Annotated in this window: 191 protein-coding genes, 3 pseudogenes and 1 riboswitch (2 of these 195 running past the window's edge); of the genes and pseudogenes, 102 read left to right on the forward strand and 92 right to left on the reverse strand. The window is 66.3% G+C overall.

The window, feature by feature from the left end; genetic code table 11:
* From HU772_RS11770 to HU772_RS11875, 22 genes are all read left to right on the forward strand, one after another.
* On the forward strand, positions 1–503 hold the 3' portion of the coding sequence (locus tag HU772_RS11770; RefSeq protein WP_186657936.1) for a hypothetical protein. The gene continues 280 nt to the left of window position 1, outside the view; only the last 503 of its 783 coding nucleotides appear in the window; its start codon lies off the left edge, out of view; the stop codon is at positions 501–503.
* 1 nt (position 504) lies between these two features.
* Complete coding sequence (locus tag HU772_RS11775) at positions 505–1,047, forward strand: PilN domain-containing protein (protein ID WP_186657938.1); 543 nt, start codon at positions 505–507, stop codon at positions 1,045–1,047.
* Entirely contained in the window at positions 1,034–1,585 is a 552-nt protein-coding gene (locus tag HU772_RS11780) for a GspMb/PilO family protein (protein WP_186657940.1), read from the forward strand. Before HU772_RS11775 ends, HU772_RS11780 begins: the two co-directional genes overlap by 14 nt.
* Positions 1,585–2,079 (forward strand): hypothetical protein, encoded by a 495-nt coding sequence (locus tag HU772_RS11785; RefSeq protein WP_186657943.1) that lies wholly within the window; start codon positions 1,585–1,587, stop codon positions 2,077–2,079. The genes HU772_RS11780 and HU772_RS11785 overlap by 1 nt, the downstream gene beginning before the upstream one ends.
* Positions 2,076–3,953, forward strand: a complete 1,878-nt coding sequence (locus HU772_RS11790) for a secretin GspD/PilQ domain-containing protein (RefSeq protein WP_186657956.1) — start codon at positions 2,076–2,078, stop codon at positions 3,951–3,953. Before HU772_RS11785 ends, HU772_RS11790 begins: the two co-directional genes overlap by 4 nt.
* Entirely contained in the window at positions 3,950–4,423 is a 474-nt protein-coding gene (locus HU772_RS11795; protein ID WP_186657959.1) for a type II secretion system protein, read from the forward strand. The genes HU772_RS11790 and HU772_RS11795 overlap by 4 nt, the downstream gene beginning before the upstream one ends.
* A gap of 5 nt (positions 4,424–4,428) precedes the next feature.
* A complete protein-coding gene (locus HU772_RS11800; protein WP_186657962.1) occupies positions 4,429–4,803 on the forward strand; it encodes a type II secretion system protein in 375 nt (124 codons plus the stop codon).
* Positions 4,778–5,299, forward strand: a complete 522-nt coding sequence (locus tag HU772_RS11805; protein ID WP_186657964.1) for a type II secretion system protein — start codon at positions 4,778–4,780, stop codon at positions 5,297–5,299. Before HU772_RS11800 ends, HU772_RS11805 begins: the two co-directional genes overlap by 26 nt.
* Positions 5,296–5,691 (forward strand): curli production assembly/transport protein CsgE, encoded by a 396-nt coding sequence (gene csgE / locus HU772_RS11810; protein WP_186657972.1) that lies wholly within the window; start codon positions 5,296–5,298, stop codon positions 5,689–5,691. Before HU772_RS11805 ends, csgE begins: the two co-directional genes overlap by 4 nt.
* Complete coding sequence (locus HU772_RS11815; RefSeq protein ID WP_186657975.1) at positions 5,688–6,107, forward strand: curli assembly protein CsgF; 420 nt, start codon at positions 5,688–5,690, stop codon at positions 6,105–6,107. The genes csgE and HU772_RS11815 overlap by 4 nt, the downstream gene beginning before the upstream one ends.
* Positions 6,108–6,140: 33 nt before the next feature.
* Entirely contained in the window at positions 6,141–6,983 is an 843-nt protein-coding gene (locus HU772_RS11820) for a CsgG/HfaB family protein (RefSeq protein ID WP_186657977.1), read from the forward strand.
* Positions 6,984–8,134: 1,151 nt separating this feature from the next.
* Positions 8,135–9,709 (forward strand): malate dehydrogenase (quinone), encoded by a 1,575-nt coding sequence (gene mqo, locus HU772_RS11825; protein WP_186662548.1) that lies wholly within the window; start codon positions 8,135–8,137, stop codon positions 9,707–9,709.
* Between the two features lie 200 nt (positions 9,710–9,909).
* Positions 9,910–10,506, forward strand: a complete 597-nt coding sequence (locus HU772_RS25265; RefSeq protein ID WP_186662547.1) for a transposase — start codon at positions 9,910–9,912, stop codon at positions 10,504–10,506.
* Between the two features lie 80 nt (positions 10,507–10,586).
* On the forward strand, positions 10,587–12,134 hold the full coding sequence (locus HU772_RS11835) for a ShlB/FhaC/HecB family hemolysin secretion/activation protein (protein WP_437182436.1): 1,548 nt from the start codon (positions 10,587–10,589) through the stop codon (positions 12,132–12,134).
* Between the two features lie 40 nt (positions 12,135–12,174).
* Positions 12,175–13,980, forward strand: a complete 1,806-nt coding sequence (locus tag HU772_RS11840; protein ID WP_186662545.1) for a DUF2341 domain-containing protein — start codon at positions 12,175–12,177, stop codon at positions 13,978–13,980.
* Positions 13,981–13,990: 10 nt separating this feature from the next.
* Positions 13,991–14,416, forward strand: a complete 426-nt coding sequence (locus HU772_RS11845; RefSeq protein ID WP_011534002.1) for an ExbD/TolR family protein — start codon at positions 13,991–13,993, stop codon at positions 14,414–14,416.
* An 8-nt stretch (positions 14,417–14,424) separates the two neighbouring features.
* On the forward strand, positions 14,425–15,099 hold the full coding sequence (locus HU772_RS11850) for a TonB family protein (protein WP_186662544.1): 675 nt from the start codon (positions 14,425–14,427) through the stop codon (positions 15,097–15,099).
* Between the two features lie 38 nt (positions 15,100–15,137).
* Positions 15,138–16,835, forward strand: a complete 1,698-nt coding sequence (locus HU772_RS11855; protein ID WP_186662543.1) for a putative porin — start codon at positions 15,138–15,140, stop codon at positions 16,833–16,835.
* A gap of 15 nt (positions 16,836–16,850) precedes the next feature.
* Positions 16,851–17,498: a DNA repair protein gene (locus tag HU772_RS11860; protein ID WP_186662542.1), complete on the forward strand. Its 648-nt coding sequence runs from the start codon at positions 16,851–16,853 to the stop codon at positions 17,496–17,498.
* Between the two features lie 28 nt (positions 17,499–17,526).
* Positions 17,527–18,003: a YbjN domain-containing protein gene (locus HU772_RS11865; RefSeq protein ID WP_186662541.1), complete on the forward strand. Its 477-nt coding sequence runs from the start codon at positions 17,527–17,529 to the stop codon at positions 18,001–18,003.
* Positions 18,000–18,956, forward strand: a complete 957-nt coding sequence (locus tag HU772_RS11870) for a peptidylprolyl isomerase (RefSeq protein WP_186662540.1) — start codon at positions 18,000–18,002, stop codon at positions 18,954–18,956. The genes HU772_RS11865 and HU772_RS11870 overlap by 4 nt, the downstream gene beginning before the upstream one ends.
* Before the next feature lie 57 nt (positions 18,957–19,013).
* A complete protein-coding gene (locus HU772_RS11875; RefSeq protein WP_186662539.1) occupies positions 19,014–19,976 on the forward strand; it encodes a LysR family transcriptional regulator in 963 nt (320 codons plus the stop codon).
* A gap of 12 nt (positions 19,977–19,988) precedes the next feature.
* Here HU772_RS11875 and HU772_RS11880 read toward each other — a convergent pair whose 3' ends face one another.
* Entirely contained in the window at positions 19,989–20,600 is a 612-nt protein-coding gene (locus tag HU772_RS11880; protein WP_186662538.1) for a LysE family translocator, read from the reverse strand.
* A gap of 99 nt (positions 20,601–20,699) precedes the next feature.
* Here HU772_RS11880 and HU772_RS11885 point away from each other — a divergent pair, with 99 nt between their 5' ends.
* Positions 20,700–21,701, forward strand: coding sequence for a GlxA family transcriptional regulator (locus HU772_RS11885; protein WP_186662537.1), 1,002 nt, complete (start codon positions 20,700–20,702; stop codon positions 21,699–21,701).
* On the opposite strand, the gene HU772_RS11890 is transcribed toward HU772_RS11885, so the two are convergent.
* The 6 genes from HU772_RS11890 to HU772_RS11915 all read right to left on the reverse strand — a co-directional run bounded on the left by HU772_RS11890 (position 21,668) and on the right by HU772_RS11915 (position 27,247).
* Positions 21,668–22,525 carry a CAP domain-containing protein gene (locus HU772_RS11890; RefSeq protein ID WP_186662536.1) on the reverse strand — a complete coding sequence of 286 codons (858 nt, stop codon included), beginning with the start codon at positions 22,523–22,525 and terminating at the stop codon, positions 21,668–21,670. The genes HU772_RS11885 and HU772_RS11890 overlap by 34 nt on opposite strands.
* 171 nt (positions 22,526–22,696) lie before the next feature.
* The gene (locus tag HU772_RS11895) at positions 22,697–23,302 is read right to left on the reverse strand and encodes a cell wall hydrolase (RefSeq protein WP_186662535.1); all 606 of its coding nucleotides are present in this window, start codon (positions 23,300–23,302) and stop codon (positions 22,697–22,699) included.
* Between the two features lie 48 nt (positions 23,303–23,350).
* On the reverse strand, positions 23,351–24,268 hold the full coding sequence (locus tag HU772_RS11900) for an AEC family transporter (RefSeq protein WP_186662534.1): 918 nt from the start codon (positions 24,266–24,268) through the stop codon (positions 23,351–23,353).
* A 173-nt stretch (positions 24,269–24,441) separates the two neighbouring features.
* Positions 24,442–25,332, reverse strand: coding sequence for a LysR family transcriptional regulator (locus tag HU772_RS11905; protein ID WP_186662533.1), 891 nt, complete (start codon positions 25,330–25,332; stop codon positions 24,442–24,444).
* Positions 25,333–25,385: 53 nt separating this feature from the next.
* The gene (locus tag HU772_RS11910) at positions 25,386–26,234 is read right to left on the reverse strand and encodes an ABC transporter permease (protein WP_186662532.1); all 849 of its coding nucleotides are present in this window, start codon (positions 26,232–26,234) and stop codon (positions 25,386–25,388) included.
* On the reverse strand, positions 26,231–27,247 hold the full coding sequence (locus HU772_RS11915) for an ABC transporter substrate-binding protein (RefSeq protein WP_186662531.1): 1,017 nt from the start codon (positions 27,245–27,247) through the stop codon (positions 26,231–26,233). Before HU772_RS11915 ends, HU772_RS11910 begins: the two co-directional genes overlap by 4 nt.
* A gap of 181 nt (positions 27,248–27,428) precedes the next feature.
* On the opposite strand from HU772_RS11915, the gene HU772_RS11920 reads away from it, so the two are divergent.
* Positions 27,429–29,333 (forward strand): S8 family serine peptidase, encoded by a 1,905-nt coding sequence (locus HU772_RS11920; protein WP_186662530.1) that lies wholly within the window; start codon positions 27,429–27,431, stop codon positions 29,331–29,333.
* Between the two features lie 41 nt (positions 29,334–29,374).
* Here the strand turns inward: HU772_RS11920 and HU772_RS25270 are convergent, their stop codons facing one another.
* Together HU772_RS25270 and HU772_RS25275 are read right to left on the reverse strand one after the other, a co-directional pair.
* Positions 29,375–30,130, reverse strand: a complete 756-nt coding sequence (locus HU772_RS25270; RefSeq protein WP_437179615.1) for a methyl-accepting chemotaxis protein — start codon at positions 30,128–30,130, stop codon at positions 29,375–29,377.
* A gap of 150 nt (positions 30,131–30,280) precedes the next feature.
* Positions 30,281–31,522: pseudogene (locus HU772_RS25275) on the reverse strand (methyl-accepting chemotaxis protein); the annotation flags it as partial.
* Positions 31,523–31,784: 262 nt separating this feature from the next.
* Between HU772_RS25275 and HU772_RS11930 the strand changes: the two are divergent.
* A complete protein-coding gene (locus tag HU772_RS11930) occupies positions 31,785–33,104 on the forward strand; it encodes a Na+/H+ antiporter family protein (protein ID WP_186662528.1) in 1,320 nt (439 codons plus the stop codon).
* 476 nt (positions 33,105–33,580) lie between these two features.
* Here the strand turns inward: HU772_RS11930 and HU772_RS11935 are convergent, their stop codons facing one another.
* Complete coding sequence (locus HU772_RS11935; RefSeq protein ID WP_186661464.1) at positions 33,581–34,588, reverse strand: FecR family protein; 1,008 nt, start codon at positions 34,586–34,588, stop codon at positions 33,581–33,583.
* A 524-nt stretch (positions 34,589–35,112) separates the two neighbouring features.
* Here HU772_RS11935 and HU772_RS11940 point away from each other — a divergent pair.
* The 3 genes from HU772_RS11940 (at position 35,113) to HU772_RS11950 (ending at position 50,190) form a co-directional block, all read left to right on the forward strand.
* Positions 35,113–36,261 carry a substrate-binding domain-containing protein gene (locus tag HU772_RS11940; protein WP_186661466.1) on the forward strand — a complete coding sequence of 383 codons (1,149 nt, stop codon included), beginning with the start codon at positions 35,113–35,115 and terminating at the stop codon, positions 36,259–36,261.
* Between the two features lie 229 nt (positions 36,262–36,490).
* Positions 36,491–48,949 carry a filamentous hemagglutinin family protein gene (locus HU772_RS11945; protein ID WP_186661467.1) on the forward strand — a complete coding sequence of 4,153 codons (12,459 nt, stop codon included), beginning with the start codon at positions 36,491–36,493 and terminating at the stop codon, positions 48,947–48,949.
* Positions 48,950–49,437: 488 nt separating this feature from the next.
* Positions 49,438–50,190 carry an AraC family transcriptional regulator gene (locus HU772_RS11950; protein ID WP_186661469.1) on the forward strand — a complete coding sequence of 251 codons (753 nt, stop codon included), beginning with the start codon at positions 49,438–49,440 and terminating at the stop codon, positions 50,188–50,190.
* Here HU772_RS11950 and HU772_RS11955 read toward each other — a convergent pair.
* Positions 50,160–51,590, reverse strand: coding sequence for an efflux transporter outer membrane subunit (locus HU772_RS11955; RefSeq protein ID WP_186661471.1), 1,431 nt, complete (start codon positions 51,588–51,590; stop codon positions 50,160–50,162). The two genes, HU772_RS11950 and HU772_RS11955, sit on opposite strands and share 31 nt — an antisense overlap.
* A gap of 15 nt (positions 51,591–51,605) precedes the next feature.
* Entirely contained in the window at positions 51,606–52,376 is a 771-nt protein-coding gene (locus HU772_RS11960; RefSeq protein ID WP_186661473.1) for a helix-turn-helix transcriptional regulator, read from the reverse strand.
* Positions 52,377–52,830: 454 nt separating this feature from the next.
* On the opposite strand from HU772_RS11960, the gene HU772_RS11965 reads away from it, so the two are divergent.
* Positions 52,831–59,154, forward strand: coding sequence for a non-ribosomal peptide synthetase (locus tag HU772_RS11965; protein WP_186661475.1), 6,324 nt, complete (start codon positions 52,831–52,833; stop codon positions 59,152–59,154).
* Between the two features lie 237 nt (positions 59,155–59,391).
* Positions 59,392–60,285, forward strand: coding sequence for a sterol desaturase family protein (locus HU772_RS11970; RefSeq protein ID WP_186661477.1), 894 nt, complete (start codon positions 59,392–59,394; stop codon positions 60,283–60,285).
* On the opposite strand, the gene HU772_RS11975 is transcribed toward HU772_RS11970, so the two are convergent.
* Complete coding sequence (locus HU772_RS11975) at positions 60,268–60,954, reverse strand: helix-turn-helix domain-containing protein (RefSeq protein ID WP_186661479.1); 687 nt, start codon at positions 60,952–60,954, stop codon at positions 60,268–60,270. The genes HU772_RS11970 and HU772_RS11975 overlap by 18 nt on opposite strands.
* Before the next feature lie 206 nt (positions 60,955–61,160).
* Here HU772_RS11975 and HU772_RS11980 point away from each other — a divergent pair, with 206 nt between their 5' ends.
* Complete coding sequence (locus tag HU772_RS11980) at positions 61,161–62,840, forward strand: MFS transporter (RefSeq protein WP_186661481.1); 1,680 nt, start codon at positions 61,161–61,163, stop codon at positions 62,838–62,840.
* A gap of 44 nt (positions 62,841–62,884) precedes the next feature.
* On the opposite strand, the gene HU772_RS11985 is transcribed toward HU772_RS11980, so the two are convergent.
* The 3 genes from HU772_RS11985 to HU772_RS11995 form a co-directional block, all read right to left on the reverse strand.
* Complete coding sequence (locus HU772_RS11985) at positions 62,885–63,454, reverse strand: hypothetical protein (RefSeq protein WP_186661483.1); 570 nt, start codon at positions 63,452–63,454, stop codon at positions 62,885–62,887.
* Between the two features lie 86 nt (positions 63,455–63,540).
* Positions 63,541–63,927: a VOC family protein gene (locus tag HU772_RS11990; RefSeq protein ID WP_186661485.1), complete on the reverse strand. Its 387-nt coding sequence runs from the start codon at positions 63,925–63,927 to the stop codon at positions 63,541–63,543.
* Between the two features lie 83 nt (positions 63,928–64,010).
* Positions 64,011–64,730, reverse strand: coding sequence for an IclR family transcriptional regulator (locus tag HU772_RS11995; RefSeq protein WP_202885387.1), 720 nt, complete (start codon positions 64,728–64,730; stop codon positions 64,011–64,013).
* Between the two features lie 171 nt (positions 64,731–64,901).
* Here HU772_RS11995 and HU772_RS12000 point away from each other — a divergent pair, with 171 nt between their 5' ends.
* From HU772_RS12000 to HU772_RS12010, 3 genes are all read left to right on the forward strand, one after another.
* Positions 64,902–65,654 carry an SDR family NAD(P)-dependent oxidoreductase gene (locus HU772_RS12000; RefSeq protein ID WP_186661487.1) on the forward strand — a complete coding sequence of 251 codons (753 nt, stop codon included), beginning with the start codon at positions 64,902–64,904 and terminating at the stop codon, positions 65,652–65,654.
* Between the two features lie 60 nt (positions 65,655–65,714).
* On the forward strand, positions 65,715–66,626 hold the full coding sequence (locus HU772_RS12005) for a LysR family transcriptional regulator (RefSeq protein ID WP_186661489.1): 912 nt from the start codon (positions 65,715–65,717) through the stop codon (positions 66,624–66,626).
* A gap of 108 nt (positions 66,627–66,734) precedes the next feature.
* A complete protein-coding gene (locus tag HU772_RS12010) occupies positions 66,735–67,715 on the forward strand; it encodes an LLM class flavin-dependent oxidoreductase (protein ID WP_186661490.1) in 981 nt (326 codons plus the stop codon).
* Between the two features lie 105 nt (positions 67,716–67,820).
* Here HU772_RS12010 and HU772_RS12015 read toward each other — a convergent pair whose 3' ends face one another.
* The gene (locus tag HU772_RS12015) at positions 67,821–68,918 is read right to left on the reverse strand and encodes an alkene reductase (protein ID WP_186661492.1); all 1,098 of its coding nucleotides are present in this window, start codon (positions 68,916–68,918) and stop codon (positions 67,821–67,823) included.
* A gap of 320 nt (positions 68,919–69,238) precedes the next feature.
* Here HU772_RS12015 and ilvA point away from each other — a divergent pair, with 320 nt between their 5' ends.
* On the forward strand, positions 69,239–70,801 hold the full coding sequence (ilvA, locus tag HU772_RS12020) for a threonine ammonia-lyase, biosynthetic (RefSeq protein ID WP_186661494.1): 1,563 nt from the start codon (positions 69,239–69,241) through the stop codon (positions 70,799–70,801).
* A gap of 79 nt (positions 70,802–70,880) precedes the next feature.
* Entirely contained in the window at positions 70,881–72,029 is a 1,149-nt protein-coding gene (yiaY, locus tag HU772_RS12025) for an L-threonine dehydrogenase (RefSeq protein WP_186661496.1), read from the forward strand.
* A 63-nt stretch (positions 72,030–72,092) separates the two neighbouring features.
* Here yiaY and HU772_RS12030 read toward each other — a convergent pair whose 3' ends face one another.
* The 3 genes from HU772_RS12030 to HU772_RS12040 all read right to left on the reverse strand — a co-directional run bounded on the left by HU772_RS12030 (position 72,093) and on the right by HU772_RS12040 (position 75,769).
* Positions 72,093–73,286, reverse strand: coding sequence for a DUF8534 domain-containing protein (locus HU772_RS12030; protein ID WP_186661498.1), 1,194 nt, complete (start codon positions 73,284–73,286; stop codon positions 72,093–72,095).
* Between the two features lie 213 nt (positions 73,287–73,499).
* Entirely contained in the window at positions 73,500–73,967 is a 468-nt protein-coding gene (locus tag HU772_RS12035; RefSeq protein WP_186661499.1) for a VOC family protein, read from the reverse strand.
* 182 nt (positions 73,968–74,149) lie between these two features.
* On the reverse strand, positions 74,150–75,769 hold the full coding sequence (locus tag HU772_RS12040; RefSeq protein ID WP_186661500.1) for an NADP-dependent glyceraldehyde-3-phosphate dehydrogenase: 1,620 nt from the start codon (positions 75,767–75,769) through the stop codon (positions 74,150–74,152).
* A gap of 139 nt (positions 75,770–75,908) precedes the next feature.
* Between HU772_RS12040 and HU772_RS12045 the strand changes: the two genes are divergently transcribed.
* Positions 75,909–78,146 carry a putative bifunctional diguanylate cyclase/phosphodiesterase gene (locus HU772_RS12045; protein WP_186661501.1) on the forward strand — a complete coding sequence of 746 codons (2,238 nt, stop codon included), beginning with the start codon at positions 75,909–75,911 and terminating at the stop codon, positions 78,144–78,146.
* Positions 78,147–78,158: 12 nt separating this feature from the next.
* Here HU772_RS12045 and HU772_RS12050 read toward each other — a convergent pair whose 3' ends face one another.
* Positions 78,159–79,202, reverse strand: coding sequence for a hypothetical protein (locus HU772_RS12050; protein WP_186661502.1), 1,044 nt, complete (start codon positions 79,200–79,202; stop codon positions 78,159–78,161).
* A 108-nt stretch (positions 79,203–79,310) separates the two neighbouring features.
* Between HU772_RS12050 and HU772_RS12055 the strand changes: the two genes are divergently transcribed.
* Entirely contained in the window at positions 79,311–79,871 is a 561-nt protein-coding gene (locus HU772_RS12055) for a hypothetical protein (protein ID WP_186661503.1), read from the forward strand.
* Here the strand turns inward: HU772_RS12055 and HU772_RS12060 are convergent.
* The 16 genes from HU772_RS12060 to HU772_RS12140 are packed head-to-tail and all read right to left on the reverse strand — an operon-like array spanning position 79,810 to position 97,843.
* Positions 79,810–80,625, reverse strand: a complete 816-nt coding sequence (locus tag HU772_RS12060; protein ID WP_186661504.1) for a ChbG/HpnK family deacetylase — start codon at positions 80,623–80,625, stop codon at positions 79,810–79,812. The genes HU772_RS12055 and HU772_RS12060 overlap by 62 nt on opposite strands.
* Positions 80,597–81,763, reverse strand: a complete 1,167-nt coding sequence (locus HU772_RS12065; protein ID WP_186661506.1) for a GNAT family N-acetyltransferase — start codon at positions 81,761–81,763, stop codon at positions 80,597–80,599. The genes HU772_RS12060 and HU772_RS12065 overlap by 29 nt, the downstream gene beginning before the upstream one ends.
* 4 nt (positions 81,764–81,767) lie before the next feature.
* Positions 81,768–82,457: a GNAT family N-acetyltransferase gene (locus HU772_RS12070; protein ID WP_186661507.1), complete on the reverse strand. Its 690-nt coding sequence runs from the start codon at positions 82,455–82,457 to the stop codon at positions 81,768–81,770.
* 34 nt (positions 82,458–82,491) lie between these two features.
* Positions 82,492–84,402, reverse strand: coding sequence for a hypothetical protein (locus HU772_RS12075; protein WP_186661508.1), 1,911 nt, complete (start codon positions 84,400–84,402; stop codon positions 82,492–82,494).
* Positions 84,399–85,703, reverse strand: coding sequence for a lipopolysaccharide biosynthesis protein (locus tag HU772_RS12080; RefSeq protein WP_186661509.1), 1,305 nt, complete (start codon positions 85,701–85,703; stop codon positions 84,399–84,401). The genes HU772_RS12075 and HU772_RS12080 overlap by 4 nt, the downstream gene beginning before the upstream one ends.
* On the reverse strand, positions 85,700–86,710 hold the full coding sequence (locus tag HU772_RS12085) for a polysaccharide deacetylase family protein (RefSeq protein ID WP_186661510.1): 1,011 nt from the start codon (positions 86,708–86,710) through the stop codon (positions 85,700–85,702). The genes HU772_RS12080 and HU772_RS12085 overlap by 4 nt, the downstream gene beginning before the upstream one ends.
* 9 nt (positions 86,711–86,719) lie before the next feature.
* Entirely contained in the window at positions 86,720–87,856 is a 1,137-nt protein-coding gene (locus HU772_RS12090; RefSeq protein WP_186661511.1) for a glycosyltransferase family 2 protein, read from the reverse strand.
* Positions 87,849–88,814, reverse strand: a complete 966-nt coding sequence (locus HU772_RS12095) for a glycosyltransferase (protein ID WP_186661512.1) — start codon at positions 88,812–88,814, stop codon at positions 87,849–87,851. The genes HU772_RS12090 and HU772_RS12095 overlap by 8 nt, the downstream gene beginning before the upstream one ends.
* A complete protein-coding gene (locus HU772_RS12100) occupies positions 88,811–90,181 on the reverse strand; it encodes an O-antigen ligase family protein (RefSeq protein ID WP_186661513.1) in 1,371 nt (456 codons plus the stop codon). The genes HU772_RS12095 and HU772_RS12100 overlap by 4 nt, the downstream gene beginning before the upstream one ends.
* Positions 90,178–91,413 (reverse strand): glycosyltransferase family 4 protein, encoded by a 1,236-nt coding sequence (locus tag HU772_RS24970; protein ID WP_437182437.1) that lies wholly within the window; start codon positions 91,411–91,413, stop codon positions 90,178–90,180. The genes HU772_RS12100 and HU772_RS24970 overlap by 4 nt, the downstream gene beginning before the upstream one ends.
* The gene (locus tag HU772_RS12115; protein ID WP_186661514.1) at positions 91,410–92,984 is read right to left on the reverse strand and encodes a GumC family protein; all 1,575 of its coding nucleotides are present in this window, start codon (positions 92,982–92,984) and stop codon (positions 91,410–91,412) included. Before HU772_RS12115 ends, HU772_RS24970 begins: the two co-directional genes overlap by 4 nt.
* Positions 92,985–92,998: 14 nt before the next feature.
* On the reverse strand, positions 92,999–94,018 hold the full coding sequence (locus HU772_RS12120; RefSeq protein ID WP_186661515.1) for a polysaccharide biosynthesis/export family protein: 1,020 nt from the start codon (positions 94,016–94,018) through the stop codon (positions 92,999–93,001).
* A gap of 22 nt (positions 94,019–94,040) precedes the next feature.
* Positions 94,041–94,688 carry a CpsD/CapB family tyrosine-protein kinase gene (locus HU772_RS12125; protein WP_186661516.1) on the reverse strand — a complete coding sequence of 216 codons (648 nt, stop codon included), beginning with the start codon at positions 94,686–94,688 and terminating at the stop codon, positions 94,041–94,043.
* Between the two features lies 1 nt (position 94,689).
* Entirely contained in the window at positions 94,690–95,436 is a 747-nt protein-coding gene (locus HU772_RS12130; RefSeq protein WP_186661517.1) for a sugar transferase, read from the reverse strand.
* A complete protein-coding gene (locus tag HU772_RS12135) occupies positions 95,433–96,497 on the reverse strand; it encodes an NAD-dependent epimerase (protein WP_186661518.1) in 1,065 nt (354 codons plus the stop codon). Before HU772_RS12135 ends, HU772_RS12130 begins: the two co-directional genes overlap by 4 nt.
* The gene (locus tag HU772_RS12140) at positions 96,494–97,843 is read right to left on the reverse strand and encodes a UDP-glucose dehydrogenase family protein (protein ID WP_186661519.1); all 1,350 of its coding nucleotides are present in this window, start codon (positions 97,841–97,843) and stop codon (positions 96,494–96,496) included. The genes HU772_RS12135 and HU772_RS12140 overlap by 4 nt, the downstream gene beginning before the upstream one ends.
* A gap of 384 nt (positions 97,844–98,227) precedes the next feature.
* Here HU772_RS12140 and HU772_RS12145 point away from each other — a divergent pair, with 384 nt between their 5' ends.
* Positions 98,228–99,922 (forward strand): sulfatase-like hydrolase/transferase, encoded by a 1,695-nt coding sequence (locus HU772_RS12145; protein WP_186661520.1) that lies wholly within the window; start codon positions 98,228–98,230, stop codon positions 99,920–99,922.
* 13 nt (positions 99,923–99,935) lie between these two features.
* Here the strand turns inward: HU772_RS12145 and HU772_RS12150 are convergent, their stop codons facing one another.
* The 4 genes from HU772_RS12150 to HU772_RS12165 all read right to left on the reverse strand — a co-directional run bounded on the left by HU772_RS12150 (position 99,936) and on the right by HU772_RS12165 (position 104,343).
* Complete coding sequence (locus tag HU772_RS12150; RefSeq protein WP_186661521.1) at positions 99,936–100,121, reverse strand: hypothetical protein; 186 nt, start codon at positions 100,119–100,121, stop codon at positions 99,936–99,938.
* Between the two features lie 613 nt (positions 100,122–100,734).
* Positions 100,735–102,098 (reverse strand): IS3 family transposase gene (locus HU772_RS12155; RefSeq protein WP_437182400.1). Its coding sequence is split into 2 segments (ribosomal slippage): positions 100,735–101,633 and positions 101,633–102,098, totalling 1,365 coding nucleotides; the frame shifts between segments, so codons are not numbered across the junction.
* Positions 102,099–102,529: 431 nt separating this feature from the next.
* A complete protein-coding gene (locus HU772_RS12160; RefSeq protein WP_186662160.1) occupies positions 102,530–103,135 on the reverse strand; it encodes a TetR/AcrR family transcriptional regulator in 606 nt (201 codons plus the stop codon).
* Complete coding sequence (locus HU772_RS12165; protein ID WP_186662159.1) at positions 103,132–104,343, reverse strand: multidrug effflux MFS transporter; 1,212 nt, start codon at positions 104,341–104,343, stop codon at positions 103,132–103,134. Before HU772_RS12165 ends, HU772_RS12160 begins: the two co-directional genes overlap by 4 nt.
* A 249-nt stretch (positions 104,344–104,592) precedes the next feature.
* On the opposite strand from HU772_RS12165, the gene HU772_RS12170 reads away from it, so the two are divergent.
* Positions 104,593–104,814, forward strand: coding sequence for a DUF6555 family protein (locus HU772_RS12170; RefSeq protein WP_186662158.1), 222 nt, complete (start codon positions 104,593–104,595; stop codon positions 104,812–104,814).
* A gap of 5 nt (positions 104,815–104,819) precedes the next feature.
* Here HU772_RS12170 and HU772_RS12175 read toward each other — a convergent pair whose 3' ends face one another.
* Complete coding sequence (locus HU772_RS12175; RefSeq protein WP_186662157.1) at positions 104,820–105,434, reverse strand: LuxR C-terminal-related transcriptional regulator; 615 nt, start codon at positions 105,432–105,434, stop codon at positions 104,820–104,822.
* 106 nt (positions 105,435–105,540) lie between these two features.
* Here HU772_RS12175 and HU772_RS12180 point away from each other — a divergent pair, with 106 nt between their 5' ends.
* On the forward strand, positions 105,541–107,160 hold the full coding sequence (locus HU772_RS12180) for an ATP-binding response regulator (RefSeq protein WP_186662156.1): 1,620 nt from the start codon (positions 105,541–105,543) through the stop codon (positions 107,158–107,160).
* 17 nt (positions 107,161–107,177) lie between these two features.
* On the opposite strand, the gene HU772_RS12185 is transcribed toward HU772_RS12180, so the two are convergent.
* From HU772_RS12185 to HU772_RS12205, 5 genes are all read right to left on the reverse strand, one after another.
* Positions 107,178–107,489, reverse strand: coding sequence for a hypothetical protein (locus HU772_RS12185; RefSeq protein ID WP_186662155.1), 312 nt, complete (start codon positions 107,487–107,489; stop codon positions 107,178–107,180).
* Between the two features lie 180 nt (positions 107,490–107,669).
* Positions 107,670–108,695: a FecCD family ABC transporter permease gene (locus tag HU772_RS12190; RefSeq protein WP_186662154.1), complete on the reverse strand. Its 1,026-nt coding sequence runs from the start codon at positions 108,693–108,695 to the stop codon at positions 107,670–107,672.
* Positions 108,692–109,654: an ABC transporter substrate-binding protein gene (locus HU772_RS12195; RefSeq protein ID WP_186662153.1), complete on the reverse strand. Its 963-nt coding sequence runs from the start codon at positions 109,652–109,654 to the stop codon at positions 108,692–108,694. The genes HU772_RS12190 and HU772_RS12195 overlap by 4 nt, the downstream gene beginning before the upstream one ends.
* Positions 109,651–110,421, reverse strand: coding sequence for an ABC transporter ATP-binding protein (locus HU772_RS12200; protein ID WP_225923152.1), 771 nt, complete (start codon positions 110,419–110,421; stop codon positions 109,651–109,653). The genes HU772_RS12195 and HU772_RS12200 overlap by 4 nt, the downstream gene beginning before the upstream one ends.
* Before the next feature lie 124 nt (positions 110,422–110,545).
* Positions 110,546–110,727: riboswitch (cobalamin riboswitch) on the reverse strand.
* A 70-nt stretch (positions 110,728–110,797) separates the two neighbouring features.
* Positions 110,798–111,427, reverse strand: coding sequence for an SEN1982 family lipoprotein (locus HU772_RS12205; RefSeq protein ID WP_186662151.1), 630 nt, complete (start codon positions 111,425–111,427; stop codon positions 110,798–110,800).
* Positions 111,428–111,651: 224 nt separating this feature from the next.
* Here HU772_RS12205 and ppk2 point away from each other — a divergent pair, with 224 nt between their 5' ends.
* The gene (gene ppk2 / locus HU772_RS12210) at positions 111,652–112,473 is read left to right on the forward strand and encodes a polyphosphate kinase 2 (protein WP_186662150.1); all 822 of its coding nucleotides are present in this window, start codon (positions 111,652–111,654) and stop codon (positions 112,471–112,473) included.
* A gap of 1 nt (position 112,474) precedes the next feature.
* Here the strand turns inward: ppk2 and HU772_RS12215 are convergent, their stop codons facing one another.
* The 4 genes from HU772_RS12215 to HU772_RS12230 all read right to left on the reverse strand — a co-directional run bounded on the left by HU772_RS12215 (position 112,475) and on the right by HU772_RS12230 (position 116,902).
* A complete protein-coding gene (locus tag HU772_RS12215; RefSeq protein WP_186662149.1) occupies positions 112,475–113,548 on the reverse strand; it encodes a hypothetical protein in 1,074 nt (357 codons plus the stop codon).
* Between the two features lie 11 nt (positions 113,549–113,559).
* A complete protein-coding gene (locus HU772_RS12220; protein WP_186662148.1) occupies positions 113,560–114,702 on the reverse strand; it encodes an HlyD family secretion protein in 1,143 nt (380 codons plus the stop codon).
* Positions 114,699–116,327: an MFS transporter gene (locus HU772_RS12225; protein WP_186662147.1), complete on the reverse strand. Its 1,629-nt coding sequence runs from the start codon at positions 116,325–116,327 to the stop codon at positions 114,699–114,701. The genes HU772_RS12220 and HU772_RS12225 overlap by 4 nt, the downstream gene beginning before the upstream one ends.
* A 65-nt stretch (positions 116,328–116,392) precedes the next feature.
* On the reverse strand, positions 116,393–116,902 hold the full coding sequence (locus HU772_RS12230) for a GNAT family N-acetyltransferase (RefSeq protein WP_186662164.1): 510 nt from the start codon (positions 116,900–116,902) through the stop codon (positions 116,393–116,395).
* A 193-nt stretch (positions 116,903–117,095) separates the two neighbouring features.
* Here HU772_RS12230 and HU772_RS12235 point away from each other — a divergent pair, with 193 nt between their 5' ends.
* The 3 genes from HU772_RS12235 to dksA all read left to right on the forward strand — a co-directional run bounded on the left by HU772_RS12235 (position 117,096) and on the right by dksA (position 119,551).
* Positions 117,096–117,656, forward strand: a complete 561-nt coding sequence (locus HU772_RS12235) for a gamma carbonic anhydrase family protein (RefSeq protein ID WP_186662146.1) — start codon at positions 117,096–117,098, stop codon at positions 117,654–117,656.
* A 2-nt stretch (positions 117,657–117,658) separates the two neighbouring features.
* Complete coding sequence (locus HU772_RS12240; RefSeq protein WP_186662145.1) at positions 117,659–118,996, forward strand: dihydroorotase; 1,338 nt, start codon at positions 117,659–117,661, stop codon at positions 118,994–118,996.
* A 147-nt stretch (positions 118,997–119,143) separates the two neighbouring features.
* Entirely contained in the window at positions 119,144–119,551 is a 408-nt protein-coding gene (gene dksA / locus HU772_RS12245; protein WP_186662144.1) for an RNA polymerase-binding protein DksA, read from the forward strand.
* Here the strand turns inward: dksA and HU772_RS12250 are convergent.
* Both HU772_RS12250 and HU772_RS12255 read right to left on the reverse strand, forming a co-directional pair.
* Positions 119,548–120,261 carry an MgtC/SapB family protein gene (locus HU772_RS12250; RefSeq protein ID WP_186662143.1) on the reverse strand — a complete coding sequence of 238 codons (714 nt, stop codon included), beginning with the start codon at positions 120,259–120,261 and terminating at the stop codon, positions 119,548–119,550. The genes dksA and HU772_RS12250 overlap by 4 nt on opposite strands.
* Positions 120,262–120,603: 342 nt before the next feature.
* A complete protein-coding gene (locus tag HU772_RS12255; RefSeq protein WP_186662142.1) occupies positions 120,604–121,374 on the reverse strand; it encodes a class I SAM-dependent methyltransferase in 771 nt (256 codons plus the stop codon).
* Positions 121,375–121,447: 73 nt separating this feature from the next.
* Here HU772_RS12255 and HU772_RS12260 point away from each other — a divergent pair, with 73 nt between their 5' ends.
* Positions 121,448–121,909, forward strand: a complete 462-nt coding sequence (locus HU772_RS12260) for a sterol desaturase family protein (RefSeq protein ID WP_186662141.1) — start codon at positions 121,448–121,450, stop codon at positions 121,907–121,909.
* Between the two features lie 33 nt (positions 121,910–121,942).
* Here the strand turns inward: HU772_RS12260 and HU772_RS12265 are convergent, their stop codons facing one another.
* Positions 121,943–122,842 (reverse strand): bile acid:sodium symporter family protein, encoded by a 900-nt coding sequence (locus tag HU772_RS12265; protein WP_186662140.1) that lies wholly within the window; start codon positions 122,840–122,842, stop codon positions 121,943–121,945.
* A 172-nt stretch (positions 122,843–123,014) separates the two neighbouring features.
* On the opposite strand from HU772_RS12265, the gene HU772_RS12270 reads away from it, so the two are divergent.
* Positions 123,015–123,893, forward strand: coding sequence for a Dyp-type peroxidase (locus tag HU772_RS12270; RefSeq protein WP_186662139.1), 879 nt, complete (start codon positions 123,015–123,017; stop codon positions 123,891–123,893).
* A 184-nt stretch (positions 123,894–124,077) separates the two neighbouring features.
* Here the strand turns inward: HU772_RS12270 and HU772_RS12275 are convergent, their stop codons facing one another.
* The 6 genes from HU772_RS12275 to HU772_RS12300 all read right to left on the reverse strand — a co-directional run bounded on the left by HU772_RS12275 (position 124,078) and on the right by HU772_RS12300 (position 130,313).
* The gene (locus tag HU772_RS12275) at positions 124,078–125,391 is read right to left on the reverse strand and encodes an alginate export family protein (protein ID WP_186662138.1); all 1,314 of its coding nucleotides are present in this window, start codon (positions 125,389–125,391) and stop codon (positions 124,078–124,080) included.
* 322 nt (positions 125,392–125,713) lie between these two features.
* The gene (locus tag HU772_RS12280) at positions 125,714–126,487 is read right to left on the reverse strand and encodes an SDR family oxidoreductase (RefSeq protein ID WP_186662137.1); all 774 of its coding nucleotides are present in this window, start codon (positions 126,485–126,487) and stop codon (positions 125,714–125,716) included.
* On the reverse strand, positions 126,484–127,275 hold the full coding sequence (locus HU772_RS12285; RefSeq protein ID WP_186662136.1) for an SDR family NAD(P)-dependent oxidoreductase: 792 nt from the start codon (positions 127,273–127,275) through the stop codon (positions 126,484–126,486). Before HU772_RS12285 ends, HU772_RS12280 begins: the two co-directional genes overlap by 4 nt.
* Positions 127,272–128,090, reverse strand: coding sequence for a molybdenum cofactor biosynthesis F family protein (locus HU772_RS12290; RefSeq protein ID WP_186662135.1), 819 nt, complete (start codon positions 128,088–128,090; stop codon positions 127,272–127,274). The genes HU772_RS12285 and HU772_RS12290 overlap by 4 nt, the downstream gene beginning before the upstream one ends.
* A gap of 76 nt (positions 128,091–128,166) precedes the next feature.
* Positions 128,167–128,823, reverse strand: coding sequence for a helix-turn-helix transcriptional regulator (locus tag HU772_RS12295; RefSeq protein ID WP_186662134.1), 657 nt, complete (start codon positions 128,821–128,823; stop codon positions 128,167–128,169).
* A 2-nt stretch (positions 128,824–128,825) separates the two neighbouring features.
* Entirely contained in the window at positions 128,826–130,313 is a 1,488-nt protein-coding gene (locus HU772_RS12300) for an aldehyde dehydrogenase family protein (RefSeq protein ID WP_186662133.1), read from the reverse strand.
* A gap of 274 nt (positions 130,314–130,587) precedes the next feature.
* Here HU772_RS12300 and HU772_RS12305 point away from each other — a divergent pair, with 274 nt between their 5' ends.
* The 5 genes and pseudogenes from HU772_RS12305 to feaR all read left to right on the forward strand — a co-directional run bounded on the left by HU772_RS12305 (position 130,588) and on the right by feaR (position 136,084).
* Entirely contained in the window at positions 130,588–131,757 is a 1,170-nt protein-coding gene (locus tag HU772_RS12305; RefSeq protein WP_186662132.1) for a p-hydroxyphenylacetate 3-hydroxylase oxygenase component, read from the forward strand.
* Positions 131,758–131,880: 123 nt separating this feature from the next.
* A pseudogene (locus HU772_RS12310) lies at positions 131,881–132,390 on the forward strand (flavin reductase family protein); the annotation flags it as partial.
* A gap of 465 nt (positions 132,391–132,855) precedes the next feature.
* Entirely contained in the window at positions 132,856–134,355 is a 1,500-nt protein-coding gene (locus HU772_RS12315) for an APC family permease (RefSeq protein WP_186662130.1), read from the forward strand.
* A complete protein-coding gene (locus HU772_RS12320) occupies positions 134,336–134,890 on the forward strand; it encodes a DUF3156 family protein (protein ID WP_186662129.1) in 555 nt (184 codons plus the stop codon). Before HU772_RS12315 ends, HU772_RS12320 begins: the two co-directional genes overlap by 20 nt.
* A 228-nt stretch (positions 134,891–135,118) precedes the next feature.
* Positions 135,119–136,084: a transcriptional regulator FeaR gene (gene feaR, locus HU772_RS12325; RefSeq protein WP_186662128.1), complete on the forward strand. Its 966-nt coding sequence runs from the start codon at positions 135,119–135,121 to the stop codon at positions 136,082–136,084.
* A gap of 218 nt (positions 136,085–136,302) precedes the next feature.
* Here feaR and HU772_RS12330 read toward each other — a convergent pair whose 3' ends face one another.
* The 4 genes from HU772_RS12330 to HU772_RS12345 form a co-directional block, all read right to left on the reverse strand.
* Entirely contained in the window at positions 136,303–137,124 is an 822-nt protein-coding gene (locus HU772_RS12330; protein ID WP_186662127.1) for an RHS repeat-associated core domain-containing protein, read from the reverse strand.
* A gap of 129 nt (positions 137,125–137,253) precedes the next feature.
* Entirely contained in the window at positions 137,254–137,619 is a 366-nt protein-coding gene (locus HU772_RS12335) for a cupin domain-containing protein (RefSeq protein ID WP_186662126.1), read from the reverse strand.
* A gap of 30 nt (positions 137,620–137,649) precedes the next feature.
* Positions 137,650–138,948, reverse strand: coding sequence for an NAD(P)/FAD-dependent oxidoreductase (locus HU772_RS12340; RefSeq protein ID WP_186662125.1), 1,299 nt, complete (start codon positions 138,946–138,948; stop codon positions 137,650–137,652).
* Positions 138,949–139,208: 260 nt separating this feature from the next.
* On the reverse strand, positions 139,209–139,997 hold the full coding sequence (locus tag HU772_RS12345; RefSeq protein WP_186662124.1) for a formate/nitrite transporter family protein: 789 nt from the start codon (positions 139,995–139,997) through the stop codon (positions 139,209–139,211).
* A gap of 315 nt (positions 139,998–140,312) precedes the next feature.
* On the opposite strand from HU772_RS12345, the gene HU772_RS12350 reads away from it, so the two are divergent.
* The 3 genes from HU772_RS12350 (at position 140,313) to HU772_RS12360 (ending at position 143,801) form a co-directional block, all read left to right on the forward strand.
* Positions 140,313–141,251 carry a Dyp-type peroxidase gene (locus HU772_RS12350; protein WP_202885389.1) on the forward strand — a complete coding sequence of 313 codons (939 nt, stop codon included), beginning with the start codon at positions 140,313–140,315 and terminating at the stop codon, positions 141,249–141,251.
* 86 nt (positions 141,252–141,337) lie between these two features.
* On the forward strand, positions 141,338–142,189 hold the full coding sequence (locus HU772_RS12355) for a DNA-binding protein (RefSeq protein WP_186662163.1): 852 nt from the start codon (positions 141,338–141,340) through the stop codon (positions 142,187–142,189).
* A 43-nt stretch (positions 142,190–142,232) separates the two neighbouring features.
* A complete protein-coding gene (locus tag HU772_RS12360; protein WP_186662122.1) occupies positions 142,233–143,801 on the forward strand; it encodes a sensor domain-containing diguanylate cyclase in 1,569 nt (522 codons plus the stop codon).
* Between the two features lie 220 nt (positions 143,802–144,021).
* On the opposite strand, the gene HU772_RS12365 is transcribed toward HU772_RS12360, so the two are convergent.
* On the reverse strand, positions 144,022–144,981 hold the full coding sequence (locus HU772_RS12365; protein ID WP_186662121.1) for a ribonuclease Z: 960 nt from the start codon (positions 144,979–144,981) through the stop codon (positions 144,022–144,024).
* Between the two features lie 136 nt (positions 144,982–145,117).
* Here HU772_RS12365 and HU772_RS12370 point away from each other — a divergent pair, with 136 nt between their 5' ends.
* On the forward strand, positions 145,118–146,134 hold the full coding sequence (locus tag HU772_RS12370) for a transporter (protein ID WP_186662162.1): 1,017 nt from the start codon (positions 145,118–145,120) through the stop codon (positions 146,132–146,134).
* On the opposite strand, the gene HU772_RS12375 is transcribed toward HU772_RS12370, so the two are convergent.
* The 4 genes from HU772_RS12375 to aceE all read right to left on the reverse strand — a co-directional run bounded on the left by HU772_RS12375 (position 146,085) and on the right by aceE (position 153,021).
* Positions 146,085–146,912: a phosphatase PAP2 family protein gene (locus HU772_RS12375; protein WP_186662120.1), complete on the reverse strand. Its 828-nt coding sequence runs from the start codon at positions 146,910–146,912 to the stop codon at positions 146,085–146,087. The two genes, HU772_RS12370 and HU772_RS12375, sit on opposite strands and share 50 nt — an antisense overlap.
* A complete protein-coding gene (gene pmrG, locus HU772_RS12380; RefSeq protein WP_275959742.1) occupies positions 146,909–147,598 on the reverse strand; it encodes a lipopolysaccharide core heptose(II)-phosphate phosphatase PmrG in 690 nt (229 codons plus the stop codon). The genes HU772_RS12375 and pmrG overlap by 4 nt, the downstream gene beginning before the upstream one ends.
* Before the next feature lie 148 nt (positions 147,599–147,746).
* The gene (gene cprA, locus HU772_RS12385) at positions 147,747–148,904 is read right to left on the reverse strand and encodes a cationic peptide resistance protein CprA (protein ID WP_186662119.1); all 1,158 of its coding nucleotides are present in this window, start codon (positions 148,902–148,904) and stop codon (positions 147,747–147,749) included.
* A 1,447-nt stretch (positions 148,905–150,351) separates the two neighbouring features.
* Positions 150,352–153,021, reverse strand: coding sequence for a pyruvate dehydrogenase (acetyl-transferring), homodimeric type (gene aceE, locus HU772_RS12390; RefSeq protein WP_186661455.1), 2,670 nt, complete (start codon positions 153,019–153,021; stop codon positions 150,352–150,354).
* A 122-nt stretch (positions 153,022–153,143) separates the two neighbouring features.
* On the opposite strand from aceE, the gene HU772_RS12395 reads away from it, so the two are divergent.
* Positions 153,144–153,593 (forward strand): MarR family winged helix-turn-helix transcriptional regulator, encoded by a 450-nt coding sequence (locus tag HU772_RS12395; RefSeq protein ID WP_186661454.1) that lies wholly within the window; start codon positions 153,144–153,146, stop codon positions 153,591–153,593.
* 33 nt (positions 153,594–153,626) lie between these two features.
* On the opposite strand, the gene HU772_RS12400 is transcribed toward HU772_RS12395, so the two are convergent.
* Entirely contained in the window at positions 153,627–154,457 is an 831-nt protein-coding gene (locus HU772_RS12400; RefSeq protein WP_186661452.1) for an alpha/beta fold hydrolase, read from the reverse strand.
* Between the two features lie 113 nt (positions 154,458–154,570).
* Between HU772_RS12400 and HU772_RS12405 the strand changes: the two genes are divergently transcribed.
* The gene (locus tag HU772_RS12405) at positions 154,571–154,999 is read left to right on the forward strand and encodes a MerR family transcriptional regulator (protein WP_186661450.1); all 429 of its coding nucleotides are present in this window, start codon (positions 154,571–154,573) and stop codon (positions 154,997–154,999) included.
* Between the two features lie 166 nt (positions 155,000–155,165).
* Here the strand turns inward: HU772_RS12405 and HU772_RS12410 are convergent, their stop codons facing one another.
* The gene (locus HU772_RS12410) at positions 155,166–156,104 is read right to left on the reverse strand and encodes an acetoacetate decarboxylase (ADC) (protein WP_437182438.1); all 939 of its coding nucleotides are present in this window, start codon (positions 156,102–156,104) and stop codon (positions 155,166–155,168) included.
* Between the two features lie 209 nt (positions 156,105–156,313).
* Between HU772_RS12410 and HU772_RS12415 the strand changes: the two genes are divergently transcribed.
* Positions 156,314–157,540 (forward strand): NADH:flavin oxidoreductase/NADH oxidase family protein, encoded by a 1,227-nt coding sequence (locus tag HU772_RS12415; RefSeq protein WP_186661449.1) that lies wholly within the window; start codon positions 156,314–156,316, stop codon positions 157,538–157,540.
* Between the two features lie 56 nt (positions 157,541–157,596).
* On the forward strand, positions 157,597–158,010 hold the full coding sequence (arfB, locus tag HU772_RS12420) for an alternative ribosome rescue aminoacyl-tRNA hydrolase ArfB (RefSeq protein ID WP_186661447.1): 414 nt from the start codon (positions 157,597–157,599) through the stop codon (positions 158,008–158,010).
* Here the strand turns inward: arfB and HU772_RS12425 are convergent.
* Positions 158,007–158,612 carry a hypothetical protein gene (locus HU772_RS12425; protein ID WP_186661445.1) on the reverse strand — a complete coding sequence of 202 codons (606 nt, stop codon included), beginning with the start codon at positions 158,610–158,612 and terminating at the stop codon, positions 158,007–158,009. The two genes, arfB and HU772_RS12425, sit on opposite strands and share 4 nt — an antisense overlap.
* A gap of 171 nt (positions 158,613–158,783) precedes the next feature.
* Between HU772_RS12425 and katB the strand changes: the two genes are divergently transcribed.
* Positions 158,784–160,322, forward strand: a complete 1,539-nt coding sequence (gene katB / locus HU772_RS12430) for a catalase KatB (protein WP_186661443.1) — start codon at positions 158,784–158,786, stop codon at positions 160,320–160,322.
* A 49-nt stretch (positions 160,323–160,371) separates the two neighbouring features.
* On the forward strand, positions 160,372–160,902 hold the full coding sequence (locus tag HU772_RS12435; protein ID WP_186661441.1) for an ankyrin repeat domain-containing protein: 531 nt from the start codon (positions 160,372–160,374) through the stop codon (positions 160,900–160,902).
* Here the strand turns inward: HU772_RS12435 and HU772_RS12440 are convergent.
* Genes HU772_RS12440 through HU772_RS12450 form a run of 3 tightly spaced genes read right to left on the reverse strand, consistent with a single transcriptional unit; the run spans position 160,899 to position 162,564 of the window.
* Positions 160,899–161,150, reverse strand: coding sequence for a MoaD/ThiS family protein (locus tag HU772_RS12440; protein ID WP_186661440.1), 252 nt, complete (start codon positions 161,148–161,150; stop codon positions 160,899–160,901). The two genes, HU772_RS12435 and HU772_RS12440, sit on opposite strands and share 4 nt — an antisense overlap.
* The gene (gene moaC / locus HU772_RS12445) at positions 161,150–161,650 is read right to left on the reverse strand and encodes a cyclic pyranopterin monophosphate synthase MoaC (RefSeq protein ID WP_186661438.1); all 501 of its coding nucleotides are present in this window, start codon (positions 161,648–161,650) and stop codon (positions 161,150–161,152) included. Before moaC ends, HU772_RS12440 begins: the two co-directional genes overlap by 1 nt.
* Positions 161,647–162,564: a LysR family transcriptional regulator gene (locus tag HU772_RS12450; RefSeq protein ID WP_186661437.1), complete on the reverse strand. Its 918-nt coding sequence runs from the start codon at positions 162,562–162,564 to the stop codon at positions 161,647–161,649. The genes moaC and HU772_RS12450 overlap by 4 nt, the downstream gene beginning before the upstream one ends.
* 245 nt (positions 162,565–162,809) lie before the next feature.
* Here HU772_RS12450 and moaB point away from each other — a divergent pair, with 245 nt between their 5' ends.
* Together moaB and HU772_RS12460 are read left to right on the forward strand one after the other, a co-directional pair.
* Positions 162,810–163,349, forward strand: a complete 540-nt coding sequence (moaB, locus tag HU772_RS12455; RefSeq protein ID WP_186661436.1) for a molybdenum cofactor biosynthesis protein B — start codon at positions 162,810–162,812, stop codon at positions 163,347–163,349.
* Positions 163,346–164,551 carry a molybdopterin molybdotransferase MoeA gene (locus tag HU772_RS12460; RefSeq protein ID WP_225923137.1) on the forward strand — a complete coding sequence of 402 codons (1,206 nt, stop codon included), beginning with the start codon at positions 163,346–163,348 and terminating at the stop codon, positions 164,549–164,551. Before moaB ends, HU772_RS12460 begins: the two co-directional genes overlap by 4 nt.
* Positions 164,552–164,599: 48 nt before the next feature.
* On the opposite strand, the gene HU772_RS12465 is transcribed toward HU772_RS12460, so the two are convergent.
* Entirely contained in the window at positions 164,600–165,976 is a 1,377-nt protein-coding gene (locus tag HU772_RS12465) for an OprD family porin (RefSeq protein ID WP_186661435.1), read from the reverse strand.
* Positions 165,977–166,068: 92 nt separating this feature from the next.
* Entirely contained in the window at positions 166,069–166,968 is a 900-nt protein-coding gene (locus HU772_RS12470; protein ID WP_186661434.1) for a bestrophin family protein, read from the reverse strand.
* Positions 166,969–167,250: 282 nt separating this feature from the next.
* On the opposite strand from HU772_RS12470, the gene HU772_RS12475 reads away from it, so the two are divergent.
* The 9 genes from HU772_RS12475 (at position 167,251) to HU772_RS12515 (ending at position 178,639) form a co-directional block, all read left to right on the forward strand.
* Positions 167,251–169,575: an FdhF/YdeP family oxidoreductase gene (locus HU772_RS12475; RefSeq protein WP_186661433.1), complete on the forward strand. Its 2,325-nt coding sequence runs from the start codon at positions 167,251–167,253 to the stop codon at positions 169,573–169,575.
* 81 nt (positions 169,576–169,656) lie between these two features.
* Entirely contained in the window at positions 169,657–171,048 is a 1,392-nt protein-coding gene (locus tag HU772_RS12480) for a cytochrome ubiquinol oxidase subunit I (RefSeq protein WP_186661432.1), read from the forward strand.
* A 14-nt stretch (positions 171,049–171,062) separates the two neighbouring features.
* Positions 171,063–172,079, forward strand: coding sequence for a cytochrome d ubiquinol oxidase subunit II (gene cydB / locus HU772_RS12485; RefSeq protein ID WP_186661431.1), 1,017 nt, complete (start codon positions 171,063–171,065; stop codon positions 172,077–172,079).
* A 182-nt stretch (positions 172,080–172,261) separates the two neighbouring features.
* Positions 172,262–172,615, forward strand: coding sequence for a hypothetical protein (locus tag HU772_RS12490; RefSeq protein ID WP_186661430.1), 354 nt, complete (start codon positions 172,262–172,264; stop codon positions 172,613–172,615).
* 229 nt (positions 172,616–172,844) lie between these two features.
* Positions 172,845–174,047: a DUF3142 domain-containing protein gene (locus HU772_RS12495; RefSeq protein ID WP_186661429.1), complete on the forward strand. Its 1,203-nt coding sequence runs from the start codon at positions 172,845–172,847 to the stop codon at positions 174,045–174,047.
* Positions 174,034–176,169, forward strand: coding sequence for a hypothetical protein (locus HU772_RS12500; RefSeq protein ID WP_186661427.1), 2,136 nt, complete (start codon positions 174,034–174,036; stop codon positions 176,167–176,169). Before HU772_RS12495 ends, HU772_RS12500 begins: the two co-directional genes overlap by 14 nt.
* Before the next feature lie 73 nt (positions 176,170–176,242).
* Entirely contained in the window at positions 176,243–176,668 is a 426-nt protein-coding gene (locus HU772_RS12505; protein WP_186661425.1) for a PA0061/PA0062 family lipoprotein, read from the forward strand.
* Positions 176,669–176,698: 30 nt separating this feature from the next.
* On the forward strand, positions 176,699–177,325 hold the full coding sequence (locus tag HU772_RS12510; protein WP_186661423.1) for a dTMP kinase: 627 nt from the start codon (positions 176,699–176,701) through the stop codon (positions 177,323–177,325).
* A 78-nt stretch (positions 177,326–177,403) separates the two neighbouring features.
* Complete coding sequence (locus HU772_RS12515; RefSeq protein WP_186661421.1) at positions 177,404–178,639, forward strand: GGDEF domain-containing protein; 1,236 nt, start codon at positions 177,404–177,406, stop codon at positions 178,637–178,639.
* 257 nt (positions 178,640–178,896) lie between these two features.
* On the opposite strand, the gene HU772_RS12520 is transcribed toward HU772_RS12515, so the two are convergent.
* A complete protein-coding gene (locus tag HU772_RS12520) occupies positions 178,897–179,373 on the reverse strand; it encodes a hypothetical protein (protein WP_225923138.1) in 477 nt (158 codons plus the stop codon).
* A gap of 666 nt (positions 179,374–180,039) precedes the next feature.
* Here HU772_RS12520 and HU772_RS12525 point away from each other — a divergent pair.
* Entirely contained in the window at positions 180,040–180,900 is an 861-nt protein-coding gene (locus HU772_RS12525; RefSeq protein WP_186661419.1) for a GNAT family N-acetyltransferase, read from the forward strand.
* Positions 180,901–180,927: 27 nt separating this feature from the next.
* Positions 180,928–181,911: a fatty acid desaturase family protein gene (locus HU772_RS12530; protein WP_186661417.1), complete on the forward strand. Its 984-nt coding sequence runs from the start codon at positions 180,928–180,930 to the stop codon at positions 181,909–181,911.
* 80 nt (positions 181,912–181,991) lie between these two features.
* Here the strand turns inward: HU772_RS12530 and paaX are convergent, their stop codons facing one another.
* Together paaX and paaY are read right to left on the reverse strand one after the other, a co-directional pair.
* Entirely contained in the window at positions 181,992–182,918 is a 927-nt protein-coding gene (paaX, locus tag HU772_RS12535; protein WP_186661416.1) for a phenylacetic acid degradation operon negative regulatory protein PaaX, read from the reverse strand.
* A 59-nt stretch (positions 182,919–182,977) separates the two neighbouring features.
* On the reverse strand, positions 182,978–183,577 hold the full coding sequence (paaY, locus tag HU772_RS12540) for a phenylacetic acid degradation protein PaaY (protein ID WP_186661413.1): 600 nt from the start codon (positions 183,575–183,577) through the stop codon (positions 182,978–182,980).
* A 323-nt stretch (positions 183,578–183,900) separates the two neighbouring features.
* Here paaY and paaF point away from each other — a divergent pair, with 323 nt between their 5' ends.
* The 17 genes and pseudogenes from paaF (at position 183,901) to HU772_RS12625 (ending at position 201,381) form a co-directional block, all read left to right on the forward strand.
* Positions 183,901–184,674, forward strand: coding sequence for a 2,3-dehydroadipyl-CoA hydratase PaaF (gene paaF / locus HU772_RS12545; protein WP_186661411.1), 774 nt, complete (start codon positions 183,901–183,903; stop codon positions 184,672–184,674).
* A 38-nt stretch (positions 184,675–184,712) separates the two neighbouring features.
* A complete protein-coding gene (gene paaG, locus HU772_RS12550; RefSeq protein ID WP_186661409.1) occupies positions 184,713–185,507 on the forward strand; it encodes a 2-(1,2-epoxy-1,2-dihydrophenyl)acetyl-CoA isomerase PaaG in 795 nt (264 codons plus the stop codon).
* Between the two features lie 2 nt (positions 185,508–185,509).
* Entirely contained in the window at positions 185,510–187,027 is a 1,518-nt protein-coding gene (gene paaH, locus HU772_RS12555) for a 3-hydroxyacyl-CoA dehydrogenase PaaH (protein WP_186661407.1), read from the forward strand.
* On the forward strand, positions 187,020–187,469 hold the full coding sequence (gene paaI / locus HU772_RS12560; RefSeq protein WP_186661405.1) for a hydroxyphenylacetyl-CoA thioesterase PaaI: 450 nt from the start codon (positions 187,020–187,022) through the stop codon (positions 187,467–187,469). Before paaH ends, paaI begins: the two co-directional genes overlap by 8 nt.
* Before the next feature lie 7 nt (positions 187,470–187,476).
* Positions 187,477–188,682: a 3-oxoadipyl-CoA thiolase gene (gene pcaF, locus HU772_RS12565; RefSeq protein WP_189665075.1), complete on the forward strand. Its 1,206-nt coding sequence runs from the start codon at positions 187,477–187,479 to the stop codon at positions 188,680–188,682.
* 94 nt (positions 188,683–188,776) lie between these two features.
* Positions 188,777–190,096, forward strand: a complete 1,320-nt coding sequence (gene paaK / locus HU772_RS12570) for a phenylacetate--CoA ligase PaaK (RefSeq protein ID WP_186661401.1) — start codon at positions 188,777–188,779, stop codon at positions 190,094–190,096.
* A gap of 195 nt (positions 190,097–190,291) precedes the next feature.
* Positions 190,292–191,281 (forward strand): 1,2-phenylacetyl-CoA epoxidase subunit PaaA, encoded by a 990-nt coding sequence (gene paaA, locus HU772_RS12575; protein ID WP_186661399.1) that lies wholly within the window; start codon positions 190,292–190,294, stop codon positions 191,279–191,281.
* Positions 191,282–191,308: 27 nt separating this feature from the next.
* Positions 191,309–191,590, forward strand: a complete 282-nt coding sequence (gene paaB, locus HU772_RS12580; protein WP_134690727.1) for a 1,2-phenylacetyl-CoA epoxidase subunit PaaB — start codon at positions 191,309–191,311, stop codon at positions 191,588–191,590.
* 8 nt (positions 191,591–191,598) lie between these two features.
* Positions 191,599–192,357 carry a 1,2-phenylacetyl-CoA epoxidase subunit PaaC gene (gene paaC, locus HU772_RS12585; RefSeq protein WP_186661397.1) on the forward strand — a complete coding sequence of 253 codons (759 nt, stop codon included), beginning with the start codon at positions 191,599–191,601 and terminating at the stop codon, positions 192,355–192,357.
* A complete protein-coding gene (paaD, locus tag HU772_RS12590) occupies positions 192,344–192,868 on the forward strand; it encodes a 1,2-phenylacetyl-CoA epoxidase subunit PaaD (protein WP_134690731.1) in 525 nt (174 codons plus the stop codon). The genes paaC and paaD overlap by 14 nt, the downstream gene beginning before the upstream one ends.
* 15 nt (positions 192,869–192,883) lie before the next feature.
* The gene (gene paaE, locus HU772_RS12595) at positions 192,884–193,960 is read left to right on the forward strand and encodes a 1,2-phenylacetyl-CoA epoxidase subunit PaaE (protein WP_186661396.1); all 1,077 of its coding nucleotides are present in this window, start codon (positions 192,884–192,886) and stop codon (positions 193,958–193,960) included.
* A gap of 194 nt (positions 193,961–194,154) precedes the next feature.
* The gene (locus HU772_RS12600; RefSeq protein WP_186661394.1) at positions 194,155–194,463 is read left to right on the forward strand and encodes a DUF485 domain-containing protein; all 309 of its coding nucleotides are present in this window, start codon (positions 194,155–194,157) and stop codon (positions 194,461–194,463) included.
* Positions 194,460–196,022 (forward strand): annotated as a pseudogene (locus tag HU772_RS12605) (cation acetate symporter); the annotation flags it as partial. The gene HU772_RS12600 and the pseudogene HU772_RS12605, both read left to right, overlap by 4 nt.
* Positions 196,023–196,051: 29 nt before the next feature.
* Positions 196,052–197,284 carry an OprD family porin gene (locus tag HU772_RS12610; protein ID WP_186661389.1) on the forward strand — a complete coding sequence of 411 codons (1,233 nt, stop codon included), beginning with the start codon at positions 196,052–196,054 and terminating at the stop codon, positions 197,282–197,284.
* Between the two features lie 21 nt (positions 197,285–197,305).
* The gene (paaZ, locus tag HU772_RS12615; RefSeq protein WP_186661387.1) at positions 197,306–199,360 is read left to right on the forward strand and encodes a phenylacetic acid degradation bifunctional protein PaaZ; all 2,055 of its coding nucleotides are present in this window, start codon (positions 197,306–197,308) and stop codon (positions 199,358–199,360) included.
* A 293-nt stretch (positions 199,361–199,653) separates the two neighbouring features.
* Positions 199,654–200,946 carry an MFS transporter gene (locus tag HU772_RS12620; protein WP_186661386.1) on the forward strand — a complete coding sequence of 431 codons (1,293 nt, stop codon included), beginning with the start codon at positions 199,654–199,656 and terminating at the stop codon, positions 200,944–200,946.
* A 114-nt stretch (positions 200,947–201,060) separates the two neighbouring features.
* Positions 201,061–201,381 carry a hypothetical protein gene (locus HU772_RS12625; protein ID WP_186661383.1) on the forward strand — a complete coding sequence of 107 codons (321 nt, stop codon included), beginning with the start codon at positions 201,061–201,063 and terminating at the stop codon, positions 201,379–201,381.
* Positions 201,382–201,466: 85 nt separating this feature from the next.
* On the opposite strand, the gene HU772_RS12630 is transcribed toward HU772_RS12625, so the two are convergent.
* Positions 201,467–202,399, reverse strand: coding sequence for a LysR family transcriptional regulator (locus HU772_RS12630; RefSeq protein WP_186661382.1), 933 nt, complete (start codon positions 202,397–202,399; stop codon positions 201,467–201,469).
* 115 nt (positions 202,400–202,514) lie between these two features.
* On the opposite strand from HU772_RS12630, the gene HU772_RS12635 reads away from it, so the two are divergent.
* Entirely contained in the window at positions 202,515–202,760 is a 246-nt protein-coding gene (locus HU772_RS12635; protein WP_186661380.1) for a DUF2790 domain-containing protein, read from the forward strand.
* A gap of 99 nt (positions 202,761–202,859) precedes the next feature.
* Entirely contained in the window at positions 202,860–204,164 is a 1,305-nt protein-coding gene (locus HU772_RS12640; protein ID WP_186661379.1) for an MFS transporter, read from the forward strand.
* A gap of 215 nt (positions 204,165–204,379) precedes the next feature.
* On the opposite strand, the gene HU772_RS12645 is transcribed toward HU772_RS12640, so the two are convergent.
* Positions 204,380–205,075: a tRNA (adenine(22)-N(1))-methyltransferase gene (locus HU772_RS12645; RefSeq protein ID WP_302467549.1), complete on the reverse strand. Its 696-nt coding sequence runs from the start codon at positions 205,073–205,075 to the stop codon at positions 204,380–204,382.
* Positions 205,076–205,225: 150 nt separating this feature from the next.
* Between HU772_RS12645 and HU772_RS12650 the strand changes: the two genes are divergently transcribed.
* From HU772_RS12650 to HU772_RS12660, 3 genes are all read left to right on the forward strand, one after another.
* On the forward strand, positions 205,226–205,585 hold the full coding sequence (locus HU772_RS12650) for a RidA family protein (protein WP_186661377.1): 360 nt from the start codon (positions 205,226–205,228) through the stop codon (positions 205,583–205,585).
* Between the two features lie 417 nt (positions 205,586–206,002).
* Complete coding sequence (locus HU772_RS12655; RefSeq protein WP_186661376.1) at positions 206,003–208,003, forward strand: peptidase U32 family protein; 2,001 nt, start codon at positions 206,003–206,005, stop codon at positions 208,001–208,003.
* Positions 208,004–208,109: 106 nt separating this feature from the next.
* Positions 208,110–208,670 carry a TetR/AcrR family transcriptional regulator gene (locus HU772_RS12660; protein ID WP_186661375.1) on the forward strand — a complete coding sequence of 187 codons (561 nt, stop codon included), beginning with the start codon at positions 208,110–208,112 and terminating at the stop codon, positions 208,668–208,670.
* Here HU772_RS12660 and HU772_RS12665 read toward each other — a convergent pair.
* The 5 genes from HU772_RS12665 to peaA form a co-directional block, all read right to left on the reverse strand.
* Positions 208,667–210,352 (reverse strand): fatty acid CoA ligase family protein, encoded by a 1,686-nt coding sequence (locus tag HU772_RS12665; RefSeq protein ID WP_186661374.1) that lies wholly within the window; start codon positions 210,350–210,352, stop codon positions 208,667–208,669. The genes HU772_RS12660 and HU772_RS12665 overlap by 4 nt on opposite strands.
* A 184-nt stretch (positions 210,353–210,536) precedes the next feature.
* Complete coding sequence (gene peaD / locus HU772_RS12670; protein ID WP_186661372.1) at positions 210,537–211,658, reverse strand: quinohemoprotein amine dehydrogenase subunit beta; 1,122 nt, start codon at positions 211,656–211,658, stop codon at positions 210,537–210,539.
* Positions 211,659–211,677: 19 nt separating this feature from the next.
* Entirely contained in the window at positions 211,678–212,001 is a 324-nt protein-coding gene (gene qhpC / locus HU772_RS12675) for a quinohemoprotein amine dehydrogenase subunit gamma (protein WP_046855356.1), read from the reverse strand.
* 1 nt (position 212,002) lies between these two features.
* Entirely contained in the window at positions 212,003–213,433 is a 1,431-nt protein-coding gene (peaB, locus tag HU772_RS12680; RefSeq protein WP_186661370.1) for a quinohemoprotein amine dehydrogenase maturation protein, read from the reverse strand.
* Between the two features lie 36 nt (positions 213,434–213,469).
* Positions 213,470–215,035, reverse strand: a complete 1,566-nt coding sequence (gene peaA / locus HU772_RS12685) for a quinohemoprotein amine dehydrogenase subunit alpha (protein ID WP_225923008.1) — start codon at positions 215,033–215,035, stop codon at positions 213,470–213,472.
* A gap of 494 nt (positions 215,036–215,529) precedes the next feature.
* On the opposite strand from peaA, the gene HU772_RS12690 reads away from it, so the two are divergent.
* Entirely contained in the window at positions 215,530–217,023 is a 1,494-nt protein-coding gene (locus tag HU772_RS12690; RefSeq protein WP_186661367.1) for an aldehyde dehydrogenase family protein, read from the forward strand.
* A 1,018-nt stretch (positions 217,024–218,041) separates the two neighbouring features.
* Here the strand turns inward: HU772_RS12690 and qhpG are convergent.
* Genes qhpG through HU772_RS12710 form a run of 4 tightly spaced genes read right to left on the reverse strand, consistent with a single transcriptional unit; the run spans position 218,042 to position 223,629 of the window.
* On the reverse strand, positions 218,042–219,331 hold the full coding sequence (qhpG, locus tag HU772_RS12695; RefSeq protein WP_186662724.1) for a flavin-dependent monooxygenase QhpG: 1,290 nt from the start codon (positions 219,329–219,331) through the stop codon (positions 218,042–218,044).
* Positions 219,324–219,992 carry a subtilisin-like serine protease QhpE gene (qhpE, locus tag HU772_RS12700; protein WP_186662725.1) on the reverse strand — a complete coding sequence of 223 codons (669 nt, stop codon included), beginning with the start codon at positions 219,990–219,992 and terminating at the stop codon, positions 219,324–219,326. Before qhpE ends, qhpG begins: the two co-directional genes overlap by 8 nt.
* The gene (locus HU772_RS12705; RefSeq protein ID WP_186662726.1) at positions 219,982–221,709 is read right to left on the reverse strand and encodes an ABC transporter ATP-binding protein; all 1,728 of its coding nucleotides are present in this window, start codon (positions 221,707–221,709) and stop codon (positions 219,982–219,984) included. Before HU772_RS12705 ends, qhpE begins: the two co-directional genes overlap by 11 nt.
* Before the next feature lie 3 nt (positions 221,710–221,712).
* Complete coding sequence (locus tag HU772_RS12710; RefSeq protein WP_186662727.1) at positions 221,713–223,629, reverse strand: sigma-54-dependent Fis family transcriptional regulator; 1,917 nt, start codon at positions 223,627–223,629, stop codon at positions 221,713–221,715.
* A 315-nt stretch (positions 223,630–223,944) separates the two neighbouring features.
* On the opposite strand from HU772_RS12710, the gene HU772_RS12715 reads away from it, so the two are divergent.
* From HU772_RS12715 to HU772_RS12730, 4 genes are read left to right on the forward strand one after another with little or no spacing between them, the layout of a single operon-like run.
* The gene (locus tag HU772_RS12715; RefSeq protein ID WP_186662728.1) at positions 223,945–225,291 is read left to right on the forward strand and encodes a hypothetical protein; all 1,347 of its coding nucleotides are present in this window, start codon (positions 223,945–223,947) and stop codon (positions 225,289–225,291) included.
* Positions 225,292–225,323: 32 nt separating this feature from the next.
* Complete coding sequence (locus HU772_RS12720; protein WP_186662729.1) at positions 225,324–227,564, forward strand: Ig-like domain-containing protein; 2,241 nt, start codon at positions 225,324–225,326, stop codon at positions 227,562–227,564.
* Positions 227,565–227,579: 15 nt separating this feature from the next.
* Positions 227,580–228,050: a curlin gene (locus HU772_RS12725; protein ID WP_186662730.1), complete on the forward strand. Its 471-nt coding sequence runs from the start codon at positions 227,580–227,582 to the stop codon at positions 228,048–228,050.
* Between the two features lie 20 nt (positions 228,051–228,070).
* Positions 228,071–229,516 (forward strand): curlin, encoded by a 1,446-nt coding sequence (locus HU772_RS12730; protein ID WP_186662731.1) that lies wholly within the window; start codon positions 228,071–228,073, stop codon positions 229,514–229,516.
* 813 nt (positions 229,517–230,329) lie between these two features.
* On the opposite strand, the gene HU772_RS12735 is transcribed toward HU772_RS12730, so the two are convergent.
* Positions 230,330–230,686, reverse strand: partial view of a MacB family efflux pump subunit gene (locus tag HU772_RS12735; protein ID WP_186659390.1) — the final stretch only. The gene runs 1,644 nt beyond the window's last position; 357 of the gene's 2,001 nt are visible here — the last part of the coding sequence; its start codon lies off the right edge, out of view — the gene reads right to left on this strand; its stop codon occupies positions 230,330–230,332.

Raw genomic sequence — 230,686 nt, forward strand, 5'->3', positions numbered from 1 at the left:
CCTATGCCCGGGCCTGCTTCGAACACCTCTACGGCCAGGCCTTGGACGCCTGGCGCATCGTGCTCTCGCCGGAGCCGGCCGGGGCCGCGCGCATCGCCACGGCGTTGCCCGAGGCACTGCTGCAAGGTTTGCAGGCGCTGGGCCGGGAAAGCCACCTGAGCCTGCGCTCGGTGCAGCCGTACCTGATGGCCGCCTACAACCGCTGTTCGGCGCAGTTGCAGGCGGGCGACTTCCTCTTCGTCCTCGCCGAGCCGCGCCGCAGCGTGTTGCTGCTGGCTGCCGGCGGCGCCTGGCAACAGGTGCTGACCCAGGGCTGCGCCGACAACGACCAGGCCTTGCAGGCGTTGATCGAGCGCACCTGCGAGCTGTATGGCGAGCAGCCGCCGCGGGTCTACCTGCATGCCCCGGGACGCGACACGGCCACCGGCCTGGGCGCGGTGCAGCTGTGCCAGGTGGCCGCCGAGGCCGATCCGCTGTGCGCCATGTGGCGGGCGGTGGCCTGAGATGCGCCGCCTCGACCTGGAATTCCAGCCCCGCCACAGTGGCCCGACGGCCTGGGCCCTGTTGGCCCTGGGTGGCGCCGTGCTGGCGGTGCTGGTGCTGGCCCAGCAGCAACTGGTGAGCGAACAGGTGGACCTCGAAGGCCGCGTGCACCAGCTCGAACTCAAGCTCGGCCGGCGTCCGGCCACCGCCGCGCCACAGAGCAGTGCGATGCTCCGCGAGCAGGCCGAGCGCCTGGCCCAGATGCGCAATGTCTCGCAGCAGTTGCAGCGGCCCTGGCAACAGTTGTTCGCCATGCTCGAGGCCATGCCCCAGGAGGATGTGGCGCTGCTCAGCCTGACCCCCGATGCACGCAAGGGCCAGGTGCGCATCAGCGCCGAGGCGCGCAACCTCGAGGCGATGCTGCAATACCACCAGCGCCTGGAGCGCAGCGAGGCACTGTCGGATGTGTCCCTGCTCAACCATGAGGTGCTGGCCGGGCAGGCCGAGCATCCGGTGCGCTTCAACCTCACCGCCACCTGGGAGACCGGCCATGCGCGTCCATAGCCTGATGGTGCATGAAGCGGCCGCGCGCCTGGGGCGAGTAGGGCTGGCGGCGACACTGGTGGCGTTGCTGGCCGTTGGCCTGGCCCTGGCCGCGGTCCTGCCGCAGTGGCAGGCGGTACGCGCGCTGCGCGCCGCCGAGGCCGACGCCAACACCCAGGTGCAGCGCCTGGCCCGGGGCGAGTTGAAGGTTCAGGTCAAGCCCGAGCAACAGGCGCTGGACACCCTGCGCCAGCAACTGCCGGGGCAACCCCAGGCCAGCGAACTCATCGAGCGCCTGTACCATCTGGCCAACGCCGAACGCATCAGCCTGGCGCGCGCCGAGTACGCCCTGGGCGTCGATCCCAAGACCCAGCTGGCGCGCTACCAGATCGTCCTGCCGGTACGCGGCAGCTATCCGCAGATCCGCGGCTTTCTCCAGGCCCTGATCGGCCAGTTGCCGACCCTGGTGCTGGAAGACCTCGAGCTGCAACGCAAGCGGATCGGTGACCGGGAACTGACCGGTCGTGTGCGCATGACCCTTTACCTGTCGAGGTCGTGATGAACACTCAGCGCGCGGTGATGTGGGTCGGGTTTCTGGGGCTTAGCGCCGCTCTGGCGTGGGCGCCGGGGCATTGGTTCAACCAGGAAAGCGAAGTGGCTGCATTCGCGGGCAAGCCCGCTCCCACAGTGACCGAGTCGCCTACTCAACCTGTGGCCGCGACTAGGCAGGAACAGGCCTCCAGAGATCTGTTCCCGGCCCAACAATGGACTCAACCACAAGCCCTGGCCACCGTCACCGAACAACCTGTGGTCGCCACCCCGGTCGTGGCCGCGCCCACCGCCCCGGCGCTGCCGTTCCAGTTCATCGGCCGTATCGGCGACCGCGACGACCTGCAGATCTTCCTGCAGAGCGGCGAAAAACTCTACGTCGTGCGCCAAGGCGACGTGATCGACGACACCTACCGCCTCGACCGCGTCTCGGCCACCGAGCTGAGCCTGGTCTACCTGCCACTGCACCAGCCACAGACCCTGTCTGTCGGGAGCGCACCATGAAGCCTTCGAAGTCGTGCAAGCCTGCTCCATTCCTGCTCCTGGCGCTGTGCGCGGCGTTGGCCGCCTGTGGCTCCAGCGGCGTGCGCGAGGATGGCGAGGACCTGATCAAGCAAGGGCAGTACGAAGCCGGTCTCGCTCGCCTGCAAGAGGCCCTGCAAGATGATCCGCGCAACACCGAGCTGAACATCGCCCTGGCCCATGGCCGGCAGACCGCCGTCGAAGCCTTGCTCGGCCAGGCCGACAGCGACCGCGTGCGCCATGACTTCGCCGGCGCGCGCATGGGCTATGGCCGGGTGCTGACGATCGAGCCGAACAACCGCCGCGCCCTGGAAGGCATCCGCCAGCTGGAACTGATGCGCACCCTCGACGAGCGCGTCGCCCTGGGCCAGGCGGCCTTGCGCCAGGGCGACCTGTTCGGCGCCGAGCGCTACATGCGCGAGGTGCTGCGCCTCGACCCGCAGAACCAGAAAGGCCAGACCCTGCGCAGCGACATCGAGAACGTCCAGGCGCGCACCGCCACGCCGTTCCCGCAGCTGCGCAGCAAGCTGGAACGGCCGGTGACCCTGGAGTTTCGCGACGCCAACCTGAAGACCATCTTCGAAGTGCTGGCCCAGGTCGCCGGGATCAACTTCATCTTCGACAAGGACCTGCGCCCGGACATGAAAGCCACCATCTTCGTGCGCGAGGTGCGCATCGAGGACGCCGTGGCGCTGCTGCTGGAGCAGAACCAGCTGCACCAGAAGATCGTCAACGACAACACCCTGTTGATCTACCCCGACTCGCCGCAGAAGACCAAGGATTACCAGGAACTGGTCATGCGCACCTTCTACCTGACCAGCATCGATGCCAACACCGCGCTGAACATGGTCAAGACCATGCTCAAGACCCGCGATGTGTTCGTCGACGAACGCCTCAATACCCTGACCATGCGCGACACCCCCGACGCCGTGCGCATGGCCGAGAAACTGCTGCAGTCCCAGGACCAGTCCAACCCCGAGGTGGTGCTGGAAGTGGAGGTGATGGAGGTGGCCCGTTCGCGCATCCTCGACCTCGGCCTGCAATGGCCCAACACTTTCGGCGTGGTCAACAGCGACGGCACCCCGGTGGGCGTGCTCGACCAGCTGCGCGGCATCAACTCCAGCCGCATCTCCATCGCCCCGGCGCCACAAGCCAAGATCAACGCCCAGGACAAGGACATCAACACCCTGGCCAGCCCGGTGATCCGGGTCAGCAACCGCGAGCAGGCGCGCATCCACATCGGCCAGCGAGTGCCGATCATCAGCGCCACCTCGGTGCCCTCGACCCAGGGCCCAGTGATCACCGAGAGCGTCACCTATCTGGACGTCGGCCTGAAGCTTGAAGTGCAGCCCACCGTGCACCTGAACAACGAGGTGGCGATCAAGGTGGCGCTTGAGGTGAGCAACGCCACGCCGCTGGAACCGACCCGCCAGGGCACCATCCCGGTCCAGGTCGACACCCGCAACGCCCAGACCAGCCTGCGCCTGCACGACGGCGAGACCCAGGTGCTGGCGGGCCTGGTGCGCAACGACAAGACCGGCAGCGGCAACAAGATCCCCGGCCTGGGCGACATTCCTGGCCTGGGTCGGCTGTTCGGCAGCAACCACGACGAGAACAGCAAGTCCGAGCTGGTGCTGGCGATCACCCCGCGCATCGTGCGCAACCTGCCGTACCAGAGCCCGTCGGACATGGAGTTCGCCACCGGCACCGAGTCGAGCCTGCAGGTACGCCAGCTGGCCCAGCCGCTGCCGGCCAGTGCCGTGCCGACCGAGGCGCCCAGCCCGGAAACCCAGTCGGCGCCCGTGGTCCAGGGCCAGATGGCCGTGGTGCCTGCCACCCGGAGCCAACAGCCATGACACGCCGCCAGCGCGGTTTCAGCCTGATCGAGGTGGTGCTGACCCTGGCGCTGCTCGGGCTGCTGGCGAGCATGGCCGCGCCGTTGACCGAGACCGTGGTGCGCCGCGGCAAGGAACAGCAGCTGCGCGAGGCGCTGTACCAGATCCGCGACGCCATCGACGCCTACAAGCGCGCCTTCGACGCCGGCTACATCGAGAAGCGCCTGAACGGCAGCGGCTACCCGCCGAACCTGCAGGTGCTGGTGGACGGTGTGCGCGATGTGCGCAGCGCCAAGGGCGCGAAGTTCTACTTCCTGCGGCGCATCCCCCACGATCCGCTGCGCGCCGCCAAGGCCGATGACCAGGGCGGCTGGGGCCTGCGCGCCTATGACAGCGCCGCCGACAACCCACGCGAAGGCGAGGACGTGTTCGACGTGTATTCCAAGGCGCCGGGCAAGGGCCTCAACAACATTCCCTACGGGCAATGGTGACGGCGATGAAAGCAAGCAAGGGCTTCACCCTCATCGAACTGCTGGTGGTCATGGCCATCATCGCCACCTTGATGACCATTGCCCTGCCACGTTATTTCAACAGCCTCGAGGCCTCCCGCGAGGCCACCCTGCGCCAAAGCCTGGCGGTGCTACGCGAGGCCCTGGACCACTACTACGGCGATACCGGCCGCTACCCCGACTCCCTCGACCAGCTGGTGGAACAGCGCTACCTGCGCAACGCGCCACTGGACCCGATCACCGAGCGTCGCGATGCCTGGCAGCTGGTGCCGCCGCCTGACGGCGTGGCCGGTGGGGTCGCCGATATCAAGAGCGGTGCCACAGGGAGGGCGCGTGATGGCAGCCTTTTCGCCGAATGGTGAGCGCGGCTTCACCTACCTGGGCGTGCTGCTGCTGATCGCGGTCAGCAGCGTAGCCCTGGCTGCCAGCGGCACCCTGTGGCAAACCTGCGTGCAGCGCGAGCACGAGCGCCAGTTGCTGTGGGTCGGCGGCCAGTACGCGCAGGCGCTGCGCAGCTTCTACCGGGCATCGCCAGGCTTGGCGCAGTACCCTCAGGAGCTTGCCGAGCTGCTCGAGGACAACCGCTTCCCGTCGCCGCAACGGCATATCCGCCGCTTGTACCCCGATCCTGTGACCGGCAGTGACGACTGGGGCCTGCTGCGCGCGGTCGATGGGCGCATCACCGGGGTGTACAGCCGTTCCGAGGCGACGCCGCTCAAGCGCAGCGGCTTCGATGCCCAGTGGAACGGCTTCGAAGGCCTGGAGCACTACAGCGACTGGCAGTTCGTCGCCGAGCAGGCCTTCGCCGAGAGCGCCAGCGGCGCGCGCAGCCATGCAGGCATGGGAGACGCGCCATGAAGCGCCTGGCCGGCCTGGTCTGCCTGTGCCTGGCCCTGGCGCAGTCACCGGCGCATGCCGGCGACGAGGACGAGATGATGGGTTTCATCGTCGACAACACCATCTCGCACATCGGCCACGACTTCTATTACGCCTTCAGCGACCGGCTGCGCGCCACCAGCCGGCTCGATTTCAACCTGGTGGTGCGCGAACGCCCGGATGCCCGTTGGGGCAGCCTGGTGACGGTGGAGTACGAACGCGAGGTGGTGTACCGGCGCTTTTTGCCGCCCAACACCACGCAACTCACCGACGAGGCCAACGAGGCCGCCGACCTGGTCCGCCAGCAGATCATCCAGCGCAAATTGCAACGGCTGCTGCAGGACACAACCGATCTGGAGAGGGACGAGCTATGAGCCACCACAAACCCCTGCGTGTCGCCGCCTGCCTGCTGGCCGCGGGCCTCGGTTGCCAGGCCCTGGCCACGGAACTGGTGTACACCCCAGTCAACCCGGCCTTCGGTGGCAACCCGCTCAACGGTACCTGGTTGCTGAACAACGCCCAGGCGCAGAACGACTATGACGATCCCGACCTCAAGGACCGCAGTTCGGCGTTCGCCGGCACCACGGCCCTGGAGCGTTTCAGCAACCAGCTCGAGTCGCGGCTGTTGGGGCAGTTGCTGGACAACATCGGCAATGGCAAGGGCGGCAGCATGGCCACCGATGCCTTTCTCATCGACGTGATCGACGACTCCGGCGCCTTGAGCATCCGCGTTACCGATCGCGCCACCGGACAAGTCTCGGTCATCGACGTGAGCGGCCTGAACCCCTGAGAGGGACGGCATTTTTTACGGGGAGAGAACACCATGAAACGCCTGCTGAGCACACTGCTGATCCTCGCCGCCCTGCAAGGCTGTGGCCTGCGCGAGCCGATGCCCGCCGAACAGGACTCGGAAACCCCGACCCTGACACCCCGGGCCTCGACCTACTACGACCTGATCAACATGCCCAGGCCCCGCGGTCGGCTGATGGCGGTGGTGTATGGCTTCCGCGACCAGACCGGGCAGTACAAGCCGACCCCGGCCAGCTCGTTCTCCACCAGCGTCACCCAGGGCGCGGCGAGCATGCTGATGGACGCGCTCAATGCCAGTGGCTGGTTCGTGGTGCTGGAGCGCGAAGGCCTGCAGAACCTGTTGACCGAGCGCAAGATCATCCGCGCCTCGCAGAAGAAGCCCGACGTGGCCGAGAACATCCAGGCTGAACTGCCGCCGTTGCAGGCCGCCAACCTGATGCTCGAAGGCGGCATCATCGCCTACGACACCAACGTGCGCAGCGGCGGCGAGGGCGCGCGCTACCTGGGTATCGACCTGTCTCGCGAGTATCGGGTCGACCAGGTGACGGTCAACCTGCGGGCGGTGGACGTGCGCACCGGGCAGGTGCTGGCCAACGTGATGACCAGCAAGACCATCTACTCGGTGGGGCGCAGTGCCGGGGTGTTCAAGTTCATCGAGTTCAAGAAGCTGCTTGAGGCCGAAGTCGGCTACACCACCAACGAGCCGGCGCAGTTGTGCGTGTTGTCGGCGATTGAGGCAGCGGTGGGGCATCTGCTGGCCCAGGGCATCGAACGGCGCCTGTGGCAAGTCGCCGGCGAGGGCGCGGGGGACAAGGCGGTGCTGGACAAGTATCTGAGCCAGTACCAGCAGCCTTAGGCCAAGAGCCGAGCGGTGCCTGGCACCGGCTGCGCCGGTGTTCGCGGCTGAAGCCGCTCCCACAGGGACCGCGCCGACCTCGGGGCATGCCCCACACCTGTGGGAGCGGGCTTGCCCGCGAAGCAAGCGACGCGGTGCCTGGCACCGGCTGCGCCGGTGTTCGCGGCTAAAGCCGCTCCCACAGGGACCGCGCCGACCTCGGGGCATGCCCCACACCTGTGGGAGCGGGTTTACCCGCGAAGCAAGCGACGCGGTGCCTGGCACCGGCTGCGCCGGTGTTCGCGGCTGAAGCCGCTCCCACAGGGACCGCGCCGACCTCGGGGCATGCCCCACACCTGTGGGAGCGGGCTTGCCCGCGAAGCAAGCGACGCGGTGCCTGGCACCGGCTGCGCCGGTGTTCGCGGCTGAAGCCGCTCCCACAGGGACCGCGCCGACCTCAGGGCATGCACCACACCTGTGGGAGCGGGTTTACCCGCGAAGCAAGCGACGCGGTGCCTGGCACCGGCTGCGCCGGTGTTCGCGGCTAAAGCCGCTCCCACAGGGACCGCGCCGACCTCGGGGCATGCCCCACACCTGTGGGAGCGGGTTTACCCGCGAAGCAAGCGACGCGGTGCCTGGCACCGGCTGCGCCGGTGTTCGCGGCTAAAGCCGCTCCCACAGGGACCGCGCCGGCCTCAGGGCATGCCCCACACCTGTGGGAGCGGGTTTACCCGCGAAGCAAGCGACGCGGTGCCTGGCACCGGCTGCGCCGGTGTTCGCGGCTAAAGCCGCTCCCACAGGGACCGCGCCGGCCTCAGGGCATGCCCCACACCTGTGGGAGCGGGTTTACCCGCGAAGCAAGCGACGCGGTGCCTGGCACCGGCTGCGCCGGTGTTCGCGGCTAAAGCCGCTCCCACAGGGACCGCGCCGGCCTCAGGGCATGCCCCACACCTGTGGGAGCGGGCTTGCCCGCGAAGCAAGCGACGCGGTGCCTGGCACCGGCTGCGCCGGTGTTCGCGGCTAAAGCCGCTCCCACAGGGACCGCGCCGACCTCAGGGCATGGCGAACCGCCGCGAAGCAAGCACCTGGCGCCATCAGCGAATTGCCCGAGCGTTTCACTCAGCTACGCTTGAACCCAGGCAATTACCCGCACAGGCGCAGATGGAGAGCACATGAACATCACCAACAAAGGCAAATGGGCCCTGGCCGGCCTGGCCCTGGCCGTGGGGTTGCACGCCCAGGCCGCGGATAACAAGCGGGTGGACGTGCTGCTGGTGGGCGGCGGCATCATGAGTTCCACCCTGGCGGTGTGGCTCAACGAACTGGAACCAGGCTGGTCGATGCAGATGGTCGAGCGCCTGGACAAGGTCGCCGAGGAAAGCTCCAACGGCTGGAATAACGCAGGCACCGGCCACTCGGCGCTGGCCGAGCTCAACTACACGCCGGAAAAGGACGGCAAGATCGACATCAGCAAGGCGGTGGAGATCAACGAGTCGTTCCAGATCACCCGGCAGTTCCTGGCCTGGCAGGTCAAGCAGGGCGTGCTGAACAACCCGCGCTCGTTCATCAACACCACGCCGCACATGAGCTTCGTCTGGGGCGACGACAACATCAGCTTCCTCAAGCGCCGCTACCAGGCGTTGCAGGCCAGTCCGCTGTTCAAGCCGATGCAGTACTCCGAAGACCCGGCACAGATCGCCAAATGGGTGCCGCTGATGATGCAGGGGCGCGACCCCAAGCAGAAGCTCGCGGTCACCTGGACGCCCATCGGCACCGACGTCAACTTCGGCGAGATCACCCGCCAGTACGTGGGCTACCTGCAGACCCGGCCGAACTTCGACCTCAAGCTTTCCAGCGAGGTACAGGACATCACCCGCAACGACGACGGCAGCTGGCACGTCGAGTACAAGAACCTCAAGGACGGCAGCACCGCGACCACCGATGCCAAGTTCCTGTTCATCGGCGCCGGCGGCGCGGCGCTGCCCTTGCTGCAAAAATCCGGCATCGACGAGGCCAAGGACTACGCGGGCTTCCCGGTGGGGGGCTCGTTCCTGGTCACCGACAACCCGGCCATCGCCCAGCGGCACATGGCCAAGGCCTACGGCATCGCCGCCACCGGCGCGCCACCAATGTCGGTGCCGCACCTGGACACCCGGGTGCTCGACGGCAAGCGCATGATCCTGTTCGGGCCGTTCGCCACCTTTTCCACCAAGTTCCTCAAGGAAGGTTCTTTGTTCGACCTGTTCGCCAGCATGTCGGTGCACAACAGCTGGCCAATGGTGCGGGTCGGGCTGCGCGAGTTCGACCTGGTGCAGTACCTGATCGGCCAGGTATTGCAGTCCGATGACGACCGCTTCGCCGCCCTGCAGACTTACTTCCCCGAGGCGAAGAAGGAAGACTGGCGCCTGTGGCAGGCCGGCCAGCGGGTGCAGATCATCAAGAAGGACGACAACCTCGGCGGGGTGCTGAAACTCGGTACCGAAATCGTCACCGCCAAGGACGGCAGCATCGCCGGCCTGCTCGGCGCCTCGCCGGGCGCCTCGACCGCGCCGCCGATCATGCTCGACCTGCTGAACAAGGTGTTCAAGGACAAGGTGGCCACGCCTGAGTGGCAGGCGAAGATCCGGCAGATCATCCCGTCCTACGGTATTCGCCTGAACGAGCACCCGGACAAGGTGCAGGCAGAGTGGGACTACACCAACGAAGTGCTGCAGCTGGCGCCAGCCAGCGCGGTGGCCGCACCCTGAAGGCCCGTGCGCTCACGCCCGCCGCGCGGTGGGCGTGAGCGTTGCGTCGCGCCAGCGCAAGACCCCGGCGAGCGCCGGTCATCCTCCCCTGATGAACCTTTCATGACAAACCTTCGGTAGCAAAGCGCCATCCCCGTCAAAGCGATGAACACGCAAAGGGCGTCCGGCCATCAGGCCCGACACAGCGTAGGAGCGGGGCGATGGGATCTATGGAACGCTACACGAAAGTGGGAATGCAGGAGCTCGACCAACGCCTGGCGAAGATCGTCGAGGCCGCGCGCAAGCAGCCGGTCTCGGTGTATCGCTACGGCGCGCCGTGGGTCTGGATCGTTTCCCAGGAAGACTGGCAGGGCGCCCTGCGCGAGGTCGCCAGCTGCGTGCCGCCCGGGCACTCGCTGGCGCTGCTCAAGCCGCGCATCGAGGCGCTGCTGGCCGAGCACCGTGGCGCACTGGCGCTGCTGGCCGAACAACAGGGCATGATCATCGCCCCGCATACCCTGATGCACGTGCTGCTGCTGCAGCTGCTGTATTCGGTGCCCAGCGAGAAGCAGCTCTACGAACAGCTCACCTACAACCTGTTGTTCCGCTGGTTCACCGGCCTGGAACTGAAGTCGCGGGTGTGGAACTTCAGCCTGTTCAGCCATGACCTCGGCGTGCTGCTGGCCAGCCCCATGGCCGTGTCGTTGCTGCAGCGCATGGTCGACGAAGTGCTCGGCGCCAGCCTGCAGGCGATGCCCGAGTTCAGCCTCAACCTGGGCCTGCTGCACAGCTGGCTGGCCCGCCACGACAACCACTAGAAACCAAACGAATTCCTGGCGCTCAAGGGGGCGGTGTGGAGCATTTCTTCTTCAAGCGATGCGGCGTCGGCGCAGGGGTACTGCTGTGCCTGCTGTCGACCACGGTGGCCGCTGACGAACCGACGGACAGGCCAGAACGGCGGGTCGAAATCAATGAATACGTGGTGCGTGGCAACACCGTGCTCGACGCCCAGGCCATCGAGGAGGCGGTGTATCCGTACCTCGGCCCGGACAGGACCCTGGCCGACCTCGAGGGCGCCCGCGAGGCCTTGCAGAAAAGCTACCAGGCCCGCGGCTACCAGTCGGTGTTCGTCGAACTGCCGGAGCAGAAGGTCGAGGGCGGTGTGGTCTACCTGAATGTGACCGAGACCAAGGTCGGCCGGGTGCGGGTGGTCGGCGCCAAGCATTACTCGCCGGTGGAGATCCGTGAGCAGGTGCCGGCGCTGGAGGAGGGCAAGGTGCCCGACTTCGCCCAGGTCCAGGATGAGCTGGCCAGCCTCAATCGCACCCCGGGCCGCCAGGTCATGCCGCTGGTGCGCGAGGGCCAGCGGCCCGGCACCATGGATGTCGACCTGCAAGTCGAAGACAAGCAGCCCTGGAGCCTGAGCTTGGGCCTGAACAACGACCACAGCGCCGACACCGAGAAGCTGCGCAGCGTGGTCAGCCTGGGCTACAACAACCTCTGGCAGGCCGGGCACAGCGTGTCGCTGACCTGGTTCACCGCCCCCGAGGACCGCGACAACGCCGAAGTCTGGTCCGGCTCTTACGCGCTGCCGTTGAATGCGCGCTGGTCGTTGCAGTTCTCCGGCTACCAGTCCGACAGCGACGTGGCCACCGTCGGTGGCACCAACGTGCTGGGCAAGGGCCATTCCTATGGCGTCTCGGCCATCTACAACCTGCCGGGCGTCGGTGCCTGGGCCCATGCCTTGTCGCTGGGCGTCGACTTCAAGGATTTCGACGAACAGGTCGCCCTGGGCGGCAGCCGCGACAAGGTGCCGTTGAAGTACGCGCCGATCACCCTGGGCTACAACGGCTACCGCTTCACCGAGCAGGACCAGCTGAGCCTGGGCCTGAGCCTGGTGGCCGGCACCCGCAGCCTGTTCGGCTACGGCAGCGACGATGCGGCGTTCGACTACAAGCGCTACCGCGCCGACTCCAGCTTTGCCCTGGTCAAGGGCGATGGCAGCTACACATTCGATGTCGCCGGCAACTGGCAGAGCGCGACCAAGCTGGCCTTCCAGTTGGCCTCGGGCCCGCTGGTGTCCAACGAGCAGTTCGCCGCCGGCGGCGCCACCTCGGTGCGCGGCTACCTGGCCGCCGAGCGCACCGGCGACGACGGCGTGCTGTTCTCCCAGGAACTGCGCACCCCCTCCATCGGCCGTTACGTCGGCAGCTACATCAGCGACTGGCGCTTCTACTTGTTCGCCGAAGGCGCGCACCTGCGCCTGCAGGACGCACTGCCCGAACAGGATGACAGCTACAGCCTGGCCAGTGTCGGCCTCGGCACTCGCGCCAGCGTCAACGACTGGCTGTCCGGCAGCCTCGACTGGGCCGTGCCGCTCAAGGACGGCGCCAACACCGACAAGCACGACCCGCGCCTGCACTTCAGTGTGCAGGCGACCTTCTGAACCTTCGACCTACCCACCGGCATCGACCTGGAGACCTCCCATGCAACGCCTGATATTGACCCTGCTGCTGTGCCTGGGCTTCGCCCTGCCGGGCAGCGCCAGCGCCTGGTGGCAGGACGACTGGATGTACCGCAAGCAGATCGCCGTGGACACCACGCCCCAGGGCGCCGGCCTGACCCAGGCGCTGGGCCGCACCGCGCTTCTGGTGCGCCTGCACACCGGCAACTTCAGCTTCGACGGGGTCAGCGAGACCGGCGCCGACCTGCGCTTCGTCAGCGCCGACGACAAGACCGTGCTCAACCACCATGTCGAGCAGTTCGACCCGTTGATGGGCATCGCGCTGATCTGGGTCGACCTGCCGCGCATCGAGGCCGGCCAGCGCCAGGACCTGTGGATGTACTACGGCAACCCCAAGGCCCAGGCCCCCAACGGCCAGCCGAGCTTCGATGCCGACTACACCGCGCTCTACCATTTCGACGGCGCCACGGCGCGGGATGCCAGCCCCTACAACAACCTGTTGCAAGGGCCGACGGTCAGTGTCGATGGCGTGATCGGCCGGGCCATCCAGCTCGGCGGCCAGGCCCTGCAACTGCCGGCCAGCGCCTCGCTGCAACTGCCCGCCGGCGGCGCCTTCACCTTCAGCGCCTGGCTGCGCCAAGACCAGGCGCAGGGTGAACAATTGCTCATGGCCCGCCGCGAGGCCGGCCACCACCTGCTGCTGGGCCTGGCCCAGGGCGTGCCCTTCGTCGAGGTCGATGGCCAGCGGGGTACTGCCAACCAGGCACTGGCCGCCGGGCAATGGCAACACCTGGCGCTGGTGGGCGAGGGCGGCAACCTGACCCTGCTGGTCGAAGGCCAGCCGGTGGCACGCCTGGCCGCCAGCCTCGCGGCCTTCACTGGCGCAATCGGCATCGGTGGTGACCTACCACCGGCCGAGGGCGAGGCGGCGAGCCACTTCGCGCCCTTTGTCGGTGCCTTGGACGAGCTGCGTGTTTCCCGCGTCGCCCGCACCCAGACCAGCCTGCAAGCCGACGTGCTGGCCCAGGGCGCCGAGTCGCGGCTGGTGGTGTACGGCGTCGACGAGGAGCAGTCGGGCTTCGGCTTCGGTGGCCTGGGCTTCCTGCTCAAGGCCGTGCCGGTGGATGCCTGGGTGATCATCGCCATCCTGGTGCTGATGATGGTGCAGTCGTGGGTGATCATGCTGCGCAAGCAACGCACCCTGAACCGCGTCACTGGCGCCAACGCGCAGTTCCGCGCGCGCTTCGCCACGGTCGGCACGCAACTGGAACAGTTCGCCGACGATCATGCCTTGCAGGAGCGCTTGCGCGACTCGTCGCTGTGGCGTCTGTACCAGGTGGCCGTGCAGGAAATCCGCACCCGCCGCGCCCAGGGCGCCGATACCACCGCGGTGTCGGCCGCCACCATCGAGGCGATCCGCTGCTCCATGGACGGCGTGCGCACCCGTGAGAACCAGGCGCTGTCGGCACAGCTGTCGAGCCTGTCCAACGCCATTGCCGGTGGCCCGTACATCGGCCTGCTCGGCACCGTGCTGGGGATCATGGTGGTGTTCCTCGGCACCGCCATGGCCGGCGATGTGAACATCAATGCCATCGCCCCGGGCATGGCCGCCGCGCTGCTGGCCACGGCCATGGGCCTGTTCGTCGCGATCCCCGCGCTGTTCGGCTACAACCGCCTGACCACGCGCAATCGCGAAGTCAGCGCCGACATGCGGGTATTCGTCGACGAGTTCATCACCCGCCTGGCCGAGCTGCACGGCGAGGGCCAGGCCGGCGAAGCCGCGCCGCCGATCACCGCGCGTGGCTTCAGCCCGCCGGTTCCGGCGTGAGGGCGCAGCCATGGCATCCGTGAACAACGCCCATGACGACGACGCCGACGCTGCGGTGGACAGCATCAACATCACCCCGTTGGTGGATGTGCTGATGGTGGTGCTGGTGATGTTCATCCTCACTGCCACCGCGCAGGTATCGGGGATCCAGGTGCAGCTGCCCAAGGCCAGCGCCTCGGTGTCGCTGGCCCAGCCCAAGACCAAGGCGATCTCGATCAACGATGCCGGCCAGGTGTTTCTCGACGCCTACCCGGTGACGTTGCAGGAGCTGGAAGACCGCCTGCGCAGTGAAAAGGCGCGCAACCCGGACTTCCCGCTGATCGTGCGCGGCGACGCCGGGGTGCAGTACCAGAAGGTGGTCGAAGTGCTCGACCTGCTGCGCCGCCTCGAACTGGCCCAGGTCGGGCTGGTCACCGGCAAGCCGAACCAAGGGTGAGGGCAGGCATGGAACCTAGAGCCAACCTTCGCCGGCTGCTGACCTGGGCCGTACTCGCCGTGGCCGGCGCCGGCCTGGCCTGGCTGCTGTGGCAGTGGGCCAATGACATGGCCGGGGTGCGCCGCGAGGCGCCCAAGGTGCCGGCGATCATCCCATTGCCACCGCCGCCGCCACCGCCGCCGCCCGAACCACCGAAAGAGCCCGAGCCGCCGGTGGAAGAAAAGAGCGTCGAGCCGCAACCGGTACCGGAAGCCGAAGAGGTCAAGCCCGCCGAACAGGCGCCGGACCCGGCCCAGGACCTGGCCGACCCGATGCAGATGGACGGCGACGCCCAGGCCGGCGGCGACAGCTTCAACATCGGCGCCGGCAAGGGCGGCGGCATGGCCGGTGGTGGCGGCGGTGGCCTGGGCAGCGGCACCTACAGCCAGTACCTGGCCTATGCCTTCCAGCGCCTGCTGCGCGACAACCCCGAGCTGCGCAACCTGGTGTTCAACCTGCAGGCCGAAATCTGGCTCAGCGCCGCAGGCGAGATCACCCGGGTCGAGCTGCTGCGCGGCAGCGGTGAACCCGAGGTCGACGCTCAGGTGCTCGCCGCCCTGCGCGCCGCCCGCGCCCTCGACCAGCGTCCACCGGCCAGCCTCACCTTGCCGGTGAAAGTCGCCTTGCAGGGGCGCCGGCCATGAACCACGCAGCACCACAGACCAACAGGAGTTGCACACCCATGAAGTGCCCAGTGAACCGATTGACCCTGGCGCTCGGCCTGCTGGCCGCCGCCACCGCGGTCGGTCCGGCCGTCGCCCACGCTTCGCCGTCGGAGAACGCCACCGTCAACCTGATCCGCCTGCTGGTGGAGCAGGGCGTGCTCAAGCAGGACAAGGCCGATGCCTTGATCGCCCAGGCCGAGCGCGAAGCCAAGGAGGCCCGCGCCGCCAGCAGCGCGCCGATCGTCGCCCAGGCCCCGGCGGCCAATGGCGAGGTCCGGGTGCAGTATGTGCCGGCCATCGTCCGCCAGCAGATCCGCGACGAGATCAAGGCCGAGGTGCTGAGCACCGCCAAGCAGGAGCACTGGGCCGCGCCCAACACCTTCCCTGATTGGGCCTCGCGCATCAGCTTCGACGGCGACCTGCGCCTGCGCGGTGAATCGCGCTCGTACGCCGACAGCAACAGCAACGAGATCGTCGATTTCGCCAAGCTCAACGACAAGGGCCCGTACGACGTCAACCCCAACAGCAGCTCGAGCCTGCCGCCGCTGCTCAACACCCGCGAGGACCGCGACAGCATCCTGCGCCTGCGCGCGCGTTTCGGCCTCAAGGCGCAACTGGCCGAAAACTGGGTGGCTGGCATCCGTATCGCCACCGGCTCCAACAACAACCCGGTGTCGACCACCCAGAACCTCGGCGGTGGCTTTGCCAAGAAGGACCTCTGGCTCGACCAGGGCTATGTCAGCTGGAGCCCGAGCGAGCGCCTGACCCTGAGCGGGGGGCGCATCGCCAACCCGTTCATGTCCACCGATATCCTTTACTCCCACGACCTCAACTTCGATGGCCTGGCGGCAATCTTCGACCAGCCGGTGAACCGCGACCTCAGCCTGTTCGGCACCGTCGGCGCGTTCCCCGTGCAGTACAGCGACGACAACGCCACCAGCAACGGTTTCGACAAGCAGGACAGCGACAACAAATGGCTGTATGGCGCCCAGCTCGGCGCCAAGTGGGCGATCAACGATCACAACCGCCTCAAGGGCGCGGCGGCCTACTACCGCTTCGACGATATCGTCGGCGAACGCTCCAGCCCTTGCGCGCCCTGGGATGGCCAGCCCGGCTGCGACAGCGACGAGACCCGCCCGACCTTCATGCAGAAGGGCAACACCCTGTTCCTGCTGCGCGATATCACGCCGAACCCGGCCAACCCGGCGGCCACGCCGCAGCCGCAGTTCGTCGGCATCGCCTCGGAATTCGAGCTGCTCGACCTGAACCTGGTCTGGGACAGCGACCTGCCGCATGACTTCAAGCTGCGCAGCCAGGCCAACTACATCCACAACCTGGCCTACGATGCCGGCGAGATGCGCAAGCGCTCGGCCGGCCAGTTGGCCAACAATGTCGACGAGAACGGCAATATCAAGAGCGGCAGCGACGCCTGGATGGTCCAGTTCACCCTGGGCAATGCCCTGGACATGCGCAAGGCCGGCGACTGGAACCTGTTCGCCGGCTACAAGCGCATCGAGCCCGATGCCTTGCCGGACGGCTTCAACGACTCCAGCTTCCATCTGGGCGGGACCAACGCCAAGGGTTATTTCCTCGGTGGCAACTACGGCCTGGCCAACAACGTCTACGCTACAGCCCGTTGGCTGAGCAGCGAAGTGGTCTACGGCGCGCCGTTTGATATCGATGTGCTACAACTTGAAGTCAACACGCGTTTCTAGGGAAGGAGCACGGGCATGAACAAGGGAGCTTACCGCCATTGCTGTACCTGGCTGATGCTGGCCCTGGGCGCGAGCCTGGCGGCCTCGGCGTCGGCCGATACCCTCGAGGAACGCCTGCGCGCCCAGCTGCGCGGCACCACCCAGCAACTGCAGGCCCTGCAGAGCGAACAGGCTCAGGCCAGCGCGGCGCGCCAGGCCGCCGAACAGCAGCGCGACGCCGCGCTGGGCCAGGTGCGCGAGCTCACCGCGCAACTGGCCAAGGCCCGCGGCCACAGCGAGCAACTGGCCGGGCAGCAGCAGGCCGTGCACAGCCAGGCCCAGGCCCTGGTGGCCAGCAGCAATGAACAACTGCACAAGTACAAGCAGGCCTATGACGAACTGCTGGGCATGGCGCGCGCCAAGGAAAGCGAACGCGCCGCCTTGCAGGCACAACTGGCCGAGCGCGACGGCCAGGTGCAGCAGTGCCAGGCCCGCAACCAGCAAATGTACGGGGCGGCCAAGGAGATGCTGGCCGCCTTCGAAAAGGTCGATATCGCCGATGTGGTGAAGATGCGCCAGCCGTTCGCCGGCGGCGCCCGGGTTCGTTTCGAGGAACTGGCCCAGGCCTATGGCGACCGACTCTACGAAAGCCAGTTCGACGCCCCCAAGGGCGCGACCCAGTGACGATTTCTCAACGCAAGGAAGTAAGCACATGACCGAAGTCACCCTGATCGAAACCGTTAGCGCCGACTCCCTGACCCAGTTGCTGCAGGATGCCGGCTGCCGGGTCAACCGCACCGAGCAGAACGCCGTGGTGCAACTGCTCAGCGCCAGCCAGGGCGTGGGCTATGCCGTACGTTTCGGCAATCGCGCCGTGGGCAAGGAAGGCGAGTTCCTCGACTTCACCTTCAGTTGCGCCCTGCGCGTCCAGGGCGAGCTGCCGGCGGGCCTGGCCGAGCACTGGAACGCCAGCCGCCGTTTCGCCCGCCTGTCGGTGCAAGGTGAGTTCCTGGTGATGGAGCAGGATGTGGTGGTCGCCGACGGCGTCAGCCAGCAGCATCTGCTGGGCAGCCTGGTGCTGTGGGACCGGCTGCTGCAGGAACTGATCGTCTACCTGCGCGACTACAGCCGCAACGTTGCCGACCAGCAGCCCGCCCAGGTCGCCCAAGACCAAGAGCGCGCCTCGTGACGGCGCGCACCTTCTGGGCCAGCGCCGGTGCGCTGGCCGTGGTCGCGGTGGCGGTCGCCCTGGCCTTGCGCCCGGGCGACGAACCGGTGGCGGCGGCGCGCGCGACGTCGCCCGCCGCCCTGGTGGCCACCGACAACGGCCCGGTCCTGGCGCGCCTTGGCGAGCAGCAGGTGGGCAGCGGCGAACTGAAGGCGTTGTTCGCGCAACTGCCCGAAGAAGCGCGCGCCAACCTGCGTGGCGATCGCCCGGCCCTGGAAGCTTGGATCCGCGCCCGCCTGGCAGAAAAGGCCCTGTACCAGCAGGCCGAGGCCCAGGGCTGGCTGCAACGCCCCGAGATCCAGGTGCAGACCCGCGCCGCCACCGAGCAGATCGTCCTGCGCGACTACCTGAACTCGGTGAGCAAGGTCGCCGACGACTACCCCAGCGAGGCTGAGCTCAAGCAGGCCTACGAGGCGGGCAAGGCCGGCTTGCAGTTGCCGACCCGCTACCGCCTGAGCCAGATCTTCCTGCGGGTGGACAACCCGCGGGATGACGAGGCCGTGCGCAAGCAGGCCCAGGCGCTGGCCAAGCAGGCCCAGGCCGCCGATGCGGACTTCGCTGCCTTGGCCCGTGGCCACTCCCAGGATGCCGGCACCGCCGCCAACGGCGGCGATACCGGCCTGCAGGCCCTGGCGCAATTGCTGCCCGAGGTGCGCGGGGTGGTACCGAAGCTCAAGGTGGGCATGGTCAGCGACCCGGTGCAGAGCGCGGCGGGTTACCACATCATCAAGTTGGTCGAGCAACAGCCCGCCCGGGCGGCGACCTTCGATGAGGTGGCGCCGCGCTTGCGCGAGTTGCTGCGTGCCCAGCGCCAGGAACAGGTGGCCAAGGCCTATGTCGAGGGCATGTTCGACACCGCCACCCTGAGCATCGATGGCGCGGCGCTCAACCAGGTGCTGGAGAGCAGCCGCTAGTCCTCAACAACCATGGATGAATCGGGCCTGCCCAGGCGGGCCCGTGGGAGGCGAGGGATGCCGATCGATCTGTCCCGGGGGCGACCCCCGGAAACCACCCTGCCTGTCGTTCGCCCCCAGGTGCCGTTGGCCCTGGATGAACAGACACGCAACTGTTTTCTGGTCACCGCCCGCTGCGGCTGCTTCATGCAGGCGGCGCGGCGCTTGAACCTCAAGCCGGTGGCACTGCGCAAACGCCTGGCGGCGCTGGAGGCGCGCCTGGGCTACGGCCTGTTCGTCAACCGCAACAACAACCCGGTGCTCAGCCAGCAGGGCGAACGTTTGCTGATGGCGCTCCAGGCTTGCGAGCCTGCCGCGCCGCTGGCGCCGCCACGGGAAGAGGGCGTGCGGGTGCGCCTGGCGGTGGCCGAACCGTTGTTGCAGGACCTGCTCGGGCGCAACCTGATCAACTTCGTGCGCCAGCATGCGGGCATGCGCCTTGACGTCGCCACGCTCGATGGCCGCCAGGGCGCGCAGCCCGACGCCGATATCGCCTTGTGGCTGGGCGACCTGCGCCCAGAAACCAGCGCGCCGGACGCTGGCGCGCCCGAGGCACTGGCCACCCTGGACTATCTGCCGCATATCGCTAAGCGTTATGCCCGCGAGGCGAATCGGCCGAACAGCCTGTCCGACCTGCAGGACTACATGCTGGTGCAGTGGCAAGGGCAACTGGATATCGTCGCGCTGGCGCCTTGGCAGGCGCTGCTCCAGAGCCGTAGGGCCGGGGTAACGCAGATCCAGGACTACGAAATGTATTGCCAACTGATCAAGTGCAGCGCCAGCGTCGGTTTGTTGCCGCATTATGCCGGGCACCTGGACCGTGGCCTGCTGGCGCTGCCGGGGTTGTTCGCCGAGCCGATGCGCCGGCGGGTATGGCTGGCGGTCAATGCCGAGCGCGAGACCGATCCGCTGGTGCAGGTGATGGTCGCGGCGATTCGCGCCGCATTCGAGGAGCGACGCGAGTGGTTTCGACCGCTGTGAGCGCGCCAGGCTTCAGCGGCCCAGCGGCAAGGCCACGCCGATCAGGGCGAACAGGCCGCCGCAGCAACGGTTGAAGCCGCGGCCGCCTTTGGCCAGCCAGGGGCGAATGCGAAACGCCAGGCGCGCCAGCAGGTATTCGACCAGGCACTCGACGCTGGCGAAGGTGGCCGCCATCACCACGAACTGCACCAGCAACCCACGCTGTGGGTCGATGAACTGTGGCAGGAAGGCGCCGTAGAACAACAGCACCTTGGGGTTGGCCATGGCCGACAGGCAGCCCTGGCGGAACAGCTCGGCGTTGCTCAGCCGCGGCCTGCCCTGCAGCGGCTGCAGGTGTAGCGCCGGAGCGCGCCACAACTGGATCCCCAGCCACAGCAGGTAGGCGCCGCCGACCCACTTGAGCACGCTCAGCAACGAGGCCGAAGCCTGCAGCAGGGCGCTCAGGCCGAACAGGGTCAAGGCGATCAGCGCGCTGAAGCCGAACACGCCGCCGACGATGGTGAACAGCGTGCGCCGGGCGCCATACAGCGCGCCGTGGGTCAGGGCCAGCAGGCTGTTGGGCCCGGGAGTCAGGGACAGGCCGATGCTGGCCAGCAGGTAGATGAGCCAGGTGTCGAGTGCCATGTTGCGTTGCCTTGTGTCGATTCAGGGCGCCAGTGTAGGGCATGGCGACGAATCGACAGGGTATGATCTGGACATTTAGTGGTTATATCTGGACATGTAATGACGCCCGACCTGCGCCTGATGATCCTGCCCTTGCCGGACTTCGCCTTGCTGCCTTTTGGCGGCTTTCTCGACAAGCTGCGGTTTTCGGCCGATGACGAGGACTACAGCCGCCAGCGCTATTGCAGCTGGCGCATCCTCGGGCTCGACGCCACGCCGGTGGCCTCGAGCAGTGGCGCGGTGGTGCAGGTGGAGGTGACGGCGCAGCAGGCCGACTGGCGCGAGGTCGACTATCTGGTGCTGTTCGGCGGGCGCAATGCCGCGGCCACCGCGGCGCTGGCCCCACGCTACAAGGGCCTGCTGCGCCAGGCCGCGAAGGCGGGCGTGAAGCTGGTGAGCGTCGACAATGCGGCGTTCCTGCTGGCGGCCTGTGGCCTGCTGGAGGGGCACAAGGTGGTCTTGCACTGGCGCCACGAGGCCGAGTTTCGCGCCAGCTTCCCGCACCTGCAGGTGCAGACCGAGCAGTTGTACTGCATCGATGGCACCCGCATCACCTGCGCCGGCGGCACCGCCGCCATCGACCTGGCCGTGGCCTTGATCAGCCATGCCAGTGGCCGGGCCCGGGCACTCAAGGGCCTGGCCGACATGCTGGTGGACGAAAGCCGCGACAGCCGCCATGCCCTGCGCTCGCTGGAGCTTGGCCCTGAGCAGGGGCGCGTGGTGCAGCGCGCCACGGCGTTGATGCGCCATCATCTGGCGGCGCGGTTGAGCATCGAGGCGCTGGCGGCGGAGCTGGGCATCAGCCGGCGTCAGCTCGACCGGCAGTTTCATGCCAACCATGGCATGAGCGCCAAGGCGTGGTGGCTGGAGATGCGCTTGCAGCAGGCACGCTGGCGGCTGCTGAACTCAAGCCACAGCCTGGCGCAGATCGCCGACGAGGTGGGCATGACCGATGCCGGCTACCTGGGCAAGTGGCTGAAGCGCCGCTTTGGCTGCACGGCGCAGGCGTTGCGCCGGCCCGCAGCGGCTTACTGTGGCGTGCCGAACATCGCGGTCCAGTAGATCCCGGCATCGCTCTTGGGGTCCATCGCATAGGCCGCGCCCAATTCGCGGAAGTCCGGGTTCATCAGGGTTGCGCAATGCCCTGGGCTGGCCAGCCAGCCGTCGACCACCTTGCGCGCGGTATCGCGCCCGGCGGCGATATTCTCGCCAATCTGCCGGTACAGGTAGCCGGCCAGCTCCGCGCGGTCGCCCGGGGTACGCCCGTCACGGTCGATATGGTCGAAGAAGTTCTGGTTGGCCATGTTGCGCGTGTGGTTGGCGGCGACGCCGGCCAGGGTGGTGCTCCAGGCCAGCGCCGGCGCCGCGGCATAGGGTTGGCCGCCGCACTGGCGTGGCAGGTTGCGCGCGGCGTTGACCTCCTGCAGCAGTTTCTGCCCTTCGGCCTGCCAGTCGCCCAGGCGCCCGCTGAGCAGCGGGCGGGCCAGGACGATGCGCCAGTCGCGACCTTCCTGGCTGACGCCGATATCGACGAACTGCGGGTCGAGCACCACCTGGCAGAAGCTTTCCTCGACAGCTTTCATCGCCGCCTTGGCGTCACGCGGCCCGGACAGGCTGATGGCCTGCACGTTGACCATGGGGTAGGCGGCGCGGGTCATGGCCTGCTGCAGGTCGCGGGTGCCTTCCGGCGACAATGCCAGGCGCGTGTCGCTGCTCAGCGGTGGCAGCTCCAGCGACGCTTCGCCGCCACAGCGCTGGGCCTGGCTGCGGTAGGCGTTGATCGTATCGATCAGTTGCGCTTCTTCGCCGGTGAAGGCCTGGGCGCCACTGCTAGCGAACAGGCCCAGCGTCAGGCCGAAGAGGCAGGCAACGGATGGGACGCGCATGTGGATCTCCCTGTAACTGGCAGCGTCTGGGTCTGCGCTGCTCATCCTACACAAGCGCGGGGCGTTTGGCCCGGCGATGTGCACTGCGTTGAACGTGCCCGGCAATCGATTGCCAGCGGCAAAAGAGGGAGTAGACCGCCAGTGTCTGGGAAAGTGCCATACGGCCATGGTTCAGCGTGCCAGCGCGGTATTGGGCCGGTAGAACAGAAAGTGCGTGGTCTCGGCGGTCTTGCGGTAGGCCTTGGCCCAGTCCGGGTGCACCGAGCGGTCGTGGAAGTACAGCGCGCCGCCGGTGGGGTCCTTGAGCTGCTGGTTGAGCGCCTTGCGCGCGATTTCCTTGGCCACCGCGTAGCGCTCGGCTTCCTCCACCTGGTCGGGGCGCCCGTCGCACCACCAGGAAAACTGGCAGCTCTTGCTTTCGACGCCTTGCTTGACCACCGCGCAGATGCTGTCGGGGAAGCCCTCGTGGCCGAGGCGGTTGAGCACCACGCTGGCCACCGCGCTCATGTCCTGTGCGTCGGCGCCCTTGGCTTCCCAATAGAGGGTGCGGGCCAGGCAGGTGATGCTGTCGTCCATCGGTGACTGTCCCGCGGGGTCGACGGCCTGTACTTCGCTGGGCTTGAGGGTTTCCTGCGGTTTGGGTGGCGGCGCGTCTTCGACGACCTTTTCCTCCAGTGCCTGCGCCTTGTCTTCGGCGACGGCGGCCTTCTGGCTGTCGGCGGCGGGCAGTGGGCTGGCAAGCAGGGACAGGCCGAACAGCATCCAGGCAAGGCGCATGATCGAGGTTCCGTAGGGTGGGCTGTACCTGAGTCTAGCCAAAGGGCTTCAACCCAGGGTCAGGCTCAACACCAACGGCAGGGTCGCGGCGGCGGCGACGGTCTGCAGGGCGATGATGGTCGCCATCAGCGGTGCATTGCCACCCATCTGCCGCGCCATCACGTAGGACGACGAGGCGGTCGGCAGCGCCTGGAACAGCACGGCCACCACTGCCGCCTGGCCGCCGAGGCCAAACAGCCGGCACAGGCCCCAGGTGGTGACGGGCATGACCAGGAACTTGAACAGCGAGGCGGCCAGCAGTGGCTTGACCTGCTGGCCCAGGCGTGCGCCGCCCAAGGCTGCGCCGACGCACAGCAGGCCCAGGGGCAACGCGGCCTGGCCAAGGGCCTTGACCGTCGGCTCCAGCCCTGCCGGCAAGCCAAGGCCGCTCACCCGCAGTAGCAGGCCGCCGGCGCAGCCGACGATCAGCGGGTTGGCGAAGATCGCCCTGAGCACCGTGGCCGGCGAACTGTGGCGCGCGCTGAAACGGGCGAACACCAGCACGCAGAGCAGGTTCACCAGCGGCACGATGGCGGCGTTGGCCACCGCCGCCAGGGCGATGCCGGCGCTGCCGTAGATGCCCGCGGCGAGGGTTGCGCCGATGTAGTTGTTGAAGCGCACGCCGCCTTGGAACACCGAGGTGAAGTCGGCGCCGTCATGGCTTGCCGCGCCTTGGTAGAGCACCAGCAGCAAGGCGCCGAGCAGGGTCGAGAGCATCAGTACGCCGACCATGCCCAGAACCGGCACGCCATCGAGGTTGGCGGTAGCCAGGCCGTGCAGGAACAACGAAGGCAGCAATACGTAGTAGCTCAGGCGTTCGGCGCCGGGCCAGAAGCTCTCGGCGAGAAAGCCGCGGACCCGCAGCCAGGTACCCAGGGCGATGAGCAGGATGATCGGGACAAGGGTGGTCAGCAGCAGGTGGAGCATGGCGGGCGGTCCGAGAACGGGTACCGGCACAGGGTAGCGGAGGTCAGCGAGCAGAAAAAACGGTGTTTTCTTTATCCACTGTTGAGAAAAACTGCAGGGTTGCAGGGGCCGCTTTGCGGCTCTTTCGCGGACAAGCCCGCTCCCACAGGGGTATTGGTTCCCTGCGTGGCCTCCTACTGGGATTGCATCGCCCCTTGATCCAAGGCCTCCAATGCCGTCTTCAGCACCGCGCTCAAATGTCGGCGCTGGCTTTTCTCATGTTCGAGCAACACCATGCGCCGGGTCAGCTGCGGTTCGCCAAAGGGCAGCACACTGGCCTCTGGCAAACGCGCCAGGTCGTCATCGCTCATGGGAATGATTGCCACGCCCAGCCCCATGGCGGCCATGCGGGCCAGGGCTTCCTGGCTGTCCAGTTCCATCTGCTCGCTGACTTGCAGGCGCTGGCGGCGCAGCTCCTGTTCGATCTGCCGGCCTGCCCAGGCGCGCTTGTCGAAGCGCAGGAACGGCTGGCTGGCCAGCAGCTGTGGCAGGCTCTGGCCTGCCAGTTCGGCGCTGGCGATGGCCCAGAAGCGGTCCTCGAACAACGGCTCGTACCGCAGGCTCTGCGGGTAGGGGCTGACCGGCTCGGTGGTGATCGCCGCGTCCAGCTCGCCATCTTCGACGCGCCGGGCCAGTTCCGCCGACATGCCGGACACCACGCTGACATGCAAGTGCGGGTGGTGGGCCTTGATCCACACCAGCGCCCGTGGCAGCCGGCGGGCGAGTACCGTGTGGATGGCGCCGATACGCAGACGGCCGCGCAGGCCCGGGCCGCTGGCCAGGGTGTCGGCCAGTTCGTCATAGGCGGCCAGGATCCCTTCGGCCCGGGCCACGGCGAGCTGGCCGGCCTCGGTCAGCACGACCTGGCGGCGGCTGCGGTCGAACAAGGTGACCTGCAACTCGTCCTCGAGGGTCTTGATGTGCAGGCTCACCGCCGACGGGGTCAGGCTCAGCAGGTCGGCGGCGCGGGCGAAGGTGCCGTGACGGGCGATGGTGACCAGGGTGCGCAGGGCTTTGAGGGACACGCGGGGCAGGCTCCGGTGGGTGGCGTGGCGGACACCATACGCGAATACTCGGCTCAGCGCCTGGGCTGCCCGTAGGCCTGGCTGATGCGGTCGATGACCATGGCCAGCGCCACGATCGCCAGGCCCGCCTCGACACCTTGGCCGACATTGAGGGTCTGGATCCCGGCCAGCACGTCTTCGCCCAGCCCGCGGGCGCCGATCATCGAGGCCACCACCACCATCGACAGGGCCATCATCACCGACTGGTTGAGCCCGGCCATGATACTGGGCAGCGCCAGCGGCAGGGCGATGCGCCGCAACCGCTGCCAGCGCCCGGCGCCCAGGCCGTGGGCGGCTTGCAACAACGACGGATCGATCTGCGCCAGGCCCAGTTGGGTCAGTCGCACCAAGGGCGGCAAGGCATAGATCAAAGTGGCGAACACCGCCGGCACCTTGCCCAGGCCGAACAGCATCAGCACCGGGATCAGGTAGACGAAAGCCGGCAGCGTCTGCATCACGTCGAGCACCGGCAGTAGCAGGCGCCGGGCCAGCGGGCGGGTGGCCAGGAGAATGCCCAGCGGCACGCCGAGCAGCACGCACAGGCCGGTGCTCACCAAGACCAGGGCCAGGGTCTGCAACAGTTTGTCCCAGAGCCCGAGCACGCCGATCAGCATCAGCAAGCCGGTCAGCCCCAGGGCCCTGGCCAGGCTGCGGCTGGCATGCCAGGCCAGCAGGCCGACCAGCAGCAACAGCAGCCACCAGGGCAGGGCGCGCAGCAGGTTCTCCAACCCCACCAGAAGCTGCAGCAACTGGTCGGAGACGCTGCGCAGGTGATCGCCGTAATGCAGCACCAGCCAATCGACCAGCTGGTTGACCGAGGATGCGAACGAAAACTGCAGGGCTTCGGGAAAGCCGCCGCTCACAGGCCGGCCTCGACCTTGGCCGCGTTCTCGGCCGGCAGCCAGGCTTTCCACACCTGTGGGTTGTCACGCAGGAAGGCAATCGCAGCGTCGCGCGGTTTCTGCCGGGTTTCGCTCATGTGGGCCAGGGCCTTGTTCAGGGTGGCAATGGGCAGGTCGACCTTCTCGAACACCGCGACCAGTTGCGGGTAGTTGTCGCGAAACGCCTTCGACACGCCGATGGAAAGCTTGGCTGGCAGCGAGCGGCTGCCTTTGGGCCGGGGGTTGGCGGCATCGGTCAAGGTGGCCCAGGCCGCGTCGTCGAAGGGCGGTTCTTCCAACTGGACCAGGTCGTAGCGGCCCATCAGCGGCGTGGGGCTCCAGTAGTAGAACAGCACCGGCTGGCCACGGCGGATGGCCGAAGCGATCTCGGCGTCGAGGGCGGCGCCGGAGCCGCTGCGAAAATTGTTGTACAGGCCATCCAGGCCATAGGCCTTGAGCTTCTGACTGTTGACGGTCTCGGAGGTCCAGCCACTGGGGCTGTTGAGGAAGCGTCCCTTGCCGGGGGCTTCGGGGTCCTTGAATACCTCGGTATAGCGCTTGAGGTCATCGACGCTGCGCAGGTCCGGTGCCAGAGGCTTCAGGTTGCGGGTTGAGTCGCCCTTGATCACGTAGGCCGGCACCCACCAGCCTTCCTCGGCGTGCTTCACGGTATCGCCCAGGGCGAAGACCTGGCCGGCCTGTTCGGCCTTGACCCAGGCAGGACTGCGCCCAGCCCACTCTTCGGCGATCACCTGCAAGTCGTTGCGTGCCAGGGCGACCTCCATGCTGACGGTGCTGCCGGGGAGGGTATCAGTAGGCAGTTCATAGCCATGCTCGACGATCAGGCGCAGGATTTCGGTGGTCAGTGCACCGCTTTCCCAGCCGATGGCGCCGAAATGGATGGGAGCGGGTTGTTCGGCCGCAGCCGCGGAGTCGGTGGCGGCCAGACCGAGCGCCAGCAACAGGCCGGCCAGCAGGATGGGGAGCTTGTTCATCGACGCCTCGTAGGTGGCTGGTCCGTGAGGGAGCAAGTGTAGACCAGCGGCCCTGGCGGAGTGCCGAAGGGAATGGCTTCGCTCTGCTACGGGCGTAGCTGTGCAGCGATCCTAGGTTGGGCTTGCGCCTGATCATGGCGCACCTGATGGCTCAGTCAACCGTAAGACAAGGAATGGTACGGTGAGTATTGATATTGAATTTACCTATTTTCGTAACTTTCGTTTCGACGGGAAATTGCACGTTCGCGGCCTGGGCAAGGACCTGGACAAAGTGGATAGCATTCGTTACCTATTACGCAGTGTGGGCCCGCAGGGGCCCAAGCGCCTCTCGGAAAAGGTGGCGCCCGCCCACGCGCGCACTGGCAAGCTGGCTGACCTGGGGTGCCCGGCAGTGTTCACGGTTGCCCAATCGCCAGGCCAATACACCATCACCCCGCATGTCACCTTGACCGCGGCGGCGGGGGGAGGCGAGCAGCGTCTTGCACCACTGGCGTTCACCATTGTCGAGGACGAAACCACCCGATCGATTCTTGACACGGTGCCATTGATCGGTTTCAGCGAGCGCCAGCGGCGCTCCGCCGAAAGCCGGCGTGCCCCCTTCGATGCCCTGCTCGAGGACAACCCTGGGATCAACCAGCAACCGGCGTTGCCCGCTCTGGTGGTGGAATTTTCGGAGAATGGGCTCGAGCAGTTCCGCCAAGCGTTGCAACCGGGCTCGCAATCGTCGCTGCTCCAGGCTTGGCCGACGCTGGCAAGCCTTGTCGATCCGCAACCCTATCACGCTGCAAATGACCTGCCTGCGGCACTGCGGCGCTTTCACCTGGTCGCGCATCCAGCGGGTTTGGCGAATGACGCTTATCTGGCGCTATGCAGCGCCCTGGCTGCGCTGGACTATGTCGAGTCAGCCCAGTTGCTGCCGACCCTGGTTGAGTCGTCCTGGTTGTCGGACCGGGTCGAAAGGCTGCGGCTTTTCGATGTGCTGCTTGACCTGTCGATGATGCTCATCGGCAGTGTGCCCGTGCGCTCTTCGATGGCTCCGCCCCCGCCCCCGACCCCGAACTTCACCCACCTGCAAACCTACCTTGATGCGCCGGACAGCGCCACGCGCGGTCTGAATATACGTAGGGCCTGGGCTGGTCAGGTCAATGGCAAGGGCGCGCGGGTGCATTTGATTGACGGTGGCCTGTTCGCCAACCACGAGGACCTGCGCAGCAACCCCGACCTGCATGTCATATCGCTGGGGGACAACGACGACCCACGTCATGGCACCGCCTCGATCGGGATACTCGTGGCGAACCCGGACAAGGTAGGGATCACCGGGATCTGCCACGGCAGCGAAGTACGCCTGCATCATGCCCGCGCCGAAAATGCCCAGGGCGAATCGCTGGCGCTACTGGGGCTGCACGAACAGGTAGCGGCGGGGGATATCGTGGTGATTCCACAACAGATCCGGGATCTCGCGACCCCTGGAACGAACCTGCCTATCGTGCATAACAAGGTGTTCTGGGCACACCTGAAACTGCTCGCCGAACGCGGCGCGGTGGTTCTTTGCGCGGCCGGCAATGGTCATGAACGGGACCATGAGCGCACGGGGGCAAGGAAAGACGAAGGGGTTGATCTTTCGTCCGGACGTTTCTACTCCGATCATGGGGACGCCAATGTGATACTGGTGGGGGCCTGTGATTCGACGACGGGCAAGGCCCATGAGTTTTCCAATCATCATTATCCGCACCGCATGCTCAACGCCTGGGGTGACGGTGTAGTGACCCTCAGTTTTGGCGACCTGCAGGACAGGCCAGGCGATGATCGGGACTACACCTCGCGCTACGGCGGTACCTCCAGTGCCGCGCCCATGGCGGCTGGCGCAATGAGCCTGATTCAGTCGTATGCGATGCGCGAGCACCATATCTACCTGGACGCCGATCAATTGCACTTGCTGGTCATGCAGTCCGGCTACAGCGACGCCACGCTGCCCGACACGCTGGTGCTGCCCATGGGGCGCCGGCCGAATGTGGAGGCGGCGTTGATATTGCTGGACCGAACGCTCGGCGCAGGGCGCTTCCACCCGGCCAGGATCGAACTCTGAATCCCATGCTGCGGCCGTTCCCTGGCCGCGGATGAATGGGCTTAGACGCGGAACTGGTCCATCAACCCCTGCTGCTGGTTGGCCAGGCTGTTGAGCGACTGGCTGACCCGCGCCGATTCGTTGGCCTGGCCGCTGAGTGATTCAGTGACGTCGCGGATGGTGGCGACGTTGCTGTTGATCTCCTCGGCGACCGCGCTCTGTTCCTCGGCGGCGCTGGCGATCTGCAGGTTCATGTCGGTGATCACGGTCACCGCCTGACCGATGCGCTGCAGCGCGCTGACGGCCTGGCCGACCTGCTCGACGCCGCCCTGGGCCTGGCGGTGGCTGCTGTCCATGGCGCCGACCACCTCCTGGGTGCCGGCCTGCAGGGCTTCGATCACCTGGCGGGTTTCTTCCACCGATTCCTGGGTGCGGCGCGCCAGGTTGCGCACCTCGTCGGCGACCACGGCGAAGCCGCGCCCGGCTTCGCCGGCACGGGCGGCCTCGATGGCGGCGTTGAGCGCCAGCAGGTTGGTCTGCTCGGCGATCGAGCGGATCACCTCGAGCACCGAGCCGATCTTCTCGCTGTTGTGCGCCAGACCTTCGACCTGGGCCATGGCGCTGCTCATGTCGGCGGCCAGGGTGTCGATGCTGGTGGTGGTGCGGTCGATCACCGCCAGGCCTTCGCGGGTGGCCTGGTCAGCTTCGCGGGCGGCCTGGGCGGCCTGGGCCGCGCTGCGCGCGACGTCCTGGGCGGTGGCGCTCATCTCGTGGGAGGCGGTGGCGACCTGGTCGACCTGACGGTATTGCTGCTCCATGCCGGCGCTGGTCTCGGCGGCGATGGCCGCGGACTGGTCGGCGGTGCCCCGGGCGGCCTGCACCGAGCGCTTTACCTCGGCGATGGTCGGTTGCAGCTTGTCGAGGAAGCGGTTGAACCAGCCGGCCAGTTCGCCCAGTTCGTCGCGCTTGTCGTACTGCAGGCGGCGGGTCAGGTCACCTTCGCCGCTGGCGATGTCCTTGAGCATGGCGGCCACGCCGAGGATCGGCCGGGTCACGCCGCGGGCCATGAGCCAGACCAGCAGCAGACCGGCGATGGCAGCGCCCAAGCCCAGGCCGAGCTCGAGCAGGGTACCGCTGGTGTTGAGGGCGTCGAGCTCTTGCTTGAGAGCCTCGGCCGGGCCGGTCAGGGCGTTTTCCGGCACATCCAGCAACACGCCCCAAGGCTTGGCGCCAGGGATCGGCTCGAAGGCCGCCAGCACTTTCAGGCGCTCTTGGTCGTGCAGGATCTGCAGCTTGCCCTCGGCGAGCTTGCGGATCAGTTCGGCGCCCTGGCGTGGGTCGACCTGGTCGAAGCGCTGGGCCAGCTTGCCGGCGTCGGCACTGTAACCGGCCAGCAGGCCGACCGGGCTGAGGATGCCGACCGTGGTGCGGCCTTCGTACAGGCCGCGGCTGGCGGCCTGGCTCAGGGCCTGCAGGCTATTGAGGTTGATGTCGATGGACAGGGTGGCGATGACCTTGCCGTTGGCCTTGAGCGGGAACACGATGCTGGTCATCAGCACGCGTTGGCCGTCGATGTCATAGAAGTAGGGCTCGACCACGCACACCGCGCCGGTGCTGCGCGGGCACACCCACCAGGTGTTGGCCGGCTGGCCACTGGGGCCGATCTCGGTGTTGGCCATGTCGTGCTCGGGCAGGGCCATCGAGGTCAGCTGGCCGGCGCGCGGTTGCGACCAGTACAGGGCGAAACGCCCGGTCTCGTTGCTGCCCAGCTCGCTCTGCCCGGCGAACAGTTTGTCCTTGCCGTCCAGCGCGCCCGGCTCGAACACCAGCGACAGGCCAAGCAGGTCAGGGTTGGCCTGTAGCGCGGCGCGCACCTGGGCGGTCATGTCCTGGCGCAGGTCGTAGGCGTCGAGGAAGCGTTTTTCCGCCTGTTCGCGCAGGAACAGCACCTGGCGGGCGAAGCCGGCGCCGTACTGGTAGGCGTCCATGAACTGGCGGCGAATGTTCAGGGCCTGGACTTCGCCCTGGGATTCGATGCGCGACTGGGCCGCCTCGGTGAGCATCTGCATGCTACTGGCCTTGACCAGGTCCGAGCTGTGGTCCATGCGGTACAGCGAAAGGCCGACGAGCAGGGTGACGATGGCTGCCAGGCACAGGCCCGCCAGCAGGGTGATCTTCCATTGGATGGAGAGTTGTCGCAGCAAAGGCATGGGGAAAATCCCTTGTAATAGGTTTGATGCTGCCGACTGTGTCGGCCTGCGCGGATTTTTCTTTATTCAAACGTTCAATTTAACCCTGCGACTTTCGTCTAGCCCCGCACGGTATCCGCTGTGCAGAGCTTTTTGACTTATGCCCGCCCGTGCTTCAGAGTGTGCGCCCTTCATAACAACATCCCCTGGTCCGGCCACTGCCTGCGCGCAGCTTGTCGCCGGAGCGTCCCGCTTTTGTCTGTCGTAACGAGGTTTGCACACCATGAATGCAGTGATTGCCGCGGTCGGGCTCATGCTGGTCCTGAGCCTGTCCCGCGTGCATGTGGTCATCGCGCTGATCATCGGCGCCCTGGCCGGGGGCCTGGTCGGTGGACTGGGTATCGAAGGCACGCTCAAGGCCTTCAATGGCGGCCTGGGCGGCGGCGCCACGGTGGCGCTGTCCTATGCGCTGCTCGGCGCCTTCGCCGTGGCCATCGCCAAGTCGGGCCTGGCCCACGCCCTGGCCGACCGGGCGCTGGCGATGATCGACCGCCAGGGCCATGCCGAAGGTGGCAAGGTCAAATGGCTGTTGATCGGGCTGATGCTGGTGGTGGCGGTGTCGTCGCAGAACATCCTGCCGATCCATATCGCCTTCATCCCGTTGCTGGTGCCGCCGCTGTTGTACGTGCTGACGCGCCTGCGCATCGACCGCCGGCTGATCGCCTGCGTGATCACCTTCGGCCTGATCACCCCGTACATGTTCCTGCCCGTGGGTTTCGGCAACATCTTCCTCAATGAAATCCTGCTGGCCAACGTCGCCCGCGCCGGGGTCGACGTGAGTGGGGTCAATGTCACCCATGCCATGGCTATTCCTGCGGCCGGCATGCTGGCCGGCCTGCTGCTGGCGGTGTTCTTCAGCTATCGCAAGAAGCGCGACTACGACCTGGCGCGCATCGAGCAGGTCGAGCAGGTGAGCGTGCAGTACAACCCGGTGACCTTGCTGGTGGCCGGCGTGGCCATCGCCGCCGCGTTCGTCATCCAGCTGTGGCTGGACTCGATGATCATCGGTGCCATGGTCGGTTTCCTGATTTTCTCGCTGTCGGGCATCGTGCGCTGGAAAGACACCGACGACCTGTTCACCGAAGGCATGAAGATGATGGCCATGATCGGCTTCATCATGATCGCCGCCTCGGGCTTCGCCGAAGTGATGAAGGCCACCGGCGAGGTGAAGTCGCTGGTCGAGGCCTCGGCGCAGTGGATCAACCACAGCAAGGGCGTGGGCGCGCTGTTGATGCTGCTGGTGGGGTTGCTGGTGACCATGGGCATTGGCTCGTCGTTCTCCACGGTACCGATCCTGGCGGCGATTTTCGTGCCGCTGTGCGTGCAGCTGGGCTTCGATCCATTGGCTACCGTGTGCATCGTCGGTACCGCCGGTGCTCTGGGCGACGCCGGCTCACCGGCATCCGACTCGACCCTCGGGCCAACCTCGGGGTTGAATGTGGACGGCCAGCACCACCATATCTGGGACACGGTGGTACCGACCTTCATTCACTACAACCTGCCGTTGCTGGCGTTTGGCTGGCTGGCGGCGATGTCGCTCTGATCAGGGGCTTGATCTGATCCCGCTTGTGGGCGCCTGGCACCGGCTGCGCCGGTGTTCGCGGCTAAAGCCGCTCCCACAGGGACCGCGCCGACCTCGGGGCATGCCCCACACCTGTGGGAGCGGGCTTGCCCGCGAAGCAAGCGATGCGGTGCCTGGCACCGGCTGCGCCGGTGTTCGCGGCTAAAGCCGCTCCTAGAGGGACCGCGCCGACCTCGGGGCATGCCCCACACCTGTGGGAGCGGGTTTACCCGCGAAGCAGGCGACGCGGTGCCTGGCACCGGCTGCGCCGGTGTTCGCGGCTGAAGCCGCTCCCACAGCGACCGCGCCGACCTCGGGGCATGCACCACACCTGTGGGAGCGGGCTTGCCCGCGAAGCAAGCGATGCGGTGCCTGGCACCGGCTATGCCGGTGTTCGCGGCTAATGCCGCCCCCTCAGGGATCGCGCCCAGGTGAGACGTGCCGGTAAGAAAGTGCGATCAGCCGCGTTTCGGTGCCGGCACTATGCGGTTGAGCACCGTGCTGCCGTCCTTGCTGCGGGTGAGGTAGACCGGCAGCACCTTGGGCAGGGTGTCGACCAGGCGCTCGACCTCGGCGGTGTTGTAGATACCGCTGATGCGAATGTTGCCGGTGCCCTCGTCGGCCAGGCGCAGGGGCTTGTCGAGGTAGCGGTTGATCACCGGCAGGGCCTGGCCCAGGCTCAGGTTGTCGAGCACCAGCTTGCCGCTGCGCCAGGCCAGGCTGGTGGCGTAGTCGTTGCTCTGGGCCAGCTCGGGCTCGAAGTCGCCCAGGTGGTAGCTGGCCTGCATGCCCGGCCCCAGGCGATAACCGCCGCTGTTGCCGTTGCTGCTGACCAGCACCGAGCCTTCGACCAGGGTGACTTTGACCTGATCCTGATACTTCCACACGTTGAACTGGGTGCCGGTGACCCGGGTCTGGCCGTTGGCGGCTCGGACGATGAACGGGTGGCTGCTGTCGTGGGCGACCTTGAAGAATGCCTCGCCTTTTACCAGCGTGACGCGGCGTTCGTCCTTGTAGTTCAGGAAGCGCAGTTCGCTGTTGAGGTTGAGCTCGACGCGGCTGCCATCGCTCAGGCGGATCTGTTGGCGTCGCCCGTCGGTCTCGAAGTGCTGGTAGCTGTCCGGCAGCCAGCCTTGCTCCCAGCCCACCCAACCGGCCAGGGGCAGGGCGAGCAGGGTGATGGCCGCGGCCGTGGCCAGGGGCTGCCAGCGGCGCGCACGGGACCGGGGCGCCGTTGCTGGCTTGAACGCGAGCACCGGGGCACGGCGCGGCAGCAGATCGGCGGTTTGCCAAATCTCCAGCATCGCCTGGTATTCCTCGGCATGCCGGGCGTCGGCCGCTTGCCAGTGCTCGAAGGCCCGCTGCTCGGCCGCCGTGCAATCTTCGGCGTGCAGGCGCATGCACCAGTGCGCGGCGGCATCGGTGATTGCATCGTCTTCGCTGGGGATAGGGCGGTCGTGGTTCATTGCGGCTCCCGGTTTTGCCGCATTCTACCCTTGGCGAGGGGTTCCGAGAACGAGTTAATGGCGAATGACTATCAATTATGCAGAAATTCGGCGTATCTGCGGTTAGCTTGCATCTACGCTGGCGCCGTGGCGAAAGGGTTCGCGCGCGACCGCGGCTGGTTGTCGCAGCTCACAAACGCAGCGCCAACATGCCATGGGGTCCGGCACTGCCTGCGCGGCCCTGAAACTTTTTCAGCGCCTCGGCCGAACCTCCCGAGTGTCCCGCGCGCCATCCTCCAGAGCGCCACCGCCCGCCCTCGTTGACGATCCTTCGCCAGGCCCCGGCAAGGCCGGCCAATCCCCCGCGCGACACCCGAGCTTTTACCCCGCGAACTCCCGATGTTTTTTCCTTTGGCTGTCACCACAAGCTGCGAATGTGGCCTCCGTGGACAGGTCACCAGCCCCTCTGGATCAGGGGATACGGCTCTGGCCACCGCTATGCGCGACCCACTCAACGTACGAACACGACGATAGGAGATTGCTTCATGTTTAAGCGTACTGTGATCGCCGCCTCCCTGGTGGCTGCTACCCTGGCTTCGGCTCAATCCATGGCTGCTGTTGTCGGTGGCGGCGCTACCCTGCCTGAGCCGCTGTACAACGGCAAGGGCGCTCTGCCAGGCATCCTGCCTGCCGGCTTCAGCTACACCGGTGTCGGCAGCGGCGGTGGCAAGACCGCGTTCCTGACCAACGCCCCGGCCTCGATCAACCAGCCTGCCGGCACCAACGTCGACTTCGCCGGTTCCGACTCGGTGCTCAGCGCCAGCGAGCTGTCCACCTACAACAGCGCCAAGCTGGCCACCTGGGGCAAACTGATCCAGGTTCCGGCGGTCGGCACCTCGGTCACCATCCCTTACAAGAAAGCGGGCAACACCACCCTGCAACTGAGTGGCGCCCAGCTGTGCGCGGCCTTCTCCGGCTCGGCCACCACCTGGGGCGCCTTGCTGGGCACCAGCGACAACACGCCGATCACCGTCGTCTACCGCTCCGGCAGCAGCGGCACCACCGAGTTGCTGACCCGCTTCCTGAACGACTCCTGCGCGTCGAACTTCAGCGTCAGCAGCACTTTCACCAGCGCCAAGGTCGGCAGCATTCCAGCCCACTGGAAAGGCGTTTCGGGCAGCGGCGACGTGATGACCCAGATCAACGCCATCGACGGCAGCATCGGCTACATCAGCCCTGACTACGTCACCCCGGGCAACAACGCCGTGGTTGCCCGTGTCAGCAAGGCCGCCATGGCTGCCGGCACCGCGCCGCTGCCAACCGCCGCCAACGCCCAGACCGCCCTTGGCACTGTCGCTGCGCCGACCGCCGCCAACCGCGCCAACCCAGCGGCCTGGGTACCGACCTTCGGGGCTGGCGGCAGCCCGATCCCGACTGCAGGCTACCCGATCGTTGGCTACACCAACCTGCTGGTTGGCCAGTGCTACCAGGACGCCGCCGACGCCAGCGCGCTCAAGGGCTTCCTCAACGACCTGTACAGCGGCAACAAGTCGACCCTGATCACCGCCCACACCTTCGTCAACCTGCCGACCGCTTTCGCCGCCGAAGTCAAGAAGGTGTTCCTGGACAACGCCTACGGCGACGGCCTGGACATCAACAACGCCTCGGTATGCAACGGCATCGGCCGTTCGTGATGCCTGCGCGGGCCTGAGTCCTTCCCGGACCCAGGCTCCACCCCGGCAATGGCCGCCTGGCCGTTGCCGGGGTTTTTTGCGTTTGCGCGCAGCCCCGGCCCATAGCGGACATGGATGAACTTTGCATGACAAAGGTTCGGTCCGTGTCGACGCGAACTGCCTTATGGCAAAGCGGCATCACCGCCGCAGCGGATCATTCTCCCAGGCCCCAGAACAAGGAACCGAAGCGATGTCGCGCGGCAAGCCCCAGCCAGCCTTCCCAGCCCCAGCCGTCCAGCGCCGCAGCCAGGCTGCCGGCAGCGAACCTTTGCGGCTCAAGCCGCTGGCCCAGGCCATCGCCTTGCTGATGCTGGCGGGCAGCGCCCACGCGGCCCAGCCCTTCAGCGCCGGTTGGTTCGCCGCCAAGGGCGCCTCCACCGCGCCCAGCGCCGGTGGCGCGGGGGCCGGGGGGCTGGCGCAGCCCGGCTCGCCGCCGCCGTTGGCCCAGCAGCAGCGTCTGAACCAACAGTTCCAACGCTCGGTCGGCAACCTCAACAACACCGTCGCCGCCATCGCCGCCCAGCAGGCGGCCCAGGCCAAGGGCCGGACCCTGGCCCAGGTACAGCCCCAGTTGGTGCCCAACGGCCTGGGCGAAGGTGGCCTGAAGGTCGACGACAACCCGCTGACCCAAGGCTGGCTCAACGCCAAGGCGCCGACCCAGACCCAAGTCGGCGGCAAGACCCAGGTGCGCATCGAGCAGACCAGCGATAAGGCCATCCTCAACTGGGAAACCTTCAACGTCGGCCGTGACACCACCGTGACCTTCGACCAGCAGGCCCAGTGGGCGGTGCTCAACCGGGTCAACGACCCCCATGCCCGGCCCAGCCAGATCCACGGCCAGATCGAGGCTGCCGGCACTGTCATGCTGGTCAACCGCAATGGCGTGGTGTTCAACGGCACCAGCCAGGTCAACGTGCGCAACCTGGTAGCCGCCGCCGCCCAGGTCAGTGACGAGCAGTTCAGCCAGCGCGGCTTGTATGTCGACAACAGCGGCAGCCAGGCGACCTTCGTCAATGCCGGGGGCAAGGTGGTGGTCGAGCGCGGCGCGCAGATCCAGACCCGCGCCGCCGCCACCTCGACCAGCGGTGGCGGCTATGTGCTGCTGCTGGGCAGCGAGGTCGATAACGACGGCCAGATCGTCACTGCCAAGGGCCAGGCCACCCTGGCCGCCGGCGACGATTTCTACATTCGCCGTGGCCAGGGCACCGAAGCCAACCAGTACGCCACCACCCGTGGCAACGAAGTGGCCAGCAGCCTGCGCGCCGGCAGCACCGCGGGGCGAGTGGCCAACAGCGGGCTGATCCAGGCCAGTGGCGGCGACATCACCCTGACCGGCCACCAGGTGCAGCAGGACGGCGTGGCCCTGGCCAGCACGGCGGTCGATCGCCGTGGCAGCATCCACCTGCTCAACGCCGCCAACGATGCCACTGGCAGCGTCAGCTTCGGCCAGGGCAGCGTCACCGCCGTGCTGCTCGAGGACAGCAGCGCCCTCGACAGCCAGCGCGAGGCGGCGCGCCAGACCGTTGCCGCTGGCAGGGGCAACCTGACCACGGGGCACTTCGACAACCTCAGCACGGTCGCCGACCGCCCCGAGCAATCGCGTATCGAGGTGGTCAGCGGTGGCACGGTGCACTTCCAGGATGGTTCGCTGACCTTGGCCACTGGCGGCCAGGTGGCGGTCAGCGCCGGTCGGCGCAGCCTGCTGGACGACGGCGCGCGGCTGGATGTGGCGGGCGCCCTGGGCGTCAAGGTGGCCATGGAAAGCAACACCATCAAGATCAACGTCCAGGGCAACGAGCAGCGCGATGCCGCCGGCAACCGCGACAAGGGCGGCTTGATCAACCGCGACGTGTGGGTGGATGTGCGCGAGCTGGTGCACGTGGCGGCGGGCGTCAATGGCTATGCCAGTGACCGCTGGTACACCGCAGGGGGCCTGCTGGAGGTGGCCGGCTACCTGGGCACGCGCAACCACGGCGTCGGCGAGTGGATGGCCCAGGGCGGTACCGTGACATTCACCGGGCAGGACCTGGTGACCCGCGCCGGCGCCGAGATCAACCTGTCTGGCGGCACCCTGGCGGTGCAGGACGGCGTGATCCGGCAAAGCTGGCTGCGTGGCGTCGACGGGCGCCTGTACGAGCTGTCGAAGGCGCCGGGCGACTTGTTATACACCGGCCTCTACCAGGGTTTCGAGGACAGCAGCGCGCGCTGGAACCAGACCCGCCTGTTCTACAACCCGTTGATCGCGCCGCAGCAGCGCCTGGAGCAGGGCTATACCGTGGGGCGCGACGCCGGCAGCCTGGTGGTCGCCACCCAGGCCGCGTTGCTCGATGGCCAACTGATCGGCCAGACCTGGCAGGACGAGCGACAGGTCAAGGCGCCGGTCGCCGGCCTGGATGGCTACAAGCAGGCGCACACTGCCCGGGCCCAGGGCGCGCAGTTGGTCATCGGCCAGCAGAGCCCAGTCTACCTGGCGTCGAGCAAGGACATCGGCGCGGGCCTGAACCCGGTCCTGCGCGAGGTGCTGCTGGGTCGTGACAGCGGCGGCGCCAGTGCCAACGTGACCTTGCAGGCGCCATTGGCCGATGAACGCCGTGGCCGCCTGCTGCTCGACACCGATCTGCTCAATGGCTTTGCCCTCGGTGGCCTGACAGTGGCCGCCAGCGAGCGTGTGCAGGTCGAGGGGCAATTGCGCCTGGCCGATGGCGGGCAATTGGCGTTGCATGGCCCGCAGGTGGTGGTCAACGCCGACCTCACGGCGCAGGGCGGCAGCATTCACCTGGGCAACGTGGTGCAGCAGGTTTCCGGCGGCAATGGCCTGGCCGAGATGGCCTTGGCGACGCCCGCTGGCTTGCGCGCGCAGGTGCGCGTCGGCGAGGGCGTGCGGCTGGATGTCAGCGGCGTGCGCAGCGACCTTGACCAGGCCGGGGCCCGCGCCTGGCGCCATGCCGGCAGCCTGGCGCTGCGCAGCAGCGGCGATGTGCTGCTGGGCACGGGCAGCGTGCTCGATGCCTCGGGCGGTGTGACCCGACGCGAAGGGGCGCGCCTGCTGGGCGGCGACGGCGGCAACATCACCTTGCAGACCGCCTTCCCCGGGCAGGACGGCGGCAGCGACGCCAGCAGCCGTCTGCAACTCGATGGCCAGTTGCGCGGATACGGCAGCGGCGCGGCGGGCACCCTCGACATCCGTGGGGGGCGGGTACAGATCGGCGGCGTGCCCGAGGCCGGGGCAGGGGTCTACCTGGATGCCGACTTCTTCGACCTGGGCTTTGCCCACTACCGTGTGCGGGGTGCCAGCAGCCTGACCGTGGCGCCTGGCAGCCAGATCCAGGTGCGGCGGCCCGTGCAGCTGCTCGACGCCAGCCTGCCGCTGGACCGTCAGGCGCAGCCGTGGCTGGCGCCGCTGATGCAGGAGGACGCGGTCAAGGGGCAACTGGGCCAGCGCGCCGGGGCCAGCCTGACCCTGGCGGCGGGGGATGTGCTGCTGGACAAGGCCGGGCGCGAAGCAGCGGTGCTGGACATCGGCCGGGGGGCCTCGATCACGGTCGATCCGCGTCAGTCGATCCGCCTGACCAGCACCGCGCAACTGACCCTGGAAGGCAGCCTGCACGCGGCGGGTGGCCAGGTCAGCCTGTTGCAGGAGCGTCCCGCGCTGGCCATCAGCGGCATCGGCGAAGCGCCGCACCAGCGCGCGATCCGTCTGGGCGACGAGGCCCTGATCGATGTCGCCGGCCGCGCCTACACCGCACTGGATAGCCAGGGCCGGCGCTATGGGCGGGTCGACGACGGTGGCAGCATTGTCATCGGCGGCACGCTCGACCAGGCCAAGGGCATCAGCGACGCGGCGGACCTGTTCGTCGACCTGGCCCGAGGCTCGCGGTTGCGCGCGGACGGCGCCGAGGCGACCCTGGACATTCGTGGCCAGGGGCCGCTGTCGTTGGCCAGTGCCGGTGGCAGTATCAGCCTGGCGTCAAACAACGGCTTGCGCCTGCTCGGTGACTTCAGCGCCGCGGCCGGTGGCGTCGGCGCGGCTGCCGGTAGCCTGGCGGTGGCGCTGGACACCGGGCTGTACCTGAACAACGGCCTGGCCGCCGAACTGCTGGCCCCGCGCGAGCTGGTCCTGGGCCAGCAACGTGACGAGCCCGGCCAGCAGGCGCTGGCCTACGGCCAGGGTCGGCTCAGCGTCGAGCAGATCCAGGCCGGCGGTTTCGCCAGCCTGGCGCTGCTCAGTGACGGCGTGCTGGCATTCGCCGGTGATCTCGACCTGGCCATGGCCCAGGACATCCGCCTGTACACCGGCTCGCTGGTGCTGGCCGAGAGTGCCGCCCGCGACAGCCAGGTACGCCTGCGGGCGCCCTACGTGCGCCTGGCCGGCAGCATGCACCACAACACCGACACGGCGACCCGACCGACCATCAAGGGCGGCATGTCGCAGCGCGACAGCGCGGCGCTGCTGCAGGTCGAGGCGAACTTGCTCGACCTGCGCGACCCGCTGACCCTCGGCGCCCATGGCCGCCTCGACCTCAAGGGCCTGCCGCCCTTGACCTTCGATCGCCGTGGCTTCGCCCTGGGCCGGTTGCGCAGCGAAGGCGACATTCGCTTGCTGGGCTCCAGCGACACGGTTATCAGCGACCGTGGACGGCTGTCGAGCAACGCCGACCTCGAGCTGTTGGCCGCGCAGATTTACCCGGTCACCGGCGCCTATGGCGCCATCGAGGTTGGCCTGGATGCGACCCTGCGCATTGGCCGGGTCGGTACTGGCCTGCCGGCGACGCCGCATTCGGTGTTTGGCCGCATCAGCCTGGTGGGTGGCAGCGTCGAGCAGGGCGGGGTGGTGCGCGCGCCGCTGGGCCTGGTGGCGCTGGGCAGCGAGCAGCGCAGCCAGGACGGCGATGTGCGACAGCTGCGCCTGCTGCCGGGCAGCATCACCTCGGTGAGCGGCGCAGGCTTGCTGATGCCTTATGGCGGCACGGTCGACGGCCTGAGCTACCTGTATGGCGGCAAGGCGGTCAGCCTGATCGGCGCCGCGGGCGACATCACCCAGGGCATCATGCTCGGTGGGCGCCAGGTTGAGGTGCAAGCCGGGGCCTTGCTGGACCTGTCCGGCGGTGGCCAACTGCTGGGCGCAGGCTTCGTGTCCGGGCGCGGCGGCTCCACCGATGCCCGCTACCACCCGTTGATGCAGTTGGACGCTTCGGGCCGGCTGCTGCTGCCGACGCTGGCGAGCAACCCGGTGTACGCCATCGTGCCCGGCCTGGCCCAGGACTACGCGCCGCTGGCCGGTGCCTCTGGCGCGGCGGATCCGGCGATCGGCCAGCGCATTACCCTCGACCACGGCATCCCGGGCCTGGCCGCCGGCACCTATACCCTGATGCCGGCCAGCTATGCCTTGCTGCCCGGCGCCTATCGGGTTGAGCTCAACGGCCTGGCGGCGCCAGGCCAGGCCGGCGCCAGCGTGGCCATGCGCAATGGCTCCTGGACCACCTCCGGCAGCCTGTCGGTGGCCAACACCGGCGTCCGCCAGCCGTTGTCCAGCCAGGTCATCCTCACGGCCGGCGATACCCTGCGGCGCTATTCGCAGTACAACGAAACCAGCTATGCCCAGTTCGTCGCGGCCGATGCCGCGGCCAAGGGCGTGCCGCGCGCGGCGATCGAGGCCGACGGCAAATGGCTGACCTTGCGCCTGCGGCCCAACGACGATCCGGCCAGCACTTTCAGCTTTGCCGGCCAGGCGCACTTCGCCGCCAGCCAGGGCGCGCGTGCCGGCAGCGCCACGGTGCTCGGCGCCAGCGCCCTGGAAATCCTCGGGCCAGGGGCGAGCGGCAGCCTGCCCGGCGACAGCGCGACCCGCCTCTATGCCAGCGAGCTGAACGCGCTGAAGGCGCCGAGCCTGAGCATCGGCGCACGGCCAGAGGTGGTCTATGGCCAAGGCGGCAACAAGGTCAGCCTGAACGACAACACCACCTCGATCTACTTGCGCTCCGGCGCCGAACTGCGTGCGGCGCAGGTGCTGCTCGCCACCAGCAGCGGCAACGGCGGCATCGTGGTCGAGCAGGGCGCCGGCATTGTCACCCTCGGCCAAGGCCAGGTGCCGTACGACGCCAATGACGGGTTCTTCATCGACACCAACCAGCATGGCCTGCTGGCCGTTTCCAATGGCCGCCTGGATGTATTGCCGGCGGTGTCCGGGTCGCTGTTCGGCCCTGGCAGCATCCTGATCGGCGAGTGCCCCAGCGGCAACTGCCAGGGCACCACCCGGCTGTACTCCGAAGGCTCGCTGTTCGCCGCCACCGACAAGACCTTCAGCCTCGCCGAACAGGCCCGGTTCGGCACCCGGCATCTCGGCCTGGCGGTGGGCCGGATCAACGTCGGCTCCGCCGAGGCCCTGGCCAGCGCGGCGGCGGCCGGGGTGCTGGGCAGTGGCCTGACCTTGAACCAGAGCGTGCTCGACCGCCTGCTCAGCGGCGACAGTGGCGGCGGGGTGCCAGCGTTGGAGACCTTGACCCTGTCGGCGGCCGATTCGTTGAATTTCTTCGGCGCCGCAGTGCTCGACACCTACGATGCCCAGACCGGCAAGAGCCGCCTGCGCGACCTGGTGCTGGGCAGCCCGGCGATCCATGGCCTGGGCACGGCCGGCGAGCATGCCGTGCTGCGCACCGACAGCCTGATCTGGAACGGTGCCCGCAACAGCGCGGGGGCGCCGATCGCCGGTGGCGCGGGCAGTGGCGATGGGGTACTGGATATCCAGGTCGGCAGCCTGACCTTCGGCTATGGCGCCAACAGCCAGCCGGACGGCAGCGCCGACATGGCCCGGCAGATCCTCGGTTTCAGCCAGGTCAACCTGCTGGCCAGCCGGCAGATCAGCGCCAACCATAAAGGCAGCCTGCAGGTACACCACCGGCGCGGCGCCTACCAGGCCGACGGCACGTTCGCCTACAGTGGCGGCAACCTGCTGGTGAGCACACCGTTGTGGACCGGCGCCAGCGGCTCGGTCAACCGGATCAGCGCTGGTGGCGAACTGCGTGTGCTGGCCGGCGGCACGGCGCTGGCCAGTGGGCGCGACAGCCTCGGCGCGGAGCTGGCCCTGAGCGGCCAGCGGGTGCTGGTCGACGGCACCTTCAGCCTACCCAGCGGCAAGTTGACCCTGGACGCAGAGCAGGATCTGGTGGTGGGCGGGCAGGCGCGCCTGGACCTCGCCGGCCGGGCGCTGACCTTCAATGATGTAACCCAGTACAGCTGGGGTGGCGATCTGAATCTGCGCAGCCAGCGCGGCGACATCCGCCAGGCGGCCGGCGCACAGGTGGACCTCAGCGCCCGCAACAACCGCGCCGGGCGCTTGAGCGCCATCGCCCTGGGCGAGCAGGCCGGGCGCATCGAGCTGCTGGGGCACAACCTCGGCGGTGCCAGCGGCAGCTACAACGCCGGCGGCACCTGGGTGCCGTATGCCCAAGGGACGCTGGACATGCGGGCCCAGGTCATCGACGACTTCAGCGGGCTGAACCTGCGCCTGAACCGCGACGAAATGGTCGGCGCGCGCAGTTTCCAGATCAAGCAGGGTGATCTGCTGCTCGGCAATGAACTCAAGGCCCATGACATCAGCCTGTCCCTGGACAATGGCCGGCTCACCGTCGATGGTCGCGTCGATGCCAGCGGCGAACAGGTCGGCAGTATTCGCCTGGCGGCCAAGCGTGGCTTGACGGTGACCGGCAATGGCCAGCTCGACGCCCACGGCAGCGTGCTGCGGGTCGACAGCCGGGGCGCGCTGATCGAGGCGCCGAACCGGGCGCTGATCGAGTTGAGCAGTGGTGAAGGGCCGCTGGTCCTGGGCAATGGCGCAACCTTCGACCTGCGCCACGGCACCGCCGCCCAAAGCCCCACTGGCCGGCCGCTGGGCACCTTGCAGCTGAGCGCTCCACGCCTGGGCGGTGATATTGCCGGCGACATCGCCATCCAGGCCAGCGGCGCGCTGAACATCCTCGGCGCCCGCAGCATCGCCGTGGTCGGCAACCAGCGCTACACCGATGCCGCCGACCGTGGCACCGGGGCCAGCGGTCGCCCGGTGCAGGCCATCGACCAGGACTACCTCAACGCCAAGCACCAACGCAGCGAGCTGTTCATCAACGCGGCCTTGAACAACCACGACCTGCTCGACAACCGCCTGGCGGGGCTGACCCGCACGGCCTATGCCCAGGCTTTGCACCTGCGCCCAGGCGTGGAAATCGCCACCCGTGACAGCACCACCGACCTGGTGGTGCAGGGCGACCTGAACCTGTCCGAGCACCGCTATGCCAGCCTCAACCCCAATACCCAGAAAACCTCGACGCCAGGTTCGGGCGAGGTGGGCAACCTGGTGCTGCGTGCCGGTGGCAACCTGGAAATCTACGGCAGCATCAGCGACGGCTTCGCACCGCCCGAACCGATCAGCGGCGAGACGCGCATGGACGGCCGTGGCTGGTTGCTGCTGCCGGGCAAACAACCCTTCGACAGCGACCTGGTGATCCCCCGCAGCGGTGTGGAACTGGCCGAAGGCACGCGCTTCCCCGCAGGCAGCGTGCTCAATTTCGACCTGCCGTTCAGCGAAGCCACCTTACCCGCGCAGACCCGCCTGCCGGCCTCCCTGCGTCTGGCCAGCGCCCTGACCCTGCCCGCTGGCACCGTGCTGGAAGCGACGATCCACGACGGCCAGGGCAACCTGTTGTATGCCGCGGGCACCTTGCTCAAAGAGGCGGTCACCCTGGCGGTGGGTAGCGAACTGGGCGCCGGTAGCCGGCTGCCAGTGGCCACCCAGGTTCAAGGCGGGACCTGGACCAAGGGCGTGGCGCTGCCCGAAGGCGGGCTCAGCCAGCGCGGCGCGTTGCCATTGGCCATTGGCGCGCGGCTCCCCGCCGGGACCGATGTGAAGCTGGCCGAGGGTACCGACCTGATCGAACTGCGACCCAGGGTCGACGGCCAGCAAGGTCGCAACTGGGCCCTGGCGCAGATGCTGCCGGCCGGTTCGCAGTCCTGGTCGATGCGCCTGGTGGCGGGCGCCGACCTGGACGCCGCCGACAGTCGCCTGACCCGTCCGGAGCCGGATGCCGGCCTGCTGCGCCTGGCCGACCAGCACTACCTGGCCGGCCAGGTCAAGACCGGTGGCGGCGTGCCGACACCAGGCACCGGCTTGGTCTGGGCGCCGGACAACGGCGCCGGGCTCGAGCCGGGTTCGCCGGTGACCGAAGACCAGTTGGCGCTGTGCCAACTGGTGCCGGACTGGTGCATGCCGGCGCCGGTGAAGAAAATCATCGTCTGGGCGCCAGACAATGGTGCCGGCTTCGAGCCGGGCACACCGGTGGGCGAGGATCAGCTGATGTACTGCCAGTGGCTGCCCGACTGGTGCGTCGAGGTCGACGATCCGGGCCCGAAGCCGGACCCTGAGCGCATCGTGGTGACGCCCACCACCCAGCTGTTCAGCGTGCTGCGCACCGGTACCGGCGACCTGGAGCTGATCAGCGCCGGCGACTGGCGCATGGATTCGCTGTACGGGGTCTATACCGCCGGCACCCCGGCGGCGCCACTACTGGTGGAGGGCCGCGACCCGTACCTGATGGTCCGTGGCCGGCAAAGCGACGGTAGCCTGCTTGGCGCCTCCGGGGCGGACTACGAGGCGGTGACGGCCGAGCAGTTCCGCACCTGGTATCCCGAGCAGGGCGGCAACCTGCGCATCGAGGCCGGCGGCAACCTCAGCGGCAACCTGCTCGCCAGCAAGGACTCGCCACAAGGTGTGCGGGCGCAAAAGGCCTCGGCGGCCGCTGGCAGCTGGTTGTGGCGGCAGAGCCAGGGGGCCTCGCTGGCCGCCTGGGGGATCAATTTCGGCACTTATACAGCCGACACCGCCTTTGAACCGGTGGCGCCTTGGCTGGTGGGCTTCACCGGCATCGGCACGCTGGGCGGTGGCAACCTGGCGGTGACGGTGGCAGGCGCTGCTGGGGTGCAACAAGCCAGCAACGCGGTCTATGCCGACGTCGAGCGCAGCCAGGGCCTCAACCTGGTGGTGGCCAGCAGTGGTCGGGTAGGGGCGGATGGGGTGTTGCGCCAGACGGGCGGCGGCGACCTGCAGCTGCGTGTCGGCGCCGGCCTGAACCCAGGCCTTGCCGCCGTCGAGGCGGCGAAGGCCGACCTCGACCTGGGCGGTGTGCTGGTCAACCTGCGCGGTGGCGTGAACATCGAGGCCGGCAGCATCGGCAGTGCCCTGGAGGTCTACGGCAACGTTGCCGCCCAACAGGACAACAGTGAGTCGCGGGCCTACGACCCTTATCGCGCCACCCGCGCCAGCGCCTTGGGCGGCCTGACCTTGCTGCCGGGCGACAGCGCCGTGCGGGTCCAGACCCTTGGCGACCTGGTGCTGCAGGGCGTGGGTGACCCAGGCCGGCTGCCGCAATACGACAGCCAACCGTTCACCGCCGACGATGGCAGTGCCTATGCCCGTGGCAGCAATAGTTGGTTCAGCCTGTGGCGGCCAAGCAGCGCGGTCGAGCTGCTCAGCGCCGGCGGCAACCTGGTGCCGATCCAGGCGGGGGTGAACATCAATGAAAGCCTCAACCTGCCAACCTACGGTGGGCGTTACTTCTACCCGACCGTGCTGCATGCCGCCGCGCTGAGCGGCAGCCTGTACTACGGCAACTCGGCCCAGCCGCAACTGACCGGCAGCACGACCCTGTCACTGATGCTGGCGCCCTCGGCGAATACCTCGTTGCAGCTGCTGGCCGGCGATTCGATCTATGCCGGCGGCTACGTGGTCAGCCAGGCCGGTACCGACAGCTCGCCGATTGCCACCCCCGAGCGCCCGGCGTTCCTCGGCACACCGGGCAATGGCCGTCCGGGGGCCAACAACCTCAGCGGTGACTTGCCGGCCGCAGCCGATCAGTTCCCGCTGTACAGCTTCGGGCTCAACAGTTATTCGGCCAATGGTCCGGGGCCACTGGCACCCGCGCGCTTCTATGCCCTGGACGGCGATATCGTCGGTTTCAATACCGGCGAACTCATTCGTTTCACCACCAGCGGGCTGACGCTCTACCAGGGTGGTGGTGCGGTGCGGGTGATGGCGGGCCGCGACATCGTCAACGCCGGCATGCCGCTGGGGGGGCGGCGCTATGCCGCCGCGGAGTTGGCCCACGGGCGCTTCGGTGGCGCCAACGATGCACTGTCCAGCGGTAACCTGATCATCCACAGCGACCGCAACGATGTGTCGCTGATCAGCGCGGGTCGCGATATTCGGCTTAGCACCTTCAACATCGCCGGCCCTGGCCTGCTCGAGGTGGTGGCCGGGCGCAACCTGTACCAGGCAGGGCAAGGCGTGGGCTCGGCCTACCAGGAGGCGGCGATCACCAGCCTAGGCCGTGTGGGGGGCGCTGGCAGCGGCAACGATGGCGCCGCGATCGCGGTGATTGTCGGTGCCGGCAAGGCGGGCCCGGACTACACCGGGTTGCTGCGGCGTTACCTCGATCCGGCGCGCTTGCTGGCGCCGGGCTCTTCGCTGGAGGCCAACCCGGAGAAGGTCGCCAAGGTCTACGACCAGGCACTGTCGGAGTGGCTGAGCGAGCGTTTTGCCTTCGAGGGCGACGAGCAGGCGGCGCTCGCCTTGTTCGCCACGCTACCGAGCGAACAGCAACGCCAGTTCGCCCGGCAGATCTACTTCGCCGAGTTGCGCGAAGGCGGGCGCGAGTACAACGATGCCAGCGGCCCGCGCAGCGGCAGCTACCTGCGAGGCCGGCAAGCCATCGCCGCGCTGTTCCCGGACCGCGATGTGGCGGGCAACCCGATCAGCTACAGCGGCAACGCTACCTTCTATGGCGGCGCCGGCATCCACACCGACTTCGGTGGTGGCATCCAGGTGCTTACCCCGGGTGGCCAGCAGGTATTCGGCATCGAGGGCGAGGCCCCACCTGCAACGGCGGGGGTGATCACCCAGGGCAGCGGCGATATCCAGTTGTATGCCCAGGGCAGCATCCTGCTTGGCCAGAGCCGGATCATGACCACGTTCGGCGGCTCGATCCTTGGCTGGTCGGCCAGCGGCGACATCAACGCCGGGCGCGGCTCGAAGACCACCGTGGTCTATACCCCGCCCAAGCGCACCTATGACCTGTGGGGCAACGTCGGCCTGGCGCCGAGCGTGCCGAGCACCGGTGCCGGCATCGCCACGCTCAACCCGATCGCCGAGGTGCCGCCAGGGGATATCGACCTGATTGCGCCATTGGGCACCATCGACGCCGGCGAAGCGGGGATCCGCGTGTCGGGCAACGTCAATATCGCCGCTTTGCAGGTGGTCAATGCCGCCAACATCCAGGTCCAGGGCGATGCCAAGGGCATGCCGGTGGTGGCGGCGGTGAACACCGGCGCCATTGCCTCGGCCAGCGCCGCGGCGTCGTCGGCGACCCAGGCCGCCGAGGAGGCCGGGCGCCAGCAGCAGGCGGCGGCCCGGCAGCGCCAGCCGTCGGTGATCACCGTGCAGGTGCTGGGCTTTGGCGGTGAACGGCTGGTGCCGGGGCAGGACGGGGCGAGCCTGAACCCGCAGTACAACCGGCAGAGCCCGGTGCAGGTACTGGGGGCCGGGGCGCTGGATGAGCGGGCCAAGGCGCAGTTGACCGAGGAGGAGCGGGGCAACCTGTTGCTGTGAGGGTGTAGAGCATGGTTTGAAGCCTGTGGGAGCCAACGACTAAAGCTAGCGCGATCCCTGTGGGAGCGGCTTTAGCCGCGAACACCGGCACAGCCGGTGCCAGGCACCGCGTCGCCTTCTTCGCGGGTAAACCCGCTCCCACAGGCATAGCGCATGGCTTGAGGTCGGTGCGGTCACTGTGGGAGCGGCTTCAGCCGCGAACACCGGCGCAGCCGGTGCCAGGCACCGCGTCGCCTTCTTCGCGGGCAAGCCCGCTCCCACAGGTGTGGTGCATGCCATGAGGTCGGCGCGGTCCCTGTGGGAGCGGCTTCAGCCGCGAACACCGGCGCAGCCGGTGCCAGGCGCCGCGCCGCTTGCTTCGCGGCGGCCCGATACACTCGCTGCCACAGACGTAGCTGTCCGCCCTCATGCGAGCATTGCCAAAAAACCGCACACCCACCCCCGGCAATCGCCAATAATCCCCCCACGCCACCATCAGACCCCAGCCGATGCCACGCCCGATCATCCTGCCCCTCGCCGAGAACTACCGCCATGGCGAACACATCGCCCCGCACTGCCACGATCGGGCCCAGCTGATCCACGCAATCAGCGGGGTGGTCACGGTCAACGCGCGCGAAGGCAGCTGGGTGGTCCCGCCTGGTCGTGGGGTGTGGGTGCCGGCGGCGGCCGAGCACGAACTGCGCATGGCCGGCGTGGTGCGCATGCGCACGCTGTTCGTCGACCCTGGCGCGCGGCCCGACCTGCCGGGCCAATGCCAGGTGATCGAGATCTCGCCGCTGCTGCGCGAGCTGATCGTGCGCGCCATGGACATCGCCCCGGACTATCCAGCGCAAGGCCGCGAAGCGCGGATCATGCAACTGATCCTCGACGAAATTCGCGTGCTGCCGGTGTTCGCCCTGCATGTGCCCAGCCCACGCTCGGCGCAGTTGCAGGCGCTGTGCGAGGCCCTGCGCCAGGCTCCCGCCGAGGCCTGGAGCCTGGCCCGTGCCGCAGCCCACAGCGGCCTGAACCCACGCACCCTGACGCGCGCCTTCCAGCGCGAAACCGGGCTGAGCCTGGTGCAATGGCTGCGGCGCATGCGCCTGCTGGCCAGCCTGGACGCCCTGGCGGCCGGGCAATCGGTGCTGGAGGTGGCGCTGGACCTGGGCTATGACAGCCCCAGCGCGTTCAGCGCCATGTTCCGCCGCACCTTGGGGGTGTCGCCCTCGGTCTACTTCGGCAGGGCCGCTGAGCGCTGGTAGGTCAGATTCGTTGGCGTTTCCCAGCCGCCACCGAGCGCGGCATACAGGTTGACCTCGGCCAGCAGTTGCGCCAGGCGATCGCTGATCAGGCCCTGCTGGGCGCTGAACAGCGCGCGCTGCGCATCGAGGAAGGCCAGGCTGCTGTCGATGCCGTTGCGGTAGCGGTTTTCGGCCAGGTCATGGTAGCGCTGGCTGGCCGCCACCAGGTCGCGCTGCGCCTGTAGCTGATCCTGGTAGGTGCCGCGGGCGGCGAGGCCGTCGGCGACTTCCTGGAAGGCGGTCTGGATCGATTTCTCGTAGCGCGCCACCTGGATGTCCTTCTGCAGCTTGGCGTAGTCGAGGCTGGCGCGCAGGCTGCCGGCGTTGAACAGCGGCAGGTTGATCTGCGGCTGGAACAGCCAGCTGCCGGAGCCGGCGTCGAACAGGTCGGACAACTCGCGGCTGCTGCTGCCGGCATTGGCGGTCAGGCTGATGCTCGGAAAGAACGCGGCCCGCGCCGCGCCGATATTGGCGTTGGCGGCCTGCAACTGATATTCCGCCTGGCGAATGTCGGGGCGCCGCTGCAACAGGTCGGCCGGCAGGCCAGCGGGCAGCCGGGCGATCTGCTCGTCGGCCAGGGCCATGGCCGGCAGGTCGTCGCGCACTGGCATGCCCACCAGGCGCTGGAGTTGGTTGAGGTCCTGGGCCGCCAGGCGGGTATAGCGGGCCACCGCCGCGCGGGAGCTGTCGACGCGGGTGGTGGCCTGGATCTGATCGAGCGCCGAGACCGTGCCGGTACGGCGCTGGCGCTGGGTCAGGCCCAGGCTCTGCTGGTCGGCGTGCAAGGTCTGTTGCGACAGCGCCAGCAGTTCCTGGTCGGCGCGCCAGGTCAGGTAGGCGCCGGCGACGCTGGTGATCAGGCTCAGCTCGGCGCTGCGCCGGGCCTCGTCGGTGGCCAGGTAGTTGAGCAGCGCCTGGTCGCTGAGACTGCGCAGGCGACCGAACAGGTCGAGCTCGTAGGCGCTGATGCCGACGGTGGCCGACTGCTGGGCGCTGATCATGCCGGCGCCGCCGGTGCGGCGGCGGGGCAGGTATTGGCGCGTGCCCTGGGCATTGGCGGCGATCTTCGGCAGCAGCTCGGCGCGCTGGATACGGTACTGGGCGCGGTAGGCTTCGACATTGAGCACGGCTTGGCGCAGGTCGCGGTTGTTGACCATGGCCACGGCCAGCAGTTGGCGCAGGGCCGGGTCATGGAACACCGCCTGCCAGTCGCCGGGCAGGGTCGTGACCGCGGGGCCGCGCTGGTAGGCGGCCCCTTCGGGGTAATGGGCGGGGGCGGGCGAGGCCGGACGCTGGTAGTCCGGCGCCAAGGTGCAGCCGGCCAGGAGCACGGCAAGCAGGGGTAGGGTCGTTCGTGGCATGACGGGGTCTCGCGGTCAGTTACCGGCCATCCAGCGGGCCAGGCCGTGGCGACCGCTGACGCCCAGCTTGGCGGTGGCACGCTTGAGGTAGGTTTCGATCGAACTGTTCTTGACGTTCAGGCGCAGGGCCAGTTGCGGCACGGTGTCGCCGGTCAGCAGGCCGATGCAGACTTCCTGCTCGCGGCTGGACAGGCGAATGCCTTCTTGTTCCAGGCGATCACCGAACAATTGACGCATGGTGCCCGCTTCGTCGGGCAGCTCCCGCCCAGGTCGGCGCAGGCCGGCCACCTGGAGCAGTTGCGCGTGGTGCTCGACCAACGGCAGCAAGGTGTCCGACAGGGTCTTGAGCAATGACAGCTCGGCCAGGGAGAACGCCCGCTGGGTCGGCTGGCGGTAGCAGCAGATCACCCAGCGGCGGTTGCCGCTGCGCGAGACCAGCTTGCACTGGTGGGCGTCGCCCTCGGCGTTCACCGGGGTGTTGATCTGGATCAGCAGCGGGTCTTCCATGCGCATGATGCTCTGCAGCAACGGATGACGCAGCGGCCGGGTAGTGGTGACGGCGGCGGGGTAGCCGGCGTTGCCCAGGACCTTGACTTGGTGGATACGGGTTTGCTCGCTGTCGAGGGTCCATTCGCTGAGATCGAGCCGATGAATCGGTACCAGGCCGCTGACCAGCTCGAACATCTGCTCGGCGAAGCCTTGGTCGCCGGTACTGGCGACCAAGGCGCCCAGCTGCAGGTACAGGAGCGGGTCGTGGTGGTGCGTGCGGCTGTCGGTCAGCTTCATGTGCTTTCTTCCTTGATTCGCTAACGCTGCGGTTGGGTCTCGCGGTCGAGTCCTCTCTGTGGTGCGGGTTTGGCGGTATTGAATAGCAGGCTCCAAGCCGGCGTCTGTAATGGAAACCAGGGACAGGAAAGGCCATTTTCGCGGCAGTGGAAAGCCGCCTTGTGTGTGCCCGACAGGGTGAGCGTGCGTCGGTTTGTCGGACAATTTGCGTCAGAAATCGACCAGATCGTGACCAATGGCTGCGACAAGGCTGTGGGGGAGGTCATTGCTGGTGGTGGGCAGGCGCCAATGTCCTACAAAAAAATCAGTGCCTTTACAGGGCTCTTTAGGCAATGGCCCAGCTACGTCCGACCCACGTCCGCTGGTCGGGTTGTCCGGGTTTGTCGGGCCATACAGTACTTGCCGGGCGATGCTTGAATGCGCGGACGACCCGTTTCAAGGATGACGCCCCCTCATGTTCGCCGCCGACAGCTTTGCCCTGACCACCGCCCAGCGCGACATCTGGCTGGACCAGTTGAGCCATGGTGATTCGCCGCTGTACAACATTGGCGGCTACGTCGAGCTCGACGGCGCCATCGACCTGGCCCGATTGCGCCAGGCCCTGGCGCACTTGGTGCGCGTGCATGACGGCTTGCGTACCCAGTTGCTGCCCGACCCGGCTGGCAGCGGGCTGCCACGCCAGCGTTTCGTCGAGGCGATGGCGGTGCCGCTGGACGAGCACGACCTGCGTGCGCACAGCGACCCGGACGCCGCCGCGCAGCATCTGGTGAAGACGCAGATGCGCCAGCACTTCGCCCTCGATCAAGGGCCCTTGTTGCGCGTAGCGCTGATCCGCCTGGGCGACCAACGCTACCGGCTGGCCGCCCAGGCCCATCACCTGATGCTCGATGGCTGGGGCTTCGAACAGTTCTTCCATCAATTGGGGGAGTACTACGGGCTGCTCGAGCAGGGCTTGCCGTTGCCGGTCGCGGCGCCGTCCTACCGCGCCTATATCGACGAGGACCTGGCCTACCAGGGGTCGGCCCGCGAGCGACGCGACCGTGAGTATTGGCAGGCGCAGTACCAGCGACTGCCCGATGCGCTGTTGCGCCCGCGTGAACGCGGGCCCTCTGCCACCTCGCCCAGCCAGGCATACGAACAACCGTTCGAGCCGCAGGTGCTGGCACGTATGCAGCAGCTTGCCAGCGAGTTGCAGGCCTCACCGCTGCATGTGCTGCTGGCGGCGCTGCATGTGTGCTGCACCCGCAGCGCCCAGCGCGACGACTGGGTGGTCGGCCTGCCGCTGCGCAATCGCGGTGGAGCCCGGCACAAGGCGACGCTGGGGCTGTTCGCCCAGGTCAGCGCCCTGCGCATGGATTTTGGCCGTGAACTGAGTTTCGCCGCGTTGGTGCGCGCCATCGCCGACCGCCTGCGACATGACTTGCGCCATCAACGCCTGCCGGTGAGCGAACTGAACCGTGCGCTTGGCCTACTGCGCGAGGAGCGCGCGCAGCTGTTCGAGGTGACGGTATCCTTCGAGGAAGAGGGCAACGACCTGCGCTACGGGGCTTTGCCGGCGCACTCGGTGAAGGTCAGCAACGACCATGAGCCCACACCCTTGTCGCTGTACCTGCGCAGCAACCGGCACAACGGCAAGGCCTGGCTGCACCTGGTGCACAACCTGGCCTGGGTGGATGCCGACGAGGCGCGGGCGCTGGGTGAGCGCCTGCTGTGGGTGCTGGCCCAAGGGCTGGCGCAACCGGAGCGCGCGGTCGAGGACTTCGAGCTACTGACAGACGCCGAGCAAGACCTGCTCGCACAGTGGAATGCCACGGCCAGCGCCGCTCCCAGCGAATGTCTGGTGCACCGCCGCATCGAGGACCATGCGGCCCGGTATCCCGATGCCGTGGCGGCCGAGCAGCAAGGTCGCCGCCTGACCTATGGCGCCCTCAACCAGCAGGCCAATGCCCTTGCCGCGCAACTGATACACCTGGGCGTGGGGCCCGAGCAGCGCGTGGCGGTATTGGCCCGGCGCGGGCTCGATACCCTGGTCGGCCTGTTGGCCGTGCTCAAGGCGGGCGCGGCCTATGTGCCAATCGACCCGGCACATCCCCGCGAGCGCCTCGACTACCTGATGCGCGATTGCGCGCCCAAGGTGCTGCTGACCCAGTCCGACCTGCGCGAAAGCGTGACGTTCGGCGATCTGCCGGTGATCGAACTGGATCGCCTCGCCCCGACGTCCGCGCCACAGGCCAACCCCCGCATCGAGGGCCTTGGTGCCTCCAGCCTGGTCTATGTGATCTACACCTCCGGTTCCACCGGGCAACCCAAGGGGGTGATGGTCGAGCAGCGCATGCTCGCCAACCTGGTGGACTGGCATTGCACGGCCTTCGACCTGCGACCCGGCAGCCATGCCTCGAGCCTGGCTGGCTTTGGTTTCGATGCCATGGCCTGGGAAGTCTGGCCGACCCTGTGCGCCGGCGCGACCTTGCACTTGGCGCCGGTGGGCGAGGGCGCCGAGGACATCGACGGCCTGTTGCGTTGGTGGCGCGCTCAGCCGTTGCAGGTGAGCTTCCTGCCGACCCCGGTGGCCGAGCATGCCTTCGCCCAAGGCCTGCCGCACCCGACCTTGCGCACGCTGTTGGTGGGGGGTGATCGACTGCGGCGCCTGGCCCGCGAGCGGGAGTACCAGGTGATCAACAACTACGGCCCCACCGAAACGACTGTGGTGGCCACCTCGGGGCCTGTCGAGCCCGGTGCGCCTTTGCATATTGGTGGCGCGATCGCCAACACCCGGTTGTACGTGCTCGATGCGCGCCTGCGCCAATTGCCGATCGGTGCTGTCGGCGAACTGTACATTGGTGGCGCCGGGGTCGCCCGGGGCTATCTGAACCGGCCTGGGCTGACCGCCGAGCGTTTCCTCGACGACCCCTTCGCCACGCAACCCGGCGCGCGCCTGTACCGCACCGGCGACCTGGTGCGTTGGCGCGGCGACGGCACCCTGGAGTACCTCGGGCGCAACGATGACCAGGTGAAGATCCGTGGCGTGCGGGTCGAGCTGGGCGAAATCGAGGCCGCGCTGGTTGCTGACGCCGCCGTGCGCGAGGCGGTGGTGCTGCTGCGCGACGGGCAGCTGGTGGCCTGGTACATCGGCGCGGCACCGACCAGCCCGCTGGCCCTGCACCAGCACTTGCGCGCGCGGTTGCCCGCCGCCTTGCTGCCTGCGGCCTATGTGCCGATGTCGGCCTGGCCACTGACCGCCAATGGCAAGCTCGACCGCCGCGCCTTGCCGGCAGCGGGCGCCGACACCCAGGTACGGCGTGCCCACGAACCACCTCAGGGGGCGATCGAACAGCGCTTGGCGGCGCTGTGGGCCGAGCTGTTGCAGGTCGAGCGGGTTGGCCGCCAGGACCATTTCTTCGAGCTGGGAGGGCATTCGCTGCTAGCAGTGCAGTTGATCGAGCGCATGCGCCAACAAGGCCTGCAGGTCGACGCCCAGGTGCTGTTCGGTCAGCCGACCTTGGCCAGCCTGGCCGCCGCCGTCGAGACGGGGCCGGCCACTAGGGTGGCGGCCAACCGGGTGCCGCTGGGTTGCGCACGGATCACCCCCGATTTGCTTGCCCTGGCCACCCTGGAGCAGGACGCCATCGAGCGGATCGTCGCCACGGTGCCAGGCGGCACGGCCAATGTGCAGGAGATCTATCCGCTCGCACCGCTACAGGAAGGCCTGCTCTACCACCACCTCACCGAGGCCCGCGACCCCTACCAGCAAGATGCGTTGTTCCGTTTCGAGCGCCGGGCGGACCTGGACGCCTTCAGCCAGGCGCTGGAGCAGGTCATCGCCCGCCATGACATTCTGCGTACCAGCCTGGCCTGGGAGGGCCTGGAGCAGCCGCAGCAGGTGGTCTGGCGCCAGGCCAGGCTGCCGCTGACGTTGCTCGACGCCAGCCCCGCAGACGCCGTGGCGGCATTGCGTGCCCACGGCCAGGCCCTGGATTTGCGCGTGGCGCCGATGATGGCCTTGACCTGTGTCGAGGACCAGGGACAGTGGCTGGGCTTGTTGCGTTTCCATCACCTGGTCAACGATGCGGTCTCGGTGCAGGTGCTGCTCAACGAGTTGCGCGCGACGATGCTCGGCCAGGTCGAGACGTTGCCGGCGCCGGTGGCCTATCGCAACTATGTGGCTCGCAGCCGCGATCCGGCCCGTCAGGCCGGTCACGAGGCGTTCTTCAGCGCCACCCTGGCCGCCGTCGAGGCGCCGCCGCGCTTGGCGGGGATGGATGAGCAGGGGACGCCGGACAGCTGCGTGACAAGGCTCTCGACGACCCTTGTCAGCGCAATGCGGCGCTTGGCGCGCCAGCACGATGTCGGCCTGGGCAGCCTGCTGCACCTGGCCTGGGCCCAGGTGCTTGGCGCGCTGGGTGGTCGCGACGAGGTGGTGTTCGGCAGCGTGCTGCTGGGCCGGGTGATGGCGGGCGAGGGCGCCGAGCGAGCGTTGGGCATGTTCGTCAACAGCCTGCCGCTGCGGGTCGCGCTGGCCGGGCGCAGTGTCGGCCAGGCCCTGGCGGCGACCCATGCGCAACTGGCGGCGTTGCTGGCCCATGAGGACGCGCCACGGGTAATGGCCCAGCGTTGCAGCGGCCTGCCGGCCGGGGTGGCGCTGTTCGACTGCCTGCTCAACTACCGCCAAGGCGCGGCCCTCGAACACCTGGCGTTGCCGGGCGTGACCTTGGTGGAGGCCAGCGAAGTGCACAGCCACGCCCTGGTGCTGACCGTGGATGATGATGGCGAGGCGTTGCGCCTGGCTGTGCGCGCGCCCGGCGAACTGGGCGCGGCGCGGGTGCTGGGGCATGTCGAATGCGCGCTGCAGGCAATGACCGAGGCGTTGCAGGCAGATCCGGCGCTGCCGTTGGACGGCCTGAGCAGCTTGCCCGCCGAGGAGCGTGCGTACCTGCTGGAGACCCTCAATGACACCGAGGTGGCGCTGGATCGCGCCTATTCACACTTGCCGGCGCTGTTCGCCGCCCAGGTGCGGCGCACGCCGGATGCCGTGGCACTGCAGAGCGAGGCAGGGCAGTTGAGCTACCGCGAGCTGGATGCCCAGGCCAACCGCCTGGCCCACCACCTGATCGGCCTGGGGGTTGGGCCGGACCAGCGGGTCGCGGTGTGCGTCGAACGTGGCGCGGCGCTGCTCATTGGCCTGCTGGGTGTGCTCAAGGCCGGGGGCGCCTATGTGCCATTGGACCCGGGCTACCCCGACGAACGCCTGCAATACATGTTGGCCGACAGTGCGCCGGTGGCCTTGCTGGTGCACGCTGCCACACGCGGGCTGTTCGCTGATCAGGCCACCACGCTGGTCGATCTCGACCTGGCGGACTGGCAAGCGCACGCCGAGCAAGCCCCGGCGCTCGACAAGCTGACGGGCGAGCACCTGGCCTATGTGATGTACACCTCAGGCTCCACCGGCACGCCGAAAGGGGTGATGGTCGAGCACCGTGGCCTGTGCAACCTGATGCACTGGGGCTCGAGCCTGTGCCCACCGCAGCCCGACGGCGCGTTGCTGCAACGGGCGCCGTTCAGTTTCGACGGTTCGGTGTGGGAGCTGTTCTGGCCGTTGTGCGCCGGCCTGCGCCTGGTGCTGGCGCGCCCGGACGGCCACCGCGACCCCGAGTACCTGGTGCAACTGATCAAGGCGCGGCGGGTGAGCATCGTCAAGTTCGTGCCGGCCCTGCTGCATGCATTCCTCGATGCGCCGGGGGTGGCGCAGTGCAACAGCCTCACCGATATCTTCTGTGGCGGTGGCGAGTTGACCCTGGCCTTGGCCCAGCGCCTGCGCGAACTACTGCCCCGGGTGCGCCTGCACAATGTCTACGGCCCTACCGAGGCCACCGTCGACAGCACCGCCTGGACCCTTGAAGCGGATGCACCGCTGCCGCTCAAGGCGCCGCCGATCGGCCGCCCCATCGGCAATACCCGGCTCTACGTGCTTGACGCACAGGACCGTCCGGTGCCGCTGGGGTGCAGCGGCGAGCTGCATATTGGCGGCATGGGCGTGGCCCGTGGCTACCTGGGCCTGCCCGCGTTGCAGGCGGCGCGGTTCATTGCCAGCCCGTTCGTTGCGGGTGACCGGCTGTACCGTACCGGCGACCTGGTGCGCTACCGCGCCGACGGCGAGCTGGAGTTCCTTGGCCGCAACGATTTCCAGGTCAAGCTCAATGGGCTGCGGATCGAACCGGGCGAGCTCGAGGCGCTGCTGATGGCCCATCCGGCGCTGGGCCAGGCCGTGGTGCTGGTGCGCGACGAGCGCCTGGTGGCCTATGTAACTTGCCGCGAGGGCCAGTTGGCGCCCGCGCCGGAGGCCCTGCGCGGCTATCTGTTGGCCCGGGTGCCGGCGTACATGGTGCCGTCGGCCTATGTACTGCTTGCCGAGTTGCCGCTGAGCCCCAACGGCAAGGTCGACCGCAACGCCTTGCCGGTGGCAGGGGCCGAGGCCGTGATCAGTCGCGCCTATACGGCGCCCAAGGATGCACTGGAAGAGGCGTTGGCGCAGATCTGGACCGAGGTGCTCAAGGTCGAGCAGGTCGGTCGTGACGACAACTTCTTCGAGTTGGGCGGGCATTCGCTGTTGGCGGTCAGCCTGGTGGCGCGCATGCGCCAGGCGGGGTTGCATGCCGATGCACGTACGGTATTCAGCCAGCCGACCTTGGCCGGGTTGGCGGCGCATACGCAGCGGCAGGCGCAGCAGGTGGAGATTGCGCGATCGACCGTTCCGCAGGTGGGTGGGCGGCGGCGGATCTGAGGGGCAGCGCACGTCTTGAGGCTTGTGGGAGCAACTGTCTTGCTCAATTTCTAGCATCTGGCGCGATCCGTGTGGGAGCGGGCTTGCCCGCGAACACCGGCGAAGCCGGTGCCAGGTAGCACGTTGCCTTGCGCCTATCCGCCGCATGCCCCAAGCGCAACATGCGCCATTCGTTCAAGCGTCAGGCGCGGATGTCAATCGACACTGCCGTCTCCCCAACCAGAGACGAACCTGACCATGCGCATCCTCTACGCTCCATGCCTGTTCTTCGGTTTCATCGGTACCGCGCTGTACCTGATTCACCTCGGCGCCAGCATCGTCTGGCTGTGGCCGCTGCTGGCGGTGGCGATCTTGCTGTCGTTCTGCTGCGAGGGCCTGTATCCCTATAAGCAAGCCTGGGCCTCAGGCATGGGCGAGGGGCCGCGTGATTACCTGCACGCCCTGGTCAACGAAACCCTCAACAGCGTCAGCATCGCCGCCGTGCCGCTGCTGGCCGGCTGGCTGCCGACCGCCGGTTACTGGCCCAGCCACTGGGCCTTGCATTGGCAATTGCTGCTGGCGATTCCGCTGGCGGACCTGGGCATCACCCTGGTGCACTACGCCAGCCACCGTAGCCGCTGGCTCTGGCAACTGCACGCGGTGCACCACAGCGTGACCCGGCTGTATGGCTTCAATGGCCTGATGAAACACCCGCTGCACCAGATCGCCGAGGCCCTGGGCGGGGTATTGCCGCTGGTACTGCTGGGCCTGCCGCAGGATGTCGCGGCGCTGCTGGCATTCAGCATCGCCATCCAGCTGCTGTTGCAGCACAGCAACGTCGACATGCGCATTGGCTGGCTGCGCCATGTGTTTGCCTGGGCACCGGTGCATCGCTTGCATCACCTCAAGTACGGCACCTTGGGCGATGTCAATTTCGCCTTGTTCCTGTCGCTGTGGGATCGTTTGCTCGGCACCGCGCTGTACCTGCCGGGCTACACCCTGGCCGACGACGACATGGGTATCGGCGACCGTCCGGACTACCCGGTTGGGTACCTGGCGCAACTGCGCGAGCCGTGGCGTGCCGGGCGCGAGACGCAGCCACCGGCCAAAGTGCCGTCGGCCTTGCGCGAGGCATTAGGCAAGGGTGCTTGAGCGCAGCTGACGCAGCGCCTCGCTGGCGCGGATGCCGAATTGCTGGCGCAGGCTGCGCGACAGGTGCGCCGAGTCGGCAAAACCGGCAGCCATGGCCGCCTCGGTCAGGCTGTCGCCGGCCAGCGCCCGCTGCAGCGCCAGGCGCAGGCGCTGCCACAGTACCAGGCGTCGCACCGACTGCCCCAGGCGGGCACTGAACAGCCGTTCAAGCTGGCTCAGCGAAAGGCTTGCCGCCTGCGCCAGGGCCTGGGCCGGCAAAGGTTGTTCGTCCAGCGCCCGCAGGCGCGCCAAGGCCGCGGCCAGGCGCGGGTCGAGCGGGCGGCGTGGGCAGTCGCGCAAGCGCCTGGCGAGGTCCTGGGCGTTACCATCGGCTTGCCGGCACAGGTCCAGCAAAGTGTCCAATTCGAAGGCCAGCGGCTCGGCGAACAGGGTGATGCAGGGACCCGGCCGTGCCAGCACGGCATGCGGCTGTAGCGACGGCACCGCCAGCAGGGCGCCGGTGTGGCGCTGGCCGGCGATATCCAGGCAGAGTTCGCCGTGCTGGGCGATCAGTACCTGATGGGCATAGTGCGCATGGGCCGAGGTCCGTCCCGGCGTTCCCAGCAGCAGGCAATGGTCGTCGGCCAGCCAGAGCTCGCCCTGCCAGGCGGTGTCGCGTTGTACGGTCATGGCTCATCCATTTGCGTTGTTTGTCTGCCGTTCAGTCCTGTGGCTGGATATCCAGGCAAAGATGATTATGCTTCAGATTACCTTGCCGCGATCCGAGGCTACGCCTCGTCGTGCTTCGCGCAACCTTCAAGCCCTGTGGCCTGGGTATGTGCGTTCGAGACTGATGGGAATACTCCGGCCCGCACCGTTCATCCCGGAGGCGACCCATGGCGGTCCTCGACAGCGCATCCACGGGCAGTAGCGCGCCCCAACGCGGCATCACCCGGGAGGAGCGCAAGGTCATCTTCGCCTCGTCTCTGGGCACGGTGTTCGAATGGTACGACTTCTACCTCTACGGCTCACTGGCGGCGATCATCGCCAAGCATTTCTTCGCCGGGGTCAATGAAACCACGGCGTTCATCTTCGCCTTGCTGGCCTTCGCCGCGGGCTTCGCGGTGCGGCCGTTCGGCGCCATTGTGTTCGGCCGGCTCGGCGACATGATCGGGCGCAAGTACACCTTCCTCATCACCATCGTGATCATGGGCCTGTCCACCGCCATCGTCGGCTTGCTGCCCGGCTATGCGGCGATCGGCGTGGCGGCGCCGGTGATCCTCATCACCCTGCGCCTGTTGCAAGGGCTGGCGCTGGGCGGCGAGTACGGCGGCGCGGCCACCTATGTAGCCGAGCACGCGCCCAAGGGGCGACGGGGCTTTTTCACCGCCTGGATCCAGACCACCGCCACCCTCGGCCTGTTCCTGTCGTTGCTGGTGATCCTGGCGTGTCGCACGGCCATGGGCACCGAGGCGTTCGAGGATTGGGGCTGGCGGGTGCCGTTCCTGCTGTCGATCCTGTTGCTGGCGATTTCGGTGTACATCCGCATGCAGCTCAACGAATCACCCGTGTTCATGAAGATGAAGGCCGAAGGCAAGGCGTCCAAGGCGCCGTTGACCGAGTCGTTCGCCCGCTGGGACAACCTCAAGGTGGTGATCATGTCGTTGCTCGGCGGCACCGCCGGCCAAGCGGTGGTGTGGTACACCGGGCAGTTCTACGCGCTGTTCTTCCTGCTGCAGATGCTCAAGATCGACCCGCAGACCGCCAACCTGCTGATCGCCGGTTCCCTGCTGATCGGCACGCCGTTCTTCATCCTGTTCGGCAGCCTGTCCGACCGTATCGGTCGCAAGCCGATCATCATGGCTGGCTGCATCATCGCCGCGCTGACCTACTTCCCGATCTTCAAGGGGCTCACCGAATACGGCAACCCGGACGTGTTCGTCGCCCAGGAGCAGAACCCGGTGGTGGTAATCGCCGACCCAGCCCAGTGCGCGTTCCAGTTCGATCCGGTGGGCAAGGCGCGCTTCACCAGCTCGTGCGACATCGCCAAGAGCCTGTTGGCCAAGCGCGCCATTCCCTACGAGAACCAGGCCGGCGAACCCGGCAGCGTGGCCCAGGTGCGGATAGGCGAACGGGTACTGCCGAGCTTTGACGGCAGCAGCCTCGCTGCGGCGGACTTCAAGACGCAGAACGACGCCTTCACCGCCACCCTGGGCACGGCGCTGAAAGAGGCGGGCTACCCGGAAAAGGCCGATCCGGCGAAGATTCATTACCCCATGGTGCTGCTGTTGCTGACGATCCTGGTGATCTACGTGACCATGGTCTACGGGCCGATTGCCGCCTGGTTGGTGGAGCTGTTCCCGGCGCGCATTCGCTACACCTCGATGTCGCTGCCATACCACATCGGCAATGGCTGGTTCGGCGGCTTCCTGCCGACGGTGGCCTTCGCCATGGTCGCGGCCACGGGGGATATCTACTACGGGCTGTGGTACCCGATCGTGATTGCGGTGATGACCGCGGTGCTGGGGATCTTCTTCCTGCCCGAGACCAAGGACCGCGATATCAACCATGCCTGAGGCCGACAAGTAGGAGCCGGCAACGCCGGCTCCTACCGGGCATTTCAGTCGTAATACCCGCGCAATGCGTAGCGATAGCCGACATCCACCTCGGCGCCTGGTTTGGGCCGATGGGCCTTGCGCAACACGAATTCGAATGCCGGTTCGTACAACCCGTCGCGCACCAGCGCGCCTGCCAGCACCTCCACCTCATACCCGCCATTGTCCAGCTCGATGATCGGCCGCCCCGGCTCCTGGTAGCGCGCCAGCAGGTCACCGAGGGTCTTGTTGGTGAAATGCTGCAGGATGCGCCAGGTGAACAGCATCAGCGCACCGTTCTCGACCCGCAGCCAGTAACCGCCGCGACGGTGCTTGAGGCGGCTGCCGGACTCGAGCAGGGCCGGGGTGCGGCCATCGAGGGTGAACAGGATGTGGTAGGGCAGGTTGTCGATGCCGGCCAACGGCAGAATCACACCGTCGCGCACCGCCTGGTCGCCGCTGTCGCCGGTGGTGAAGGCGCGGGCCAGGTCGTCGGGCAGGTCGTTGTCTTGCTTGAACTGCTCGAGCAACTGGATATCGCCGAGCAGGAAATAATCGACCAAGTCATTGAGCACTTCGCTGAACTCGTAGCGCATGGGTTTTCCTTGTTGTGGCTGCGCCGGGGGAGCCAGCAATGTAGCGCAAGGCTGTTGCGCCAGCCATCAGGCAAGGCGGTGATTGCCTAGTGACGCTGGGCGATCTGGATCAGGTTGCCACAGGTGTCGTCGAACACCGCCACCGTGACGGGGCCCATGGCGGTGGGTGGTTGGGTGAAGTGCACGCCGGCGGCGCACAGGCGCGTGTACTCGGCCTGGATATCGCGCACCCCGAACGAGGTGGCCGGTATGCCGTCCTGCTTGAGCGCGGCCTTGTAGGTCCTGGCCGCCGCATGAACGTCGGGTTCGAGCAACAGTTCGACGCCGTTGGGATCGTTGGGTGAGGTCAAGGTCAGCCAGCGGTGTTTGCCCAGGGGGATGTCATCCTTGGGCTCGAAGCCCAGCACATGGTGATAGAAGGCCAGGGCCTTGGCCTGGTCGTCGACGAGGATACTGGTGACCACGATCTTCATGGGCATACACCGAGGGTTCAGGCTGTACCTGCAAGTAAAGACGGTCCGCGCTGTTTGACCAGTGCCCGGCTGGGCGATGCGGCCTAGCACTTCACCAGGTCGAACATTGCGCGCATCGCCCGGCTCGCCATGCGCCGCATTACCGGTGCCTGCAGGCGCTCGGCCGGGCCGCCGGCCCCCAGCGCGGCGACCACCTGGCCGCGCAGGCGCAAGGGCAGGGCGAAACAGTGCAGGCCGGGGCGTGAGGCGGCCAGGTCCAGGGCATAGCCCTGGTTGGCAACCTGGTGCAGTTCCTGTTCCAGGGCGTCGGGCAGCGCTTGGGTACGGGCCAGTTGCCGTGCCAGCTGACGGTCGTGGGCCAGCAGTACCTTGCCGATCGCCGAGGTGCCGAGGCCGTCGCGGCGGGTGTCCGCTGGCAGTTGCAGGGCCTGGCCACGGCCATCGAGCGCCGCCAGGGTGAGGTAGGCGCGGGTGCCGCCGGGCACGGCGAGAAAACAGCTTTCACCACTCAGCTCGGCGAAGGCACGCAGGGCCGGGGTGAAGGCCTGGCGCAGGCGCTGTTCGGCCTCGTTCACCGGTTGCGCCAGCTGGCGCAGGCGCAGGCCCAGGGCGTAATGGCGCTGGTCACGGCTGACGTAGCCCAGCGACATCAGGGTATCGAGCAGCCCATGCACGGTGCTCTTGCCCAGGCCGCTGCGTTCGGCCAGATCGTTCAGGCGCGCCCGCCCGCCCTCGGCGCGGATGAGCTCGAGCAGGTGCATGGCCCGCTCGAGGGACTGGATCTGGCGACTGTTGGCGGACATGGCGGTGCCCCTGGGGTGTGATGGTCGGCCATTGTGCCCGTATTCGACCAGGGTTGCTGGCGCGTTTGTTCGGCAATGTCGAACTGCGTGGCTTTTCTCGTCCCGCGAGGCGGTCTGGCGGGTTTTGGCGCTTAGACTCGCGCCACTTCAACCAGCCAGAGGGCACATTTCATGGATCTGCAACTGCAAGGCGCACGGGTATTGGTCAGTGGCGGCACGCGCGGGATTGGCCGGGCGATCGTCGAAACCTTCCTCGCCGAAGGCGCTCAGGTGGCGTTCTGCGCCCGCGACCAGGTCGGAGTGCGGGCCGCCGAGGCCGAGCTGGGCGAGCACGCCCGAGGCTGGGCGGTGGATATCACCAAGGCCGAGCAGGTCACGAACTGGGTTGAACAGGCCGGCGAGTGGCTGGGCGGTATCGATATCGTCGTGCCCAATGTCAGCGCTTTGGCCCATGGCCGTGAGGCGGCGATCTGGCGCCAGGCGTTCGAGACCGACCTGTTGGGCACGGTGGGCCTGGTCACGGCGGCGCTGCCGTGGCTGCAAGCCTCGGCGCGGGCGGCGCTGGTGCTGATCTCCAGCGTCTCGGGGCGTGAGTTGAGCAGCTTCGATGAGCCTTATGGGGTGCTGAAGGCCGCCCTCAACCACTATGGCAAGACCTTGTCGGCACGCCATGCCCGCGACGGGATCCGGGTCAATTGCGTGTCACCGGGCAATGTCTATTTCGCCGATGGCGTGTGGGGCAAGATCGAGCGCGAGCAGCCCGAGGCCTTCGCCCGCAGCCTGGCCGCCAACCCGCTGGGGCGCATGGCGCGACCGGACGAAGTGGCGCGGGCGGCGGTGTTCCTGGCCAGCCCGGCGGCGAGTTTCATCACCGGCACCAACCTGCTGGTCGATGGCGGCCTGACCCGTGGCGTGCAGTTCTGAGGCTTGCAATCGGCCAGGGCGCACCCATTTAGCAGGTCTTGGCTCTCTCGGAAAAACACCATGGAACCCAACCGCTTCGGCGATATCGCCGCCTTCGTCAGCGCCGTGAAGGCCGGTAGCTTCACGGCCGCGGCGGCGAGCCTGGGCCTGACCCGCTCGGCGGTGGGCAAGAGCATCGCCCGCCTGGAGGCACGCATGGGCGTGCGCCTGCTCAACCGCACCACGCGCAAGCTGAGCCTGACCGACGAAGGCTTGGTGGCGTTCGAGCGCTGGCGGCAGATCCTCGATGACCTCGACGAGGTCGAGACCACCATGGCCCAGCGCCGCGGCAAGCCCACCGGCACCTTGCGCCTGACCGCGCCGTTGTCGTTCGGCCAGCGCCATGTGCTGCCGATCCTCGATGCCTACCTCAAGCAGTGGCCCGACCTGCGCGCGGACATCCGCTTCACCGACCGCTATGTCGACCTGGTCGAGGAGGGCGTCGACGTGGCGGTGCGCATCGGCGCGCCGAAGGAAGACTCGCAGTTGCTGACCCGCACCGTGGCCTGGCAGCAGTTCGTCACCTGCGCCTCGCCCGGCTACCTCGAGCGCCACGGCACGCCGCAGGTGCCAGCGGACTTGTATGGGCATGACAAGATTGCCTTCCTGGTTGGCGAGAAGTCCGCGCCGTGGCGCTTTCGCACCGACGCCGGGCTGCACCTGTGCGAGGAGCCGGGGCGGCTCAACATCGACAGTTCCGAGGCCATGCTCGCCGGTGCGCGGGCGGGATTCGGGCTGATTCACCTGCCGACCTACATCACCAGCGACGACTTGCGCGCGGGGGGGCTGGTCGAGGTGTTGCACGATTATCGGCCACCGGCGGACCCGATCCGCATCGTCTACCCCAGCAAGCGTCACCTGTCGCCGCGGGTGCGTGGCTTCATCGACTTGCTGGTGGCGCGCTGGGAGGGCGGCGTGCCGTGGGAGATCTGAATCCTTTGGGGAATCCTGTTCCCTGGTGCAGGGCCGCCAGGGCGGTTTATCCGTCGGTCACTCACCCCCGACACTGTGCAGTCATTCAAAGTCCAATCAGGAGCCCCCATGACTGCCCTGTCCGTACTGGACCTGGTCATGATCGGCGAAGGCAAGACCTTCGCTGACGCGATCGAGGAAACCCGCCAGCTGGCTCGCCATGTCGAGCAACATGGCTATCGCCGCTACTGGATCGCCGAGCACCACGACATGCCCGGCATCGGCTCGGCCGCCACCGCGCTGATGATCAACGAGGTGGCCAATGCCACCCGGCAGATCCGCGTCGGCGCCGGCGGCATCATGCTGCCCAACCATGCGCCGCTGGTGGTGGCCGAGCAGTTCGGTACCCTCGACACCTTGCACCCTGGGCGCATCGACCTGGGCCTGGGGCGCGCCCCCGGCACTTCCGGGCCAACCGTGCGAGCATTGCGCGGCGCGGTGCCGGAGCGTGACTTCGAACAGGATATTGCCGAACTACGCGACTACCTGGCCGACAACGGCCAGCGCGGCGTGCGTGGCGTGCCTGGGCAGCATGAAGTGCCGCTGTGGATCCTCGGTTCCAGCCTGTTCGGCGCCGACCTGGCGGCCCGTCTTGGCCTGCCGTATGCCTTTGCCTCGCATTTCGCGCCGCGTTACCTGATGCAGGCCATCGCGCACTACCGGGCCAATTTCCAGCCTTCGCCGTACCTGGCCAAACCCTATGTCATGGTCGGGGTGAACCTGTTCGCCGCCGCCAGCGACGCCGAGGCCGATTACCTGGCCAGCTCCCATCGCCAGTGGATGCTGGACCTGCATGTTGGACGCTACGGTTTGTTACCTCCGCCGCGTGAAGGCTATGTGCAAGGCTTGCCTGGGCATGAGCGGGCAGTGCTGGAGCAAGTGATGGCTTGTACGGTCAGCGGTGGGCCGCAACGAGTGCAGGAGGGGTTGCGCGAGCTGATCGCAGCGACGGGGGCGGATGAACTGATGATCGATTGCCGGATGCATGATCCACTGGCGCGGCAGCGCTCGCATGCTTATGCGGCGCAGGCGTTGGATGCGTTGGGGTAAGGAAGGGCGGCGCCAGGCACCGCACCGCCTTCTTCACGGCGATGCGGTGTCCCGATCAACCCACTCCCACAGGTGCGTGGCCCATCACGAAAGCTCGCCGACTACTCAAGCCTGTCGCAGGAATGGATAGTCGGTATACCCCTCAGCCCCATTGGCATAGTCGAACTGCGCCCGATGCGGGTTCAGCGGTGCCTGTTGCTGCAAGCGCTCGACCAGGTCCGGGTTGGCGATGAACGCGCGGCCAAAGGCTACCGCATCGATCAGGCCACGGGCCAACAGGTCTTCGGCCTTGTCGACGGTATAGGCCCCGGCCGCGACGATCACCCCCGGATAGACAGCCCGAATTGCCTCGCGGAACTCATCGCGCAGCGGCTTGCCACCGGCCCAGTCCGGCTCGGACAAGTGCAGGTAGGCCAGGTTGCGCTTGGCCAGTTCGCCGATCAGGTACAGCCCGGCAGCCTCCTGGTCTTCGCCATTGTCGATGCCGTTGAATCCACCCAGCGGGAAGATGCGTATTCCCACGCGGTCCGCGCTCCACTGGGCGATGGCGGCATCCACCGCTTCCAGCACGATGCGCGCGCGATTTTCGACGCTGCCGCCGTAGCGATCCTCGCGGGCGTTGGCGCTGGGGGTGAGGAACTGGTGCAGCAGGTAGCCGTGGGCAGCGTGCAGTTCGATGAAGTCGAAACCGGCTTCACGGGCATTCGCCGCCGCCTGGCCGAAGTCGGCGACGATGCCGGCGATCTCTGCCTCGCTCAAGGCGCGTGGGGTCGAGGTCTCGACCCGGATCACGTTGTGGTTTTCGTCACGCAGGGTGGTACGGGCATTGGCCGGCAGCGCCGATGGCGCCACCGGGGCCTGGCCGTCGGGTTGCAGCGATGTGTGCGAAACCCGGCCGGTGTGCCATACCTGCACGGCGCTGTGGCCGCCGTCGGCGTGGATACCCTCGTTGACCCGGCGCCAGCCGGCGATCTGCTCGGGGGTATGGATGCCCGGCGAGCCGGAATAGCCCTTGGCCTGGAACGAGATCTGCGTGGCTTCGCTGATGATCAGCCCGGCACTGGCGCGCTGGCGGTAGTACTCGGCCATCAGCGGCGTGGGGATGTCGCCTGGTTCCAGGCTGCGCAGGCGGGTCAGCGGCGCCATGAACACCCGGTTGGGCAGGGTCAGTGGGCCAAGTTGCAACGGTTCGAACAGCTTCATGGGGCACCTTTTCAAGGAGGATTGGATGCCGCGCACGATACCGAGGTGATTGGGGAAAAGGGGGACCGGGTGATTCGCATGATAGGCGTCAATGGGGAATCCTGCGCTCAGGTCACACGCAATTGCCTGCATGTGTTGACTTGCCAAGTGGCCTCAGGCTACTTTCCCAGCCCATGAACACACGCCTGCAGTGCCGCGCCCTGAGCATTATTACCGCCATTATCGGATTGGCGGGCTAGCGCGCACACGCACCGAACCCGCCCTGGAGGCGGGTTTTTTCTCTCTGACTCCCGGGCCCATTAAAAAACCAGGAGTCATCGATGACCAGCCTCAGCGTTCCCTCGCGTACCCCCGCAACGCCCCAGCAACTGCTGTCCGAGCAGGTGCGGCGGATTCTCTCGGCGCCGGTGTACGACCTGGCCATCGAAACCCCACTGCAAGCCGCCCCGGCGCTGTCGGCCTGCCTGGGCAACCAGGTGCTGCTCAAGCGCGAGGACCTGCAGCCGACCTTCTCCTTCAAGATCCGTGGCGCCTATACCCGGCTCTCGCGCCTGAGCCCCGCCCAGCGCGCCCGCGGGGTGATCACCGCCTCGGCCGGCAACCATGCCCAGGGCGTGGCCCTGGCCGCCGCACACCTGGGGCTGACAGCGACCATCGTCATGCCCACTACCACGCCGTCGCTCAAGGTCGAGGGCGTGCGCTCGCGAGGCGGTCAAGTGGTCTTGCATGGCGAAAGCTTCCCCCACGCCCTGGCCCATGCCTTGGCCCTGGCCGACAGCCACGGGGCGACCTTCGTGCCACCGTTCGACGACCCGGATGTAATCGCCGGGCAGGGCACGGTGGCCATGGAGATCCTGCGCCAGCACCCGGGCCAGCTGGACGCGATCTTCGTGCCGGTGGGCGGCGGCGGGCTGATCGCCGGCATCGCCGCCTACGTCAAGTACCTGCGCCCCGACGTCAAGGTGATCGGCGTGGAACCCGAGGACTCCAACTGCCTGCAGGCCGCCATGGCCGCTGGCGAGCGGGTGGTGCTGGCGCAGGTCGGCACCTTCGCCGATGGCGTGGCGGTGGCGCAGATCGGCGCGCACTGTTTCGAGCTGTGCCGGCACTTCGTCGATGACGTGGTGACGGTCAGCAGCGATGAGTTGTGCGCGGCTATCAAGGACATCTACGACGACACCCGTTCGATCACCGAGCCTTCCGGCGCCCTGGCCGTGGCTGGAATCAAGAAGTACGTGGCCCGCGCAGGTGTGAAGGGCCAGACGCTGGTGGCCATCGACTCCGGTGCCAACGTCAACTTCGACCGCTTGCGCCACGTGGCCGAGCGCGCCGAACTGGGCGAGCAGCGCGAGGCCGTCATCGCCGTGACCATCCCCGAGCGCCCGGGGAGCTTCCGCGCCTTCTGCCTGGCGCTGGGCAAGCGCCAGATCACCGAATTCAACTATCGCTATCACCCAGGCAAGGAGGCGCACCTGTTCGTTGGCGTGCAGACCCACCCCCAGCACGACCCGCGCGAAGCCTTGCTGGCCAGCCTGGCCGAGCAGGGTTACCAAGTGCTCGACCTGACCGACAACGAGTTGGCCAAGTTGCACGTGCGCCACACCGTGGGCGGGCACGCGGCGCCAGGGGCCACGGAGCGGGTGCTGCGCTTCGAGTTTGCCGAGCGGCCAGGGGCCTTGCTGGGCTTTCTCGAACGCTTGGGCAAGCGCTGGAATATCAGCCTGTTCCACTACCGCAACCACGGCGCCGCCCAGGCACGGGTGTTCGCCGGGTTGGAGGTACCGGACGATGAGCTGGCCGGGTTGCCGCAGGCGCTGGAGGCCATGGGCTACCCGTACTGGGACGAGACGGACAATCCGGCCTATCGGTTGTTCATGGGCTGAAGCCTTGCGCTGGATCAAGGCCGTGCAGCGCATACAAGCAGATGCTCAAGCCCTACCGTCAGCTTGAGAGGACCTGGCCATGAGCAGCACGTTCTTCATCCCCGCCGTCAATATCATGGGCATCGACTGCCTGGAGGAGGCGATGGCCGCCATCGCCGGTTATGGCTTGCGCAAGGCGCTGATCGTCACCGACGCGGGCCTGGTCAAGGCCGGCGTGGCCGAGCGCATCGCCGGCATGCTGGCGATGCGCGACATCGACGCGCGGGTGTTTGACGGCGCCAAGCCCAATCCGAGCATTGCCAACGTCGAGGCGGGGCTGGCCATGTTGCGGCGCGAGGGCTGTGATTGCGTGGTGTCGCTGGGCGGTGGTTCGCCCCACGACTGCGCCAAGGGCATCGCCCTGTGCGCCACCAACGGTGGGCATATCAGCGACTACGAGGGCGTCGACCGTTCGAGCAAGCCGCAGTTGCCGCTGATCGCGATCAACACCACCGCCGGCACGGCCAGCGAGATGACCCGCTTCTGCATCATCACCGACGAGGCGCGCCATGTGAAAATGGCTATCGTCGACCGCAACGTCACGCCGATCCTGTCGGTCAACGACCCGGCGCTGATGGCCGGCATGCCCAAGGGCCTGACCGCGGCCACCGGCATGGATGCGTTGACCCACGCCATCGAGGCCTATGTCTCGACCGCCGCCACCCCGATCACCGACGCCTGCGCGCTCAAGGCCATCAGCCTGATCAACGACAACCTGCGCCAGGCGGTTGCCGATGGTTCCGATCTGCAGGCCCGGGAAAACATGGCCTATGCCCAGTTCCTCGCGGGGATGGCGTTCAACAATGCCTCGCTGGGCTATGTGCATGCCATGGCCCACCAGTTGGGTGGTTACTACGACTTGCCCCACGGCGTATGCAACGCGGTACTGCTGCCCCATGTGCAGCGCTTCAATGCCAAGGTCAGTGCCGCGCGCTTGCGTGATGTGGCCAAGGCCATGGGCGTCAAGGTCTGCGGGCTGGACGCCGAGCAGGGCGCCGGGGCGGCGATTTCGGCCATCGAGCACCTGGCGGCGGCGATTGGTATTCCGGCAGGCCTGGCGGAGCTGGGGGCCAAGGTCGAGGACGTGCCGGTGCTGGCGGCCAATGCGCTGAAGGATGCCTGTGGGTTGACCAACCCGCGGGTGGCCAGCCAGGTGGAGATCGAGGCGATCTTCAAGGCGGCGTTCTAGCCTTGCCTGGTGGATGGCTTCTGGTCGGGACAGCGCGGCCAGAAGCCATCGCCCGGTCGCTCGCTAACGCTCGCGCATGAAGAACCCCGCCACGTACTTGCGGAAGGTTTCCAGGCTCTTGAAGTCGGCGTAGCGCTTGAAGTTCTCGGTGTCCGGCTCGGGCCCCAGCGGTTGTTCGAGCAACGACACCGACAGCACTCGGTCCTGGTCCGAGGTCAATACCAGTTCGTCCATCACCTGGCCGCCGATCACCGGGCGGCGCATCAGCACCTTCACGCCCTTGCTGGCCATCCAGTCGATCAGCGACACCAGCGCCTTCAAGGGTTCGCGCTCTTCATCGCGGTACACCGGGAACAAGTGCCCGCGTGACAGCACCGGCACGCTGGCGACGTGGATCAGTTCATAGAAATGGCTGCCGGCGGTGGCCGGTGAATACAGCGCCAGGGCCAGCAATGGCCCGTTGGCGCGGTTGCCGCCCCAGTACAGGTGATGGCCTTGGAAGTCGAAGCCGTCCTCGCTGCGGTTGTTGAATACCTTGCGGCCCTTGACCTGGTCGACGCAGTCGAGCAACAGCCCATGCCGGCGGTGGTTGCCGAACACCGTGGCCTCGCGCAGGCGCGCCTTGAGCATCATCATGTGCTTCATGTCCAGGCGGGTTTCCAGGTAGTTGCTGGCCGGGACCCGCTCGAGCAGCGGATAACGGCTGGCGACATTGCGCAGGTCGGCGAACTGGGCGGTCAGGTCTTTCTTCAGGTGGGTGGCGTAGACGTTCAAACCACTGGCTTCGATCCAGGTCAGCAGCAGCGACAGCAGGCGCTGTTGTTCGCGGCGTTCGCCGGCGTCGCGGGCGCCACCGCCGGGCTCGCCGTCATTGGCGCGGCGGAAGTCGCCGAGCAGGCGCAGCGGGGTGTCCGGCGCCAACCAGGCGGCGGGGGGCGCGGCGGCGTCGGCACGCTCACCGGCTTCGCGCTGGTCCTTGCTGAACGGGCAGTCGGGGGCGTGCTCGGCGGTGTCGGGGTTATTGCGCAGGAACAAGGTTCCGGTGTTGCCGTTCAACGAGATGTTGAGCACGGGCAAGGCGTCCTTGCGGCAGTCGCAGGCCAGCCATTGGTTGGCGCCGCGCACCCTCATCAGCCATTGGTTGGCCTGCAGCAGGCGCGGGCCGGCGAGGGTGGCGCAGACGAAGCCGGCCAGCAGTTCTTGCTCCGCAGGCGTCAGGCTGCGCACCAAGGCGCCGGATTTTTCGATGATTCGCATTGAGGGGCAGTTCCAAGCTACAAGCTACAAGCTGCAAGCTGCAAGCTGCAAGCTACAAGCTACAAGCAAAGCGCGGCGGCTTTCAACTCACAGCTTGAAGCTTGAAGCTTGCAGCTTGCAGCTTGCAGCTTGCAGCTTGCAGCTTGCAGCTTGCAGCTTGCAGCTTGCAGCTTGCAGCTTGCAGCTTGCAGCTTGCAGCTTGCAGCTTGCCACTCAATTGCCGCTGAACAGCTTGGCGGCGCGGGCGCGGATTTCCTCGGGCGTGAGGTCTTCCTTGTGGGTGGAGACGAACCACAGGTTGTTGAACGGATCCTTCAGGGTGCCGCTGCGGTCGCCGTAGAACTGGTCCTGCACCTCGCGCACGGGTGTCGCGCCGGCACGCAGGGCCTGGGCATAGACTTTGTCGCAGTCCTCGACATACAAGTGCAGGCCAACCCCCGGGACCTCGATGTCCTCGCTGGGCTTGAGGCCGCCCTCCATGTCGCAGGGCGAGCCGAGCATCAACGAGGAATCACCGATTTTCAGCTCGGCATGACCGACACTGCCGTCAGGGCCTTCGAGGCGAAACATCTCGATGGCGCCGAAGGCCTGCTTGTAGAACTCGATGGCCTTGGCGGCCTGCTTGATGCCGAGATAGGGGGTGATGCTGCGTTGGCCTTCGGGGATAGGTTTGACTGTCATTTTCGTAGGCTCCTTTCACGTGGGTTGTTGTTTGCAACAGCTTGGTGATTAGAGTCGTCTAGGCGGATGGAAAATCGACAGTGGCGTTATATCTATTGTCTATAAAAACTACATTTCTGCGCTGATGCGGTCGGCGTGGAAGCGGCCTCGGCAAGGCCGCTCCAGGGGGAGTGCATGACGCTTCAGAAGATGTAGTCGGTGGTCAGGAAACTCGACTGGCGGTTGCGGATGATCTCGCTGATCAGTTCTTTATTCGCCTCCTGGAACTTGGTCGCCACCAGGGTGCGGATGGAGAACACGCGCAACGCGTCATGCACCGACAAGGTGCCTTCGGCGCTGTTCTTGCGCCCGTTGAACGGATAGGTGTCCGGCCCGCGCTGGCACTGGGCGTTGAGGTTGATGCGCCCGACCTGGTTGGCGAAGGTGTCGACCAGCGCGCCAATGGTCGCCGGGTCGTTGCCGAACAGGCTCAGTTGCTGGCCGTAGTCGGAGTCGAGCACGTAGTCGATCACCGTCTGCAGGTCACGGTAAGGCACCACCGGCACCAGCGGGCCGAACTGCTCTTCATGATAGACACGCATGTCTTGGCTCACCGGGTACAGCAGGGCCGGGTAGAAGAACGAGCCGCGGCTTTGCCCGCCGCCTTCATTGAGTACGCGCGCGCCCTTGGCCGTGGCGTCGGCCACCAGGCCGTCGAGGTAGTCGAGCTTGCCGGGCTCCGGCAAGGGTGTCAGGGCCACGCCGGGCTCCCAGGGCATGCCAGGCTTGAGCGCGGCGAGCTTGCGCTGGAACTTGTCGAGGAAGGCCTCGACCACGTCTTCATGGACGAACAGGATCTTCAGCGCGGTGCAGCGCTGGCCGTTGAACGACAGGGCACCGGTGACGGCTTCCTCGACGGCATTGTCGAGGTCGACCTGGGGCAGCACGATGCCGGGGTTCTTGGCGTCCAGGCCGAGGGCCGCGCGCAGGCGGTGCGGGCGCGGGTGCAGTTTCTTCAGGTCGCTGGCGGCCTTGTGGGTGCCGATGAAGGCGAACACATCGACCTTGCCGCTGGCCATCAAGGCGCTGACGGTCTCGCGGCCACGGCCATAGATGACGTTGATCACCCCGGCCGGGAAGCTGTCGCGGAATGCTTCGAGCAGCGGGCGGATCAGCAGCACGCCGAACTTGGCGGGCTTGAATACCACGGTGTTGCCCATGATCAGCGCCGGGATCAGGGTGGTGAAGGTTTCGTTGAGCGGGTAGTTGTAGGGGCCCATGCACAACGCCACGCCCAACGGCGCGCGGCGGATCTGGCCGAGGGTGCCCTGTTCCAGCTCGAAGCGGCTGGAGCGGCGGTCGAGGTCCTTCAGCGCGTTGATGGTGTCGACGATGTAGTCGCAGGTACGGTCGAACTCTTTCTCCGAGTCCTTGAGGTTCTTGCCGATTTCCCACATCAGCAGCTTGACCACCGCCTCGCGCTGCTCGCGCATGCGCGCCAGGAAGCTCTCGACATGCTGGATGCGCTCGGCCACGCGCATCGTCGGCCAGGCGCCGCGGCCTTTGTCGTAGGCCTGCACGGCGGCGTCCAGGGCGCTGAGGGCGGTGTCGGCGTCGAGCAGCGGCGCGCTGCCGAGGATCACCTGGCGCTCGCCGTCACCGTCCTTGAGCCACACCGGGCTGCGTACCGTGGCCAGGGGGCCGTCCCAGCGCCGCAGTTCGCCGGCGACCAGGTAGTCGCGTTGTTCCAGCGGCTCGCCCAGGCGCCATTGCGCGGGGATGGCCTCGGGGGTGGGAAACAGCGAATCGAGCAGGCGGTCCATGGGTACTGCACCTCTTGTGTAGGGCTGGGTGAATCGCTTCAGCTTGCGAGCATGCACCCTGTGCCGGAAAAACACCAGTCTGGCTCAACATCGCCGTGCATGCGCCGATACAGCAAGCAACGCTCCCGACATCAGACCTATGACCAGCAACAAACACTGTTCCGCCGATGACCCGCTGCCACCTCCGGCCACGCTGCGACGTTCGCTCTACCGCCTGTTGCCGGTAGGCTTCGCCGTGATCGGCATCGGCCTGTCGGTGGCGCTCGGGCACCTCGATGCGCGACGCGCGGAGAGCGAGCAGGTGGCCAACCTTGCCGCGCGCCTGTCGGGGCTGCGCAGCGCGCTGGAGGCGCAGCTGCGCGCATCGTTCGCCGAGGCCGAGGGCATCGCCCAGTTGATCAGCACCGACGGCAGCATCAGCATCGATCATTTCCATGGCATGGCCCGCGATGCCCTGGACTCGGTGCCGTACATGCACCATATCGCCCTGGCGCCCGCCGATGTGATCCGTGATGTCTACCCGCTGCAGGGCAACGAGCGGATCATCGGCCTGGACTACCGGCAGCTGCCGGACCAGTTCCCGCTGCTGGCCGCCGCCCGCGATCGGGCCCAGCCAGTGCTGGCCGGGCCATTGCCGCTGTACCAGGGCGGTCGGGCGCTGGTCTACCGGCGTCCGGTGTTCATCAGCGGCAAGCGCGGGGTCAAGTTGTACTGGGGCAATATCTCGATCGTCGCCGATATCGACCGTCTGTTGCTGGCCGCGGGCTTGCGCCCGGAGGCCGGTTTCGAGCTGGCGGTGCGCGGCGGCGATGGCAAGGGCGCCGAAGGTGGCCTGATCTGGGGCGACCCGCAGCTGTTCGACGATCCACAGGTCAAGCTCAATGTCGAGGTGCCGGGCGGCGTCTGGCAACTGGTGGCGGCGCCGCGCGGTGGCTGGTCGGAGCTGAACCTGTTCGGCTCTTCGCTGTTCCTCTTCGCCTTGACCTGCACCGGGCTGTTCAGCCTGTTCGTCACCCAGCTCAACCGCAAGCAGCGCCAGCTCGAACAGCGCAACCGCGAGCTGCGCCAGTACCAGGCCCAACTCGAACGCCTGGCCCATTACGACACCATCACCGGCCTGCCCAACCGGGTGCTGTTCCAGCAGCAGCTGGGCGAGGCGATCCTGCGCGGCCATGGCCTGGCGGTGCTGGTGCTGGATATCGACGGTTTCAAGCAGGTCAACGACAGCCTGGGCCACCCGATGGGCGACCTGCTGCTGCAGCAGGCCACCGCGCGTTTCCTGCAGGAACTGGACACCCAGGACCGCGTCTGCCGCCTGGGCGGCGACGAGTTCGTGTTCATGTTGCAGGGTACCCAGGGCCAGGTGAACCATCAGGTCCGCGCCTTGCTGCGCAGCCTGCAAAGGCCGTTCGACCTCAACGGCAATGCCGCGCTGGTCACCGGCAGTATCGGCCTGGCCTGGTGCCCACAGCATGGCGAGGATGCCGACAGCCTGGTACGTCATGCCGACACGGCGATGTACGCGGCCAAGGAGAGCGGCCGGGACGGATGGCGGCCATACCACCCGGACATGACCGCGCGTCTGCAGCAACGCCTGGAGCTGGAGCGCAACCTGCGCCGGGCCCTGGAACACAATGAATTCGAGCTGTGGTACCAGCCCAAGGTCGACCTGTTCAGTGGTCGCCTCGAAGGCGTCGAGGCGCTGTTGCGCTGGCGCGATCCGGAGCATGGCCTGGTATCGCCGGGCGAGTTCATCCCCCTGGCCGAACGTACCGGGCTGATCCTTCCCCTCGGTGAGCGGGTGCTGGAACTGGCCTGTGCCCAGCTTGCCGCCTGGCGTGATGGCGAGGGTGTGCCGGGGTCGCTGGCGATCAACGTGGCCGCCTTGCAGATTGAGCGTGGCGACTACGTCACCAGCCTGGCCTCGGCGCTGGAGCGTCATGGCCTGCCGGCCAGCCTGCTGGAGGTGGAGATCACCGAAAGCCTGCTGATGGAAAGCCAGCAGCAAGCCTGCGCGGTGCTGGCCCAGTTGCGGGCCATGGGCGTGGCCACCGCGGTGGACGACTTCGGTACCGGCTATTCATCGCTGGCCTACCTGCGGGCGTTGCCAATCGATCACCTGAAGATCGACCGCGCCTTCATCAAGGACCTGCCCGGCGACGACGATGCGATTGCCGTTGCCCGGGCCATCATCGACCTGGGCCATGCCCTGGGCTTTCGGATCACCGCCGAGGGCATCGAGACCCAGGCGCAGTACGATTTCCTGCGCAACGCCGGGTGCGACCAGGGCCAGGGCTTTTTGCTCGGGCGGCCGATGCCGGCCGCCGCCCTGGATACCTGGTTGGCCACCCGGCGCAGTGTGCCGGCGCCCGGCTAGGCCGCTGCGCGGTCAGTCCTTCCAGCAGCGGGCGACGCGCGTGCAGACGTCGTAGCGTCGATCAAGCTCGGCCATGCGCGTGACATGCTGGCGCAGGTCCTGCTTGAGCAGGTCGTTCGACAGCTCGTTGTAATAACGCAGCATGACCGCGTTCTCGATCAGGGTCAGCTTGACATCGGTCGCCTCGCCGTCCGGCTGGCGCTGGCGCAGCGCCTCGGTGTCGAACTGGCGCAGGCGCGCGCGGTAGCCATCCTGGTATTGCTGGAGCAGGCGTGCCTTGCGGCTGGCCGCGGCTTCGGCCGTGAGATCCAGGTTGCGCTGGTATTCATCCCAGTAGGCTTGCGGCAGGTTCACGCCCAGGCGCTGCTGGCGACCCTCGAGCAGCAGGCGCTGGACGGCCTCGCGCTGCGCCGGGGTGTCGTCGCGGCTGGCCGGTTGCATGCTGTCGACCAGGCTGTCGGCGATGATCTGTTCCATCAAGGCCGTGCGCTGCGGGGTATCGGGCTGGCCCTGGGCAGGCTTGGGGAACAGTGGGTTGCTGCCCTCGCAGCGGTCGATGCCCTGGCGGATCACCGGCAGCGGCAGGCGCGACACCTGGCCGTTGACCTGGTTGAGGCTGGTGAGCGCGGTGATGCAGTGGTCGCCGGACCAGTTGAAGGTGACCTCGTATTCCCCGCCCGGTTGCGGCGTCAGGTTGAAGGCGCTGCCGCAGACCACGCCGGTGCCCACCGAGTTGGTCACCAGGAACAGCTCGCGCCCCGGCGTGACGCGAAACTCCAGGTAGGCCTTGGCATCGTCGGGAGCGGCCACGGCCATGTCGGCGCGGCGGCGGGTGTTGGCCACGAACAGGTTGTTCAGTAGCCCGGTGGTGCGCCCCATGCAGTGCTGCGCGTCGTATACATCGAGGGTGGCGCTGTCCATCTTGCTGATGAAGCGCACCTTGGCCGCGTCGGCCTCGGCGGCATCGTTGTAGCTGCCGTTGATGCTACAGCCACCGAGCAGGAGCGAGGCCGCGATGAGGGTCTGCAACGAGCGCAGGGGAGGTTGGTTGAACATGGATTGGCGATTCCTTGCTGCCTGGGCGATACAAAAGGCGGGTATGCTAGTGGCTAAAGGCCATTTTTGCCACTACCCCCCCTTGAATCATTGTTCCCGAGGTCATGCATGTTCACGTTGTACCGCGCCCCCTGGGTGTGCCTGTTGTTGCTCGGCGCAGGTTGCGCGCAGATGCCCGCCGAGATGGCGTTGGATTCCCCGGTGTACTCGGCCAGCAATGCCGGCCTGGTGGTCGGCTCGCTGAACGGCGCAGGGCCTTACGGCACCTGGTTGGAATTTCGCGACGAGCACAGCGCCAAGACCTTCGGCTGGGCCGCCAAGGACTACTACTCGGCCTGGTTGCCAGCGGGTACCTACCAGGTCAGCTCGCTGGGCTCCCGGCGCGGGACGATGGGCGCCTTTGGCCAGCCGCTGCGCTTTACCGTGCAGGCTGGCCAGATCAATTACCTCGGTGAGCTGGTCAACGACTGCAGCTACCCCGTGCAGCCCACCGCCTACTATGGCGTGATGGCCTGCGGGCCCCTGGCGCTGGGGACCTGCACGGTGCCGCGGGCCAGTGTCGGGCTGTGTGTCGTCGACCGCCAGAAGCAGGCGCTGCGCACCTTCCTCAAGGCCCAGCCGCGCTTTGCCGAGTTGCCCGTGCGTCCGGCGCTGATGGGGACGCGCTGAGCCCCGCGTAGTTCACCCGCGGTACCCCTTCGAGCAAGGTGTCGATCAGCGCCTTGAGCGATTCGCCACGGGCCAGGTAGGCGTCGCCGAAGTCATGCCCACCCAGGGCGCTGGGGTGGGCCACCACCTCGAGCACGCCCTCCCGGGGCGCCAGCCCCGCCTTCAGGTCGGCGGGGGTGCACACGTAGTCGGCGCTCGCCCCACCGAGCTGGCGCAAGCGTTGGTTGAGCAGGGTCTTGAACAGCCTTTTCAGCGGGCCGATGTTGTGCCCGAGATTGCGCGCCAGGCGCACGGGAACGCCTTGGGCCCGGGCGAAGCGCGCCACCACCTCGCCGACCGGCCAGATGTTGTGCACGTGCTGGTGCGAATCCAGGTGGCTGGGCATCAGCCCATGGTCCAGGCAGTGTTTCCACTGCGCCTCCAGCTCTTGCTCGACCGCCGCGCGTTCGCGCCGGCTCAGGCGCAGGGTGCGTTGCTTCAGGCGCAGGTCGAATTCGCCGTGGGGCGCGCAGAAGCGTGGCTCGGCGAGGATCGCCTGGCTCAGTGGGCGGCCGTAGGTCAGGTTGAAATGCAGCCCCACCCGGCCGCTGAGCGCCGGTTGCTGGGCCAACTGGCAGGCGGCGGCGAACGCCGGCATGTTGGCCATGGCGGTGGCCGAGCTGATCAGCCCGGCTTGGAAGGCGTGCAGGATCACCGCGTTGGTGTGGGCGCTGAGGCCGAAGTCGTCAGCGTTGACTATGACCTGGGAGGGCATCCGGGTGCTCCTGTGGCGGGGTGGCGGCGACAGTGCCGGGGGTGTTGGCGCGCTTGCGCCAGTATGGCTTGAACCATTGCCAGGCGCGTTGCGCCAGGCCCAGCAGCAGGCCGTCGGGGCGCCAGCTGTAGCTGCTCAGGCGCCATTGCTCGAGCTGGCCGGTCTGGCGCTCGTGGAGCTGGTGGCTGGAGTTGTCCAGGCTGACCCGCGAGGCGTCGATCCATAGCCAGTCTTGCTCCAGCCCCCAGTGAATCCACTCCTCGAGCAACACGCGACCGCTACCCAGGTCGCGGTACTCGGGGATGAAGGCGAGGTTGTAGTCGTAGACCCGGCCGCGTTCGAGCAAGCCCAGTCGATAACTGATACAGCGCCCGTCCAGCTCCAACAGCACCAGGCACACCAGGCCTTCGTCGGCCAGGGCGGTGAGCGCCTGGTACATCCACTGGCGGCGTTGCGCGCCGGAGAAGACCCCGACCTCGTCGTCGCCCTTCCAGCTGGCAGCCTCCACCGCGCTGATGGCGTCGAGCAGTTCGCCGATGTTGTCGGGGCTGGCGATGACCCGGCGCACCTGGGCGCCGCAGGCCTTGATCCGCTTGCGCGCGCGGCGCAGCTTGTAGCGCGGGTCGCCGCCGATCTCCTGGCGATCGCCTTCGTTGATGCGGTGCACCGGCACGCGGCAGCTCAGGCGCTGCTGCCAGGTGGAACTGGCGGCCGCCCACTGGCGCAGCCAGCCGTCGACCTCGGGGTTGTCCGGCACCTCGCTCAGTTGCAGCAGGGCATGGGGCAGCTGCTTGCGGATGGCTTGCAGTACCTGGTCGGCATACAGCGCCGGCAGGTCGATCAGCAGGGCGATGCGATCGCTCAGTGGATGGCCCAGGTGGCGTACCACCGGGGCGAACAATGGGCCGAACGGTTCACGGCTGCGCAGCAGCGGCAGGCACAGGCACAGGCGCTGGTCCTGGTAGCCGAGCAACACCTGCAGTTGCTGGCCAGGTAGCAATGCGGCCTCGGCGGCGCGCAGCCAGCCCAGGTGGTTGAACGGGGTGCTGGCGGGCAGGCGCTTGCGCAGCGCCTCGTAGTCGCCGGCGGGGAAGTCGTGGCTGCGCAGCGAGGCGCACCAGCGCAGGGACAGGCTCATGGCTTCAGCTCGCGGTGGCTGCGTTGGACTGTGGCTCCGGCTTGCGCAGCGGCTCCAGGCGCGACGCGCTGTAGCGGCTTTCGCGGAAGAACTTCCAGCGTCCGAACAGGCAGTACACGTTCATGATCCGTCCTTGCTCCTGATAGCCCATGCGCAGGTGCAGCTTGAGCGCCGGGATGTTGTGCTGCTCGCAGACATCCACCACCTTGGTGCAGCCCTGGGCGGCCATGGCCTTCCACAAGGCCAGTTGCAGGTCCACCGACAGCTCGGTGCCCCAATACTTGCGGATCAGCTCGCCGCCGAACTCGAAGAACTCGCCGGGGCCGACGGGGAACCAGCAGCCATAGTAGTGGCGGTCGTGGTAATGGCGGTTGCTGCCCCAGATGAAGGCCACCGCGTCGCCGTCGTCATCGAGGAACATCAGCCCGGTGTGGCCCTCGGCCGCCAGTTCGGCCATGGTCTCCACGCGGTCGCCGAAGTGCCTGGCGAAAGCCTGCACGTTGTGCACGGTGATGGTTTCGATGCGCAGCGGGCCGTAGGGTTTCAGGCGATGGGGTGGGACCGGGCTGACCAGGTCGCGTTCCATCCACAACAGCTCCCAATGATAGAAGACGTAGTGCCGGAAGGCGCTACCGAGGGTGTTGCGCAGTCCCTTGCGCTTGATGCGGTCCTGGACTTTGGTCAAAGCACTCATGGTGCCTCCTGTGCGTGGCAGGTCGAGATGCGTCTCATGACGCGTTCCAGGTCAGGGCGAATACGGTCTGCCCTGGCAATTGAAAACGCAGTTGGCCGTCGCGGCAGTCGTAGTGGCCGCCGCGGCTGTGGTTGTCGGGGCCGAACAGCTCGAGCTGGCCGGCGGGGCAGGTGCCCAGTTCCAGCGCCACCTTTTGCAGGCGCTCGGCCTTGTTCACCCCGAGCAGGCTGCGCTGGTGTTGGCGGGCCATGGCCAGGACGTCGACTTCAAAAGCGTCGTTGTCCAGGGCCAGCACCTGGTCGAGCCAGTGGCGCTGGATGAACTGCTGGGCCAGGCCTACCGGCTTGAGTTCGTAGCGCTGGTCGCCGGCATCGCGCAGCATGCCCTTGGGCCACTCGGGCTCGTCGGCGACATGGAACCAGTTGAGCATGTCGAGCAGGCCGTCGCTGGCGGCGTTGATCACCACCGATGTCCACCACAGGCCGGCGTAGTGGGTGTTCTGCTCGTAGGGGCTGAGGCTCGAGCCGCTGGACAGGTTGGTTTGGTCCAGCAACAGCGCCTTGCGTGGCCGGCCCTGGGCGTCGAGGCCGACCAGCGCTGCGGCCTGGCGTACGCTGTCGCGGTAGCTGCGGGTGGCGAGCAGGTCGCGGATCATCCATTCGTGCCAGGCCAGGGCGTCTATCTGTTCGCCCTGTTCGGCGAGCAGGCGCCGGGCCCAGTCGATGCCGCGGCGCTGCTTGCTGTCATTGCTGAACGGCCCGCCGGTGAAGCGCGAGGAGGCCGGCATGGCGATGCGCACCCCGGCATCATGGGCCGCCGGGTCGTCGCGCACGCGCCTGGCCATGGCCTGGAAGAAGTCCCGGTAGCTGGCGTAGTCGCGGTAGTTGAGGTTGGGCTCGTCGGCGAACGCCAGGTAGTGCAAGCCGTGGCCACCGAGGGCCTTGGTCGCCTGCAGCCAGGCGCCGAGGGCATCGTCGCTGGCGCGGTCGCTGCGCAGGTCGGCGACCCGCGCACTGCCGGCCAGCAGGGTGATGTCCTGGCGAATGGCGAAACGCTCCTGGTAGAGCCTGCGCCAGGCGTCCTCGAAGTCCGGTTGGCGTTGCAGCACATCGACGAAGCTGTAGTAGCTGGCCGCCTGGGGCCGCAGGGCATCCAGGGCGGCGAAACTGGACGGCGGCGGCAGCACATAAGGCAGGGCCACGCCTAGCTTCGGGGTGGGGCCGAGCACCTTGTCGGCCAGTTTCAGGCGCACCTGGCCTGGCGCCTGGGGCAGGTCGCCGAGGTCGCTGGCGCGTTGGGCGAACAGGTTGGCGCTACCGTCGAGCCAGAATGCCGCCTTGCCGCTGCCTTGCAGGGCCAGGCGCCAGGTCTCGTCACGGTTGCTGGCCGGCAGCGCCTGCTGGTCGTAACGCCAGTAGGCGCGGTAAGGCTTGAGTGGCAGCTGGATGCGGCGCCCGTCGCTCAGGCGTTCGGCGAACAGGCCATGCACACCGCCGTGCTGCTTGCCGGCCAGTATCGCCTGCTCGCCGGCCTTGACCTTGAAGTACAGGATGACCCCAGGCCCGACCTCGGCGGTGAAGTGCACCTTGGTCGGGGCGAACAGCGCGCGGGTGCTGTCGGCATGCTCGATGCGGTAGTCGCGGAAGCTGTAGCCGGGAATTTCCAGGCGGTAGGCGCCCAGGCCGGTTGCCAGTGGCCAGCGTTGTTCGCCGCGCACCTCGGTGGCGGCGATCTGCCGCTCGGCGGCCAGGCGGCCCTGGCCATCGACCAGGAACAGTTGTTCGGCGTTGGCGTCGGCTTGCCAGGCCGGGTGCCACTGGATGCGCACCTCATCGGCACGGCTCGGCAGCAGGTACAGGCTGCCGTCGCGGATATCGCCCCATTGCAGCGGCGCCGCGTGCAGCAGCGGGGTGGCCAGGAGGCTGGCCAGCAGCAGCGCTCTCATGCCGTGCGCCGTTGCAGCATCTGGCGCAGCGGCGCGAGGTCGCTGGGCAGGATGATCAGCGTCTGGCCCAGGGACACGCCGCTCAGGCGGCAGTACAGCACCAGCATGGCCACGGTCACCGCGAGGTAGGCGATGGACGACGCCGCGGCGGCGCCGACGATCCCCCAGGCCGGGATCAGCAGGACATTGAGCAGCAGGTTCAGGGCGGCCCCTGCGCCCATCAGCAGCGACACCGTGCCGGGGCGGTTCTTGCCTAACAGGTCCAGGCGCAGAATGCTGGCGTAGCACAGCCCCAGCAGCCCGGGCAGCAAGGCCAGCAGGGCCGGATAGGCCGGCGCGTAGGCGGCGCCGAACAGGGTGACGATCAGCCACTGGCCGATCAGCGCCATGCCCAGGCAGGCGCCGAGCATCACCGTGGCGGTCAGGCGCAGGGCCAGCGGGGTCAGGCGTTCCATGCCGGCGTCCTGCTGCAGCAGGCGCTTCATCAAGGGGGTGGTGACCGCCTCGGGGACGATCAGCAGCAGTTCGGCGGCGGCGCTGGCCATGGCGTAGTGGCCCAGGGCGGTGCTGCCGAGCAGGGCGCCGATGAACAGGTAGTCCGAACGCAGGATCAACTGCTGGAACAGCAGGTCGGGATGGCTCTTGGCGCTGTAGCTCAGCAGTTCGCGCTGGCCGCCACGGTCCCAGCGCAGGGCCAGCGGATGTTGCCGGCGCAGCCACCACAGGCCCAACACCAGCACCAGGGCGATGCCGCCCAGCCAGCTGATCAGCGCCGCTTCCAGGGCCGCGTCGCGCCACATCCAGAACAGCCCGAGGAACAGCAGCAAGGGTGCCAGCGATTCGCTTAGACGCAAGGCGTTGAAGGCGCCGACGCCGCCACTGGCGTTGTGCAGGGTCAGCAGGCCGCTCTTGAGCACGGTCATTGGTACCGCCAGCAACAGCAACCAGGCCAGCAGGCCCAGTTGCACGGTGACTTCCAGGTCGGCGCCGAACTCGCGTACCAGGAACACGCAGGCCAGGGTCAGCAGCCCGGCCAGCAGGCATCCGTAGACCAGCACCTGGGTCAGCAGCAGGCCCATGTCGCGCTGCTTGGCCGCCTGGTAGCCGACCGCGCTGTTCAGGCCGCCGCTGGTGGCGGCGCTGATCAGGTCGGGCAGGGTGCTGAGCAGGGCGAACAGGCCGCGTTCGCTGGGGCCGAGGATGCGCGCCAGGAGCACGTTGCGCAGCAGGCGCAGGGCGATCATCGCCAGCTTGGTGCCCATGCTCAGGGCCAGGTGGCGCAGGTAGCTGTTGCGGTTCATCCGCGTTCTCCACGGCTGATGCGCCAGGCCAGCAGCGAGGGGCGGCTGGCGTTGCGCTGGCTGACGCCGATGCGCGGCAGGGCCAGGGGGTCGTCATGGCCCTGGCAGATCCCCGGACGGGTGCTCAGGGCAAACGGATAGCGGTGCGCGGCCACCCGGGCACGGACCCGCGCGTCATGATCGCCGTTGGGATAGCAGTACACCGGCAGCGGCGCGCGACAGCCGGCATTGAGCGCGGCATGGCTGCGTTGCAGCTCTTCGTTGAGGCGATGGTCGTCCAGGTACGGCAGCAGGGCGTGGCTGGCACCGTGGGGGCCGAAGCGCACCAGGCCGGAGTCCTCCAGGGCGCGCACCTGCTGCCAGTCCATGGCCTGGGGCAGTGACTCCGCCGGGCAGGCGTCGGTCAGCATATGCAGAGCCTGGGGACTGAGGCTCTTGAGGGTTTGCAGGTAGCGCGCCAGGACCAGGCTGCGGGCCTTGCTGTGGTCGTGCATGAAGTACGCCGCCGGCAGCGGCCGGCCCAGCTTGCGCAGGCGTTCGATCAACAGGCGCCGGGCGTCTTCGCCGTGGCTGCCCCACAAGGTCTCGCCGACGCTCTCCCACCAGAAGCGCTGGCGGCTGCCGATGTAGTCGGTGGACAGGAAGATGCTCGCCGGCACCTGGTGGCGCTGCAGCAGCGGAAAGGCATTGACGGCGTTGTCGCGCCAGCCGTCGTCGAAGGTCAGCGCCACTTTGGGCCGGGCATCGCCACGGGGCGCCTGGTGGCTTTCCAGCAGGTCCATCAGGCTGACGCAGTCGAAATGCCGTTGCAGCCAGCGCAGCAGCCCCTCGAAGGCGCGCGGGCCGACGCACAGCTCGTTGCGATGGGGCAGCGCGGCGCTGGCGTCATCGGCCAGTACCCGGTGCAGCATGAGGATCACCCCGGCGCCGCGCAGCTCGGCGCGCCCGCGCGGCGACTTGAAGTACAACCAACCACTGGCCTGCTTGATATGGGTCTTGATCGGCATGTCCGTCGCTCATCGATTCTGGTCAGGGTTCCATTGGCTGTAGCTGTGCCCGCGCAGGAACTGCCACAGGCCCACGCTCATGCCGGCGAGGGTGACCAGCACGAAGGCGGCCAGGCGGAACGGGCGTGGCAACCGGCGGCGGGCATCGAGCAGGCCGGCGATGGCGGCGGCGTAGCCAAGCAACTGCAAGGCCAGGGTCAGGCGGTAGAAGCCGGGATCGAGCGCCAGCCACAGGTTGGCCAGCAGCAGCGGCAGCAGCAGCACCGGGGCCAGGCGGCGGATCAGCTTGTGGCTGATCAGGGCGATGGCATACAGGCCATGACGCGCCGGGTTGAGCAGCTCGCGGCGGGCGGCCAGGCTCAGCAGGCCGCCGACGGTGACCCGCTGGCGGCGACGAAACTGCTTGTCGGCCTCGTCCACGCCTTGGTCCAGCACCACCGCCTCGGGCACGTAGACGATGCGCAGCCCCGCGGCCGGGGCGCAGGTGCTGATGAAGAAATCGTCGTTGACCTGCTTCGGGATCGGCTGGTAAAGCGCCCGGCGCAGGGCAAGCAGGGCGCCGTCGGCCGAGACCATGCAGCCGGTGCGGTTCTCCACCTTGCGCACCCAGGCCTCGTAGTGGCGGTACAGGCTGTCGCCGATGCTCAGGCCCTTGCCGGGGTCGGGGATGATCATGTGCCCGGCGCTGCCGCCGACGTGCGGGTCGGCGAACGGCGCCAGCAACAGGCCGAGGGTGTTGTCGGCCCACTGGTTGTCGGCGTCGGTGAACACCAGCAGTTCGCCGGTGCATACCGCCACCGCGCTGTTCAGCGCGCCGGCCTTGCCCAGGCGCGGCAGCTCCAGCACCTGCACCCGCGGATCGCCCACGGCCTGGGCCAAGGCCACGGTGCGGTCGCTGGAGCCGTCGCTGGCCACCACCACCTGCAGTTCGGCGGCGGCATAGTCCTGGCCGAGCACGCTGGCCAGCTTGGCCGCGATATGGCGTTCCTCGTTGTGCGCGGCGATCACCACGCTGACCCGTTGGGGCGGCAGTGGCCCGGCGGCGCGACGGGGGAAGAAGGGCGCGGCCAGGGTCAGCAGCAGCGGATAGCCGACCCAGGCATACAGGGGCAACAGCAGGCAAAGCCAGAAGAGGAACTCAGCCACGGGCGGGCCTCCTTGCGGTGCGGTTGAACAGGCTGAGGATGAACGCCGCGCCGGCCAGGTGCAGGCGCAACCAGTGCAGGCCCCAGAGCTGCACGGTCAGCAGCAGGTCGCGATGGCGACGGCTCTGGCGCAGGCTGAGGAGCAGCGCGGGCAGGGCGCTGAGCAGCAGCAGGCCGAGCGCCACGTGGGGAAAGCCATCAAGCAAGGCCGACAGGGCCATGGCGTCGAGCACCCAGGCGCCGACCGAGAGCAATGGGAAGCGCAGTAGGCGCAGGCTCACGCCGTGGCTGCGCAGCAGTTGCAGGTGGCTGCCCTGGCGCCACATCTCCTTGCCCAGCCATTCGCGCCAGCTGGCTTCGAAGCCCCAGTGCAGCACCGCGGGTTGGCGCAGTACCCGCAGGCGCGCGCCGGCCTCGTGCAGGCGCAGGGTGAAGTCCTTGTCCTCGCCGGTGCGCAGGCGTTCGTCGAAGCCCCCTACCTGCTCGAACCAGCTGCGCCGCATCAACAGGTTGGGGGTGGGCAACCAGGTGCTGTCCTGCACGGTCTGGCCGACGCGCAGGGTCCGCCGCTGCCAGGCCTGGGCGAACCAGGGCGCCTGGCGTGGGGTGTCGCAGTCGAGGGCGAAGACATCGCCTTCGCCGCGCCGTTGCAGGTCGAGCAGCAGGTCGAGCCAGTGCTCGGGCACCTCGATGTCGGCGTCGAGGAAGGCCAGCCAGTCGCCGTGGCTGGCGCGCACGCCGGCGTTGCGCAGGGCGCCGATGGCCACCCCTGGCAGCACCAGCACCTCGGCGCCATGGGCGCGGGCAATCGCCGGGCCGTCGTCGACGGAGCCGTTGTCCACCACGATCAGCTCGCAGGCCAGCCCCGCGGCGCTTGCAGCGCGGCGCGCGGCGTCGAGGGTGCGGCCGATATGCGGGGCCTCGTTGAACATCGGGATGACGATGCTCACCAGGCTCATCGGGCCACCTCGACCGGCTGTTCGGCGCGGGCCTGGCGCAGCAGCACGCTGGACAGCGCCAGCATCAGCCACAGGTACTTGTGGCTGGGCGCGCTGAGGAACATCAGGAACAGACCGATGGCCAGCATGCTCATGGTCAGGTGGGTCATCAGGTCGGCGCGGTCGCGGTCGCCGGCAGCGCGAAAAGCGGCGCGGGCCTGCCAGAAATTGCGCAAGGCCAGGGCGATCATGCCGACGAACAGCAGGCCCGCCGGCAGGCCGACCTCGCTGAACAGCTCCAGGTAGGTGTTGTGGGCGCGGCGATAGAGGTCGGTGGTCTTGCTGTTTTCCGGGGCGAAGGCCTTGGAGAAGCCGGTGTCGGCATAGTGCAGCGGGAAGGTGCCGGGGCCGGTGCCGAGCAGCGGGCTGTGGCTGATCATCTCCTTGCCCACCACCAGGTACGAGGCGCGTCGGCCCAGGGACTCGTCCTGGTGGGCGTTGACCCCGGACTTGAGCAGCATCAGCGACTGGATACGGTCGGCGTAGCCCGCCGGCATCAACGCTACCCCCAGCGGCAGGACAATGGCCAGGCCGAGCATGGCGAAGCCCAGGTGGCGCGGGCGGATGCGTGCCAGCTGTTCGCGGTAGTTGTGCAGCACCATGCCCAGGCTGATCAGCAGCACCACCAGCCCCGAGCGCGACTCGGTCTTGGTCATGCCCACCAGCAGCAACAGGCAGCAGCCGGCCCAGAACAGCTTGACCGGCAACTGCCGGGCCTTGATCGCCAGCCACAGGCCCAGGGGCATGGCGATGGTGATCAACAGGGCGAAGGCGTTGGGGTCGAGCATGGCCGAGGCGCGGCCCTGCTCCTGGTACTTGGTGGAGAAGATCGCGAACAGGCAGGTGACGCAGACGCTGACGGTGATCAGCCGCGCCAGCAGCGGCAGGTTGAGGTCGCGCCCCACCAGCAGGGTGATGACGAACACCACCAGGCCCACCAGCAGTTCGCGCAGGTGACCTGCGGACAGCGCCAGATCATCGCTGGTCCACAGGCTCAGCAGGTACAGCGCCATGAACGGCAGCAGCAGGCGCCACTGGTTGCTGCGCAGGCGTTCGCCGGGCAGCTGGCGCACCGCCAATTGCAGGCTGAGGATCAGCACCAGGCCGATACCCACCAGCTTGGCCCCGGACACCAGGCCGTCCTTGAGCAGGCCTTCCAGGGGCACCAGGATGGCGATCGCCAGCAGGCCCCAGGCCGGCTTGCGGTACAGCACCAGCGCGCCCGCCAGGCCGATCACCCCGCCTGGGGCCAGGTACGGGTAGGGGCTGGCCAGCAGGCCCAGGCTCAGCAGGGCCACCAGGCCCACCAGCGACAGCGGAATGATCATGCGACAACCTCCTCGGCCGTGCCCCGGTACACCAGGGCCCAGCGTTGTGCCAAGGTCGGCAGGTGGTAGCGTTCGCGTTGCGTGCGACGGGCGCGGGCAATCAGCTCCGCGGCCTGTTCGGGGTCTTGCAGCAAGGCCTCGAGGTGCGCGCCCAGCTCGCTGGTGGCCAGGGGGCTGGCCAGCAGGCCGTTGTGGCCGTGCTCGATCACATCGGGAATGCCGCCGACGCCGAAGGCCACCACTGGCACGCCGTCTTGCATGGCTTCGAGCAGGATCATCGGCGTGCCTTCGGTGCGCGAGCTGATCACCAGAGCGTCGAGACGCGCCATCCAGCTGCGCATGTCGCGCTGGAAGCCGGGCAGGGTGATGCGGGTGGTCAGGCCGGCGGCGTCGATGCGGGCTTGCAGGAGGTCGCGTTCGGGGCCTTCGCCGAGCATCACGGCGTGGACCTGCGGGTGGCGCTGGCACACCGGGATCAGGGTGTCGAGGAACAGGTCGGGGCCTTTTTCGCTGGACAGGCGGCCGACGTAGGCGGCGAGCCAGGTGTTGTGCTCGTGATCGCGATCCCTGTAGGAGCGGCCTTGTGTCGCGATCGGGCGCGAAGCGGCCGCCGCTGCATGGTGATCCGACATGCCTGAGCCATCTTCATGGATGCCCTTGGGGCCGCTATACGGCCCATCGCGGCGCAAGGCCGCTCCTACATGATCTTCATCAGCCGTACTGGCCTCGGGCAGCCCATTGGGAATCACCCGCAACTTGGCCTCGGGCACCCCAGCCTGGCGATGAATGCGGGCGATGCTCTGGGCCACGCACACTACCGTCTCCACCGTCGGCGTGCGGCACAGTTGCAGGCTCAGCCAGGTATAGAAGCGTTGCTTGCGGCTGCGTGGGGTGAAGCCGTGCTGGGTGCTGACCATCGGCAGGCGCCACAGGGTGGCGCCGAGCCAGCCGAACAGCTGGCCCTTGAAGTTGTGGCTGTTGACCAGCGGCCGTTGCCCGCGCTGCGCGCCCAGCACCTTGAGCACCGCCGTCAGCCCGTGGCAGGTTTCGCAGGCCACGCCAGCCTCGCGAAAACGCGCCACCAGCTCGGCCGGAGCATCGAGGAACAGCACCCGATGCTGGCCGGGCGTGGCCTGGCAGTGGTCCAGGAGCATGCGTTCGGCACCGTAGAACCCGCCACTGCTGAGCAGGTGCAGGATCGGCCGCTCGCAGGCAGGCAGCGCCACGTTCAATTGCGCACCCAGTGCCACAGGCGTGGCAGCGTCCAGGCCTTGTGCGGATTGGGCAGGGCCGGGGTCTGGTCGTTGATCACCAGCAGTACCGGCAGGCCCAGCTCGTGGCCGATTTGCGCCGGGTGCTTGAAGCGATGGTCGAAGAACTCCTTGACGTAGACCACGGCAATTGCCAGCAGCAGGCCGGTGATCAGGCCGAACGGAATGATCAGGCCGGGTTTCGGGAAGCTGGCGGCGGTCGGTTCGTAGGGCGCGCTGAGGATGCGCGCGTTGGATTGGCTGCCGTCGAGCAGGCCCTGGCCACGGCTCTCTTCGTAGCGCTGGGCATAGGTCGAGAAGGCCTTGTGCAGCGCGTCGATCTCGGTGTCCAACTGGCGGGTCTTGCTCTGGGTCTCGCGCAGTTGCAGGATGCGTTGGCTGTAGTCGGCGATGCGCTGGGTCTTCTGCTCGATCACCTGCTGGGTCACGGCCAGGTCCTGTTGGCGTTCGCGGATGCGGTTCTCGACGATCTTGAGGAACTGCGCGCGCAACTGGGCGATTTGCTGGCGGGCCATGACCATCTGCTCGGAGCCCGCCTGGAACACCGTGGCGTCGCCGTTGTAGCGGGCCAGTTGGGTGGTCAGCTGCTCGCCGAGCTGCTTGATTTCGCGGTCCTCGAAGGCGACGTTGTCGACCGTGGTGGTGAAGGTGTAGGGGAACGCGTAGTCAGCCATCTTCGCCTTGTTGGCCGCGGCCAGGCTGGTCTGCAGGTAATCGAGCCACTTCTGGTTCTGCAACTGGCGATCACGTTGCAGGTTGAGCGCCTGTTCCTCGGTGTTGATGGCGTTGAGGCGGAAGGTGATCTCTTCTTTCGGGTCGGACGAGCCGATTGCCGTCAGCAGCCCCAGGCGCTGGCTTTCCAGGTCGCCGAGGCGGGCCTGGTAGTGCAGTTTCTTCTGCTCGTAGAAGGCTTCGGGCAGTTCGTTGGACTGCAGGTCCTGGCGGTTGGTCAGGAAGTTCTCCAGCAGGCGGGCGACGAACAGCGTGCCGAGCTTGGGGTCGTCGCTGGCGTAGGTGATGGAGATCACGTTGGAGCCCGGCAGGGTCTCGACCTTGAGGTCCTTGACGGCCTGGTCGGTGAGGGTGTCGAGCTGGGTGTCGCGGTCATCGGCCACGGTATTGCCGAACAACCGGTGCAGCGGGTTGAGCACGCCGTGGCGCAGCGGATCGAGCACGACGCGGCGCAACAGGCCGGGCTCGTCGGGGTAGTGGCCTTCCTTGCGCAGCTCGCCCAGGGTCTGCCGGATCAAGGTGGGCGAACGCAGGATGTTGCTCTCGGTCTCCATGTCGGCCAGCGACGGCGGGATGAACTGGTCGGCCTGCTGGGACAGTGCCGAGGTGGTGTCGCTTTGCGAGAGTTTCTTCGACTGCACGATGACTTCGGCGGTGATGTCGTAGCTCTGCTTGAGCACCAGCGGCAACAGCACGGCAATCACCGCGAATACCAGGAACACCCGTTTCACCAACTGGCGGTTGGCGAAGAAGATGCGGAAGAACTCATGCACATAGTTTTCTTTCGGTTGCGTGGTCATGGTTCGTCCCCCGGTCAGTCGTTGCTTTCTTTGTTGTCGACGCGGTAGCTGAAGCTGAAGCCGAAGCCCTGGAACAGCACCACGTCGGCCAGTTGCCGGGACAGCTCGGCGGCGCTGGCCAGGGAGGTCTTGGGCACATAGAGCATGTCTTCGGGCTGCAGGTAGGCGAGTTTCTGGCTGCCGCCGGACAACGCCTTGTCGACGTCGTAGTGCACGGCATGCACGGTGTTGCCCTCGCGGCGCATGATCACCACCGAGCCGAGCTTGGCCTTGAGGGTCGGGCCACGGGCCAGGGTCAGCGCCTCGAGCACCGAGATCGGCCGGCGGATCTCGAAGGCGCCGGGCTGGCCGACTTCGCCGAGCACGTAGATTTCGTTGGCGGCGGTGGACTTGAGCAGCACGTCCACGCTCATGCGCCCCGGCAGGCTGGCGTAACGCTCGTTGAGGTAGTCGCGCAGCTGGTTGACAGTCATGCCTTGCAGCGGCACCGAGCCGATTTCCGGGAAGGTGGCGCGGCCGTCGTTGCCGACGGTGATGTCGCGGCTCATGCCGGTGCCGGGGTGGCTGAGGGCGTTTTTCAGGTTGATCTCGTCGGTCATCGGGCTGAGCACGCGCACGGTGACCTGGTCACGGTTGGGCTTGAACACCCGCTTGTCCTGGTAGGCCTGGCGGATCGCGCTTTCCGCCTCGCCGGTGGTCATGCCTTCGACGCGCACCGCGGCGTTGGTGCTGGGCAGGGTGATGCTGCCGTCGGGCTGCACCAGCTGGTTGCCGTTCAGGCCGCTGGCGGCCATGAAGTTCAGGTCCAGGGTGTCGCCGGACTGGATGCGGTAGACCCCGGCCGAACGGTTGCTGACATGGAAGATCACTTCCAGCACGTCCTGCGGGCGCAGCACCTGCTCGCGGCGGGCGACTTCGGTGGCCTGGCTTTCGGCCGGCGGCGCGGTGAGGATCTGCACCGGCATCTGGCGGTCATCCTGGCTGGCGCAGCCGCCCAGGGCCAGCAGGCACAGGGCAATCGATGGGTATCTCATGGCGTTCATCCTGTGCGGCCTCTCAGAGGTTGTCGTACAGCCACTTGGGCATGTAGTACTTGCGCTTGTTGAACACGCTGCCGATCAGGCGGGCACCGGCCTGGGTCAGGCGCTGAGCAGCGGCCTGGGCCACTTCCCAGCGGGTCTCCTCGGCGCTGACCACCAGAATCACACCATCGACCAGGGTGCCTATCACCAGGCTATCGGCGCTGGCGTAGACGGCTTCGCCGTCGATCACCACGAAGCGGTACTGGTTGCTCAGCTGGTTCAGCAGCACGCGCAGTTGCTCGGGGTCGAGGCGGTCGCGGCCACGTTTCCAGGTCCCGACCGGCAGCAGGTCGAACGGCTGGTCGGACAGGCGCACGATGCAGTCCTGGGCCAGGGGTGGGGTGTCCTGGTCGAACAACAGGTCGCTGTAGCCGCGCAGCTTGGCCAGGCCCAGCTGCTGGCTGAGGCCCGCGACACTGAGGCTGGCGTCGATCAGCAGCACGTTGCCGGCGCTCATCAAGGCCAGCTGGCCGGCGAAGGCCAGGGCGCTGGTGCTGGTACCGCTGCCAGTGTTGGCCGCGGTCAGCAGCAGGGTGCGCTGGTCCAGGTCAAGCACGGTGGCGGTCAGGTTGGTCTCGCTTGGGGTAGCGATCGTCAGGCTTCTCGAGGATGAACCGTCCATCTCAGCTTGCTCCGTGGCCAGTGAAGACTTTGAACGGGGTCTTGAGCAGGATCTTCAGGTCCAGCATCAGGCTCTGTTCGTTGATGTAGCTCAGGTCCAGCTCCACGCGTTGATCGAAGTCGATGTCGCTGCGCCCGGAGATTTGCCACAGGCCAGTCATGCCCGGGTAGATCGACAGCCGCGCCAGGTGGTTGTCGTGGTAGCGATAGGCGTTGAACGAGGTGGGGCGCGGGCCGACCAGACGCATGTCGCCGGTGACCACGTTGATCAGGTTGGGCAGTTCGTCCAGGCTGCTGCGCCGCAGCCAGCCGCCCACCGAGGTAATGCGCGGGTCCTTGTCGATCTTGAAATCGATCGAGTCGGCGCCGTGCTTGTTCAAGTGGCGCACCGAGTCCTTGAGCGCCTCGGCGTTGGCCACCATGGTGCGGAACTTGTACATGCCGAAGGCGCGGCCTCGGTAGCCGGTGCGCTTCTGCACGAAGAACACCGGGCCTGGGCTGGAGCGCTTGATCAGCACCGCCAGCACCAGGAACACCGGCGACAGCAACAGCAGCAGGGTCAGCGCGGCCAGGCACGACAGCACGCGGTTGGTCCGCGACAGCGTCCATGGCCGGCCACCGGCGCGCCCGCTGATCCAGCCACGGCCCTGCATGTGGATGGCGGCATCGATGCGTTGCCGATGCGCCGGGTCCATGCGTTTGTCCTGGTACAGCGCCTGCAATTGCGCGCTTTTAGGTTGTCCTGTCATACCACCCTCCGTTGATCCGACTGCTCGCCACTGGGCGCCGCTTCGCTGGCGGCTGGCGAGTAGTAGTGCTTGAACCAGGCGACGAAGCGCCCGAGCCCTTCATCGAGGCCTATCTGTGGGGTGAAGCCAGTGACCCGCGCCAGGGCGCTGGCATCGGCGCAGGTGGCCAGCACGTCGCCCGGTTGCAGCGGCAGCAGCTCGATCACTGCCTTGCGGCGCAGGTGTTTTTCCAGCAACGCCAGGTAGTCGAGCAACTCCACCGGGCGCTGGCCACCGATGTTGTACAGGCGCCAGGGCGCGTGGCTGCTGGCGGGGTCCGGGGCGTATGCGTCCCACTGCGGGTCGGCGACCGGGGGCAGGGGGATCAGTCGCACCAGGCTTTCGACGATGTCGTCGATGTAGGTGAAGTCGCGCTGGTGGCGGCCATGGTTGAACAGCTGGATCGGCCGGCCCTCGCTGATCGCGCTGGCGAACTGCATCGGCGACATGTCCGGGCGGCCCCAGGGGCCATAGACGGTGAAGAAGCGCAGGCCGCTGCAAGGGATGCCGTACAGGTGGCTGTAGCTGTGGGCCATGGCCTCGTTGGCCTTCTTGGTGGCGGCGTACAGCGACAGCGGATGGTCCACGGGGTCTTGCACCCGATAGGGGGTCTGCTGGTTGGCCCCATAGACCGAGCTGGACGAGGCGTACAACAGGTGCTGCACCGGCTGGCGGCGGCAGCCTTCGAGAATGTTGAGAAAACCGGCCAGGTTGCTGTCCAGGTAGGCCTGCGGGTTCTGCAACGAGTAGCGCACCCCGGCCTGGGCCGCCAGGTGCACCACCACGTCCGGGCGCTCGCTGGCGAACAGCCGGGCCATGCCGTCGCGGTCGCCCAGGTCCAGGCAGTGCAGCGGGAAGTCACCGACCGTCTGGCGCACCCAGTGCACACGGGCGTGCTTGAGCGCCGGCTCGTAGTAGTCGTTGAAGTTGTCCAGGCCCACCACCTGGTGCCCCTCGAGCAACAGCTGGCGGCAGGTATGGGCGCCGATAAAACCGGCCGCGCCGGTGACCAGCACCTTCATGGCGCGTCCGCCTGCGGGGCGACCTGGCGCAGGCCGATGCCGCTGTAGTGCAGGCCGTGGGCGGCTACTTGCTCGGGGTTGTACAGGTTGCGACCGTCGACGATCACCCGCTCGCGCAGTTTGCTGGCGAGCATCGAGAAATCGACCACGCGAAAGTTCTTCCACTCGGTGCAGATCACCAGGGCGTCGGCGTCCTGCAGGGTGTCGTCGCGGGTGGCGCACAGGTGCAGGTCGTCGCGGTAGCCGTACAGGCGCCGGCATTCGTCCATGGCCTCGGGGTCGTAGGCGCGCACCGTGGCGCCTTCGGCCCACAGGGCTTCCATCAGGTAGCGGCTGGGCGCCTCGCGCATGTCGTCGGTGTTGGGCTTGAAAGCCAGGCCCCAGAGGGCAATGGACTTTCCGGCCAGGCCCGCCAGGCGCTGCTTGAGCTTGGCGAACAGGATGCGCCGTTGCTGGTCGTTGACCTCATGGACGCTTTGCAGCAGACGCAGCGGCATGCCGCTGTGGGCAGCGGTGTGCAGCAGGGCCTTGATGTCCTTGGGGAAGCACGAGCCGCCAAAGCCGCAACCAGGGTAGATGAAGTGATAGCCAATGCGCGGGTCGGAGCCGATACCGCGGCGCACTGCCTCGATATCGGCGCCCAGGTATTCGCTGAGGTTGGCCAGTTCGTTCATGAAGCTGATGCGCGTGGCGAGCATGGCGTTGGCGGCGTACTTGGTCAGTTCGGCGCTGCGGTTGTCCATGAACATCAGCTTTTCGTGGTTACGGCAGAACGGCGCGTACAGTTCGGCCAGCTGGTCGTGGGCGACTTCGTCGAGGGTGCCGACGATGATCCGGTCCGGGCGCATGCAATCGGCCAGGGCGCTGCCTTCCTTGAGAAACTCTGGGTTGGACACCACGCGCACCTGCAACTGGGCTTTGCCCAGGCGCTGCAGCTCGTCGCGGGCCAGGGCCATGACCTGGTCGGCGGTGCCCACCGGCACGGTGGACTTGATGATCAGGGTATGGTCGGTCGTCATCAGCGCGGCGATCTGCCGGGTGACGTTGAGCACGTGGCTGAGGTCGGCCGAGCCATCCTCGTCGGGTGGTGTGCCGACGGCGATGAAGATCAGTTCGGCGTGGCTGACCGCGTCGCTGGCCTGGGTGCTGAACAGCAGGCGGCTTTCCTTGATGTTGTCCTCCAACAGGTCGGAAAGGCCCGGTTCGCTGATCGGCGGCACGCCCTGGCGCAACTGGTTGATTTTATGGGTGTCGACATCCACGCACAGTACCCGGTGGCCGACATCCGCCAGGGCGGCTGCCTGTACCAGGCCGACGTATCCGGTGCCAAAAACGCTCACGTCCATGCGCGGTGCCTCGTATGGATGAGTAAGGGAAATGAAACAGTGGTGTGAATTCGGTATAGCTCAGCGCTGAGGATTTGCGTCAAAGCAATGGCATGTTTCGTCGAATTTACAGCCGCTGATTAACAGGGCCATGTGCCACCAACCCTTTTCCAATCCGTGTGTTAGCGAACATAGCTGCTGGCAAGTGGCTGTTCCGCGTCCCGATGAACGGTCTGATGCGGCGGAACAAGCGGGCTCTAGACGATAGTCATAATCATCAACGACTACTTGGAAGTGCCAGAAACTGGCGTCTTAATATCGTCGGAAAATTGACTATTTTACGTTGTGGTTTGTTTCACAGCTGCTACGGTTTGAGGAGCAATCCATGACGAGGGTGACCGGGACATGCGTGGCTGGATCAAGATTTCGCTGTTGCTCATCTATCTCATCAGCTTTCACGTCTATTACCGCGAGCGCATAGAAGCCTTGGGTATTGGCCTGCCGCTGGTGCTGTACCTGGGCATGTTCGCGATATTGGTCGCGGCATTGCTGCTGGCGGCGTTCACCCGCCTGGGCTGGCTGCGCTGGGGGCTGGCGGTGGTGCTGGCGGTAAGCGCGGTGTTCCTGGATGCATATGACCGTATTACCGATTCGTACCTGACCTATAGTGCGTTTGTGTCTATGGTCTATGCCGGCGGTTTCGTTCAGGAGGCGTTGCAGCAGTACCACTACGCCATAACCTTGGCGGCGGGCCGGGCGATGCTGTTGCTGTTGGGCGTCGGCCTGCGTCCCGGACATTGGCCTTGGCTGCCGCGCGCGGTGGCGCCAACGGCGCCAGTGCTGGGTGTGCTGTTGCTGATGGCGGTGCTGTTCGTGCGCGCCGGCGAAGGGGCCCGGGGCTTGCCGGTGATGTACACGCCACTGGCCTACCTGGGGCTGTTCGGCTACGAGACCTTGCACGACCATGTCGGCCCGCGCCAACCGGTGACGCTGCCACGCAGCGGCCCGCCGATGGCCCGCGATATCGTGCTGTTGATTGACGAGAGCATCTCGGGCAACTACCTGGATCTGAACACGCCGGCTGGGGTAACGAGCCATCTGCTCCAGGCGCAGCCGGGCGTGTCCATTGTCAATTTCGGCTACGCGGCGTCGATCGCCAACTGCAGTGCCGATACCAATGTCACCTTGCGTTATGGCGGCACGCGCGACGATTACTTGCGTATCAACACCACCCAGCCGTCGATCTGGCAGTACGCCAAGCAGGCGGGCCTGGGCACTGTCTACATCGACGGCCAGCGTACCGGCGGCAATCTGCAGAACCTGATGACCGAGACCGAAAAGCGCGATATCGACCAGTTCATCCAGTTCGACGACACGCCTGTGGTGCAGCGTGACATGGCTGCGTTGCAACGGCTGGTGGCATTGCTCAAGGATGGCAAGCCGCAGCTGATCGTGATCAACAAGGTTGGCGCGCATTTTCCGGTGCACGACAAGTACCCGGATGATTTCCTGATCTACAAGCCAGCCTTGCCCCGTGGGCACTTTGTCGATATTGCCGATACCGGTACCCGTGATGGCTTCGATGGCAGCACGGAGGATTGGCAGTTGTATCGTAATGCCTACCAGAACACGGTGCTGTGGAACGTCGGCGAGTTCTTTCGCCGGTTGTTTGCCGAGGGTGACCTCAGCCATGCCGTGGTGCTGTATACCTCCGATCATGGCCAGGACCTGCACGAGCGGGGTAATCCAGGTCTGAACACGCATTGCGATAGCGACCCGGTGCCGGAAGAGGGGCTGGTGCCGCTGGTGGTGATCCAGGGCCAGGGGCTCAAGACCCTCGATTGGCAGGCGCACCTGGCGCAGAACCGCAATGCATCGAGCCATTACAACTTGTTCCCGACGCTGCTCAAGTTGATGGGCTATGACGGTGAGGCAGTAAGTGGCGTATATGGTCGGGCTCTGGACATGCCGACCGATGATCCGTTTACCTTCAATGTGCGGTTCAACGCGCGGTTGGGGGCCAAGCCGGACTTTCGTCATATAGACCTTGGGCAAGTGGTTACACCAGGGGGATATATGCCGGTTGGTCGCGCGGATTGACTACCTATACTTGTTAGGCGTGTTCTGTTTTTTTGTCGCTTGGTTGTTGTTGTTGTTGTTGTTGTTGTTGTTGTTGTTGTTGTTGTTGTTGTTGTTGTTGTGCTCTTGATTTTGCTTCTAAGCGCGCGATAGTCCAGGCGCCGCCAATTGCGACTTCAGGAGGCCGAGCGGAGTTCTTGCGGAGGGAGGTGACGGGCATGGATGCCCGTCAAGCGCTGCGCCCCAGGATGGGGCGTTCAGCGCGGTCCTCCCGGGAGCAAGAACGGAGCGAGGGGACCCCGGAGCGAAGCGTAGGGGCCGGATGAACGGAGCGGAACGGTTTTGCCTACTTTTCCCCTTCAAAAAGGGACCCGCCGTAAGGGCCAGCCCTTTCAAGGTCTTTGCGTTTTTTCGGATGTGGCCGCTTCAATTCAAGATTGCCGGGGCTGCGTTGCAGCCCTTTCGCGACACAAGGCCGCTCAGGACGGCACGGTCACCTGTAGGAGCGGCCTTGCCGAGGCGTCGGACCGGTCGGAAAGGGTCGCAAAGCGACCCCGGCGAGTCTAAGTCGGACGCCAATTCTCAACACCTTGAAAGGGCTGGCCGTAAGGGCGGAAAGGTGACTGTGCGTCGCCATCGCCAATGAATGAGCGTATAACTTTCAAGACCCACGCTCTGAAAGTCAAAGTCAAAGTCAAAGTCAAAGTCAAAGTCAAAGTCAAAGTCGGTCGGCGTGGGTTTCTACAGATGTAAGCGCATTCATTTGCGATGCCGACGCATAGTCACCTTTTCGCCCTTACGTGAACTGACCCCCGAAAGTTGGACGGGGTACGCTATGGGTTCAGCGCTTGGGTCCGAAATTGTACCGGACTCAAGCCATTCAGTCTTAGACTTATACGCTCTTGGTTGTAGTAGGCGATGTAGTCCTCAAGGCCTGACGCCAGTTGTTCAACACTCTCAAACGATTGCAAATAGAAAAACTCGCTCTTGAGTGTGCCAAAGAAGCTTTCCATCGCGGCATTGTCCAGGCAGTTACCCTTACGCGACATACTCTGTTGTATTTTCTTTCTGCCCAGCATATGTCGATAAGCGGGCTGTCGGTATTGCCAGCCCTGATCGGAGTGCAATATCGGTTTGTCATCTGGGTTCAGCCGCTCGAAAGCTTGCTCCAACATCGCCGACACCATCTTGAACTCAGGGCGCGGATTGATCTGATAGGCAAGAATTTCGCCGTTGTACAGGTCCATCACAGGCGAAAGAAACAGCTTCTGCCCTTTCACCTTGAACTCTGTCACATCGGTTACCCATTTCTGATTAGGGGCTTCCGCCTTGAACTCACGCTTGAGCAGATCAGATGCAACAAGCCCTTCGGAACCTCGGTAGGAGCGATATTTCTTCACTTTTACCAGCGATTTCAGATCCATTAACTGCATCAACCGCTGCACCTTCTTGTGATTGATCACCTCGCCATGGCACCCAAGCACGGCGGTGATGCGGCGATAGCCGTACCGCCCCTTATGCCTGTGATAGACACTCTTGATGCGTTCTTTGAGGGCCGCATGCTTGTCGGCCACCAAGGCTTTGCTTTGGTAATAGAAGGTACTGCGTGCCAGCCCTGCAGCACGTAACAGCAGAGCCAGTCGATGTTCATGCCTCAATCCTTGGACAGCCTGCGCTTTCTTGGTTGCGCAGTGCGTGGATCCGCTTGGATCAAGGCATCGAGCTTTTTTAGATAGGCATTCTCCGCACGTAAATACTCCAGCTCTTCGAGCATTTGCTTAGGTGTCAACTCAGCATCTGCAGGCTTAGCAGGGCTTACGTTGGGTTGTTCTGATGCTTTGCGGGGCATACTGGATTCTCGGGCACGATGCGGGTGAAGTGCTTCTAGTCCGCCTTCATCGTACAACCTTTTCCATTGCCTGATGCTACTCGGGCCACGAATATCAAACTGTATGCAGGCTTGCTGGGCTGACAGTCCGTCTTGCTCGATGCACTGCAAAACCTTCAACTTGAACTGGGCGTCGTAGTGGCTGTACTTGGTAGCCAGACCTGCAGCACCGTGTTGCTCATAGCCCTTTATCCAACGGCGCAGCAGCGATGCACTCAGGCTATGCCTCAGTGCCACCTCATGAACACTCCGGGCAGAAAGACACTCCTCGATGAGTGCTTGCTTGAGCGCTAGGTCGTATTTCGTCATGGAACACCCTCCGCTTGGGGTCAGGCGTCCAACTTTCGGGGGTCAGTTCAACGGCGAGTCACTTTTTGTCAAACGCGACAAAAAGTAACCAAAAAACGCTGCGCTCCATTCATCCGGCCCTCCGCTTCGCTCCGGGTTCCCTCACTCCGGCCTTGCTCCCGGGAGGACCGCGCTGAACGCCCCATCCTGGGGCGCAGCGCTTGACGGGCATCCATGCCCGTCACCTCCCTCCGCAAGGCCTGCGTTCGGCCTCCTGAAGTCGCGAAGGTACGGGCGGCGCCTGGGCTGGCGCAGCTGTCGCGCGTTGGGTTTGGCGCTAGACTCTTGATCGGCAACGGCAACGGCAACGGCAACGGCAACGGCAACGGCAACGGCAACGGCAACGGCAACGGCAACGGCAGTTCTACCTTTGGCGAGCAGAAAGCGTTGTTTTACCTGCCTGCCATGTGCAGCGAATCATCGAGAATCTTCAACAAGGACGCCGCCCGCCGGGCAAACACCGCTGGGTTCGCGTACAGCAATTCAACATGCAGGCTGTCGATGATCCCTAGGTACGCATCACCATAGAGTTCGAGCTTGTTGCCATCATTGCGCGCCCAGGCATGCCGCTCGCGCAGGGCCTGGCAGAACCCTTGGCGAATCTGCTCCAGGTAGGCTTCGAAACCACCGGTCACCACGCCGCGAATCGACGCCGGCGGCAAGAACGCGGTGCGCAGCACGAAGCGCAGGTTGGCCGAGCCTGCATAGCGCTCGGCCAGGTGCAGCGGATGCCAGTGCCCCGGCGCTTCCCCACCACACGCCTCCTGACGGAAACCCGATTCGACATAGGCGGTCTCCGCCGCCAACGCCCGCTCGAACGCGCTGGTGAACAACGCGTCCTTGTTGGCGAAATGCGCATACAACGAGGCCTTGCGCATGCCCGCCAAGGCAGCGATCTCGTTCAGCGACGAACCGTCGTAGCCATGCTCGGCGAAGTGCTCCACAGCATGGTCGCACACGCGGGCGGCGGAAGGGGTCAGGGATTTCAAGGCAGTCACTCCGGGTTGACGCTGCAGGACGAGGCGCTGATTGTCTGTGTCAGGGCCGCGCGGGTCAAACCGACGATCCCCAGCGCCGCCGCCGCCAGCAACCAGGCCCAGGCCAACGGCCCGAGGGTCGCCAGATGCCCGGCCAAGGGCGTGGCGCTCGACGAAATCACCAGTTGCAAGGCACCCAGCAACGCAGCGGTCGAGCCGACATCGCGCTGTTGCGAGGACATCGCCAAGGCCATCAGCGTCGCTTCGCAGATCCCCAGGCCGAACAGCGCAAGCACCACGCCACCCAGCAGTACAGGCAAACCACCCCCAGTCAGCCCGGCCACGACCATCAACAACGCACCGGCGCCCATGCACACCGCGCCCCACCAGGCCACCCGCGCCACGCCGTGCCTGGTCACCCAGCGTCCGGACAGCGCCGCGCCAAGCAGAATGGCCACGCCGCAGCCGCCGAACAGCAGGCCGAAGTGCGCGCTGGAAAGACCAAAGTGCTGCTGGTACACATAGGCGGACCCGGCAATGTAGGCGAACAGGAAGAAGAACACCGCCGACAGCGCCAAGGCCGGGCGCAGGAAGGCGCCATCGCTGGCGATGCGGGCGTAGGTGCGCCATACCGTGCCCGGGGCCAGGCGCATACGGGCGTCGAGGGGCAGGGTTTCGCCGAGGGTCAGCAGCGAGTTGACCAGGGTCAGCAGGCCCAGGCCTGCCAGCACCAGCATGATCGCCCGCCAACCATAGGCGGCATCGACCAGGCCGCCCACGGCCGGAGCCAGAATCGGTGCCAGGCCCTCGATGGTCATCAGCAGGGCGAAGATCTGCGCCGCCCGGGCGCCGTCGGCGACATCGCGAACCATGCTCATGATCACCACCAAGGTCAGCGCGCTAGCCAGGCCTTGGATCAAGCGCGCCATCAGCAGGGCTTCCAGCGAACCAGCCGCCGCCGCGGCCAGCGACGCCAGGCTGAACACCAGCAGCCCGGCAAGCAAGGGGCGGCGGCGGCCCAGCGCGTCCACCAACGGGCCGAACAACAACTGGCCGGCGCCCATGGCCATTAGGAACACGGTCAGGGTCAATTGCACCTGGGTATAGCCGGTACCGAAGTCTCGGGCCATTTCAGGCAGGCTGGCCAGGTACATGTCGATGGCTGAAGGGCCCAAGGCGCCGATCAGCGCGAGGGAGGCGGCGAAGCGCAGGTTGGATGTGCGGGGCATGACGGGTGTATCCACAAAGTCAAACAAAACAAACCTACCGGTCGGTAGGTTTGCGGAGATTAAACAGTTCCCGGTACCCGGTCAACATGGCAGCACTTGTCGGGCGGGCAACGGCTGTCATGGCGATGAGGGGAGACCGACCAGCACAGACGCGCTCCGCATCACCTCGCCTGAGATGTCATTGAATTTTTTGCCCGTCGGTGCAGTCAGTCGAAGTGTTATCCATGGAAACCAGGAGGGCTTCGCGCAATGCCTAATCCCCAGCTGTACACCATCGAATACCAACTGCATGGCCAGCCACGCCAGTTCATCATCCGCCTGGAACACATGGACAATGCCGAGGCTTGGCATTGGGCCAGTTGCGATGCGGGTTTGGGGATCATCCCGAAATTCGGGCGGGAGCGGATCAGGAAGGTGAGCCGGCCGATGGCGGAGCGCTACGGCATCACCGAGGTGCGTTGGCGGGTGTAGGCAGATTAGCTGCCGGAATATTTGACCGCCGCCGCGGTGCGGGTCGGCACATTGAGGGTCTTGAGCAGCGAAGAAACATGGATGCGCACGGTGAACGGAGAAATATCCAGTTCCCGGGCGATTTCCTTGTTGGTCTTGCCTTGGGCGATCAGGCGCAGCACATCCTGCTGGCGGTGGGTGAGCTGCTCCAGCTCGCTGTCGGCACCCATCTGCGGCAGCAGCCCGGAGGGCGCGTAGCGCACCACCACATCGCCCTCGCGAATAGCCAGGATCGCCTCGGCGATCTCGTCCGGGGTCAGGCTCTTGCCGATGAAACCGTCGGCGCCGGCGGCCATGACCTCGGCAACCACATCCGGGTCATCGACCATCGAGGCGATGATCAGCGTGGTGCGCGGCATTTGCCGACGCAGCTCGGCGAGGCGGCCGATGCAGGTCAGGCCGGGGAAGCGTAGGTCGAGGATCAGGGTGTCCGCTGGCGTGCCCTGGCTGACCAGGCGCAACACGTCCTGCAGGCTACCGGCCTGCTCCAGCTCGGCTTCGGGCAACAGGCGGCGCACGGTGCTGACCATGGCTTCCCTGAACAGCGGATGATCGTCCGCCACGATGATGCGGCACGTCACGTCGTGGCACTCCCTGTTAGCCGACACATGCTAATTTAGCAGTCACCTGCGGCCATTTCCGGGATAAATGCAGGAATTGACTACTGGCGCACAAGGACGTTACCCCATGAAGTTCGAGAAAAACAACGAACTGGACCAAGCCAACCTGCGCATCATCGTGGCTTCCTGCGCAATCAGCTACGTGGCGCTGCTCGGCTTCCTGCCCGGGCGCGAGCTCGTGACCTACCTGCCCGTGCTGCTCTACTACGCGGCCTTCGTCGTGGTCTCGGTGATCATGCGCCAGGCCATCAAGCGCTGGCCCGGGCACTATCCCGCCCGGCGCATCTTCGGCATGCTCGGCGACTACACGGGCACCAGTTTTGGCCTGGTGGTCGGGGGCGAGGCGGCCTTGCCGCTGTATGCGGTGATGGTCTGGATCAACCTGGGCAACGGCATGCGCTTTGGCTCGCGCTACCTGGCCATCGCCACAGTTCTGGCCCTGGCTGCGCTGCTGGTGGTCTGGCAGCTGACGCCGTACTGGCAACAGCAGCCGTTCGTGGTGCTGATGCTGCTGACTACCAGCACCTTGATCCCGTTCTACGCCCACCTGCTGCTGGAGCGCACACGCAAGGCCACGGCCCTGGCCGAGGCCGCGACCCGAGAGAAGTCGCGCTTCCTGGCCCAGGCCAGCCATGACCTGCGCCAGCCGATTCACTCCATTGGCCTGTTCACCGCCTGCCTGCGCGAGGCCCACTTGGGCGAGGAAGAACGGCGCCTGGTGGACAGCATCGACCGCTCGCTGCTCAATGTCTCGCAACTGTTCCGTTCGATCCTCGACCTCTACACCCTGGACAACGGCCAGGTGCAGCCGAAGTGGGAGTCGTTCGCCGTGGATGGCTTTTTGCGCGAGCTGCTGCGCCAGAACAGCGAAGCGGCGCGCTGGGCGGGCGTTGAGATGCGCCTGGTACCCAGCCGGCACTGGATTCGCGCCGACCCGGGGATGCTGGCGACCATGGTCCAGAACCTGTTGTCCAATAGCTTCAAGTACGCCGCCGGACGCCCCTTGCTGATAGGCGTGCGCCCGCGTGGCCAGGGCCTGGCCATTGTGGTCTGCGATCGCGGGCGCGGCATCGCCCTCGAGCATCAGGACAAGGTGTTCGAGGAGTTCTACCGGGTGCGCGAACTGCGTGACAAGGATGTCGAGGGAGTCGGCCTGGGGCTGGCCATCGTCAAGCGCCTCGGCACCTTGATGGGGCTCAGGGTAAGCCTGCGCTCGCGTCCAGGACATGGCACCACGGTGACTTTGCAGGGGTTGCCGATCGTCGCGCCGCAGGTGCCGCGCTCGAACATCGACCAGGCGATCCAGGCCGGCATGCTCAGCGGTTTGCGGGTGTGCCTGGTGGAGGATGACCACAACGTGTTGCAGGCCACCAGTGCCTTGCTGCGGCGCTGGGGCTGCGAGGTGCAGGCCGAAAGCTCGCCCCACGGGCTGAGCAGTGACTGCGAGGTGATCGTCGCCGACTATGACCTGGGGCCGCAGGCCACGGGTATCGATTGCATCGACCAGCTGCGGGCCCAGCGCGGCGAGCGGGTGCCGGCCCTGATCATGACCGGCCATGACCTGGATCGCCTGCAGGGCGCGTTGCAGGCGCGCGGCATCGCCGTACTGGCCAAACCGGTGCGGCCGGCGGAGCTGCGCGCGGCATTGCGGACATTGCGCGAGGAGGCAGCGGCGCCGACCAACTAGGCCGGCGCGGCCCAAAGTCACTGGAAGGCCGGGGTCTGGCCTTCTTTCCAGCAGTTGGGGGAGGGCGTAATCAGACCCATGCCGGCGACGGCGACCATGCCGCCACTGGCCACCTGGCAGTCGAACTGGCCCTTGCCGGTGCTCACGCTGTAGTAAGTGGTGCTGGAGTCGCTGCGCAGGTTGCTGACCTTGCTCACCGGCACGCCCAGGGTGACCTCGGTGCGTTGCTTGAGGGTGTCGGCATTGGGCGAGGCGGTCTGGCAGCCGGCCATGGCGGCGAGGCCGGCGAGCAGGACCAGGGACTTGATGGGGAGGGACATGGGGATCATCGCATTGCTTCCTTGGCATTGTTCTCGGAACGCCGCTCGCCCGGCCAGGAAAGGGAGGGACTGGCCGGACGAGGGGTAGGGCGACTATAGCGCTGGCGTACCCCTGGGGATGTAGGGCAGATGTGCGAGATGGCGAATAGCTATTATTGGCTCCCGCCGCATCAATAAGCCATGGCAGGCTCAGCCCTGGCGGCGCAGCAACACGATAAAGAATCCACCCCCCAGCGCCGCCGTGGCGATACCGATCGGCAGGTCCTGCGGGGCGATCAAGGTGCGCGCGGCCAGGTCGACCCAGACCACGAACAGCGCCCCAAGCAGCGCGCAGGCCGGCAGCAGTCGACGATGCTCGGCGCCGACCAGGCGGCGGGCGATATGCGGCAGCATCAGCCCGACGAAACCGATGGCGCCCGACAGCGACACCAGCACGCCGGTCAGCAAGGCGCAGGCTACGAACACGCCGGCGCGTACCCGGCGAGTGTCGATGCCTAGGCTCACGGCGGTCTGTTCGCCGCTCATCAAGGCGTTGAGCGCGCGGGCCATCACCATCAGCAGGATGAAACCGGCCAGCACGCTCAAGGCCGGCAGCCACAGCAATGACCACTGGGCCAGCCCCAGCCCGCCAAGCATCCAGAACATCACCGAGCTCGCCGCATGGGGATCACCGGTGTACAGCAGCAGGTTGGCCAGCGCCATCACCACGAATGACACCGCGACCCCGGCCAGCAGCAGCTGTTCGCTGTCCAGGCGCCCACGTCGGCTGGCCACGCCAAGGACCAGCAGCATGCAGCCCAGGGCGCCGAGAAATGCCGCCAGCGGCAAGCTCAGCACCCCGGCGAAAGGGCCAAGGTAGAGCACCACCAACACCGCGCCCAGCACCGCCCCCGAACTCACCCCCAGCAGGTGCGGGTCGGCCAGAGGGTTGCGGGTCACTGCCTGCAGGGCACAGCCGACCAGCGCCAACCCGGCGCCGACCAGGGCGCCGAGCAGCACCCGTGGCGCACGGATCTGCCAGACGATCTGGGCCTGGCCGCGGCCGAGGTCCGCCGCCTGGGCCAGGCCCAGTTGCTGCAGGACGATTTCCAGCACCTTGGCGGCCGGCACCTGGGCCGCGCCGAACCCCAGCGACAACAGGCACGAGCCCAGCAACGCGGCGCTCAGGGCCAGAAGCAACAGGCGATAGGCCGTGGGTTGGCGCAGCGGATTCATGGCTGCGCTCCGGCAAACTGCTGTGGCTGCAATGCCCGGGCGAGTGTTTCGATGGCGGCGGCGTTTTCCACCGACGGTGTCACCTGCAGGTACGACAGCACCACGAAACGCCGCTCGCGAATCGCCGTGACTGCGCCCAGTGCCGGGTGCTGGAGTAGGTAGTCACGTTTCTGCTGCCACGAGGTCGGCCCGTAGTCGACGATGACGATGACCTGCGGATCGCGTTCAACCACGCTTTCCCAGCTGACCTCGGTCCAGCTGGCCTGCACGTCGGCCATGACATTGCGCCCGCCGGCGCTGTCGATCAGCGCCTGGGGCATGCCCAGGCTGCCGGAGGTGGTGGGGCGATCCTCGCCGCTGTCGTAGAGAAATACCCGCGGCCTGGTCTGTACCGAGGCCATCGCAGCGCTGACGCGCGCGACACGCTGGCGCAACGCGGCGATCAGCGTATCGGCCCGCGCGCTGACGCCGAAGATCCGCCCGAGGTTGCCCAGGTCGGTGTAGAGGTCCTCGAGACTCGCCGGGTGCCAGGGCATGATCCGCGAGCAGGATTCGCTCAACTCGTAAACCGGGATGCCGAACGGCGCCAGGCGCTGCGGCGTGAGCGGCCCGCCCACCTGCATGCCATAGCTCCAGCCGGCGAACAGCAAGTCGGCGTCGACGTCCAGCAGGTTCTCCACCGAAGGGTAGCGCGGCGCCAGCTCCGGTAGGCCATGCAACGCCTCGCGCAGTGCCGGGTCGAGGCTTTTCCAGCCGCTGATGCCGCTGTAGCCGACCATGCGTTCGCGCAGCCCAAGGGCCAGGAGCATGCCGGTCAGGTTGACATCGTGGCTCACCGCCCGCTGCGGTGGTTGGGTGAAGGTGACTGCGCGGTCGCAACTGCGCACGGTCACGGGGAAGCTGTCCGCCATGGTGCACAGGGGCAGGCAGGCGAGCAGTAAAACAAGCCAGGGTTTCATGCGTGACGGATCCAGGTAATGCGTGGGTGATCGCCAATGGGATGCCGGTCGACCAGGGCGTGAACGCCAAATACCTCGGCCAGGCACTGTTCGGTCAGGACCTCGGCGGGCGTGCCGTGGTTGACCAGGCGACCCTGCTCGATCAGGTACAGCCGATCGCAGAAGGCCGCGGCCAGGTTGAGGTCATGGAAGCTGGCCAACAGGCCCAGGCCACTACCGCGCAGGTGCTGCAGCAATGCCAGTTGATGGCGTGGGTCGAGGTGGTTGGTGGGTTCGTCGAGAATCAGCAGGCGCGGCTGCTGGGCCAGCGCCCGGGCCAGCAGCACACGCTGCTTCTCGCCGCCGGACAAGCTGGCGAACGCCTGCGTGGCGCGTTGCAGCAGGTTCAACTGGCGCATGGCAGCGTCCACTGGTGCGCCAGGGCCATCGCCGTCGAGCCAGCCCAGGTGCGGGGTGCGGCCCATGGCGACGACATCGCGCACGCTCAGGCCGAAGTCTTCGGGAAACTCCTGGAGCATCACCGCCACGCGCCGGGCCAGCCAGCGCGGTGGATGCCGCCAGATATCCTCGCCGTCGAGCAATACCCGGCCGCTGCGTGGCCGGCTGAAACGATAGGCGCAGCGCAGCAGGCTGGTCTTGCCACTGCCATTGGGGCCGATCAGGCCGACGAATTCACCGGGGCGCACCTCGAGGTCGATCGCTGCCAGCAGGTCGGGCGCGCCGGGGGACGGCGACCAGTGCAGGTGTTCGAGGCGCAGGAGGGGCACAGGCATGAACAGACACCAGGACGGGAGGAATGAACCCGACGGTGACGGTGGCTGGCAGCCGCGCAGGCGGCAGGGCGCCTGGCACACTCAGCGCACCCGCCCTCCGCGGGAATGGCCATGGGCGAATCAGGCCGGTCTCCGGGCTTGCGAGGGTCGTCGGGCATTCACCTTCCCATGCTCGGGGCACAGTGGTCTGTCGAATGCCTGGCTCGCTTACCGTTGCGGGGGCAGCGCCGGACTTCCCGCCAGGGGCGAGGCACCGGCTTCCCGTTTAACCCCAGGCGCTGCGGCCTGGGACACCTGAAAGCAGGGGCGCATCTGAGCATTTATGCCGGGGTGAGTCAATGCGCCGAGGTTCAGGGGCGTCTGCGCAGGTTCAATTGGCCAGCAGCCGCTCGTGGACCCAGCCTTGCGCGGTGAGCACCATAGCGCGGGTTTCTTCCAGGGGCTTGCTGGCACTGGCAAGCGCCTGGTCGAGGCCGGTGATCCCGGCCTGGATCGCGCTGTCGGCGGCCCAGGCTGGCAGCTCGTTGATCCGGTAACTGTAGGTGACCTGCGTTTGCCGGCGCCCCTGCTGTTCGCCGGGCACGCTGAAGCCCTTGATGGCGGTGACCTCGGCCTTGCCGAAGCACAGGCCGCCGATGTTCCCGGTCTTGCCCTGGCGAGCATCGGCCTTATAGTAGCGGCGGCCCTCGTCGGTGAGGTCGTAGGCGTAGTAGATGTCGGTGCGCGCCGGTTGCCACAGGCGCTCGGGGACTTCGGTGCGGCTGATCTCGCGTTCACTGACCACGCCGACCTGGGCCAGGGCATGCAAGGCCTTGTTGGTGCCCTCGACATCGAAGTCGCGGGTGCGGGTGGGAAAGGCGCTGATCACGAAGCAGTAGGGGTACTGGGTGTCGAGGTAGGCCTGGGCCGCCTGGCGCAGCTCGGCTTCGCTGGGCTGCTGGCCGTCCGAGCAGCCGACCAGGCTCGCCAGCAGGGCCGGGGCAATGAGCTTCCTGTCCATCGTAGGGCTTCCTTGAATTGCCGATCACGGGTAGGGCGCTGGGATTAGAACCCGCGCGGCAGAGCGTCCGCAATCGTGGCAAGACGACATATCGACGGGCTTGTGCGGCGGTTGGCAGTTGGTGCCCGGCGCGCCACCGGTGACTGCCCGGCAATTTGCCCATGCTCATCCATACTGCTCTGATCCGCCCCGCGTCGTCGGGGCCTGACGGGGAGGAGCATGCGATGGCCAAGAACGCCGGCAGCAAACGCAAGCGGGACAGCGCCGCGGAAAAACTCGGGCGCAAGCCCTATGACGCCGAGCTCAAGCGCCTGCACACCGAGCTGGTGAAGCTGCAGCAGTGGGTGGTCGCCAAGGGGCTCAAGGTGTGCATCGTCTTCGAGGGCCGCGATGGCGCTGGCAAAGGCGGCACGATCAAGGCCATCACCGAGCGGGTCAGCCCACGGGTGTTCCGCGTGGTGGCGCTGCCAGCACCGACCGAGCGGGAAAAGACCCAAATGTACGCCCAGCGCTACCTGACCCACCTGCCGGCGGCCGGCGAGGTGGTGATCTTCGATCGCAGTTGGTACAACCGCGCCGGGGTCGAGCGGGTCATGGGGTTCTGCAGCGACGAGCAGGCGCGCAAGTTCCTCACCGTGGTGCCGATGTTCGAGCGGATGATGGTCGAGTCGGGGATCATCCTCATCAAGTACTGGCTTGAAGTCAGCGCCCAGGAGCAGACCCGCCGCCTGCAGGACCGTATCAACGACGGGCGCAAGCTGTGGAAGCTGTCGCCGATGGACGTCAAGTCGTACACCCGCTGGGACGACTACACCCGCGCCCGCGACGACATGTTCGCGGCCTCCGACTCGTCCTGGGCGCCTTGGTACATGGCCCGCTCGGAAGACAAGCGCAAGGCGCGGTTGAACATCATCAGCCATCTGCTGCAGCAGATCCCCTACAAGGACCTCAGCCACGAACACCAGGTGGCGCTGCCCAAGCGCGGCAAGATCGGCAAGTACAAGGCCCAGCCTTACCCGTTCAAGATGGTCGCCGAGCGGTTTTGAATCATAGGTAGTGGGCGTTGATGTATGCGCTGATCTGGCGGCCGGCAGACTCGGAATATTCAAACGTCAGCTGGCCATCGGTGACACGGTACTCGATGGGCGGCGTTTGCGAGCGAACGATGATCGAGGCCAATGCAGCGCCGCCGTGCTTGAAGTTGTCGACGAAAACGAAACACCCCCAGTTGATGTCTTCCTGCATCGACGGATCGCCCTTGCGCGCCGAGGGGTGGGCAAAAGGCGGAATTTCGATGTGGTCGTGGCGTGTGACCTCGTCCTCTTCAGCGCTCTTGGGCACGATGGCTTCGTACTTGAGGGTGTCGCCGCAGTAGGTTTGCGCGATGATCAGTTTGGGATTGCCGACCCGCAGAGTTCTCGACATCGGGTTGATGCTGATATCCAGGAACACGAAGTTCGCGCTGAGCTTATGGAAGCGGCCATCGTAGAACACGGCCATTTCATACCCGCCGCCAAAGAACTCGAGCAGGCTGTCAGCGCTGTCGCCCTTCCTGAACTCCGCATTTAGCAGATGGGCGACCTGGGTCAAGGCTATGGAGGCCGCATAGGCCGAGATTTCATCTTCGCCAGGCGGCGCTGGGGCAATGCTCTGCATGATCGGCGCGAAGTCATGCACGACCGAGGCGCCAGATCCACCGCAGTGCACCTCGCCGAGGATGGGGCACTCGAACTGCTCGCAACCAATGCTGAAAGTATGCAGTTGGTCTTCTTCAAGGATGGCGCCGGCAAGCTGCAGTTCGTGTGTGCCAAGCTTGTCGAACAGCTTTTTCATGACGTCCCGGGTAATGCGGATTCTGCCGGACAACCTGCGCAAGCGTGTGATGAAGTGCCTGGCCTGTAGCTGGCTGTCTGCCCATGCCAGCGCACAGTAGTCAGTGATGATGCAGACCTTTTGCGAGGACTTGTTGATTGCCCAGCTGCCTGAAAAAAAATTGGAAACGTTGCCCAGGGTTGGCAATACGGTCTGAGGCGGTCCCGCTTCTCCCACTGGCCCGTTGATGAGCGTATCGGCGATGACGATGGCGCAGCCGGCAGGGTTGTAGGAAGCAATGACGGTCATGCGGATGGTCCTTATTTGTCAACGACGGTTGGACGAGTATCGATGCTCACCACCACCGACATGCCCGGCCGCAGGCGTCGGGCATCGGCCTGGTCGGTGTCGACGAGGATGCGCACCGGAATGCGCTGGGCGATCTTGACGAAGTTGCCGGTGGCGTTGTCGCTTTGCAGCAGGGCGAATTCGGAGCCGGTGGCCGGCGAGATCTGTTGCACATGGCCGCGCAGCTTGAGGTGGTTGAGCGCGTCGACGGTGAAGGTCGCCGGCTGGCCGATGCGCACGTTGGCCATCTGCGTCTCCTTCATGTTGGCGATCACCCACAGGGTGTCTGGCACCAGCGCCATCAGCTGCGCGCCGGGGTTGACGTAGGCACCCAGGCGGGTGCCGATCTGGCCCAGCTGGCCGTCGCGCGGGGCCTTGACCCGGGTGTTGTCCAGGTCGATGCGGGCTAGCTCGACGGCTGCCTTGGCGTTTTCCACCGAAGCTTCGAGGGCCGCGCGATTGACGATCACCGTCTCGCGGTCCTGGCGGGCGATTTCCAGCGCAGCCTTGGCTTGGGCCACGCTGGCGATGGCGGCGGCATGGCTGGCGCGGCTCAGGTCAAGTTCGCGGCGCGACACCGACCCATCGCTGACCAGCGCCTGGTTACGCTGCAGATCGGCGCGGGCCTTGGCGGCCTGGGCCGTGGCGTCGCTGATGGCGGCCTGGCGCTGGGCGATGGTGGCTTCGGCGCTGTTGCGCTGCTGCAGGTTGTTGGCCAGCGCCGCCTGCTGTTGCTTGAGCTGGGCGATGGACTGGGCCAGGCGCTGGGTGTAGATGCGGTCGTCCAGGCGTACCAGCAGGTCGCCTTGCTTGACGAACTGGAAGTCGTGTACCGGCACCTCGACAATGTAGCCCCCCAGCTGCGGGCCGATGATGGTCACCTGGCCGCGCACCAGGGCGTTCTCGGTGCTTTCGATGGCGCTGCTGAATGGCGGCAGGCGCCAGGCGTAGAGCACCAGCAGGATGCCGGCCAGGGCCACGGTGGCGAAGCTCAGCGACGACAGCAGGCGCACTCGCCGGGTGCGCACGGCATCGCTCGGCTGGCTGGGCGGCACGCTGCCCTCGGGGGTCTCGGCGATAGCGGTGGTGGTAGTGGTTGGCGTTTCCTGGGTCATCGGGTCGAGGCACCGCTGGTGGCGTTGAGGTAGCGCAGGTAAAGGCTGCGAATGAAGATCCAGATCATGGTCAGGATAGCGATCACCCCGATCAGCATGAACACATCGTTGTAGGCCAGCACGTTGGCCTCGCGGGTCGCGGCGTTGGCCAGCAGGCGCATGCCCACTTCGTTGCGCTGCGCCGGGTCGACGATCACCCCGGCATAACTGGCGCCGCCACCCTGGACCCGCGCGCCGACCAACGGCTCAAGGGCGCTGAGCTGGTCGACCAGGGTGCTGGAATGGAATTTCTCGCGCAGGGTCTGGAAGGTGCCCAGCAGCGCCGAGCCGATCAGCCCGCCGAGGTTGTTGCAGATACCGAACAGCACCGAGAAACTCACCAGGTTGCGCGGATTGGCCCGCACATGGCCGATGCCCAGGGCCATCGACGGGCCGAAGAAGAACGTACTGCCGAAGGCCAGCAGGAACTGGCTCAGGTACATCTGCGCCGGACGGGTGAGGTTGCTCGAGCTGCTGTCCATGAAGGCGCCTGCGGCCATCGCCGCCAACGAGATGAACAGCGGCAGGACCAGGTGGTTGGGGTTGATGGTCAGGGCGCTGGTGGCAAGCCCGGCGATGGCGCCCAGCAGCATGATCGCGTACAGCGTGCGCATCTGCTCGCTGCCCATGTTCAGCGCCTGCAGAAAACCCACCGCGCCGGTGGATTGCTCGGAGGTGACCATGCGGATCAGGATCACGCACAGGGCCAGGCGGACGATCGCGCCGCTGCCCAGCCAGCGGGTCATCAGCAACGGGTTGCTGCGGTTGTGCTCGATGGCCAGGCCCGAGAAGATCAAGGCAATGGCGCCCGCCAGCGCCACGCCGATCCAGGGCGCGTCCAGCCACCAGTCGATGCGCCCGAGCGACAGCGCCGCGCAGAGCAGGGCGGTGCCACTGGCCATCAGCGAGAAGGTCAGGAAGTCCAGGGGTTCGAAGGTCTTGAAGCGGTCGCCGGGGGGCAGCTTGAGCAACAGCACGCAACCCAGCGCGGCCAGCGCCAGGCCCAACTCGAACAGGTACAGCCCGCGCCATTCGGCGATCTGCAGCAAGTCCTCGGAGAAAATCCGCGCCAACGGCACCGCCAACTGCGAGGCGCCCAGCCCCAGCACCATGGCCTTGAGCCGCCACTGGGCGGGGAAAGCCTGGATCATGTAGTACAGCCCCAGCGAGCTGAGCGCGGCACCGACCATGCCATGGGCGGCGCGCACGGCGATGGCCGAATTGAGGTCGTTGACGAACAGGTGAGCGAAGGTGACCAGGGCGTAGAGCACCAGGAATACTTCGGTAAAGGCGCGCAGGCCGAACTGCTGGCGGAATTTCACCAGCAGCAGGTTCATCGACACGTTGGTCATCACGAACGCGGCCGGCAGCCAGGCCATCTCTGCGCTGGTGGCACCCAAGGCCCCTTGCAGGAACGGCAAGTTGGCCACCACCAGCGCGTTGCCCAGGCCGCCGGTGATGGCCACCAGCAGGCCGACCACGCCGAACGCCAGGCGCTTGGCCGGCGCGTGCAGGGGCGTCGACGGCGAGCCGGGCAGGCTGGGTTTTTCGTGGGGCTGCCACTGACGAGGGGCGTATTTGTCCATCGGGTTGTCCGTTACCGCAGGTCAGCTGACTGTACGTGAGTGGTGGGGGCCTTGGAAACCGTGGCTTACAGGGTAAGTGACAAGCGCATTGCGCAGCGGTTTTCCAGGCCGTGGGCGCGCTCCTCGGCCAGCACGGCCAACAGGCGTGGGTCGAGGTTGGCGACGGGCTGCGAGATAAAGCCATAGCGCTGGTAGAACGGGGCGTTCCACGGCACGTCGGCGAAGGTGGTCAGGGTCAGCCAAGCCAGGCCGCGTTGGCGGGCGGCCTGGGTCGCCTGGTCGAGCAGGCGTCGGCCCAGGCCTTGGCCCTGGGCCTGGTGGCTTACCGACAGTTCGTTGATGTGCAGGGCGTCGGCGGCGACCGTTGCACAGAGAAAGCCTGCCGGGTGGTCGTGTGCATCCACCGCGACCCAACTGGTGCCGGCGATGGCGAATGCCAGGTGGTCGGCCTCGGTCATGACTTCGCTGTCGGCCAGCCAGGCCAGCGACGGCAACTGCCGAAAGGCCTGGGCGGCGGAGCGCTCGACAGCGGGCAGCAGGGAGACGTCGCGGGCGAGGGTGGGACGGATGTGCATGGTAAAGGCCTGGCGGTTGTGAAACTCGACGGTAGGAGCCAGCTTGCTGGCGAACCAGGCAACAGGGTGAATGGCACCGGCCATGCCGGCTCCTGCAAAAGGCCGAGTTTGCCAGATCCTTCTGCAAAGGTGTTGCAATGACATTGTTATAACGTAACATTTAGACCTTTCCTCCCTCCCCAGGACCGCCCCCGTGATCCGCAAGAACCCCTCCGGCCACCTCCCCGAAATCGCCGAGTCCGCCTACATCGACCACACCGCCATCATCTGCGGCAAGGTGATCATCCATGACAATGTGTTCGTCGGCCCTTACGCGGTGATCCGCGCCGACGAGGTGGACGCCAGCGGCGACATGCAGCCGATCGTGATCGGCGCCAACTCCAATATCCAGGATGGCGTGGTGATCCATTCCAAGTCCGGCGCCGCGGTACGCATCGGCCAGTACAGCTCGATCGCCCATCGCTCCATCGTGCATGGCCCGTGCGAGGTCGGCGACCGGGTGTTCATCGGTTTCAACAGCGTGCTGTTCAATTGCAAGGTCGGCGACGGCAGCGTGGTCCGGCACAACTCGGTGGTCGATGGCCGTGACCTGCCACCGCGCTTCTACGTGCCGCCCACCGAGCACATCGGCCCGCACACCGACCTAGCCAGCTACCCTCCGGTGAGTGTGTCGGCCTCGGAATTCTCCGAGGACGTGGCGCGCACCAACATCGATCTGGTCCAGGGCTACAAGGCCCTGCAGAACGAGTTCTGATCATGGACAGCCTATTGGTGCGCAACGCCCGGCTGGTCAATGAAGGCCGCGAGTTCGAAGCAGACCTGTTGGTGCGCCACGGCCGCATCGAGCGGATCGCCGGCAGCCTCGACAACACCCGGGCGACGCTGGAACTCGATGCCGCCGGTGCCTGGCTGCTGCCGGGGATGATCGACGACCAGGTGCATTTCCGTGAACCAGGCGCGCCGCACAAGGGCAGTATCGCCAGCGAGTCGCGGGCGGCCGTGGCAGGTGGCATCACCAGCTTCATGGACATGCCCAACACCCAGCCCGCGACCCTGACCCTCGAGGCCTTGGCCGACAAGCAACGGCGCGCGGCCGCAGGCTCGCGGGCCAACTACGGTTTCCATTTCGGCGTCAGCCACGACAACCTCGACACCATCGCCGCACTCGACCCGCGCGCGGTGGCTGGGATCAAGGTGTTCATGGGCGCCTCCACCGGCAACCTGCTGGTGGACGATCCACAGGTGCTGGAAAAGCTGTTCATCTATGCGCCAACCATTGTCCTGGCCCATTGCGAGCACACCCCGAGCATCCTCGAGAACGAGGGCTGGTGGCGCAGCCGCCACGGCGAGTTCATTCCACCGGCGGCGCACCCGTTGATCCGCGACGCCGAGGCCTGTTACCGCTCATCCAGCCTGGCGGTGGAGTTGGCCCGGCGCTTCGGCACGCGCCTGCACGTGCTGCACCTGACCACCGCCCGTGAGCTTGCGTTGTTCCAGCCGGGGCCTGTGGCCGGCAAACGCATCACCGCCGAAGTGTGCCTGCATCACCTGCTGTTCGACGACAGCGACTACGCCACCCTCGGGCACCTGATCAAGTGCAACCCGGCGATCAAGACCGGCAGCGACCGCGATGCCCTGCGCCGGGCGTTGGCCCGCGACCTGATCGATGTGATCGGCACCGACCATGCGCCGCACACCCTGGAGGAAAAGCGCCGGGTCTACACCCGCGCACCGGCTGGCCTGCCGCTGGTGCAGCATGCGCTGCCGGCAGCGCTTGAGTTGGTCAGTGAGGGGGTGTTGAGCATGGCCCAGGTGGTGCGCAAGACCAGCCATGCGGTGGCTGAACTGTTCGCCATTGGCGAGCGGGGGTTTCTGCGCGAGGGCTACTGGGCGGACTTCGCCCTGGTCGAGCGCCTGGCCACGCCACGCCCGGCGGCGGACGACCCGGTGCTGGCCCGTTGCGGCTGGACCCCGTTCCAGCAGCGCAGTTTCCACCATGTGGTGCGCAGTACGGTGGTGTCGGGTCAGCTGGCCTGGTACCAGGGGCGGGTGCGCGACCAGTGCCAGGGCCTGCCTTTGACATTCGACCGCTGAGCTCTCTGTAGGAGCGGCCTTGTGCCGCGAAAGGGACGCAAAGCGGCCCCCGCATCTGGCGCCAGTGGGGCTGCGATGCAGCCCTTTCGCGGCACAAGGCCGCTCCTACAGAACGTGTGCAAGCCCCCAGCCTCCAGGAACCTTCCCATGACTGAAGAACAACTGCTGCAACAACCCGCCAACGCCTACATGAACGAACCACAGCGCCAGTTCTTCCGCACGCTGCTGCTGGCCCAGCGCAGCGAGTTGCAGTTGCGCATCGAGCAAGAGTTCCGCGCCCTGCGCGAACAGGAAGTGCACAGCGACCCCGCCGACCTCGGCAGCGCCGAGGAAGAGCGCCATTGGCAACTGCGCTCGCTGGAGCGGGAAAAGAAGCTGCTGGACAAGATCGACCAGGCGCTGGAACGCCTGGCCCGGGGCGACTACGGCTGGTGCGCCGAAACCGGCGAGCCGATCGGCCTGCGCCGCCTGCTGCTGCGGCCCACCGCCACCTTGTGCGTCGAAGCCAAGGAACGCCAAGAGTTGCGTGAGCGGCATGTGCGCGATGACGCCTAGTCGCTGTTCAGCCCCTGGACCTGGAGCTGCCAGCGCACCGAGCTGACGCCTTTCTCCAGGCTTATCCGGCCCACCAGGCGCTCCAGCTGGGTCGGCGCCTGCGGCGTGCCGAGCAGCTCGGCACGCACTTCCAGGCGTGCGGCGTCGGCCAGGTCCTCGCTGTGCAGCGACTGCAGGCGCAGGCCCGGGTCGCTGAGGCTGTGCAGCATCAGGCTGCGCACCTGGATCTCGTCTTCGGCGCGGCAAACGATGCGCACTTCGAAGCGTTGCTCCACCTCATCGGCAGGCAGCACTTCCTGGCGGTCCAGGCGCTGGGCCAGGTCGCGCAGCAGGATGTTGGCGCACAGCACCACCAGGCTGCCCAGGCTCGCCTCGAGCAGTAAACCGAGGCTGCACAGTACGCCGATCGCGGCGGTGCACCAAAGGGTGGCGGCGGTGTTCAGGCCGCGCACGTTGAAACCATCGCGCATGATCACGCCACCGCCGAGAAAGCCGATCCCCGACACCACATAGGCGGCGATGCGCGAGGCGTCGGTGGGGGCCATGCCCGGCACTGCCTGGGTCATCAGCACGAACAGGCAGGCGCCGGTGCTGACCAGCGCATTGGTGCGCAGGCCGGTCAGGCGCTGGCGCAGTTGACGCTCGGCGCCAATCAGCGCGCCGAGCAGCAGGGCCACGCTGACGCGCAGCAGAAAGATTTTCCAATCCATAGCGAACCTCGTTCCACGGGCAAGTGCCCGCACAGGCGCCAACCCTTGGGCGGCGCGATTGAAAGCAAAGAGTGCGCAGGACCACCGCTCCGGCCCGGTGTGGGGCAGGGCGTGAGGAAAGCGGGGAGGGACCAGCCTGCGAAGGCTGGGCAATACCACCGTCTACCGTGTGCGGCGAGACAGTGGCAGGAGCGCTGCCGGACTAGCTCGCCGTGTGGGCCTGTCGCAATCGACTGGGGCTACTGTCCAATGCAGGGGTCTCCTGTGAGGGGATGCTTGAGTGCGCGGCGGACCATACGCCTCGACCCGCTCGGGGTCAAGGCGCGGCGCATGACGATTGTGTTACGCCAGGCGCTGGCAGACGTAGGCCTGGGTCTGGTAGGGGAAGGCGATGCTGTCACGGCCCTTGAGGGCCGGGTGGCTGTCGATCAGGGCTTGCAACTGGCCCATGACCTTGTCCTGTTCGGCCTGGGGCAGGGCAGCAATGAAGCTCACCGAGCGCAGGCGTTCGAGGATCACCGTCTGCGGGCTGCCGACGTGGACATGGGGCAGGGTGCTCAGTTGCGGCGCACTGAACCAGCGGCCATCGAAGGCGTTGCGCCAGCGCCCGGTGTGGAAGCGTGGCGTGTCGCCTTCGTAGGGGGTGATGATTTCGGTAATGCGCGCCACCCAGTCCACCGACTCGTCGCGCACATTCCATACCAGGCCGAGGCGGCCCCCGGGGGCCAGCACCCGGTGCATCTCGGCCAGGGCGGCGCTGTCGGCGAACCAGTGGAAGGCCTGGGCGCACACCAGCACCTGCTGGCTGGCATCGGCCACCGGGATTTGCTGGGCGGTACCGTCGAGCACCGGCACCTGCGCCAAGTGCTCGGTGAACTGCGCGCGCATCGCCGCCACCGGCTCGACGGCCGTCAACTGTGGCGCAAGGGCACTGAGCAGGCGGGTGAACTTGCCGGTGCCGGCACCCAGGTCCAGCACCGCTGTGCCTGGGGCAATGCCCAAGGCATGGCGCAACCAGTCCTGCAAGGCGGCGGGATAGTCCGGCCGGCCTTGCTCGTAGTTGCCCGAATAGCGGGAAAAACCGGTGCTGGCTGCTGCGTGTACATCCTTCATGGAAAACCCCTCCGAATGGCCTGCTGGCAATGTTACCCTTGCGCCTTTCGTTGCCAACCCCCCGGATCGTCTGATGTTGTTCAATCTCGCTGTGCTGTTCGGCACCCTGGTGGCCATGGAGGGCGTCGGCACGCTGGCCCACAAGTACGTCATGCATGGCTGGGGCTGGTGGTTGCACCGTTCGCACCATGAGCCGCACCTGGGCATGCTGGAAACCAACGACCTGTACCTGCTGGCCCTGGGCCTGATCGCTGCGCTGCTGGTCGCCCTGGGCAAGGCCGGGCATGCGCCGCTGCAGTGGGTCGGTGCTGGGGTGGCGGGGTATGGCGTGGCCTATGTGCTGGCCCACGATGGTTTTTTCCACCGGCACTGGCCACGGGCGCCGAGGCCGGTCAATCGCTACCTCAAGCGCCTGCACCGGGCGCACCGCCTTCACCATGCGGTGAAGGGGCGCCAGGGTAGCGTGTCGTTCGGGTTCTTCTATGCGCCGCCGCTGCGCGTGCTGAAGCGGCAGTTGAAGCAGCGGCGCGGCTGAGGCGTACGTTTACCGCGCCAGCTAGGCCGGCGTCTACGGTGCCGGTGGCAGCGGGGCGACCACTTCCGCGGCGCGCTGCCCGCGGCTCACCCACCACCCAAAGCCCGCCGCCGTGAAGAACATGATCAAGCTGTAGATTGCCGCCGGCACCGCCATGGTGGCGTTGTTCAACAGCGATGGGCTCAGCGCCAGGGCGATGGCCAGGGTGCCGTTGTGGATGCCGATTTCCATGCCGATGGCAATTGCCTGGCGCTTGGGAATGCGCAACAGCCGTGGCAGCCAGTAGCCCACGCCCAGGCTGAGCAGGTTGAACAGCAACGCTGCGCCGCCAACGATCGGCGCGTACTCGACCACCGTCTGCCAGTCCTTGGCCAGCGCCAGGACGATGGTAAAGGCCAGGAACAGCGCCGCCACCAGTTTCATGGGTTTCTCCATGCGCGCGGCGAAGCCCGCCGCCCAGTGCCGTATCAGCATGCCCAGAGCCACCGGCAACAGCACGATGGCGAACACCTGCATGACCTTGGCGAATTGCAGCGGGATGGCCTGGTCGGAGGCCATGAACCAGGCCAGCGACAGGTTCACCAGCAGCGGCATGGTGAGGATGGCGATCAGCGAGTTGACCGCGGTCAGGGTGATGTTCAGCGCCACATCGCCATGGGCCAGGTGGCTGAACAGGTTGGCGGTGGTGCCGCCCGGCGAGGCGGCCAGCAGCATCAGGCCCACCGCCAGCGCCGATTCCAGGCCGAAACCGTTGGCAATCAGGAAGCACACCAGCGGCAGCAGCAGGATCTGGCACGCCAGGCCGACTACCACCGGCTTGGGGTACTTCACTACCCGGGCGAAGTCGGCCAGGGTCAGCGACAGGCCCAGGCCAAGCATGATGATGCCTAGGGCCAGGGGCAGGATGGCGGTCAGCAGGGGCGAGGCGGTCATGGGCGGGTTCTCGGGCGAAGGATTTTTCGAGTGTAGGCGGCGCCTGAACGATAGCTAATTGCAATGCGCCAGCTTTAGTAACCGTTTATTACCAAGGCTGTGCGCCCGCGTCGCGTTGCGGTCAGGCGCCTGGCGCAGTAGCATTCGCGCTTTTGCCGAGGATTCGCCCGTCATGCCGTTCCAGCAAGGTCTGCTTGCCACCCCGGTGCCGGCCCATGCCCGCCACCTGTTTTTTGCCCTGGATTCGCACGAGGCGCTGCCAGGGGTACTCGACCAGTTGATCACCCAGGTCGACGGCCAGAATCTGATCCTCGCTATCGGTGCCCCGCTGGTGAAAGCCTTGGGCCGTGAAGTGCCGGGGCTGCGCAGCTTCCCGCAATTGGACGCGGTGGTGGAAAACCCGGCGACCCAGCACGCCCTGTGGCTGTGGCTGCGCGGTGACGAGCGTGGCGAGCTGTTCCTGCGCGCCGAAGCCTTGTGCCAGTTGCTGGCCCCGGCGTTGCGCTTGGTCGACAGCGTCGACGGCTTCCTGCACCGCGGCGGCCATGACCTGACCGGTTACGAAGACGGCACCGAGAATCCGGTGGACGAAGACGCCGTGGCCGCCGCCATCGTGCCTGGCGATGTGCCGGGCCTGGCCGGCTCCAGCTTCGCCGCCTTCCAGCTGTGGAAGCATGACCTGAACTACTTCAAGTCGCTGCCCCAGGCCGAGCAGGACAACATCATCGGTCGCCGCCTGAGCGACAACGAAGAGCTCGCTGACGCGCCGGCATCGGCCCACGTCAAGCGCACCGCCCAGGAGAGCTTCGAGCCCGAGGCGTTCGTGGTACGCCGTTCGCTGGCCTGGGCCGACGAGCGCGGCGCGGGCCTGGCGTTCGTTGCCCTGGGCTTCTCGCTGGACGCCTTCGAAGTGCAGCTGCGGCGCATGAGCGGGCTGGAAGATGGTGTGATCGATGGCTTGTACCGCTTCAGCCGGCCGTTGAACGGTGGCTACTACTGGTGCCCGCCACTGACTGCCGACGGCGCCGACCTGAGCTTGCTGCTGGGCTGAATGCCTGGCTCGCCAGCAAGGCTGGCGTCTACAGGAGGGCGCATGGCTCGAGGCCTGCGCGCCCCCTGTGGGAGCAACTGCCTTGCTCAACTGCTAAAGCTAGCGCGATCCCTGTGGGAGCGGGCTTGCCCGCGAACACCGGCGCAGCCGGTACCAAGCACCGCCTTGTTTGGTTCGCAGCGGTCTAGAACGGCACCGCCACCGTCAGCTGGCTGTACACGTTAGTGCCGCTACCCACCTGGTTGCCGCCATTGCTCTGATCCTTGCGCGGCTTGAACAACCCCAGCAGCGGGGTGACGATCAGGTGCGGGGTCACCGCCCATTCCACGTACAGGTCCAGCTCCTGGGCATCCAGGTTCAGGTTGTCGCGGCTGCGCACGGTATCGAAGTCGAAGTACAGCGCGCCAACGGTGACATCCTCCCGCGGCGTGGCCTTGAGGCCGACATGGTGGATGCCGCTGTTGGTGTTGAAGGGGCCGGCGTAGTTGCCGGCCACCTCGCCCTGGATCCAGGTGCCGTAGCCGCTGGACAACCCGGTGAACAGCAAGTCCCAGCCCGCTGAGTAGCGCGTGTAGCGGTAGCTCAGTTGCGGCGCCCAGGGCGCTTCGGCGAAGGTATAGCCAGCCTCGGCGTACCAGGCGGTCTCGCTGCCGCCGCGTTTGTCCTGCCAGGCGTATTCGAAGGCGAAACGGGTGTTCTCCAGCCCGGCGCTGCCTTCGCCGCGCAGGCTGTAGACGTCCATGCCTTCGCGGGCCTTCTGGAATTCACTGGCCCACTGGTCGGCGACATCGATACCGTGAATATAGGTCAGCCCCAAGGTGCCCAGATCGTGGGTGTAGTCCAGGGTGCCGGCGGCCAGCTCGGTCTCGGCCTGGGCACGGTTGTCGGACTTGAGCCACAGCACGCTGCCGTGCAGCCCCTCCTTGCCGCCCAGGCGTAGTACCGCGGTGCGGTCGAAGGCATGGCGAGCCCCCAGATAGAACCCCCCGCCACGGTTGAGCTGGCCATCGGCCGGGCCCTTGCCGAGGTTGGGGCCGTCATCGTTGATCAAAAAGCCACTCCCTAGCTGGATCACCTGGCGGCCGCCGGAAATATCCACGCCGTCCTGGCCCAGCAGCGGGAACAGTGCGCCAGAGCGCCAGCCCAGGTAGGCGTCCTCGATCTTGGTGGTGCGTTCGGAGCCGTCCTGGTTGCCGCCGGCATCGCCATCGCCCCAGGCACCGGAGCTGACCCACTGCAGCGAGCCATATAGCGTGCCGTTGCCGCCCAGGCCCTGGTCGCCGCTCAGCCCGTACTTGATGAAACCTTCGCGCCAGGTCGAGCCACCGGGCCTGCCATCGTAGTTGTGACGGCTGTTGAACATGCCCCATACGGCGAGCAGGTCGGCATTCAGATGGGTGTCGTCGTCGGCGTACAGTTCATGGGCCGAGCTGGCCGGGCCATGGACCAGCAAGGCCAGGGCGGTGGCCAGAGCGGTGCGACGTGGAGTCAGACGCATGGATCGATCCTCGTTTGTTGTGTGCGGTCTTGGTTGCCGCGTTGTTGTGGAGGCAGGTTGCGCGGGTATTAGCGCCTGGAAGCTGGGCGGCGGTCTTGCTTGTGGCTGCCAGGTGGCTTGGCTGTCGCCGCCAGGATTGCGCTATGCAGAGTGCGCAGTCCCCTTGTGGGAGCCACTGTCTTGCTCAACTGCTAAAGCCAGCGCGGTCGCTGTGGGAGCGGCTTCAGCCGCGAACACCGGCACAGCCGGTGCCAGGCACCGCGTCGCTTGCTTCGCGGTGGTGCGGCGGTCCGACAAGCCCGCTCTCACAGAGTCATGTCGCTTACAGGGCTTGGCTGGCCAAGGTCTCCGGCAGGGTCGCGCCACCGTCGACCACCAGCGTCTGGCCGGTGACATAGGCCGCCGCATCGGACGCCAGGAACAACATCGCCGCGGCGATATCGGCAGGCTCGCCCAATCGCCCGAGCGGCACCCCGGCGCCGATCCTCGCGTTCAACGTTGCATCACCCAGGTTGTCCATGGCCGGGGTGCGGATCATCCCCGGTTCCACACCGTTGACCCGCACCTTCAGCGGCGCCAGTTCCAGCGCGGCATTGCGGATGAAACCGTTGACCCCGGCCTTGGACGCGGCGTAGTGGCAGAGGCCGGGATAGGCCACCCGTGGTCCGGTCACTGACGAGGTGACCAGCACGCAGCCACCACCCTGGCGGGCGAACAGCGGCAAGGCGCCCTGGGTGAGCCAGAACAGCGCCTCCAGGTTCACCGCCAGGGTGCGTCGCAGCTGTGCCGGAGCGAGTTCGGCGAACGGTGTGAGCGGAAAATACGCGGCGTTGTGCACCAGCACATCGAGGCAGTCCAGGCTCGCCAGCAGGTCGGCGATGGCCCCAGGGTCGGCCAGGTCCAGGGCATGGGCCTGCACCTCATGGCCCAACGCCGAATGCCGCTGCGCCAGCTTCTGCAGTGCTTGCTCATCGAGGTCCACGGCCAGCACTCGGGCGCCGCCACGGGCGAACCCCTCGACGATGGCCTGGCCAATGCCACCGGCCGCGCCAGTGACCAGTACCCGGTTGCCGACATAGTCGTAGCGGGCATTCATGGCTGTGACGCCAGGCGGGTGTAGGCCAGGGTCGGCACATCGACCACGGTGGCGCCGCCATCGGCGGTGATCACCGCGCCGGTGACGATGCTGGCGTCATTGCCGACCAGGAACTGGCACACCGCGGCGATCTCGTCGCTGCTGGCGGCGCGGCGCAACGGCACATCGGCGCTGACCCGCTGGTAGGCCGCCTCCAGGTCTTCCTGATAGTGGCTCATCAGCGCCTGCATCTCCTGGTCCGCCATGGGCGTGCGCACCCAGCCCGGGCAGACGCAATTGACCCGCACCCCGTCCGGGCCATAGTCACGAGCCAGGGAGCGGGTCAGGCCGACCAGGGCGTGCTTGGCGGTGGTGTAGCCGCACACCTCGGGGCCGGCTGCCAGCGAAGCGATGGAGCCCAGCAACACCAGGCTGCCACGGCGTTCGCGCAATAGCGGCAGGCAGGCGCGGGCGGTGTGGAACGCACTGTCGAGGTTGCTGCGCAGCGCTTCGCGCCAGGCCGCGTCATCGATATCGCCGGCGCGGCCAAGGCCATGGCCACCGGCGCAAGCGATCACCGCGTCGAGTCCGCCGAAGCGTTCGCGTACCTGGGCGATGAAGCCTGGCCAGGTGGCGCTGTCCGCCGCGTCGCCAGCCAGTACCAGGCCGTCCGTGGCCAGCGCCACCTGCTCCAGTGCTGCCTGGCGCCGGCCGACCAGCGTCACCTGCCAACCCTGGCTGGCCAGGCGCCGGGCGCACGCCGCGCCGATGCCGCTACCAGCGCCGGTGATCAGTACGCTGCGGCTCACAGCGGGTACTCCGTGCGGTTGACCACCCGGCAATAGGACGACACCGGGAAGTTGGCCAGGGCATCGAAGCCACCGCCCTGGTAGCCGAAGATCTTGCCGTCGCTGCGGTGCTCGGCCAGGTCGATCATTACCAGGCCCAGGGTCGGGACGATCTTCTCGCACCAGACGAACAGGTAAAGTTGCTCGGCGATCTTGTAGTAGTAGGCCCGGTCGGTGTCGCACAGGCCCTGCTCGACGCCTTTGAGGCACTGCCAGCTGTAATGGTTGGCGTTGAGGTAGAGGTGCTCGTATTCCTCGGTGGGGCTGTAGCGATAGTGGTTGCGCAGGCCCACCAGCTCAGTGGTCGGCGCATGCGGGCAGGCGCCGGGCTGCCAGGGCAGGTCGAGGCCACCGTGCAGGAAGGTCGCCTCGACCCCGGTCAGTGGCTCGCCGGCCAGGGCCAGTTGGTATAGCCCGCGCTGCGTGCGGGCCTGGTCGGGCAAGCGGCCGAGCACGGCGGTAAAGGACTGGGTGTGGGTGTCGAGCACCAGTGACACCGACCAGGCCTGGTTACCCTCATGCTTGATGAAGTCGACCAGGTAGATGCCCGGCCGCACGGAGGTGGCGCGATAAGCGGCGCTGCCGCTGCTATGGCCATCGGTGGCTTGCCAGTGCAGGCGTTCGCTTTCGAAGCAGTGCTCGATCACCCAGCCGTTGGCGAAGTGCAGGGTGAGGCTGCGCCCGGACAGGTCGGCCAGTTGCGGCAGGATGAAGGCATCCGGGGCGAAGCCTTCGGCGAGGGCGCCCACGGTGATCCAGTCGGCGTGCTTGGTCATGGCGGTGACTCCTGTAGTTGAGAGGCCCACAGGGTGCAGTGCGGCGCAGGCCGGCGGTATCAACCGGAAGGTTGAGTCACAGGTACAGCAGCGTCACCAGCTCGGTGCGGTTGCGCACGCCCAGTTTGCGGAACAGGTTGATCAGGTGGGTCTTGACGGTCGGCAGGCCCAGTTCCAGCGCGCGGGCGATCAGCTTGTTGCTGCAACCTTGGCGTAGCAGTTCGGCGATCTGTTGTTCTCTGGGCGTCAGTTCAGGCATGGGTTGCCTGGCCGGTGGTTGGCTAGACAGTGCCAGTTGCATCAGGCCATGCAGCGGCAGTAGCCGTTCGAGTTCGTCGGCCTGGAACGCGCCGAGCCCCGCGCAGCGCAACAGCGACACGCCCGCCACGGGGCGTGCATCGACTTGGGCGATGATCTCCACCACATCCACTACCTGGTGCTGGGCCAGAAAGCTTCGGTAGGTCTGCCCCTGAACCTCGGGCAGGCAGGCCAGGCCCTGGCCCAGCGACACCACCGGCCTGCCGATGGCCATGCAGCGGCTCGGCTGCAGCGGGTCGTAGGCCCGGTAGTGCGCCAGGTAACGCGCGTGCATGGGCGCCTGCAGGTCCTGCAACAGGAAGTCGCAGGCCTGCTGCTCGGCGTCGATGCGATAAAAGGCCGCCAGCGACGCCGGCACCTGCTGGCTGAACGCCTGCAGGCAATAGCGGCCAAGGTCCTGCGCGCTGCCGGCCATGGTCAGTAGCGCATCATCACCGACTTCAGCTCGGTGAAGTCGTCGATGAAGGCCGAGCCGAACTCGCGGCCGATGCCGGAGGCCTTGATACCGCCGAACGGCACCGCCGGGTCGAGCAGGGTATGCATGTTCACCCACAGCGTGCCGGCCTGGATCTGCGGGATCAGGCGCATGGCCTTGGCCAGGTCGTTGGTCCACAGACTCGCGCTCAGGCCGTAGGGCGAGGCGTTCATCAGGTGCAGCAGCTCGTCTTCATGGTCGTAGGGCAGGAAGGTCGCCACCGGGCCGAAGGTTTCCTGGTTGAGCAGGGTGTCGCTGGCCTGGTTGGCGAGGATCACCGTGGGTTCGACGAAGCAACCCGGGCCGTCGCCCAGGCGCCCACCATGGAGGATCCGATTGCCCTCGGCGCGGGCGGTGGCGAATAGCTCAGCGAGCTTTTGCTGGTGCGGTTTGTTGGCCACCGGGCCGAACTGCGTGGCTTCGTCCAGTGGCGAGCCGATCCTCAACTGGCCCAGGCGCTGGCACAGCGCTTCGAGCAAGGGTTCGAGCCGCGAGCGGTGGACATAGAAGCGCTCGCCGGCGGCGCAGATCTGCCCGGAATGCAGGAAACCGGCCTCGATGATGCCGTCCACCGCCTTGTCCAGGCCCACGTCGGGCAGGAAGGCCACGGCGTTCTTGCCGCCCAGCTCCAGGGTCGCACGGGTCAGCTTGGCGCCCATGGCCGCCTGGCCGACGGCGATGCCGGTGGGCACGGAGCCGGTGAACGACACCTTGTCGGTGCCCGGGTGCTCGACCAGCGCTTTGCCAACGTGGCCGGCGCCAGTCACCACGTTGAGCGCGCCGGGCGGCAGCCCGGCCTCACTGCCCAGCTCGGCGATGCGCAGCAGGGTCAGAGGGGTGAACTCGCTGGGCTTGAGCACGATGCTGCAGCCGGTGGTCAGCGCCGAGGCCAGTTTCCACAGGGCAATCATGGTGGCGAAGTTCCATGGCACGATGCCGGCCACCACGCCCACCGGCTCCCGCAGGGTGAAGGCGCTGTAGCGCTCGCCGGCGAAGGAGGGCAGCGACGGGGTGATGGTCTGGCCGGTGATCTTGGTCGCCCAGCCGGCGTAGTAGCGCAGGAAATGCGCGGCCTGCTCGACCTCGAAGGCGCGGGCGATACCGATCAATTTGCCTGATTGCAGGGTTTCCAGTTGGGCCAGTTCCTCGCGGTGAGCTTCGAGCAGGTCGGCCAGGCGCAACAATACCCTGGCGCGGGCGGCGGGGCTGGTGCGCGACCAACTGGCAAAACCTTGGCGTGCAGAGTCCACGGCACGGTCGACGTCAGCCTGGTTGGCGTCGGCAATCTGCGCGATGGCCTGGCCGTTGGCCGGGTTGTGCACGGTGAGGCGAGCGCTGGCCTGGCTGGCGACCTGCTCACCGTGGATGTACAGCCCGTGGTCGCGGGCCAGGAAGGCGCTGACGGCGGGGAGAAGGGCAATGTCGCTCATGGTGTGGCTCCGGGCAATGGATGCGCTGGCATGCCAGCGATGGGCCGCGCAGCGGCCCCGGTTGCCCGCAGATTACGGGGCTAGCGGCGTTGGCTTCTTGTCCGCCCATGCCACCCCCATGACTGAGCCTGCCAGCTCGTGGAAAAGTGCAATGCGAGCTGCGGAACTTGCATTTTCCATACCCCCGGTGGCTCCCATACTGGCCTGGCATTCAGCGGCGGGCAGCCTGCACCGGGCCGACGCTCGCCAAGGTCCAATAACAATGAGCCAGACCATGAAAAAGCCAAACGCCCTGCTCGAAGACCTCAAGCCCCTGTTGCCGGCCATTGCCGCCCGTGCCGACCAGGCCGAACACGAGCGCACGGTCCCCGCCGAGAACATCGCCGCGCTCAAAGGCATCGGGCTGCACCGGGCATTTCAGCCACGGCACTACGGCGGCCTGGAAATCAGCCTGCCGCAGTTCGCCGAATGCATCGCCGCCCTGGCCGGCGCCTGTGCCAGCACGGCCTGGGCCATGAGCCTGCTGTGCACCCACAGCCACCAACTGGCGATGTTCCCGGCGCGTTTGCAGGATGAAGTCTGGGGCCGCGACCCGCACGCCACCGCCAGCAGTAGCATCGCCCCGTTTGGGCGGACCGAGGAAGTCGACGGCGGTGTGCTGTTCAGTGGCGAGATGGGCTGGAGCAGCGGCTGCGATCATGCCGAGTGGGCAATCATGGGCTTTCGCCGGGCCAATGACGCAGGCGGCCAGGACTATTGCTTCGCCGTGCTGCCACGCAGCGACTACCAGATCCGTGACGACTGGTACGCAGTGGGCATGCGCGCCAGTGGCAGCCGCACCCTGATCGTCGACCGTGCCTTCGTGCCCGAGCACCGCATCCAGCGGGCCAAGGACATGATGGAAGGCTCCTCGGCAGGCTTTGGCTTGTACCCAGGCAGCGCGATCTACTTCAATCCGTACCGGCCCTATTTCGCCAGCGGCTTCTCCACCGTGAGCCTGGGCATCGCCGAGCGCATGCTCGAGGCCTTCAAGGACAAGACCCGCAACCGCGTGCGCGCCTATACCGGGGCTGCGGTGGGCGCAGCCACCCCGGCGCTGATGCGCCTGGCCGAGTCGACCCACCAGGTGGCCGCGGCGCGGGCCTTGCTGGAAAAGAGCTGGGAGCAGATTGCCGACTACAGTGCCCGCCACCAGTATCCGACCCGCACCGAACTCGCGTTTTGGCGCACCAACCAGGGGTACGCAGTCAAACTCTGCATCCAGGCGGTGGACCGGCTGATGGAGGCGGCCGGCGGCGGCGCCTGGTTCGACAGCAACGAAATGCAGCGGCTGTTCCGCGACGCGCACATGACCGGGGCCCATGCCTATACCGACTACGACGTCTGCGCGCAGATCCTCGGGCGTGAGCTGATGGGGCTGGAGCCGGATCCGGCAATGACCTGAGCTTTAACTGATGAACAGGGTTGGATCAACGTGGGAGCGAGCTTGCCTCGCGATAGCGCTCGACCAGGCAAGCTCTCCCATAAACCGCCCAAGCCCAGTCCAACAACAATGATGGAGCCTTGCATGTCCACTCCCTTCGATAGCCGCGCCTTTCGCCGCGCCCTGGGCAACTTCGCCACCGGCGTCACCGTGATCACCGCCGCCGACGCCTCGGGGCGCAAGGTCGGGGTCACCGCCAACAGCTTCAACTCGGTATCCCTCGACCCGCCGCTGGTGCTCTGGAGCATCGACAAGCGCTCCGGCAGCCATGCGGTGTTCGAGGCCGCCGGGCACTTCGCCGTGAACGTCCTGGCCGCCGACCAGATCGACCTGTCCAACACCTTCGCCCGCCCCAGCGAAGACCGCTTCGCCGGAATCGAGCATGAGACCGGCGAGGGCGGCGCGCCTCTGTTGCCGGGCTGCTCGGCGCGTTTTCGCTGTGAGAAGTTCCAGCAGATCGATGGCGGTGATCATTGGATTCTCATCGGCCGGGTGCTGGCGTTCGATGACCTGGGGCATTCACCGCTGCTTTATCATCAGGGGGCCTATTCCAGGGTTCTGCCCCATGCATTGTTGGACCGTTGCGCGCAGGGGTAACTGTTTCGAGGTGTTCGACGCAAGAGTTGCAGTGCCTGTGAAATCGAGCGCCGCCCGCGCGGCGCATCGCGATGCAAGGCCGCTCCTACATCTGTTTCGGGCCAGTCAATCCTGTGCCATTACCTGGTACGCCTTGTTGGTACGACACGGTTTAAGTGTGGGCACCACTGCCGCCTCACCTGTCTCAAGACATACACCAAGGCGGGCAACCATGGCCAGACAGGTTCGGCACGTTGCAACAAATGTAGGAGCGGCCTTGCGTCGCGCGGGCGGCGCTCGATCTTGTAGGCGCTGCAAGACTATCGCCAAGCACCTGGCAACACGGATCAAGACCGGCGGCAGGCAGTGGCAAGACCCGCCCGGGTGCAGGCCGCAAAGTGACAGGGACGACCCGGCGATCGCCAGCACTTGCGGCGCGCCGGGCAAGCGGTCATCTTTCCCTCGTCCACCCAGGGCCCACCCATGACAATCAACAATAAGCTCACCGAGCACCTCAACCGCGGCAGCGTCGGCTTTCCCACCGCGCTGGCCAGCACCGTCGGCCTGATCATGGCCAGCCCCGTGATCCTCACCGCGACCATGGGCTTTGGCATCGGCGGCAGCGCCTTCGCCGTGGCCATGGTGATTGCCGCGGTGATGATGCTGGCCCAGTCGACCACCTTCGCCGAGGCGGCGGCGATCCTGCCGACCACCGGCTCCGTGTACGACTACATCAACTGCGGCCTGGGCCGCTTCTTCGCCATTACCGGCACCCTGTCGGCCTACCTGATCGTCCATGTGTTCGCCGGTACCGCCGAGACCATCCTCTCCGGGGTGATGGCGCTGGTGAACTTCGAACACCTCAACACCCTGGCCGAGTCCGCCGGCGGCTCCTGGCTGCTTGGGGTGGGCTTCGTGCTGGTGTTCGGCGTGCTCAATGCCTTTGGCGTCAGCGCCTTCGGCCGCGCCGAAGTGGTGCTGACCTTCGGCATGTGGACCACGCTGATGGTGTTCGGCGTGCTCGGTTTGCTGGCGGCACCGGCGGTGCAATTGGACGGGCCGTTCGGCGTGTCGCTGGTCGGCACCGACCTGATGACCATCCTCTCGCTGGTGGGCATGGCCATGTTCATGTTCGTCGGCTGCGAGTTCGTCACCCCGCTGGCCCCGGAACTCAAACGCTCGGCCTGGGTGATGCCCAAGGCCATGGCCCTGGGCCTGTTCGGCGTGGCCAGCTGCATGTTCATCTACGGCGCGGCGATGAAACGCCAGGTGGAGAACGTGGTGCTCGACGCCGCCAGCGGCGTGCATTTGCTGGATACGCCCATGGCCATCCCACGTTTCGCCGAACAGGTGATGGGCGATATCGGCCCGGTATGGCTGGGCATCGGCTTCCTGTTCGCCGGCGCCGCCACCATCAACACGCTGATGGCCGGCGTGCCGCGGATTCTCTACGGCATGGCGGTGGATGGCGCGTTGCCGAAAGTGTTCAGCTACCTGCACCCACGTTTCAAGACACCGCTGCTGTGCATCCTGGTGGTGGCGTTGATCCCGTGCCTGCATGCCTGGTACCTGGGCGGCAATACCGACAATATCCTGCACCTGGTGCTGGCGGCGGTGTGTGCCTGGAGCACCGCGTACCTGCTGGTGACCCTGTCGGTGGTACTGCTGCGCATCCGTCGTCCGGACCTGCCGCGGGCCTACCGCTCGCCGCTGTTCCCGTTGCCGCAGATCGTCTCCAGCATCGGCATCCTGCTGGGCATGTGGTTCATCACCCCGCCGGGCATGAACCCCGCCGACGTCTATGTGCCCTTTGCCGTGATGCTGGGCGCCACGGCTGCCTATGCGCTGTTCTGGACCCTGTGCGTGCAGAAGGTCAACCCGTTCAAGCCGGCCAGGGTCGAAGACGTACTGGAGAAGGAATTTGCCGCCGAACCCGGCCAGGCCCACAGCGAGCAGGTGCAGCATGTTGGCAAGCTGGCTTGAGCGCCTGAGCGCGCCGCGCGCCCCGGCCGGATACCGGCCGGGCGCTACCTTGGCGCGGCTGGCGCGCAACCTCGGGGTCGAGGATGCGCGCAGCTTTACCTACCGGGAGGATGGACCGCGTATCGAGGTGCGTGAACGCACCGAGAGCCACTTGTTGATGCACCTGGTGATGTGCGAGTTCATCCTGCGCGTGCCTGCCAGCGGCCGGGGCACGCTACGCGTCGAACTGCAACATACCGGCGCATTGCGGCGCACTGGCCTGGCCTGCCGACTACGTGGTGGCGATCCAGAGTTGTTCAACGCGCTCAAGGCCCGTCTGGTGGAGGTTGACAGCGCACTGATGCCGCTGGACTTCAAGCGCCTGCTCATCGACTGCGTCGAAGGTGAGTGGCGGGTCAGCCTGGAACACATGGGCGCAAGCGAGGTGGTCAACCGTATGCCCGCCTTGCGTCGCTACATTCCCCTCGACGCCGAGCAGCGGCGCCTGCTCTGGCAGGCGTTCGACCTACTGCTGCATACCCTGCAAGCCCTCTGAACCCAGCGCCCCTCTGTAGGAGCGGCCTTGCGCCGCGAAAGGGCCGCGTAGCGGCCCCAGGATTTCAGTAACCACTGAGATTGCCGGGCTGCTACGCAGCCCTTTCGCGGCGCAAGGCCGCTCCTACCGGAAGTGCGCGCCACTTTCAGAGGCGATCATGGTTGTACCTTTATAGATAACATGTTAACAATTACCCCATAACAACAACCGTTGCGTGTGGAGGTAGCCATGCCCCAGTCCACTTCTCCGTACAGCGCAACCCTGGCCGCCGACGGCCTGGAGCGCTGGACCAACGCCATGCAGCAGGTCTGCGGCCGTTTCCAGACCGAACTGGCGTTCAACCGCTCGCTGTTCATCGGCGAAATCGCCACCTTCAATCGCGCCGGCCTGGTCCTGGCCAACCTGCGCACCAACGCCGGCAATATTCGCCGGCTGGGCGACAACGCCGATTGCGACGACGACCAGCACTGCTTCCTGGTCAGCCAGCGCATGGGCTATTCGCAGATCACCCAGGACGGCGTCAGCATCCAGTTGTCGCCCGGCGAACTGCTGCTTATGGATTCGGTGGGGCCGTGTGAAATCACCCCGTTCGGCCTGATCGAGCATGTCTCGCTGTCGTTGTCCCGCGAACAGGTGCGCAAACACCTGACCGGCGCGGGGCCGACCTTCGGCAAGATCTCCTCGACCAATGCCTGCGGGCGCATGCTGCACCTGTTGATGGACCAGCTGTGCCGCGAGGGCGACGACAACGGCGACACCCAGGGCGAAGCCTTGCAATCGGCGTTCATCGCCTTGCTGGCACCGGGTTTCGAGCGCAGCGAGGACCATCCCGGGGCGCTGACGGGGCTTGGCGGCACGAACCTGCGTGGCTATGTGCAGAAGGTCATCGATGAGTCGCTGGGCCAGCCAGGCCTGACCCCGGCCAACCTGGCCGAGCGCCTGAGCATTTCGGTGCGCCATCTTTACCGTCTGTTCGAGGAGGAGGGCGACAGCGTTTGCCGCTATATCCAGCGCTCGCGGCTCAAGCGCAGTGCCGATGACTTGTCCAACCCGTTTCTCAAGCGCGAGTCGATCACCTCGATCGCCTACAAGTGGGGATTCACCGACTCGGCGCATTTCAGCCGGGCATTCAAGAAGCACTTCGAGCAGTCGCCAAAGGATTATCGGGCCATGGCCCTGATGCCGGGGCGGTAAGGGCATCGCGGGGTAAGCTCACTCCCATATGGCGGCGAAGCTCTTGTTGTTGTCAGGGCCTGGGGAATATCGCCAAGTGGGACGGGGAAGACCATCCTGCAGATGCGTGATGGTCGCAAAACGAGCTTGCGTGGCCTTGTTCTAAGTCCGTCTGAAGGTTGCCTTGAAATAATCAGTTGGATGCCTGATGAGGCAATGGGAAATCAGAGGTTGTAGTCCTAGTCACCACGCACTTGGCTGTTCCCGTTTTGTGGCTGCTGATGTCGACTTTCGAAGATTGCAACAGTTCTGGAAACGCTCCACGCAAAGCTGCCATTTCGTGCAGGCGCACGAGAATGCTGCTCAGGCTGTCTTGAAGCGTTCTGCTCGAACCGGGCGACAACTTCCGAAACGCTCCATGTGAGTCCATTTCTAGGTTGAAGTCGGCGATTGTCGGCGGCATGCACAGTTTGTGGAATTGTCAATACCGTGTGGCCTTCAGGAAGAGTGGATGAGTACTCAGGCGGACGGTCTATGTGCGACATGGCGCGAGGATGTAGCTCATGCTCCATATTGCTATAGCGAGGCGGTGGAAGCCCTGCCAAAAAATCAGGAAGTCTGATTGAAGGACCTGGCTGGTCAAGTTGAGCAGGCTGAATGGCTCCAAGAGAAGAATAGGCCGGAGGACTTGTCAAGGTCGATGGCGATCGTGAAGGTTTGAACATGTGGCCTGTCGGGTCTGCACGGTTGACAGGGTCATTGCCGCAATAGGCATAAGCATTGACCCCCCCTTTTCCAAACGGACTGAGAGTATCCATGGAGCCGAATCTCATCAGTGCGGTGTGAAAAGCACGATAACCATTACCGAGGAGATAGAGATTAGAGCGCTCGCATAGTTGCGCGTTGAATTTCAGCGAGCCGGCTTGACCATCAATAATCGGGCAGTAGCCGAAGGCAGTATAGGACAACGCAGCTTTGTCAGTGTGGCGCTGAAAGACCGAACCTTGCAGATCGGTTGCCAGAAGCGCTGACACGTAGGCGGTCATGAGTTCATAAGTCATCGAGTTAGCCCAGAACAAGACATGAGTCTATCCTGCCGCTGGGCTGTATGTGTGTCGACTAGTAAGATTGCTAGTTGAGATACTGGCCAGTTTCGTTGGGTTGGGCCAAAAGGCAGTGTTGGTAATGTGTCAGGCGACGGCCAGGTAATGCTTCACAAAGGTCTCGCTCAAGACCTCCCACAGCACCGGCGTACCCTTGGTCACGAACCAGGCATCGCCCGCCTTGTAGCGCGTCACCTGACCGGTGGATTCGTCGGTCAGCTGGATTTCGCCGGTGACGATCACCGCCTGTTCATTGAACGGATAGACCATACGGAACTTGCCTTGGGTCGTGCCGAAATACGCGCTGCTCAGCGGATCGGTCGGCGCGCCGTGGGTCATCTTGCCGTAGCACTTGACCTCGCCTTCGAGGATGGTCGAGCCAAGGTCGGCAACGGTGCCCCAGGCGTCGAGTTCGGACAGTTGCACACCCTGGCGGACGGTGGTGAGGGTCATGGTGGATCTCCTGGTCTTGTTCAAAAGGAATCAACGGCGGCCGTTGAAGAAGCCCGACAGCTGATGCACGGTCTTGCCGGCGGTCAGCAGCAGCGGGCGGATATGGTCCTTGCCGAGGATGCGCGCATGCTTGACCGAACTGATCAGGTCATAGCGGCTGGAGCCTTCACTCATGCCTTCGGCGAGGATCTTGCAAATGATGTGGCTGGGGGTGACGCCAAAGCCCGAATAACCCTGCACGTAGAAGGCATTGGGGCGATCGCTCAAGGTGCCGATCTGCGGGAACAGGTTGGCGCTGGTAGCCATCGGCCCGCCCCAGGCGAGGTCGATGCGCACGTCCTTGAGGTAGGGGAAGATCTTCAGCATCAGGTTGCGGTTCCAGGCCTTCAGGTCCTTGGGAATATGCTCGACGAAGGGCGTGGCGGCACCGAACAGCAGGCGGTTCTCGCGGGTCACCCGGTAGTAGTCGATGACTGGGCGGATGTCGCTGTAGGCGCCACGGATCGGGCTGATGCGCTGGATCAGTTCGTCCGACAGTGGCTCGGTCATCAGTTGGAAGGCATAGGTGTTGACGGTGCGCGCGTGCAACTCGGGCTCGAGCTTGTTGAGGAAGCTGTCACAGGCCCACAGCAACTTGCCGGCCTTGACCGAGCCGCGCCCGGTGCGCACGGTGATGCGTTCGCCATAGTGCACTTGCAGCGCCGGGCTGTGCTCGAAGATCCGCGCGCCGTGGCTGACCAGGGCCTGGGCTTCGCCCAGCAGCAGGTTCAGCGAATGCACATGTCCGCCGCCCATGTGCAGCAGCGCGCTGCTGTAGGCGTCGGAGCCGATGATCTGCTTGACCTCCGAGCCGCCGAGAAAACGAATCTCATCCTTGTTGTTGATCGCCTTGAAGTCCTTTTCCCAGGCTCGCAAGGTTTTTTCCTGGCGAGCGTTGAAGCCCATGTAGCCGTAGCCATGGCAGAAATCGGCGTCGATGGCGTAGCGGGCGATACGCTCCTTGATGATGCCGGCGCCCAGCTCGCTGATCTCGAAGATTTCGCGCAGGCCTTTTTCGCCGACGCTGCTCTTGATCTTCTCCAGGTCGTGGCCGATGCCGGCCATGATCTGTCCGCCGTTGCGTCCGGTGCCGCCGAAGCCCAGGTAGCGGGCTTCGAGCACGACGACGTTGGTGATGCCTTTTTCGGCCAGTTCCAGGGCGGTGTTGATGCCCGAGAAGCCACCGCCGATAACCACCACATCGGCATCGATGTCGCTTTCCAGGGTCGGGAAGCTGAGGTTGTACTTCTTGGTCGCGGTGTAATAGGTGGGCGTTTCGATGTTGATCATGGCGCAGCCTGGACAGTTGGAATTGTTGGAAAGCAGGGCTTGCACAAGCGCTGGCTGTGACCGGCATTGAGCGCCTAACGGTAGGTAGGTGTCTTGCCTGTGGCTGCCAGGATTTTGATCGAGGGTGCCAGCCCAGGTTTGGCTGGAGCAGGCGAAAACGGCAAATGCCTGAACCTCGAGCAAAGGTTCAGGCATCATGCGCCTCGTGAAGATGTTAAGTAAATCGCAAGCGGGGGCGATTCACTGCAAAAGAAGGGGGGTTACTGCACGGCTTGCTGTTTAGCCGCAGGCTCGCCGTAGGAAACGTAATAGGCCAGGCCGACGAAGATCGCGCCGCCCACCGCGTTGCCGAGGAACACCGCCAGCAGGTTGTGGGCGACCTGCGCCCAGTCCAGGTAGCCGGCGAAGATTGCCGCTGGAAGCAGGAACATGTTGGCCACCACGTGCTGGAAGCCGATGGCGACGAACGCCATGATCGGGAACCAGATGCCCAGGATCTTGCCACTCATCTCACGGCTGGCATACGACAGCCAGACCGCCAGGCACACCAGCCAGTTGCAGCCGATGCCGGAGACGAAGGCGTGGACGAAGTCGGCGCTGGCCTTGCTGGTGGCGGCGGCGAGGATTTTACCCAGGTAGGGGCCTTCGGTGAGGCCGAGCAGGTGGCCGAAGCACCAGGCGACGAACAGCGCGCCCATCAGGTTGGCGAAAGTCACCAGCAACCAGTTGCGTGCTACCGCACCGAGGCCGATGCGCCGGGCGAACATCGCCAGTGGCAGGCTCATCATGTTGCCGGTCAGTAGTTCACCGCCGGCCAGGATCACCAGGATCAAGCCGATCGGGAACACCGCTGCGCCCAGCAGGTTGCCGAACGACGCCCACTGCGCGGGGATCATCGTGCTGACATGGATCGCCAGGAGGAACCCCAGCGAAATGAACGCGCCGGCGAGGAAGCCGAGGATCAGCGTGGCGCGGGTGGGCAGGTGGGCTTTCTTCACGCCAGCTTCGATAACGAGCTCGGTGATCTGGGACGGGGCAATGACGGACATGTGGCAACTCGAACGCAGGCACGACGGCGGCACGGGGCCTACCGCAATACGGGGTTGAACAACTGGGGCGCTGGGAGATGGAGCGAAGGGCAGGGCAACGGCAATCTCTGAAGCAACTTCGAACAGGACCGCACGTTATCTGAGGCAATTTGACGCAGTCAAATCGATAGCGTGGATGAGTTGATAGATATTATCGATCACGCACTTTCGTGATAACCAAGTGTGCTATACCACACGGGCTGTCATGGTATTCAATTAGTTGAATGCAACGCAATAATCCGAAGTTCCCCACTCTTCACGCGAGGTATGAATACCATGGATGTCCAAGACATCGAATCCCAATCCGTCGACAGCCCGGTGACCCGCAGCGCGATCTTCCTGGTGGCCACGCTGCACCCTGGCGAGCCGGCCCGGGAGCAGGTGCGGGCCTTGTGCGGTGACTTGGGCGGGCTGGTCCGTTCGGTGGGCAAGCGGGTGCCAACAGGCAACCTGTCGTGCGTGATCGGCTTTGCCGCCGCGGCATGGGAAGGGCTGTTCGGCGCGCCACGGCCCGCGTCGCTGCACGCCTTCCGCGAGTTCGGCAGCGGCCAGCGCAAGGCACTGGCGACACCGGGCGATATTCTTCTGCATATTCGCGCCGAGCACATGGACCTGTGTTTCGAACTGGCCGCGCTGGTGATCAAGCGCCTGGGCGCGGCGGTGACGGTGGTCGATGAGGTTCAGGGTTTCCGTTACTTCGACATGCGCAGCATCATCGGTTTCGTCGACGGCACCGAGAACCCCGGACCACGGGAAGTGGCCAAGTTCACCCTGGTTGGCGAGGAAGATGCCAACTTCGCCGGAGGCAGTTATGTACTGGTGCAAAAGTATCTGCACGATATGACCGGTTGGGAAGCATTATCCACGGTCGAGCAGGAACATATCATCGGCCGCACCAAGCTGTCCGATATCGAACTCGATGCCGCGATAAAGCCAAGTTGCTCCCATAGTTCGCTGACGACCCTGGAAGAGGGCGGCCAGGAAATCAAGATACTGCGCGATAACATGCCCTTCGGTCGCCCCGGCGCGGGGGAGTTCGGCACCTACTTCATCGGCTACGCCCGCTCGCCGGCGCCGATCGAACAGATGCTGGAGAACATGTTCGTCGGCAAGCCCGTGGGTAACTACGATCGCTTGCTGGACTACAGCCGGGCGGTAACTGGTGGCTTGTTCTTCGTGCCGACAGTGGACTTTCTCGAGGGGCTCGAGGACTGAGGCGTATTGAAATCCGCGGCCTGGCGGTTCATCATTCGCCACGTATTACATGTTACGTACCACGGTACGCTAGTGCGGAGTGAATGATGGCCAGGGCCGGGATCGGTAGAGCGGTAGTAGAACAAGCACGCGATGCGCTGTTGGCCCGTGGCGTACATCCTAGTATCGATGCGGTACGTATCGAACTGGGCAACACCGGCTCGAAGACCACCATCCATCGCTACCTGCGCGAACTCGGCCGGCAGCCCATGGCAGCCCTCGAAAGCACGGCTTGCCTCAGCGAGCCACTGGGCAAGCTGGTCGAACAACTGGCCAGCCAGCTGCACGCCGAGGGACAGGCGCGGGTCGAGGCCGCTGAAGCGGCGCTCAACCAGCAGCGCGAGCAGTTGCAGGCGCAACTGGCGTTGGCCCAACGTGCCTTGGCGGCCGCGCAGCAACAAAACGAAGCCCAGGCGCGGCAACTGACGGCGGCCCAGGAACGCGTGCAGGCCGAGCAACTGCGCAGCGCCAGCCTCCAGCAGGCGCTGGGCGAAGTGCAGGTACGCCTGGCCGACAAGGACAATCAGATCCGCTCCCTTGAAGACAAGCACCACGATGCCCGCCAAGCGCTGGAGCTGTACCGTACCCAGCGCGAGCAGGAACAGCGCCGCATCGATACCCAGGTGCGGCAGTTGCAGGGACAGTTGCAGACGTTGCAGCAGGGGGCGCTGGTCTATCAGCAGGAGTCGACCCGCTTGAACCGCGACAACGAGCGCCTGCTGGCCGAGCAACGCCAGGCCCTGGCGCAGCGGGCCACATTGGAGCAACAACTGGAGCAACGCGACGCCCAGGTGCAGGGGCTGCGGGCCATGCTCGCCCAGGCCCAGGGGGCAAGCGAGGAAATGCGCCGACGCCTGGCCGCTTGCGAGCAGGGCCCCGGCACGCTTGAGCGGCGCTGAACTATAGTCATGTGCGGCAAACGCTCGACGACAAGGGACTTCAATGCCCAGCGCCAGGAAACAGACTGAAGACGGCCTATTCCCGGTAACCGGTGAAGGCCGCGCGGTATCGCTGTTCCGCCTGATCCTGGGTTTCATGGCGGTGGTGATGCTCGCCTTCGTGCTGGTCGAGGGCTGGCGAATCTGGCGCGACTATCGCCAGGTCTTCATCAATGCCGAGAACGCGGTCACCAACCTGGCCCGCGCCACCGCCCAGCATGCCGAGGATGCCATTCGCCAGGTCGATGCGATCACCGCGGCGTTGGCCGAACGCGTGGAGGGCGATGGCTTCGCCCAGGTCGACCGGCCACGCCTGCATGCGCTGCTCAAGCAGCAAGCGCAGATCATGCCGCAATTGCATGGGTTGTTCGTGTATCGCGCCGATGGCAGCTGGATGGTCACGGACAAGGACGCGGTCCCGCCCAACGCCAACAACGCCGACCGTGACTATTTCATCTATCACCGCACCCACAGCGACCGTGGCGTGCGCATCGGCTCGGTGGTGCGCAGCCGCTCCACCGGCGACCTGATCATTCCCATCTCGCGGCGCCTGGACAACCCCGACGGCAGCTTTGCCGGCGTGTTGCTGGGGACCATCAAGGTCGACTGGTTCGTGCGCTACTACGGCGACTTCAAGATCGACGAGCGCGGTGCCCTGGTCCTGGCCAAGCGTGACGGCACCATTCTCGTGCGCCGCCCGTTCGTCGAGCAGGTGATTGGCCGCAGCCTGGCGGCCAGCGACATCTTTCGCAAGTACCTGCCTTACGCCAGCGAGGGCGTGGCCGAGGCCGTGGCGGTGGTCGACGGCACGCCGCGGCTGTATGGGTTCCGGGCGTTGTCGAGTTACCCGCTGGTGGTGGAGGCGGGGTTGTCGCGCGAATCGATCATCGCTCCCTGGCGCCACGACATGATCAAGTCGGTGCTGGTGCTCGTACTGGTGCTGGTCGGTCTGTGCGGTTTTGGCTGGATCGTCCTGCGCCAGTTGCGCGAGCGCATTGTCATCGAGCGTGCCTTGCACCAGGCGCACCAGACCCTCAAGGCCCTGGCGCTGACCGACAGCCTGACCGGCCTGGGCAATCGCCGGCGCCTCGATGCGGTGCTGGAGCCGGAAATCCGCCGGGCGCGGCGCCAGGGTTATGCCTTGGCGCTGGTGATGCTCGACCTGGATTACTTCAAGGCCTATAACGACCGCTACGGCCACCCGGCCGGTGATCAGTGCCTGCGCCGGCTGGGCGAGGTGCTGCGCCAGGCACTCAAGCGTCCTGGAGACCTGGCGGTGCGCTACGGTGGCGAGGAATTCACCCTGCTGCTGCCCAACACCGATGCCCAGGGTGCCAGCCAGATCGTGCAGGAGATTCTCCTGTTGCTGCGCCGCCAGGGCATGGCCCATGCCGGCAGCCCGGTGGGCCTGGTCTCGGCCAGCGCGGGGATCGCAGTGGGGATGCCGAGCGTGGAGGAGGTGACGCCGGAGAACCTGATGGCGGCGGCGGACCGGGCGCTTTACCAGGCCAAGCGCCAAGGCCGTGATCGGTATTGCCTGGCGACGGGGATGGAGGCGGGGACCCCATCTTGAGGCCCAGCCCTTTCAAGGTGTTGAGAATTGGCGTCCGACTTAGACTTGCCGGGGTCGCTTTGCGACCCTTTCCGACCGGTCCGACGCCTCGGCAAGGCTGCTCCTATAGGTGACCGTGCCGTCCTGTAGGAGCGACCTTGCCGAGGCGTCGGACCGGTCGGAAAGGGCTGCAACGCAGCCCCGGCAATCTTGAATTGAAGCGGCCATATCCGAGCCAACCTCAATCCACTTCGACCAACACACCATCACGCCCCAACCGATACCTTCGCAGATCCCGCGCCAGGGTCAGGTGCCCACGGTAATGCGCCCGAGCCTCCTCGCGTACCTCCTCGATCGAACCACCACGCCCACCCTTGTCCTGGTAGCGGGCGCTGAAGTGCGTAAGCACCAGGTTCCTCACCCCGGCCATCTCGGCAAAGCGCGCCACCGCAGCCGCGGTGCTATGGCCGAAACTGCCCTGGGCACGCTCGATCACCGGCTGGGTGAACGTCGCCTCATGAACCAGCACATCGACATCTCGCGCCAACTCGCCCAGCAGTTCCGGGCGGTCGTTGTCGCCACAAACGATGATCCGCTGCACCGCGCGCGTGGCCAGCAGGTACTGCCGTGGGTCGAGCACGCGCCCCTGGTACTCGACGGCCTGGCCGTGGGCCAGTTGCCCCCACAGCGGCCCTGGCGCAATGCCGTCGGCGCGCAGCCGGTCGGTATCCAGGCGCGGTTGCGGGTCGCTTTCCTCAAACACATAGCCCCACGACGGCACCCGGTGCGACAGCGTCAAGGCGCCGACCTGCACATTGTCGAAGCTCATCCCGGCAAAGCTCTCGATATCTGCGAACTGCAATTCGAACGGCAGGTAGCTTTCACTGACCGCCAGGCTCTGCCGGACCCATGCCTGCAAGGCGTGGGGCACGACCAGCGGCAATGGCTCCTGGCGCCCGGACATGCCGGCGCTGGCCAGCAACCCCGGCAGGCCGAAGCAATGATCACCATGCACATGGGTAATGAAGATGGCGCGCAGGTCGCGCAGCGACAGCGGGCTGTGCAGCAACTGGTGCTGGGTGCCCTCGCCGCAATCGACCAGGTACCAGCCCTTGCCGCTGGTCTCGATGACTGCCGTGGCGCTGACGTTGCGGGCCTTGGTCGGGACCCCGGAAGAGGTGCCGAGAAACTGCAGGTCCATTGCCTGGCTCCTTGAACGAAGTGACGGCCCCGCACGTCGGGGCGCGCGGAGGCTAGCACGGCGGCGTGGCACTGTCATTGAACGGTCATCGGCACCGCCCTATGATCATCCCTCGTCCTGCCGCGAGGGCCTTGCGCTGCCATCCGCCTATCCCCAGCCTCATCACGAGGCAGACCTGCACGGCTTGCTCTACGGCTTCGTCTTCCACCCCGGCGAGGCTGGCCGGGAAATCGACTCGGCCCAGGCCATGGCCTATTTGCAGGCGCCAGTAGGCGAGGAATTCCTCTGGCTGCACCTGAACCTGGCCCACGCCGCCTGCGAGCGCTGGATGAAAGGGCACCTGGACCTGCCGGACACCTTCTTCGAGACCCTGCGCGAGGGCTCGCGGTCCACCCGCATCGAGCATACCGACTCAGCATTGCTGGCAGTGGTCAACGACGTGGTGTTCAGTTTTGGCCTGGTGTCATCCGACGTGTCCACGTTGTGGGCCTGCGCACGCAGCCGCCTGCTGGTCAGCGCGCGCCTGCAACCGCTGCATTCGGTGGATGAGCTGCGCTCGTCGGTCAAGCGCGGCGAGCGCTTCGGCTCGACCGTGGAGTTGCTGGTGCACCTGGTGCGCGACCAGGGTGACCTGCTGACCCAGGTGGTGCGCGAGACCACGCTGAAGGTGGACCGTATCGAGGACCAGCTACTGTCGCTGCGCCTGTCCGACAACCGCGCCGAGCTCAGCAGCCTGCGCCGGGTGCTGGTGCGCTTGCAGCGGCTGCTGGCCCTGGAGCCAGGTTCGCTGCTGCGCCTGCTCAACCGCCCGCCACCATGGTTGCGCGAGCAGGATATTCATCAATTGCGCGCTTCCACCGAGGAGTTCTCGGTGATCATCAACGACCTCACCAGCCTGGTCGAGCGGATCAAGCTGTTGCAGGAAGAAATCGCCGCCAAACTCACCGAGGAAAACAACCGCACGCTGTTTACCCTGACCGTGGTCACGGTGCTGGCGTTGCCGATCAACATCATTGCCGGCTTCTTCGGCATGAACGTCGGCGGCGTGCCGCTGGCCGACGACCCTCACGGTTTCTGGGTGCTGGTCGCGCTGGTGGCGACCTTCACGGTGATCGCAGGGCGCTGGGCATTTCGCAAACGTGGCGACTACTGAGCCATTGCCGCGCCGGCGCCTGCAACGCCGGTCGGCCATAGCACAGCAGCGCGGTCGTCCAGCAGCACAGCCAGACGACCAGGCCAGCCCAGAAGGTATGCGACATGTAGTGCCAACCCTGCAGCACACGGGTGCTGCCGTAGACCAGGCCCAGCAGCAGGATCGCGACCAGCAGCGCGCGGGCATGTGCCCAGCGATGGCGACGGGCGACGAAATACAGGGCCAGCAGGGTGAAGCCACTGGAGGCATGGCCGCCGGGCCAGCAGCGACCGGGGCCGGCTTTGTCCCACCAGCTGAACTGCTCGAACCATTCAAGGTGCGCTTGGCTGCCGCCATACAGTGTGGTCTCGACCGGGCAGTACACCCCGGTATGACTCTTGAGGTAGTGAATGGCCGTGGTCGACAGGGCAAAGGCCACCACCACGTAGCAGAAGTCTCGTCGATGGTGCTGGGTGAAACGCAGCCAGCGCGCCACGCCCGCACGCTCGAGTAGCTGCACGCTGGGCCGATGACGGCGCGCCAGCGGCCAGGCGAAGGAGAGCAGGGCGCCGATCACGGCCAGCTCGCCGGTCCAGTTCGGCAGGATGCGCGGCCATTTGTGCGTGAGCTTTTCGAACCAGGTGTTGTGCTGCAGGACGAACTGGCCGCTGGCCGGCTCGTACAGTGCATTGCTGATCCAGCGATCCAACGTGGTCAGGTCGAACAAGACGAACACCACGCCCGCCAGAAGCAGTGGCAACCCGAGGTTGTACAGGTAGAAGCGCGCTCGCTGGCTCATGCCTGTCGACCTTTGCCGAGCCTGCGCCATGCGTTGGCCTGGATCTGCCCGAGGATGCGTGGTTTGCCACCTTCGTCCAGGGTCACGAACAAGGCGCTGGCATAGGCGGCGGAGCGCTCGCCTGCGGCCACGCCCAACTGGCGCTCGAATTGGTCGATGCAGCCACTGTGGGTGACCAGCACCAGGTTGCGCCCGGCGCGCTTATGGTCCAGGGCTGCTTGCGCGAACGAACTGTCGCAGCGGGCCAGCCAGGGCTGTGGCGTGACCGGGTTGTCGAAGATGAAACGCGCAGTTTGCCGGGTGCGTACCTCGGGGCTGACCAAGGTGTCGGTGCTGGCCAGGCCGAGCCGTTGCAGGCCGTCGCCCAGCGCATCCGCTGCCTGGCTGCCGGCGACGGTGATACCGCTGGGGTCGCCCAGGCAGGCACCGTGGGAGCGGTCGCAGCGTTCGGCGTGGCGCACCAGCACGATGACCGCGCCTTTGGCCCATTGCTCATAGGCGCCGCTGCGCTGCATCTGCTGGGGGCTGCCGAGGTTCGTCAACGGGGTTGCCATGGCCGACCACAGGCTCAGGGCTGCCAACCCCAGGGCGATGCAAAAAGCACCCAACAGGGTAGCGCTGGCGCGTCTGGACAAGGGGGTGGATGGGATGAGGGGCGAGGGGAAATCGATGACGCCTTGCTGCATGCTGTCACTCCGCTAAGCGGGGCGTGGGCCCCGCGAGTGACGGCACTGTAGAAAGGTCGATGTGGCGACGGCGTGAGCGTTGTGTGAAAAATCCCTTTGCCCGCCTGGCGCACAGGTGCGAGCGCGCCAGGCTGGTCGTGAGCACGAGCTACTTGAAGTCAGCCTGCATCTGGGTGGCGATGCTCACCCCGCTGGAAGACTTCACGCAGACATCCAGGTAGTCGGTGAAGCGTGGCGGCACGGCGATGCCTTCCTCGAGCAGGCGGCTGTTGTCGAACAGGTAGTTGAGGTCGGCGAAGCCGCTGTACAGGCGCAGCGCACGCAGCACCAGGCGCGGATTGGCCGGGCCGATGCGGGTCTCGAAACTGCTGGCCAGGGACTTGAGGTCGTCGGGCTCGACCTTGCGGTAGCGTTCACCGACCGGCTGCGCGCCGTTGGCCAGGGCGAAGGCCTGGTCGATCTCGGCGAAGGTGCAGGCCGAACCATGTCCGGCGGAGACATGATAGAGGTCGTGGCCCAGCGCCGGCTTGAGCGTCAGGCCGATCAGTGCCTCGGCGCAGTAGTCCACCGGGATCACATCGATCTGTTCGTCCAGCCCGCAAGTGAAGCTTTCCAGGGCGAAGCCCATGCGGAACACCCAGAAGATGCTGCCCGAAGCCTGGCAACCCAGGCTGCGGTCGCCGACCACGATCGAGGGGCGTGCTACCACCAGCGGCAGGCTCGGCAGCTCCTCGCGCATGCGTCGCTCGATTTCGGCCTTGGACGCGGTGTAGTCCACCAGTTGCTGCTCGGCCTCGGGAAACTCCCAGGACTCGCTGATCGGCGATTCGCGCTGCGGCCCGCAGCACATGGCGGTGCCGACATGCAGGAAGCGCTTCAGGCGCGGCGAGCGGCTGAGCACCTGGGCAAAGGCGAAGGTACCTTCGACGTTGACCGGCCAGATCGTCGGGTTCTTCGAGAACGAGGCCACGGCGGCGCAGTTGATGACCCGGTCGAACTGCATCAGCCGTGGCGTTTCCTCGGCCAGCCAGGCGGTGTCGCGAAAGTCGCCGAGGATGATCTGCTCCTCGTGCAATGCCAGGCCGTCGGCGCTGCTGACTCCGTGTTGCTGAAGGTTGTCACGCAGGCGTTGCAAGCCTTGCGTGGGATTGTCGGCACGGACCAGGAAGGCGAGGGCGGGACCATGGCCACTGGCAATCAGCTGGGCGGCCACCGAGCCACCGAGAAAACCGGTGGCCCCCGTCAGCAGGATGCGCTCTTGCGCGGGGAGAAAGGTGATGGGTACACCAGTGGCGGGGGCGTTCATAAGTTTCCTCGGCAATAGTTGCCTGTTCTACATCACCTGGGGAGATGTAAAAGTTATGTGAAAAGTTTGGTCGCAACTAAGGCGGTATCTGTGCGCCTTGCTGTCGACCTTGCAGGGCAAGGCCCCTGCGGGTAGGCAAGCGCCGGCCATGACGAGGCCGGCGACTGATTGTCGGGGGCGGGAATAATTAATTCAATTAACAGATTGGACAGGTTCAGAGGTTTTTGGTGAAAGAATTTTAATGCGTATTGAGAGGATGTAAGTATCTAGGGGTTATTTGTAAATAAGATTAAAACTTTCATGCCTGCGACGACAGATGCTCGCGGCGGTTCGGCGCCCCGATCCCCCCGCCCACAGGTTTGCTGCACAGATTGAGGCCGGCGCGGTTTCTGTGGGGGCGGCTTGAGCCGCGAACACCGGCACAGCCGGTGCCAGGCACCGCGTTGCTTGCTTCGCGGGTAAACCCGCTCCCACAGGCGGAGCGCATGGCTTGAGGCCGGCGCTCTCCCTGTGGGAGCGGCTTGAGCCGCGAACACCGGCGCAGCCGGTGCCAAACACCGCGCTGCTTGCTTCGCGGGCAAGCCCGCTCCCACAGGTGTAGTGCATGGTTTGAGGTCAGCGCGGTTTCTGTGGGAGCGGCTTGAGCCGCGAACACCGGCACAGCCGGTGCCAGGCACCGCGTTGCTTGCTTCGCGGGTAAACCCGCTCCCACAGGCGGAGCGCATGGCTTGAGGCCGGCGCTCTCCCTGTGGGAGCGGCTTGAGCCGCGAACACCGGCACAGCCGGTGCCAGGCACCGCGTTGCTTGCTTCGCGGGTAAACCCGCTCCCACAGGCGGAGCGCATGGCTTGAGGCCGGCACTCTCCCTGTGGGAGCGGCTTGAGCCGCGAACACCGGCACAGCCGGTGCCAGGCACCGCGTTGCTTGCTTCGCGGGTAAACCCGCTCCCACAGGCGGAGCGCACGGCTTGAGGCCGGCGCTCTCCCTGTGGGAGCGGCTTGAGCCGCGAACACCGGCACAGCCGGTGCCAGGCACCGCGTTGCTTGCTTCGCGGGTAAACCCGCTCCCACAGGCGGAGCGCATGGCTTGAGGCCGGCACTCTCCCTGTGGGAGCGGCTTGAGCCGCGAACACCGGCGCAGCCGGTGCCAAACACCGCGTTGCTTGCTTCGCGGGCAAGCCCGCTCCCACAGGTGTAGTGCATGGTTTGAGGTCAGCGCGGTTTCTGTGGGAGCGGCTTGAGCCGCGAACACCGGCACAGCCGGTGCCAGGCACCGCGTTGCTTGCTTCGCGGGTAAACCCGCTCCCACAGGTGTAGTGCATGGTTTGAGGTCAGCGCGGTTTCTGTGGGAGCGGCTTGAGCCGCGAACACCGGCACAGCCGGTGCCAGGCACCGTGTTGCTTGCTTCGCGGGCAAGCGACGCGGTGCAACCCCACTCCCGCCAAGGTTTCAGACCCGCGCGGGGTCAGCCTTGTCCACGGCAATCTGCAACCGCTCAATCGCCTCGGCCACCACCTCGCGCGGCAAGGCGCCATCGTCGGCCAGGGCCTTGAGCGCCGCCAGCACGATGAACTGCCGGTCCACCTCGAAATGCCGACGCAACGCCTCGCGGGTATCGGACTGGCCGAAACCGTCGGTACCCAACGGCACGAAACGCCGCGCGCCAACCCAAGGGCGGATCTGTTCGGCATGGATCTTCATATAGTCGGTGGCGACGATCAGCGGGCCTTCATGCGCCTGCAGCAATTGGGTGACGAACGGCACCTTGGGCGTGTCCAGCGGATGCAGCAGGTTCCAGCGTTCGACCTGCTGGGCCTCGCGGCGCACCTCGGTCAGGCTGGTGGCGCTCCACACTTCGCTGCTGACTTCATAGTCGCTGGCCAGTATCTCGGCGGCGGCGATCACCTCGGGCAGGATCGCGCCGCTGCCGGCCAGCTGCACGTGGCGCCCCGGGCGCACGTCACGTTCGATGGGCAAGCGGTAAAGCCCCTTGAGGATGTTGGCCTCGGCGCCGTCTGGCAGGTCGGGGTGAGCGTAGTTCTCGTTGAGCAGGGTGATGTAGTAGTACACATCTTCCTGCTCCTGGTACATGCGCCGCAGGCCGTCCTGCACGATCACCGCCAGTTCGTAGGCGTAGGTGGGGTCGTAGGACACACAGCACGGCACGGTGGCCGCCATCACATGGCTGTGGCCGTCGTCGTGCTGCAAGCCCTCGCCCATCAAGGTGGTACGCCCGGAGGTGGCGCCCAGCAGGAAGCCCCGCGCCCGGGCATCGCCGGCCGCCCACAACAGGTCGCCGACGCGCTGGAAGCCGAACATCGAATAGAAGATATAGAACGGCACGGTCATCACGCCATGGTTGGCGTAAGCGGTGCTGGCGGCGATCCACGACGAGGTAGCGCCGGACTCGTTGAGGCCTTCCTGGAGAATCTGGCCGTCGACGCTTTCCTTGTAGTACGACAAGGTGCCGGCATCCTGGGGCGTGTACAGCTGGCCCACCGCGGAGTGGATGCCGATCTGGCGGAACAGGCCTTCCATGCCGAAGGTGCGCGATTCGTCCGGCACGATGGGCACCACCAGGCGGCCGATCTCGGGGTCCTTGAGCAGGGTGCTGAGGATGCGCACGAAGGCCATGGTGGTGGAGATGGTCCGTTCGCCGGTGCCTTTGAGCTGCGCTTCGAGCGCGGCCAGCGCCGGCACCTTCAAAGCCTCTACCTGAGCGTGGCGCGCAGGCACCTGGCCGCCCAGCGCGTCGCGGCGGGCACGCAGGTACTCGGCTTCACGGCTGTCTGGCGCGGGGCGCAGGTAGGGCAGTTCGCCCAGTTGCGCATCGTCCAGCGCCAGGCCGAAACGGTCACTGAACGCCTTGACCGCGTCGGCGCCGATCTTCTTCAACTGGTGGTTGATGTTCTGTGCCTCGCCGGCCTCGCCCAGGCCGAAACCCTTCACCGTCTTGGCCAGGATCACCGTGGGCCGGCCGCTGGTGCGCATGGCCGCGGCGTAGGCGTTGTACACCTTGACCGGGTCATGACCACCCCGGGCGAGCTTCCAGACCTGCTCGTCGGAGAGGTCGCTGACCAGGGCCAGCAATTCAGGGTACTTGCCGAAGAAGTGCTCGCGCACATAGGCGCCGTTCTGCGATTTGTAGGTCTGGTACTCGCCGTCGACGCATTCCATCATCCTTTGTTGCAACAGGCCGCTGTGGTCCTTGGCCAGCAAGGCGTCCCAGCCGCTGCCCCAGACCACCTTGATCACGTTCCAGCCGGCGGCGCGGTACAAGCCTTCGAACTCCTGGATCACCTTGCCGTTGCCACGTACCGGGCCATCGAGGCGCTGCAAGTTGCAGTTGACCACGAAGATCAGGTTGTCCAGCCGCTCGCGACCGGCCAGGGAGATCGCCGCCAGCGACTCGGGCTGGTCCATTTCGCCGTCACCGAGGAAGGCCCACACCTTGCGCCCCTGGTGCGCCTTGAGCTGGCGGTTTTCCAGGTAGCGCATGAAGCGGGCCTGGTAGGCGGCGGTGATCGGGCCCAGGCCCATGGACACCGTGGGGAACTGCCAGAAGTCGGGCATCAGCCTGGGGTGCGGGTACGACGACAGGCCGTCGCGGTCGGTTTCCCGGCGGAAGTTGTCCAGTTGCGCCTCGCTCAACCGCCCTTCGGTGAAGGCCCGGCCATAGATGCCCGGCGCGGAATGCCCCTGGATGTACACCAGGTCGCCGGCAAAGCTGTCGGTGCGGCCGCGGAAAAAGTGATCGAAGCCCACGTCGTAGAGCACCGCCGCCGAGGCGTAGGTAGCGATATGCCCGCCAACGCCTGAGTGCTTGCCGGCACGCAGCACCATGGTCAGGGCATTCCAGCGAATGTAGGCGTTGAGCCGCTGCTCGATGGCCAGGTCGCCGGGGTAGGGCAGCTCGCGCTCGGGTGGGATGCTGTTGACGTAGGGCGTGGTGACCCGGCCATGGAAGTCGCCATGGCGCGCGCCGTCGAACTCGAGCAGGCGGTCGATCAGGTAGTGCGCCCGAGGGCGCCCCTCGGCGTCCACCACCGAGGCGAGGGAGTCGATCCACTCGCGGGTTTCCTGGGGGTCTTCATCACGCAGGGCTTGTTGCGGGGTCATGGTAACGCTCCTTGTACGAGGGCCGGGCATCTCCGGCAGCGTGGATGTCGTTGCAGTTGCAATTGAATCTAACGCTGGCGACGGTATTATTGCAACTGCAATTAAAAGCCCCTGGAGAGATCATGACCACCCCCGCACCAGACCTCTGGTATAGCTTCATCCGTGCCCACCGCTGCCTGATCAGGGAAATCGAACGGCGCCTGGCCGAGCAGAAACTGCCGTCCTACGCCTGGTACGACACGCTGTGGGGGATCGAAAGCGGGCAGGACGGCGCGCGGCGCATGCACGAACTGGCCGACGCAATGGCCATCGAGCGCTACAACCTCACGCGCCTGGTCGATCGGCTGGAGAAGGAAGGCCTGGTGACCCGGGAAAAGGCCCTGGACGATGGGCGCGGCGCCATCGCCCGGATCACCGCCAGTGGGCGGGCGCTGCGCAAGCGGATGTGGCAGGTGTACGAGCAGTCGGTGGCCGAACTGTTCCTGGTCGAGTTCGACGAACAGCAGCGCGGCGTGTTCGCCCGGGCGCTGGAGCAGGCCAGCCGCAACGCCCGGGCTTCAGGCAAAGGTTGAGGCGTAAGAGCCAGCCTGGCTGGCTCCGGCGCCTCAACTACGGAAGAACGCCAGCAGGTCGGCGTTGATCACCTCGGCATGGGTGGTCGGCATGCCATGGGGGAAGCCGGCGTAGGTCTTCAGGGTGCCCTTGGGCAGCAGCTTGGCCGACAGCGGCCCTGAGTTGGCGTAAGGCACGATCTGGTCGTCATCGCCGTGCATCACCAGCACGGGCACCTTCACCTGCTTGAGCGATTCGCTGAAGTCGGTCTGGGAGAAGGCGACGATACCGTCGTAGTGGGCCTGGGCGCAGCCCATCATGCCTTGGCGCCACCAGTTGAGGATCACGCCCTGGTCGGCCTTGGCGCCGGGGCGGTTGTAGCCGTAGAACGGCCCGGCCGGGATATCGTGGTAGAACTGCGCGCGGTTGGCCTTGAGCTGCGCTTGCAAGTCGTCGAAGACGGCCTTGGGCAAGCCGCCGGGGTTACTCTCGGTCTTGACCATCAGCGGCGGTACCGCAGCGATGATGGCCGCCTTGGGTACTGGGTCGTCGGGGTGGCGAGCCAGGTAGTGGATCACCTCGCCGCCGCCGGTGGAGTGGCCCACATGGATCGCGCCCTGCACGCCCAGGTGCTTGACCACGGCGGCGACATCGTCGGCGTAGTGGTCCATGTCATGGCCGTCCCAGACCTGGCTGGAGCGCCCGTGGCCACGGCGGTCGTGGGCAACCACGCGGTAGCCCTGGGCGACGAAGTAGAGCATCTGCGCGTCCCAGTCGTCGGCGCTGAGCGGCCAGCCGTGGTGGAAAAAGACCACCTGGGCATCGCGCGGGCCCCAGTCCTTGTAGAAGAGGTCGACACCTTCGCTAGTCGTGACATATCCCATTTCGCGTCTCCTGTTTTCGAGGGGTGCTGCTCATGAGGGCGGGCCATCGCTGGCCGCCGGTTAACGATAGGATTAAAGTGCGCTTCAAGGTCAATGCATTTCACAGGTGCCGCATGAGAATAGGAGAACTGGCCAAGGTCACCGGCCTTGCCCCTTCGCGCATTCGTTTCTACGAGGCCAGTGGTCTGATCCAGCCGGTGGAGCGCAAGGCCAATGGCTACCGGGCCTACGACGCCGACGCGGTGTGGGTGCTGGAGATGATCACCAATGCCCAGGCCGCCGGTTTTTCGCTGGAGGAAATCCGCCAGTTGCTGCCGGCCAAGGCCAAGGGCTGGCAGCATGATGAATTGCTTGGCGGGCTCAGGCGCAAGGTCGAGGAAATCGACCGGCTGCAAGCGCGCCTGGCGCGCAACAAGGCGCAGTTGCTGCTGGTGATCGAAGGTATCGAGAGCAAGCCGGAGGGCATGGCCTGCGTGGACAACTCGCAGCGGGTGCTGGAGCGCCTGCGTGAAGAGCTGGCCACGGGCAAGGCAGGCCATTGAGGCTGAGGGCTCGCTGGAGGAGCGCCCGCCGCGCAGCTCGCAACACGCTGCTTGGCACCGGCTGTGCCGGTGTTCGCGGGCGAGCCCGCTCCCACAGGTACAGCACAAGCTTGAGATTTTGCGCAATGCGGCTTGCCGGACCGCCGCACCGCCGCGATAGGCAGATTCACAACGGCTTGGGCGCATACAACGCGCTCTGGAACGCCGGCACATATTCGTATTTCACCATCCGCCCCAATTGCAGCTCGCGGATATAGCGCGACAGGCTGCCATCGCCCAGTACCAGTACCATCGAGTCAGTCTTCAGGCTGGCAGCATGGGCAGTCTGTCGCGACGTGGCGTAGCCATAGGCCAAGCGCCCCAGGTGATCCAAATTGGTGAAGCTGTTGGTCACCAGCTCCGGCTCATGGGACAGGCCCTCGAGCTTGCGTCCGCGCATCACCACATCGACCTTGCCGGTCTGCGCGTCGACAATGTCGTAGCTCACCGCGTCGGCTTCTTCACGGCGGTTGATTGGGGTCAGCCACTTGGGCAGGTTGTAACCCACCACGCCACGCACACGGGCCAGCTCGGTGTTCACTGGCAGCTTGAGCACATAGCCCCAGAAGTCCTTCGACAGCGATTGCCCGGCCAGGGTCAACGGCCCGAAGTTCGAGGTGCCTGGTTTGTTGGTGATGATCGACAGGGCGATTTCGTTGTAGCTGTCGTTGTCGCAATAGTCATAGGTATAGGCCGTGAGCGCCACCAGGCCCCGGCCTGGCCATACCTGCAACGGTTGTGTCCGGGCCAGCACGGCGGTGGGCATCAAGGCGCGCAGGCGCTCGAGATCCGCGGTGTAGACCGCGGTGATGCGGCTGTTCTGGTAATAGAAGTTCGGCGAATACGAGGCGAAGCCCATGTCGACCTGGGTCTTCTCCAGCCCTTTGAACCAGCCCAGGTCCAGCCCCGGCGCCTCGGCCTGGATCACCGCCAGCGGTGGATTGGAGCGGTAGCGGTCATACAGCCCGCCCTTGACGACCGGTACGGGGTGGCCGGCAATGTCGATCAACCTGGTTTCGGCGTGGTCGGGTATACCGTTGGCGGCATCGGCAAGGGGGGCCAGCAGGGCGCCGGCGAGGGCGGCGACAGGTGCAAGTTTCACGTTACGGTGCTCCAGGGCGTGCTTGAGGAAAGGGTAAGGACGACATTGCCGTTTCACCCTAACGTTGAACCCAACTTGAGAGTCAATGGCCAAACCGGATGTAGTTCAGGGCTTGACCTTAAAGTTGACTTTAAAGCTAACGTCGGCGCTACCAACTCGCTGAGGTACCGCCGATGGACCTGTTCTCCCCCCTGACTCTGCCCAATGGCTCGGTCATTCCCAACCGCATCGCCAAGGCCGCCATGGAAGAAAACATGGCCGATGCCGAGCATGCGCCCTCGGCGCAGCTGATGCGCCTGTACCAGGCTTGGGCCGAAGGCGGCGCCGGGCTGATCATCAGTGGCAATGTCATGGTCGACAACCGCGCCATGACCGGCCCCGGCGGCGTGGTGCTGGAGGATGACCGGCACCTGGCGCGCTTTCGCCAGTGGGCCGCGACCGGGCGTGCCAACGGGGCGCAGTTCTGGTTGCAGATCAACCACCCCGGCCGGCAGATGCGCGCCAACCTGGGACAGGTGACCTGGGCGCCATCGGCCGTGGCGCTGGAGCTGGGCACGATGTCCAGGCATTTCGCCACGCCCCAGGCGATGACGCCCGAGGTGATCGCCGAGGTGGTCCGCCGCTTCGCCAATACCGCGCGGCTGGCGGAGCAGGCAGGTTTCACCGGGGTTGAAATCCATGCGGCGCATGGTTATCTGCTCAGTCAGTTCCTGTCGCCGCTGAGCAACCAGCGCACCGACCAATGGGGTGGCTCGCTGGAGAACCGCGCGCGCCTGCTGCTGGACATCGTCAAGGCCGTGCGTGCGGTGGTGTCGGCGGAGTTTGCCGTGGCGGTCAAGCTCAATTCGGCGGACTTCCAGCGCGGCGGCTTCAGCGCCGACGACGCCAAGCAGGTGGTGGGCTTGCTCAACGCGCTGCCGGTCGACCTGGTGGAGCTGTCGGGGGGCAGCTACGAGGCACCGGCGATGCAAGGCCAGGCCCGGGATGGCCGGACACTGGCACGCGAGGCGTATTTCCTCGAGTTCGCCCGCGATATCCGCGCCGTGGCGAACATGCCAGTGATGCTCACCGGCGGTATTCGCCGTCGACCGATTGCCGAGCAGGTGCTGCACAGCGGCGTGGAGATGGTCGGTATCGGTACTGCCCTGGCCATCGACCCAGCCTTGCCGCGTGACTGGCAGGCGGGCAGGGACGCGGTACCACAACTGCGAGCGATCACCTGGAAGAACAAGGCCCTGGCATCGCTGGGCAACATGGCCATGGTCAAGTTCCAGTTGCGCCAGTTGAGCGAGGCCAAGGCGCCCGACCCACAGGTGGCGCCGTGGTGGGCGCTGCTGCGCCAGCAATGGGCCGATGCCGCGCGGACACGGCAGTATCGCCGGCGCATGGCACGGCAATAACGCCCCGGCGCGGCCAGAAGGTGTGATAATGGCCGCGTTTTCACCAGGGCTTGAGCATGCTGACCCTCTCCAACACCGTGCATCTGCCGGATGCTGAAATCGAGCTGACCTACATCCGCGCCCAGGGCGCCGGAGGGCAGAACGTCAACAAGGTTTCCAGCGCCGTGCACCTGCGCTTTGACATTCGCGCCTCGTCGCTGCCGGCGTTCTACAAGGAACGGCTGCTGGCCTTGCGCGACAGCCGCATTACCGCCGAGGGGGTGCTGGTCCTCAAGGCCCAGCAGTACCGTACCCAGGAGCAGAACCGCGCCGATGCTTTGCTGCGCCTGGCCGAATTGATCCAGAGCGCCATCAAAGTCGAAAAGAAACGCCGGCCGACCAAGCCGACCCTGGGCTCGAAGACCCGGCGCCTGGAGTCCAAGAGCAGGCGCGGCACAATCAAGGCGGGGCGGGGCAAGGTGGAGTTCTAGGCACGCGGCAGCGCGGCGATCATCCGCTCGAACGCCGCCAGGGCGCAGGGACTGTCCTGGCGCTCCAGCGCAGGCAGCGCGGCGGGCAGGTCGAAGCGTACCCGCCCGGGCAGCGCTGACTCCAGGGCCGCGTACCAGTCCAGCAGCGCCGGCTGTAGGCGCACATGCAGCTCGAAATTCGAACGCCGGCGGGTGAGATCCGCCCTGGCGCGTTGGCGCGCCAGTTGCGGGTCTATGCGCGCGACCAGGTAGTAGTCGGCAAAGCCGATGCGGCCCTGGGCAACGGTGGCGCGCGTGGCGTCCAGCTCCAGGCGCCAGTCCTGCTCGCTGGCCTCGCCGATCCGCCACAGACTCCAGACGTAGTGAAGTTTCAGCGGATCGCTGTCACAGACCGCCCAGCCACTGCGAGCTTGCAGTTGCAATGCCGCCTGCCAGCGATCGACGTTGCGCTCGGCCCAGAACGCGGCGGCGTCATGAGGCTCGCGCCCGCGATCCGGCGTATCGGCGAAGCGCCCGTGCTCGGCGACCACATGCGCGCCGCCCTGCTCGGCGCACCAGGTGGTCTTGCCACTGGCGCTGATCCCCTCGACCACCACGATCATCGTTTCGACTCCCTTCAATGAGGGCGCGAGTCTATAGCATCTGCATATAAGCAGCAGGATTAAAATTACCAATAGCACTGATGGGCAGGATCAATTTAGCGATCGGGCGTGGGCTCCTTACCCTTTTCCAGGCGCATCAAGACGCCTGTATAGAGCCTTTAGGAGTACATCATGATCCCGTTCAAACTGTTCCAGCCCGGTCGCCTGCTGGTGGCCAGCGCCCTGGCCGCCAGCCTGCTGTCGCTGTCGGTGCAGGCCGCCACGCTGACCCGCGACAACGGCGCGCCGGTGGGCGACAACCAGAACTCGCAGACCGCCGGCCCCAACGGTTCGGTCCTGCTGCAGGATGTGCAGCTGCTGCAAAAGCTGCAGCGTTTCGACCGTGAGCGCATTCCCGAGCGCGTGGTGCACGCCCGTGGTACTGGCGCCCATGGCCAGTTCACCGCCAGCGCCGACATCAGCGAACTGAGCATGGCCAAGGTGTTCCGCCCAGGCGAGAAAACCCCGGTGTTCGTGCGCTTCTCGGCCGTGGTGCACGGCACCCACTCGCCGGAAACCCTGCGTGACCCGCGCGGCTTCGCCACCAAGTTCTATACCGCCGATGGCAACTGGGACCTGGTCGGCAATAACTTCCCGACCTTCTTCATTCGCGATGCCATCAAGTTCCCGGACATGGTCCACGCCTTCAAGCCCGACCCGCGCACCAACCTGGACGACGACGCGCGCCGCTTCGACTTCTTCTCCCATGTACCGGAAGCCACCCGCACCCTGACCTTGCTGTATTCCAACGAAGGGACCCCGGCCAGCTACCGCGAGATGGACGGCAACAGCGTGCACGCCTACAAGCTGGTCAACGCCAAGGGCGAAGTGCACTACGTGAAGTTCCACTGGAAGAGCCTGCAAGGGCAGAAGAACCTCGACCCGAAACAGGTCGAGCAGGTCCAGGGCCGCGACTACAGCCACATGACCCACGATCTGGTCACGGCGATCAACAAGGGCAACTTCCCGAAATGGGACCTGTACATCCAGGTGCTCAAGCCTGAACAGCTGGCCAGCTTCGACTTCGATCCGCTGGACGCCACCAAGATCTGGCCCAATGTGCCGGAGCGCAAGATCGGCCAGATGGTCCTGGACCGCAACGTCGACAACTTCTTCCAGGAAACCGAGCAGGTGGCCATGGCGCCATCGAACCTGGTGCCGGGCATCGAGCCTTCCGAGGACCGTCTGCTCCAGGGCCGGCTGTTCGCCTATGCCGACACCCAAATGTACCGGGTCGGCGCCAATGGCCTGGGCCTGCCAGTCAACCGTCCACGCAACGAGGTGAACACCGTCAACCAGGACGGCGCGGCGAACAACGGCCACACCAGCAGCGGCGTCAACTACCAGCCGAGCCGTCTGCAACCGCGTGACGAACAGGCCAGCGCGCGCTATTCGCAAACGCCGTTGAGCGGCACCACCCAGCAGGCGAAGATCCAGCGCGAGCAGAACTTCAAGCAGACCGGCGAGCTGTTCCGCTCGTACAGCAAGAAGGAGCAGGCCGACCTGATCAACAGCCTCGGCGGGGCGCTGGCGATCACTGACGAGCAGAGCCGCTACATCATGCTGTCGTTCTTCTACAAGGCCGACAGTGACTACGGCACAGGCCTGGCCAAGGTGGCCAAGGCCGATCTGAAGCGCGTCCAGCAACTGGCGGCGCAGCTGCAGGACTGACCTTGTCATGCAGGAGCCAGCAAGGCTGGCTCCTGCCCAGGAGGCTGCCATGTACCGATGCATACTCGCGGCGTTGCTTGGCCTGCTGGCTGCCACGGTTCACGCCGAGGACGCAGGCCAAGTCGAACAACGCCTGCGCGACTACTATTTCGAAGCGGCACGCCAGGGCGACCAGGCGGTGCTCGGGCAATTCATCCAGGCCGGTTACGACCTCGACACCCAGGACACCAAGGGCTACACCGGCCTGATCCTCGCCGCCTACCACGGCCAGGTCCAGGCGGTGGAACAACTGCTGGCCGCCGGCGCCAACCCTTGCGCCCAGGACCTGCGCGGCAACACGGCGCTGATGGGGGCGATCTTCAAGGGCGAACTGGGCATCGCCCGGCGCCTGCTCGATGCCCCGTGCAACCCTGACCAGCGCAATGCCAATGGCCAGACTGCGGCAATGTACGCGGCGCTGTTCAAACGTGACGAGCTACTCCAGGCGCTGACCGCCCGCGGCGCCGATCGCCAAGCCCGGGACGCTTTGGGCAACAGTGTCGACAGCCTGCGACAGGGCGCGCTCAACGGTGTGCGCTAACCGCCGGTGACCGGTGGAAAGAACGCAATATCGTCGCCGTCGGCCAATGGCTCGTCCAGGTTGCACAATGCCTGGTTACGCGCGCACATCAGGTTGGCCTGGCCCAGGACCTGGGCCCAGGGCTCGCCGCGCTCGACCAGCAACTGGCGCAGCTCGCGCAGGGTACGCAGGGCCGGCGTCCACGCCAGCGCCTCGCCGTCACTGCCCAACAGCTCGCGGTAGCGGGCAAAGTAGTTCACCTGGATCATCAGGCATCCTCCAGCTGGTACAACCCCGAACGCCCACCGGACTTGCGCAACAGACGCAGCCAGTCGATCTGCAAGCTGCGGTCGGCAGCCTTGCACATGTCGTACAGGGTCAGTGCCGCCACGCTGGCGGCGGTCAGGGCCTCCATCTCCACACCCGTGGCGCCCTTGAGGGTACAGCTGGCGATGATGCGCACCGAGTCCGGCGGCACCGCCTTGAGCTCGACCGTCACCGCCGTCAACAGCAGCGGGTGGCACAGCGGGATCAGCTCGTGAGTGCGCTTGGCGGCCATGATCCCGGCGATGCGCGACACCGCGAAGACATCGCCCTTGGGGTGTCCACCGGCACTGATCAGCGCCAGGGTCTCGGGCTTCATCCGCACCCAGGCCTCGGCGATGGCCTCGCGTCGGGTGTCGGCCTTGTCGGTGACATCGACCATGTGCGCGTGGCCGCGATTGTCCAGGTGGGTCAGCGGACCGGGCAGGGCAGGGGTGTCGTTCATGGGACCTCCAGGAGACGGCTAGGGACGGTGTCCGCGCTCAGCAGGGCGCGGGCTTCGGCGAAGCATTGCTCGGCCAGGGCCGAGCGCGGCTCGCTGCGCCGCAGCAACAGGCCGACTGGCGCATGGATCGCGGCGCTGCTGATCGGCAGGATCCGGATGTGCTCGCTCAGACCCTCCAGGCCATGGTCCAGGGGCATGATCGCGCAGCACAGGCCGGCACTGACCCCCTGGACCAGTTGGTAGGTCGAGTCGCTCTCGAGCAGGGAGCGCGGATGCAGGCCGCGACTGCGAAAGCTCAGGTCGATCGACTGGCGGTAGTGCATGCCTTGCGACAACAACCCTAACGGCAGCGGCTCCAGCGCCTCCCAGCCCAGGCTCGGGGTGGCGAAGTGAAAGTGCCGGGTATCGTAGAGCAGGCCCATGCGCGTGGCGCCCAACTCGATGATGTCGAAATAGCTGCGGTTGATCCGGTCCAGGTAGCAGATGCCCAGGTCCAACTGGTTACGGCTCAGGCCATCGGTGACTTGCTCCGAACTCAGCGAGGTCAATTGCACCTGCAATTGCGGGTAGCACGCGATCAGCGGCTTGAGCAGGCCCATCAGGTTGAAGCTCGACAACGGCACCATGCCGATGCGCAGGCTGCCGACCAGGCGCCCACGGCAGTTGACGGCCTCGGCCTGCAAGCCGTCGTAGGCCGCCAGCAAGGTACGGGTCCAGGCCAGGATGCGTTCGCCGGCCTCGGTGAATCCTTCGAAGCGCTGGCCACGGGTGACCAGCACCAGGCCCAGCTCTTCCTCCAGGTTGCGCAAGCGCATGGAGAGGGTTGGCTGGGTGATATGACACAACGCGGCGGCCTGCCCGAAGTGACGGGTCTGGTCCAGCGCGATCAGGAACTTGAGTTGTTTGATATCCATGGTGCGCCTTGCCGGTAAGTGGCGATCGGGAACAGGGCACGAATGCCATGTTGCAAGGCAGCGAAAAGTAAAGTGAAGAGTAAATGGCGTCCAATGGGAAATAACGAAGAGCTGATAGAGCGTGCTGATGATGAAGTTTCATAGAGCGTGCTTATGACACGTTGTGGATTATCGATTGGACACGCCTTACTTCATCGCTCTAGTTTGCAGGTTGGTGTTATTTCAACTTGCAGAGTGTCCAGAACATGAGTGTCAAAGCCGATGCCGTATTTGTCCCGCTGAATGTCGCCGTGCTGACGGTCAGCGACACCCGCACCTACGAAACCGATACCTCCGGTGAGCTGCTGGCGACACGCGCGGTGGACATGGGCCACCGCCTGGTCGCCCGGGCGCTGCTCAAGGACGACCTGTACAAGATCCGCGCGCAGGTGGCGAACTGGATCGCTGACGAGCAGGTGCAGGTGGTGTTGATCACCGGCGGCACCGGCTTCACCGGGCGCGACAGCACGCCAGAGGCGGTCAGTTGCCTGCTGGACAAGCAGATCGACGGCTTCGGCGAACTGTTCCGCGCCCTGTCCATCCTCGACATCGGCACCTCGACCGTGCAGAGCCGGGCGTTGGCCGGGCTCGCCAACGGCACCCTGGTGTGCTGCCTGCCGGGCTCCACCGGTGCTTGCCGGACCGCCTGGGAAGGTATCCTGGTCGAGCAACTGGACGCTCGCCACCGGCCTTGCAACTTCGTCCCGCACCTGAAGGCCGCGCCGCTCTGCGGACCACGACCATGAGTGGCCTGATGGCGGTCGACGACGCCCTGGCACAGCTGCTGGCGCTGGCCAGGGCGACGCCGTTCACCGGCGTGGAGCAACTGCCGCTGGCACAGGCCGATGGCCGCGTGCTGGCTGAAGCGCTACAGGCCGCAATCGACCTGCCGCCCTGGGCCAACAGTGCCATGGATGGCTATGCCATGCGCCTCGACGACCTGGCGGCAGGCCCGCTGCCGGTGACGCAGACCGTGTTCGCCGGGCAGGCACCGGCGCCGCTGCGCCCGGGCAGCTGTGCCCGCGTGTTCACCGGGGCGCCGCTACCCGCCGGCGCCGATTGCGTGCAGTTGCAGGAAAACTGCGAGGTGGACGAGCAGGGGCGGGTGCGTTCGCTGACGCCCCTGCGCCGTGGCGACAACATACGTCCCCAGGGCAACGAGATCCGCGCTGGAGCCACGTTGCTGGCGGCCGGCACGCTGCTGGATCCGGTCGCTCTGGGCGTGCTGGCCTCCCAGGGGATCACCCAGGTGGCCGTGCGTCGTCGGCCGCGCGTAGCCTTGCTGTCCAGTGGTGACGAACTGGCCGCCGCAGGCGCGCCCCTGGCGCCAGGGCAGATCCACGACAGTAACCGGGCGGTATTGACCGCGCTGCTCACGCGCCTGGGGTGCGAGGTGCTCGACCTGGGGTGCCTGCCGGACGACCCGCCGCGCATTCGCGCGGCACTGGCGCAAGCCGTGGACGCCGACTTGATCGTCAGCAGTGCCGGGGTCTCGGTGGGGGATGCCGACTGCATCGGCGCCTTACTGCGCGAGTCTGGCGAGGTACGCTTGTGGAAGCTCGCGATCAAGCCCGGCAAGCCCTTTACCTTTGGGCAAATCGACCATGTGCCGTTTCTTGGCCTGCCGGGCAATCCAGGCTCGGCGCTGGTCACCTTCCTGTTGCTGGCGCGACCCTACTTGCTGGCGCGCATGGGCGTCGCCCTGGTGGCGCCCATGCGCCTGCCGGTGGTGGCCGGTTTCGCCTGGCCGAAGGCGGGCAAGCGCCAGGAATACCTGCGGGTGCGGCTCGAGGGTGGGCGGGCGCGCCTGCTGGAGAACCAGAGCTCGGCCACCTTGCTCAGCGCGGTGATTGCCGATGGCTTGCTCGAGGTCCCGGCAGGAGAAACCTTCGAGCCCGGCGACGTGCTGGACTTCATCGCCTTTGCCGGCCTGTTCGGCACCCGTTGAAACGCCTTCGACCGCCGCGCCATCGCGCGGCGGTCGAAGCCCCTGGCGCTACAGCAGCGGCAGGGTGTAGCTGACGATCAGGCGGTTTTCGTCCTGATCACGCTGGCTGGCATACCCCGGCGTAGCGCTGCTCGGCAGGCCGCTGCGCAGGCTGGCGTTCTTCCAGGCCAGCCCCAGGCCCTTGAACGGCCCGGAAGGGGTGACGTAGCTCAAGGCAATGTCGCGCTCCCATTCGCCGCGATCGGCGTGGGCAGTGGCAATCGCCTCGGCATTGAGGTACAGCACGCTGAAGTTCAGCCCAGGCACGCCAGCGGCGGCGAAGTCGTAGGTGTAGCGCGTCAGCCAGGTGCGTTCCCCGGCCCGGTTGAACTTAAGCAGCTGCGCGTCGCTGATCAGATAGGTGCTGGTGCCTTCGCCATCGCCGCGGTTCAGGTAGGGGAAGTCGCTGGCGCCGGTCAGCACCTGGTAGCCCGCGCCGAGGCTGTGGCCACCGAGGCTGTAGGTGAACATGCCGCTGTACACCTGGTTGTCCACTTCACCCTTGGTCACCCCACCACCGTAGTAGCCGCTGCTCAGGTAGTTGTCCTGGCGTCCGGCGCGGCTGGCGTTCTTGCCATCGCTGTCACTGAGGAATACCCGCAGGTCGCTCTTCAAGATGCCGGGGCCCAGCGCCAGGTTGTGCACCAGGCCAAGGAAATGCTGCTGGTAGAAATCATCCAGTTCACCGTAGTAGTACTGCAGCAACAGTTGTTTGCTGGCCTTGTAATCGGCCCCGGCGAAATAGAAGTGGTTGCTGTCGCGGCTCTTCGCGCCGCTGCCGTTGGCGCCGGCGATGCTCAGGGCACGCAGGTCGGTGGAGTTGCGCCCGCGGGTGTGTTCGAGCTGGCCAGCGGTCAGGGTGAGGTTGCTGAAATCGTTGGAGGTCAGCTGGGCCCCTTCGTAGGTCAGCGGTAGCAGGCGGGCATCGTTGGACACCACCACCGGCAACTTGGGCTGCAGGGTGCCGTAGCGCAGTTCGCTGCGGGCGATGCGCATCTTCGCGGTCAGGCCGAGGCTGCTGAACTCATCGACCGCGGAGCCATCGTGTTGCAGCGGGAAGATCGTGCCGGGCTGGCGCTCGGCGTTGGCCTTGCCGGCCTTGCCGCCGCCGTCCAGGCGCACCCCCAGCAGGCCCAGGGCATCGACGCCGAAACCGACCGTGCCCTGGGTATAGCCCGAGCTGTAGTTGAGCATGAAACCCTGGCCCCATTCGTTCTGCTTGCTGGGCGCCGCGTTGCCGCTGCGGTTGTCGGTGTCGATGTAGAAGTTGCGCAGGGTCAGGCTGGCCTTGCTGTCTTCGATGAATCCGCCGGCATGGGCGCAGAGCGGCGCGAGGCCGGCCAGGGTGGCCAGGGACACGGCCACGGACAGTGTGCTGCGTTGCATGGTTGCTGCTCCGTTGTGGTGATCAGGTCGCGCGCAGGCGCAGCCCGCCGACCAGCGGGCTGGTCGGGGCAGGCAAGAGGTTCGGCAGGGGTTCAGCTGAGGATGTGATCGATCGGCTGCAGCGCCGGCGGCAGTTCGGTACTGCCCAGCGCCGCCAGCACATCACGCTCGACGGTACGCACGATGGCGTCCAGGGGCAGGTCGTTTTCGTCGCGACCGAAGGGGTCTTCCAGTTCGTTGCTGATGGCGTCCAGGCCAAAGAAGGTGTAGCTGACGATGGCGGTGAACAGCGGTGCCAGCCAGCCCAGCGGCTCGGCCATGGCAAACGGCAGCAACACGCAGAACAGGAAGATGGTGCGGTGCAGCAGCAAGGTGTAGGGGAAGGGCAGCGGCGTGTTCTTGATGCGCTCGCAGGCCGCCTGGGCCTGGGATAGCCCGGTCAGCCGCTGCTCAAGGTTCACGTAGCGCCATTCGCTGATCTGCTGATACTGCGCCAGGCGCGAGATGCGCGCGCCGAGCGCCTGCAGGATACCGTCGCTGAGATTGTGTTGTGGCAGGCTGGCGGCGTCGGCGACCCAGGCCGCGGCGGCCTTGTACTCGTCGCCACCGCGCAGCCGGGCATTGAGCGCGTGGGCAAAGCCGCACAGGCCCTGGAGCAGTTGCCGGCGCTGCTGCGGGTCGGCGATCACAGCGCTGGCGCGCACGAACGAGCGGATCTCGATGACCACCTGGCCCCAGGCCTTGCGACCTTCCCACCAGCGGTCATAGCAGGCGTTGTTGCGAAAACTCATGAAGATCGACAGCGACAGCCCCAGCAGGGTGAACGGGGTCGCGTTGACCCGCGAGTAGAACGCCGGGTGCAGGGTTTCCACCAGCACGATCAAGGAGGCCAGCACGCTGACCATCAGGGTGCGACGCACGACGCGGCGGGCGATCGAGCCCTTGAGCGTGATCAGCACGTTGAGCAGGTTGGGTTGCGGATGAACGATCATGGCGATTCCAGGACTTGCATATGTTTCGGCCCACTGGAAGTTCAGAGCGCTAGCAGCCTAGAGGGATGCGGTAGCATCGTCCAATTGCAATAAATGACCAGTTGATCGGCATTTTCTATCACTCAGCAGTGATAGAGCAGACTGATCAACCCGTCATTACTTTTGATTTGACGATAGTGCGGGGCAAAAATAGCCTGCAGCGGTCAACAGTGTCGAAGTTGCTCTTTGGTTATTCAAACTTCGCACTTGTTATTCCGCCTGTCGCGATCAAGGGTGACCCTGATGAACGAAGAAGAACATATCAAAAGTTACAACGGCCCGGCCGCCGGCTGGGGCGCGCTCAAGAGCGTGACCAAGGCCTGGCTGGGCAGCGAGAACGCGGTCAAGAACATCCGCATGATGCTCAAGACCAACCAGGACAGCGGCTTCGATTGCCCCGGCTGCGCCTGGGGCGAGTCGCCCGAGAACGGCATGGTCAAGTTCTGCGAGAACGGCGCCAAGGCGGTGAACTGGGAGGCCACCGGCCGCTCGGTCGATCCGGACTTCTTCGCCCGCTACAGCGTCAGCGCCCTGCTCGAGCAGAGCGACTACTGGCTCGAATACCAGGGCCGCCTGACCCACCCGATGCGCTATGACGCCAGCACCGACCACTATGTCGAGATCAGCTGGGACGAAGCCTTCGCCCTGGTCGCCCGGCACCTGAACGCCCTCGAGTCGCCCGATCAGGCCGAGTTCTACACCTCGGGCCGGGCCAGCAACGAGGCCGCCTACCTGTACCAGTTGTTCGTGCGCAGCTTCGGCACCAACAACTTCCCCGACTGCTCGAACATGTGCCATGAGGCCAGTGGCCTGGGCATGGGCGACACCCTCGGCGTTGGCAAGGGCACCGTGGTGTTCCATGACCTGGAAGAAGCCGATGCGATCTTCGTCATTGGCCAGAACCCTGGCACCAACCACCCGCGCATGCTCGAACCGCTGCGCGAGGCGGTGGAGCGGGGCGCCCAGGTGGTCTGCTTCAACCCGCTCAAAGAGCGTGGCCTGGAGCGCTTCCAGCACCCGCAACACCCGTTCGAGATGCTCAGCAACGGTTCCGAACCGACCAACACCGCCTACTTCCGTCCGGCCCTGGGCGGTGACATGGCGGTGCTGCGCGGCATGGCCAAGTTCCTTCTGCAGTGGGAGCGCGAAGCCCAGGCCAACGGCATGCCGGCGGTGTTCGACCATGCCTTCCTCAAGGCCCACACCCATGGCCTGGAGGCCTACCTGGCCGAAGTCGACGCCACTTCCTGGGAGCATATCGTCGAGCAATCCGGGCTGAGCCTGGCCGAGATCGAGCTGGCCGCGCGCATGTACCGCAAGGCCGAACGGGTGATCATGTGCTGGGCCATGGGCGTCACCCAGCATCGCCATTCGGTGCCGACCGTGCAGGAAATCGTCAACCTGCAATTGCTGCGCGGCAACGTCGGCCGCCCGGGCGCCGGGCTGTCGCCGGTGCGTGGCCACAGCAACGTGCAGGGCGACCGCACCATGGGCATCGACGAGAAGCCGCCGACCTGGCTGCTGGACAACCTCGAGAAGCGCTTCGCCATCGACGCGCCGCGCGGTCACGGCCACAACGCCGTGCTGGCGATCCAGGCCATGGAAGAAAAACGCGCCAAGGTGTTCATCGCCCTGGGCGGCAACTTCGCCCAGGCCACCCCGGACACCCCACGTACCCATGCGGCGCTGCGCAACTGCGACTTGACCGTGCACATCTCGACCAAGCTCAACCGCTCGCACCTGGTTACCGGTCGTGACGCGCTGATCCTGCCGTGCCTGGGCCGTACCGAGATCGACATCCAGGCCGAAGGCCCGCAGGGCATCACCGTGGAGGACACCTTCAGCATGGTGCACATCTCCCACGGCCAGCTGAAGCCACGCTCGCCGTTGCTGCGCTCGGAGCCTGCGATCATCGCCGGGCTGGCCAAGGCTACCCTGGGCGACCGGCCGATCGACTGGGAATGGACCGTGGCCGACTACGGGCGCATCCGCGACCTGATCGCCGACACCATCCCGGGCTTCACCGACTTCAACGCGCGCCTGAACCATCCGGGTGGCTTCCACCTGGGCAACGCCGCCGCTGAGCGCGAGTGGAACACCGCCAGTGGCAAGGCCCAGTTCAGTGCCAGCGAGCTGCCGGCGCAACTGGTCAACGAAGCCGTGCTGGCGCGGGGCGACAAGCCTGACCTGATCCTGCAGACCCTGCGTTCCCACGACCAGTACAACACCACCCTGTATGGCCTGGACGACCGCTACCGCGGGGTGTTCGGCCTGCGCGAAGTGGTGTTCGCCAACGAAGCGGACATCCGCCGCCTGGGCTTCGAGCCCGGCGAGAAGGTCGACCTGGTGTCGCTGTGGGAAGACGGCCTGGAACGGCGGGTCAACGGCTTCACCCTGGTGGCCTACGACATCCCCGAAGGCCAGGCCGCGGCCTACTACCCAGAGACCAACCCGTTGGTGCCGCTGGAGAGCTATGGCGACCGCACCTTCACGCCAACGTCCAAGTTCGTCGCGATCAAGCTGGCCAAGGCGCAGGCCGATGGCCTGATCCATACCGTCGCTGGCTGAGTTTCTCTTCCTTCATTCATCGACTGCGCTTCCCCGGGCGAGCCATGCCCGCGGGAGCCGCCGTTCCAAAAGGATATTGTCATGTCGAATCTGGCTGCGCTGGACCTGGCGCGGATTCAATTTGCCTTCACGGTCTCGTTCCACATCATTTTCCCGGCCATCACCATCGGCCTGGCCAGTTTCCTGGCCGTGCTCGAGGGTTGCTGGCTGAAAACCCACAACGCGGTGTACAAGGACCTGTACAAGTTCTGGTCGAAGATCTTCGCCGTCAACTTCGGCATGGGCGTGGTCTCGGGCCTGGTCATGGCCTACGAGTTCGGCACCAACTGGGCGCGCTTCTCCGATTTCGCCGGCAGCGTCACCGGGCCACTGCTCACCTACGAGGTGCTCACCGCGTTCTTCCTCGAGGCCGGTTTCCTCGGCGTGATGCTGTTCGGCTGGGACCGGGTCGGGCGTAAGCTGCACTTCTTCGCCACGGTGATGGTGGCCATCGGCACGCTGATCTCGATGTTCTGGATTCTCTCCTCGAACAGCTGGATGCAGACGCCGCAGGGCATCGAGATCGTCGATGGCCGGGTGGTGCCGCTGGACTGGTTCAAGATCGTCTTCAACCCATCGTTCCCGTTCCGCCTGGCGCACATGGCCCTGGCCGCGTTCCTGTCCACCGCGTTCTTCGTCTCGGCGTCCGCCGCCTGGCACCTGCTGCGCGGGCGTAACACGCCGCAGATCCGCAAGATGCTGTCGATGGGCATGTGGATGATCCTGGTCGCCACCCCGGTACAGGTGGTGGTGGGCGATGCCCATGGCCTGAACACCCTGGAGCACCAGCCGGCGAAGATCGCCGCCATCGAAGGGCACTGGGAGAACAAGCCGGGCGAAGCGTCGCCGCTGGTGCTGTTCGGCCTGCCGGACATGGACGCCGAAACCACCCGCTACAGCCTGGAAGTGCCATACCTGGGCAGCCTGATCCTGACCCACAGCCTGGACAAGCAGATCCCGGCGCTCAAGAGCTTCGCCAAGGAAGACCGGCCCAACTCGACCATCGTGTTCTGGAGCTTCCGCGTGATGGCTGGCCTGGGCACGCTGATGCTCGCCTGTGCGCTGCTGGCCCTGGTGCTGCGTCGCAACGGCGCGCTGTACCGCAACCGCCTGTTCCTCTGGTTCGCCCTGCTGATGGGCCCGTCGGGGCTGATCGCGCTGCTGGCCGGCTGGTTCACCACCGAAGTGGGCCGCCAGCCCTGGGTGGTCTACGGCATGCTGCGCACCACCAACGCGGCGTCCAACCACAGCGCCGCGCAGATGAGCCTGACCCTGGCGTTGTTCGTGCTCATCTACTTCTCGGTGTTCACCGTGGGGATCGGCTACATGATGCGCCTGGTGCGCAAGGGCCCGGTCGCCCACGAGCAACTGCCGAGCCCCGAACAACCGGAATCGCTGGCCACCGCGCGTCGCCCGCTGTCCGTCGCCGACTGAGAAGGAGCTGAACTATGACGATTCAAGGTATCGACCTGTCGGTCATCTGGGGCGTGATCATCGCTTTTGGCCTGATGATGTACGTGATCATGGACGGTTTCGACCTGGGCCTGGGGATTCTCTTCCCGCTGATCAGCGACTCGCGCGAGCGCGATGTGATGATGAACACCGTGGCGCCGGTCTGGGACGGTAACGAAACCTGGGCGGTGCTCGGCGCGGCGGCGCTCTACGGCGCCTTCCCGCTGGCCTATTCGGTGATTCTCGAGGCGCTCTACCTGCCCCTGGTGCTGGTGCTGGCCGGGCTGATCTTCCGCGGCGTGGCCTTCGAGTTCCGCTTCAAGGCCGAGGCGCACAAGCGTCACCTGTGGGACAAGGCGTTCATCGGTGGTTCGGTGCTGGCGACTTTCTTCCAGGGCGTGGCCATCGGCACCTACATTTCCGGTATCCCGGTGGTCGACCGTCAGTTCGCCGGCTCCGGTTGGGATTGGCTGGCGCCGTTCCCGCTGTTCTGCGGTGTCGGCCTGCTGCTGACCTATGCACTGCTGGGCAGCACCTGGCTGCTGATCAAGACCGACGGCATGCTCGAGGCGCGCATGCGCCACTACAGCCGGCCACTGACCTACGCGCTGGCCGCGGTGATCGTGGTGATCTGCGCCTGGACCGCCTGGCTGCATGACGACATCGCCCAACGCTGGTTCGGTGCCAGCCACGGGCTGCGCTCGGCACTGATCGCGGTGCTGGCCGTGGTGGCGGTGGTGATGATCCAGAAAGCGCTGCGCAAGCGCCACTCGCACCTGCCGTTCATCGCGGTGGTGGGGCTGGTGTTCCTCGGTTACCTGGGGCTGGCGATCAGCATCTGGCCGAACATCGTGCCGCCGACGCTGACCCTGTGGCAGGCGGCGGCGCCATTGACCAGCCAGCTGTTCGCGCTGATCGGCGCGCTGTTCATCATCCCGATCATCCTGGCCTACACCTTCTGGAGCTACCACGTGTTCCGCGGCAAGGTGCAGCCGGGGGATGCCTATCACTAAGTGTCGATGTCACCAAGAGGGCCGCTATGCGGCCCTCTTGGCTTTTTTCCTGTAGGAGATCGCTCAGCCATAGCCAAGCGGCCTAACAGACTTCGCGCATTGCAGCTAAGCTTGGCAATCGTAAGCTGACTATTAAAAAGGCTGATATCGGTCCAGCACTGTCGAGGGGGATCGGAGGTTGCATGAAACGCTTTATGATGTTTCTGGCGCTGACCGCCAGCGCGCTGCTGGCCGGCTGCGCGCATGACCCGGATATTCGCGCGGGCCACGACAACACCTTCGGCGCCACGGCGAATAGCCCAGCGGACTACCTGAACTGCGTCAAGGGTGAACTGCCGAGCTCGGTGCAGACTTTCATGGTGCAAAGCGCGGACGCACTGGAGCTGTACGTTGCCAGTACCGACCCGAACAAGGCCGATGGCCTGGTCAAGGTCAGCGGGAATAGTGCTCGTCATCCGTACTCCGCGTATCAGCGCGATGCCTGGTATGACCATGGTCGCTTGCTCGACGCGGCGCAGGTATGCGCCAGGAGCTAGGTACGAGCCGATCCTGTGCAGGAGCAGCGGCTATCGAGGTTGTCGCACAGGGTGCCGTCAGGCAAGTTGGCCTGCGGTACCCTGCAAGCGAAGGCGAAAGTACCTTTCTCCAAGAGCCGGCATGAGGCTAGGTTGCCATCGGTGACGCTGGCCGACGTGTTCGCCAGGTGCTGCATTGAGGTACTATCGCCACCTCGCACGCCCCCAGCCGCGCCGGACAAAGGACTGTATGCCCGCCAAGTCGCCTCTGCGCCACCTGCTAGTCTGCACCGCTCTCGCCGCGCTCGCCGGCTGCCGGCCGGATCCCTTGCCACCCCTGGACCAGCAACTCTACATCTGGCAGCGCCAATGGCGGCCGGACCACGCCCAGGCCCTGGCCGAGAGCCGCGCGGATTTCTCGACCCTGCGGGTACTGGCGCTACAGGCCCAGCCCAAGGTGGGGTGGAGCAGGGCGCTGGTCGACCTGCCCCAACTCAAGGCTGATGGTCGCCCGGTGATCGCGGTGGTGCGCCTGGACGGCCAGCTCCCTGCGCTCGACCTGCAGGTCGCGCAAACCCAAATAGCCCGGCTGCTGGCGGACTGGCAAGCCGCCGGCATGACTCCGTTTGGCCTGGAAATCGACCATGACAGCGGCAACGCCCGCTTGCCGGGCTATACCGCCTTCCTGCTGAGCCTGCGCGAGCAACTGCCGCCGGGCGTGAAACTGAGCATCACCGCCTTGCCCGCCTGGCTCGACAGCCCGCATCTGCCAGCGTTGTTGCAAGCCGTGGACAGCAGCGTGCTGCAGGTACATGCGGTCAGCGATCCGCGTCGCGGTCTGTTCGACCCGGTTCAGGCCAAGCAATGGGCCGAGCGCTGGAGTCGCATCAGCAACAAACCGTTCTACCTGGCCTTGCCCGCCTATGGCGTCGCGCTGCTGCCCGATAGCGGGGGCGCCCCGGTGGTGGAGAGCGAGGCCCCCTTGGACCGCATCGGTGTACGCCGCGAACTGCTGGCCGATCCACAACAGCTGGCGGACCTCAGCCGGCAGTTGCGCCAGCAACCACCCGCGCACCTTGCCGGGCTGATCTGGTTTCGCCTGCCATTGCCTGGCGATCGCCGGGCCTGGAGCCTGACCACCTTGAACGCGGTGGCACGTGGCGATACGCTCGCCAGCCACTGGCAGGTCGAGCGTTCAGGGCAGGCGGGGCACTACGACATCAGCCTGGTCAACGTCGGCAATCTCGACCTGCCTTTACCTGCCCGAGTCGAGCTGAGCACCGGCGCTTGCGAAGGCGCCGATGGGCTCAACGGCTACCGCCTGCAGCAATCCTCACAACACCTCGTTTTCAACCGCCAGTCCAGCGCGCGCGTCGCCGCGGGTGGCCGGCGCGTGCTCGGCTGGGCACGTTGCCAAGGAATCGATCAAGGAGCATGGAATGTCTATCCCTAACTGGCCCCGGCGCCTGCTGTGCCTGTCCCTGAGCGTGCCGTTCGGCCCGGCGCTGGCCTGTGGCCCGGATTTCCCGATGCAACTGCTGGGCGACCGGGCACAGGCCCTGGCCGAATTGCCCGAAGGCAATTTTGCCTTCGAGGTGAATCGTCTGGGCCAGCAGATCGCCGGCCTCAAACCCACCACCGATATCACCCTGACGCCGTACTGGGACAGCGACGACAACGCCCGGCCGTACCGCGAGCAGCGCAGCCAGGCCGAGGCCAGCGAACTGCCGGCAGCGCTGCAGGAGAAAGTTGCGCAATTGCGTAACCTGCAGGATCCAAGGCAGGTAGAGGAGCAGGGCGCCGATCTGCCCGATGAGCTGCGTCTGTACCTTGCCGGCGCAGTGGCCTTCGACAATGGCGAGCATGCCGTTGCGGCGGATTATTTCGCCCAGGTGCTTGCGCTTCCCGCCGAACAACGCAAGTTGCGCAGCACCTGGGCGGCCTATTCCCAGGGCCGCGCCCTGGCCGCCCTGAGCCAGCAATCCAGCGACGCTGCGCCGGCCCTGCAAGCCCAGGCACGGCAAGCATTCCAGCTGGCCAGGACGCTCAGCGCCGATGGCTTCAGCGATCCGCTGGAGCTGGGCGTCGCCAGTCTCGGCGAGGAGGCGCGGCTGGCCAAGCTGGCCGGTGACTGGAACAGTGCCGTGCAACTGTATGCCAGCCAGAGCCGCCTGGGCTCAGGCAATGGCTACAGCTCGCTGAGGCAGCTTGCCGACGAACTGGTGGCCATGCCGGATGAGCAATTGCAGCGCCAGTTGCAGCAACCGTTGCCGCGCAAATTGCTCACTGCCTACCTGCTCAGCCATATCGGCTGGGACTACGACAGCCAGCAACCTGCCCAGGAGCAACGCTTGCCTGCCTTGCTGCGGGCAAGCCTGGGCGAGCAGCTGGACGATGCCGACCGCTTGGCGGCCCTGAGCTACCAGCAGGGGGACTTCGCCACGGCCCAGGGCTACCTGAAGCAGGCAGGCGATACCGGCCTTGCCTGGTGGTTGCGCGCCAAGCTGGCGTTGCGCGACGGCGACAAGGCCCAAGCAGCCGCCGCCTATGCCAAGGCCGCCGCGGCATTTCCCCGCGAGGAATCCTGGGGCTCGCGGCAAACGCCGGATTGGGACTACGAAAGCCTCAAGCCTGGGTGCCGGGTCGAGGGCGAGGGCGCGATCCTCGCCCTGGAGCGTGGCGACTACCTGCAAGCTTTCGACCTGTTGTACCGCAGCCAGGACATCTACTGGCAGGACGCGGCGAACGTTGCCGAGCGGGTACTGACCCTCGACGAACTCAAGGGCTATGTCGATGCCCAGGTGCCGGCCGCGCCGGTGGCGCAAGCCGAGGAGGGTGGCTACGTTCCCCGGCCAGTGGCGACCCAGCTGCGGGAACTGCTGGGCCGGCGCTTGCTGCGTGAAGGCCGTTACGACGAGGCCCCTGCGTATTTCGCCACGCCACAGTTGCAAGCCGACGCCAAGGCGTATGGCCAGAACCGCCAGGATGCGCTCTCGCGCTGGACCGCCACCGGCCGGGCCGAGGCGCTGTATGCCGCGGCCAGTTTGGCGCGTACCTCCGGCATGGAGATCCTCGGCTACGAAATGGCGCCGGACTACGCCTGGCTGGGCGGCAGCTACAGCCTTGGCAACGCCGAACTGCAGCCCGGGCCATTCATCGGCGCCGGTGAGGTGCAGCGTCAATTGGCAAGTGTGGCCAAGCCCGACCAGCGCTATCACTATCGCTATGTCGCCGCCGACCTGGCCAACCAGGCCGCCGACCAGTTGCCCCACAGCAGCCAGGCGTTCGCCGCGGTATTGTGCACGGCGGCGGGCTGGGTGGCGGGCAGCGACCAGGAAATCGCCCTCTACAAGCGTTATGTCCAGCAAGGGCCGTTCGTGATGTGGGCCGAGGATTTCGGCAAGCAATGCGAGCAACCCAGGTTCGACCAGGCCAACCTGCGCTACCTGACCGAGTCGCTGGACAAGGTGCGGGCAACGCTGCGGCCGTACAAGGCCCAGGTACTGCCAGCGGGCCTGGCTATCTTGGCCGGGCTTGCCTGGCTGTGGCTGCGCCGGCGCAAGTCGAAGGCGTAAAGAAGAGGGCGGACATGGCTCAACTAGACTGAAGGTGTAGTTGAGCTGTGCGACCCGACCACGGGGGGTTACCATGCGCTGGTCAATGCTGTTGTTGCTTGCAATCACCGCGATCCCCGCTTGCCAGGGGCCAATGCCAGCCGCCGATCCGCAGATGGCCTGGGTCGACTTGTCGATGCCATTTCCCAACGACCGCGTGCTGCTGGCCGAACGCCTGGATCGCCAGCGCCTGAGCGAAGGGCGCTTCTTTCAGGTCAGCCCCGGCAGCCACGAATTGGTCGTGCGCTTCGATTACGAGGCAAACGGTGGTGGCGGCATGAGCCTGATGGGCGGCACAACCGTGCGCCAGTGCTACCTGACCCTGCGCTACGCGGATTTCCAGGCCGGCCAGCGTTACCTGCTTCAGGCACGTTCCATGGCCCTCACTCCAGAGGCCAGGCTGTACAATGCGTCGCGCCAGATCGTCGCAGAGGTCAGTGAGTACTATTGCCTGATGTAGCGGCGCCACCTTTTCCTTGAGTGTTTGCCCATGCCTGCCCAAGCGCAGAGTCGATCGCTGTTCATTTCGCTGGATGGGCCCAAGGGCACAGGCAAGACTACGCTGCTGGAGTCCGTCACCCAGGTGTTGAGGGCAGAGGGCAGGAAGGTTATCCGCATCAGCGAGAAAAACCGCGATCCCTACCGTAGCGAAACCATGGCGCTGGTCAACCAGTTCGTCCGTAATCCCTGTCGGCTCCTGGAGTTGCAGGTGTGCCAGCGTCTTGCCGACAGCCGCGCCTGGATCACTCAGCATGTGCTGGCCAAGCAGCCCACCGACTGCATCATCCTGATCGACCGCTGGTACCCATCGGAGGCGGCGTTTCGCCGGCTGGTGCCATTCGCGCAAATCCTGGAGTTGAACATGGAGCGCAACGTGCGAATCCCCGATTTGCATGTGGGGGTGGTTACCGCGCCGAAGGTTTCGTGGGCGAGGGCAGCGGCGCGTTCACGAGGGCTGAGCAGTACCGTGATGCATGAACTGGAAGAGCATGTCGCAAGTACCGAAGCCTTTGAGCGTGCAATTGCTGAGCACGGGTGGGTGCTGTGCCGCAACGAGGCAACGCTTGAGGAGGCAACGATGCAGGTTGTCTCGCATATTCATGCGGTTGTTCAGTGATTGCTGTCGTGGCGTGTTGCAATGGCGGTTGTCGGGCGCGGTGACTAACCTTCGAGACATACCTGTAGCAACTTGGACGTGAACCTATTGGCCAGGGTAATAGCCAGCATCGGTGTGTTCGGGAGGTCCTTCCTGCAACTGCTTCACGCCGATGAACACCAGGATGAGTCACTGTTGCGCAATCGTGTAGCGATGCTCTATGGCAGCGTGATACCCGCCGGGGTCATGGGCTGTGTTGCAGCAACGCTGTTGTGTATCGCCTATTGGACTGTGGTTTCACCGGTTTTTCTGCTGGGTTTCGTCGGTGCGCTGTTCGTATTGCTCTTGGTCCGCCTGGTACTTACCCGACGTTATCGGGCCCAGACCATCGCCAAGGGCCGGTTGGTGCGCTGGGGCTGGGCTGCCACGGGGCTGGTGGGGCTGGCCGGGATTGTCTGGGGTATCGCAGGGTTCACGCTGGTAGGTGCAGGAAGTGCCGAAAGTGCGCTGCTGTACTGTTGCTTCGCCCTTGGCGCCATTCTGGCTGTGTCGGGCTATATCGCCTGGTGGCCGGCGCATCTGGCTTTCCACATTCCCATTTTCCTGTTCACGGCCTTGGGCTACCTGTCGACCGGCAACCCGACACACCGGCTGCTTGCCATCGCCTGTCTGGCGCTGTGCCTGGCCTGCGTGGTGATCGGGCACAGGTTGTCGGTTATTTTTGGCCGTATTGTCGACCTGTCCACTCACAACGAACGCCTGGCAGCTGAATTGGGCGTACAGGCTCGGGCGCTGCAAGAGGCCAATACTCAGCTTCAGGCAATGAGCGATACAGATTTTCTGACCGGGTTGTGGAACCGCCGGCGCATGATGGCAATGCTCTCGGAGCAAGTGGATGTGCACGGTGTGATCATCTTCGATATTGATCATTTCAAGGCCTTTAACGACGACTTTGGCCATGCTGCAGGTGATGTGTGCCTGCAGGCCGTGGCCCAGGCCGCATCGAAGGTGGTTGTGGAGCACGCAGGCGCACTGGGGCGCCACGGTGGCGAGGAGTTCCTGGCGATTTTGCCATGCACCAACGCGCAGAATTTGTGGCGCGCCGCCGAATGCGTTCGGCTTGCGATCGAGCGGCTGCACATGGATGTGGAGCTGGTGAGGCCCGTTACCGTCAGCGTGGGGTTGACGCTGGCGACTGCGGATATCGCGATAGCGTTACGTTTGGAGGCCGCCGACAAACAGTTGTATCGGGCCAAGGCGGCAGGGAGGAACCGAACGGCGATGGATTTCGAGAAAGAAGAACATTGGAAACGCCTGGGGGCGAATCAGCAATGAGCAGAGGAATTGAACACTGACGCAGGATTCCTCATACTTGATTTAACATAATATACATTATGCGCATATTCGTATGGAGCTGCCTGGCCGTGGGTTGGCCAGATTGGAAGCCAGATCGCAGTGAGATTTTCGCGGGCGCGAAAAAATGGCCTGCTTGGCCAGCACCAACAGTTGCCCTGATACACAACGGCGGCGCTGGTCATTGGTCATCTGAATACATGTTTAGACGACCAATGACCGACCGCTCAAAATGACTGCTATGAGAATGAAGACGTCTTTTGAGCTGTGAAATGTCCGTTGCTCAGAATCGGCTCAAGGTAGCTCTGGTACTCAAGCCACGAGTTGAACACCTTCACGTCGACAGACGGATCTTCATGGTCGCCAATCAGATTGACCAAGAAGACGCCACCCGCTTGGTTAAGAACCTGACGAACCGTGTCACCAGTGGCATGACGTGATAACAAATAGCCCAACGAGGCAAGGCCCAAGACCGAACCTTTCTGTGCTGCCGAAGCTTTCAGCAATGGATCAACTGGAATATCAGACAGCAGCAGCATCATGGCTATCAAATGCTCCTCATTGGTCTCATAGCTGTCAGCGATCTCCTTGCCAATGCGGACAGCATCGGCAGCACGTGCTTTAGGGATCTCATTTTCGTGAGCGAATGCGCCATACGACGTCAGGATGATCGATCCTACAGATGGCGGATTTTTTGGGTAGTGACGATTTTGCATAATCAGCTTCCTTGAAGATTGCTGGCTAATCATAAACGTTTAAGCACCTGCCCTTCGCTACATGCCATGTTTCGTATAAATATAACTCAACTAAATATTCATTTAGTTGAGTAAACCTCCTTTTGGATTACTCGTAATTAGCGTATTTGACAGTGCCCCATGACGTTCTATAGTCGGACGTGGCCTGCGGAAGGATTCCCAAGGCCTATTCAAGACCAGTACGTAACAACAGGACTTACAGGATGTTCACGCACAAGGACGCTGCACAAATGTGTTATCGGAAAACCCACGCCTCACCACCCTCTACGCTCGATGGGACCGCTCTAGCCCAAGGTTCACGCCGATCAAGGCGCAACTGAGACCTGCACCCGTTCGGCACCGCCTGGCCTGCCTGTGACCTGCCTTGCAGTCGTCACCGCGCTGGCGTTTCCGACAATACAAATATAGAGGTGTGCCATGACTGCAAGACGCTATGCGCGCAACGCTGTATCCCCTTGCGTGGATACAGTCAAACATAATGATTCATTCAGTTACCGCCCGGCAGTGCTGAAAGACTGCGCTCGCCTGGCCGAACTTTTTCAGACGGTTTATGGAACTACCACTCACCCCTGTCAAAACCCTTCTTATATACGCGACTCGCTGATATCAGGGTTACAGATATGGTATGTGGTAGAGCTTGATTCGATCCTCATGGGCTGCGGTTGCATTGCCCGGCGCCCATGGAACCAGTCCTGGGAGATCTGCCATGGCGTGGTCCATCCCGCCGCGCGCAGGACCGGCGTCATTTCCAACCTGGTCAAGCTCAGTCTCGACAGTCATCGCCCCCAGGCGATGGAACTGGGCTTTTATGTCACCCGCAACATCGCCAGCCATACCTTGATGCTCAAGCTCCAGCCCGGCGTGCTGGTGGGTCACGATGGTGGCCCCGATACCGTGGACGGTATCCGCGAATACCACCTGACCGCCCTGCTCCCTCAACCCGTGGCCGGCTTGCGCCATATCGCGCCGTGGTATGTGCGCTCGCCGGGCGTGGAAATGATCAGCCGGCATCTGTATCAAGCGCTAGGTTTTGAAGGCAAGCCAGGCGCCTACCCGACCACCTGCCTAAGTGGCCCGGCGAGCCAGAATTCCCACGGCCAACTGCTGTACGCCCATGATCCATTAAACCGTACGTTGACACTGTCGGGGCAAACCGCTGGCTACTTGCCGCAGCCCCGTGCGCTCGCCGATATCATCGGCCTGCTGCAGCAGTCCCCAGAGCTGCAGTACGTCTGCGTACAGATTCTCGCCGACAAGCTCGAACTGCTCGCTGGCCTGCTCGGCCTCGGCTTCACGATCACTGCCTATCTGCCTGCCTGGCACCTCGAGGATGGCGCGCGCTATGACTGCATCCAACTGGTGTTGCAGACCTTCAGCAGTCGCCCGCGCAGTCACGGCTTCGATGACCAGGTAACGTTCTTCGACCTGGCCTATGCCCAGTTGGCCAAGCGTCTGTGCGGCCTGCGCCTTGCCCAGGCTCACGCCTGACGCCCCTCCCATGACGGAATCCAGATAATGACAAAAGACCAATGGCTGGCCGCTCGCCAGCAGATCCCCGATGGCGCCAAGGAGCCGTGGACCGCCATGCTCTGGCTGGCCGACTTGCTCTTGCTGACCCTCGCCTGGAACCTGTGGCTGGCCGACAGCCTTGTGCTCAAAGTACCGGGCTTGCTGCTGGCGGGTTTCGCCACGGTACAGATCTACCTGATCCTGCACGAGGCGCTACACGGAGCTGCTGCGCAGAACCGCCGACTCAACGACTTCATCGGCCACTGCAGCGGTTGGCTGATCGCCTTGCCGTTTCTCGTCCGCCGGCGCTTCCACATGGCGCACCACACCTGGACCGCGCACCCGCTGAACGATCCCGAGAACCGCGGCATGATCGAGAAGTTTTCGGTGATGACCAAGAAGCAGGAACGCACCCTGGAGTTCATATGGAAGCACTGGATCCCGATGATCGCTGCCAATCACTTCCTGCTGAACTGGCGCGCACCTTTCATCGCGCGGGCCAAGGGTGATGATTCACCGCGCCTGCTCAAGGAAATACGTTTCGCCCGGTTGTACCTGCTGGGTTATCTGGCGCTTGCCGCGGTGGCCTGGAGCCAGGGCCATTTGCTGGATCTGCTGCTGTTCTACCTGATTGTCTGGGTGTTCCTGTTCTTCATGGTCGAACTGCTCAACCTGCCACACCATGCCGAAGCCCCGCTGCTAGCCAAGGATGCCGAGCGCCTGCAGTTCTGGGAGCAGGACCAGGTATCCCATGACTGCAAGAGCCTGCCGGTGTGGTCGCGGTTCGTCATCCTCAACTTCAACCTGCACATCGTGCACCATGCCTTCCCTTCCGTGCCTTGGTACCGTCTGCCTGAGGTCAACAGGTTGCTGCATGAACAGGAGGTCGGGCATGAGCCTTCGCAGGTCCATGAATGGGCATTTGCCCGGGAAAATCGTCGACGCCCCCTGCTGCAGTTGATGGGGCACTTCTTCGATCGTCGCGGCTGATCCGCGTGCTGGGCCGCACCTGGCATTTTTTGACAGGTGCGGCAAGGGTTCCGACTAGCCGCCCATGCAGCCAGGCCGGCTCACGGTTCTAGTCCGCCGAATCTGCGGTAGTAACTTTCATTGGCATCCGGTAGCGGCCCATCCGCCGTCTCCAGCGCATTGGCGAGGTATTCCTCTGCCCTGCCCTGCACCAGCCGGTACAGGTTGCGGCACAACTGCCGCGCGGAGCGCCCTTCCCAGTCGCCGGGCAACAGTTCGTCCGGCAGCTGTGGATCGCGAAGCAGCAAGCGGCGGTATTCATGGATCAACAGCAGGCGCGCCAGAAAACAGTCCTGCGCAGCGAGCGCCTCTTGATCTTTCATGGCTTGCCAGAGCGGCCTGAACAAGCGAATGAACTCGCTGTAGTGTTGCCCCAGCTCATCGATGTTCCAGCTGTCCCGCACCTGGGCGCGCAGCGCCTTGGAAGCCAGGACTTCCTGGGCGCGCGTTTCGAACACGATACTGTCGTCCTCAACGCCCTGCTCGCGCAGCGTGGCGGCAAGGTCGGCGCGATCGCTGCGCGGACAACCCAGCAGGTTCGGGCCCATGGCGCCGAAGCCCTGCCACTCCAGTTCCTCGCGCACCGCCTTGCGCTTGCTGGCCTCCAACTGGCTCAGCAGGACCAGCGTCCAGGCGCCGTTCCACGCCGGCAGGTTGGCGCTGTAGACACGCTTGAAGGCCTTTTCGAAACGCCGTCGGCCAGTACCGGTCAGGCTGTAGTAACTGCGCCGGCCAACCTTCTCGGCGCTCAGCCAGCCTTCCTTGGTCAGGCGGAAGATCGAGGTGCGGATCAACCGTTCGTTGATGCCCATGGGCTCCAGCAGGTTGATCAGGCTGCCCAGCCACACCGTGCCGCCATGGGGTTCGATGGCATCGCCATACAGGGTGATGATCAACGAACTGGCGCGGATCGGCGTCTGTTCCTGGAAACGGGAAATCAGGTGATTCAGAGGGGCAAGGCTGCTCATGAGGGGACGAGGCGCGGTTAAAGCCTCGACTATACCTGCCTGCCGCGACCGCGCAAGGCTCATGCGCCGCCCTCGGCCTTGGGGCGCACGCCGGAGTCGCCCATTCGCGGGCGCTGCGGCTCGGCAGCAGACAAGGGCGCGCACTCCACCAAACCGGCCATGCAGCGTTGCGTCAGGCGGTGGTATTCCGCAGTGCCGCGCCGTTTCCAGGCCAGTTCCTCGTCGCTGAGTGGGCGCTTGACCACGGCCGGGGCGCCGACCACCAGGCTCTGCTCGGGGCATTGGAAGCCGGCCTTGACGAACGCGGTGGCAGCGACGATGGAGCGCGGAGCAATGTGGGCGCCATCCATCACCACCGCATTCATGCCAACCAAGGCATCCTCGCCGATCCGGCAGCCATGGATCACCGCGCCGTGGCCGATATGGCCATTGCGTTCGATCACCGTGTCGCCACCTGGGAAACCGTGCATCACGCAAGTGTCCTGCAGGTTGGCGCCCTCCTCCATGACGATGCGCCCCAAGTCGCCGCGCAGCGCAGCCAGCGGGCCGACATAGCAGTTGGCGCCGATGATCACATCGCCGATCAGGACAGCGCTGGGGTGCACGTAGGCGCTGGGATGAATCACCGGGGTAAGGCCGTCGAGGCGATAGCAAGGCATGGGGTGAGGCTCGATCTGCTTTGAAGGGTGGATGGAGGATGTATCAGTTCCTCCATTCGAGTCAATTGTGTTGCTTTGGGTATCATATTTTCGGGAGGCTGGCATTGGCAAATGCCCTAGTGTTTGGCGCCGAAAATCCAGGATTAAAGCGTTGAGATACCTGCTAAGGACTAGCCATCATCGCCAGAACAAGAGATAGTTTAGATACGTAGTTATATTTTAATGTTGTATTTGCGTATCGTATTGGATCTATACTCCATCCCACTCATTCCAAGAACAGCCGGCCCCCGACCGGCGCCAAACGTGCAGCCCGAGGTACCACCATGCCCAGCAACCTCGTCGTGCAACCCGTGGCAGACGGCGTCCGCCTGCTGACCCTGCACCGCCCGCAAGCCCTCAACGCCCTGAACACCGAACTGCTGGCGGAACTGGCCGCCGAACTGGACAGTGCCGAACGCGATGAGCACACCCGCGTCGTGGTCATCACCGGTAACCGCAAGGCCTTCGCCGCCGGGGCCGACATCAATGAAATGGCCGAGCGCGACCTGGTGGGCATCCTCAACGACCCACGCGTCGCGCACTGGCAACGCATCGGCAATTTCAGCAAACCCCTGATCGCCGCTGTCAACGGCTTCGCCCTGGGCGGCGGCTGCGAACTGGTGATGTGCGCCGATATCGTCATCGCCGGCAGCGATGCGCGCTTCGGCCAGCCAGAGATCAACCTCGGCATCATGCCCGGCGCCGGTGGCACCCAGCGCCTGTTGCGCCTGGTCGGCAAGCCGCTGGCCATGCAGATGGTGCTCAGCGGCGAGGCCATCGACGCCCAGCGAGCGCTACGGGCCGGGCTCATCAGCGAAATCACCCAGCCGGAACTGGCCGTCGAGCGCGCCTTGCAAGTGGCGCGCGCCATCGCCGGCAAGGCGCCCCTGGCGGTACGCCTGGCCAAGGAGGCACTGCTCAAGGCCCAGGACACCGACCTTGCCAGCGGCCTGCGTTTCGAGCGCCACGCCTTCACCCTGCTGGCCGGCACCCAGGACCGCGACGAAGGCATCCGTGCCTTCCAGGAAAAACGCCCGGCCCAATTCCAGGGCTCGTAGTGCACACCCTCTCACCGATCCACCTAAGCGAGTCAGCCATGCCTTTCGAACACATCCTGTTTTCCATCGACGCCGACGGCGTAGCCCTGCTCTCGCTGAACCGGCCCGAGCAATTGAACAGCTTCAATACCGCCATGCATCTAGAGGTCCGTGAAGCGCTGCGCCAGGTGCGCCAGAGCGAGCATGCCCGGGTCTTGCTGCTGACCGCCGAAGGCCGCGGCTTCTGCGCCGGACAGGACCTGTCCGACCGCAGCGTGGCGCCGGGCGCGGAAATGCCCGACCTGGGCGAGTCCATCGATGCCTTCTACAACCCCCTGGTGCGCAGCCTGCGCGACCTGCCGCTGCCGGTGATCTGCGCGGTCAATGGCGTGGCCGCCGGCGCCGGCGCCAACCTGCCACTGGCCTGCGACCTGGTGCTGGCGGCGCGTTCGGCCAGCTTCATCCAGGCGTTCTGCAAGATCGGCCTGGTGCCGGACTCGGGCGGCACCTGGCAGCTGCCACGCCTGATCGGCATGGCCCGGGCCAAGGCGTTGGCCATGCTTGGCACCCGCCTGAGCGCCGAACAAGCCCAGCAGTGGGGGCTGATCCACCAGGTGGTGGACGATGCCGCATTGCGCGACGAGGCCCTGGCCCTGGCCCGTCAATTGGCCACCCAGCCCACCTACGGCCTGGCGCTGATCAAGCGCGCCCTCAACCAGAGCTTCGACAACGGTTTCGACCAGCAACTGGAGCTGGAGCGTGACCTGCAACGCCTGGCCGGGCGCAGCGAAGACTATCGCGAAGGCGTCGGCGCCTTCATGGACAAGCGCACGCCCGTGTTCAAGGGGCGCTGAGCATGGCTGCCCTCGACAGCGCGGCCCTGGTCGCGGTGATCGGCGCCGGGGCCATGGGCGCGGGCATCGCCCAGGTCGCGGCCCAGGCCGGCCACCCGGTGCGCCTCTACGACAACCGTCCCGGCGCGGCGGCCGAGGCCGTGCAAGGTATCGATCGGCAACTGGCGCGCCTGGTGGAGAAAGGCCGGCTGACTGCCAGCAGCCATGCGGCCATCCGCCAGCGGCTGCTGCCGGTCGATAACCTCGAAGCCTTGGCCGAGGCGCGCCTGGTGATAGAAGCCATCGTCGAGCAGCTTGCCGTCAAGCAAGCGCTGCTGCGCCAGCTCGAAGCGCTGTGTGACGACGACTGCATCCTGGCCAGCAACACCTCGTCGCTGTCGATCACCAGCCTTGCCGCCGGCCTGCGACGGCCGCAGCGAGTGCTCGGCCTGCATTTCTTCAACCCGGCGCCACGGATGCCGTTGGTGGAGGTGGTATCGGGCCTGGCCAGCGACCCGCAACTGGCCGCAACGCTGTACGCCACGGCCAAGGCCTGGGGCAAGCAACCGGTGCATGCCCGCTCGACCCCCGGTTTTATCGTCAACCGCGTGGCCCGGCCGTTCTATGCCGAAAGCCTGCGCCTGTTGCAGGAAGGCGCCGCCGACTGCGCCACCCTCGATGCCGTACTGCGCGAGGCCGGCGGCTTTGCCATGGGCGCCTTCGAACTGACCGACCTGATTGGCCATGACGTCAACTATGCCGTGACCTGCTCGGTGTTCGAGGCCTTTTACGGTGACAGTCGCTTCCAACCCTCGCTGATCCAGAAGGCGCTGGTCGACGCCGGCCACCTGGGCCGCAAGCGTGGGCAAGGCTTCTATAGCTACGCCGAAAACAGTGAGCGACCTATCCCCGCCGAGCTGCAAAGCCAGGCCCAGGTGGAACGCTGTGTCGTCGAAGGCCACCTCGGCGTGATGCAGCCTCTGGTCGAACGCCTGCGCAAACAGGGTATCGGCGTCAGCGAGCGGGCCGGCGCCGGTGTGCTGAGTGTCGGCGACGCCACCCTGGCGTTGTCCGATGGTCGCTTGGCCAGCCAGCGCGCCCGTGAAGATGGCCTGCGCAACCTGGTGCTGCTCGACCTGGCGCTGGACTATGCCAGCGCCACGCGCATTGCCATCAGCCTGTCCGCCGACTGCACGGCGCAGGCCCGCGACCAGGCCGTGGCGCTGCTGCGCCAGGCCGGCCTGCGGGTCAGCCTGCTGGCCGATCTGCCGGGCCTGCTGGTGCTGCGCACCGTGGCCTGCCTTGCCAGCGAAGCCGCCGATGCGGTGCTGCAAGGCGTCGCCAGCGCCGCCGACATCGACCTGGCCATGCGCGCCGGGGTCAACTACCCGTGCGGCCCGCTGGCCTGGGCCGATCACTTGGGCGTCGGCTACACCCTGCGAGTGCTCGACAACCTGCAGCGCAGCTACGGCGAGGCACGCTACCGCCCTTCCCTGCTGTTGCGCCGCAGCCACGCCGAAGGAGGCCGCCTGCATGCCTGAACATACCCCCGAAGCCCTGGCCCTGGCCTGCGCCCAAGCCATGCTCGCCCGCGACGCCGCCAGCCAGGGGCTGGGCATCGAACTGCTAGACGCAGGCCCCGGCAGCGCTCGCCTGGGCATGACCGTGCGCGCGGACATGATCCAAGGCCATGGCACCTGCCATGGCGGTTATCTGTTCGCCCTGGCCGACTCGGCCTTCGCCTTCGCCTGCAACAGCTATGACGAAGCCGCCGTGGCCCTGGGCTGCAATATCGACTACGTGGCGCCGGCCAGGCGCGGCGACCAGTTGGTGGCCCAGGCCAGCGAGCAAAGCCGCAAGGGCCGCACCGGCAACTACGACGTGCGTATCGAGAACCAGCACGGCGAGCTGATCGCCCTGTTCCACGGCAAGTCCTACAAAGTGCGCGGCAGCGTGCTCGCGCCGGAGACCGCCCATGACTGAAACCCTGATGCCCCATGCGCTGATCATCGATGCCGTACGCACGCCCATCGGCCGGTATGGTGGCGCGCTCGCCAGCGTGCGCGCCGACGATCTCGCCGCGGTGCCGGTCAAGGCGCTGATGGCCCGCCACCCCGGGCTGGACTGGCGCCAGCTGGACGACGTAATCCTCGGCTGCGCCAACCAGGCCGGTGAAGACAATCGCAATGTCGCGCGCATGGCCAGCCTGCTGGCCGGGCTGCCGGTGGAGGTGCCTGGCACCACGCTCAACCGCCTGTGCGGCTCGGGGCTCGATGCCATTGGCGCGGCGGCCCGCGCCCTGCGCTGCGGTGAGGCCGGGCTGATGCTGGCCGGTGGCGTCGAGTCGATGTCGCGGGCGCCGTTTGTGATGGGCAAGGCCGAGCAGGCTTTCGGCCGCAGCGCCGAACTGCACGACACCACCCTGGGCTGGCGTTTCGTCAATGCGCAAATGCAGGCGCAGTACGGCATCGACTCGATGCCCGAGACCGCCGAGAACGTTGCTGAGCACTACGGCATCAGCCGCGAAGACCAGGATGCCTTTGCCCTGCGCAGCCAGCGCAAGGCTGCGGCGGCCCAGGCCAATGGCCGCCTGGCCCAGGAGATCGTCGCCGTGGAGATCGCCCAGCGCAAAGGCCCGCCGCGACGGGTCGAGCAGGATGAACCCCCCCGGGGCGACACCTCCCTGGAGCAACTGGCACGGCTGGGCACGCCCTTTCGTGAACATGGCACGGTCACCGCAGGCAACGCCTCCGGCCTCAACGATGGCGCCTGCGCCCTCTTGCTGGCCAGCCCGCAGGCCGCGCAACGCCATGGGCTCAAGCCGCGCGGCCGGGTGCTCGGCCTGGCGGTGGCCGGCGTCGAGCCTCGGCTCATGGGCATCGGCCCGGTGCCGGCGACACGCAAGGTGCTGGCCCTGACCGGCCTGAGCCTGGCCGAGCTGGACGTGATCGAACTCAACGAAGCCTTCGCCGCCCAAGGGCTGGCCGTACTGCGCGAGCTGGGCCTGGCCGATGACGACCCCAGGGTCAACCCCAACGGTGGCGCCATTGCCCTGGGTCACCCGCTGGGCATGAGCGGCGCGCGCCTGGTGACCACCGCGCTGCACCAGCTGGAACAACAAGGAGGCCGCTACGCCCTGTGCACCATGTGCATCGGCGTCGGCCAGGGCATCGCCCTGGTGATCGAGCGCCTCTGATCCGCCGGCAAGGACGCCCCGCGAAGCGAACAGTATGCTGTCCCCATGACACTCACGGGCCCTGGCCCGGCACAATAACAATTCGAGTGAAACCATGAACCGCTACCCCGATGCCGAACGCGCCCCGCTCGACCCGATGGAAACCGCCAGCCTCGACGCCTTGCGCCAGCACCAGTTGCAGCGCCTGCGCTGGAGCCTGCACCACGCCTACGCCCAGGTCCCGCTGTATCGCCAGCGCTTCGATGCCTGCGGCGCCCACCCCGACGACTTGAACAGCCTCGACGACCTGGCGAAGTTCCCCTTCACCGGCAAGAACGATCTGCGCGACAACTACCCCTACGGCATGTTCGCCGTGCCCCAGGACCAGGTGGTGCGCCTGCACGCCTCCAGCGGCACCACCGGCAAGCCCACCGTGGTCGGCTACACGCAGAACGACATCGACACCTGGGCCAACCTGGTGGCCCGCTCGATCCGCGCCGCCGGCGGGCGGCGTGGCGACAAGGTGCATGTGTCGTACGGCTACGGCCTGTTCACCGGCGGCCTGGGCGCGCACTACGGCGCCGAACGCCTGGGCTGCACGGTGATCCCGATGTCCGGCGGCCAGACCGAGAAGCAGGTCCAGCTGATCCGCGACTTCCAGCCGGACATCATCATGGTCACGCCGTCCTACATGCTCAACCTGGCCGACGAGATCGAACGCCAGGGCATCGACCCGCAGGACCTGAAGCTGCGCCTGGGGATCTTCGGCGCCGAGCCGTGGACCGATGAATTGCGCCAGTCCCTCGAGCAGCGCCTGGGCATCCAGGCCCTGGACATCTATGGCCTGTCGGAAATCATGGGCCCCGGGGTGGCCATGGAGTGCCTGGAAACCAAGGACGGGCCGACCCTCTGGGAAGACCACTTCTACCCCGAGATCATCGACCCGGTAAGCGGCGCGGTGTTACCCGACGGGCAACTGGGCGAACTGGTGTTCACCTCGCTGAGCAAGGAGGCGCTGCCAATGGTGCGCTACCGCACCCGCGACCTGACCCGCCTGCTGCCCGGCACGGCGCGGCCGATGCGACGCATCGGCAAGATCACCGGGCGCAGCGACGACATGTTGATCATCCGTGGGGTCAATGTGTTTCCCACGCAGATCGAAGAACAGGTGCTGAAAATACGACAGCTTTCCGAGCTATATGAGATTCATCTGTATCGCAATGGCAATCTCGATAGCGTGGAGGTGCATGTGGAGCTGCGCAACGACAGCCAGTACCTGGACCACGACCAGCGCCAGCAGGTGGTGGCTGAACTGATGCGCCAGATCAAGACCTATATCGGCATCAGCACGCAGATCCGTTTGCAGCCTTGCGGCACGCTGAAACGCTCGGAGGGCAAGGCTTGTCATGTGTATGACAAGCGTTTGGCCAGCTGATGGATGCGGTCTGACAAAAGCCCCGGCACGGTCCGGGGCTTTTTTTGCCTGCAAGAACGCCGGGGCGCTTTGCGGCAGAAATCTAAAAGCGATACACAATTCTTATTAGATACATCAAATACTGTTTGATGTTGTGTTTTGTATCGCATATAAATACCCCACGCCTCAAGCCGCCCTCGACCGGGAGCCCCGAACATGTACGCACAGCTAGTGGAAACCGGCGTCAAACGCCTCAAGACGCTGGAAGAGATGTCCCCCGAAGAACGCGCCTTCCAGGAAAAGATCGACGCCGAGATCAAGATCGAAGCCAAGAACTGGATGCCAGACGCCTACCGTCAGACCCTTATCCGTCAGATCTCCCAGCACGCCCACTCGGAAATCGTCGGCATGCTGCCCGAAGGCAACTGGGTCACCCGCGCCCCATCGCTCAAGCGCAAGCTGCAACTGATGGCCAAGATCCAGGACGAAGCCGGCCATGGCCTGTACCTGTACAGCGCCATGGAAACCCTCGGCGCCGACCGCGACGAGGAGATCGCCAAGCTGCACAGCGGCAAGGCCAAGTATTCGAGCATCTTCAACTACCCGACCCTGACCTGGGCCGACATGGGCGCGGTGGGCTGGTTGGTCGATGGCGCCGCCATCGTCAACCAGGTGGTGCTGCAACGTACCTCCTATGGCCCCTACTCCCGCGCCATGATCCGCATCTGCAAGGAAGAAAGCTTCCACCAGCGCCAGGGCTACGAACTGCTGCTGACCATGATGCGCCACGGCACCCAGGCGCAGAAGGACATGGTCCAGGACGCCATCAACCGCCTGTGGTGGCCATCGCTGATGATGTTCGGACCCAGCGACGAGCACTCGCCCAACAGTGCCCAGTCCATGGCCTGGAAGATCAAGCGCCAGACCAACGATGAACTGCGCCAGCGCTTCATCGACCAGACCGTGCCGCAGCTCGAGCTGCTCGGCTGCACCGCGCCGGACCCGGCCCTGAAGTGGAACGAAGAACGTGGTCACTACGACTTCGGCGAGATCCAGTGGGACGAGTTCTACGAAGTGATCAAAGGCAACGGGCCGTGCAACCAGGAGCGCCTGGCCAAACGCCGCAATGCCATCGAAGGCGGCGCCTGGGTGCGCGAAGCCGCCGTGGCTTATGCCCGCAAGCAACAGAACAAGAACGCCGCCTGAGGCGGCCCGCGATACTGAGGAACCACCATGTCCACCTGGACCCTTTACGAAGTCTTCGTGCGCAGCAAGCACGGCCTGAACCACAAGCACGTCGGCAGCGTGCATGCCGCCGATGCCGCCATGGCCATCGAAAACGCCCGTGAGCTCTACACCCGCCGCAGCGAAGGCGTCAGCCTGTGGGTGGTGCCTTCGGCGCTGATCATCGCCTCCTCGCCCGACGAAAAAGACCCGTTGTTCGCCCCGGCGGACGACAAGGTCTACCGGCACGCCAGCTTCTACGAGCTGCCGGCCGAAGTCGGCCATATGTGAGGCGCGCCATGCACAAGCAAGCACTGATCCCCTACCTGCTGCTGCTCGGCGACAGCGCCCTGATCCAGGGCCAGCGCCTGTGCGAGTGGTGTGGCAAGGCCCCGGCCCTGGAAGAAGAGCTGGCGTTGATGAACGTCGGCCTCGACCTGGTCGGCCAGGCCCGCAACTGGCTGGAGTATGCCACCGAGCTGCTGGACGACGGTCGTGACGCCGATGCCCTGGCATTTCGCCGCGACGAGCGCGCCTTCCGCAACCTGCTGCTGGTCGAGCAGCCCAATGGCGACTTTGCCGTGACCATGCTCAAGCAGTTCCTCTACGACGCCTGGCACCATGCCGTGCTCGAAGGGCTTGCCGCTTCAGCTGACGAGCGTATTGCCGGTATCGCCGCCAAGGGCCTCAAGGAAGTCAGCTATCACCTGCGTCGCTCCGGCGAGTGGGTACAGCGCCTGGGCGATGGCACCGAGGAAAGCCGCCGGCGCATGCTCGACGCCATTCCCGTTCTGTGGCGCTTCACTGTCGAGCTGACCGCCGCCAACGACCATGAAGTGCAATTGGCCCAGGCCGGCATCGCCGCCGACCCCGCGCACGTGGCGCGGCGCTGGCAGGCCACGGTCAGTGCGCTGTTCGCCTCGGTCGAGCTGCCGCTGCCCAAGGCCGCCAGCCACTTCTACCTGGACGGCCGCCAGGGCCTGCATACCGAGCACCTGGGCCTGCTGCTGGCTGAAATGCAATTCTTGCCACGGGCCTACCCCGATGCGACCTGGTGAGCTGATCGTCGGCGACCGCGGCGCCCGGGCCCAGCAGCCGGGCGACCTGGCGCGGGCCTGGGCGGTGCTGGCCGAGGTGATGGACCCGGAAGTACCAGTGGTCAGCGTGGTCGACCTGGGGATCGTCCGCGACCTCGACTGGCGCGCCGGGCACCTGCACCTGGTGGTGACCCCGACCTACTCCGGCTGCCCGGCCACCGAGGTGATCGAGGGCGATATCCGCCAGGCCCTGGAGCATGCCGGGTTTCCGGCCCCGGCCGTGGAGCGCCGGCTGACCCCGGCCTGGAGCACCGACTGGATCAGCACCCTGGGCCGTGAACGCCTGCTCGCCTATGGCATCGCCCCGCCCGAGGGCGGCGCCAGCCTGCACGGGCACAGCCCCGTGGTGTGCTGCCCGCAATGCGCCAGTGGCGATACCGAGTTGCTCAGCGAGTTTGGCTCCACCGCCTGCAAGGCCCTGTACCGCTGCCGCGCCTGCCTGGAACCGTTCGACTATTTCAAATGCCTATGAGCCGTGGAGATCACCATGAGCCAGTTTCACCGCCTGACCATCAAGCAAGTGCGTCAGGAAACACGCGATGCCGTGTCCATTGCCTTCGACGTGCCAAGCCACCTGCAGGACGATTTCCGCTTCACCCAGGGCCAGTACCTGGTCATGCGCACCCAGCTGGACGATGAGGAAGTCCGCCGTTCCTACTCGATCTGCAGCGCGGTGCACGACGGCGAGCTGCGCGTGGCCGTCAAGCGCGTGCCTGGCGGGCGCTTCTCGGCGTTTGCCAACGATGTGCTCAAGGCCGGCCAGCAACTGGAGGTAATGCCGCCATCGGGCAGTTTCTTCGTGCCGCTGGATCCGGCGCGCCAGGGGCATTACCTGGGCGTTGCCGCCGGCAGTGGCATTACCCCGATCCTGTCGTTGATCGCCACCACCCTGGCCCACGAGCCGCATAGCCGTTTCACCCTGCTGTACGGCAACCGCGCCAGTGGCAGCGCGTTGTTCCGCGACCGCCTGGAAGACCTGAAGAACCAATACCTGGAGCGCCTGAACCTGATCTTCGTGTTCAGCCGCGAGCAACAGGACGTCGACCTCTACAACGGCCGTATCGACGCCGACAAGTGCGGCCAGCTGTTCTCCCGCTGGCTGGATGTGCCGAGCCTCGACGCGGCCTTCATCTGCGGCCCCCAGGCCATGACCGAGACCGTACGCGACAGCCTGCAGGCCAATGGCATGGACAAGGCGCGCATCCACTTCGAGCTGTTCGCCGCCGCCGGTGGCGAGGCCCGCCGTGAAGCCCGCGAGGCGGCGCGCCAGCTCGACGCCAGCAGCAGCCAGATCACCGTGATCAGCGATGGCCGCGCCCTGGCGTTCGACCTGCCACGCAATACCGTCAGCGTGCTCGATGCCGGCAATGCGATTGGCGCCGAACTGCCTTACTCGTGCAAGGCCGGGGTGTGCTCGACCTGCAAGTGCAAGGTGATCGAGGGCGAGGTCGAGATGGACAGCAACCATGCCCTGGAAGACTACGAAGTGGCGGCCGGCTATGTGCTGTCGTGCCAGAGCTTCCCGATCAGCGACAAGGTGGTGCTCGACTTCGACCAGCTTTGATACCGCGCTGCCTCTTTCGCGGGCAAACCCGCTCCCACAGGACTAGTGCTGCCCCAGGTCTTCAGGAGCAGCACCGGCCCAAAAGGCACCGACAGGCCTGTGGGAGCGGGCTTGCCCGCGAAGAGGCCAGCACCGAAACCCGCAACACCCGCGTGACCTGAAAAACAATTACAACAACCAGAGAGAACGCTCCCATGACCCCTGAACGCATCGCGTCCATCAGTAACCACCCCGATTTCCAGCAACTGATCCGCCGCAAGCGCCGCCTCAACGGCAGCCTGACCCTGGTCATGCTCGTGGCCTACTACGGCTTCGTCCTGCTGGTGGCTTTCGCCCCCGGCGTGCTTGGCCAGTCGCTCAATGGCGGGGTGACCAGCGTCGGCATGCTGGTCGGCGTGCTGATGGTGTTGCTGTCCTTCCTGCTGACCGGCCTTTACACCCACCGCGCCAACAGCGTGCTCGACCCGCTCAACGACAAGCTCCGCCAGGAGTGTGCGCAATGAACTGGCCGGCCATCTCGATGTTCCTGGTGTTCGTCTGCTTCACCCTGCTGGTGACCCGCTGGGCCGCCCTGCGCACCCGTTCGGCCAGCGATTTCTACACTGCCGGCGGCGGCTTGAGCGGCATGCAGAACGGCCTGGCGATCGCCGGTGACATGATCAGCGCGGCCTCGTTCCTGGGCATTTCGGCCATGATGTTCCTCAACGGCTACGACGGCCTGCTGTATGCCCTGGGCGTGCTGGCCGGCTGGCCGATCATCCTGTTCCTGATCGCCGAGCGTCTGCGCAACCTGGGCAAGTACACTTTCGCCGACGTGGTCTCCTATCGCCTGGCCCAGGCTCCGGTGCGGCTGACCTCGGCCTTCGGCACCCTGGCCGTGGCGCTGATGTACCTGGTGGCGCAGATGGTCGGTGCCGGCAAGCTGATCGAGCTGTTGTTCGGCATCAGCTACCTCTATGCGGTGATGCTGGTGGGCGTGCTGATGGTGCTGTACGTGACCTTCGGCGGCATGCTCGCCACCACCTGGGTGCAGATCATCAAGGCGGTGATGCTGCTGGCGGGGACCAGCTTCATGGCCTTCATGGTGCTGAGGCACTTCGGTTTCAGTACCGAGACGTTGTTCGCCAGTGCCGTGGCCGTGCATGCCAAGGGCCAGGCGATCATGGCCCCGGGGGCGCTGCTGGCCAACCCGGTGGATGCCATTTCGCTGGGCCTGGGGATGATGTTCGGCACCGCCGGGCTGCCGCATATCCTCATGCGTTTCTTCACCGTCAGCGATGCCCGCGAGGCACGCAAGAGCGTGTTCTACGCCACCGGCTTCATCGGCTACTTCTACCTGCTGCTGATCGTCATCGGCTTCGGCGCCATCGTCATGGTCGGTACCGAGCCTGCCTACCGCGACGCCAGCGGCGCGATCATCGGCGGCGGCAACATGGTCGCGGTGCACCTGGCCCAGGCGGTGGGCGGCAACCTGTTCCTCGGTTTCATCTCGGCGGTGGCCTTCGCCACCATCCTCGCCGTGGTCGCGGGCCTGGCGCTGTCCGCCGCCTCGGCGGTGTCCCACGACCTGTACGCCTGCGTGGTGCGCCAGGGCCAGGCCAGTGAACAGGAGGAAATGCGCGTATCGCGCCTGGCCACCCTGGTGATCGGCCTGCTGGCGGTAGTGCTGGGCCTGGCGTTCGAGGCGCAGAACATCGCCTTCCTCTCCGGCCTGGTGTTGGCCGTGGCGGCCTCGGTGAATTTCCCGGTATTGCTGCTCTCGATGTTCTGGCAAGGCCTGACCACCCGCGGCGCGGTGTGCGGCAGCCTGGCCGGGCTGGTCTCGGCGATCGCGCTGGTGGTGCTGGGCCCGGCGGTGTGGGTCAACGTGCTGCACCACGAGCAGGCGGTGTTCCCGTACAGCAACCCGGCGCTGTTCTCCATGTCGCTGGCGTTCTTCGCCGCCTGGCTCGGCTCGGTCACCGATGGTTCCGAGCGCGCCCAGGCCGAGCGTGGGCGCTATTTGGCCCAGTTCATCCGCTCCATGACCGGTATCGGCGCCGCGAGCGCCAGCAAGCACTGATAAAAACCACCACGTCGGGTACAACAACAATGAACCGCACGCACCTCTCGCCAGCCGTGTGGCTGGCGGCGCTCGCCCTGCCTATGCCAGCCATGGCGGACTTCATCGCAGACAGCCATGCGCGCATCGACCTGCGCAACCACTACATCAACCGCGACTTCCGCCAGCCGGGCGCGGCGCAGAGCAAGGCCGAGGAATGGGGCCAGGGCTTTACCGCGCGCCTGGAGTCGGGCTTCAGCGAAGGCCCGGTCGGCTTCGGCCTGGACGCCATGGGCCAACTGGGCATCAAGCTCGACTCCAGCCGCGACCGGCGCAATACCGGCCTGTTGCCCTACGGCCCACGCAGCCTGGAACCGGTGGACGACTACAGCGAGCTGGGCCTGACCGGCAAGCTGCGGGTATCGAAAAGCACCCTGCGCCTGGGCACCTTGCAACCGATTCTGCCGGTGGTGGTGTACAACGACACGCGCCTGCTGGCCTCGACTTTCCAGGGCGGCCTGCTGACCAGCCAGGAGCTCGACGGCCTGACCGTCAACGGCGGGCGCCTGACCAAGGCCAACCTGCGCGATTCCTCGGGGCGCGACGACATCGGCTATGGCGCCGCCGTCAGCGACCACTTCGACTTCGCCGGCGGCAGTTACGCACTCACCGCGCAGACCAGCGTCAGCTACTACTACGCCAAGCTCGAGGACATCTATCGCCAGCAATACTTCGGTTTGCTGCACAGCCAACCCCTGGCCGAAGGTGTCAGCCTGCGCGGCGACCTGCGTTACTTCGACAGCCGCGGCGATGGCGCCGAGCGCGCCGGGCGCATCGACAACCGCAACTTCAACGCCATGTTCACCCTGGGGGTGAAGGCCCACAAGTTCACCGCCACCTGGCAGCAGATGTCTGGCGACAGCGCGTTTCCGTTCCTCAATGGCGGCGACCCCTACACCGTCAACCTGGTCACCTGGAACACCTTCACCCGCGCCGGGCTCGACTCCTGGCAACTGCGCTACGACTACGATTTCGTCGCCCTGGGCATTCCCGGCCTGAGCTTCATGACCCGCTACACCGACGGCCGCCACGCCCAGACCGCGACGCTGGACAACGGGCGCGAACGCGAGCGTGACACCGACCTCACCTACGTCATCCAGAGCGGCCCGTTCAAGGACGTCAGCCTGCGCTGGCGCAACGTCACCTTTCGCTCCGGCAACGGCCTGACCAGCGCCGTGGACGAGAACCGCCTGATCATCGGCTACACCTTGGCCCTTTGGTAATTGCCCCAAGAGGAGAACAGCATGTCCGACGCCCCTACCCTGCAAAGCTTCATTGCCGGCCGCTGGCTTGGCCGGCACGGCGCCCAGGCCCTGCGCAGCGCCCTCGATGGCCATACCCTGGCCTACAGTCACGAAGAACGCCCGGACTTCGCCGAAGCCGTGGCCTTCGCCCGTGGCCAAGGCCTCCAGCAACTGCTGGCTCTGGACTTCCAGCAGCGCGCCGCCCGGCTCAAGGCCCTGGCGTTGTACCTGGCCGAGCGCAAGGAGCAGCTCTACGCCCTCTCCCATCATTCCGGCGCCACCCGTGCCGACAGCTGGATCGACATCGAGGGCGGCAACGCCACGCTGTTCACCTATGCCAGCCTGGGCCGGCGCGAACTGCCTTCAGGCAACCTGGTGCACGAAGGCCCGGCGATCCCCCTGGGCAAGCACGGCCATTTCGCCGGCAGCCATATCCTGGTGCCGCGCAGCGGCGTGGCGGTGCATATCAACGCCTTCAACTTCCCGATCTGGGGCCTGCTGGAGAAGTTCGCCCCGACCTTCCTCGCCGGCATGCCGTGCATCGTCAAGCCGGCCACCGCCACCAGCTACCTGACCGAAGCCGTGGTGCGGCTGATGGATGCATCCGGGTTGCTGCCGGCCGGCAGCCTGCAACTGGTGATTGGCGGCACCGGCGACCTGCTCGAACGCCTCCAGGGCCAGGACCTGGTGACCTTCACCGGTTCCGCCGATACCGCCGCCAAGCTGCGCGTCACGCCCAACCTGATCCGCCACTCGGTGCCCTTCAACGCCGAAGCCGACTCGCTCAACTGCGCGATCCTCGGCCCGGATGTCAGCCCTGACAGCGAAGAGTTCGCCCTGTACATCAATGAGGTGGCCCGGGAAATGACCACCAAGGCCGGGCAGAAGTGCACGGCGATTCGCCGCCTCATCGTCCCGGCCAGGCACCTGGATGCCGTGGCCACGCGCCTGCGCGAGCAGTTGCGCCAGGTGGTGGTGGGCGACCCCGCGGTCGCGGGGGTGCGCATGGGCGCCCTGGCTTCCCATGAGCAGCAACGCGATGTCGGCGAGCGGGTGCGCCAGTTGCTGGGCAGCTGCGAGCAACTGCTCGGTGCCAGCGACGGCTTCGCCCCGCTGGGTGGCGGCGTGGCCGAGGGCGCCTTCTTCGCCCCGACCCTGCTGCGTGCCCGCGATCCCCACGCCGAGGGCGGCGCCCATGATATCGAGGCCTTCGGCCCGGTGAGCACGCTGATGGCCTACGACGACCTCGACGAGGCCCTGGCCCTGGCGGCCCGCGGCAAGGGCAGCCTGGTGGCGACCTTGGTCACCGCCGACCGCGCCGTGGCGGCCAAGGCCATCCCCCAGGCCGCGGCCTGGCACGGCCGACTGCTGGTGCTTGACCGCGAGGCGGCCAAGGAGTCCACCGGCCACGGCTCGCCGCTGCCGCAACTCAAACATGGTGGCCCCGGTCGCGCCGGGGGCGGCGAGGAACTGGGCGGCCTGCGCGCAGTGAAGCATTACCTGCAGCGCGCCGCGGTGCAGGGCTCGCCGAGCATGCTGACGGCGGTCACCGGCGAGTATGTGCGCGGCGCCGAGGTCATCGAGCACGGTGGACACCCGTTCCGCCGCTACTTCGACGAGCTGCGCATCGGCGAATCGCTGCTCACCCACCGACGCACGGTGACCGAGGCCGACCTGGTCAATTTCGGGTGCCTGTCGGGCGACCACTTCTACATGCACTTCGACGACATCGCCGCGCGCCAGTCGCAGTTCGGCAAGCGTATCGCCCACGGCTACTTCGTGCTGTCAGCGGCCGCCGGGCTGTTCGTCTCGCCCGGGGAAGGCCCGGTGCTGGCCAACTACGGGCTGGACACCCTGCGTTTCATCACCCCGGTGGGCATTGGCGACACCATCCAGGCGCGGCTGACCTGCAAGCGCAAGATCGACCAGGGCAAGGCCAGCCCGCTGGGGCAAGCGCAAGGCGTGGTGGCCTGGGATGTGGAGGTGACCAACCAGTTGGGCGAGCTGGTCGCCAGCTACGACATCCTGACCCTGGTAGCCAAGCAAACCGCTTGAAACCCGGCCCCGACAACCCTGCGGCCTATCGCCGCAGGGCTCACCCCCTTGGCAAATTCTGCACAGCCCGTAAAATCCCGCCTCCTTTTGCGTCGCCCTAGCCGGTGGCAACCGCCGCAAAGACCGCGTCCGTGCCTTACCACATCGCGCATGTGCCACAGGCTCAACCGCCCCCGCCCGGCCTTTCCAATACAGGCCCCGCGGTTGAATCTTGCCAAGGTCGCATCCTGCCCAGGCGCAGCGCTCGCGCGTCCAACCAGCGCGCACCCGCGATTTCCAACCTTGAGGTATGTATGTCCCCGCGTTTGCTGGCGATGGCGCTGGCACCCCTGCTCGGTTTGTTCATCATTGCCCTGGGCAATGGCTTCCTGTCTTCACTGACCACCCTGCGCCTGGGCGCCGCCGGCGAATCGGCGACCACCATCGGCGTGGTGTCCTCGGCGTATTTCATCGGCCTGACCCTGGGCGCGGTGTTCAATGATCGGTTGATCCTGCGCATCGGCCATATCCGCGCCTACAGCAGCTTCGCCGCGCTGATCGGCGCGACCATCCTGCTGCAGGGCCTGTTCTACGACACCACCTGGTGGTCGGTGCTGCGCCTGATCAATGGCTGGGCCGCGGTGGGCGTGTTCCTGGTGATTGAAAGCTGGTTGCTGCTGGCCGGCGACGCCAAGATCCGGGGTCGCCTGCTGGCGCTGTACATGATCGCCTTCTACGGCGCCGGGGTCATCGCCCAGGCTGCCCTGGGCGAGATCACCAGTCTGGGCGACACCGCGCCGTTCATGCTCGCCGGCATGCTGGCGACACTGTCGGTGCTGCCGATCGTGATCCTGCCACGGGTGTCGCCGCTGCTGGACCAGGTCGAGCCGCTCAAGCCGCGCCAGTTGCTGGGCGTGGCGCCGACCGGGCTGGTCGGCTGCTTCGGCTCCGGCGTGGCCATCGCGGCCATCTATACCCTGCTGCCGCTGTACCTGCAGCGTACCGGCATGGACGTGGGCGAGGTCGGCGGCATGATGGCCTGGGTCATCCTCGGCGCCATGCTCCTGCAATACCCGGTGGGCCGCTGGTCCGACCGCAAGGACCGGCAGACCGTGCTGATCGCCCTGGCCGCGCTGTGCACCGTGCTGTCGGTGCTGATCGTGCTGCTGCCGACCGACACGGCGCTGCTGCCGGCCCTGTTGTTCCTGCTCGGTGGCGGCGTGTTCGCGCTGTATCCGGTGGCGGTCAGCAGCGCCGCCGACCGCGCCCCGGCCGACGCGCTGGTGCCGATGATCCAGGGGCTGCTGCTGATCAACTCGCTGGGCTCGGCCCTGGCCCCGCTGGCCATTTCGCCGATGATGACCGCCTACGGTGAAGTCGGGCTGTTCTGGGCCTTCGCGGTGATCAACCTGGCCATGGTCGGCTTCTTCCTGTGGCGTCGCGGCAAGCGCCCGGCCCCTGAGCACCCGGCGCCGTTCGCCGCGACCACGACCTTCTCGCCGACCGGCGCGGAACTACGGGTGACCGAAGACTTGATGCACGCCGCCCAGGAGCATCCGACCCTGGATGCGATGGAAGCGCCGACGCCGCGCCCCGACGCCAGCTGAAAACCCCAGGGGCCGCATCGCGGCCCCTGTTCATGACCGGTCGTCGCGCCGTGGGCACCCCGGTGCGAGATTACCGGCCAAAGCCATGACAGTTCATCCGACAGGAGATGCATCATGGTCCGTAATCGTCCCCTAGCCGTCCTCCTGGCCCTGACCTTGGGCCTGGCATCCACCGCCAGTTTCGCCGCTACCGACATGCAGGGCGGAACCCGCCACGGTGAGCATTCATCGGCGGATCAGCCCAAGGGCAAGACGGCCGGTGAAGGCAGCAGCGTGAACGACCCTGGCGGCAGCCGGGGTAACGACAGCAGCGATACCGGCAGCGACTCGGATGCCGCCGACGGCGCCACTGGTGGCTCGAACAGTACTGGCGAGGCAACCGGCAGCGGTGCCGGCGCGTCGGGTGGCACCGCCGAGGACCAGGACAGCCGCTAAGGCAAGGCTTGCCCCCCTGTGAGAGCGGGCTTGCCCGCGAACACCGGCGTAGCCGGTGCCAGGCACCTACCAGCAGGCGCGCTACTCAACGCCAATACCGCGCCTGCTCCACCACCCGCTCATGCTCGACGAACAACAGCGGCAGTTGCGCCTTGAGAAAATCCAGCCAGGTACGCACCTTGGCATCCAGATAGTGGCGCGACGGATAGATCGCATAGATCTCCCGCTGGCGCAGCCGGTGCGGCGCCAGCAAACGCCGCAGGCGCCCTTCCTGCATGGCCAGGCTGGCCGAGTAGTACGGCAGCAGCCCGATCCCCATGCCTAGCTCCGTGGCCTTGAGCATCGCGTCGGCGACATTGGTCAGGAAGGTATCCTGCGGCACGATCACGCAATTTTCCGGGCTGCCTTCGAACGACCAGTCCTCTTCGAACAGCGGGTCGACCGTGCGCAGGCACACGTGCCCATGCAGCTCCTCGGGTCGCTGTGGCACGCCATGGCGCTCGAGGTAGTCGGGCGAGGCGCAGAGAATGCTGTGGATGCTGCCCAGCGGGATGGCGATCAACTGCGAGTCCGGCAGGCCATGGCCGATGGCGATCACCACGTCATGCCCTTCGGCCAACGGGTCAGGATTGCGCTGCGACAGCGTCAGCTCGATCACCACTTCCGGGCAAGTCGCGTTGTACCGCGCCACCAGCGGCATCATCAGCAACCCCAGGCCATGGGTGCAGTGGATACGCAAGTGACCGCGCGGGGTCAGGTGGGCGCCGCGCGCCTCGTCCATGGCCTCTTCGGTCAGCAGCATGATCTGCCGCGCCCGCTCCAGAAAACGCTCGCCCGCTTCGCTCATGCGCAGGCGCCGGGTAGTGCGGTGCAGCAAGCGGGTCTGCAGTTGGTTCTCCAGCTCGGCGACGATCCGCGAGACCTGCGCCGCCGAAATATCCAGGGCGGCAGCCGCCGCGGCAAAGCTGCCGCACTCCACGACCCGGGCGAACGTTCGCATTGCATGCAGCATATCCATGGGCTGAATGACTCATTCATACGTAATGGGCATGAATCTATCACGGGATAGCCCATTTATTGTGAAACGTAAATGAATGGATCATGAGGCATGTTTCACAAATAGGAGCTGCCCCATGAAATCTTCACTCGCTGTCATCGCCCTTTGCACCTCGCTCGCGTCGTTCGGCGCCCTTGCCGCGTCTGAGACGCAAACCTACGAATACGGCATGCCGCTCGATGTGGCCAAGGTCATTTCGATCACCCCGGCCAGCAACGCCGCCGACTGCCAGATCGGCACCGCGCACATGGTCTATGTCGACCGCCAGGGCCAGACCCGCGAAGTCGACTACCGCGAAATGGGCAACTGCTCACAGCTGTAAAGCGTGGGAAAAATACCAGCCAACGTGCTGAAAGTGCATTTGCCCTGCCCTCGCCGCGCCGCATGATCTTCCGGGACAACAACAAGAACAGCCCGGACCATGAACCCGATCGATACCCCCGCCGCGCCCTGCGCGCCCGCCTTGCATGACACCCATGTACGCATCACCTGGCGCCTGATGCCGCTGCTGCTGGTGTGCTACCTGTTCGCCCACCTGGATCGCATCAACATCGGCTTCGCGAAGATGCAGATGAGCGCCGACCTGGGCTTTTCCGATACGGTCTACGGCCTTGGTGCCGGGCTGTTCTTCATCGCCTACGCGTTGTTCGGCGTGCCCAGCAACCTGGCCCTGGAGCGGGTCGGGCCGCGGCGCTGGATCGCCACGCTGATGGTCACCTGGGGGTTGTTGTCCAGCGCCATGATGGGCGTCGAGAACGCCGCCGGGTTCTATGCCCTGCGTTTTTTGCTAGGGGTGGCCGAAGCCGGCTTCTTCCCCGGCATCCTGGTGGTGCTCAATCGCTGGTACCCGGCCAGGCGCCGGGCCCAGGTCACCGCGTTGTTCGCCATAGCCGTGCCGCTGGCCGGAGTGCTTGGCGGGCCGTTGTCCGGCGGAATCCTCCAGGCTTTCCATGACCACGGCGCACTGCGTGGCTGGCAATGGATGTTCCTGATCGAGGGCTTGCCGGTGGTGCTGCTTGGCCTGGTGGTGCTCAAGGCACTGCCGGACAGCTTCGAGCAGGTGGCTTGGCTGAGCGACACGCAAAAACACGCCCTGCGCACGGAAATGGCTGGCGAGGAGCGGCGCAAGCCGGTCACCTCCTGGCGTGGATTGCTCCGCGACGGCCATGTGTGGTTGCTGGTGGCGGTGTATTTCGCGGTGATGCTGGCCGTCAATACCCTGGCGTTCTGGATGCCCAGCCTGATCCATGGCGCTGGTATCGGCAGTGACGGCCAGGTCGGCCTGCTCAGTGCCATCCCCTACCTGGCCGGCTGCCTGTTCATGCTTGGCTGCGGGCGTTCGTCGGACCGTTTTCGCGAGCGCCGCTGGCACCTGTGCGTGCCGCTGCTGATGGCTGGCGCCGGTATTGCCCTGGCTGGCCTGGTGCCGGATAACGCGGCACTGGTGATGGCGGGCCTGGTGCTCGCCGGCATGGGCGCCAGTGCGGCGCTGCCGATGTTCTGGCAGTTGCCGCCGGCCTTTCTGGCAGGGAGCCTGCAGGCCACCGGGATTGCCATGATCAGCTCGTTCGGCAGCGTCGCGGCGTTCCTGGCGCCCTACCTGATCGGCTGGATGCGTGATACCGCCGGCAGCCCAGGGTTGGCCCTGCAGGTGTTGGCGGTGGCGATCGTGCTGGGAGGGTTGCTGGTGCTCAAGGTGCCGGCGGCGGTGGCGGATCCGCGCTGAGCGCCGTGCTGTCATGCCCTGTGGAAGCAACTGTCTTGCTCAACTACTAAAGCTAGCGCGATCCCTGTGGGAGCGGCTTCAGCCGCGAACACCGGCATAGCCGGTGCCAGGCACCGCGTCGCCTGCTTCGCGGCGGTTCGGCGCCCCGATAAACCCGCTCCCACAGAGTTAACAGTTTGTTCCATGGGAGCCAGCTTGCCAGGCACCGCGCGCTATCAGCCCAGCAGCTCGCTGATCCAGCGCGCCTGGCGGGTCATCTCGCGCACCTTTTCCTCTGGTACCGCCTGCCGCGCCCGGGCGAAGTTGTCCAGGGTCTGCTGCTTCTGCCGCAGCATGCGCCGCCACTTGACCAGAAACGCAGGGCTGCGCGCCGCCATCAGCAACGGGCCGAAGTACAGCTGCTCGGCGCTGTAGCTCACCGCCTCGCAGCGCTCGGCAACGATGATCTCGTAGTCGAAGCGGTTCTCGCGCAGCACTTCCTCGACCAGGATCCGATAACCGTTGTCCATCAACCACTGACGCAGCGGCTGCTCGCCGCCGTTGGGTTGCAGGATCAGGCGTTCCTGGCCGCTGAGGTACGCCTTGCCCGCCTCGAGGATGGCGCGGATGGTCTCGCCGCCCATGCCGCAGACACTGACGGCGGTAATCCCGTCCCCTGGCTCGATTGCCGCCAGGCCATCGGCGTGGCGCACGCTGACCTGCGCCTCGAGGCCGTTGTCACGTACGGTGCGCTGGGCCGACAGGAACGGCGTCAACGCCACCTCGCCCGCCACCGCGGCGCTGATCGCCCCGCGCCGCGCCAGGGCCACCGGCAGGTAGCCATGGTCCGAGCCGATATCGGCCAGCCGCGCGCCCGCCGGCACGTGGGCCGCCACGCGTTCCAGGCGCATGGACAATGTGTGTTCGTTCAACTCAAGCCCCTTGCTCAACAATCGGCGGCGATTCTGACGGCCATGGCGCGTCATTACAATGCGTGCAAGCCAGGCGGCGGCCTTTGGCTCGACCCCTGGGTCACGCTCGCGTAGGCTTGCGCCTTTCCTTCCGTAGCAAGGCAGACCCTCATGACAAACCTCGTCTTCACCCCGGACTCCGATGCCGAGTCCATTTCCTCCGACGTCGCCGAATACAACGGCATCCTGGTCACCACGCAGATCCCGGCCGATCTTGACGGCGACATCGTGCAGCAGAGCGAAAGCACCCTGCAGGCGCTCAAGGACGCGCTGGAAAAGGCCGGTAGCGGCATGGACCGGGTCATGCACCTGACCATCTACCTCACCGACATGGCCGACCGCCCGGCATTCAACGAGGTCTACCAGCGCTTCTTCAGCAAGCCATGGCCGGTGCGTGCCGCCGTGGGCGTGGCGGCGCTGGCCTACCCTGAAATGCGCGTGGAAGTCACCGCCATGGCCGCCAAGGCCTGATCAGCGCATCCGCTTGTGCGGCTGCGCAGTCGCGCAGATACCCAATATCCCGGTGGGAGTGGGCTTGCCCGCGAAGAAGACGACGCGGTGCCTGGCACCGGCTGCCCCGGTGTTCGCGGCTGAAGCCGCTCCCACAGCGACCGCGCCGGCCTCAGGGCATGCACCACACCTGTGGGAGCGGGTTTACCCGCGAAGCAAGCGGCGCGGTGTTTTGCACCGGCTGTGCCGGTGTTTGCGGCTGAAGCCGCTCCCACAGGGATCGCGCCGACCTCAGGGCATGCACCACACCTGTGGGAGCGGGCTTGCCCGCGAAGAGGCCAGCCCTGCCACCACTCCTCTTGGCAGCCAAGGGTGCCACCCGCCCCGTTCCCCGCTACAATGCCGCCCTAAACCGTGACCGCCCGAACCTATAACGACATGTCCCTTCCAAAGAATCACCTGGAACTGCTCAGCCCTGCCCGTGACGTGAGCATCGCCCGCGAGGCGATCCTGCACGGCGCTGATGCCATCTACATCGGCGGCCCGAGCTTCGGCGCGCGCCACAACGCCTGCAACGACGTCAGCGATATCGCCGGCTTGGTCGAGTTCGCCCGCCGCTATCACGCCCGGGTGTTCACCACCATCAACACCATCCTCCACGACAACGAGCTGGAACCGGCGCGCAAGCTGATCCACCAGCTCTACGACGCCGGCGTCGACGCGCTGATCGTGCAGGACCTGGGAGTGATGGAGCTGGATATCCCGCCGATCGAGCTGCACGCGAGCACCCAGACCGACATCCGCACCCTGGAGCGGGCCAAGTTCCTCGACCAGGCCGGCTTCTCCCAGCTGGTGCTGGCCCGTGAGCTGAACCTGCAGCAGATCCGCGCGATCGCCGGCGAAACCGACGCGGCCATCGAGTTCTTCATCCACGGCGCGCTGTGCGTGGCGTTTTCCGGCCAGTGCAACATCTCCCACGCCCAGACCGGGCGCAGCGCCAACCGTGGCGACTGCTCCCAGGCCTGCCGCCTGCCGTACACCCTCAAGGACGACCAGGGCCGCGTGGTCGCCTTCGAGAAGCACCTGCTGTCGATGAAGGACAACAACCAGACCGCCAACCTGGCCGACCTGGTCGATGCCGGCGTGCGCTCGTTCAAGATCGAGGGCCGCTACAAGGACGTGGGCTATGTGAAGAACATCACCGCCCACTACCGCAAGGAACTCGACGCCATCCTCGAAGGCCGCCCGGAGCTGGCCCGCGCCTCCAGCGGCCGTACCGAGCATTTTTTCGTGCCCGACCCGGACAAGACCTTCCACCGTGGCAGCACCGACTACTTCGTCACCGACCGCAAGGTCGACATCGGCGCCTTCGACTCGCCGACCTTCACCGGCCTGCCGGTGGGCGTGGTCGAGAAAGTCGGCAAGCGTGACTTGCAAGTGGTCACCGAAGTGCCGCTGAGCAACGGCGACGGCCTCAACGTGCAGGTCAAGCGTGAGGTGGTGGGCTTCCGCGCCAACATCGCCGAGCCCCGTGGCGAGTTCGACGAAGACGGCCAGAAGCGTTACCGCTATCGGGTCGAGCCCAACGAAATGCCCGAGGGCCTGTACAAGCTGCGCCCCAACCACCCGCTGTCGCGCAACCTCGACCACAACTGGCAGCAGGCCCTGCAGCGCACCTCGGCCGAGCGCCGGGTGGGCGTGGAATGGCACGCGGTGCTGACCGAACAGCGCCTGATGCTGACCGTCAGCAGCGAGGAAGGTGTCAGCGTGCAAGTGGCGCTGGATGGCCCGTTCGGCGCGGCCAACAAGCCGCAACAGGCACTGGACCAGCTGCACGACCTGCTCGGCCAGCTGGGCACCACGATGTACCACGCCAACGCCATCGAGCTGGATGCGCCGCAGGCCTACTTCATCCCTAACTCGCAGCTCAAGGCCCTGCGCCGCGAAGCCATCGAGGCGCTGACCGAAGCCCGGGTCAAGGCCCACCCGCGCGGCGCGCGCAAGGCCGAGACCACGCCGCCGCCGGTATATCCGGAGTCGCACCTGTCGTTCCTGGCCAACGTCTACAACCAGAAAGCCCGTGACTTCTACCACCGCCACGGCGTGCAGCTGATCGACGCCGCCTACGAAGCCCACGAGGAACACGGCGAAGTGCCGGTGATGATCACCAAGCACTGCCTGCGTTTCTCGTTCAACCTGTGCCCCAAGCAGGCCAAGGGCGTCACCGGCGTGCGCACCAAGGTAGCGCCGATGCAACTGATCCAGGGCGATGAAGTGCTGACCCTGAAGTTCGACTGCAAGCCGTGCGAGATGCATGTGATCGGCAAGATGAAGAGCCACATCATCGACCTGCCGACCCCGGGCAGCGCGGTGGCCCAGGTGGTCGGGCACATCAGCCCGGAAGACTTGCTCAAGACCATCCCGCGCGCACCGCATTGAGCCCAGGCTCGTCCCGATGGTGTATGCATCGGGACGAGCCTTTTTCGTCTCATATGATACACTCGGGACTCTTTGGCAGCGCCAGACACCTACTCGAGGCCGATTTATGCGCATTACTCTCCAAGAAGAGCGCCTGCTCAAGGCGCTGGCCCACGCCATCGTGGTCCAACCCCGTGCCACCTTGAAGGACCTGGCGGAAACCGCCGGCGTCAGCAAGGCCACCCTGCACCGCTTCTGCGGCACCCGGGAAAACCTGGTGACCATGCTCGAGGACCATGGCGAACAGGTGCTCAACCAGGTCATCCATGAGGCCGACCTCAAGCAGGCCGAGCCCCTGGCCGGTATTCGCCACCTGATCGCCGAACACCTCAAGCATCGGGAAATGCTGGTGTTTCTAATGTTCCAGTATCGCCCCGACACCTTGCTCAACAACGCCGAGGACCGCCGCTGGCTGGCCTACACCCAGGCCATGGATGCGTTCTTCCTGCGCGCCCAGCAACTGGGGGTGCTGCGTATCGACATCAGCGCGGCGGTGTTCAGCGAAATGTTCATGACCATGATCTACGGCATGGTCGACGCCGAGCGCCGTGGCCGCGCCGCCAGCGCCAATACCGCCCAGACCCTGGAGCAGCTGTTCCTGCAAGGAGCGCTGGCCGCGCAACCCTAGCGGTCCATGGGCGAACCGGCCAAGGCCGCGATGCTGATCTCGCGCATGCGGAATTTCTGCACCTTGCCGGTCACCGTCATGGGGAATGCGTCGACGAAGCGCCAGTAACGCGGCACCTTGAAGTGCGCGATGCGCGCCCGCGCCCAGTCGCGCAACTCATCCTCGCCCAGGCTGTGCCCCGGGTGCAGGCGGATCCAGGCGACGATCTCCTCGCCGTACTTGTTGCAGGGGATGCCGATGACCTGCACGTCGGCCACAGCCGGGTGGGTGAAGAAGAACTCCTCCAGCTCGCGTGGGTAGATGTTCTCGCCACCGCGAATGATCATGTCCTTGCTGCGCCCGACGATGCGCACATAGCCCTGCTCGTCCATCACCGCCAGATCGCCGGTGCGCATCCAGCCGTCGGCGTCGATGCTCTCGGCGCTGGCCTTGGGGTTGTTCCAGTAGCCGAGCATGACGCTGTAGCCACGGGTGCACAGCTCACCGATCTCGCCACGGGCCACGGTTTGTCCCTGGCTGTCGATGATTTTGTTCTCCAGCCTGGGCTGGGTGCGGCCGACGCTGCTAACCCGACGCTCCAGGTCATCACTGGCGCCGGTCTGCAGCGACACCGGGCTGGTCTCGGTCATGCCGTAGGCGATCTGCACCTCGGCCATGTGCATCTGCTCGATCACCCGGCGCATCACCTCGATCGGGCAGGTGGCACCGGCCATGATCCCGGTGCGCAGGGTCGACAGGTCGAATTCGCCACGGCGCGGGTGGTCCAGCTCGGCGATGAACATGGTTGGCACGCCATACAACGCGGTGGCCCGCTCCTCGGCCACCGCCTGCAAGGTCAGCAGCGGATCGAACGCGTCGTTGGGGTAGATCAGCGTGCTGCCGTGGGTCATGCAGCCGAGGTTGGCCATGACCATGCCGAAACAGTGATACAGCGGCACCGGCACCACCAGGCGATCGTGCTCGGTGAGGCCCAGGCTCTCGCCGACCATGTAGCCGTTGTTGAGGATGTTGTGGTGGCTGAGCGTGGCGCCCTTGGGAAAACCGGTGGTACCGGAGGTGTACTGGATGTTGATCGGTTCGTCTTGGTGCAGGCTGGCCTGGCGCACGGCCAGGGCCTGCGCTGAAACGCCATCGGCCCGCGCTTGCAGCGCGTTCCAGGCCAGGAAGCCCTTGGGCGGCGCGGCGGCCAGGCTTACCACCCCACGCAACTCAGGCAGGCGCTCGCAGGCCAGTTCACCGCAACTGCTGTCGACAAGCGTGGGCACCAGCTCCAGCAGCATGGCGTGGTAGTCGCAGGTTTTGAAGGCATCGGCGCAGACCAGCCACTTGCAACCCGACTGGCTGAGGGCGTATTCCAGTTCGCTGCTGCGGTAGGCCGGGTTGATATTGACCAGGATCGCGCCGACCTTGGCACTGGCGAACTGGGTGATGCACCACTCGGCGCAGTTCGGCGCCCAGATCCCCAAGCGTTCGCCGGCTTGTACGCCCAGGGCCATCAGGGCGCGGGCATGGCGATCGACCGCCTCGGCCAGTTGCCGCCAGGTGTAGCGCAGTTGCTGGTGGCGGACCACCAGGGCCTCGCGCTCGGGGAAGCGCGCGACGGTGGTGTCGAAGGCGTCGCCGATGCACTGGGTGAGCAGCGGTTTGTCTGGGTTGCCCTGGGTGTAACTGGACTGGCTCATGGGCCCTCTCTTATGGCATGCACGGCCCCTGTAGGAGCGGCCTTGCCGAGGCGTCGGACCGGTCGGAAAGGGCCGCAAAGCGGCCCCGACAACCTTTGCATCAACGCTCAAAACCTGGGGCTGCTGCGCAGCCCTTTCGCGACGCAAGGCCGCTCCTACAGGGGGAATGTGCAATCCTGGGCCGCTAGCGAACGAACACCTGCGGCGTGGTGGTCGACATATCGCCCCCGGGCAGCTTGATGTTGCGCACCTTCTCCAGCGTGTTCGGGTCGAACACCGCCAGGTCATTGAAAGTGCCGCCCAGGTACAGCTTGTCGCCGGCCTTGTCGAAGGCCACGCAGTAGTAGGTATGGTCGAGGTTGGCGGCCTTGACCAGTTTCTTTTGCTGGATGTCGTAGCGCGCCAGGCGGTTGAGCACGCCGTACATCTGGTTCGGATCCTTGGGCGAACGCAGGCCGGTGAAGTACAGCTCGGTCAGCTCGGCGAACTCCTGGGTGTGGGCCTTGCCGGTCTTTAGGTCGATGCTCAGGTAGCCATACAGCGGCTCGGCGCTGGCCGGGTCTTGCTTGGCATCCTTGAACTTGGCAATGGTGTAGAGCATCGAGAACTCATGCAGCGAACTCTGGTGCGGCCAGAAGTACAGGACGTCCGGCGCGCTGTAGCCTGGGCGGTTCCAGCTGCGCAGCGCCAGCGCGACGCTGTACTTGCCGGTGTTGACGTCCATCTTGTAGATATCGGGACCGGCCACGTACAAGCTGCCGTCGTCGGCGGCGCGCATCAGGTACACCTGGCGCGGCATCGGGAAGCTGCGCACGGGCTTGGCGTCCAGCCCGTCGCGGGTGCGGAACACCTCCAGGCGTGGCGGCTTGACCACATAGTGATCGTTCAGGCGTTGGGTCGGGTTGACCGTGGCGTACACCTCCTTGCCGTCGGGGCTGATGGCGAAGGAGTACATGGCCTTGGCCACCTCGCCGGGCACGCTGGACAGGTTAGCGTGGAAGGTGGTCTTGCAACTGTCCAGGTCGATGCCATAGATATCGGCGAAGTGGTTGTTGAGCACGTAGGCGGTGCGGTTGTCCGGCGCCATCATCGCCGTGCCCGGGCCAAACGCATCGGGCAGGCGGCAGGTCTTGTACAGGGTGTCGCTGGCCACCTCGACCACGTGCAGGTTGTTCGGGTAGTTGCTGGCGATCAGGTATTCGTGGCCGGCCCGCAGGGCTTTGCCTGCGTCATCGGCCTGGGCCGCCCAGGCGCAGGCCGTGGCGGCGACGGTAAGCGCGAGTTGCGCGCAGAGTCCAGGTTTCATGCGGTTTCCCCTTGTCGTTCTATTTGTCTTTCGGGAATACAGTGCCGAGGTTGCGCCAGTCTTCGGCGGAGTTGGTCGCCTGGGCGTTCCAATCCTGGTAGGTGCTCATCATGTCCGGCACCTGGGCCGGCCACCAGCAAGGGTCGGAGCAGCCATACAGGTCGGCCTCCATCGGCTGGCACAGCGAGCTCACGCCACCGAAGGCGTCCACTTCCCAGCCCGGGTCGGTGGTGGCGGTGCAGCCAGCCACCGCGCTCATCGCCAGCACTTCTTCGACGCGGTCCTCGGCGGCGGCCTGTTCAAGGATGCGCGCCTTGTTGTTCAGCGGTTTGAGGTGCTTCATGTCAGTGCGCCTTCCTGGGAGTGATGTAGCGGTCGATGAAGGCCGGGTTGGCGGCCATGATGCGGCTGTAGACCTCGATGCCGAAGTCGACCCAGTCGCGCATCAGCTCGCAGTAGTGGTAGGTCGGGTGCTGCGGGTCGCCGTAGCGGGCGTAGCTCTCGTGGTAGCAGCCACCGGAGCACAGGTTGCGGATGCGGCAGCTGTCGCAGCCGGTGCCGCTGCGGTCCAGGCGCTGCGACAGGAAATCGTTGAGCTGCGCCTGCTTGACGCCCTGGTGCACGTTGCCGAAGGTCGGCAGGCTGGAGCCGGTGAAGCGGTGGCACAGGTTCAGTTCGCCCTCGTGGTCCACCGCCAGCATCTTCAGCCCGGCGCCGCACGGCAGGGCCTTCTTGTGGCCTTCGTGGATGTCGGTGATCAGTTGGTGCAGGTTGGAAAAACCGATGTTGCGGTGCTCCAGTGCCGCCTCCAGGTAGCGCCGGCCCAAGGCCTTCATGTTGGCGAACACCTGCACCAGTTCGTCACCGCTGAGGTTGAAGTCGGCCATGTCGCCGGACGTCACCGGGGCAAAGCCTACCTCGGCGAAGCCCAGTTCGTTGAACAGGTGGTTCCAGATGGTCTCGACATCGGTGATGCCACGGGTCAGGGTGACCCGCGCGCCCACTGGTCGGCTGCGGTAGCGCGACAGCAGCATGTCGGCCTTGCGCCGCACCACGTCGTAGGTGCCCTGCCCGCCCACGGTGATGCGATTGCGGTCGTGCACGGTCTTGGGCCCGTCGATGCTCACCGACAGCCCGAATCGGTGGGCGTCCAGCCAGTCGACGATCTCCTCGGTGAGCAGCGTGGCGTTGGTGGTCATGATGAACTCGACCTGCTTGCCCGCCGCGGCGAAGCGCCGCTCGCAGTAGGCCACCATGTGCTCGATCAGCGGCCAGTTGGACAACGGCTCGCCGCCGAAGAACACCACGCTGTAGCGCGTTTCATCGGGTGACTCCTTGAGCAGCATCTCCACCGAGGCCTCGGCGGTGGCGCTGTTCATCTTGCGCCCGGCCGAGGGCTTGTCGAGGTCTTCCTTGTAGCAATAGGTGCAGCTCAGGTTGCAGCCAGTATTGACGTTGAGCACCACGGTGTTCAGCGCCGTACGCTCGACCTGCTTGAGCGCGATCTCCGGGGTTAGTGGCGAGCCGTCGCTGACCACCTCCAGGGCGATCAGTTCGCGCAGGGTTTCCTCGATGTCCTGCCCGCTGAACCGCTGGCCGAGGTGCTGCATCAGCTCTTCGGCGGAACAGCCCTGGCGGCGCAGGGTGTCGATGATGCCGCCGGTCACCGCGTCGGCGGCGAACAGCGAACTGCTGGGGATATGGAACAGCATGCGGTCGGCATCGACCTGCACTTCATGCAGGTTGCGTTCGACCAAGTTCAGTAGTGCGCCCATGGCGAGCTCCCGATATGCGAGTGGTCAGGTTGATGCCTATGGCAGCGGCGGGTTGTTCCAGCGCTGCACGGTGACGATCAGATGGCCTTCGCCCTGCTGGCCGCCGTCGGCCAGGGTGGCGATCACCTTCAGGTTGCCGGCATTGTTGGTCATCATCTTGCGCGCGGGGTTGGGCCCGGCGCCGCCGGGCACGAACACGCCATCGGCCTGCATCGTGCCGGCGAACTTGAGGTCCTCGTCCTCGACCGCCCGTTCGTTGAACGGCTCGACCTTCCAGGTCGCCGGCAAATAGCCGATGCGCAGCGCCTGGCCGTTGGCATCCTTGCCCCAGGCCTCGGCCTCGAAGCGGCCCTGGACCTTGGGCACCGAGGCGCCGTTCTCGCCAATGCGGGCGATGGAGAACGCCGGCACCACCTTGACCTCGTCAACCTGGTCGTACACCGCCAGTTGCGCGCCCTTGAGCGCGCCAACGGCCACTTCCCGCAGGCCGGCGGCGGCATCCTTTGCGGCACGCGCCTTGACCCGGATCAGCGTCGGTGTCGACTCCAGCACCTCGCTCACCTCGACGCCCGCGCCGAGGTCGGGCTTGCCGGACAGGTCGCTGCCCACCAAGGTGATCTCGCTGTCGCTGCCAGCCTTGATGAACGCCGGCTGCACCGCCAGCAGGCGCCCCTGGCCGGCCTGGGCGGCGCTGAAGTCCAGGCCGCGCTCGTCGTGTTCGGCCTCGAACATGCGGCCCTGCATGCGCCCGTCGATGGCGGCGAACACCTGGCGCAGGTTGGCCTCGCCCACCTTGACGTTGCCGCGCCATTCATAGCCGTTGTAGAGGATCGCCGAACCACTGCCGTTGAACGGCGTGCCGTCGGCGTAGGCGCCCTTGACCTCGACCTGGAAGGTATCGCCCTGCCCCGGGCTGACGCTCATCACCCCGCGCACATCGCCCTTGGCCAGCATATGGCCGCTGAACGCCCATTGCCCGGCCAGGGTCTTGGCCTCGGGCCGCGCCTTGAGCCATTCGGCCCAGGCCGGATTATCTAGGGCGAAGCGCTTGGCCAGGTCCGGCACCATCTGCTTGAGGGCGATGTCCAGCCAGTCGCGGTCACGGGCCTGGGCCTGGTACTCGAGGGACGGCCACTGGCCGAGGTGGAAGTTGACCAAATGCTCCCATTCCTGGGCCGGACGCCGCTGCAGGGCGACCCGGGCGCCGGAGTGACAGCGCCCGCACATCTGGCTGAGCTGATCGTCGAAATGTTCGACGGTGTTGAGCCGGCGCTCCATGGCGTAGCGCACACCGTCAGTCTCGCTGGGGGCCAGGCCTTGCTTGTCGGCCAGGTACTTGACCAAGGTGCGGCGGTCGTCGTCGCTGATCGAAAGGCCATGCATCACCTGCATGCGGGCAATGCTCATCAGCCAGCCTTCGGGGGTCTTGCGTTGATGGCTGATGCGACTGTAGCTGTCGTTGCCCTCGGGGATATGGCACCCCATGCACTTGCTCTGCAACAGGCTCGGGCCCTGCTCGGCCGCCATGGCCTGGGCGGACAACAGGGCGGTGGCGACCAGCGCCAGTGTGCCCGCCTGCCGCCGGAGTCGAGTCGTCTTCAAGGTCAGACCTCCACGGTTATTGTTCTTATCGTTATTCGCCCGCCTGGGAACTGCGCGGTGCATGTGACAGAGGCAATACAGGAACTGTGCCAGGTGCGCCAAACCTTTTCTGCGTCAATGGTTTGAGCCTAGACCAGGTGCCGATTCCCGGCGGCTTGATGACTGAGGGGCGTGCCATTTCGCGACGGGGTGTATCACCTTGAGACACCGCCTTTTCAAGGTGTTGTGAATTGACGTCCGACTTGAATTTGCCGGGGTCGCTTTGCAGCCCCGGCAATAGGGCTGACCTTGAGACAGCGTTTCCGGGGGCTGCGGGTTACCGCGCCAGGCGCCCTGTCTCGCGCCGTCTCAATCTGCGACACCCAGACCGTTGCCCTGGCTGCCCGGATGGCGGCAAAACCCCTTGCCTGCGGGCCTCTGCCTGGCTTCGCGGGCCTTGGCACGGGCCTTGCCAAAGCACTGGCCACACCCAAAAAGCCAAGAGGCACCGTCTCATGAATACCGAATTGCCGATCCTCCCCGCTACCCGCGCCTTCCTGGCGCGCAAGCTGAAGATGCGTATCGGCGCCGAGTGGCAGGATGCCGCAAGTGGCCAGACCATGACCTTCCGCAACCCGGCCACCGGGGAAGTGCTTGGTGAAGTGCCCTCGGCCGAGGCCCAGGACGTGGACCGCGCGGTACAGGCCGCGCGCCAGGCCTTCGACGACTCGGCGTGGAGCCGCATGCGTCCGCGCGAGCGGCAGAACCTGCTGTGGCGCCTGGCCGAGCTGATGGAGCGCGACGCCCAGCAGTTGGCCGAACTGGAATGCCTGAACAACGGCAAGAGCGCCGTGGTGGCCAAGGTGATGGATGTGCAGTTGGCCATCGATTTCCTGCGCTACATGGCCGGCTGGGCCACCAAGATCGAAGGCAGCACGGTCGAACCCTCGATGCCGCTGATGCCCAACGGTGACTTCCACGCCTTCGTCCGCCGCGAAGCCGTGGGCGTGGTCGGCGCCATCGTCGCCTGGAACTTCCCCCTGCTGCTGGCCTGCTGGAAGCTCGGCCCGGCCCTGGCCACTGGCTGCACCATGGTCCTCAAGCCTGCCGACGAAACCCCACTGAGCGTGCTCAAGCTCGCCGAGCTGGTGGACGAAGCCGGCTACCCGGCCGGGGTGCTGAACGTGGTCACCGGTACCGGCCTGAATGCCGGCGCTGCCCTCAGCCGCCACCCTGGCGTGGACAAGCTGACCTTCACCGGCTCCACCGAGGTCGGCAAGCTGATCGGCAAGGCGGCGATGGACAACATGACCCGCGTCACCCTCGAGCTGGGCGGCAAGTCGCCGACCATCGTCCTGCCCGATGCCAACCTGCAGGAAGCCGCCGCCGGCGCCGCCTCGGCGATCTTCTTCAACCAGGGCCAAGTGTGCTGCGCAGGCTCGCGCCTGTACGTGCACCGCAAGCACTTCGACAACGTGGTGGCCGATATCGCTGGTATTGCCAATGGCATGAAGCTCGGCAACGGCCTGGATCCTTCGGTGCAGATGGGCCCGCTGATCTCGGCCAAGCAGCAGGACCGGGTCACCGGCTACATCAACCTGGGCCGCGAACTGGGCGCGACCCTGGCCTGCGGCGGCGAAGGTTTTGGCCCGGGCTACTTCGTCAAGCCCACGGTGCTGGTGGATGTCGACCAGCGCCACCGCCTGGTGCAGGAAGAAATCTTCGGGCCGGTGCTGGTGGCCATGCCCTTCGATGACCTCGACGAAGTGGTGCGCCTGGCCAACGACAACCCCTATGGCCTGGGCGCGAGCATCTGGTCCAACGACCTGGCGGCGGTGCACCGCATGATCCCGCGGATCAAGTCCGGCTCGGTATGGGTCAACTGCCATAGCGCGCTGGACCCGGCACTGCCGTTCGGCGGTTACAAGATGTCGGGCGTTGGTCGCGAGATGGGCGCGGCGGCGATCGAGCACTACACCGAGCTCAAGGCGGTGATGATGAAGCTCTGATGCGGGGGAGCGGGTTCGCTCGCGAACCTGGCAACACAGTGCCTGGCACCGGCTGCGCCGGTGTTCGCGGCTGAAGCCGCTCCCACAGCGACCGCGCCGACCTCAGGCCATGCATCACACCTGTGGGAGCGGGTTTACCCGCGAAGCAAGCGACGCGGTGCCTGGCACCGGCTGCGCCGGTGTTCGCGGCTGAAGCCGCTCCCACAGGGACCGCGCCGACCTCAGGGCATGCACCACACCTGTGGGAGCGGGTTTACCCGCGAAACAAGCAACGCGGTGTCTGGCACCGGCTGCGCCGGTGATCGCGGCTGAAGCCGCTCCCACAGGGACCGCGCCGACCTCGGGGCATGCCCCACACCTGTGGGAGCGGGCTTGCCCGCGAAGCAAGCGACGCGGTGCCTGGCACCGGCTGCGCCGGTGTTCGCGGCTAAAGCCGCTCCCACAGGGACCGCGCCGACCTCGGGGCATGCCCCACACCTGTGGGAGCGGGTTTACCCGCGAAGCAAGCGACGCGGTGCCTGGCACCGGCTGCGCCGGTGTTCGCGGCTGAAGCCGCTCCCACAGGGACCGCGCCGACCTCGGGGCATGCCCCACACCTGTGGGAGCGGGCTTGCCCGCGAAGCAAGCGACGCGGTGCCTGGCACCGGCTGCGCCGGTGTTCGCGGCTGAAGCCGCTCCCACAGGGACCGCGCCGACCTCAGGGCATGCACCACACCTGTGGGAGCGGGTTTACCCGCGAAGCAAGCGACGCGGTGCCTGGCACCGGCTGCGCCGGTGTTCGCGGCTAAAGCCGCTCCCACAGGGACCGCGCCGACCTCAGGGCATGCACCACACCTGTGGGAGCGGGTTTACCCGCGAAGCAAGCAACGCGGTGCCTGGCACCGGCTGTGCCGGTGTTCGCGGCTGAAGCCGCTCCCACAGGGACCGCGCTAGCTTTAGCAGTTGAGCAAGACAGTTGCTCCCACAGCGATAGTGCAAGCTTCTGAAATTTGAGCAAGACAGTTGCCTGCTGGCAACTTCAGCGGTAACCCTGCTCATGCAGCCAGCGCGCCACCATGGCCTGCTGTTCCGGCGCCACCAGGCGCGCTAGCGCTGCTCCGGCCTGCAGGCCTCGTACTATCGGCGCCAATTCCACGCCTTGCAGGTGCCAGACTCCCAACGGCTGGTCCGCCGTCACCACCACCTCGGCTTCGCTCACCAGCCCATCGCGCAATACCGGCTGTGGTTGCACCCGCACCGCTTGCCAGTCCGGTGCCTGGTGCAATGGCTGCGCGTCCGGCCAGCCCTGGCGCCGTGCCCAGAATGGCTGCCCGGCGCGGCCTTGTTCCTGTCGATAGAAGTCCCGTCCGATACGAGCGAAGCGCAGGAACAACTGTTCGATACGTGTCTGGTGAAAATACTGGGCCAATGCCGCCCGCTCGGGGTGACGCAACAGGGTGTTGATCACCGCCGGTGCCTGCAATGCCGACGACAGCGACTGGAAGATTCCGTTGCCCGACAACGGGTCGACCGCCATCGCCGCATCGCCGACCCGCAGCCAGTCGGCGCCGGCGCAGCTGCCGGCCAGGATCGCCGTGCTGCTGCGCGCATGCACCTGGGCCGGTGCAAGGGCCTCGGGGCCGAATACCTGCGCCACCAACGACGACTGGCGGCGGCGCTCGGCACAGTAGTCGGGCAATTGCGCCTTGCCTGGCAGCTCGGCGGCGGCGGCATCCAGGGTGATCTGCCAGTAGCAGCGACCATCGGCCAGGCGTGCCATCCAGGCCCAACCGTCGTCCAGGCTTTCCACCGCCGACATCGGCGTCCCGGGGCTGGACTGCCACAGATTGAGCAGGCTCAGCGTTTCCGGCCCGCGCAGGCGCCCCTCGGCCAACGGCGCCTGGCGCCCGCGCGCCTCGACCAGAAAATCCCCCGCTACCCCCTGGCCGTCGTCCAGGCTGACCTGCCAGCGCCTTTGGCGTGCCACTTCACGCACCCGGCCTGCGATCAACTCCACACCCGCCCGGCGCAAGTCATCGCGTAGCGCCTGGTCGAAGCGTTGCCGATCGAGCAGGCACTCCTGGTTCAACTGCAAGCGCTCGCCGCTCCAGTGCACCTGGCGGGTCGCCGGTGTGGTGGCCTGCGCCAACGCATCTCCCAGCCCGGCATGGCGCAAACCCTCCAGCACGCGTTGCGATACACCCTCCACGGCGGCGAAGCGGCGCCAGTCCGATACCACGGTCACCGCGTAGCCCATGCGCCGCAGGCCCAGCGCCGTGGCCGCTCCGGCGGGGCCGGCACCGAGTACCAGGATGCGCGCCTCAGCCATGGCCAGCCCCCTTGCGTTCAGGCCCGGTAAACGCCGCGTGGCGCTTGAGCCACAACAGTGCCGTGGTCGGATCGAGCTCGGGTTGCGCGCGCAACAAGGCGGCGATCCGACCGGTAAAGGCAGCACAGGCCAAACTGGCCCCGGCAGTCCCCGTGGCGCCGACGGACGCGCCAAAGTCGGCTTGCGCGGTGCCCAGCCATGACCATTGCCCGGGAGCACAGCGGGCATCCCCGGTCACCCTTACCACCCCGGGATAGCTGGCGGGGTATACCGGGGCGCCACGGGCCGGGCTCGATGCGCACAACAAGGCGCCGGCGGCCTGGGCCTCGGCGCAGGCCTGACGTAGTACCGGACGGTCCTGTTGCAGCCCCAGGCTCAGGTTGATCAGGCTGGCGCCCTGCTCCACCAGCCACAACAGCGCGGCGGCGACCTGCAAGGCGCTGGTGCTGCCCTGCCGGGTAAACACCTGGGCCATCAGCAATGGCGCGCGCCCGGCCTCGGCATGCAAGCGTGCCACGACCGCGCTGCCATGCCCCAAGGTGTCCGGGTGCAGTTCACCCTCTTGCAGCACGCCGTCCTCGAGCCAGAAGCGTCGGCCCAGCAGCGCCTGGCCGTCGGCACAGCCGCTGTCGACCACGCCGATCAGCTGTTCAGTGGCCATGGCGCGCGGGTTCCTGGCAGTACAACCGGCCCAGGTGCAATACCAGGTGCACATCGGCATCGGCCAGGGTCGAGGCGCGGTGGCTGATGAGAATCCGTGTGCGCCCGGCAAACAGCTGGTCGATGGCGCCGATCACTTCGCGCTCGGTGGCCTCGTCCACCGCCGAGGTGGCTTCGTCCAGCACCAGGATCGCCGGCTGCTGCAACAAGGCCCGGGCAATGGCGATGCGCTGCTTCTGGCCACCGGACAACTGCTGGCCGCGCTCGCCCAGCAGGCCGTCCAGGCCCAGCGGCAGGCTGTCGACCAGGCTCTCCAGGCGGGTCAGGCGCACCACCTGCTCAAGCTCGGCGCGGCTGGCCCAAGGCGTGCTGTAGGCCAGATTCTGCGCCAGGCTGCCGCGAAACAGCACGATGTCCTGGCTGACCACCGCGATACGTCGGCGCAGCGCCGCCAGGTCAAGTTCACGCAGGTCGACGCCGTCGAGCAGGATGCGCCCGCCATCGGGGTCGTAGAAACGTTGCAGCAGGTCGATCAGGGTCGACTTGCCAACACCCGAGGCGCCGCTGAGGGCCACCTTCAGACCGCCCGGGATATGGGCGTCAGCCTGCTCCAGCAAGGCGCCCTGGCGCCCGTCATGGGCAAAGCTGACTGCTTCCAGGCGCAATTCGCCCGGGCCGTCCGGCATCGGTCGCGGGGTCTCGGCTTCGCGCACCGCCACGGCTTCCTGCCTGAGTTCCATCACCCGGCCCAGGCTCACGGCCATGCGCTGCACGGCCACATACAACCCCAGCAAGCTCTGCACCGGGCCGACGGCCATGCCCATGTAAGTGGAAAACGCGATCAGCGCGCCGAGTTGCCAGGTGCCCTGGATCACCCACCAGCCGCCGACCAGGAAGGCACAGGCCCGGCACCACGAGGTCAAGGTGCCGGGCACCGCCTGGGTGAAGAACTCGGTGAGCTGCACCTTGAGCAACTGCCCCATGTAGCCCTGCCCCAGGCGCTCCAAGCGCTGGGCTTCCCGGCCTTGCTGGCCGGCGGCCTGGATGAACTTCATCGCCGGCAGGGTCTCGACCAGGAACGACGAGACATCCGCCGAGCGCTCGCGCAGGCTGCGCACCTCGCGCTCGACCTTGCGCCGCATCCAGCGCAGCCACAGGACCTCAAGCGGCACCAGCAGCGCCAGAAGCAATGACAGTTGCCAGGAAAGCATCAGCATCAACAGCACCGCGCCGACCAGGCCGATCAGCGCCGAGACCGCCGCGAACAGCGAGTCCACGGCAAAACGCTGGATCTCGGCGACATCGCCATCGAGCCGCGAAAGGATATCGCCGGTGCGCCGCTGCCCGTAGAACGTCGGTGACAAGCGTTGCAGGTGGCGGTACAGGTCATCGCGCAGGGCGAACAGGATGCGCCCCGACAGGCGCGTGTGCAGGTAGCGGTTGACCCCGGCCAGCAGCGTGCCGAGCAGGCCGGCGACGATCATGATCGCCGCCATGTGCCACAGGGTCTGGTAGTCCTTGGCCAGCAGACCCTGGTCGATCAAGGTCTTGACCAGCCAGGGCTGGGCCAGGGCCAGCAGCGATGCGCCGAGGGACAACCCCAACAGCACGCCGATGGCGCGCCGCTGCGGGCGCACGAAACTGTACAGCCAGGCCAGCGCTTGGCGCATCAACTGCGGGTCGCCAGACTCGATCAGCCGCGCGAACAGAGGCCCCATGGCTCAGCCGCGCAAGTGCTTGAGCTTGCGGTACAGGGTCGCCCGGCTGATGCCCAGGGCCTCGGCGGCGGCCGACACATTGCCCTGGTGCCGGGCCAGGGCGGCACGGATCAGCTCAAGTTCGTTGTCACGCAGGTTGCCCGAGGGCGCCGCGGAGCTGGCCAGTTCATCGAGCAGACAATCGGTGAGGTGGTCGAGGGTCAGCAGCGTCTCGCCCTCCTCGCGCATGGCCAGGGCGGTGCGCAGCACCATCTCCAGCTGGCGGATATTGCCCGGCCAGTCGAAGCCTTCGAGCAGCGCGGCCAAGGGCGGGTCGAGACTCACGCCACGGGCGCCGGACTTGTCCAGCAGGCCGTGGACGATCGCCACCAGGTCGTCACGCTCGCGCAATGCCGGCAGGCGCAGCGACACACCGTTGACCCGGTAGTACAGGTCTTCGCGAAAACGCTGTTCGGCCACCAGCCGCTTGAGGTCGCGGTGGGTGGCGCAGATCAGCGCCACATCGATGGCCTGCTCGTCGCCGGCGCCCAGCGGCGCCACCCGGCGCTCCTGCAGCACCCGCAACAGGCGCGCCTGCAAGGCCAGGGGCATGTCGCCGATCTCGTCGAGGAACAAGGTGCCGCCATGGGCCTGCATCAAGCGCCCGACCATGCCACCGCGCCGCGCGCCGGTGAAAGCACCGTCGCGGTAGCCGAACAGCTCGGACTCGATCAGCCCTTCGGGGATCGCCGCGCAGTTGACCGCCACGAACGGCTTGTCGGCGCGCGGGCCGGCTTGGTGCAAGGCGCGGGCGGTGACTTCCTTGCCGGTGCCGGTCTCGCCCAGCAGCAGCACCGGCAAGCCACCGGCCAGGCCCTGGCGGGCCATACGCAAGGCCCGGGCCAGCCGCGCATCGCCACCGGCCAGCGCTTCCAAGACCTGGGCCTTGGCCGTTGGCGCAGGCCGGGGCACCGTCACGCCACCCTTGAGCGCCGTTTGCCGTGGCAATTGCAGGGCACGGAAGAAGAACTCGCCACGGGCAGTCTGTACGCTGCTTACGCCGCCCTGCCACAGGCGGGCGATGAAGGCCGGGGAACGTTCGCCAAGCAGGTCGCTGGCATGCTGGCCAAGCAGGGCCTGGCGGCTCACCCGCAGCAGTTGGCAGGCATTGTCGTTGGCGCCCATGACCTCGCCATCCAGGCTCAAGGCCAACAAGCCTTGCCAGGCGCTGGCCAGGTATTGCGGGCGGCTGTGCAAGGCCAGCACCAGGTGCTCGGCATGCTGCAGCCCGAACAGACGGTTCTCGATCTGCCCGGCAGCCAGCAGCAGCGTCGACAGGCTGTCCTGGGGCTGGGCCATGACGCCTTCGCGGGTCACGTCGAGCACACCGATCACTTCGCCGCGCGGGTCGCGAAGCGGCACCGAGGTGCAGGAAAAGGGGCTGAGGCGGTCGAGGTAATGCTCGCCGCAGTTGATCAAGGTCGGCTGGCCTTCGACCACCGCCGTGCCGATGGCATTGGTGCCGCGCAGCGCCTCGCTCCAGCAACTGCCCGGGTGCAGGTCACGCAGGCCCTCGCGGGCCAGCACGTGTTTCTGGCCTTCGATGGCCAGCACGTTGGCCTGGGCGTCGCCAAGAATGACGATGCCGCTCTTGCCCTGGCGCTTGACCAGGTAGTCCAGCTCGGGGGTGACCGCGTCGATGAGCTGGCGGTTGTGCTCCAGCAGCGTGCGCAGGTCCAGGCCCTGGCGCGCGCCCAGGCCCACCTGCTCGCCTTGCAGGCAGTCCAGGCCGTGGCTGAGGCTGCGCCGCCAGGAAGCGTCGATCTCGTCGCGCAGCATGCCCGAGGGCAGTTCGCCTTCATTGGCCAGCTTCAAGCGGACCAGGCGCGATTGCTGCACGGGGTCATTGGCGTTGAGGGTCGAGGTGTCGTGTCGCGCCATTGCATGCTCCAGCGGTGTCTCGTGCGCACGAGGCATCGGTTTTTTTCGGCAGTGTGCGTCAGAAACGGGTTGGCGTCACCAGGGGCGTGCATGTCGCGGGCAAGCACGCGGCCACGCGTTTGCCAAATCGCCTTCCCCCATTCCCCAACCCTGGGGCCTGTTGCCCCCCACGGCTCCGGGCCTGACGCCCCAGCGCAGCGCCAAAAACAGTGCCCCAGAGCCTCCCGCCCCGATCCAGGCAAACCTGGCACAACAGTTGCCGATCCCTCCCCAGACGCCCCAACCCATGGGCCCGTATGCAGGAGGAAGCAACTCATGCACCGACCGACACCTCACCCGCTGGCCGTGGCGATCTTCGCCGGCCTGCTCCAGCTACCAGCCCAGGCTGCGCTGTACGCGGTCGACAGCGGCCCCTACGCCCTGCCCACCGGCAAGTTCCCCGCCTGGTACCAGGACAGCCATGGCCGGGTGCTCGACCTGTGCCTGTCCAAGGCCGTCAGTTCACGCGTGGCAGGCGCTCCCGGCGCACCGTCGTACATGTGCACCCTGCTGCCGACACCTGGGGTGTTCGACGACACCCGCCCCATCGTCTTCCCCAGCAACTTCCCCGACGAAGCCTTCTGGTTCACCGCCGACGCGGCGATCGTCGACGCCGCCCGGGGCATCGACCTGAGCTACGGTTCGGCCATCGAGGCGGCCTTCAGCGCCGAGGAACCCAAGGACGGCGACCAGCTGAGCTTTGCCCGGGTGCGCATCCGCGTCGATGTGCCAGTGGCCGGCACCTACGTGGTCACCCACCCCTACGGCGTCGACGTGTTCGATGTGCCGGCCGGGGGCCGGCGGGCGATCAACATGACCCGCGACATCGGCATCGGCTCGCCGGGCGACTTCAGCGGCGCGCTCAAGGGCGACGTCGGGCCCTTCCTGCGCAGCGTCAACGGCCCTTACACCGAAACCAACCCGGGCACCGGCGCCAGCGAGCGTTTCGTCGGCGATCCGAACCTCGAGGAAGCGGTGACCGGCAGCCCGTTCAACACCAACTTCGTGCGCATCGAAGGGCCCAACGGCATCGACCTGCGTACCGAGCTGTTCTCTGTGTCCGGCAAGCTGTCCACGGTCAACCGCCCGACCCCGCTGATCCCGCAGCGCAGCACCTACTCGCGGCGCAGCGAGAACGGCGACCTGCGCGCCCAGCAGGACGTGTTCGTCATGGCCCCGCCGGCCCCGGCCACCGTGACCCTGAGCAGCCAGACCCCAAGCCTGGCCCTGGGCGAGGCCAACGGTACCGGCGCCTGGTACGCCCAGTCGGCGCTCAACCCGACCTTGCCGCTGACCTTGCAGGTGACCGCCGACAACAGCCTGGCCATCGCCACCAGCACCCCGACCACCACGGCCATGCCGCTGGTCGACCTGGTCACCATCAGCCGCGCCGAATACAGCCTGGCCAGCGGCCAGCTGACCCTGGTCGCCAGCAGCAGCGACGAGACCAGCCCGCCCGCGCTTACCGCCCACACCGGCAATGGCGCGCTGATTGGCAATCTCAGCGGCAATGGCGCGGTCAAGACCCTGACCACCGGGCTCTCGCCGATCCCGCCGGCGCGGGTGCAGGTCAGCAGCGCCAATGGTGGCAGCGACAGCGAAGACGTGGTGCTGGTGCCATGAACAGACAAAGGCCCCGCCCTCAAGGAGGCAGCATGAACACTTGGTCACGCCGTGCCCTGTGCGCCGCCGGTTTCACCCTCACCCTGAGCAGCGCGGCCTGGGCCGCGCTGACCGAGGTCGACCCCGGCCCCTACACCTTCGCCACCGGGGGCTACCCCATGTGGTACAGGGACTCCACCAACCTCGCCCTGGAGCTGTGCCAGTCGCGCGCCACCAGCACCCGTGCCCCCGGCGCGCCAGGGGCGCCGGCCTACATGTGCACGCTGTTGCCTGAGCCGGGGGTGTATGACGACACCCTGCCCTTGGTGTTCCCCGACAACTGGCCACCCGAGATGTTCTGGTTCCTCGCCGAGACCGAGATCCCGGCGGTGGGCAACAGCGGCTACGAGCTGGAAGTCTATGTCGCGGGCCTGGAAGCGGCGTTCGCCGCCGAGAACCCGGTCGACGGCGACCAGCAAAGCTTCGCCCGCATTCGCATCCGCGCCTCGGTGCCGCGCGCCGGCACCTACACCATCACCCACCCCTATGGCGTGGAAACGGTCACCGTCGCCGCCAACCAGGTCGGTCGCCGGGCGATCAACATCACCCGCGACATCGGCATTGGCGCCGCGGGCAACTTCAGCGGCGCCCTGAGCGGCGATCTCGGGCCGTTCCTGCGCGGTGTCGGCGGCCCCTATACCGCGGTCAACCCCGATACCGGCGCCACCGAGACCTTCGTCGGCGACCCGAACATCACCGAAGCGGTCACCGGCAGCCCCAACAACACCAACTTCGTGCGTATCCAGGGCCCAGCTGGGACTATCCAGACCAACGTCTTCACCGTCTCCGGCAAGGTCCTCGACCAGCGCCAGCAGACCCCGGTGACCCTCGAACGCGCCACCTACCAGCGCAATGCCGCCGGCACCCGCGTCGAGGTCTACGCCAAGGCGCCGAACAGCGCCAGCCTGTGCCTGCGCAATGGCCTGGCGCTGGTCGGCACGCCGCCTTCGCCGTGCCAATTCAGCCTGCTCGCCGACAACAACGGGCTGTTCTTCAGCCAGCAACTGAGCCAGGCCGTGCCGCCTGCGCTGGTGGTGGTCACCGCCAGCAGCCCCGCCGGCACCACCCGGCCGACCTCGCTGTCGAGCAAGCTCAGCGACGTGGTCAAGGTCAGTACCGCGCGCTATGACTGGGCCAGCAAACGCCTGGTGATCGAGGCACGCTCCAGTGACGAAGTGCTGGTGCCCGACCTGCTGGTGCAAGGGTTCGGGCGCATGTCCAAGGCCGGCGTGGCGCAGAGCCTCACGGTCAACGAGCTGAACCAGCCACCGGCGACCATCACCGTCAAGTCGGCCCACGGCGGCAGCGACGTGGAACCGGTGGTGGTGGTCGGCAGCGCCCCGGTGCAAGCCGAGAACCGACCGCCGCTGGCCCAGGCCGACAACGCCAGCACCAGTGTCGGCGTACCGATCACCCTCAACCTGCTGGCCAACGACAGCGACCCGGACGGCAATGTGCCTCTGTCGATCAGCGACCTCACCCAACCCGGCACTGGCCTGGGCGGCGTGGTGCTCAACGGCACCACCGCCGTCACCTACACCCCACCGGCTGGCGCCACCGCGCCACTGGTGGCGACCTTCAGCTACCGCGCCATGGACGCCAAGGGCCTGAAGTCGACGCCGGCCACGGTGACCGTCAACGTCGCGCCGAACCAGCCGCCGACCGCCGTGGCCGACAGTGCCGCCACCCTTGGCGTGCCGCTGACCATCAATGCCCTGGCCAACGACACCGACCCGGAAGGCAACCTGCCGCTGAGCATCGCCAGCGTCACCCAGCCAACCACCGCCGGACGCGGCACGGTCAGCACCGACGGCAGTGTCATTACCTACACGCCACCGGCCACGGTCACCACGGCTTTCACCACCAGCTTCACCTACGTGGCCCGCGATGCCCTCGGCGCGCTGTCCGCGCCCGGCACGGTCACCGTGCAGGTGTCGCCACGTCCGGCCCAGGAGACCTTCGCGGTCACCGCGGCGACGGTCACCGCCCGTTCCAACAACCGCTACAACTGGGACATCAGCGGCACCTCCTCGGTGACCACCGGCAACACCATCACCGTGCGGGTGACCACCACCACCGGCGTGCAGACCCTGGGCACCACCACCGTGCCGGTGACCGGGCGCTGGCGCCTGGCGGTGAGCAACAGCACCACGGCGATCCCGACCGCCGCGCCGACGGCCACCGTGACCAGCAGCCAGGGCACCACGCGCACGGTCAACGTGACCGTGCAGTAGCCGCCGGAGGATGCCATGAACCACCTGTATCCGCTGTTGCTGTGCCTGGCCCTCGCCGGCCAGGCACAGGCCGACGACCTGCTGGACAACGCCGACCTCGCCCCCGGCAGCGACCTCGGTGACCCGCTGGTGGTGCGCCTGCTGCCGGCCGGCGCCGGTCAAGCGGCGCTGATCGAGCAACAAGGCGCGGGCAACCGCGCCGCCCTCGACCAGAACGGCCAGGCCCTGCTTGGCCGCATCGTCCAGGTCGGGGGTGCGCAGGAGGCTTACATCCTGCAGCAAGGCAGCGACCTCAGCGCGATCATCAACCAGCAGGGCTATGGCAACGACGCGTCGATCCGCCAGAGCGGCAGCAGCAACAGCGCCGCCATCGAGCAGGTCGGCAACCATAACAGCGCCACCATCGACCAACGCGGCACGGGCCTGAACAGCACCGTGACCCAGGCCGGCAATGGCCAGCAGATCCACATCACCCAGTACCGCTAGACAGACCTGGAGGCATCACCATGCACAAGCTCGCCCCCCTGAGCGCCGCCATTGTCCTGGCCCTTGCCGGCCAGGCGCTGGCCGATGACAGCAGCTCGACCCAGTCCCAGCAGGGCAACCAGAACATCGCCGAGGTCAAGCAGTCGCTGGCGCCGTTCGCCTCGGCCAGCCAGACCCAGACCGGCCATGACCACAACCACATGGCCGTGCAGGACAACAGCACCAGCCATATCCAGCAGAGCGCCACCGGCTCGTTCAACGCCGGTTACGCCGAGCAGTTGTACGAAAACGGCAGCCAGATCACCCAGCACGCCGGCGGCGACACCAACGACGCCTTCGCCAGCCAGTCGGTGGGGGTCAACAACGAGGCACTGCAGCTGCAGCAAGGCAGCGGCAACCGCTCGGTGATCTGGCAGGACACCCAGACCACCAGCCAGGCCACCACCCTGCAATCGGGCCACGGCAACGACGCCACCATCGAGCAGCTGTTCGGCGGCAGCAACAACAGGAGCCTGATCCAACAGGGCGGCACCGGCAACCAGGCCGCCGCCGAGCACATGACCCATCAGGACGGCGATATCGCCATCTACCAGGAAGGCCAGCAGAACTGGGCCTACGGCGACCAGCGCGACGGCCTGGGCGGTAGCATCGGCATCAACCAGTACGGCGGCGGCAACTCGCTGGAGGTGTGGCAGGACAACCAGTCTGCCAGCCAGGCCAGCGTGTACCAGAATGGCCAGAACAACGAAGGCTACATCGACCAGAGCTTCGGCCAGGGCAACAGCGCCGGCTTGAGCCAGACCGGGCGCGGCAACGCCAGTTGGTCGGACCAGTTCGAAACCAACCAGTCGGTGACCAGCATCTCGCAGGTGGGCAACAACAACCTGCATTTCACCTACCAGACCGGCGATAACCACAGCCTGAGCATCAGCACCCGTGGCAATGGCAACCAGATCATGGCCAGCAACTGGAAAGGCGCGAAGTCCGGCGGGCAGTTCGGCAACAGCCAGAGCGCGGTGATCAACCAGGCGGGCAACGGCAACGGCGTGAACATCACCCAGGAAGGCAGCAGCCAGCTGGCCCGGCTGAACCAGAACGGCAACCGCAACCAGATGGAGACCCGCCAGGCCGACAGCAACAACGAGCTGTACTTCGAGCAGAACGGCAGCGACAACCTGCTGGTCGCCGACCAGCGCGGCACCGCCAACTACGCCGAGGGCCTGGCCGCGGGCAATGGCGGCAGCATTACCCTCGACCAGTCGGGCAGTGGCAACCAGAGTTACACCTACCAGCTGTACGGCCAGGGTAACCAGGCCACCATCAAGCAGACCGACGGCGTCAACCTGGCCTACGTGACCCAGGGCGGCAATGCCAACCAGGCCTTTGTCGACCAGAGTGGAGCCAGCCAGACCGCCACCATTACCCAGTACGGCAATGCCAACATGGCGACCGTTACCCAGCAGTGATTCCCTTCCCCCCTTGGACCGTGGCGTCGGTCTCTCCCTGGCGCCGCGGTTCTTTTTTTGGGATGCGGGTTCATCGGGGCGCCGAACTGCCGCAAAGCAAGCAACGCGGTGCCTGGCACCGGCTGTGCCGGTGTTCGCGGCTAAAGCCGCTCCCACAGGGATCGCGCCGGCCTCAGGACATGCACCACACCTGTGGGAGCGGGTTTACCCGCGAAGCAAGCGACATGGTGCCTGGCACCGGCTGTGCCGGTGTTCGCGGCTGAAGCCGCTCCCACAGGGACCGCGCCGGCCTCATGGCATGCACTACACCTGTGGGAGCGGGCTTGCCCGCGAAGCAAGCGACGCGGTGGCCTGGCACCGGCTATGCCGGTGTTCGCGGCTGAAGCCGCTCCCACAGGGACCGCGCCGACCTCATGGCATGCACTACACCTGTGGGAGCGGGCTTGCCCGCGAAGCAAGCGACGCGGTGGCCTGGCACCGGCTATGCCGGTGTTCGCGGCTGAAGCCGCTCCTACAGGGACCGCGCCGACCTCATGGCATGCACTACACCTGTGGGAGCGGGCTTGCCCGCGAAGCAAGCGACGCGGTGGCCTGGCACCGGCTATGCCGGTGTTCGCGGCTAAAGCCGCTCCCACAGGGATCGCGCCGGCCTCAGGGCATGCACTAGACCTCAGGGCATGCACCACACCTGTGGGAGCGGGCTTGCCCGCGAAGCAAGCGACATGGTGCCTGGCACCGGCTGTGCCGGTGTTCGCGGCTGAAGCCGCTCCCACAGGGACCGCGCTGATCGCAGGTCTTGCGCCCCCACACAAACTAATCCCGTGCCAGTGCCTCGATGGGATCAAGCCGCGCCGCATTGCGAGCCGGCACGAAGCCGAACAGGACTCCGATCAGGGTCGAACAGACAAACGCGGTCACGATCGACCCCAGTGAAAACACCATCTCCCACTGTTTGACGAACAACGCGAACAGATAGCCGATCCCATACGACAAACCAATCCCGACCACCCCGCCCATCAGGCACACCATCACCGCCTCCACCAAAAACTGCTGGCGGATGTCCGACTGCCGTGCCCCCACCGCCATGCGAATGCCAATCTCGCGGGTCCGCTCGGTGACCGACACCAGCATGATGTTCATCACCCCGATCCCGCCCACCACCAGGGAAAT

Source organism: Pseudomonas xantholysinigenes (assembly GCF_014268885.2).
Classification (GTDB): Bacteria; Pseudomonadota; Gammaproteobacteria; order Pseudomonadales; family Pseudomonadaceae; genus Aquipseudomonas; species Aquipseudomonas xantholysinigenes.

Bases quoted from the DNA above. Each gene is read 5' to 3' on its own strand.
- HU772_RS11775 (WP_186657938.1), top strand. From the start codon at position 505: ATGCGCCGCCTCGACCTGGAATTCCAGCCCCGCCACAGTGGCCCGACG.
- HU772_RS11780 (WP_186657940.1), top strand. From the start codon at position 1,034: ATGCGCGTCCATAGCCTGATGGTGCATGAAGCGGCCGCGCGCCTGGGG.
- HU772_RS11785 (WP_186657943.1), top strand. From the start codon at position 1,585: ATGAACACTCAGCGCGCGGTGATGTGGGTCGGGTTTCTGGGGCTTAGC.
- HU772_RS11790 (WP_186657956.1), top strand. From the start codon at position 2,076: ATGAAGCCTTCGAAGTCGTGCAAGCCTGCTCCATTCCTGCTCCTGGCG.
- HU772_RS11795 (WP_186657959.1), top strand. From the start codon at position 3,950: ATGACACGCCGCCAGCGCGGTTTCAGCCTGATCGAGGTGGTGCTGACC.
- HU772_RS11800 (WP_186657962.1), top strand. From the start codon at position 4,429: ATGAAAGCAAGCAAGGGCTTCACCCTCATCGAACTGCTGGTGGTCATG.
- HU772_RS11805 (WP_186657964.1), top strand. From the start codon at position 4,778: ATGGCAGCCTTTTCGCCGAATGGTGAGCGCGGCTTCACCTACCTGGGC.
- csgE (WP_186657972.1), top strand. From the start codon at position 5,296: ATGAAGCGCCTGGCCGGCCTGGTCTGCCTGTGCCTGGCCCTGGCGCAG.
- HU772_RS11815 (WP_186657975.1), top strand. From the start codon at position 5,688: ATGAGCCACCACAAACCCCTGCGTGTCGCCGCCTGCCTGCTGGCCGCG.
- HU772_RS11820 (WP_186657977.1), top strand. From the start codon at position 6,141: ATGAAACGCCTGCTGAGCACACTGCTGATCCTCGCCGCCCTGCAAGGC.
- mqo (WP_186662548.1), top strand. From the start codon at position 8,135: ATGAACATCACCAACAAAGGCAAATGGGCCCTGGCCGGCCTGGCCCTG.
- HU772_RS25265 (WP_186662547.1), top strand. From the start codon at position 9,910: ATGGGATCTATGGAACGCTACACGAAAGTGGGAATGCAGGAGCTCGAC.
- HU772_RS11840 (WP_186662545.1), top strand. From the start codon at position 12,175: ATGCAACGCCTGATATTGACCCTGCTGCTGTGCCTGGGCTTCGCCCTG.
- HU772_RS11845 (WP_011534002.1), top strand. From the start codon at position 13,991: ATGGCATCCGTGAACAACGCCCATGACGACGACGCCGACGCTGCGGTG.
- HU772_RS11850 (WP_186662544.1), top strand. From the start codon at position 14,425: ATGGAACCTAGAGCCAACCTTCGCCGGCTGCTGACCTGGGCCGTACTC.
- HU772_RS11855 (WP_186662543.1), top strand. From the start codon at position 15,138: ATGAAGTGCCCAGTGAACCGATTGACCCTGGCGCTCGGCCTGCTGGCC.
- HU772_RS11860 (WP_186662542.1), top strand. From the start codon at position 16,851: ATGAACAAGGGAGCTTACCGCCATTGCTGTACCTGGCTGATGCTGGCC.
- HU772_RS11865 (WP_186662541.1), top strand. From the start codon at position 17,527: ATGACCGAAGTCACCCTGATCGAAACCGTTAGCGCCGACTCCCTGACC.
- HU772_RS11875 (WP_186662539.1), top strand. From the start codon at position 19,014: ATGCCGATCGATCTGTCCCGGGGGCGACCCCCGGAAACCACCCTGCCT.
- HU772_RS11880 (WP_186662538.1), bottom strand. From the start codon at position 20,600: ATGGCACTCGACACCTGGCTCATCTACCTGCTGGCCAGCATCGGCCTG.
- HU772_RS11885 (WP_186662537.1), top strand. From the start codon at position 20,700: ATGACGCCCGACCTGCGCCTGATGATCCTGCCCTTGCCGGACTTCGCC.
- HU772_RS11890 (WP_186662536.1), bottom strand. From the start codon at position 22,525: ATGCGCGTCCCATCCGTTGCCTGCCTCTTCGGCCTGACGCTGGGCCTG.
- HU772_RS11895 (WP_186662535.1), bottom strand. From the start codon at position 23,302: ATGCGCCTTGCCTGGATGCTGTTCGGCCTGTCCCTGCTTGCCAGCCCA.
- HU772_RS11900 (WP_186662534.1), bottom strand. From the start codon at position 24,268: ATGCTCCACCTGCTGCTGACCACCCTTGTCCCGATCATCCTGCTCATC.
- HU772_RS11915 (WP_186662531.1), bottom strand. From the start codon at position 27,247: ATGAACAAGCTCCCCATCCTGCTGGCCGGCCTGTTGCTGGCGCTCGGT.
- HU772_RS25270 (WP_437179615.1), bottom strand. From the start codon at position 30,130: ATGGAGCAGCAATACCGTCAGGTCGACCAGGTCGCCACCGCCTCCCAC.
- HU772_RS11930 (WP_186662528.1), top strand. From the start codon at position 31,785: ATGAATGCAGTGATTGCCGCGGTCGGGCTCATGCTGGTCCTGAGCCTG.
- HU772_RS11935 (WP_186661464.1), bottom strand. From the start codon at position 34,588: ATGAACCACGACCGCCCTATCCCCAGCGAAGACGATGCAATCACCGAT.
- HU772_RS11940 (WP_186661466.1), top strand. From the start codon at position 35,113: ATGTTTAAGCGTACTGTGATCGCCGCCTCCCTGGTGGCTGCTACCCTG.
- HU772_RS11945 (WP_186661467.1), top strand. From the start codon at position 36,491: ATGTCGCGCGGCAAGCCCCAGCCAGCCTTCCCAGCCCCAGCCGTCCAG.
- HU772_RS11950 (WP_186661469.1), top strand. From the start codon at position 49,438: ATGCCACGCCCGATCATCCTGCCCCTCGCCGAGAACTACCGCCATGGC.
- HU772_RS11955 (WP_186661471.1), bottom strand. From the start codon at position 51,590: ATGCCACGAACGACCCTACCCCTGCTTGCCGTGCTCCTGGCCGGCTGC.
- HU772_RS11960 (WP_186661473.1), bottom strand. From the start codon at position 52,376: ATGAAGCTGACCGACAGCCGCACGCACCACCACGACCCGCTCCTGTAC.
- HU772_RS11965 (WP_186661475.1), top strand. From the start codon at position 52,831: ATGTTCGCCGCCGACAGCTTTGCCCTGACCACCGCCCAGCGCGACATC.
- HU772_RS11970 (WP_186661477.1), top strand. From the start codon at position 59,392: ATGCGCATCCTCTACGCTCCATGCCTGTTCTTCGGTTTCATCGGTACC.
- HU772_RS11975 (WP_186661479.1), bottom strand. From the start codon at position 60,954: ATGACCGTACAACGCGACACCGCCTGGCAGGGCGAGCTCTGGCTGGCC.
- HU772_RS11980 (WP_186661481.1), top strand. From the start codon at position 61,161: ATGGCGGTCCTCGACAGCGCATCCACGGGCAGTAGCGCGCCCCAACGC.
- HU772_RS11985 (WP_186661483.1), bottom strand. From the start codon at position 63,454: ATGCGCTACGAGTTCAGCGAAGTGCTCAATGACTTGGTCGATTATTTC.
- HU772_RS11990 (WP_186661485.1), bottom strand. From the start codon at position 63,927: ATGAAGATCGTGGTCACCAGTATCCTCGTCGACGACCAGGCCAAGGCC.
- HU772_RS11995 (WP_202885387.1), bottom strand. From the start codon at position 64,730: ATGTCCGCCAACAGTCGCCAGATCCAGTCCCTCGAGCGGGCCATGCAC.
- HU772_RS12000 (WP_186661487.1), top strand. From the start codon at position 64,902: ATGGATCTGCAACTGCAAGGCGCACGGGTATTGGTCAGTGGCGGCACG.
- HU772_RS12005 (WP_186661489.1), top strand. From the start codon at position 65,715: ATGGAACCCAACCGCTTCGGCGATATCGCCGCCTTCGTCAGCGCCGTG.
- HU772_RS12010 (WP_186661490.1), top strand. From the start codon at position 66,735: ATGACTGCCCTGTCCGTACTGGACCTGGTCATGATCGGCGAAGGCAAG.
- HU772_RS12015 (WP_186661492.1), bottom strand. From the start codon at position 68,918: ATGAAGCTGTTCGAACCGTTGCAACTTGGCCCACTGACCCTGCCCAAC.
- ilvA (WP_186661494.1), top strand. From the start codon at position 69,239: ATGACCAGCCTCAGCGTTCCCTCGCGTACCCCCGCAACGCCCCAGCAA.
- yiaY (WP_186661496.1), top strand. From the start codon at position 70,881: ATGAGCAGCACGTTCTTCATCCCCGCCGTCAATATCATGGGCATCGAC.
- HU772_RS12030 (WP_186661498.1), bottom strand. From the start codon at position 73,286: ATGCGAATCATCGAAAAATCCGGCGCCTTGGTGCGCAGCCTGACGCCT.
- HU772_RS12035 (WP_186661499.1), bottom strand. From the start codon at position 73,967: ATGACAGTCAAACCTATCCCCGAAGGCCAACGCAGCATCACCCCCTAT.
- HU772_RS12040 (WP_186661500.1), bottom strand. From the start codon at position 75,769: ATGGACCGCCTGCTCGATTCGCTGTTTCCCACCCCCGAGGCCATCCCC.
- HU772_RS12045 (WP_186661501.1), top strand. From the start codon at position 75,909: ATGACCAGCAACAAACACTGTTCCGCCGATGACCCGCTGCCACCTCCG.
- HU772_RS12050 (WP_186661502.1), bottom strand. From the start codon at position 79,202: ATGTTCAACCAACCTCCCCTGCGCTCGTTGCAGACCCTCATCGCGGCC.
- HU772_RS12055 (WP_186661503.1), top strand. From the start codon at position 79,311: ATGTTCACGTTGTACCGCGCCCCCTGGGTGTGCCTGTTGTTGCTCGGC.
- HU772_RS12060 (WP_186661504.1), bottom strand. From the start codon at position 80,625: ATGCCCTCCCAGGTCATAGTCAACGCTGACGACTTCGGCCTCAGCGCC.
- HU772_RS12065 (WP_186661506.1), bottom strand. From the start codon at position 81,763: ATGAGCCTGTCCCTGCGCTGGTGCGCCTCGCTGCGCAGCCACGACTTC.
- HU772_RS12070 (WP_186661507.1), bottom strand. From the start codon at position 82,457: ATGAGTGCTTTGACCAAAGTCCAGGACCGCATCAAGCGCAAGGGACTG.
- HU772_RS12075 (WP_186661508.1), bottom strand. From the start codon at position 84,402: ATGAGAGCGCTGCTGCTGGCCAGCCTCCTGGCCACCCCGCTGCTGCAC.
- HU772_RS12080 (WP_186661509.1), bottom strand. From the start codon at position 85,703: ATGAACCGCAACAGCTACCTGCGCCACCTGGCCCTGAGCATGGGCACC.
- HU772_RS12085 (WP_186661510.1), bottom strand. From the start codon at position 86,710: ATGCCGATCAAGACCCATATCAAGCAGGCCAGTGGTTGGTTGTACTTC.
- HU772_RS12095 (WP_186661512.1), bottom strand. From the start codon at position 88,814: ATGAGCCTGGTGAGCATCGTCATCCCGATGTTCAACGAGGCCCCGCAT.
- HU772_RS12100 (WP_186661513.1), bottom strand. From the start codon at position 90,181: ATGATCATTCCGCTGTCGCTGGTGGGCCTGGTGGCCCTGCTGAGCCTG.
- HU772_RS12115 (WP_186661514.1), bottom strand. From the start codon at position 92,984: ATGACCACGCAACCGAAAGAAAACTATGTGCATGAGTTCTTCCGCATC.
- HU772_RS12120 (WP_186661515.1), bottom strand. From the start codon at position 94,018: ATGAGATACCCATCGATTGCCCTGTGCCTGCTGGCCCTGGGCGGCTGC.
- HU772_RS12125 (WP_186661516.1), bottom strand. From the start codon at position 94,688: ATGGACGGTTCATCCTCGAGAAGCCTGACGATCGCTACCCCAAGCGAG.
- HU772_RS12130 (WP_186661517.1), bottom strand. From the start codon at position 95,436: ATGACAGGACAACCTAAAAGCGCGCAATTGCAGGCGCTGTACCAGGAC.
- HU772_RS12135 (WP_186661518.1), bottom strand. From the start codon at position 96,497: ATGAAGGTGCTGGTCACCGGCGCGGCCGGTTTTATCGGCGCCCATACC.
- HU772_RS12140 (WP_186661519.1), bottom strand. From the start codon at position 97,843: ATGGACGTGAGCGTTTTTGGCACCGGATACGTCGGCCTGGTACAGGCA.
- HU772_RS12145 (WP_186661520.1), top strand. From the start codon at position 98,228: ATGCGTGGCTGGATCAAGATTTCGCTGTTGCTCATCTATCTCATCAGC.
- HU772_RS12150 (WP_186661521.1), bottom strand. From the start codon at position 100,121: ATGCCCGTCACCTCCCTCCGCAAGAACTCCGCTCGGCCTCCTGAAGTC.
- HU772_RS12165 (WP_186662159.1), bottom strand. From the start codon at position 104,343: ATGCCCCGCACATCCAACCTGCGCTTCGCCGCCTCCCTCGCGCTGATC.
- HU772_RS12170 (WP_186662158.1), top strand. From the start codon at position 104,593: ATGCCTAATCCCCAGCTGTACACCATCGAATACCAACTGCATGGCCAG.
- HU772_RS12180 (WP_186662156.1), top strand. From the start codon at position 105,541: ATGAAGTTCGAGAAAAACAACGAACTGGACCAAGCCAACCTGCGCATC.
- HU772_RS12185 (WP_186662155.1), bottom strand. From the start codon at position 107,489: ATGATCCCCATGTCCCTCCCCATCAAGTCCCTGGTCCTGCTCGCCGGC.
- HU772_RS12190 (WP_186662154.1), bottom strand. From the start codon at position 108,695: ATGAATCCGCTGCGCCAACCCACGGCCTATCGCCTGTTGCTTCTGGCC.
- HU772_RS12195 (WP_186662153.1), bottom strand. From the start codon at position 109,654: ATGAAACCCTGGCTTGTTTTACTGCTCGCCTGCCTGCCCCTGTGCACC.
- HU772_RS12205 (WP_186662151.1), bottom strand. From the start codon at position 111,427: ATGGACAGGAAGCTCATTGCCCCGGCCCTGCTGGCGAGCCTGGTCGGC.
- ppk2 (WP_186662150.1), top strand. From the start codon at position 111,652: ATGGCCAAGAACGCCGGCAGCAAACGCAAGCGGGACAGCGCCGCGGAA.
- HU772_RS12215 (WP_186662149.1), bottom strand. From the start codon at position 113,548: ATGACCGTCATTGCTTCCTACAACCCTGCCGGCTGCGCCATCGTCATC.
- HU772_RS12220 (WP_186662148.1), bottom strand. From the start codon at position 114,702: ATGACCCAGGAAACGCCAACCACTACCACCACCGCTATCGCCGAGACC.
- HU772_RS12225 (WP_186662147.1), bottom strand. From the start codon at position 116,327: ATGGACAAATACGCCCCTCGTCAGTGGCAGCCCCACGAAAAACCCAGC.
- HU772_RS12230 (WP_186662164.1), bottom strand. From the start codon at position 116,902: ATGCACATCCGTCCCACCCTCGCCCGCGACGTCTCCCTGCTGCCCGCT.
- HU772_RS12240 (WP_186662145.1), top strand. From the start codon at position 117,659: ATGGACAGCCTATTGGTGCGCAACGCCCGGCTGGTCAATGAAGGCCGC.
- dksA (WP_186662144.1), top strand. From the start codon at position 119,144: ATGACTGAAGAACAACTGCTGCAACAACCCGCCAACGCCTACATGAAC.
- HU772_RS12250 (WP_186662143.1), bottom strand. From the start codon at position 120,261: ATGGATTGGAAAATCTTTCTGCTGCGCGTCAGCGTGGCCCTGCTGCTC.
- HU772_RS12255 (WP_186662142.1), bottom strand. From the start codon at position 121,374: ATGAAGGATGTACACGCAGCAGCCAGCACCGGTTTTTCCCGCTATTCG.
- HU772_RS12260 (WP_186662141.1), top strand. From the start codon at position 121,448: ATGTTGTTCAATCTCGCTGTGCTGTTCGGCACCCTGGTGGCCATGGAG.
- HU772_RS12265 (WP_186662140.1), bottom strand. From the start codon at position 122,842: ATGACCGCCTCGCCCCTGCTGACCGCCATCCTGCCCCTGGCCCTAGGC.
- HU772_RS12270 (WP_186662139.1), top strand. From the start codon at position 123,015: ATGCCGTTCCAGCAAGGTCTGCTTGCCACCCCGGTGCCGGCCCATGCC.
- HU772_RS12275 (WP_186662138.1), bottom strand. From the start codon at position 125,391: ATGCGTCTGACTCCACGTCGCACCGCTCTGGCCACCGCCCTGGCCTTG.
- HU772_RS12280 (WP_186662137.1), bottom strand. From the start codon at position 126,487: ATGAATGCCCGCTACGACTATGTCGGCAACCGGGTACTGGTCACTGGC.
- HU772_RS12290 (WP_186662135.1), bottom strand. From the start codon at position 128,090: ATGACCAAGCACGCCGACTGGATCACCGTGGGCGCCCTCGCCGAAGGC.
- HU772_RS12295 (WP_186662134.1), bottom strand. From the start codon at position 128,823: ATGGCCGGCAGCGCGCAGGACCTTGGCCGCTATTGCCTGCAGGCGTTC.
- HU772_RS12300 (WP_186662133.1), bottom strand. From the start codon at position 130,313: ATGAGCGACATTGCCCTTCTCCCCGCCGTCAGCGCCTTCCTGGCCCGC.
- HU772_RS12305 (WP_186662132.1), top strand. From the start codon at position 130,588: ATGAAAAAGCCAAACGCCCTGCTCGAAGACCTCAAGCCCCTGTTGCCG.
- HU772_RS12315 (WP_186662130.1), top strand. From the start codon at position 132,856: ATGACAATCAACAATAAGCTCACCGAGCACCTCAACCGCGGCAGCGTC.
- HU772_RS12320 (WP_186662129.1), top strand. From the start codon at position 134,336: ATGTTGGCAAGCTGGCTTGAGCGCCTGAGCGCGCCGCGCGCCCCGGCC.
- feaR (WP_186662128.1), top strand. From the start codon at position 135,119: ATGCCCCAGTCCACTTCTCCGTACAGCGCAACCCTGGCCGCCGACGGC.
- HU772_RS12330 (WP_186662127.1), bottom strand. From the start codon at position 137,124: ATGACTTATGAACTCATGACCGCCTACGTGTCAGCGCTTCTGGCAACC.
- HU772_RS12335 (WP_186662126.1), bottom strand. From the start codon at position 137,619: ATGACCCTCACCACCGTCCGCCAGGGTGTGCAACTGTCCGAACTCGAC.
- HU772_RS12340 (WP_186662125.1), bottom strand. From the start codon at position 138,948: ATGATCAACATCGAAACGCCCACCTATTACACCGCGACCAAGAAGTAC.
- HU772_RS12345 (WP_186662124.1), bottom strand. From the start codon at position 139,997: ATGTCCGTCATTGCCCCGTCCCAGATCACCGAGCTCGTTATCGAAGCT.
- HU772_RS12350 (WP_202885389.1), top strand. From the start codon at position 140,313: ATGGATGTCCAAGACATCGAATCCCAATCCGTCGACAGCCCGGTGACC.
- HU772_RS12355 (WP_186662163.1), top strand. From the start codon at position 141,338: ATGGCCAGGGCCGGGATCGGTAGAGCGGTAGTAGAACAAGCACGCGAT.
- HU772_RS12360 (WP_186662122.1), top strand. From the start codon at position 142,233: ATGCCCAGCGCCAGGAAACAGACTGAAGACGGCCTATTCCCGGTAACC.
- HU772_RS12365 (WP_186662121.1), bottom strand. From the start codon at position 144,981: ATGGACCTGCAGTTTCTCGGCACCTCTTCCGGGGTCCCGACCAAGGCC.
- HU772_RS12375 (WP_186662120.1), bottom strand. From the start codon at position 146,912: ATGAGCCAGCGAGCGCGCTTCTACCTGTACAACCTCGGGTTGCCACTG.
- pmrG (WP_275959742.1), bottom strand. From the start codon at position 147,598: ATGCAGCAAGGCGTCATCGATTTCCCCTCGCCCCTCATCCCATCCACC.
- cprA (WP_186662119.1), bottom strand. From the start codon at position 148,904: ATGAACGCCCCCGCCACTGGTGTACCCATCACCTTTCTCCCCGCGCAA.
- aceE (WP_186661455.1), bottom strand. From the start codon at position 153,021: ATGACCCCGCAACAAGCCCTGCGTGATGAAGACCCCCAGGAAACCCGC.
- HU772_RS12395 (WP_186661454.1), top strand. From the start codon at position 153,144: ATGACCACCCCCGCACCAGACCTCTGGTATAGCTTCATCCGTGCCCAC.
- HU772_RS12400 (WP_186661452.1), bottom strand. From the start codon at position 154,457: ATGGGATATGTCACGACTAGCGAAGGTGTCGACCTCTTCTACAAGGAC.
- HU772_RS12405 (WP_186661450.1), top strand. From the start codon at position 154,571: ATGAGAATAGGAGAACTGGCCAAGGTCACCGGCCTTGCCCCTTCGCGC.
- HU772_RS12415 (WP_186661449.1), top strand. From the start codon at position 156,314: ATGGACCTGTTCTCCCCCCTGACTCTGCCCAATGGCTCGGTCATTCCC.
- arfB (WP_186661447.1), top strand. From the start codon at position 157,597: ATGCTGACCCTCTCCAACACCGTGCATCTGCCGGATGCTGAAATCGAG.
- HU772_RS12425 (WP_186661445.1), bottom strand. From the start codon at position 158,612: ATGATCGTGGTGGTCGAGGGGATCAGCGCCAGTGGCAAGACCACCTGG.
- katB (WP_186661443.1), top strand. From the start codon at position 158,784: ATGATCCCGTTCAAACTGTTCCAGCCCGGTCGCCTGCTGGTGGCCAGC.
- HU772_RS12435 (WP_186661441.1), top strand. From the start codon at position 160,372: ATGTACCGATGCATACTCGCGGCGTTGCTTGGCCTGCTGGCTGCCACG.
- HU772_RS12440 (WP_186661440.1), bottom strand. From the start codon at position 161,150: ATGATCCAGGTGAACTACTTTGCCCGCTACCGCGAGCTGTTGGGCAGT.
- moaC (WP_186661438.1), bottom strand. From the start codon at position 161,650: ATGAACGACACCCCTGCCCTGCCCGGTCCGCTGACCCACCTGGACAAT.
- HU772_RS12450 (WP_186661437.1), bottom strand. From the start codon at position 162,564: ATGGATATCAAACAACTCAAGTTCCTGATCGCGCTGGACCAGACCCGT.
- moaB (WP_186661436.1), top strand. From the start codon at position 162,810: ATGAGTGTCAAAGCCGATGCCGTATTTGTCCCGCTGAATGTCGCCGTG.
- HU772_RS12460 (WP_225923137.1), top strand. From the start codon at position 163,346: ATGAGTGGCCTGATGGCGGTCGACGACGCCCTGGCACAGCTGCTGGCG.
- HU772_RS12465 (WP_186661435.1), bottom strand. From the start codon at position 165,976: ATGCAACGCAGCACACTGTCCGTGGCCGTGTCCCTGGCCACCCTGGCC.
- HU772_RS12470 (WP_186661434.1), bottom strand. From the start codon at position 166,968: ATGATCGTTCATCCGCAACCCAACCTGCTCAACGTGCTGATCACGCTC.
- HU772_RS12475 (WP_186661433.1), top strand. From the start codon at position 167,251: ATGAACGAAGAAGAACATATCAAAAGTTACAACGGCCCGGCCGCCGGC.
- HU772_RS12480 (WP_186661432.1), top strand. From the start codon at position 169,657: ATGTCGAATCTGGCTGCGCTGGACCTGGCGCGGATTCAATTTGCCTTC.
- cydB (WP_186661431.1), top strand. From the start codon at position 171,063: ATGACGATTCAAGGTATCGACCTGTCGGTCATCTGGGGCGTGATCATC.
- HU772_RS12490 (WP_186661430.1), top strand. From the start codon at position 172,262: ATGAAACGCTTTATGATGTTTCTGGCGCTGACCGCCAGCGCGCTGCTG.
- HU772_RS12495 (WP_186661429.1), top strand. From the start codon at position 172,845: ATGCCCGCCAAGTCGCCTCTGCGCCACCTGCTAGTCTGCACCGCTCTC.
- HU772_RS12500 (WP_186661427.1), top strand. From the start codon at position 174,034: ATGTCTATCCCTAACTGGCCCCGGCGCCTGCTGTGCCTGTCCCTGAGC.
- HU772_RS12505 (WP_186661425.1), top strand. From the start codon at position 176,243: ATGCGCTGGTCAATGCTGTTGTTGCTTGCAATCACCGCGATCCCCGCT.
- HU772_RS12510 (WP_186661423.1), top strand. From the start codon at position 176,699: ATGCCTGCCCAAGCGCAGAGTCGATCGCTGTTCATTTCGCTGGATGGG.
- HU772_RS12520 (WP_225923138.1), bottom strand. From the start codon at position 179,373: ATGCAAAATCGTCACTACCCAAAAAATCCGCCATCTGTAGGATCGATC.
- HU772_RS12530 (WP_186661417.1), top strand. From the start codon at position 180,928: ATGACAAAAGACCAATGGCTGGCCGCTCGCCAGCAGATCCCCGATGGC.
- paaX (WP_186661416.1), bottom strand. From the start codon at position 182,918: ATGAGCAGCCTTGCCCCTCTGAATCACCTGATTTCCCGTTTCCAGGAA.
- paaY (WP_186661413.1), bottom strand. From the start codon at position 183,577: ATGCCTTGCTATCGCCTCGACGGCCTTACCCCGGTGATTCATCCCAGC.
- paaF (WP_186661411.1), top strand. From the start codon at position 183,901: ATGCCCAGCAACCTCGTCGTGCAACCCGTGGCAGACGGCGTCCGCCTG.
- paaG (WP_186661409.1), top strand. From the start codon at position 184,713: ATGCCTTTCGAACACATCCTGTTTTCCATCGACGCCGACGGCGTAGCC.
- paaH (WP_186661407.1), top strand. From the start codon at position 185,510: ATGGCTGCCCTCGACAGCGCGGCCCTGGTCGCGGTGATCGGCGCCGGG.
- paaI (WP_186661405.1), top strand. From the start codon at position 187,020: ATGCCTGAACATACCCCCGAAGCCCTGGCCCTGGCCTGCGCCCAAGCC.
- pcaF (WP_189665075.1), top strand. From the start codon at position 187,477: ATGCCCCATGCGCTGATCATCGATGCCGTACGCACGCCCATCGGCCGG.
- paaK (WP_186661401.1), top strand. From the start codon at position 188,777: ATGAACCGCTACCCCGATGCCGAACGCGCCCCGCTCGACCCGATGGAA.
- paaA (WP_186661399.1), top strand. From the start codon at position 190,292: ATGTACGCACAGCTAGTGGAAACCGGCGTCAAACGCCTCAAGACGCTG.
- paaB (WP_134690727.1), top strand. From the start codon at position 191,309: ATGTCCACCTGGACCCTTTACGAAGTCTTCGTGCGCAGCAAGCACGGC.
- paaC (WP_186661397.1), top strand. From the start codon at position 191,599: ATGCACAAGCAAGCACTGATCCCCTACCTGCTGCTGCTCGGCGACAGC.
- paaD (WP_134690731.1), top strand. From the start codon at position 192,344: ATGCGACCTGGTGAGCTGATCGTCGGCGACCGCGGCGCCCGGGCCCAG.
- paaE (WP_186661396.1), top strand. From the start codon at position 192,884: ATGAGCCAGTTTCACCGCCTGACCATCAAGCAAGTGCGTCAGGAAACA.
- HU772_RS12600 (WP_186661394.1), top strand. From the start codon at position 194,155: ATGACCCCTGAACGCATCGCGTCCATCAGTAACCACCCCGATTTCCAG.
- HU772_RS12610 (WP_186661389.1), top strand. From the start codon at position 196,052: ATGAACCGCACGCACCTCTCGCCAGCCGTGTGGCTGGCGGCGCTCGCC.
- paaZ (WP_186661387.1), top strand. From the start codon at position 197,306: ATGTCCGACGCCCCTACCCTGCAAAGCTTCATTGCCGGCCGCTGGCTT.
- HU772_RS12620 (WP_186661386.1), top strand. From the start codon at position 199,654: ATGTCCCCGCGTTTGCTGGCGATGGCGCTGGCACCCCTGCTCGGTTTG.
- HU772_RS12625 (WP_186661383.1), top strand. From the start codon at position 201,061: ATGGTCCGTAATCGTCCCCTAGCCGTCCTCCTGGCCCTGACCTTGGGC.
- HU772_RS12630 (WP_186661382.1), bottom strand. From the start codon at position 202,399: ATGGATATGCTGCATGCAATGCGAACGTTCGCCCGGGTCGTGGAGTGC.
- HU772_RS12635 (WP_186661380.1), top strand. From the start codon at position 202,515: ATGAAATCTTCACTCGCTGTCATCGCCCTTTGCACCTCGCTCGCGTCG.
- HU772_RS12640 (WP_186661379.1), top strand. From the start codon at position 202,860: ATGAACCCGATCGATACCCCCGCCGCGCCCTGCGCGCCCGCCTTGCAT.
- HU772_RS12650 (WP_186661377.1), top strand. From the start codon at position 205,226: ATGACAAACCTCGTCTTCACCCCGGACTCCGATGCCGAGTCCATTTCC.
- HU772_RS12655 (WP_186661376.1), top strand. From the start codon at position 206,003: ATGTCCCTTCCAAAGAATCACCTGGAACTGCTCAGCCCTGCCCGTGAC.
- HU772_RS12660 (WP_186661375.1), top strand. From the start codon at position 208,110: ATGCGCATTACTCTCCAAGAAGAGCGCCTGCTCAAGGCGCTGGCCCAC.
- HU772_RS12665 (WP_186661374.1), bottom strand. From the start codon at position 210,352: ATGAGCCAGTCCAGTTACACCCAGGGCAACCCAGACAAACCGCTGCTC.
- peaD (WP_186661372.1), bottom strand. From the start codon at position 211,658: ATGAAACCTGGACTCTGCGCGCAACTCGCGCTTACCGTCGCCGCCACG.
- qhpC (WP_046855356.1), bottom strand. From the start codon at position 212,001: ATGAAGCACCTCAAACCGCTGAACAACAAGGCGCGCATCCTTGAACAG.
- peaB (WP_186661370.1), bottom strand. From the start codon at position 213,433: ATGGGCGCACTACTGAACTTGGTCGAACGCAACCTGCATGAAGTGCAG.
- HU772_RS12690 (WP_186661367.1), top strand. From the start codon at position 215,530: ATGAATACCGAATTGCCGATCCTCCCCGCTACCCGCGCCTTCCTGGCG.
- qhpG (WP_186662724.1), bottom strand. From the start codon at position 219,331: ATGGCTGAGGCGCGCATCCTGGTACTCGGTGCCGGCCCCGCCGGAGCG.
- qhpE (WP_186662725.1), bottom strand. From the start codon at position 219,992: ATGGCCACTGAACAGCTGATCGGCGTGGTCGACAGCGGCTGTGCCGAC.
- HU772_RS12705 (WP_186662726.1), bottom strand. From the start codon at position 221,709: ATGGGGCCTCTGTTCGCGCGGCTGATCGAGTCTGGCGACCCGCAGTTG.
- HU772_RS12710 (WP_186662727.1), bottom strand. From the start codon at position 223,629: ATGGCGCGACACGACACCTCGACCCTCAACGCCAATGACCCCGTGCAG.
- HU772_RS12715 (WP_186662728.1), top strand. From the start codon at position 223,945: ATGCACCGACCGACACCTCACCCGCTGGCCGTGGCGATCTTCGCCGGC.
- HU772_RS12720 (WP_186662729.1), top strand. From the start codon at position 225,324: ATGAACACTTGGTCACGCCGTGCCCTGTGCGCCGCCGGTTTCACCCTC.
- HU772_RS12725 (WP_186662730.1), top strand. From the start codon at position 227,580: ATGAACCACCTGTATCCGCTGTTGCTGTGCCTGGCCCTCGCCGGCCAG.
- HU772_RS12730 (WP_186662731.1), top strand. From the start codon at position 228,071: ATGCACAAGCTCGCCCCCCTGAGCGCCGCCATTGTCCTGGCCCTTGCC.